The organism is Pseudomonas sp. Y3 TE3536 (assembly GCF_053629175.1).
This window is the reverse complement of sequence record NZ_JBRJHU010000001.1, coordinates 2,985,203-3,213,755: the sequence shown is the minus strand read 5'-3', so window position 1 is coordinate 3,213,755 and position 228,553 is coordinate 2,985,203. Positions and strand designations below refer to the sequence as shown.

Here is a 228,553-nt window from a genome sequence, read left to right as displayed (position 1 = left end):
GCTGGTGATCACCTGGTTCTACCTGGCGGTGCCGTTCGTGCTGCGTTGGATCACCGGCGAAGACACCCCCGTCGGTGCGTTTACCTCCTGCGTGGTCGCGTTCATGATGTTCGAGGCGGCCTACTTCTGCGAAATCGTCCGTGCCGGTGTGCAGTCGATCTCCAAGGGCCAGATGGGCGCCGCGCAAGCGCTGGGCATGAACTACGCCCAGACCATGCGCCTGATCATCCTGCCCCAGGCCTTCCGCAAGATGACCCCTTTGCTGCTGCAGCAAAGTATCATCCTGTTCCAGGACACCTCGCTGGTGTATACCGTGGGCCTGGTCGACTTCCTCAACTCGGCACGCTCCAACGGCGACATCATCGGGCGCTCGCATGAGTTTCTGATCTTCGCCGGGGTCGTCTATTTCATCATCAGCTTCTCCGCTTCGTGGCTGGTCAAGCGCCTGCAAAAAAGGATCACCGTATGATTTCCATCAAGAACGTCAACAAGTGGTACGGCGACTTCCAGGTACTGACCGACTGCAGCACCGACGTCAAGAAGGGTGAAGTGGTAGTGGTGTGCGGGCCGTCGGGCTCGGGCAAGTCCACCCTGATCAAGTGCGTCAACGCGCTGGAGCCGTTCCAGAAGGGCGACATCGTGGTCGATGGCACCTCGATTGCCGACCCGAAGACCAACCTGCCGAAACTGCGCTCGCGGGTGGGCATGGTGTTCCAGCACTTCGAGCTGTTCCCGCACCTGACCATCACCGAAAACCTGACCATTGCCCAGCGCAAGGTGCTCGGCCGCAGCGAGGCAGAAGCCTCCAAAAAAGGCCTGGCCCTGCTCGATCGCGTCGGCCTCAGCGCGCATGCCAAGAAACACCCCGGCCAGCTTTCCGGCGGCCAGCAGCAACGGGTGGCGATCGCCCGCGCCCTGGCCATGGACCCAATCGTCATGCTGTTCGACGAACCCACCTCGGCACTGGACCCTGAAATGGTCAGTGAAGTGCTCGATGTGATGGTTCAGCTGGCCAACGAGGGCATGACCATGATGTGCGTGACCCACGAGATGGGCTTTGCCCGCAAGGTCGCCAACCGGGTCATCTTCATGGACAAAGGCAGCATCATCGAAGACTGCACCAAAGAAGAGTTCTTCGGCGACCAGAACGCCCGCGACCAACGCACCCAGCACTTCCTCAGCAAGATCCTGCAACACTAAGCCGGCCTCAGCGTCCGCTGCCCGCCCCCATCGGGCAGCGGACGCTGGTCGTGACAAGGCCACTGTGATGAAATGCGATCCTTCGCTTCTTCTCCCTGCCAGACCTGCCGTGAATTCCCGCCTGATTCGTCAATTGCTGTTACCCCCCCTGGTCATCCTGCTGATGGTCGGCCTCGGCATGGCCGGTTACTTGGTCAGCGAGAGCAATGGCATCCGCAGCCTGAGCGAAAACGGCGAGCGTCAGCTGGAGCTGCACGCGCGCACGGTCGAGAGCGAGATCAGCAAATACACCTACCTGCCCAGCCTGCTGGAGCTTGAAGACAGCGTCTCGCACCTGCTCACCGAGCCCGATGGCGGCTCCCGCCAGGCGGTCAACGAATACCTCGAAGGCCTGAACCGGCGCAGCCGCAGCCGGGCAATCTTCGTGCTCGACACCAACGGCCGGGTGCAGGCCACCAGCAACTGGCGCGATGCCGATTCGTTTCTGGGTGAAGACCTGTCGTTCAGGGCCTACTTCCAGACTGCCGTACGCGGCGAGCCCGGGCGCTTCTATGGCATCGGCAGCACCACCGGCGAGGCCGGCTACTACCTGGCCCATGGCCTGGAAGAACACGGCAAGATCATAGGCGTTGCGGTGATCAAGGTACGCCTGGACACCCTCGAGGAACGTTGGCAGCGCGCCCGCCTGGAAGCGTTCGTCAGCGATGAGAACGGCATCATCATTCTGTCCAGTGACCCGGCCCGGCGCTTGAAGTCGGTGCGCCCGCTGACCCCGCAAATCAAGGAACGCCTGGCGCGCAGCCTGCAGTATTACTGGTGGCCGCTGAACGAGCTGCAACCTCTGGCGCGGGAAACCCTCGCCGATGGTGTTGAAAAGCTGACCTTCCCGGCCAACAGCGAAACAGCACAAGGCAAGGCCCATGAAGTGGCCTACCTGGCCCAGACCCGTCGCCTGGTCGACACCCCGTGGCATTTCACCCTGCTGACCCCGCTGCAAGACCTGCGCCGAGAATCGATGGTGCAAGGCATCCTGGTCGGGGTGGCATTCGCCCTGCTGGCCATCCTGGGCATCGCCTGGAACGAACGCCGCAAGGTCATCGCCACCCGCCTGGCCGCCCGTGAGGCGCTGCAGGAAGCCAACAGCCAACTCGAACGCCGCATCACCGAACGCACCGCCGACTTGCGTGCCAGCAATGAGCGGCTGAAGGGGCAGATCCGCGAGCGCCGGCATGCTGAGCAAACCCTGCGCCATGCCCAGGATGAGCTGGTGCAGGCGGGCAAGCTGGCTGCCATCGGGCAGATGTCGACCAGCATCGCCCACGAACTCAACCAGCCCTTGGCCGCGCTGCGCACGTTGTCCGGCAACACCGTACGCTTCCTCGAACGCGGCGCGCTGGAAACGGCCAGCACCAACCTGCGTACCATGAACGACCTGATCGACCGCATGGGCCGAATCACCGCCAGCCTGCGTTCGTTCGCCCGCCGTGGCGACGACGGTGGCCAGGCCTCGCTGGCCAAGGCGGTGGACGCCACCCTGCAGGTACTGGCCAACCGCATCAGTGGCTGCCACTTGCAATTGCACAACCAGTTCGAAGACCATCAATTGGCCATCGACCAGACCCGCCTGGAGCAGATCCTGGTCAACCTGATCGGCAACGCCATCGACGCCATGGCCACCCAGCCCCTGCCAGAGCTGTGGCTCGAAGGCGAACTGCAGGGTGACAAGTATCGCCTGCGGGTGCGCGACAACGGCCATGGCATCGACGCCGAGGCACGCAAGCATCTGTTCGAACCCTTCTTCACCACCAAACCGGGCGAACATGGCCTGGGCCTGGGCCTGACCTTGTCGGCGAGCCTTGCCGCCGCCGCCAAAGGCAGCCTGAACGTCGAGCATCCTGTCAGTGGCGGGACGGCCTTCGTGCTTGTCCTGCCCCTGGTATCCCCCCCTAGCGAATCGGCAGAGCACCCATGAACCAAGCGCCTCTCACCGTCCTGATTGTCGAAGACGACCCGCATGTGCTGCTCGGCTGCCAGCAGGCATTGGCCCTGGAAGACATCGCCTGCGAAGGGGTCGGCAGCGCCGAACAGGCCCTGGAACGCATCGGCGACGACTTTGCCGGCATCGTCGTCAGCGACATTCGCCTGCCCGGCATCGATGGCCTTGAGCTGCTCAACCGCCTCAAGGCCCGCGACCGCAGCCTGCCGGTGGTGCTGATCACCGGCCACGGCGATATCGACATGGCGGTCGGCGCCATGCGCAACGGCGCCTACGATTTCATGGAAAAGCCCTTCTCGCCCGAGCGCCTGGTCGACGTGGTGCGCCGCGCCCTCGAACAGCGCGGCCTGTCCCGCGAGGTGGTTGCCTTGCGCCGCCAACTGGCCGAACAGAGCAGCCTGGAGGGCCGCATCATTGGCCGCTCGCCGGCCATGGAACACCTGCGTGAACTGATCGCCAACGTCGCCGACACCTCGGCCAACGTGCTGATCGAAGGCGAGACCGGCACCGGCAAAGAACTGGTCGCCCGCTGCCTGCACGATTTCAGCCGCCGCCAGGGCCAACCTTTCGTGGCGCTGAACTGCGGCGGCCTGCCCGAAAACCTCTTCGAGAGCGAAATTTTCGGCCACGAAGCCAACGCCTTTACCGGCGCAGGTAAACGCCGAATCGGCAAAATCGAACACGCCAATGGCGGCACGCTGTTCCTCGACGAGGTCGAGAGCATGCCGATCAACCTGCAGATCAAACTGCTGCGGGTGTTGCAGGAGCGCACACTGGAGCGGCTGGGCTCGAACCAGAGCATCGCGGTGGATTGCCGGGTAATCGCCGCGACCAAGTCCGACCTCGATGCCATGGGGCAGAACGGGCAGTTTCGCAGTGACCTGTACTACCGGCTGAACGTGGTGACGCTGGAGCTCCCCCCCCTGCGTGAGCGCCGCGAAGACATCCTGCAATTGTTCGAACACTTCCTGCAGCAATCGGCCCTGCGCTTCGACCGTGAAGCACCGACACTGGACAGCCAGACCTTGTCGCGGTTGATGGCCCATGACTGGCCGGGCAACGTGCGAGAACTGCGCAACGTTGCCGAGCGTCATGCCTTGGGCTTACCGGCCTTCAAGAAGGGCCCGAGTGGCGGCGCCAGCCAGGGCCTGGGTTTTTCCGAGGCTGTCGAGGCCTTTGAACGCAACCTGCTCAGCGATGCCTTGCAACGCACCGGCGGCAACCTCAGCCAGGCCAGCCAGGAGCTGGGCATGGCCAAGACCACGCTGTTCGACAAAGTGAAAAAGTACGGGCTGGGCTGAAAATCGGCGGCGCTTGCCCGCGAAGCAGCCAATGCCAATCTCACAGCCCCGCAATATGCGTCACATCCTGCCGATGCGATTGCAGGTAAGGCAGCACCGCCCCCAGCAACGGCGCCTTGAACGGCTCCTGAAAACGGTGCGCCAGCCCCGGTATCAAGCGCAGCTGGCTGCCCTGGATATGCGCCGCCAAGTGCACCCCATGCATCACCGGCAACAACGGGTCGGCCGTGCCATGCACCACCAGCGTCGGCACGCGCAGCTGGTTGAGCAACGCCACGCGGCTCGGTTCGGCCAGGATCGCCATGATCTGGCGCTTGGCGCCATCCGGGTTGAATGCCCGGTCATAGGCCACCGCTGCCTGCTGCAACAAGGCGGCCCGATCATCACGCACCTGCGGGCTGCCCAGTGCCGCCAGCAAGTCAGCCTGCTGCTCGATCGCTACCTCACGGTTGGGCGCACTGCGCCGGGCCAACAGCTGCACCAGGGCAGGGGCAGGCGCCGGCAGCCCTGCGGCGCCTGAGCTGGACATCACCAGCGTCAGGCTACGGACCCGCTCCGGCGCCATTGCCGCCAGGTGCTGGGCAATCATCCCGCCCATGCTGACACCCAGCACATGAAACTGGCGTATGCCCAATGAATCCATCAAGCGCAGCCCATCCCCCGCCATGTCGGTGAGCGTATAGGGGGCGGAAACCGGCAGGCCGAGCTTGTAGCGCAGCAGCTCGACCGTCAGGTTGGCCGAGGGTGGCAGTTGGTTCCAGCGCGACAGGCCGACATCGCGGTTGTCGTAGCGTATGACCCGAAAACCCTGGCGGCACAGAGCCTCGACCACGTCGTCCGGCCAATGGATCAGTTGCCCGCCCAGGCCCATGACCAGCAGCAATGCAGGGTCTCGCGGCGCACCGACGCTTTGGTAAACCAGGCTCAAATCACCGAGTTCGGCCCGTTGTACCGCTACCTGCGTGTCACAGCGTTGGTCGGCGAAGCTCGCCGGCACGCTGAAAAGAAAGAAGAGAAACAGCAACAAAGCCCGCATGAAAGAAACACCAGAATGCAGATCCCCAGTAGAGCGCGAGTTTGATGAATTTCTGTCGGGCGCGCTGCCACAGTTCAGTGACAGTTTGATGACCCCCGCTGAGTGGTGTGGCCAACGGTCCAGTCGACAGCCTGGGCAACATGAGCGAAACTCAACTCAATTCCTTCCCCTTAGCCTTCACCCCTCGGAGTCAGCAGTGCTGGAGATCCGCCACCTGAAAACCCTTCATGCCCTGCGCGAGGCCGACAGCCTGGTAGAGGCCGCCGAACGCCTGCACCTGACGCAGTCGGCGCTGTCGCACCAGTTCAAAGAGCTGGAAGAGCGCCTGGGCTTGCCGCTGTTCGTGCGCAAGAGCAAACCGATCCGCTTCACCAGTGCCGGCCTGCGCTTGCTGCAACTGGCAGATGCCACGCTGCCGCTGCTGCGCGGCGCCGAGCGTGACATCGCGCGCTTGGCCGGTGGCACCGCCGGGCGCTTGCACATGGCCATCGAATGCCACAGCTGCTTCCAATGGCTGATGCCGACCATCGACCAGTTCCGCGATGCCTGGCCGGAAGTCGAGCTGGACCTGGCCTCGGGTTTTGCCTTCGCTCCCCTGCCCGCGCTGGCCCGTGGCGACCTGGACCTGGTGGTCACCTCCGACCCGCTGGACCTGGCCGGTATCACCTACGTGCCGCTGTTCACCTATGAAGCCATGCTCGCCGTGGCCAACCAGCACCCGCTGGCCAGCAAGCCTTACATGGTGCCGCAAGACCTGCTCGACCAGACCCTGATCACCTACCCGGTGGAACGCGATCGCCTGGATATCTTCACCCGCTTCCTGGAGCCAGCCGACATCGAGCCAGCCGCCGTGCGTACCTCGGAGCTGACGGTGATGATGATGCAATTGGTCGCCAGCGGCCGTGGCGTGTGCGGCATGCCGCACTGGGCACTGCACGAGTACAGCTCGCGGGGCTACGTGAAAGGCAAGCGCCTGGGCGAAAAGGGCCTGTTCGCCACGCTTTATGCGGCGGTACGCACCGACATGCTCGATGCGCCGTACATGCGCGATTTTCTGCTGACCGCCAAGGACACTTCGTTCGCCACCCTCGATGGGGTCAGCGCGGTACGCTGACGGCCTGGCGGTACAACGGCAGGATCAGGTCGCGGGTTAGCGGCGCCAGCTCAAACGCAGGCGCCTGGTCCGCCGCCAGCCACACCACTTCTTCGATTTCCGCCGCCGGGGTCACGGCTTCGGCGCTGTCGACGCGAAACAGTTCGGCTTGCACCTGGTAGCCTGGCTCGTTGGCAGCCGGCGCGCTGAACTGGCCGAGGTGGACGGCCTGGGCGGGGTCGATGCGCAGGCCCAGCTCCTCATGCAGCTCACGCACCAGCGCCTCTACCGGCGACTCACCCGCATCGATCTTGCCGCCGGGCTGCATGAAGGCCACGGTGCCGCGCTTGCGCACCAGCAAGGTGCGGCCCTGGGGGTCGATCAGCAGGGCGGCGGCAATGCGAAGGGTGTTGGGCATGGGATGGGCTCGCTGGAAAAGCCTGAGAGGATCCCATGGGGTTCATCGCCTGACAAGGTCGGTGCAGCCTGCACTCACAGACGAACGGCCCCTTGCCAACCGGCCGCCCACCCGCCATAACCAACACATGAACCTACCCGCCCAACAGCACCCGGTGCTGGCGCTGTTCCACCCCGCCGTCGGCACCTGGTTCCGTCGCCATTTCGCCACGGTCACCGACGCCCAGGCGCGTGCCTGGCCATTGATTCACGGCGGCCAGTCGATGCTGCTGGCCGCACCGACCGGCTCCGGCAAGACCTTGAGCGCCTTTCTGGCCGTGCTCGACGAACTGTTCTGCCAAGGCCTCGAACACGGCGGCGAACTGCCCGCGTGCACCCAAGTGGTGTATGTCTCGCCGCTCAAGGCGCTGTCCAACGATATTCGCCTGAACCTGCAAGCGCCGCTCGAAGGCATCAGCCAGGCGCTGGAAGACCAGAGCCTCAAGCCGCCCCGCATCAGCACCGCAGTGCGCACCGGCGATACACCGCAAAAAGAACGTGCAGCCATGCGCAAGCTGGCCCCGCATATCCTGGTGACCACGCCGGAATCACTCTATGTGCTGATGGGTTCGGCCTCGGGCCGCGCGGGCCTGGCCAGCGTGCACACGGTGATCGTCGATGAGATCCATGCCCTGGCCGGCAACAAACGGGGGGCCCACCTGGCACTGACCCTGGAGCGCCTGCAGGCGCTGAGCGGGCGGCCGTTGCGTCGCATTGGCCTGTCGGCCACCCAGCGGCCGGTCGAGCGCGTGGCGCAATTTCTGGTCGGCCATCAGCGCCCTTGCGCGATTGTCGACATTGGCCACGCCCGCCAGCGCGACCTGGCCCTCGAGGTGCCGCCCGTGCCCTTGGGCGCGGTAATGGCCACGGACGTGTGGAACCTGGTTTATGACCGCCTGGCAGCCCTAGCCCGCGAGCACCGCACCACGCTGGTGTTCGTCAACACCCGGCGCCTGGCCGAACGCCTGACCCGCCACCTCAGCGACCGCCTGGGCAAGGACGCGGTGGCCGCCCACCACGGCAGCCTGGCCAAGGAACTGCGCCTGGATGCGGAACAGCGCCTGAAAACCGGCCAGTTGCAGGTGCTGGTGGCCACGGCGTCACTGGAGTTGGGCATCGACATCGGCGATGTCGACCTGGTCTGCCAGATCGCTTCACCCGGCTCGATCGCGGCCTTCTTGCAACGCGTCGGGCGCTCTGGGCACCAGGTCGAGGGCATCCCCAAAGGGCGCCTGTTCCCCACTTCACGCGACGACTTGATCGAATGCATCGCCCTGCTGGACTGCGTGCGCCACGGGGAGCTCGACCAACTGCACATTCCCACTGCGCCCCTCGACGTGCTGGCCCAGCAGATTGTCGCCGAAACCAGTAATCAGCCCTGGCAGGAACAAGCGCTGTTCGACTGCCTGCGCCAGGCAACGCCTTACGCCGAACTCGACGTCAACCATTACCAGGCGCTACTGCGCATGCTCGCCGAAGGCTATAACGGCCGCCAGGGCGTCCGTAGCGCCTACCTGCACCGCGACGCGGTCAGCGGCACCTTGCGCGGCCGCCGCGGCAGCCAACTGACTGCGCTGACCAGTGGCGGGACTATCCCCGAAACCGCCGACTACGCCGTGCTACTCGAGCCGCAGGCGCTGAACATTGGCAGCGTCAATGAAGACTTCGCTGTGGAAAGCATTGCCGGCGATATTTTCCAGTTGGGCAACGCCTCCTACCGGATTTTGCGCGTCGAATCGGGCCGGGTGCGGGTAGAAGACGCCCATGGCCTGCCGCCGACCATCCCCTTCTGGCTGGGCGAAGCACCGGGGCGCAGTGACGAATTGTCCGCCGCGGTCGCTCGGCTGCAGGCACGCATTGATGAGCGACTGGGGTTGCCCGGCGCCGACAGTACCGCCGTGCTGGCCTGGCTGCAGCGCACCTTCGAACTGGGCGAAGACAGCGCCAGCCAGGTGCTCGATTACCTGGGGCGCACCCGCGACGTGCTGGGCGCCCTGCCCTCGCAACAGACGCTGATCATGGAGCGCTTCTTCGATGAGTCCGGCGGTACCCAGCTGATCATCCACTCGCCCTATGGCAGCCGCATCAACCGTGCCTGGGGCCTGGCCCTGCGCAAGCGCTTTTGCCGCACCTTCAATTTCGAGCTGCAGGCAGCGGCCAGCGAAGATGCCATCGTCCTGTCGCTGTCCACCAGCCACAGTTTTGCGCTGGATGAGGTGTGGCGCTACCTGTCCAGCCGCAGCGCCGAACAGCTCCTCATCCAGGCCCTGCTCGATGCGCCCTTGTTCGGCGTGCGCTGGCGCTGGAACGCTGCCGTGGCCATGGCCTTGCCGCGCTTCATCGGTGGGCGCAAGGTGGCCCCGCAGCTCCAGCGGATGAAAAGCGAGGACCTGATCGCTTCGGTGTTCCCCGACCAGATCGCCTGCCTGGAAAACATCGCCGGCGAACGGCAGATTCCGGATCATCCGCTGGTCGAGCAGACCCTCGACGACTGCCTGCACGAAGCCATGGACAGCGAAGGCTGGCTGGCCTTGCTGCGCCGCATCGAAGGCGGTGAGGTGCGCTTGCTCAGCCGTGACCTGCCGGCCCCGTCGCCACTGGCCTCGGCCATCCTCAACGCCAGGCCCTACGCCTTTCTTGACGATGCGCCCCTGGAAGAGCGACGCACCCAGGCCGTGCTCAACCGGCGCTGGAACGAACTGCACAGCGCGGATGACCTGGGCGCCCTGGACACCGATGCCATCGCCGCCGTAGAGAGCGAGGCCTGGCCGCAAGCGGCTAACGCCGACGAGATGCACGAAGCGTTGATGAGCCTGGGGGCCATCACTGCCCATGAAGTGCAGGCCAACGCCCATTGGGATTTACTGCTTCGGCAACTGGCCAAAGCAGGGCGCGCCTTGCGCCTGCCGGGTCAACAGCTGTGGCTGGCGCGTGAACGCCTGAGCCTACTGCAACGTGTGTATCCAGGTTCAGCCACCGAACCTGCGCTAAACGTGCTGCCAGGCTTCGAGCAAACCATCGAGGCGGACAATGCGCTAAGCGAACTGCTGCGTGCCCGCTTAAGTGGCCACGGCCCGCAAACCGTCGCGCAGATCGCTACCCCGCTAGGCAAGCCGCAGCCAGACATCGAACAGGCCCTGGCCCGCCTGGAAGCCGAAGGCTACGTGTTGCGCGGCTATTTCAGGCCTGCGGAACAACAGCTGCAGTGGTGCGAACGGCACTTGCTGGCGCGCATCCACCGCTACACGGTCAAACGCCTGCGCCGGGAGATCGAACCGGTCAGCCTGCAAGACTTCATGCGTTTTCTGTTCGACTGGCAGCACCTGGCCGCAGACGAGCGCCTGCGCGGGCCACAGTCCGTGGCTGAAGTGCTGACACAGTTGCAGGGCTTCCCCGCTGCGGCCGGCGCCTGGGAGGCGGAGCTGCTGCCGGCACGCATCCAGGACTACAGCCCGCACTGGCTCGACGACACCTGCCGCAGCGGGCAGTTTGCCTGGAGCCGGCTAGCAACCACGGTGGCCAGCACGACCTTGGCCAGTACACCGCTGGTGCTGTTGCCGCGCGAACACCTGGGCCTCTGGCGCAGCCTGGCGCCCGTACCGGCAGTAGACGAGCTCGGCCCGCGGGCGCAACGCGTGCATGACGTGTTGCAGGCGCATGGGGCGTTGTTCTTCGATGAACTGACGCAGGAAGCCCACCTGCTGCCCAGCGAACTGGAAACCGCATTGCAGGCGCTGGTGGGCTTCGGCCTGGTGGGTGCCGACAGCTTTACCGGGCTGCGCAGCCTGATCACGCCAGCGGCAAAACGCACCTCGCGCACCAGCAGGCGCGGCCATGCCCCCCTCTCCACCAGCATGGCCCACGCCGGCCGCTGGGCGCTGTTGCGCAGGGGCACTGCTGCAATAGGCGAAAGCCAGCGTCTGGAGCACATCGCCCGCGCCCTCTTGCGCCGCTATGGGGTGATCTGCTGGCGGCTGCTGGAGCGGGAAAGTGATGTATTGCCGCCCTGGCGCGAATTGCTGCGTTGCTATCACCGCCTGGAGGCCCGCGGCGAAATCCGGGGTGGGCGCTTCATTGCTGGGCTGGCCGGTGAGCAGTTCGCCTTGCCAGAGGCTGTGGGCCTGTTGCGGCAAGTGCGCCGGCGTGAGCCGGAGGGCGCACTGGTGATGGTCAGCGCCAGCGACCCGCTCAATGTGGTCGGGTCATTGCTGCCAGGGGCGAAACTACCCGCGGTGAGCGGTAACCGCTTGCTGTACCGCGATGGCGTGCCGGTGGCGGTGCGAGTCGCCGGGCGTTACCAGTTCCTCATCGAGGCCTCGGTGGAGGAACAGGACACCTGGCGCCGCAGGTTGTTGAGCGATGCACGCTGAAGCGAATGATTTTCGATACCCCGATTTTCATTTTCAGCATCGCCCAACCGGGCTATGGTCGGGGTTTGCCCCAGGCCCTGAGCCTGACCGCGCCATCGCAAGGACCCCGTATGAGCCTGTCACTTCTCAGCCGCTACGCCTTCTTCGCCGCCTGTGTATTGTTCACCCTGGCGAGCCTGCCGTTCACCCACCATGAGTGGTTGTGGCCGTTCACCCTGACCACTGCCGTGCTCAGCCTGATCGGTGTGTTCGACTTGCTGCAGCAACGCCACGCCGTACGCCGCAACTACCCGATCCTCGGCAACATCCGTTACCTGGTCGAGGGCATTCGCCCAGAGATTCGCCAGTACCTGCTCGAAGCCGACAGCGACGCCCTGCCCTTCTCCCGCGCGCAACGCTCGCTGGTCTATGCCCGGGCCAAGAACGAAGCCTCGGACAAACCCTTCGGTACCCTGATCGACGTGTATGAGTCCGGCTTCGAATTCATCGGCCACTCCATGCGCCCGGCACCGCTGACCGACCCGGCGAGCTTCCGCGTCATCGTCGGCGGGCCGCAGTGCCGGCAGCCGTATTCGGCGTCGATCTTCAACATTTCCGCCATGAGCTTCGGCTCACTCAGCGCCAACGCCATCCGCGCCCTTAACCAGGGCGCCAAGCTGGGCAACTTCCACCACGATACCGGCGAAGGCAGCATCAGCCCTTACCACCGGGAACACGGTGGCGACCTGGTCTGGGAGCTGGGCAGCGGCTATTTTGGCTGCCGCACGCCTGACGGGCGCTTCGACCCCGAGCGCTTCGCCGCCCAGGCACGCAGCCCGCAGGTACGCATGATCGAGATCAAGATGAGCCAGGGCGCCAAGCCAGGCCACGGCGGCATCCTGCCCAAGCACAAAGTGACCCAGGAGATTGCCGAAACCCGCGGCGTGCTCATGGGCGAGGACTGCATTTCGCCGTCACGCCACAGCGCCTTCTCCACCCCGATAGAAATGATGCAGTTCATCGCCCAACTGCGTGAGCTGTCGGACGGCAAGCCGGTCGGCTTCAAGTTCTGCCTGGGCCACCCGTGGGAGTTCATGGGCATCGCCAAGGCCATGCTGGAAACCGGCATCCTGCCCGACTTCATCGTCGTCGACGGCAAGGAAGGCGGCACCGGTGCTGCGCCGGTAGAGTTCACCGACCACATCGGCGTCCCCCTGCGCGAAGGCCTGCTGTTCGTGCATAACACCCTGGTGGGCCTGAACCTGCGCGACAAGATCAAGCTTGGCGCCAGTGGCAAGATCGTCAGCGCGTTCGATATCGCCAGCGTGCTGGCCATCGGCGCCGACTGGGCCAACTCGGCGCGCGGCTTCATGTTCGCCATTGGCTGCATCCAGTCGCAAAGCTGCCACACCAACAAGTGCCCGACTGGCGTGGCCACGCAAGACCCGTTGCGCCAGCGTGCGCTGGTGGTGCCGGACAAAGCCCAACGGGTGCTGAACTTCCACCACAACACCCTGCGCGCCCTGGCCGAAATGCTGGCAGCGGCCGGCCTGGACCACCCCGCGCAACTGGAGGCCAAGCACCTGGTACGGCGCGTATCGGCCACGGAGATCAAGCTGTTCTCGCAGATGCACGTATTCCTCAAGCCGGGCGAGTTGCTGACCGGCGAGGTGAATGGGCAGTTTTATTCGCGGATGTGGCAGCTGGCCAGGGCGGACAGCTTCGAGCCGAACAGTGAGGTGGCAGCCTGACATGGCTGGGGCCGCTCTGCGGCCCCAGCCAGTTCACATCACGATGCGGTGCTCGCTACCCCTTGCGCTTCCTTCGGCGCCAGGCGGAAGGTGTAGTACAAGGCGGTCAGCAAGACCAGGAACGCCGGCCCGATGTACAGCGCCACGCGGGTATCCTCGAAATACGCCATCAGCCCCACCACCAGCACCAGAAAAGCCAGTGCCAGGTAGGAGCTGAGCGGCCACAGCCACATGCGGTATTTCAACGCCTTGCGCTCGGCAGTCGACAGCCCGGCGCGGAATTTGAGCTGCGCCAGCAGGATCATCACCCAGGTCCAGATCGCGCCGAAGGTGGCGATCGAGGTCACCCAGACGAAGACTTTCTCCGGCACCAGGTAGTTGGCCAGCACGCCCAGCAGCAGTGCGCCAATCGACAGCAGCAACGCATTGCGCGGCACACCGTTTTTCGAGGTGCGGGCAAAGGTCGCCGGGGCCTGGCCATTTTGCGCCAGGCTGTAGAGCATGCGCCCAGTGCTGAAGATGCCGCCGTTGCACGACGACAGCGCCGCCGTGATGACCACGAAGTTGATGATGCCGGCCGCAGTCTTGATACCGAGGCGCTCGAAGGTCATCACGAACGGGCTGCCCTGGCTGCCGATCTCGTTCCATGGGTAGATCGACAGGATCACGAACAGCGCGCCCACATAGAACAGCAGGATGCGCCAGAACACCGAGCCGATGGCCTGGGGGATGGTTTTTTGCGGGTTGCGCGCTTCGCCGGCGGTCAGGCCGATCATTTCCACGCCCAGGTAGGCAAACATCACCATCTGCAGCGACATCAGCACACCGGTCACGCCGTTGGGCATGAAGCCGCCATTGCTCCACAGGTTGGAAATGCCCACCGCCACGCCGTCGTTGCCCAGGCCGAAGGCAATGATGCCGATGCCCCCGAGGACCATGGCAATGATGGTGACGATCTTGATCAGGGCGAACCAGAACTCGAACTCACCGAACGCCTTGACCGCAATCAGGTTGACCGCACCCATGCTGCCCAGCGCCGCCAAGGCCCAGATCCAGCGGGGTACGTCGGGGAACCAGATGCCCATGTAGATGGCCACCGCGGTGATTTCCGCCACGCAGGTCACCAGCCACAAGAACCAGTAGTTCCAGCCGGTGAGAAAACCGGCCAATGGCCCAAGGTAGTCCTGGGCGTAGCGGCTGAACGAGCCGGCAACGGGGTTGTGCACGGCCATCTCACCGAGGGCGCGCATGATGACCAGGATGGCCAGGCCACCGATGATGTAGGAAAGCATGATGGCAGGGCCGGCCATTTCGATGGCTTTGGCCGAACCGAGGAAGAGACCGACACCGATACAGGCGCCCAGCGCCATAAGACGGATGTGCCGTTCGCCCAGTTCACGCTTGAGAGGGCCGCCTTGTGCGGTCTCGGCATGGGCAGGGTGGTTGCCGACTGGCATAGCAATACAACCTCATTTTGTTATTGGATTTGACCTTCGTGCCGCAACTGCCGCGCCGATAGGCGGGGCGTTGATTGGCCGGGTTGGCCTTGTGGGCCGGCCCGTGTGCCGGAGTAGAGCGTCCGGCAGGTCGAAGGGGCGAGCAGTATAGGAAGCTACCTGTAGGGATTTTCACTGTATAAACGGGGAAATTTGGCGAGAAATCTCGGGTCTATTCCACTGCTGATAGGGTTCTGAGGCTGTTACACGCCGCAGATTCAGGGCGACACCTTATCAACATCACCTGGCCCCGAAACCCACACCAAAGCCGCATATCCCTACGCCACTTTTCTCGCCTTCCTACAAATTTTTCACCCAACCCGGTCAACGTCTAAGCTTCAGACAAGCAAGACGAAAATACCTGGCCGGATTGAAGACTATGGGCGCACTGTGGCAATCGGAACCAACCAGAACGGAAGCACCCGCAACCCCTCCGGCCGAGACGCCACCTGCAAAGTCCCCACGTCAGCGTCGGCTCTGGTGGCGGCTGATCATTCTGATCCTGCTGGTGGCCCTCATCGCCCTGGGCTTTGCCGCCTATGACGAATTCCGCACCTCCAACCTGCAATCGCGGGAGTTCAGCAAGCTCGCCACCACCCTGACCTACTCGCTGCAGCCAGGCCCCAGCGATGCCATCGTCTACCCCGGTGAAGGCCCGTTCGACAAACGCCTGGGCTACAGCGCGCTGGGCGAATTCCTGCCGCGGCTCCTCAAACGTGACTACCTGATCAGTGAACAGGTGCAGTTCTCGCCCGCGTTGATGGACTACGTCGATCACGGCCTGTTCGCCCCTTATATCGAGAAGATCCAGGCTGGCCTGTCGATTACCGACTGCCGTGGCGACACGCTGTACCAGTACAACTACCCGCAACACCTGTACCCGGACTTCGCAGCGATCCCGCCGGTGATGGTCAACAGCTTGTTGTTCATCGAAAACCGCGACCTGCTCGACACCACCGACCCGCGCAACAACCCGGCCGTCGACTGGCCGCGCTTCGCCAAGGCCGCCTACAGCCAGGTGGCCAAGTACTTTGCCTTGCCCGGCCAGTCGGCCGGTGGCAGTACCCTGGCGACGCAGCTGGAGAAGTACCGCCACTCGCCGGATGGCCTGACCGTGTCCGGCGCTGAGAAGATCCGCCAGATGGTGTCCGCCAGCGTGCGTGCCTACCAGGGCGGCCCGGACACCACCGAGGCCCGGCAGCGCATCGTGCGCGACTACCTCAACAGCGTGCCGCTCTCGGCGGTGCCCGGCCATGGTGAAGTGCATGGCATGGCTGAGGGCTTGCGGGTCTGGTACGGCGCCGATTTCGACCAGGTCAACCAGGCCCTGCTGTCGACCGCCAGCGACCCCGAAAGCCTCGCGGCGCGTGGCCTTGCGCTGCGCCAGGTGCTGTCGCTGATGATCGCCCAGCGTCGCCCCTCGCATTACCTGTCCAAAGGCCGGGTCGAACTGGCCGAGCTCACCGATTCCCATGTCCGCGTGCTCGCCGCCAACAAAGTCATCGACCAGCCGCTGGCCGATGCGGCGCTGGCCAGCAAGGCGGTATATCGCGATTGGGTGGCACAACCGACCATCGTGCCGATCATCACCAACAAGGGCATCAGCCTCGCCCGCAATCGCCTAGCGGCCATGCTCAACCGCCCGCTGTACGACCTCGACCGCCTCGACCTGTCGGCCACCAGCACACTGCAGGCTGACCTGCAGATGCAGGTAAGCCAGTACCTGAAGAACCTCTCGGACCCTGAGTTCGCAGCGCAGATCGGGCTGATCGGCGAGCGCCTGCTGACCACCAAGACCACCGACCAGGTGCGCTACAGCTTCACGCTGTTCGAGCGCACCGCCGATGGATCCAGGGTGCGGGTGCAGACCGACAGCACCGACCAGCCGTTCGACATCAACGAAGGCAGCAAGCTGGAATTGGGCTCGACAGCCAAGCTGCGGGTGCTCACCACCTACCTGGAAATCATCGCCGAGCTGCACGACAAGTATGCCGGCAAGCCCGCCGCCGAACTGAAGAAGGTCGAGGTGGCCGAACTGGACCGCATCACCCAGTGGTCACTGGAATGGCTGATGCAAAACAGCAAGGACCAGAACCTCGATGCCATGCTCGACGCCGCCCTGGAACGCAAGTACTCGGCCAACACCGGCGAAGCCTTCTTCACCGGGGGTGGCATGCACGTGTTCAACAACTTCCGCAAGGAAGACAACAGCCGCAACCCAACGCTGAAGATCGCCCTGCGCGAATCGATCAACCTGCCGTTCATCCGCCTGATGCGCGACCTGGTGCGCTACGTCACCTATCAACAGCCGTTCAATCGGGTACCGCTGCTCAAGGATGACGCCGACCCCCGCCGCCAGGAATACCTGGCCCGTTTCGCCGACAAGGAGGGTACCAACTACCTGATGCGCTTCTGGAAGAAGTACCAGCGCAAAACCTCGCAACAACGCCTGGACACCTTCCTCGACAGCATGCGCGTGACCCCGCAGCGCCTGGCGGCGGTGCACCGCTACCTGTTCCCCGAAGCCGGCCAGGAAACCTTCAACGCCTTCGTGCGCGCGCACAGCAAGGACGACAAGATTGCCCTGGGCAAACTCACCGACGGTCGCCTGTCGGAAATGTACGACGCCTACGGCCCGGGCAAGTACGACTTGCCCGACCAGGGCTACATCGCCAAGGTCCACCCGCTGGACCTGTGGCTGCTCGGTTACCTGCTCAAGCACCCAAGCTCGACGCTGACCGAAATGGTCAATGCCAGCCGCTTCGAACGCCAGGAGGTGTATGGCTGGCTGTTCAAGAGCCGCCATCAGGGTGCACGCGACAGCCGTATCCGCACCATGGTCGAGATCGAAGCGTTCCTCGACATCCACCAGCGCTGGAAGCGCGTGGGCTATCCGTTCGACCACCTGGTACCGTCGCTGGCCACCGCCATCGGCAGCTCGGGTGACCGCCCGGCCGCCCTTTCCGAACTGGTCGGCATCATTCAGAACGACGGCGTGCGCCTGCCGACCTTGCGCATCGACACCCTGCACTTCGCCGCCAACACCCCCTACGAGACCAAGTTGGTGAGTGACCCCGACCGCGGCCAGCGGATCCTCCCGGTGGAGGTTGCGCGGGCCCTCAAAGGCGCCATGTCGCAAGTGGTCGACGCGGGGACGGCACGGCGTATTTCCGGCAGCTTCAAGCTGCAGGACGGTACACCGCTGGTGATGGGCGGCAAGACCGGTACCGGCGACAACCGCATCGAAAGCTTCGGTGCCGGGGGCCGCTTGATCGGCTCGCGTTCGCTGAACCGCACCGCCACCTTCGTGTTCTTCCTGGGCGATAACCACTTCGGCACATTGACCGCATTCGTGCCAGGGCGCTCGGCTGAAGCGTTCAAGTTCACCTCGGCATTGCCCGTGCAAGTGCTAAAGGGCATGGCGCCGATCCTCATGCCGTACCTGCAGCCGGGCAACCCGAATGAATGCAAAGCGCCGCAGGTTGCGATGCACGGGAGCGACTCATCTAACATTTAGATGATAATCATTGGCATTCAGGGCTTGTCTTTAGATATATCTTGAGTAATATCTTAAGATATATCGCACAAGACGGAGCCCATGTTGATGCGCGACCCTGCACCCCACGATCCTTTCGAGCGCCGCCCCGGCCGCGGCGAACGCGGCCCTCGCGTCTTCGCCCCCGGCGACCTCAAGCTGCTGATGCTGGCCCTGCTGGCTGAGCAACCTGGCCACGGTTATGACTTGATCCGCCAGATCGAGAACCTGTTCGACGGCAGCTACAGCCCAAGCCCCGGCGTCATCTACCCGACCCTCAACTTCCTTGAAGAGGCCGAGCTGATCAGCGGCCAGGTCCAGGGCAGCAAACGCCTGTACGCCATCACCGATGCCGGCCGCACCGCCCTGGCCGAGCAGGCGGTTGCCCTCGACGGCGTGCGTATGCGCATCGAAGTCAGCAAACGCGCCCTGCGCGGGCACGACCGCCCACCTGAGATCCACGAAGCGGTCGGCAACCTGCGCCATGCGCTGCACATGCACAGCGGGCGCTGGACACCGGAAGAAATCGAACGGGTCCGCGACCTGCTTAACAACACGGCCAAGGCCATTGCCTCCGGGCCGGACGATGCCGTTACGGAGAACACCCATGAGTGACACCATTCACCGCGTCAACCACGAAATCCGCCAGCGCCGCCTTGACGTGCTGCGCGTCACCGACCTGACCCCACGCATGCGCCGTATCACCCTGGGCGGCGCGGAACTGGCGGGCTTTACCAGCGTCGGTACCGACGATCATGTAAAGCTGCTGTTTGCCGAAACGCCGGCGCAACAGCAAGCCATCGACGCCCGTAACCTGGGCCGCGACGGCGGCGCACGGCCCACCATGCGCGAATACACGCCACGGCGCATCGACCTGGAGGCCAACGAACTGGACATCGACTTCGTCCTTCACGGTGATGGCCCTGCCTCCACCTGGGCCGCCCAGGCTGCGCCAGGCCAACACCTGAACATCGCCGGCCCACGGGCCTCGTTGGTGGTACCGGATATCTTCGACAGCTACCTGCTGATCGGTGACGAGACGGCAATCCCCGCTATCGGCCGCCGCCTTGAAGAACTGCCCGCGGGCCGGCACGTGCTGGCGGTAATCCAGATCGAAGACGAACAGGAACGCCAGCCGCTGCCAAGCAAGGCACAGGTGGATGTGATCTGGGTCCGGCGCCAGGAAGAGGACCTGCTCGCCCTGCTGAAGAACCTGACCTTGCCACAAGGCAGGCTGTACGGTTGGGTGGCGCTGGAGAAAGCCCTGACCCGCCAGGCCAAGGCGTTGCTGCTGGAAAAAGGCGTGCCGGAGGATGCCTTGAAGGCAGCGGCCTACTGGCGGGCGGACGGTACTGCGGACGACGAGTAAGCGCCGCTCTCGCCTAACGCGCTTGAGCTTCGCACCAGATAATGGACGGGTGCCCAACATCTGGGGCGCAGCTCAGCTTTGTGTAGGAGCAGCCTTGTGCTGCGAAGAGGCCAGTAGCATCACCCAGTTCTTCAGTGATGCCACTGGCCTCTTCGCAGCACAAGGCTGCTCTTACACGCTGACGGCCAACTGCCGGCCGCGCCAGCGGTCCAACCCCAGCAACACCAGCCCGATCCCCCAGAACCCCGCCAACACCCCGAGGGCATTGAGCATCACCCGCCCATACCCGAGGCTCGCCACATCGATGAAGGGGTAGGCATACACGCCAATCTCACTGCCCCGCCACAGCGCATAGGCAAAGTACCCCGCCGGGTACAGCGCCCAGCCCGCCAGGTGCCACAGCCGCAAATGGCCCTTGGGCACCGCGAACCACCAGTACAGAACGAACAACGCCGGCATCACATCATGCAGCAACTCGTCTGCCAGCCATTGCCAGCCCTCGGGTTGCCACAAGTGGCGCAGCAGCACGCTGTAAGCCAATGCCACCAGCACGATGCTGGCCGCCACGGCGGAGCTGACCGACGGCAACAGAAAGAAGCGCCTGGCGCTGCCCTCCCGGCCAAACGCGGCATAACTCAGCACCGTCGCCACCAGGGTGTTGGTCAGCACGGTGAAATAACCAAACACGTTGACCAGGCCGCCAATCAGGCTGGCCTGTTCCTGCCAGCGCGCCAACAGCACCAGATAAACCTGCACCGCAAGGCCGAACCAACCGAGTACGGCGGCCAGGCTCAGCCACGGATGGCGCCGCACCTCAGGCCTTGCGCTGCAGCTTTACGTACAGCTGTTCGACCTTCTCCCGCGCCCAGGGCGTCTTGCGCAAGAAGGTCAGGCTCGACTTGATGGTCGGGTTGCTCTTGAAGCAACGCACATCGACGCGCTCGGCAAGGCCCTGCCATTCGTAGTGAGCCACCAGTTCGGTGAGGATCTGCTCCAGGGTCTTGCCGTGCAGCGCGTTGTGTTGGGCCGTGCTCATGCCAGTGCTCCAGCGTGGGAAAGGTGCGCACCTTACACGAGTGTAGTGGCCAGGGGACTCAGGTCGCTTGAAAAACCGCTGGCCAGAGGCGAAAGCCTTATGCTGAAATAGCAACGTTATACAGTAACAATACAAAAGCCTCTGCCAAGGAACGCCCCATCCCCATGCTGTACATCCCGCTCCGCCTCTCCCCCCTTGCCGTCGCGCTGTGGCTGGCCTCATCACCCAGCCAGGCCGTTGAACTCGAACCCCAGGTCATCACCGCCAACCCGCTGGGCAATCGCCAACTGGCCGCCCCGAGCACGGTCCTCGAAGGCGACAACCTGCTGCAACAGCAACACGGCAGCCTCGGTGAAACCCTGAACAAACAGCCAGGCGTCGCCTCTACCTGGTTCGGCCCTGGCGCCAGCCGCCCGGTAATCCGCGGCCTGGACGGCGACCGCATCCGCATCCTGCGCAACGGCGTCGGTGCACTGGATGCCTCGTCGCTGTCCTACGATCACGCCGTACCGCTCGACCCGGTGACCGTGGAGCGGGTCGAAATCGTCCGCGGGCCCGCTGCCCTGCTCTATGGCGGCAATGCCATTGGCGGTGTGGTCAATACCTTCGATAACCGCATCCCCGATGCGCCGATCGAAGGCATCCACGGGGCGGGCGAACTGCGTTATGGCGGCGCCGACACCACCCGCAGCAGCGCCGGTAAACTGGAAGCCGGCAACGGCGCCTTCGCCCTGCACCTGGACGCCAACAGCCGCCAGTTCAACGATTTGCGCATCCCTGGTTACGCGCGCAGCTCAAAGGTGCGTGACGCCGACGAGCCGGGCAGCAAACACCGCCTGGAGAACAGCGACGGGCGTCAGGACGGGGGCGCCGTCGGCGGCTCTTACCAGTGGGACCATGGCTATGCCGGCCTGTCCTACAGCCGCTACGACAGCAACTACGGCTCGGTGGCCGAACCCGGGGTACGCCTGGACATGCAGCAAGACCACTACGCATTCGCCTCTGAACTGCGTGACCTCGAAGGCCCGTTCAGCTCGGTCAAGGTCGATGCCGGCTATACCGACTACGAGCACAGCGAAATCGAAGAAGGCGAGGTGCACACCACCTTCAAGAACAAGGGCTACGAGGCACGCATCGAGGCGCGTCATCAGCCACTCGGGCCGGTTGAAGGGGTGATCGGTGCCCAGGTCAGCCGTAACGAGTTCTCGGCACTGGGGGAGGAAGCGTTCGTCCCGCATACCGATACCGACAGCCTGGCGCTGTTCATGCTTGAGCAATGGCAGGCCACCGAGCGCCTGAACTTGAGCCTGGGCGCGCGTTTGGAGCACACCCGCGTCGACCCGGATGCCAAGGGCAACGAGACGTTTGCCGCGGCCGACAGCGCCAGCACCTTCAATGCCTTCAGCCTGTCCTCCGGGGCGGTGTACCAGCTCGACCCGGTCTGGACACTGGCCGCCAACCTTGGCTACACCGAGCGCGCCCCAACCTTCTATGAGCTGTATGCCAACGGTGCGCATGTGGCCACCGGGGCTTACGAGGTGGGCGATGCCAGCCTGAACAAGGAAAAGGCCATTTCCGGCGACTTGGCCCTGCGCTTCGACAACGGCACTCACAAAGGCAGCGTCGGGGTCTTCTACAGCCACTTTCGCAACTACATTGGCCTGATCGGCACAGGCAACCTGCGTGAGGGCCATGACCACGACCATGGCGAGGATGAGCATGACCACGATCATGATCACGACCATGACGGCTTCCCGGAATACCAGTATCAGGGCGTGCGGGCGCGCTTCTATGGCATCGAGGCGCAAGACCGCTGGCAACTGGTCGAGAACCGCTATGGCAGCTTCGCGCTGGAGCTGTCCGGCGACTACACCCGTGCCAAGAACCTCGACAGTGGCGAGCCATTGCCACGAATCGCACCGCTGCGGTTGAACAGCGGCCTGGTCTGGGCACTGGACCGCTGGCAGGCGCGGGTCGATGTGCAGCATGCCGCGTCGCAACATCGCACACCGGCCAACGAAACCAGCACCGATGGCTACACCACGCTGGGCGCGAGTGTGGGCTATCGCTTCGACATCGGGCAAAGCGAGTGGCTGGCCTTCGTGCGGGGTGAAAACCTGACGGATCAGACGGTGCGCTATGCCAGCTCGATTCTGCGGGATATTGCGCCAGCGCCGGGGCGCAGTGTGGAAGTGGGGCTGCGTACGACGTTTTGAGCTGCCATCGGGGCGCCCTGCGCCCCAATTCGCGTGTAGGAGCAGCCTTGTGCTGCGAAGAGGCCTGAGCTAACACAGCAAATCTTCACTGATTTCACCGGCCTCTTCGCAGCACAAGGCTGCTCCTACAAACGGCACTGTTACCGGATCGACAACAATCAACTGCGACAATTTGTCTTTTTTTCTTACAACTTCCCCTATATCCTCCCCGCCGCAAGCTGAATCGCTTCATCGACTCCACCTTGTTGTCATTTCCATTGAAGGGCCCGCCCTTCGATGCCCTTGTCGTTTGTTCAATAATCAAAAGATAGCGCTATCTCATGTTCCAGCTGCCCAAAACCTGTTTCATCGGCCTTGCCCTCACCGCCTGTGCAACCCCTGCCAGCGCCAGCGAAATGTTCGCCAGCGATTCCCCGTGGATGCTGGGCGATTGGGGCGGCACCCGCAGTGAATTACTGGCAAAAGGTTACGACTTCACCCTCGGCTATACCGGCGAGATGGGCAGCAACCTGCACGGCGGCTTCGACCACGACCGTACCGCGCGCTACAGCGACCAGTTCACCTTCGGTAGCCACCTGGACCTGGAAAAAATCTTTGGCTGGAACGACACCGAATTCCAGCTGACCCTCACCGAGCGCCACGGCGACAACATCAGCAACGACCGCATCAACGACCCGCGTGTCGGCGGCTTCACCTCTGCCCAGGAAGTCTGGGGCCGCGGTGAAACCTGGCGGCTCACGCAACTGTGGGTCAAACAGAAGTACTTTGACGGCGCACTGGACGTCAAATTCGGCCGTTTCGGTGAAGGCGAAGACTTCAACAGCTTCCCCTGCGACTTCCAGAACCTGGCCTTCTGCGGCTCGCAGGTAGGCAACTGGGTTGGCAGCATCTGGTACAACTGGCCCGTCAGCCAATGGGCCCTGCGCGTGCGCTACAACCTCACCGACGCACTCTATGCCCAAGTCGGCGTGTACGAGCAAAACCCTTCCAACCTGGAATCGGGCAACGGTTTCAAGCTCAGTGGCAGCGGCACCCAGGGCGCCATCCTGCCGGTCGAACTGGTGTGGAGCCCACAGGTCAATGGCCTGAAAGGGGAATATCGCGCCGGCTACTACTACAGTAATGCCAAGGCACACGATGTGCTCGACGACAGCAACGGCCAGCCGGCTGCGCTCAGTGGCGCCGCCTACCGCAGCCGTTCGAGCAAGCACGGCATGTGGCTCGGCGCCCAGCAGCAGGTCACCTCGCTGGCGTCCGACCAGTCGCGTGGCCTGAGCCTGTTCGCCAACGCCACTTTGCACGACAAGAAGACCAATGCCATCGACAACTATGTTCAGGCAGGACTGGTATACAAAGGGCCCTTCGATGCCCGCGCCAAGGACGACATCGGCTTCGCCCTCGCCCGCGTGCACGTCAACCCGGCCTACCGCAAGAACGCCCGCCTGGCCAACCAGGCCGCCGGCCTCGACGACTACGACAACCCTGGCTTCCTGCCCGTGCAGGACACGGAGTACAGCGCCGAGCTGTACTACGGCATTCACTTGGCCGACTGGCTCACAGTGCGCCCCAACCTGCAGTACATCCGCCACCCGGGCGGGGTGTCGCAGGTTGACGATGCGCTGATCGGCGGCCTGAAGATCCAAAGCACTTTCTGAATCAACCTTTTGACATAACGGAGAACCTACGATGAGCACTGACGGTGCCAAGAATGGAACCCGCTGGCTACCGCGCCTTCTGGGCGTGCTGCTGTTGCTGATGGGCCTGGCCCTGCTGGCTGGCGGCATCAAGCTGAGCCAGCTGGGGGGGTCGCTGTATTACCTGATCGCCGGCATCGGCTTTGCCCTGTCCGGTATCCTGCTGCTGGCCCAGCGCCGCATCGCCCTCGGGCTGTACGGCCTGGTGCTGCTCGGCAGCACCGCCTGGGCATTGCTGGAAGTGGGCCTGGACTGGTGGCAACTGGTGCCGCGCCTGGCCATCTGGTTCGCCATTGGCGTGGTCCTGCTGCTGCCTTGGGCACGTCGCCCACTGATCGGCCCGGCCGCCAAGGCCAACACCGCGCTGCTCAGCGTCGCCGTGGTCGCCTCCGGTGCCTGCGCCCTGGGCAGCCAGTTCACCCACCCGGGTGAAGTGTTCGGCGAACTGGGCCGCGAGAGCAGCGAGATGGCCAGCGCCGCGCCGGCCATGCCCGACGGCGAATGGCAGGCCTACGGCCGCACCGAGCATGGTGACCGCTATTCGCCGCTGCGCCAGATCACCCCGCAGAACGCCTACCGCCTGGAAGAAGCCTGGCGCATCCGTACCGGCGACCTGCCGACCGACAACGACCCGGTGGAGCTGACCAACCAGAACACCCCGCTGAAGGTCAACGGCATGCTCTACGCCTGCACCGCGCACAGCAAGCTGCTGGCCCTGGACCCGGACACCGGCGCCGAAATCTGGCGCTACGACCCGCAGGTCAAGAGCCCGGTCGGTACCTTCAAGGGCTTCGCCCACATGACCTGCCGCGGCGTCTCGTACTATGACGAGAACAACTACGTCAGCCGTGATGGCAGCCCAGCACCGAAAATCACCGATGCCGGCAAGACTGTCGCCCAGGCCTGCCCACGCCGCCTGTACCTGCCCACCGCCGACGCCCGCCTGATCGCCATCAACGCCGACAACGGCAAGGTCTGCGAAGGCTTCGCCAACCAGGGCGTGATCGACCTGACCACCGGCATCGGCCCATTCACCGCCGGCGGCTACTACTCCACTTCGCCGGCGGCGATCACCCGTGATCTGGTGATCATCGGCGGCCATGTCACCGACAACGAGTCGACCAACGAGCCCTCCGGCGTCATCCGCGCCTACGACGTGCACGACGGCCACCTGGTGTGGAACTGGGACAGCAACAACCCGGACGACACCAAGCCTCTGGCACCCGGCAAGACCTACAGCCGCAACTCGGCAAACATGTGGTCGATCGCCAGCGTCGATGAAGACCTCGGCATGATCTACCTGCCGCTGGGCAACCAGACCCCCGACCAATGGGGCGCCGACCGCACCCCCGGCGCGGAAAAGTACAGCGCAGGTGTTGTCGCCCTCGACCTGACCACCGGCAAGGCCCGCTGGAACTACCAGTTCACCCACCACGACCTGTGGGACATGGACGTCGGCAGCCAGCCAACCTTGGTCCACCTGAAGACCGCCGATGGCGTGAAGCCGGCGATCATCGTGCCGACCAAGCAGGGCAGCCTGTATGTGCTGGACCGCCGCGACGGCACGCCAATCGTGCCGATCCGTGAGATCCCGACCCCGCAAGGCGCCGTGAAAGGCGACCACACCTCGCCGACCCAGGCCCGCTCCGACCTCAACCTGCTCGGCCCTGAGCTGACCGAACAGGCCATGTGGGGCGCCACACCGTTCGACCAGATGCTGTGCCGCATCCAGTTCCGCGAACTGCGTTACGAAGGCCAGTACACCCCGCCGTCCGAGCAGGGTTCGCTGATCTACCCAGGTAACGTCGGCGTGTTCAACTGGGGCAGCGTGTCGGTCGACCCGGTACGCCAGTTGCTGTTCACCTCGCCCAACTACATGGCCTTCGTGTCGAAGATGGTGCCGCGCGAGCAAGTGGCCGCCGGCAGCAAGCGCGAAAGCGAGACCAGCGGCGTGCAGCCCAACACCGGCGCACCGTACGCGGTGACCATGCACCCGTTCATGTCGCCGCTGGGCGTACCATGCCAGGCGCCTGCCTGGGGCTATGTGGCGGCCATCGACCTGTTCACCAACAAGGTCGTGTGGAAGCACAAGAACGGCACCACCCGCGACAGCACACCTGTGCCAATCGGCCTGCCGGTAGGCGTGCCGAGCATGGGCGGTTCGATCGTTACCGCAGGCGGCGTCGGCTTCCTCAGCGGCACCCTGGACCAGTACCTGCGTGCCTACGACACCAACAACGGTAAAGAGCTGTGGAAAGCCCGCCTGCCGGCCGGTGGCCAGGCCACGCCGATGACCTACAGCGGCAAGGACGGCAAGCAGTACGTGCTGGTGACCGCTGGCGGCCACGGCTCGCTGGGCACCAAGATGGGTGATTACATCATCGCTTACAAACTCGCCGACTAAGCTTCTAGCGGCAAGCTACAAGCCACAAGAGAAAGCGGGGCCTGCAGGGCCCCGTTTTTTTTTGCAGCTTGCACCTTCTAACGCAAAGCTTGAAACCCATCCCCCCGCGCCCCATCTAAGCACCATAGTCATTCACGCAGGTGCCCCATGAGCAACCAGCAGGATTTCCCCGAACACCCCGACGAACACAGCGAAGTCGAGCACGCCGATACCCAGGCCACACCCGGCCACGCCCTCGCCCTGCCCGGCCAGCAATTGCCGGACAAGGTCTATGTGATCCCGATTCACAACCGCCCGTTCTTCCCGGCACAAGTGCTGCCCGTAATCGTCAATGAAGAGCCCTGGGCAGAAACCCTCGACCTGGTCGCCAAGTCACCCGACCACTGCCTGGCGCTGTTCTTCATGGACACCCCGCCCGAAGACCACCGCCATTTCGACACCTCTGCCCTGCCGGAGTACGGCACCCTGGTCAAGGTGCACCACGCCAGCCGTGAGAACGGCAAGCTGCAGTTCGTGGCCCAGGGCCTGACCCGGGTGCGCATCCGGACCTGGCTCAAGCACCATCGCCCGCCCTACCTGGTCGAGGTGGAATACCCGCGCCAACCCACCGAGCCTACCGACGAGGTCAAGGCCTACGGCATGGCGCTGATCAATGCGATCAAAGAGCTGCTGCCGCTCAACCCGCTGTACAGCGAAGAGCTGAAAAACTACCTCAACCGCTTCAGCCCCAACGACCCGTCACCGCTGACCGATTTTGCCGCAGCCCTTACCTCGGCCACCGGCAGCCAGTTGCAGGAAGTGCTCGACTGCGTGCCCATGCTCAAACGCATGGAAAAGGTCCTGCCGATGCTGCGCAAAGAGGTCGAGGTGGCGCGCCTGCAGAACGAGATCTCGGCCGAGGTCAACCGCCAGATCGGCGAGCACCAGCGCGAGTTCTTCCTCAAGGAGCAGCTCAAGGTCATCCAGCAGGAGCTGGGCCTGACCAAGGACGACCGCAGCGCCGACCTCGAACAGTTCGAGCAGCGCCTTGAGGGCAAGACCTTGCCCGCCCAGGCGCAGAAGCGCATCGACGAAGAAATGGGCAAGCTGGCGATCCTCGAGACCGGCTCGCCGGAATACGCCGTGACCCGCAACTACCTCGACTGGGCCACCGCCCTGCCGTGGGGCGTTTACGGCAAAGACAAGCTCGACCTCAAGCACGCGCGCAAGGTGCTCGACCAGCACCACGCCGGCCTTGATGACATCAAGGAACGCATCCTCGAATTCCTCGCCGTGGGCGCCTGGAAAGGCGAGATCAGCGGCTCGATCGTGCTGCTGGTGGGCCCACCGGGTGTGGGCAAGACCAGCATTGGCAAGTCCATTGCCGAATCGCTCGGCAGGCCGTTCTACCGCTTCAGCGTCGGCGGCATGCGCGACGAAGCCGAAATCAAGGGCCACCGCCGCACCTACATCGGCGCCCAACCGGGCAAGCTGGTGCAGGCGCTGAAAGACGTCGAAGTGATGAACCCGGTGATCATGCTCGACGAGATCGACAAGATGGGCCAGAGCTACCAGGGTGACCCGGCTTCCGCGCTGCTGGAAACCCTCGACCCCGAGCAGAACGTCGACTTCCTCGACCACTACCTGGACCTGCGCCTGGACCTGTCCAAGGTGCTGTTCGTCTGCACCGCCAACACGCTCGACTCGATCCCCGGGCCGTTGCTTGACCGCATGGAAGTGATCCGCCTCTCCGGCTACATCACCGAAGAAAAGCTGGCCATCGCCAAGCGCCACCTGTGGCCCAAGCAGCTGGACAAGGCCGGCGTGGCCAAGACCAGCCTGAGCATCACTGACAGCGCGCTGCGCACCGTGATCGAGGGCTATGCCCGTGAGGCAGGGGTGCGGCAGCTGGAGAAGCAACTGGGCAAACTGGTGCGCAAAGCCGTGGTCAAGTTGCTTGAGGACCCGGATGCCAAGCTCAAGATTGGCAGCAAAGACCTGGAGGCCGCGCTCGGCATGCCGGTATTCCGCAGCGAGCAGGTGCTGGCCGGCAAAGGCGTGATAACGGGTTTGGCCTGGACCAGCATGGGCGGCGCTACGCTGCCGATCGAGGCCACCCGCATTCATACCCTCAGCCGCGGCTTCAAGCTGACCGGCAAACTGGGGGATGTGATGAAAGAGTCCGCCGAAATCGCCTACAGCTACGTCAGCTCCAACCTCAAACAATTTGGCGGTGACCCAGGCTACTTCAACGAGGCGTTCATCCACCTGCACGTGCCCGAGGGTGCAACGCCTAAGGATGGCCCAAGCGCGGGGGTGACCATGGCCAGCGCGCTGCTGTCACTGGCGCGGGACCAGGCGCCGAAAAAGGGCGTGGCCATGACCGGTGAACTGACCCTGACCGGCCAGGTGCTGCCCATTGGCGGGGTGCGTGAGAAGGTGATTGCCGCCAAGCGGCAGAAGATCTTCGAGCTGATCCTGCCCGAGGCCAACCGCGGCGACTTCGAAGAATTGCCAGACTACCTGCGTGAAGGGCTGACGGTGCATTTTGCCAAGCGCTTTGCCGACGTGGCCAAAGTGCTGTTCTGATCAGTCCTGGCCTGTTTGCGGCATTCGCCGTGAACAGGCCTGTACCGGTGGCACAAATTTGCACGTGCTTCGGTTATCCTCAGGTCATCGCCAGCCTACGGAGCCAACATGACCGCCCCTCGTCTGCTCGTTCCTCTGAGCCTTACCCTGCTTGCAGCCTGCGCCCAGCACCCCCTGCAAACCGTCGAACTGGACGCCGAAAGCGAATGCCCCCAGCGTCTGAAGGTGGGCCAGGCACTGACCCTGACCCTTCCAGGAAACCCCTCAACCGGCTACCGCTGGCGCATTGAGAACCCTGCCGCGAGCATCCTGCAAAGCCTCGGCCCCGAGGTCTACAGTGCCCCCGATGACACCGACGTGGTCGGCAGTGCCGGCTCGTCCACCTGGCGCTACCTTGCCAGCAGTGCCGGAGAAGCCCAACTGGTGCTGGTGTATCAACGCCCCTGGGAGGCTGAAGTAGCACCGGTGCAGAGCTTCGAGTGCAAGGTCATCGTCCGCTGACCGCGCTTAACGCCTGTCGCTGGCAACCTTGACTGCCTGCTGGTACGTGCAATGGCCCCGAAGCCCTGCCATGGCAAGATGCTCCGCCTTTGGCTAAAATGCGTCTCCGTTTCACCCCGTATCGAGCCCGCAGTGAGCAAACAACCCGACCGCCTCTTCGCCCAACCTCTGGAGCAGGTACCCGACTTCGCCTTCAACGAAGACGTGGTGCGCGTGTTCCCGGACATGATCAAGCGTTCGGTGCCAGGCTACCCGACCATCGTCGAAAACCTCGGCGTGCTGGCCGCACGCTTCGCCCAGCCGAACAGTACGCTGTACGACCTGGGTGCCTCACTGGGCGCTGTCACCCAGTCGTTGCGCCGTCATGTACGCAGCGACGGTTGCCGCGTCATCGCCGTGGACAACTCCGCTGCGATGGTCGAGCGCTGCCGCCAGTACCTCACCGCGCAGGACTCGATGTTCCAGGAGCTGCTGCCGGTCAACGTGCTGGAAGCCGACATCCTCGCCCTGCCCTTCGAGCCGGCCTCGGTAGTGGCGATGAACTTCACCCTGCAATTCATCGCACCCGACCAACGCCTTGAGTTGCTCGGCCGTATCCGCCAGGCCCTGCTGCCGGGCGGCGCGCTGATCCTCTCGGAAAAACTGCGTTTCGCCGACGATGACGAGCAAAACCTGCTGAATGAACTGCACCTGGACTTCAAACGGGCCAACGGCTACAGCGAACTGGAAATTGCCCAGAAGCGCAGTGCCATCGAGAACGTGATGAAGCCCGACACCCTGGATGCGCACAAGGCGCGCCTGCGCGCTGCGGGTTTCTCCAAGGTCGTGCCGTGGTTCCAATGCCTTAACTTCGCCTCGCTGATAGCCCTGCCATGATCGATCTGTCCCCTCTGGTCCGCCGCCTGGCGGGCACCCCCCTGGCTTCCTGGTCGCAAGGCCTGCAAGCGCAACTGGAGGCCAAGCTGGAAAAAGGCCACGGCGACCTCGATCGCTGGCGCGGCGCGCTGGATGCGCTTCCCGCCCTGCAACCTAGCGAAATCGACCTGGTCAACGGGCTGCGCCTGGATTGCGACTGCGACGACGCCACCCGCGCGCAAATGCGTGAGGCGCTGATGGGCTTGTCGCCCTGGCGCAAAGGGCCGTTCGACCTGTTCGGCGTGCACGTGGACACCGAATGGCGCTCGGACTGGAAGTGGTCGCGGGTCAGCCCGCACCTGGACCTCAAGGGCAAGCGCGTGCTCGATGTCGGCTGCGGCAACGGTTATTACCAATGGCGCATGCTCGGCGCCGGTGCCGATATGGTGGTCGGGGTGGACCCCAACTGGCTGTTCTTCTGCCAGTTCCAGGCCGTGCAGCAGTACTTGCCCGAGCTGCCAGCCTGGCACTTGCCGTTCGCCCTGGAAGATTTGCCGGCCAACCTTGAAGGCTTCGACACGGTGTTCTCCATGGGCGTGTTCTACCACCGCCGCTCCCCCATAGAGCACCTGCTGGCGCTCAAGGATTGCCTGGTCAAAGGCGGCGAACTGGTGCTGGAGACGTTGGTGGTCGAAGGCGACGAGCAACAGGTGCTGGTCCCTGAAGACCGCTACGCACAAATGCGCAACGTCTGGTACCTGCCCTCGGTACCCGCTCTGGAGCGCTGGTTGCGCCGCGCCGGCTTCAGCGATGTACGCTGCGTCGATGTCAGCGTCACCAGCATCGAAGAACAGCGCAGCACCGATTGGATGCGCTACCAGTCACTGAGCGACTTCCTCGACCCCAATGACCAAAGCCTGACCATCGAAGGCCTGCCCGCGCCGCGGCGCGCAACGATCGTGGCGCGCAAGTAGCGCCTAGTTGAAGACCTTCGCCATCTCCCGGGAATGTTCGCGTATCCCTGCCCACTGGGCGAGAAACTGCCTGAAGTAGTAAATGAACACCGCCAGTTGCTGGCGGGTGTTCATCTTCCCCAAGTGGCCTGCCGCGCTTTCCAGGTAGGCCTCGATGGTTTGCCAGGCCGTGTGCAGGTGACCCGCCGCAAGCACCACATCCCACAGGTCGAGCTCCAGCTGGCCCATGTTGGAGTACAGCTTCTGTACGCGCCCCTCCACCCGACGAAACTCGCTCAACTGCTGGCTGACGGCGCTGCGCCGATGCTCCAGGCGGCGGAGTTCGGCGCGCGCTGACTTGGCTTTGGAGCCATAGATCGAATTGCCGATCAACGCGCCGAAGGGGCCGCCGACCCAGCCCAGCGAGGACTGCCTGGAGTATCGCTCATACTCACTGCGCACCGCCTTGATGTCCTCATCCAGGCTGGCCAGCTCCCAGGCCAGGTTTTCGCCATCCGGCGCCTGTGAAAAGCGCGCTGCCGCTCGGCACTTCTCCACCACTTCCGGGCGTAGCTTGAAACGCGCCTCGTCGCGAAAGCGCTCGAAGCCTATCCGCACTTGATCGAGCTGCAGGTCGAAATCGTCGATCAGCGCATGCAAGCTCATCAGCCGGTCAGCCATCGAACTGATCAACGCGCGGTCATGCTCATCGAGCGTTACATCGGACGCCTCGCGCAGACTGTCCCACGAAGGTCGATTGGGCCCCAGCGCACGTGTGCGCGCGACCAGTTGCACGACCTCGGCCCCGCAATCCTCGACCTGGCTGGCGTGCGCATCGAGCTGAAGGGTGACCGCCTGAGTGTTGCGCTCCAGATGGCTCCAGCTTTGCCCGTGCGCGCGCAACCGCTTGAACATGGCGAGCATACGCTCAGGCGTCAACTCTGGCTCGACAATGCTGGTGTAGCCAAGCCAGCGCAAGGTCTGCGTGCAATCGCCCGGCAGCGTCAGCATGCGCAGGCTGTAGTCGCTGAGGGTCTGGCGTGATTCACGGGTCAGGATCAGGCCCGCCCGGCCCTGTCCGTCACGGTCGTCCATGGCGCCAATCAAGGCGCCAGGCAGGACAATCGCCTTTTGTTGCTGCTCTTGGAAACTCAATGTCCGGGGATTCATTGTTCGACTCTCATCCACTTGGATATGGCGCAGCCGACCGCGCCCGAGGAGCACGGTCGGCCTGAGCCGTTACAGCCCGCGACGGTGCTGCTCGAGCAGTTGTCGCTGATAGGCCAGCAGTTGCTTGAAGGTGTCGTCCAGGGCCTGCACCTGCGCAACGTTGCTCGGAGCCGCAGTGCCTATTCGCGGCACGAAATTGGCCAGGGTCTGGCGCACGACATTGATGCCGGCGTCCCACTCGGAGCGTTGCTCGTGCAAACGCGGCATCGTTAGCAGTGCCGCCAGTTGCGCGCTCACCACCTGCTGACGCTGATCGAGTTCGCGCACTTGCCGCGCCAGGTTCGCCACCCGCTCGCGCGCAGCCCGCCGCTCCTGCTGCAACTGGGCGTAGCGCATGCCTTCGACGACATCGCCGAGCAGGGTTTGCAGCTGCTCCACCGCCGTGTTCACGGCGTCGGCCATCGCCGCGGCTTCGGCGCCAGGTACGGCCAGTTTGGCCAGGTCTTGCGCAGAAGGTACGACACCGCCGAAGCGGGTCTGCAAGCCCTGGGCCTCCAGGGTGGCAATGGCCTGCTCGATCGCCGACTGGTTGTGCTTCTCGCGATCATGCTCGGCGCTTACCTGGGTGTGCAGGTTGGCCTGATCCTGCTGTTGCTTGAGCAGCCGCTGTTCGTCGCGGGCCCACGCCAGCGCTGCCAGGGTGGCCAGCGCCTGCTGTTCCTTGCCCAGGTGGGCCACCTGGGTGTCCAGCAGAGACTTCACCGTGTTGGCGACTTCTCCAGCAATTGCCAGCACCTCCTCATCGTCGCCATCCTCCAGGGCGTCGAGGATATCGCGCAGTGGATCGTTGGAGATCTCCGCGACAACGCGCTGGGCGTTGCGCGCCATCACCTCGGCGCAGTTGATGAACAGCTTCATGTGGCGCTCCAGCGACTCGTGGATCACCGGCTGAAATTTCAACTCGCCGCGCTGCCAGGCTTCGGTGAAGCCTCGCGTTGCAGCAAATACATTGCCCAATTCAGGCGGATTGGCGCGGGTATGCAGCACACTGATCTTGTCGTTCATGGTCATTCACCTGTTAGTGGGCCGAAGCGGCGTCGTCGAAAATCCGGGTCAGTTGCAGGGAGGTCTTTTCGATCTGGATCCACTGCGCCAGGAACTGTCGGAAATAAATGACAAACCTGGCCAAGGCGCGGTTGTCGGAGATCTGTTCGAGCTTGCCGATCGACGCGTCGATGTACGCACCGACGATTTCCCAGGCGGTCTGCAGGTGGGACGCCGCTGTCACTACGTCCTGCAAGCGGGTATCGAGCTCGTCAACGAAGGTCGCCATCTCTTCCATGCGGCCTTCCAGATTCACCCGTACGCGCAGTTGCTCGCTGGTAGCACGCCGCTCTGCCTGGCGACGCTTGCGCTCCTTGCGAACCTTCTCGGCCTTGCTCCCGTAGATGCCGCCGGTGATCACCGCGCCGATCGGCCCTGCGGCCAGGCCGCTGAGCGCCTGCTTGACGTACTGGTCATACTCTTTGCTCAAGGCACCGATCTCGTCGTCCAGCTCCTTGAGCTTCACGCGCAGGCGCTCCACCTCACCATCACCCTTGGTGCGCTCGACCGCTTGCCCCTTCTGTTTCACCGCCGGGATCAGCTTGAAGCGCGCGGCATCGCGGAACGTCTCGGTTTCGCCGCGCACGGTGGCGACCCGCACCGCGTAGCGCTGCACATCCTCCTGAAGGATCTGCAGGTAATCGACCAGCGACGAAACCGCCCGCTGGTCGGCACGGTCCAGTTTCACCGGGGTACCCAGCACGACCTTGTCCCACGCCTTGATGTCGGAGCCCAACGCGCGAATCTGCCGGCACTCATCGACGATAGTTTCCCCGGCAGCGTTGATCGACGCGGCCGTGGAGGCCAGTTCGCTGGCGAGCTTCTTGTTGCTGTCGGAAAGCGGCCCCCAACTGCGCGCATGGCCACGCAACGCATCGAATAGCGTGGTCATGCCGGCGGGGGCCAGCTCGGGTTCGTCGATCTGCGTGTAGCCCAGCCAGCGCTGCAGGTTGTCGGGGGTCGACGGCAGGCCGAAGACAAAATTGACATACCGATTGAGGGTGATGATGTGCTCGCGGCTGAGGGTCAGCCCGCCTTCATCCTCACCATCGCGCTCGGCCATGGCCTGGATCAGCTTGGCAGGTGTCTTTGCCGCATCCGCCTGTAGCTGATCGTACTCAGCCGTTTGTGTACTCATGGTCGTGTCTCCTCGAGTCAAGCCCTGGGAAGGCTTGGTCCGACCACGCTAAGGCAGCGACAGGAGGCACAGCAGCGGGCAGTTTTTCCGCCATTTGCAGCGGTGCACCGGGCGTTGCGCCTGGCACACGCAAAACAGGCGCCCACCTGGGGCGCCAAACGAACCGTCGTTGCGGGAGCACGCAAAGGCGGAGGTCGAAGTCAGTCCCTGGCCTAATGCCAGTCAGTTAGGGCTTAGGGGACCGCTGCGCGGTCCATCGCAGGCAAGCCAGCTCCTACAGGAATAGCGTATTTATTGTGAATCTCGCTCACCTGTAGGAGCTGGCTTGCCTGCGATGGGCTGCACAGCAGCCCCAATTACAGCCGATGACGCTTAACTGACTGGTATTAGTCTTTGACCAGTTTTTCGGTGGCTTGCTGGGTTTTGCGCTGGCGTTCCGCCAGCGCCTGGTCCGGCTGGCCATGCAGGCGTTGCTGGTCTTCGCGGAACGCCTCCCAGAACTGCCGCGAGCGTTCTGCGCCGCCCTCCGCCAGCGCGCTGGTGCTGCCCAGCGGCCAGTAGCACCCACAACACATACCGAGTCAGGTTCATCAGGGTTACCTCATCGAGTGGTTCAGATGAGGCCATCCTGGGGCACGCCAGCTAACACCAAGGTGAGGCGGACATTACAGTCCTGCAAGCTGGGCGGCAGCTGTCCGGCACATGGCGACATGATTACAAATCTGTTATCCAGCGATGTCCGGGGCCCGCATGGCGTAACATTCCGGCGCTTGACCCTGTTCCCACTACAGGGCCGAGAATCGCCGTCTTTCATTCAACCGAGCCCTACCATGCGTCTACTGATCATCGAGGACGAACTGCGCACCGCCGATTACCTGCAGCAGGGGCTGCGTGAGAACGGCTACGTGGTCGACTGCGCCCACACCGGCATCGACGGCCTGCACCTGGCCCGTCAACAGGCCTACGACCTGGTGATCCTCGACGTCAATTTGCCCGAGCTGGACGGCTGGAGCGTGCTCCAGCGGCTGCGCGCTGAATCCGCCACGCGGATCATGATGCTCACCGCCCACGGTCGCCTGGCAGACCGGGTCAAGGGCCTCGACTTGGGCGCCGATGACTACCTGCTCAAGCCGTTCGAATTCCCCGAGCTGCTGGCGCGCATCCGCAGCCTGCTGCGGCGCAATGAGCAGCCGCTGCAACCCACCACCCTGCGCGTCGCCGACCTCGAACTCGACCCAGGCCGGCATCGGGCCTGGCGCGGCGCCAAGCGCATAGACCTGACCGCCAAGGAGTTTTCCCTGCTGCACCTGCTGATGCGCCAGAGCGGTGAAGTGCTGTCGCGCACGCAAATCATCTCGCTGGTCTGGGACATGAATTTCGACTGTGACACCAATGTGGTCGAGGTTTCCATCCGGCGCCTGCGGGCGAAGATCGACGACCCCTTCGAAGACAAGCTGATCCATACCCTACGCGGCGTCGGCTATGTGCTCGAGGCGCGCCATTGAAGACTGCCAGCCTGTCGTTGCGCCTAGGCCTGAGCGTGACCCTGATGGGCGCCCTGCTGGTGCTACTGCTGGCCTGCCTGGCGGTGTTGGCGCTCGACCACGAGCTCGACAGCCGCGCGCGCAAGGACCTCGCGCGCAAGATGTTGCAGGTGGAACATAACCTGCGTGTCGACCTGCGCAGCGAGGACCTGGGCAGCCGCGCCCACCCCCTGCTCGACCTGGTCATGGGGCACGACAACCTCAGCCTCAGCGTGCTCGCGCTCGAGGGCCGCCACCCGCACCTGCTCAGCCTGGGCCCAGCCCTGGAGTCGAGCGTGGGCGCGCTGGCGACCGGCGCCCGGCTGACGTTTCACGAATGGCGCGACAGCCGCGGTAACCAAATGCTGACTGCGACACGCCAGATGCGCTTGCGCGACGAGACACCAGTGCGGGTGATGATGACGCTCGACCGCGCCGACGACAACGCCCTGCTCCAGGCCTACCTGCACTCGACCCTGATCGCCCTGCCCTTGCTGTTGATACTGATCGGCATCGGCGCCTGGAAGCTGGTGCAACGCAGCCTGAAACCCTTGCGCCATTTTCGCCGGGTGGCCGGCCAGGTTTCGGCCCAGGACCTCAGCCACCGCCTGCCCGACAGTGGCCTGCCACAAGAGCTGGGCGAGCTGGCCAGGGCCATCAACGTGATGCTCGACCGGCTCGACCAAGGCGTGCAACAGTTGTCGCAGTTTTCCGACGACCTTGCCCATGAGTTGCGCACGCCGCTAAGCAACCTGATGGGCAAGGCTCAAGTCACCCTCAGCCGTGAGCGCGACAACGCCAACTACCGGGAAGTGCTGGAGGACAGCATCGAAGAGCTGACCCGGCTCAACCGCATCATCAACGACATGCTGTTTCTTGCCCACGTTAGCCAGCCGCAGGCGCAGGTGGCGCTCAAGCCCCTGGCGCTGGCCGATGAGGCTGCACAGGTGGTGGAGCTGTTTGCCATCAGCGCGGAGCTCAAGGACATCGAGCTTCACCTTCAGGGCTGGGGCACGGCCTTGGGTGATCGGCTGATGTTCCAGCGTGCGTTGTCGAACCTGTTGAGCAATGCCATTCGGCATGCGCCGGCAGGCAAGCGCATAGACCTCGGTATCGAGCGCCACGCAAGCGATGTCAGGGTCTGGGTGGAAAATGAGGGCGTAGGGATTGCCGCAGAGCATCAGCCGCAGTTGTTCGAGCGTTTCTATCGCGTGGGCGCTGGGCGCTCACGGCTTGAGGGGGGCACCGGGCTGGGGCTGGCGATCGTGAAGTCGATCATGCAGTTGCATGGTGGGCGGGTCGAGGTGATGAGCAGCCCGGCAGGGCCGACCCGGTTTACCCTGGTGTTCAGAGCCGAGTGACCGGCTGCTGGTAACGGCCTTATCGCCGGCAAGCCGGCTCCCACATGAACTGCGTAGGCTTCAAGGCTAGCGCTGTACCTGTGGGAGCCGGCTTGCCGGCGATGAGGCCAGTTCCGTCAACCTGCGATCAGCGCGAAGCCGCCACGATCAACGCCTTCATCTCCGCCACCGCAGCCTTGAAGCCGACGAACAGCGCATGGGCCACCAACGCGTGGCCGATGTTCAGCTCATTGATACCCTTGATCGCCGCGACTGCCTCGACGTTGTGGTAATGCAGGCCGTGGCCGGCATTGACGATCAGCCCTTTGCCCACCCCGAACGCAACACCGTCCGCGATGCGCTTGAGCTCTTCAGCGACTTCAGTCGGCGTCTGTGCATCGGCGTAACGGCCGGTGTGCAGCTCGATGGCCGGCGCGCCTACGCGATGCGACGCTTCGATCTGCCGCTCGTCGGCGTCAATGAACAGCGACACTTCGGCACCGGTGCGGGCCAGGCGCTCGACTGCTGCCTTGATCCGTGCCTCTTGCCCAGCCACGTCCAGGCCGCCTTCGGTGGTCAGTTCCTGACGGGTCTCGGGTACCAGGCAGATGTGCGCCGGGCGGATCTTCTCAGCGAAGGCCATCATCTCTTCGGTGACGCCCATTTCGAAATTCATGCGGGTCTGCAGCACATCCTTGAGCACCACCACATCGCGCTCCTGAATGTGCCGGCGGTCTTCGCGCAGGTGCACGGTGATGCCGTCGGCACCCGCTTCTTCGGCGTCCAGGGCAGCCTTGACCGGATCAGGGTAACGCGTGCCCCGGGCCTGGCGCAGCGTCGCCACGTGGTCGATATTTACGCCGAGAAGCATGCGGTTGCTGTGAGTCACGAAAGGCTCTCCTGAAGATTGAGCCCCACAGCATACGACGTGATCAACGCTTGCGAAACAGTTCCCGGCTGACCAGGGGTTTGGCACCCAGATGAACGGCCAGTGCCTGACGCATCAACCGCTTGGCTGCGAGCAGCGCCCCCGGGGCTTCCCAGTCGGCTTGCGCCAGGGCCAACAGCTCGCCCCCCAGGAACAACCCGGGCTGCAGCAACTCGACCCGCTCAAGCCCGGCATCCACGCGCAAGCGGTAGCGGCCATCGGCGGCGATCGGCAAGTCGTTCACGTCATGCTGCAACGAAAAAGCATAACCGAGCTCGTCCAGCAGGCGCCATTCGAAAGAACGCAGCAACGGCTCCAGGGGGCGCCCGGCGGCCAGCGCCTGCAATGTCAGGGTGTAGTGTTCGAACAGCGCAGGGTGAGGGGCTTCGGCGGGCAGCAAACGCATGAGCAGCTCGTTGAGGTACAACCCGCTGAACAGCGCATCGCCGTGCAACCAGGCGGCGATGCCAAGTGTCTCCAGACGGCCGACATTCTTCAGCTCGCCGCGCCCGCGCAGCTCCACTTCCAGCGGCACGAACGGCCGCACCAGGCTGCCACCTTTGCCCCGCGCACGGCGCAACACGGCCCGCACACGGCCTTGCGGCGTGAGGAAGTCCACCAGTGCGCTGGTTTCCTTGTAGGCACGACTGTGCAGCACATAGGCCGGCTGGCCGACAGGTTGTTCCATGGCAATCACTTGTCCCAAGGCCAATCGGGCCGCTATGCGGCCCATCGCCGGCAAGCCGGCTCCTACAGGGCTCGGTAGCGCTGCGGTTGTGTGGGAGCCGGCTTGCCGGCGATGGGCTGCAAGGCAGCCCCAAGCCCATACAGCAGGGGTTACAGGTCGCCGTAGCCCAGCGAGCGCAGGGCGCGCTCATCGTCGGACCAACCGCCTTTGACCTTGACCCAGAGGTTGAGCATGACCTTGGCGTCGAACAGCACTTCCATGTCCTTGCGCGCGTCGGAGCCAATGCGTTTGATACGCTCGCCCTTGTCACCGATGATGATCTTCTTCTGGCCATCGCGTTCGACCAGGATCAGCGCATGGATGTGCAACACGTGCCCTTGCTGCTTGAACTCTTCGATCTCTACGGTGATCTGGTACGGCAGCTCCGCACCCAACTGGCGCATGATCTTCTCGCGCACCAGTTCAGCGGCCAGGAAACGGCTGCTGCGGTCGGTGATCTGATCTTCCGGGAAGAAGTGCTCGTTTTCCGGCAGGTGCTTGGCGATCAGGCCTTCCAGCGCTTCGAGGTTATGCCCCTGTTGCGCGGAGATCGGTACCACTTCCGCGTTCGGCAGTTGCTCCTGCAGCCATTGCAGGTGCGGAATCAGGTCGGCTTTTTCTTCCAGGCGGTCGGTCTTGTTGACCGCCAGGATGACCGGGCCGCTGACGTACTGGACGCGCTCGAGCACCAACTGGTCCTCGTCGGTCCAGCGGGTACGGTCAACCACGAAGATCACCACGTCGACGTCTTTCAGGGCTGCCGAAGCGTTACGGTTCATGTAACGGTTCAGGGCCTTGTCGTTGGCCTTGTGCATACCCGGCGTGTCGACGTAGATCGCCTGCACATCACCCTCGGTCTTGATGCCGAGCATGTTGTGGCGGGTGGTCTGCGGCTTGCGCGAGGTGATCGCCAGCTTCTGCCCGAGGATGTGGTTGAGCAAGGTCGACTTGCCCACGTTGGGGCGGCCGACAATGGCCACGTAGCCGCAGCGAGTCGGGTTGTTATCAGTCATTGCCATTCTCCACGCCCAGGGCGATCAATGCAGCCGCAGCGGCGACTTGCTCAGCGATACGCCGGCTCACACCCTGACCACGGCTCTTGTTGTTCAGCAGCACCACTTCGCATTCGACGAAGAAGGTACGGCAGTGCGGTTCGCCCTGGATATCCACCACCTCGTAGCGCGGCAGCTCACAGCTGCGCGACTGCAAGAACTCTTGCAGGCGGGTCTTGGGGTCCTTGTTGGTGTCGACCAGGGTCAGGCTTTCGAATTCATCGGCCAGCCAGGCCAGGATACGCTCCCGGGCGGTCTGCATGTCCGCGTCCAGGTAGATGGCGCCAATCAGCGCCTCCAGGGCATCGGCCAGGATCGATTCGCGGCGGAAACCGCCGCTTTTCAGCTCACCCGAACCCAGGCGCAGGTATTCGCCCAGATCAAAGCCTCGCGCCAGGCGGGCCAGGGTCTCACCCTTGACCAGACGCGCACGCAAGCGCGACAACTGGCCTTCACGGGCCTGCGGGAAGCGCTCGAACAGCGCCTCACCGGCCACGAAGTTGAGAATGGCGTCGCCCAGAAACTCCAGGCGTTCGTTATTGCGCCCGGCGTAGCTGCGATGGGTCAGGGCCAGAAGCATCTGGTCCTGGTTCTTGAAGGTGTAACCGAGCTTTCGCTCCAGTGCGGCGAGGGAAGCACTCATGCGGCCACCCGTTCGTTGTTCAACGCGTTGTTCAAATCAACATCCTGAAAGACTGTTTGGCTGTGGTCCGCCGCTGTACGCGGCGAAACTCTCGATCCCTGAGAACACAGCCTATGTCAGAAATGCATTCGGCGCTGTCTGCTGGACAGCGCCGAAGGGTATCAATGGATCAGGCCGACCCGCGACAGGTTGGGCATATGGCTGAGCTTGGGCTCTGGCCAGCTCATCCAGACCGCGAAGGCCTTGCCGACAATGTTCCGGTCCGGAACCATGCCGTGCAGCTCCTTGGGAATGTTCGGGTCATCCCAGTAACGGCTATCGTTGGAGTTGTCGCGGTTGTCGCCCATCATGAAGTAATGGCCAGCCGGTACGGTCCATTGCTGGTCCGGCGGCATGCGGTAACGGCTCATCTCCTTGCGGATCAGGTGTTCGGCCTCGCCCAGCTTCTCTTTGTACAGCTCGGCGCTGCCCAAGGTGCCCGGTTCGGTGCCCACCAGTTGTTCGGCAATGGGTTGGCCATTGACGTACAGCCGCTTGTCGTTGGTGTAGCGGATCTGGTCGCCCGGCAGGCCAACGACACGCTTGATGTAGTTGACGTTCGGGTCGCTCGGATAGCGGAACACCATCACATCGCCGCGTTGCGGGTCACCCACCTCGATGACCTTCTTGTCGATCACCGGCAGGCGAATGCCATAGGAGAACTTGTTCACCAGGATGAAGTCGCCCACTTCCAGGGTCGGTTTCATCGACCCCGAAGGGATCTGGAACGGCTCGACCAAAAACGAGCGCAGTACCAGCACGATGAACAGCACCGGGAAGAACGACTTGCCGTATTCGACCAGCAGCGGCTCCTTGTTCAGGCGCTCGACCACCGCCATCTCGGGCGGATTGACGCGCCCCTGATAGTTGGCGATTGCCGCTCGCCGGCGCGGGGCCAGGAACAGCAGGTCGATCAAGCCCAACAGGCCGCAGACAGCTACGGCGATGACTAGCAACAGCGGGAAATTTAGCGACATAGGACCTAGCTATCCAACCTGAGCACAGCAAGGAAGGCCTCTTGTGGAATCTCCACGTTGCCCACTTGCTTCATGCGTTTCTTACCGGCCTTCTGCTTCTCCAGCAGTTTCTTCTTACGGCTGACGTCACCACCGTAGCACTTGGCCAGTACGTTCTTTCTGAGCGCCTTGACGGTTGTCCGCGCGATGATCTGGCCGCCGATGGCTGCCTGGATCGCCACATCGAACATCTGCCGAGGGATCAGTTCCTTCATCTTCTCGGTCAACGCACGGCCTTTGTAGGCCGCGTTGTCGCGGTGCACGATCAACGCCAGGGCATCGACCTTGTCGCCGTTGATCAGTACATCCAGTTTGACCAGGTTGGCCGACTGGTAGCGATCGAAATGATAGTCCAGCGAGGCGTAACCGCGACTGGTCGACTTAAGGCGGTCGAAGAAGTCCAGTACCACCTCGTTCATCGGCATGTCGTAACGCACCTGAACCTGGCTGCCGAGGAACTGCATGTCGCGCTGAACGCCACGTTTCTCGATGCACAGGGTGATGACGTTACCCAGGTGCTCCTGCGGCACCAGGATGGTCGCGGTGACGATCGGCTCGCGGAAGTCGGTGACGGCCGAAACATCCGGCAGCTTCGACGGGTTGTCGACGATGATGGTTTCGCCGGTTTTCAGTTCGAGCTCGTAGATCACGCTAGGCGCAGTGGTGATCAGGTCCAGGTCGTACTCACGCTCCAGGCGCTCCTGGATGATCTCCATGTGCAGCATGCCCAGGAAGCCGCAGCGGAAACCGAAGCCCAGGGCGTCGGAGCTTTCCGGCATGTACTGGAGCGAGGAGTCGTTGAGGGTCAGCTTCTGCAGCGCGTCGCGGAAGTCCTCGAAATCGTCCGAGCTGACCGGGAACAGGCCGGCGTAGACCTGTGGCTGGATCTTCTTGAAGCCCGCCAGTACTTCGACTTCCGGGGTCGAGGACAGGGTCAGGGTGTCACCAACCGGTGCACCGTGAATGTCTTTGATGCTGGCGATGATGAAGCCCACTTCACCGGCCTTGAGGTCGGCGGTCTGGGTGTGTTTCGGGGTGAAGACGCCGACGCTGTCGACCAGGTGCACCTTGCCGGTGGACTTGACCAGGATCTTGTCGCCTTTCTTGACGCGGCCCTGGCGCACGCGCACCAGCGAGACAACGCCCAGGTAGTTGTCGAACCAGGAGTCGATGATCAGCGCCTGCAGCGGCGCGTCGATTTCGCCTACCGGCGCGGGGATGGTGTGCACCAGGCGCTCGAGCACCTCGTCGACGCCCATGCCGCTCTTGGCACTGCACGCCACGGCGTCGGTAGCGTCAATGCCGATGATCTTCTCGATCTCGTCCTTGACGCGGTCCGGGTCAGCCTGGGGCAGGTCCATCTTGTTCAACACCGGCATGACCTCAAGGCCCTGCTCGATGGCGGTGTAGCAGTTGGCCACGGACTGGGCTTCGACGCCTTGACCGGCGTCCACCACCAACAGTGCGCCTTCACAGGCGGCCAGCGAGCGCGAGACTTCATAGGTGAAGTCGACGTGGCCGGGGGTGTCGATGAAGTTCAGCTGGTAGGTCTTGCCGTCTTGCGCCTTGTAATGAAGCGTGACGCTGTGGGCCTTGATGGTGATCCCGCGTTCGCGCTCCAGGTCCATGGAGTCGAGGACCTGGGCTTCCATTTCGCGCGCAGACAGGCCACCGCACATCTGGATGAAACGGTCGGCCAGCGTCGACTTGCCATGGTCGATGTGGGCGATGATGGAGAAATTGCGGATATGACTCAAATCACTCACGGGTCAACACTCGAAAAGGCTGCGAGCCGGGACGCCCGCCGAAAAATAGCCGGGAATTGTACCTCAAGCAGCAGGGATATGGGAGATTCCTGATCGGCTGTCTGTGCCGACAGTGTCGCTGGCAAGCCGCTTCGTAACGCCGCAGCGCCTTACCTGAAACCTCCACCCCACCTGTGGGAGCCGGCTTGCCGGCGATCGGACCAACCCATTTCTCCGTAGATTCCACGAAAAAGGGCAGCCAACGCTGCCCCTTTTCCTACCTGAAGACCCGCTTATTCAGCCAGCTTGAAGGTGATAAAGCTCGCACGCCCCTGGCGCAGCACGCGCATGGACACCGAGCGGTTCTTCGGCAGGCCCTTGGCGATCTCGGTGAATTCCTTCGCCGAGCCAATGGCCTGGTTGTTCAGGTGGCTGATGACGTCACCTGGACGCAGACCGATCAATGCGGCCGGGCCATCCTGGACTTCCTTGATGACCACGCCACCCTTGAGTTCGAGGGCTTTCTTCTGCTCGGCGCTGAGATCAGCGACCGAAACACCCAGACGGTTGCTGCTGCGCTCGGCACTGCCATCTGCACCGGTACCCGTACCGATGTCAGCGTCATCGTCCGGCAGCGCACCGACGCTGACGTCCAGGTTCTGGCGCTTGCCGTTGCGGATGATCTCGAGCTTGGCCTTGTCGCCGTCCTTGAGGCTGCCGACCAGGTGCGGCAAGTCGGCCGACATGACGATCGGCTGGCCGTTCATGCTCAGGATCACGTCACCCACCTGCAGGCCACCTTTGGCGGCTGGGCCATCTTCCAGCACCTGGGCCACCAGGGCACCGGCCGGTTTGTCCAGGCCAAAGGACTCAGCCAGGTCCTTGTTGACCTCCTGAATCACCACGCCCAGCCAGCCACGGCTGACCTTGCCGTCTTTTTTCAGCTGATTGGATACGTCGATCGCCACATCGATCGGGATCGCGAAGGACAGGCCCATGAAGCCGCCCGAGCGGGTGAAGATCTGCGAGTTGATACCCACGACCTCGCCCTGCATGTTGAACAGCGGGCCGCCGGAGTTACCCGGGTTGATGGCAACGTCAGTCTGGATGAACGGCACGTAGGTGTCGTTAGGCAGGGTACGGCCCTTGGCACTGACGATACCTTTGGTCACCGAGTGGTCGAAACCGAACGGCGAACCGATGGCCAGCACCCACTCACCCACTTTGAGCTTCTCGGAGTCGCCCAGCTTGACGGTCGGCAGGTTCTTGCCTTCGACCTTGAGCAGCGCGACGTCGGTGCGTGGGTCGGTGCCGACCAGCTTGGCTTGCAGCTCGCTGCGGTCCGACAGGCGGACGATGATCTCGTCGGCGTCGGCCACCACATGGTTGTTGGTCAGTACGTAGCCATCGCTGGAAATGATGAAACCCGAACCCAGCGACTGGGCTTCACGCTGACGATCGCCGCGCGGTGAGCGGGGCTGTTGCGGCATGTTGCGCTCGAAGAATTCGCGGAACATCGGCGGCAGGCCTTCGAGGTCCGGCATCTGCCCTGCGGCGATGCGGCGGTCCGGCAGCTTCTGCTTGGTACTGATGTTGACCACGGCCGGCGAGGCTTGCTCGACCAACGTGGTGAAGTCTGGCAGGGCTTCCTCGGCCTGGGCGGTGAGCACCTGGCCGAGCATGAGCACGGCGGCGAACATCGATAGGTAGGATTTCAAGCGTGGTATAGACATACGGCTCCCGTCACAACGAGCGTGGTTAGCGTAAGGCCCCTGCACAAGCAGGAAAGGCCAGGCTCCAAGAAGCCTGACCTATAGAAAATTTACGGAAAGATTGCAAATGACAATGCTTTAATTTCATTTCAGGAGCATGTCTCTCACGCCGGAAACCACCTGAAAAGCGCACGCCATCATTGCCGCGCCTGGGCATCCTGAGGCCGCATCGACAGCGCAATGCGCTCTGCAGTACCCAGGGGTATTTCACCTACCACAGTAACCAGGACCTTGCCCTTCGGCGTGTTCAGACGGCGCGATACCGCCACGGTTGGGCCGAGTTGCACGCGTGTGTCGGTGCCTGAGTTGTCGTTGACTGGCTCGAGGAATACCGAAACGCGCGCCAGGCCATCGTCATACATCAGGCTGCTGACCGTGCTGTTGCGGGACGGGTCGCGGCGCACCGAGCTGTTGACCAGCTCAAAACCCGGCGGCAGCCAGTCCGAGCGCCAGCCGGCGACGGTTTCCTGGCCGGTACTGGTGCCCCGCTCCACCGGTTTGCAAGCGGCACTGGGGCGCAAGTCATCCGCGGTAGGCAGGTCATCGGTATCGAGGCGGGTCATCTGGAAGCGCTCAAGCAATTGCCCCTTGTCGTTGAGCATCAACGAGCGCAGCGGCAAGCCGGTGCTGCGGTCAAGGTGCAACTCGAACGCATAACGGTGCTGGTCGCGCGGTGTGAGGGTGACGATCACCGCATCGCGCCCGGCGACACGTGACTTGCCCGCCACAGCCAGATCGTACCAGCCCATCAACTTGAGGGGGTCCAGCGCACGCGGCGCCGCATCGGGCGGCGTCGTAACGCCGTTAACCAAGGCACCACTGACGCACGCAACCTTGCCATCCACGCGCACGATTTCCTGGGCAGTGCCATCGAGCTGCAGCAGCCGCTCGCTGACCTTGCCGTCCTCAACCCTGTGCCAGATATCGTGGGAAGAAAAGCTGCCGTTACGCTCGTAGACGAAAGAGCCTTGGTAGCTTTGCTTTTGCTCGGCCTGTGCCAGCTTGTTCAGCCACTCATTCGCCTCGGGCGAAGAGTTGGCCGCCAACGCTGGCACCGTCATGCAGCTGCCTATCAGCAGCGACAGGAGAGGTAGCGCGCGCATGATCCTCCTTACTTAGCGGGGTTATCCAGGCTGGCGGCGCGGGCATACGGCAACGCGGTTTCGCTGCCCTTGAGCGCAGATTCCTGGGCGTGCTGGCGCAGGTAGCCTGGCAGACGCTGATCCCAGCCGGCCTGGTTCTGCAGCACACCGTTGGCCATCGGCCCGGTCGGTTGCTCACTGCTTTCACTATAGCCTGCCAATACCGCCGGGCCTTGAGTTTGTGGCACGCTCAGCCCCTGCTGCGCAGGTTGCTGGGAGGCAAGCTCTGCACCGGTGATTTCGTCCTGGTTGTACATGCGCACACCCGCCAGCACGGCAACCGTCACCGAGGCAGCGACTGCCAGGCGAGCGACGCTGCGCCATGGGCCTTTATTGACCTTGGCCGGTACCGCTTCGTCAGCCAACGCTGCCGACACCGCCGAGGCGATATCGAGGTTGGGCAGCAGCAGTTCCTTGTGCATCGCTGCGCGAGCGACCTGGTAACGCGACCAGGTGGCACGGGTTTCGGCATCGTCGACGGCACTCAGTACCCGACGTAATTCCAGTTCGTCCGCTTCGTTATCCATTACCGCGGACAGCGATTCCTGCAACGCTTCACGACTCATGGCGGTTCCTCTCTTGGCTGTAGCCGCTGTCTCAGGTTTCCTGCAACAACGGCTGCAGGGCTTTATCTATGGCCTCCCGAGCGCGGAAGATTCGAGAGCGCACGGTACCCACCGGACATTGCATGACACTGGCAATGTCTTCATAACTCAATCCGTCGAACTCGCGCAGGGTCAATGCCGTGCGCAGGTCCTCGGGCAGTTGCTGGATGGTGCGATGGACCGTGCCTTCGATTTCATCCCGCAACAACGAGCGCTCTGGGGACTCGAGATCCTTGAGACCATGATCGCCGTCGTAAAACTCCGCATCCTCGGAGCTCACATCACTGTCTGGTGGCCGTCTTCCACGGGACACCAGGTAGTTCTTCGCCGTGTTGATGGCGATGCGGTACAGCCAGGTATAAAACGCACTGTCTCCGCGAAAATTGCCAAGCGCACGGTAGGCCTTGATAAAGGCTTCCTGTGCTACATCCTGGGCCTCGTGGGTGTCGTGAACGAACCGCACGATCAACCCGAGAATCTTGTGCTGATACTTCAGCACCAACAGATCGAAAGCTCGCCTGTCACCGCGCTGCACGCGCTCGACAAGCTGCTGATCCTCTTCCTGGGTTAGCATGAACACTCCTCGGTAGACTCGAAGGAGCGTTGCAACAGCCATCGTTCAGGCTTGCAAACATAGACTCGGGCTTTGCGCAAAAGTTCTCCCCTCCAAGCAAGTTTCCTGCAGCCCTTGGTCGGCTCGCACGGAAGACGCGGCGCGGTCACGGCCGGCAACGTCAATAATCAGGTTTCGAATACGCAGGTGTCAGCCCGAATAGAGCTGCCGCCGTGCGTCGCCGCGACATTTGTGGCGTGCGGGCAGCCTTCATAGGATTTCCGTAGCTGTCGGAAAGTTCCCACAAGGTCGCTGCTTCCTGGCAAGTGGCATGGAAATTGGCCACCCGGGGCTGCTATAAAGGCAACCCGGCCTGGTTTAACGATAGTTTCACAATGCCATCGGCGCGTGACTATTGTGCCGTGCCCCTTCCGTAGATTACTAGTGTCCCGACATGAGCCAACAATTCCAACATGATGTCCTGGTGATCGGCAGCGGCGCCGCCGGTCTCAGCCTGGCACTGAACCTCCCCAGCCACCTGCGTATCGCCGTGCTCAGCAAAGGCGACCTGGCCAATGGCTCGACCTATTGGGCCCAGGGCGGTGTTGCCGCCGTGCTGGACGACACCGACACTGTACAGTCGCATGTCGAGGACACCCTCAATGCCGGCGGCGGCCTGTGCCATGAAGATGCCGTGCGCTTCACCGTCGAGCACAGCCGCGAAGCCATCCAGTGGTTGATCGAGCAAGGCGTGCCCTTTACCCGGGATGAACAGCACGGGGTCGACGATGGGGGCTTCGAGTTCCACCTGACCCGCGAAGGTGGCCACAGCCACCGGCGCATCATCCACGCCGCCGATGCCACAGGCGCCGCGATCTTCACCACCTTGCTGGCCCAGGCCCGCCTACGCCCGAACATCCAGCTGCTGGAGCAGCGCGTGGCGGTCGACCTGATCACCGAGCGCCGCCTGGGCCTGCCCGGCGAGCGCTGCCTGGGTGCCTACGTGCTAAACCGCAATAGCGGCGAAGTGGACACCTACGGGGCGCGCTTCACCGTGCTCGCCACCGGTGGCGCGGCCAAGGTCTACCTGTATACCAGTAACCCGGACGGTGCCTGCGGCGACGGTATCGCCATGGCCTGGCGCGCGGGCTGCCGGGTGGCCAACCTTGAGTTCAACCAGTTCCACCCGACCTGCCTGTACCACCCCCAAGCCAAGAGCTTCCTGATTACCGAGGCCCTGCGCGGTGAAGGCGCCCTGTTGCGCCTGCCCAACGGCGAGCGCTTCATGCCGCGCTTCGACCCCCGCGAAGAACTGGCCCCGCGTGACATCGTGGCCCGCGCCATCGACCACGAGATGAAGCGCCTGGGTGTGGACTGCGTGTACCTGGACATCACCCACAAGCCGGCCGATTTCATCAAAGGCCACTTCCCCACCGTTTACGAACGCTGCCTGGCCTTCGGCATCGACATCACCCGCCAGCCGATCCCGGTAGTTCCCGCAGCCCACTACACCTGCGGCGGTGTAGTGGTGGACGACCGCGGGCATACCGACGTGCCCGGGCTGTATGCCATCGGTGAGACCAGCTTTACCGGCCTGCATGGCGCCAACCGCATGGCCAGCAACTCGCTGCTCGAATGCTTCGTCTATGGCCGCGCCGCTGCCGCCGACATCCAGGCGCACCTGGAACAGGTCGACATGCCCAAAGCCCTGCCCGGCTGGGATGCCAGCCAGGTAACGGACTCGGACGAGGATGTGATCATCGCGCACAACTGGGACGAGCTGCGGCGCTTCATGTGGGACTATGTCGGCATCGTGCGCACCAGCAAGCGCTTGCAGCGCGCCGAACACCGCATCCGCCTGCTGCTCGACGAAATCGACGAGTTCTACAGCAACTACAAGGTCAGCCGCGACCTGATCGAGCTGCGCAACCTCGCTCAGGTGGCGGAACTGATGATTCGTTCGGCGATGCAGCGCAAGGAAAGCCGCGGGTTGCATTACACGCTGGATTATCCGGGGATGCTGGACGAGGCTAAAGACACCATCCTCAGGCCGGCCTGAATCGGCGCTGTCTTCTTCGCGGGTAAACCCGCTCCCACAGGGACGGTGTAGGCCTCGAGCCGGGCGCGGTACCTGCGGGAGACACCATCCTCAGCCCGGCCTGAATCGGCGCTGTCTTCTTCGCGGGTAAACCCGCTCCCACAGGGACGGCGTAGGCCTCGAGCCGGGCGCGGTACCTGTGGGAGCGGGTTTACCCGCGAAGAAGCCCACCCGGTTCTGACCTATACCCGAGATACCTCAGCCCACCTGCGCCGGCTGAACTTCAACCTTACCCGCAACCGCCGATGCTCATCAGCCCCGAGGGCATCCCTGGGAACGCACTGCCCCTCCCCCAGCCAACGCCCCTCCCGCACAAACCGCACGACCACCATCCCCGGCAACGCAACGCTGTCCCGGCACAAACGCACCGGCTGCCAACCCTGGGCGCGGCTGAATACCCGCCAACCAAGCAGGTCTCGGCGCAGCCCGGTAACCGCATGCGGATGCGTGAGCAAAATGCGTCGGGGGATGGCCCAGCAGGCGTGGGCGACAGACGCGGCAGTGGCCGCCAGGGACAGCCACCAGGGCAACGCGCTCACCCACACGGTGAACAGCGCCAGCACCTGGCAACTCAGGTAGGCCGTCAGCAGCAGGCGCGAGCCTTGCCAACGGCTTTCGAAAAACTCACTTGGGCTGGACACGGTCCAGGATGATGCGGACCATGCGCTGCAGCTCCGGGTCTTCAGACTCGGTGCGCTCCATGAACCAGCCGAACATGTCCTGATCTTCGCAGCTCAACAGGCGTACATAGAGTTCGCGGTCGGCTTCGTTGAGGGTGGCGTAGACTTCCTGGGTAAAAGGCACCAACAGTACGTCCAGTTCCAGCATGCCGCGGCGGCTGTGCCAGAAAAGCCGGTTGAGTTCAGTTTGTTCGACCATGGGGCCCTCCTCGAATGGCCCGCCAGTATACAGCCAGGCGAGCGAAGCGGCACAGGGCGTTGGTCTAGTCACCTACCTATTTTGTTACTGGCGTTCTATGATGGCCGCCAGTCTTTAGCCACCGCGATGACCCATGGCCGATTCCGCTTTCTTCAGCCCCCTGTCCCACGAGGGCATCCTCGCCGTCCGCGGCTCCGACGCAGGCAAGTTCCTGCAGGGCCAGCTGACCTGCAACATCAACTACCTCAGCCAGGAACATGCCAGCCTCGGTGCCCGCTGCATGGTCAAAGGGCGCATGCAGTCGAGTTTCCGTATCGTGCCCGAAGGCAACGGCTACCTGCTGGCCATGGCCAGTGAGCTGCTCGATGCCCAATTGGCCGACCTCAAGAAGTACGCCGTGTTCTCCAAGGCCACCCTCAGCGACGAGAGCGCCGCCTGGGCGCGCTTTGGCCTGCAGGGCGGCGAGGCGGCACTGCAAGCCTTGGGCTTGACGCCGCCGGTCGAAGCGGGCGCCACCGTGCGCCACGAGGGCCTGATCGCCATCGCCGTGTCCGCAGGCCGTGTCGAGCTGTGGGTACCTGCCGAGCAGGCCGCCCACGTAGGCGCGGCACTCGCCGCCAGCCTGCCTGAAGGCAGCCTCAACGACTGGCTGTTGGGCCAGATCCGCGCAGGTATTGGCCAGGTCATGGGCCCTACCCGCGAGCTGTTCATCCCGCAGATGATCAACCTGCAGGCCGTGGATGGCGTCAGCTTCAAGAAGGGCTGCTACACCGGCCAGGAAATCGTTGCCCGCATGCAGTACCTGGGCAAGCTCAAGCGCCGTCAGTATCGCCTGGCGCTCGATCAACAGGACATCCCCGCGCCAGGTGCCGAGATTTTCTCGCCCACCCATGGCTCGTCGGTCGGTGAAGTGGTGATAGCGGCCAATACCGGTACCGGTTGCGAGTTGCTCGCGGTGCTCAGCGCCGATGCGGTGGCCGATGACAACCTGCACCTGGGCAGCCTGGAAGGGCCACGTCTGCACGTGCTGAGCCTGCCCTACGAACTGGACCGCGACCGGGAAATCCAGCGCTGACCAGCCTGCCCCGTCCGCGTGACGGGGCCGCACCACCACTGCGGTAGAGAAGTCCATGAACAAGCTGGCCGAGATGGTTCAAGCACAGTTGCTCGATGCCATCGAAAAGGATGACCTGGTCCTGCCGACCCTGCCCGAGGTTGCCTTGAGCATCCGCGAGGCCGCCGAGGATAGCGAGATCAGCGTGTCGGCCCTGAGCAAGGTGATCGGTCGCGACGCGGCCCTCTCGGCGCGCCTGATCAAAGTCGTCAACAGCCCACTGTTGCGCGCTGCGGTCGAGGTCACCGACCTGCATACCGCAATCACTCGCCTAGGCATCAACTACAGCTGCAACCTGGCCATCGGCCTGGTGATCGAACAGATCTTTCATGCCCGCTCGCCGGCTGTTGAGCAAAAACTGCGCGATATCTGGGTCAACAGCCTGGAAGTGGCAGGCATCAGCTACGAAATCTGCCGCCGCTTCACCCACCTCAAACCCGACCAGGCGACCCTCGGTGGGCTGGTCAACCAGATCGGTGCCCTGCCGGTGCTGATTTACGCCGAAGAACATAACGAGCTGCTGTCCGACCCGGTCTGCCTGCACTACGTGATCGAGCAGATCCAGCCCGTGCTGGGTGACAAGATCCTCAAGGCGTGGGAGTTTCCCGAGCAATTGGTCAACTTGCCGAGCCAGGTTCAGGACCTCGACCGGCAGACTGACAAGGTCGACTATATCGACGTCGTGCAGATCGCCCGCTGCATCAGCCAACGTGGGCGTAGCCGGCCACTGGCCGCGTTGCCGGCGTACCGACACCTGGGGCTGCCGTTCGGCACCGAACTGGAAGTCGTAGAGCTGCTCGAGGCGCGGAGCTTGTTGCGCTAGGCCGCCAAAAGCCCGCTACACCTACCCTCCTGCGCGATTCAGGTAGGAGCAGCCTTGTGCTGCGAAGAGGCCGGTAACAGCACAGCAAATCTTCGCTGCAGTCACTGGCCCTTTCGCAGCACAAGGCTGCTCCTACAGTGCCGACGGGCCAATGGAAATGAAACCCTAGTCAGCGATGAAACTCACCCGCACCCGCAAGCCGCCCTTCTCGCCATCGTGCAGGCTGATCTGCGCCAGGTGCGCGCGGCAGATCTCGCCGACAATCGCCAACCCCAGCCCACTGCCTTGGGCACTGCGGCGGTAGAAGCGCTCGAACACCCGTTCGCGCTCCTCCTCGGGAATACCCGGGCCGTCATCCTCGACCTCCAGCACCGCCGGCGCCAGCACCCGCAAAATCACGTTGCCACCGGCCGGGGTATGCGCCAAGGCGTTATCCACCAGGTTGCTCAGCAGTTCGTTGAGCAAGGTCGGCTCACCCTTGAGCCACACGGGCGCCTCGGCCTCCAGGGCCAATGCCACGCCACGGTTATGCGCCAAGGGCGCCATGGCCATGCCCAGTTCGCGGGCCAACTGGCTGAGGTCCAGGCGCTGCGCGCCACCTTCGGCGATTGCCCGGGCGCCATTCTCGACCCGTGCCAATGACAACAGCTGATTGGCCAGGTGGGTCAAGCGGTCGGTGCCTTGAGCGGCTGATTCCAACGTCTGCCGCCACTCCTGCGGCTCGGATGAACGCAAGCCCAACTCGACCCGCGCCTTGAGCGCCGCCAAGGGCGTGCGCAACTCGTGGGCGGCGTCGGCGATGAACTGGGCTTGGCGCTCGAACTGCCCGCGCAAGCGCTCGGTAAAGTGGTTCAAGGCCCGCACCAGTGGGCCCAGTTCGCGCTGCACCTGCACCACCGGCAAAGCCCGCAGGTCATCGGGTTGGCGCTCTTCCACGGCGGTGCGCAGGCGCTCCAGCGGGCGTAGCGCGGCACTGACCGCAAACCACACCATCACCAAAGCGCCCAGTGCCAGCATTCCAAGGCGCAGCAGGGTATCGGCCATCAGCCCGCGCGCCATGCGCACCCGCGCTTCTTCGGTCTCGGCCACGCGAATTTCCGCCATGCCGTTCATGTTCGGCTCGCTGACCGGCTTGAGCAGGCTGACCACGCGCACGTCCTGGCCGAGGTACGTCGCGTTGTAGAACCGCGCCAGCGCCGGGTAGTCGTCGGTGCGCGGCGTGCCAGGCGGCGGCGCTGGCAGGTTCTCGTAGCCCGAAATCAAGCGCTGCTTGATGTCCAGCACCTGGTAGTAGATACGCCCGGCACTGTCGTAGGCGAAGGTATCCAGGGCCACATAGGGCACGTCCGCGCTCAACGAGCCGTCGCGTTGCGACAAGCCCGCGGCGATGGTCCGTGCCGAGGCCAGCAAAGTCCGGTCGTACGCCGTGTCGGCGGCTTCACGGCCGTTCCAGTAGGCGCTCAGGCCGCTGGCCAGCATCAACACCACCAGCAACAGTGCCAGGTTGCCCAGCAGCCGCCCGCGCAAGCTGCCGTTGTCACGCATCGCGATGCTCGAGCAGATACCCCAGGCCACGGAAGGTGACAATCGCCACCGGGTGGCCGTCGAGCTTCTTGCGCAGGCGGTGGATGTAGATTTCGATGGCGTCGGGGCTGGCTTCTTCGTCCAGGCCAAACACCTGGGCGGCCAGTTGCTCCTTGCTCATCACCCGGCCCGGGCGGGCGATCAGCGCTTCAAGCACGCTCTGTTCACGCGAGGTCAGGGTCAGGTTGTCCTCGCCCAGGCTGAAGCGCCGGGTATCCAGGTCGTACACCAACGGCCCGCAACGCTGCTGGCGTTCGCCACCTAGCACGCTGCGGCGCAGCAAGGCCTTGACCCGGGCTTCCAGCTCAGTCAGTTCGAACGGCTTGGCCAGGTAATCGTCAGCCCCCAGGTTCAGCCCGTGGACCCGGTCCTTGACGTCACTGCGCGCGGTCAGCATCAGCACCGGCAGGGTTTTGCCGCGGCCACGCAAACGCGCCAGCACTTCGAAGCCATCCATGCGCGGCAAGCCGACATCGAGCACGGCAACGGCATATTCCTCACTGGCCAGGGCCAGGTCGGCAGCCACGCCGTCATGCAGTACATCCACGGTCAGGCCGTGACTTTTCAAGGCCTGGGCCACGCTTTCGGCCAGTTGCAGGTGGTCTTCGACCAGCAGCACACGCATCGGATTCTCCCTGCTCGGGTGGGGCGGTGGCGCGGAGTGTACCGCTGTCGACCGGCCTGTGAAGCCCCTTCTGACAAACCTTTCACGCTGAAAGGTTAGCGAAAGGTTCGTTACCTAGCATCGCACCACGGTCGCCCCACGCGCCGAAAAAAGCACCAGCAAGGTGCAACGAATAAGAACAATAAACGGAGTCATCGACGATGCTGTCATCGCAGCCGCAGGCATTCGTGCCTACCCGTTCCTTTGCCGCACGCCCTTCTGCCATCGCCAGCGCCCTTGCGCTCGCCGGTGTCGCGCCCATGAGCCAGGCCGCCTTCTTCGAAGACAGCACGGCGACCTTCGAAACCCGCAACATGTACTTCAACCGCGACTTTCGCGACGGCACCAGCGCGCAGCAATCCAAGCGCGACGAATGGGCCCAGGGTTTCATGCTCAACTTCGAGTCTGGCTACACCGACGGCACCGTGGGCTTTGGCCTGGATGCGCTGGGCATGCTGGGCATCAAGCTCGACTCCAGCCCCGACCGCACCGACACCGGCCTGCTGCCGACCCATGACGACGGCAAGGCCGCCGACGAATACTCCAAGCTCGGCCTGACCGGCAAGGTCAAAGTCTCCAAGACCGAATTGAAGATCGGCACGCTGATCCCCGAGCTGCCGACCCTGCAGCCCAACGACGGGCGCATCCTGCCGCAAACCTTCGAAGGCGGCCTGCTCACCTCGAAAGAAATCAGCCACCTGACCTTCACCGGCGGGCGCCTGGAAAAGGCCAAGGACCGCAACGACACCAACTGGGAAGACCTGGCCCTCAACAACAAGAACGGCCGCTTCGGTGGCACCTTCACCGCCGACAACCTCGACCTCGCGGGCCTGGACTACCAGTTCACCGATCGCATCACCGGCAGCTACCACTTCGCCCAACTCGACGACATCTACCGCCAGCACTTCCTCGGCATGGTCGCCACCCAGCCGTGGGGGCCGGGCACCTTGGGCGCTGACCTGCGCCTTGCCGTGAGTGACGATGCCGGCGCCGCCAAGGCCGGCAACATCGACAACACCACCGTCAACGGCATGCTCAGCTACGCCCTGGGCGGGCACAAGGTCAGTGCCGCCTACCAGCACCTGTCCGGCGACAGCGCCTTCCCCTACATCGATGGCGCCGACCCGTACCTGGTCAACTTCGTGCAGATCAACGACTTCGCCGGTGCCGACGAACACTCCTGGCAGATGCGCTACGACTACAACTTCGCGGCCCTGGGCATCCCCGGCCTGACCTTCATGACCCGTTACATCAGCGGCGACAACGTCAGCCGCGCCGATGGCAGCGAGGGCAAGGAGTGGGAACGCAACACCGAGTTCAAGTACGTGGTACAAAGCGGCCCGTTGAAAAACGTCGCCGTGCGCTTGCGCAACGCCACCTTCCGCTCGAATTTTGCCCGCGACGCCGACGAAGTGCGGCTGCTGGTGAGCTACAGCGTGGCCCTGTGGTAACCCAATAACAACAACGCTCACGGAGATTGACGATGACCTTTTCACTGCGCCGCCTCGTCCTCGCTACCGGTTGCCTGCTGCTGGCCGGCAACGCCCTCGCTGCCGAACCGAAACGCCCTGAATGCATCGCCCCTGCCTCGCCCGGCGGTGGCTTCGACCTGACCTGCAAACTGGTGCAGAGCGCCCTGGTGCAGGAGAAAATCCTCAGCAAGCCCATGCGTGTCACCTACATGCCCGGCGGCGTCGGCGCGGTGGCCTACAACGCCGTGGTGGCCCAGCGCCCAGGGGATGCCGGCACTCTGGTGGCGTGGTCCAGTGGCTCGCTGCTGAACCTGGCCCAAGGCAAGTTCGGCCGCTTCGACGAGAACGCGGTCAAGTGGTTGGCCGCGGTCGGCACCAGCTACGGTGCCATCGCCGTGAAGAGCGATTCGCCCTACAAAACCCTCGACGACCTGGTCGCCGCCCTGAAAAAAGACCCGAGCAAGGTCGTGATCGGCTCCGGTGGCACGGTCGGCAGCCAGGACTGGATGCAAACCGCGCTGATCGCCAAGGCCGCCGGCATCAACCCGCGTGACCTGCGTTACGTGGCCCTGGAAGGCGGCGGTGAAATTGCCACTGCATTGCTGGGCGGACACATCCAGGTCGGCTCCACCGACATCTCCGACTCCATGCCGCACATTCAGAGCGGCAACATGCGCATCCTCGCGGTGTTCTCCGAAAACCGCCTGGACGAGCCAGAGATGAAAGACATCCCTACCGCCAAGGAGCAGGGCTACGACATCGTCTGGCCGGTGGTACGCGGCTTCTACCTGGGGCCGAAGGTGAGCGACGAGGACTACGCCTGGTGGAAGGCCTCGTTCGACAAGATGCTGGCCTCGGAAGACTTCGCCAAGCTGCGTGACCAGCGCGAGCTGTTCCCGTTCGCCATGACCGGCGAAGAGCTGGACGGCTATGTGAAGAAGCAGGTGGCTGACTACAAGGCACTGGCCAGGGAATTCGGCCTGATTCAGTAACTCGCCGACTACCTGAACAGATCCCTGTGGGAGCGGGCTTGCCCCGCGAAGCTGGCACCTCGGTGCATGGCACCGGCTTTGCCGGTGTTCGCGGGGCAAGCCCGCTCCCACAGAGTCCGCGTCCAACGAGGATTCCCCGATGATCCTGCAACGCCTCTTCGCCCTGGTCCTGCTGGCGGTATGCGCCGCCCTGGCCGTGATGGCCTGGCCGTACCAGGCTGCGTTTTCCTACGAACCGGTTGGCCCGCGGGCCTATCCGCTGCTGATGCTCGGCCTGATGGGCCTGGGCCTGCTTTACCTGGCCATCCGCCCAACGCCCATCGTGCGCAAAGACGACGAGCCAGAACTGGACCGCGAAACCCTGATCAAGATCGCCGCCTGTGTCGGCCTGCTGATCGTCTTCGCTGCCACCTTCGAACCTCTGGGTTTCATCCTCAGCGCCATCCTGGTCGGCCTGCCCATGGCCCGGCTGTACGGCGGCCGCTGGCTGCACAGCGCCATCGTCGTGGTCGGCATGAGCCTGTTCCTCTACTGGCTGTTCGACCGCGTGATGGACGTGCCCCTGCCCCTTGGCCTGCTGAGCGTACTGGAGAACTGACACATGGATACCTTGAGCTACCTGGGCCAGGGCTTCGGCGTCGCCCTGAGCCCGTACAACCTGGTCACCGCCCTCAGTGGCACCCTGATCGGCACCGTGGTCGGCCTGCTGCCGGGCCTGGGCCCGATCAACGGCGTGGCCCTGCTGATCCCCATCGCCTTTGCCTTGGGCCTGCCGCCTGAGTCGGCGCTGATTCTGCTGGCTGCGGTGTACCTGGGCTGCGAATACGGCGGGCGCATCAGTTCGATCCTGCTGAACATCCCGGGCGAAGCTTCGACCGTGATGACCACCCTCGACGGCTACCCGATGGCCCGCCAGGGCCTGGCAGGCGTTGCCCTGTCGCTGTCTGCCTGGAGTTCGTTCATCGGCGCCTTCATCGCCACCTGCGGCATGGTGCTGTTCGCCCCGCTGCTGGCGAAATGGGCGATCGCCTTCGGCCCGGCGGAATACTTCGTGCTGATGGTGTTCGCCATTGTCGCCTTGGGCGGCATGGCCGGCGACAAACCGTTGAAGACCTTCATCGCTGCGCTGATCGGCCTGTTCCTGTCGGCGGTCGGCATCGACGCCAACAGCGGCGTCTACCGCTTCACCGGTGACAGCGTGCACCTGGCCGACGGCATCCAGTTCGTGGTGCTGGTGCTGGGGCTGTTCTCGATCAGCGAAATCCTCCTGCTGCTGGAAAAGACCCACCATGGCCACCAGGCGGTCAAGGCCACTGGGCGCATGCTGTTCAACGTCAAGGAAGCAGCTTCGGTGTTCGCAGTGAACATCCGCTGCGGCCTGCTCGGCTTCATCATGGGCGTGCTGCCAGGTGCCGGCGCGACCCTGGCCAGTGCCGTGGCCTACATGACCGAGAAGCGTATCGCTGGCGAAAGCGGCAAGTTCGGCAAGGGTGATGCCCGTGGCCTGGCCGCGCCAGAAACCGCTATCGGCGCCTCCTGCTGCGGCGCCTTGGTCCCCATGCTGACCCTCGGCGTGCCAGGTTCGGGCACCACCGCGGTGATGATCGGCGCACTGACCCTGTACAACATCACCCCCGGCCCGCTGTTGTTCGAACAGCAGCCAGACATCGTCTGGGGCCTGATCGCCTCGTTGTTCATCGCCAACATCATGCTGGTGATCCTCAACATCCCGATGATCCGCATCTTCACCCGCATCCTCGCCGTGCCGAACTGGGCGCTGGTGCCGGTGATCGCAATCATCACCGGGATCGGCGTGTATGCCGTGCACGCCACCACCTTCGACCTGTTCCTGATGGTCGGCATTGGCATCATGGGCTACATCCTGCGCAAGCTGGACTTCCCGCTGTCGCCGATCCTGCTCGGCTTCATCCTCGGCGGGCTGATGGAGCAGAACCTGCGCCGTGCGCTGTCGATCTCCAACGGTGAGCTGGGCATCCTCTGGTCCAGCCCAATCAGCATGGGCGTGTGGGTCCTGGTGGTGTGCATGCTGTGCCTGCCGCTGCTGCGTATCTGGCGCAAGCGCAGCCTGCAGCGCCGGGCCATGGCTGATGCCTGATCGGTCGTTGCCCCTGTATTGGGCTACCGGGCTGGTCGGCCTTGCTGGTGGGTATCTCGCCAGCACGGTCGGCTGGCCTTTGCCCTGGATGGTCGGCGCGTTGTTGGCGATCATCCTGGTGCGCTGCCTGACCCCCTGGCAGCTGTCGGAAATCCCCAATGGGCGCAAATGCGGGCAATGCATCATCGGCCTGGGCATCGGCCTGCACTTCACCCCCGCCGTGATCGAACAGGTGGGCAGCCACTTTCTGCTGATCTTCTTTGGCGCGCTGTTCACCACTCTGTCGAGCGTGATCAGTGTGTGGTTGCTGCGACGTACCGGCGAAGACCGCGCAACCGCCTTCTTCGCCAGCATGCCGGGCGGTTCGGGAGAGATGGTCAACCTGGGCGCGCGCAATGGCGCGGTGCTCAGCCAGGTGGCGGCGGCGCAAAGCCTGCGTGTGTTGGCAGTGGTGCTGTGCGTGCCGGCGCTGTTCAAGTTCTTGATGGGTGACGGTGTACCGCTCAATCATGCCGGCACTGTGAGCTGGGGCTGGCTAGCGTTGATCGCCCCGCTGGGTATTGCCGCGGGCTTCATCTGGCAACGGTTGCGCCAGCCCAACCCCTGGCTGTTCGGGCCGCTGCTGGTGGCGGCGACGGTTAGCCTGGCGGGCAACCTGCAGATCGGCCTGCCTGATGGCGCGAGTCAAATCGGCCAGTGGCTGATTGGCAGCGGCCTGGCCTGCCACTTCAACCGCGCGTTTTTCCGCCGCGCACCTTCGTTTCTGGGCCGTACGCTGCTGGCCACGGCGCTGTGCATGTTGATTGCCGGCAGCGCAGCGTGGGGGTTGAGCGTGATGACGGCGCTAGACCTGCGTTCGCTGACCCTGGGGATGATGCCCGGCGGGATTGCGGAGATGAGCCTGACGGCGGAAACCCTGCAGCTGTCGGTGCCGTTGGTGACAGCGCTGCAAGTGATGCGGTTGTTGTTCGTGTTGTTTTTGGCAGAGCCGCTGTTCCGGCTCTGGAACGCAGAAAAAGCCTGAAACACCGCGTCGCCTGCTTCGCGGTGTTTCATGCCATCAAAGCGGCGGCAAGGCCCAGTTGATCGGTGCCAACCCACGCTGTTCGAGGAAGCCATTGGCGCGGCTGAAGTGCCCGCAACCGAGGAAGCCCCGATACGCCGACAAGGGCGACGGATGCACCGACTTCAGCACCAGGTGCTTGGTGCCATCGATCAGCTTCTGCTTGCCCTGGGCATGCGCGCCCCACAGCAGAAACACCACGTTCGGGCACTGCTCGCTGACTACCTGGATGACCCGGTCGGTAAAGAACTCCCAGCCCTTCTTGGCATGTGAAGCCGCGTTGGCGCGTTCCACGGTCATGGTCGTATTGAGCAGCAGCACGCCTTGCTCGGCCCAGCTCTGCAGGTAGCCGTGGCTGGCGATCGGAATGTTCAGGTCGCGCTGCAGCTCTTTGTAGATATTGACCAGCGACGGCGGCGTGGCAATGCCCGGCTGCACCGAGAAGCACAGGCCATGGGCCTGGCCTGGGCCGTGATACGGGTCCTGGCCGAGGATCACCACCTTGACCTGCTGCAACGGCGTCGAGTTAAGGGCATTGAAGATCAGCGGGCCCGGGGGGTAGATCTCTTTGCCGGCCGCGTGCTCCTGGCGCAGGAATTCGCGCAGCTGATGCATGTAGGGCTGGTCGAATTCGTCGCGCAATGCGGCTTTCCAGCTGGGTTCGAGTTTGATGCGATCGTCGTCAGTCATGGGGCCATCCGTAAACAATGGCGCGACACTAGGTAAGCCTCCTCCGCTTGTCAAACGATCCGACCGACGACCGGCATGATCCCGCAGGCAGGCCATACTTGTGCGATGACCTGCGAGAGGTAGTCCATGTCTATTCATTGCGAGGTACTCACCGGTGCCGATGGCGCCTGCATCGGCATCGCCACCCTGGATGCACCCAAGGCGCTCAATGCGCTGAACCTGAGGATGATCGAAGTGCTCGGCGAGCAGTTGCACGCCTGGGCCCGCGACCCTGGCGTGGTCTGCGTGCTGCTGCGGGGCAATGGCGCCAAGGCGTTCTGTGCCGGGGGCGACGTCAGGGCGCTGGCCCAGGCTTGCCGCGATCACCCCGGCAGCGTGCCGCCGCTGGCCGCCACCTTCTTCGCTGCCGAGTATCGCCTCGATTACCTGCTGCACACCTACCCCAAGCCGCTGCTGTGCTGGGGGCACGGGCATGTGCTGGGTGGCGGCATGGGGCTGCTGCAAGGCGCCAATGTGCGCATCGTCACGCCCAGCAGCCGGCTGGCGATGCCAGAGATCAGCATCGGCCTCTACCCCGACGTCGGCGCCAGCTGGTTCCTCGCCCGTCTGCCGGGCAAGCTGGGGCTGTTCCTCGGGCTGACCGGCGCCCCGATCAATGCCCGCGATGCCCTCGACCTGGGTCTCGCCGATCGTTTCTTCGGCGAGCACCAGCAGGAGGAGTTGATCGAAGAGTTGTTGCAACTGAACTGGCAGGAGCAGACCGAGTTGCAGCTCAACAGCCTGCTCAAGGCCGAGCAGCATCGTGCCTGCGAGGAGCTACCCGAGGCGCAATGGCTGCCCCGCCGCCAAGTGATCGATGAGCTGCTGGATGTCGCCGACCCCGCCGGCGCATGGCATGCGCTGCAACGCCTGAAACATCACAACGACCCTCTGCTGGCCGAAGCGGGTGAACGCCTGCATGAGGGGTGCCCGTTGACCGCGCACTTGGTGTGGGAACAGATCCGCCGGGCCCGGCACCTGTCATTGGCGCAGGTATTCCAGATGGAGTTCGGCATGAGCCTGAATTGCTGCCGTCATCCGGAATTCAGCGAAGGGGTGCGCGCGCGCCTGCTGGACAAAGACAATCAGCCGCGCTGGCACTGGCCGGATGTGGCGCAGGTGCCAGCGGCGGTGGTCGAGGCGCATTTTACCAAGGTCTGGGAGGGGCGCCATCCACTGGCGGATTTGGATTGATTATCTGCAACCGGGCCGCTGCGCACCCCAATCGCCGGCAAGCCGGCTCCCACAGGTGCGGCGCTAGCCTTGGAGGCTATACAGTACGGGTGGGAGTCGGCTTGCCGGCGATTGGGCCGCACAGCGGCCCCAATTCATCACCGCTGCCAGTTGCGGCCCTGCCCCCGGCCGCCATCTGGCCTGCGGTCACGGTCCCCTCGCCCATTGGAATGCCAACGATCATTCTGATACCGCTGGCTGCCATCGCGATAGTCATGGCGGTCACGGTCACGCCCATAGTCATAGCGCTGGCGATTGCCGTAGTCATACCGCGGGTTGCCATGCCACTGGTTCATGCCTGGCTGCGGGTGGGGCCTGTACTGCGGCACCGGCGCCGGGCGGTAATAACGAGGTGCGGGCTGGTAGTAGTAACGCGGCTGCGGCGTTACATAGTAGCGGTCGTATCGGTAATACCCCGGTGACACATAACGGTCGGTGGCGTAGTAATCCGATCGGTAGTAGCCCCCGCCGCCGTAGTAAGGGGCGCAGGCAGACGTCATCAGACCCAACAGGGCGATCAACAGCATTCGATAGGACATGGCGGCCTCCTGGACCGCTGGAGTGCCCGAACAGCGGCGCTGGCGAGCGTCGATGCAAAACGCGTTCATCGACACTGAATAAGACCGCCATACCGAGGTGCAGTGCCATTTTTGCAATAATTTGAAACAGGTGCGATAACCCTGAAAAACTTGCAGTCATTTACCGGTCATCTCACTAGAATGACCGCCTTGGCACACATCACGGGAAGATCATGCCTGCACGTTCCGCTCTGTTTTCGCAGCGTTCGCTGATCGTCACCCTGCTGATGCTGCTGGCCAGCGGCTTTCTCGCCACTTCCCTGCTCAGCTACTTCGCCTCACGCAGTGCCATTCGCGATGGCATCGTCAACACTGAACTGCCACTGACCTCCGACACGGTCTATTCGGAAATCCAGAAAGACCTGATCCGCCCTGTGCTGATCGCCTCGATGATGGCCCAGGACACCTTCTTGCGGGACTGGGTATTGTCCGGTGAGCAGGACACCCAGCGCATCACCCGCTACCTGGGCGAGATCATGGGCAAGCAGGACATCTTCACCTCGTTCTTCGTCTCCGACCGCAGCCTCACCTACTACCAGGCCAAGGGCGTACTCAAGCAGATCAAGCCCGGCAGCTGGCGCGATGCCTGGTACTTTCGCCTGCGCGACCTCAAGGCACCCTATGAGATCAACGTCGACCTGGACATGGCCAACCAGGACAGCCTGACAGTGTTCATCAACTACCAGGTGCTGGACTACCAACACCGCTTCATCGGCGCGGCCGGGGTGGGCTTGAGTGTGTCGTCGGTGGTCAAGCTGATCGACGAGTACCAGCGCCGCTACCAACGCTCGGTGCTGTTCACCGATGCCAAGGGCAAGGTCCTGCTGACCGGCTCCGAAGGTGGCCCCCACGGCTTGCGCGTCGGCCAGCCGCTTAGCGACAACCCCGAGCTGAGCGACCTGCTGGCACAGCAACCGGTACCTGGCGAAGGCAGCCACGAATACCGCGACAGCGACAACCACAGCCACTTTCTCAATGTGCGGCACCTGCCCGAGCTGGACTGGTACCTGCTGGTCGACAAGCGCGAAACCGGTACCCTGGACCGCATCCGCCACTCGCTGTACCTGAACCTGGCAATCTGCGCGATGATCACCCTGGTGGTGCTGTTACTGGTGCATGCGATGGTCAAGCGCCACCAGGCCAGCACCGAGGCGCTGGCCACCCTCGACAGCCTCACCGGCCTGCCCAACCGGCGCAGCTTCGACCTGCTGGCCGCCCAGGCCCTGCATGAGGCCCAGCGCGACAGCGGCCCGCTGGTGGCCCTATTGATCGACCTTGACCACTTCAAGGTGCTCAATGACACCCATGGCCACCTGGCCGGCGACGAAGTGCTGCGCCAGTTCGCCAATGTGCTGCAGGGCAGCCTGCGCCAGTCGGATATACTCTGCCGCTGGGGCGGTGAGGAATTCATCGTGCTGCTGCGAGAGGCAGAAGGCCGGCAAGCGGTGGAAGTGGCGGAAAAAATCCGCCGCCGCACCGAACAGCTGACCTTCAGCTACGACGACCGACCGTTGCGCCTGACCACCAGCATCGGCCTGAGCAGCCTGCAACCGGGCGACACCTTGCATGCCCTGCTGACCCGCGCCGACCGTGCGCTCTATCGTGCCAAGCAGGCCGGCCGCAACCGCGTCTGCAGTGAAGTTTCCGGACCTGACCATGAATGACAGCCAGCACTGCCCCGCCTGCGGCGCCCTCAACCAGTGCAGCCTGGCCGACCCCCGCAGCGCCACGCAGGCCTGTTGGTGCTACAGCGTGACCATCGACCCCGCCGTGCTCCAGGCCCTGCCCGCCGAGTTGCGTGACAAGGCCTGCCTGTGCCCGCGCTGCGCAGCGGTCGAAGCGCAACTGCAGGCAGCGCCGCCCGGCACAAAGCGCTAGACTGCGCGGCCTTCGACTTCAGCCCTGTTCCCCATGCGCCTCGATCGTTTTCTTGCCAACCTGCCCTGCTACAACCGCCAGCACGTTCGCCTGCTGCTGGTGCAGCGCCGCGTGCGGGTCGATGGCCAAGTGGCGGTCGACCCGTTGACGGACGTGCGTGAGTTCAGCCGCGTCGAGGTGGATGAGCAACTGCTGCAGGCCGGGCGGCCGGCGCGCTACCTGATGCTCAACAAGCCGACCGGGTGCGTCAGCGCCACCCAGGACCCACAACACCGCACGGTGCTCGAGTTGCTGCCCGCTGAACTGCGCGACGACCTGCACATTGCCGGGCGCCTGGACTTCAACACCACCGGCCTGCTGATCCTGACCAACGACGGCCAATGGTCGCGTCGCCTGACCCAGCCAACGACCAAACTGCCGAAGCATTACCTGGTAGAGACCGAGGACGAGATTGGCGAGCATTATGCTGCCAAGTTCCACGAAGGCCTGTATTTCGCCTTCGAAAACCTTACCACCCTGCCCGCCCAACTCGACATCCTTGGCCCCCGCCAGGCCCGGTTGGCAATCGTCGAGGGGCGGTATCACCAGGTCAAACGCATGTTTGGCCATTTCGACAACAAGGTGGTGGGGCTGCACCGCGAGAGCATGGGCGCGATTCGCCTGGATCCGGCGTTGGCACCGGGGGCATTCAGGGCGTTGACGACTGAGGAAATCGCCTCGGTCTAGGTTGTTTGCACCGGCCTCTTCGCGGGCAAGCCCGCTCCCACAGGATCTCCACAGTGCTGGAAGCCTGTGCAGTACCTGTGGCCCCCACAGGACTCCACAGCGTTGGAGGCTTGTGCAGTACCTGTGGGAGCGGGCTTGCCCGCGAAGAGGCCAGAAAAGGCAACACTGGCAGTGTCACACGACCGCCCGGCGGCCCAAGTCACATTTTTCCCCGAACGGCACTTGCAGGATCCCCAGCCCACTGCTTGAATCCAAATCGTCAGTCTGCATGTGACTCATGAGTCACGCCCGCAGTCGAAGACACCTTTTTGCCGGCCACCCAAGGCCTAGATGCCTTGGGGCACGGCAAATTGCCCGCCAAAAACAATACCGTCGACATGTGTGCCAAGGATCGACACAGGGCCCCCGGTTACTCTTCAAGGCAAATGCCTACCTGTCATAAAGAACGTGCACCCTAGGTGACGCGAATACCCTTTTTGCGCCAGGAGTCGATGACATGAGGCCAGAAATCGCTGTACTTGATATCCAAGGTCAGTATCGGGTTTACACGGAGTTCCATCGCGCGGATGCAGCCGAGAAGACGATCATTTTGATCAACGGTTCGCTGGCCACCACGGCCTCGTTCGCCCAGACAGTGCGGAACCTGCACCCACAATTCAACGTCGTGCTGTTCGACCAGCCGTACGCCGGCAAGTCCAAACCGCACAACCGCCAGGAACGGCTGATCACCAAGGAGACCGAAGCGCATATCCTCCTTGAGCTGATCGAGCACTTCCAGGCCGATCACGTGATGTCGTTTTCGTGGGGCGGTGCGAGCACGCTGCTGGCGCTGGCGCACCAGCCGCGGCGAGTGAAGAAGGCCGTGGTCAGCTCGTTCTCGCCGGTGATCAACGAACCGATGCGCGACTACCTGGACCGTGGCTGCCAGTACCTGGCCGCCTGTGATCGCTACCAGGTCGGCAACCTGGTCAACGACACCATCGGCAAGCACCTGCCGTCGCTGTTCAAGCGCTTCAACTATCGCCACGTGAGCAGCTTGGACAGCCACGAGTACGCGCAGATGCACTTCCACATCAACGAAGTGCTGCAACATGACTTGGAACGGGCATTGAGTGGTGCGCGCAACATCGATATCCCGGTGCTGTTCATCAACGGCGACCGCGATGAGTACACCACGGCTGAAGATGCGCGCGAGTTTGGTCGCCATGTGGGCAAGAGCCACTTCAGCGTGATTCGCGATGCTGGGCACTTCCTCGACATGGAGACCAAGACGGCCTGCGAAGACACCCGCAGTGCGCTGCTCGGCTTCCTCAAGCCGACCGTGCGTGAGCCACGTCAACGCTACCAGCACGTACAGGGGCAGCATGCACTGGCCATCTGAGCGCCTCGGCGTCCTGTAGCCCTTTACCCGCAGGCTATGGGTCGCCGACAAGCTTTTTTATAACCCTTTTTATAACTTGGGCTTCTAATTCGATGAGGGTTCTGGTAAAAAGTCGAACGCAGACGCGGGTATAGTTTAGTGGCAAAACGAAAGCTTCCCAAGCTTTAGTTGAGGGTTCGATTCCCTCTACCCGCTCCACCTCGCATTCCCGCATGGCGTTCCAGCAACGTCATCGCTGTCAAAAGGAGCCTCGGCTCCTTTTTTCGTTTCTGCCTATTCGTTTTCATGCCCCTTTTGTTGATCTGGCCCATGGCCACTTCCCAGCCGTTGCGCTTGAATGCGCGGCCGGCGAATCCGCTTGCAAGCGAAACGGCTTGAAGCGCATATGCTTGATGGATTCGTGAAACATTTCGAAAGGACCGCGCATGTTTCTGTCCCGCTGGCTACCTGGCCTCGCCAACCTGTTGCACTACCGCCGTGAGTGGTTTCATGCCGACCTGCAGGCTGGGCTTTCGGTGGCGGCTATCCAGATCCCCATCGCCATCGCTTACGCACAAATCGTCGGCCTGCCGCCGCAATATGGCCTGTATGCCTGCGTGCTACCGATGATGGTGTATGCGCTGATCGGCAGCTCGCGTCAGCTGATGGTCGGCCCGGACGCCGCCACCTGCGCGATGATCGCCGGGGCCGTGGCACCGTTGGCGCTGGGCGACCCGCAGCGTATTGCCGAGCTGTCGGTAATTGTCACCGTGCTGGTGGGCGTGATGCTGATCGGGGCGGGCCTGGCCAGGGCCGGGTTCATCGCCAGCTTCTTCTCACGGCCGATCCTGATCGGCTACCTCAATGGCATTGGCCTGAGCCTGATCGCCGGGCAGTTGTCCAAGGTGGTCGGGTTCAAGATCGAGGGCGATGGGTTCATCCTGAGCCTGGTCAACTTCCTCCAGCGCCTGGGCGAGATTCATGGGGTGACCCTGGCCATCGGCCTGTCCGCGCTGGCGCTGCTGATCTGGCTACCGCAGCGCTACCCACGGCTACCGGCGGCGCTGGTGGCGGTGGCGCTGTTCACGGTTGTGGTAGGCCTGTTCGGCCTGGACCGCTTCGGTGTCGCCATCCTCGGCCCGGTACCGGCCGGCATGCCGCAACTGGCTTGGCCACAAAGCAACCTGGCAGAAATGAAAAGCCTGCTGCGCGACGCCCTGGGTATTGCCACCGTCAGTTTCTGCAGCGCCATGCTCACAGCGCGCAGTTTTGCCGCACGCCATGGCTACGCCATCAACGCCAACCATGAGTTCGTGGCGCTCGGGGTGAGCAACCTGGCGGCCGGGATGTCCCAAGGCTTTGCCATCAGTGGCGCCGACTCGCGTACCGCAGTCAACGACATGGTCGGCGGCAAGAGCCAGCTGGTCGGCATCATCGCTGCGCTGGTGATCGCCCTGATCCTGCTGTTCTTCACCGCCCCCATGGCATGGATCCCCCAGGCGGCGCTGGGGGCCGTGTTGCTGATGGCGGGCTGGGGGCTGATCGACATCAAGTCGCTGAAGAGCATCCGGCGCCTGAGCCGCTTCGAGTTCTGGCTCTGCCTGCTGACCACGGTCGGCGTGCTGGGCCTGGGCGTGCTGCCGGGTATCGTGTTTGCCGTGACCCTGGCGATCCTGCGCCTGCTGTACAGCATCTACCAGCCCACCGACGCAGTGCTGGGCTGGCTGCCGGGCACCGAGGGCCAAGTCGACATTCGCAAGTTCAAGGACGCCCGCACCGTGCCGGGGTTGGTGGTGTACCGCTTCGACGATGCGATCCTGTTCTTCAATGCCGACTACTTCAAGATGCGCCTGCTGGAAGCCGTGCAGAGCCAGGCCCAGCCCAAGGTTGTGCTGTTCGATGCCGAAGCGGTGACCAGCATCGACGTCAGCGGCATTGCCGCGCTGCGCGAAGTCCGCGACACCCTGGCTGCCCAAGGCATCTTCTTCGCCATCGCCCGCGCCCGCGGCACCTTCCTGCGCATGCTGGTGCGCTCAGGGATGGCACGGGAGATGGAGGACAAACTGCTGTTCGGCTCGGTACGCGCCGGGATCCGCGCCTATCGGGTGTGGCGGAACAGGAGTCGTGCCGAAGGCACTTAATAAGGAACAAGACTACATGCATGAGGGAAAGAGACGATCCGTCAGTTGGAGCATCATGCGTTAGCCTCGCTAACCCACGCTTGATTGATGCGACGGGATCCCTTTCCCCTGTAGAGCTGGGCGACCAGCGACTACGCCAATGGCGTATATCCTGCTATGCTTTTTACTGAAACCCCTCTGTTCACAAAGCGTGTGAAAGATCTGCTTGAGGATGACGAATATCGTCTTCTCCAGATCAGGCTGATGGCCCAACCTGAGGCTGGAGACCTGATTGAAGGAACAGGTGGGCTACGCAAGGTGCGCATCGCTGCCAAGGGGCATGGAAAACGCGGCGGAGCCAGAGTCATCTATTACCATTTCATCAGCAAATCACACATTGCCATGCTCTACATCTACCCAAAGAACGAGCAGCCTGACTTGTCCGCTGAACAGCGAAAAGCCCTGAAAAACATCATCGAAAACTGGAGGCATGCATGAGCCGATTCTTTGAAGAGCTGATGGAAAGCGTCCAGCAAATGGATGAAATTGTCCAAGGACGGCAGGTGCCCTCCCGAGTATTTGACATTGATGCGCTGCAGGTCAGAAGCATCCGTCAGTCAACGGGGCTCTCTCAGGTTCGGTTTGCCGAGATGATCGATGTTCAGGTTGCGACCCTGCGAAACTGGGAGCAAGGTCGCAGAGAGCCTACGGGCCCCGCCAAAGCACTGCTGCGGGCGATTCGCAACGACCCTGAGCATGTGCTCAAGGCCTTGGCGTATTGAGCAGGCCCTTGGGCTACTGGGGCCCGCACGCCTGGAAACTGACCTCACCCGGCCTGCCGATCAGGCTCACCAGGCCACACGGCAGTGACCCGCGCCATTGCAGGTAATCATGCCCCGCGGGGTACTCCACCGCTTCCACCGCATAGCCCTTGGCACGCAACACATCGCGCAGGTGGCGGTTGGTATCCAGAATCGTCGGGCCTTCGAACAGCCCCGATTGCAGGTAGAAACGCAGCGGCTTGGGGGTTGCCTGGACGTACTCACGGGTCAGCCAACCTGGCTCTTCCCCGTCCTTGGCCCACCAGTACGACCCCGACAGGCTCAGCACATTGCCGAACAACTCAGGGTGCATCAGGCCCAGGTAGGACGCGGCCAGCCCCCCGTAGCTGGAGCCGGCGATTACCGTACTGGCCGCGGGTGCACTCAAGCCTTGTTGTCGCGCCCAGGGCATTAGTTGTTCGGCCATGAAGCGGGCGAACCGTGGGTTGGGTGGCAGCTCCTGCTGGCGGCTGAGGTCGCTGGGGTTGGCGATGATGATGGCTGCCGTGGGCGGGATCAGGCCATCGGCGATCAGGTTGTCGAGAAGGGTCGGCGTAGGCACTTGGCGGGTATAGGCGTGGGCGTCGAACAGCACCAGCAAGGCCTGTCCTGCAGCACCCGGGCGCCAGCCAGCCGGTCGGTACAGGTAGACATCGCGCGTGTTGCCCAGCACGTCGCTGGCCAGGCGCTTGCGTTCGAGCGTGCCACGGGCGATACCCGGCCGCTCGGCTACCCAGGGTTGCGGTGGCGCATCCGGCAATTCCAGGCGTGAACGCGACAGCCAGGCATCACCGCTGCTGTCGGCGAAGGTGGCAGGGTTGAGCGGGTCGCGGCGCGTGGTGGCAAGAATCACCCGGCGGTCATCCGACGCTGGCACATCAGGCGCCATTTGGTAGCTGAGCCGGGTGCTGGCCGGGACCTCGAAACTGGCGTACCAGACATCGCTGGTGCCAAGCCGTTGCAGCGCTTCGTGACGGCCCGAAGGCGCGCCGAACATCCGCACATTGTGCTGGGCGCCGCGCCACAGAAACGTCACCAGGCGCTGCTGCGGCTGGCCCGGTAGCCGCTCGACCAGCGGCGTGCCCTGGGCCTTTCGCGCGTTCCAGAACGCCTCGGTATCACCGCCCTGGGCAAGCTGCCCGGCCAACTCGGCCAGGGCCGGGCTGGCCAGCCGTGGTGGGCTTTGCTGCTGCTCGGCACGCGCCAGTACCTGCTCCAGGCGCAGGCTGAAAGGGGCGCCCGGGCGCCCGTCCAGTGGCTCTGCACGCAAGCCATATGCACCCGGGCTGTCGGCGACAAAGATGAACGCGCGCGGCTGGTCCTGGCCGTCGATCAACAGGCGCAAGGGCCTGCCCTGCGGGTCCAGCAGGCGCAGGCTGACGTCGCCGTCGACCCGGCCGCGCACCAGGTCGCCTGCCTTGAGCCCAACGTGCCAGACCGTGCTGCCTGCGGACATGGCCTGGCCGTTGACAGCCTGACCGGGCTGCAGCGTGGCTTCGCTTGCAGCCTGCGCCTTGCTGCTGGCCAAGGCCAGCAGCAAGGCGCAACGGATGAGAGAGTTGCGGTTCATGCGCACCTCAGAAGTCGACGCTGGCGGACAGCTTCAAGGTGCGCGGTTCGCTGACGGTGGCATACCCCGGGTTGAACACCCCCGCCCAGTAGGCACGATTCTCGACGTTCTCCAGGCTGGCGCGCAGGGTCACGTCCTTGCTCAGCACGCGGGTGGCGTAGCGCGCGCCCAGGTCGTAGCGCGTCCATTGTGGGATTTTCAGCGTGTTCTCGTCGTCTAGGTACTGCGAGCTGCTGTGAATGCCCAGTGCCGTCAGGGTCAGGCCATCGACCCAGGGCAGGTCCCACTCGGCGCCGAGGTTGGCCGACCAGGCCGGTACACCGCGGGCGGTGTTGCCATCCAGGGTACCGTTGGCCGTCTTGCTCAGTTCGGCGCGGGTGTAGGTCACCCCGCCCAGCAGGCGTACGCCAGGGGCGGCTTCACCGAACATGTTCCATTCCACGCCACGGTTACGCTGCTCGCCATCATCGGTGTACCAGAAGGTGTCGCCGCGGGTGTTCTTGACCATGCTGGGTTTCTCGATCTGGAACACCGCCAGGGTATGGCTGAACGTGCCCAGGTCCCACTTCACGCCCGCTTCCATCTGCTTGGCCACGTACGGCGCAAATTGCTCGTCCTTGTTCAGGGCCCCCACCTCGGTCACCGTGCCACCTTGGGTCAGGCCTTCGATGTAGTTGGCGTACAGCGACACCGGCGCATCCCAAGGCTTGACCACGATGCCAAAGGCCGGGGTCAGTTTGCGTTCGTCATAGGCCGTTGGTTTGCTCATCTTCTGCCGAACCCGCTGGGCACGCGCACCCAGGGTCAGCAACACACGCTCGTCGAAGAAACCGAGGGTGTCGGCCAGGGCGAAGCTGGACAAGGTATTGTCGCCGGTCTTGTCGTTCGAGCCGTGATCACCGGCAATCACCCCTTTGACCGGGCGATAGAGGTTGGTGTCGTAGGTGGCGCCGGTGACCGTGGGCGCTCGGCCGATGTCCTGGTGCAGCAGCGACGTCGTCAACACCAGCTGGTGGGTGACCGGCCCCGTCATGAAGTTGCCGCGCAGGCCGGCCTCGCTGGACAGGCTGTGGGTGTAGCCGGCCTGGTTGTAAGTCTGCCCCTTGGCGCTGCCATCGGCCGCCTGCACCCGGATGCGGGTGCCGTTCAGGAAGCCGTCGTAGTACGTGCGCGCCCCACCCACACTGGCAAATGCCGTCCAGTCGTCGTTGAGCTGGTACTCGCCGCGCAGCACCACTGCCTTGCTGACTTGTTTGGCATAGATGCCTTCGAGCACGTTGGTATCGGGCTTGGGCGCCTTGGTCACGTAGCCCAGCTCGCTGAAGCCCGCCATCATCGGGCTGCCGTTGTCGAGTTTTTCATGGGTCTCGTAGGCATCCAGTTCGAGCTTGAAGTCGTCACCTCGGTAATCCAGCGCCAGGGCGGCCAGCGTGCGGTCCTTCGACTGTTCGTCGACGCCCATGTCGCCACTGCCATACACCCCATTGAAGCGGACACCAAAGCGCCCATCCGCAAAGCGTCGGGCCACGTCGATGTGCTGGGCAAAGTAGCCGTCGGAAACGTAGCTTGTGGTCAGCCGGGTCAGTGGGGCATCGCCGGCACGCTTGGGTACCAGGTTGACATTGCCGCCCACCCCGCCATTGGGCGCCATGCCGCTGAGCAATGCGCTTGGGCCTTTGAGCACTTCGACCCGTTCGAGGAATTCGGTCGGCACATGGCCATCTGGCGCCAGGCCGTACAGGCCATTTACCGCCAGCTCCGAGGATTCCAGGCCATAGCCACGGATCATGAAGTTCTCGTAGGCATGGCCTTCGCCGGTGCTGAAGCGGATCGACGGGTCATTGCGCAGCACGGCGCCAACCGTGCCGCTCTGCTGGTCGGCGATGGTCTTGGCGGTGTAGGCGGTGATGTTGAATGGCGTGTCCATGATGTCGCGATTGCCCAGCATGCCAAGCCGTGCACCGCGCGCCACCTGGCCGCCGCTGTAGGCCTCGGGCAGTTCACTGTTGAAACCGGCGGCGTTGACGTTGGTGGCGCCGAGGGTCAAGGCGCCGTCCTCGGCGGTGCTGCGCAGGGTCACCACGCCGTTGTGCTCCTCGGCCACCAGGTCGGTGCCGATCAGCAACTGCTGCAAGGCTTGCAGCACGCTGAAGCGCCCGTGCAGGGCTGGCGCAGTGCGGCCCGCGAGTACCCGGCTGTCAGCGGCAATGGCCACACCGGACTGGCGGGCAAGGGCGTGCACCGTGGTTTCCAGCGATTGGCTCGGAAAATCCAGGGCCAGTGGCTGGCTGTCAGCCAGGGCCATGCCCGGCGACAACAGGCTGCCCAAGGCACAGGCCAGGGCCAGGTGGCGCAGGGGCACGGATAAACGGGTGGAGGCGAACGACATGAAGGGTCCTTGCTCTTGGAGGGGTTCACCGTTGATGACGCCGCTCCAGCGGCTTACCCCTCAAAACTTTTTTCAGCGCGCCAACAGTTCCACCCTGCCCTGCCGTTCGCTCAGGCGTACCGGCAGAATGCGTGGCAACGCTTCCAGCAGTTTCTGCGGCTGATCGATAGGGAAGCTGCCGGTCAGCTTCAGTTCGGCGACTTCCGGCGCCAGCAGCACGGGCCGCGGCAGATAGGCATTGAGCTCGCCGATCACTTCGCGCAGCGACTGGTCGGTGTAAGACCACCAACCGCGTTGCCAATGGTCGACGTCCGGGCCGAGTCGCCCCTGCGCATGCAGGTTGCTCAGGTGCCCCTGAGCATCGATGCAGACACGTTCGCCAGCGCCAAGGGTACGTTCGCCACCGTGCAGGTCACGCACCTGTACACGGCCGCGGGCCACCGCCACGAACACCCGGTCACCCCGGTCGCTGACCGTGAAGGCCGTGCCCAGCACCTGGACACTGCCCACACGGGTGCTGATATGGAAAGGCCGCCAGCGCTCATGGGCGACGTCGAAGAAGACATTGCCGTGCAACAGCATCACCTGGCGCTGGCCATGGTCGAAGCGGATACGCAGGTTGCTCTCGGCCGCCACCAGCAGTTGGCTGCCATCGGGCAAGGCCAGGCTGCGGGGCTGTTCGCCGTGCGCGGTCTGCAGGTCTTGCTGGAATGCAGCGGTGCGCTGCCACATCCAGCCCAGCCAGCCACCTGCCGCCAGCAGTACCGCCAACGCGCCGCCCTGGCGCAACAGGCGCCGACGGCCCGGATCATGCGGCTGCGGCTGCAGGGCGCCGCGCAATTGCGGCGCCAGGCGATGCACCAGTTGCCAGCGCTGCTCGGCCTCATGCCAGGCGCGCTCATGTTCGTCGCTCTTACCCCGCCAGCGCAGCGCCTGGCCGCTGGCTTCGCGCACACGCGTGGGGTCGTCGCCATGCATCGCCGCGAGGTAGACCAAGGCCTGTTGCACCTTGCGTGCGGCAACCGGGTCAGCCATGGCGGCTGGCCAGGCGCAGTTCGGAGAGGTCGAACACCGCGCGGGCGATGTGCAGTTCCACCGACTTGGCCGACAGCGCCAGCGCCTCACACACCTCGCGATGGCTCTGGCCATACAGCCGCACCCGCACGAACACTTCGCGGCGCAGGCGCGGCATGCGCTCGATCAGTGCAATCAGTTGCTGCAACTGCTCGCGCGCGATCAGGATGTCCTCGACGCTGGGGCTCAAGCCGTCGACGCGCACCAGCCAATCCTCCAGCGCCGCCAACTCGGTGCTGCGCCGCCGGTACTGATCGATGCACAAGTTACGCGCCGCCTGGAACAACAACGCGCGCGCATTGAGCACCGGCGCATTCAGCGCGTGGGCATAGGCCTGGGCAAAGCTGGACTGAGCGATGTCAGCGGCGTCGTCGGGGTTGCGCAGGCGCCCGCTGAGGTAGCGACGCAGGTCACTGTAGTTGGCCAGCAGATCATCGACGACCGCCTGCAAGGCCGGCGCAGGGCCGCTCCAGGGTGTGGAAAAGGATGTCATTGAAGGTGAGCGTCGCTAATAGGAATCCGTATCATTCTCACACATGACTTCTTGTCCTCGCCAGCCTCAATCACCTAGCGCTTGAATGACATGCTACAGTCGCCCCGTTTTCCGCTCCGCCCAACGGACCCCGCATGCCCGCACTTGACGCTTACCTCACCCCCTGGCCAGAACTCGACCAACGCCACCCTTGCGACGCCCTGCTGCTGGGCAACGGCGCCAGCCGTGCACTGTGGAAGCCGTTTGGCTATTTCTCGCTGTTCGAGGAAGCGCAGCGCGCGGGCCGCAAAAAAGGCCTGGCGATCAGCGACCAAGCCTTGTTCAAGTCACTCGCCACCGAATTGTTCGAGCCCGTGCTCAGCGCCCTCAACAGCACGGTGCGGGTCAACGCGGCCCTGGCCATCAACTCCACTGCACCGCTGAACCGCTACTACTCGATCAAGGAAGCGCTGATTCATGCCGTGCGCACGGTGCACCTGCCATGGCCTTTGATGCCAGCCGCCACGCTGGCCATGCTGAACCAGGCCTTGCGCGGATATCGCAACATCTACACCAGTAATTACGACCTGATCGTGCCTTGGGCCGTGCAGCACGCCCCCCAAGGTTTTGCCGAGCTGTTCGATGAGCAAGGCTTTTTCGACGTACGCCGCACCCGCAGTGAAGGCACCCGCGTGCTGCACCTGCATGGCGGCCTGCACCTGCTGAAACTGCCGGATGGCACCACCCGCCAACGCAGCGCAGAGAGCGCCGAGTTGCTCGATGGCTTTGCCGTGAACATTCCGGGGGAAGTGCCCTTGTTCATCAATGAAGACCGCAGCGACGAAAAGCTGCGCGCCATTCGTCACTCGGACTACCTCAGCTGGGGCTTGGCGCAATTGGCGCAGGAGAGCCAGGGGCTATGCCTGTTCGGGCAGCATCTGGACAGCAGTGACCAGCACCTGGTCGAGGCGGTTCGACAGGCACAACCTCGCCATTTGTCGATTGCCATTCGGCCGTTGGGGGAGGCGTCGGTGATCAATCAGAAGCAGCACTTCATCGACCGGTTCGGGGATTTACCGGCGACTGCGCTGCACTTTTTCGATGCGAGTACGCACCCGTTGGGGTTGGCTGACTTGGCGATCGAGGTGCCGGCTGCTCGGCGTTGAGGTGAGCTCGGGATTAGGTTCAACAGGCCAGGTTCGTTGAATGGCCAAAAACCCGCTCATAGGCACTCGATACATTGACCGTCATCGCTACGCGAGCCAGATCAAGTGTTTGCTGGCCGATAGCATAGCTTCCGCGTGCCTGTAACCAGACCAGAACCTCAGCCAGGTGCCAAAGCGAAGTACTGCCCTCGTGAATAGGTGCCGGAAAACTATGGCTGTGCGCGAGCATTAATTTACGCATGTTCTGGCGCGATACGCCTACCATTTCGGCTACATCGGTAAGCCCGACGAGGTCTGGGGTTGCCTCGATCAGGCGCGCGGCAGGCACTGCTTCACGAACACCGTCAAGGGCGCTATGTATGGCTTCTCTGGCCGTTGAAGCCTCGCGCACAAACGCCAGCGCCAAACGACCGGGCTGCCCTACCCCAACCAAGGCGTCGTCACAACCCGCCTTGGCCAGACGCTCCAACAGCGCATCGGTATCTTCGTTTTCGTTCAGTTGATACTTCAGGGTGAACTCATATTCCATCGCTACTGCTCCTCGGCAGCATGTGCTGCGCCCTTCGTCATCCTGCCGCCAGAACAGTTATCCACCACACGCCGTAGCTGGCGTGCAAAGTTGCCTGGGCTCTTTGGGGTACTCCAGACGCTGGTAATGCAAAATTCCCCACAACGGCAATCTGCGTCGTTGAGGGGGCAATACAGCTTCCCCCAGCAATGCCCACCGCCACCTCGACTCTCCATCCCTGTGACTCCGCGTGCCTCAAGGCCTGTTCGACCTCCTTCTTGGCATGACTGGGGCGTGACATCAGCTTGTCTCCAGTGTGGGCTCGCAATGACAAGGTTGTCAAACGACAACCAGGAATACCTTGCAGGTGCACGCCACACTACAGACTTCTTCACGTCAAACACCGTCTCGAGGTGCTCTGGAGAAATTTCCTACCCACATTCAGGATCAGCGCTCAGCGAGCATTCAGATCAACCCGTCCCCCCGCAACAACGTCTCCAGGCAATGCTCCTGCACCCCATAAAACCCCTTGAGTTGCGCAATCTTCTCCAGCAGCGCCGCGTTATCCACCGGCTGTTTGCGCTTCACCGCGAGAATCATCTTGTTCTTGTTGGTGTGTTCCAACGAAATGAACTCGAACACCTTGGTTTCATAACCACAGGCTTCCAGGTACAGCGCTCGCAGGCTGTCGGTGAGCATCTCGGCCTGCTGCCCCAGGTGCAACCCATACTGCAGCATCGGCTGTAGCAAGCCTGGGCTGTGCAGTTGCGGGCGGATCTGTTTGTGGCAGCACGGCGAGCACATGATGATCGCGGCGTTGCAGCGGATGCCGGTGTGGATGGCGTAGTCGGTGGCGATGTCGCACGCGTGCAGGGCGATCATCACCTCGATGGCTTCGGGCACCACGCTGCGTACATCGCCGCACTGGAATTCAAGGCCCGGGTGGTCCAGGCGCGAGGCCGCGGCGTTGCACAGGTCGACCATTTCCTGGCGCAGCTCCACGCCGGTCACTTGGGCGTCGCGGCCCAGCGTGTTGCGCAGGTAGTCGTGCATGGCGAAGGTCAGGTAACCCTTGCCCGAGCCAAAGTCGGCTACGCGCAGGGCCTGTTCGGAAGGCAGCGGCGCGCTGGCCAGGGCGTGCTCGAACACCTCGATGAACTTGTTGATCTGCTTCCACTTGCGCGACATCGACGGGATCAGCGCACCTTGCGCATCGGTCACGCCCAGGTCACGCAAAAAGGGCCGCGACAGCTCCAGGTAACGCTTTTTCTCCCGGTCATGGCCACTGCTCGCAGCCGCATCACGCGGCGCCTGGGCGCCGTGGCGCTGGAGCATGGGCTTGCCTTTCTTGCTGAAGGTCAGTTGCACTTCGCCGTCCGCATCGAACAGGTGCGCATTGCGAAAGCTGTCAGGCAGCAGCTCGGCAACCAGCGCTTCGGCCTGCTCCAGTGGCAAGTTGCGGGTGATGTCACGGGTCTGGTGGCGATACACCAGTGACAGGCAGGGCTGGCCCTTGACCTGCAGTGGCTTGGCGATGATCCGCTGCAGGGACTGATCGGCACCCACATGGCGCGCCAGCACCAGTTTGACCAAGGTATTGCCGTGCAGGGCAGCGCTCAGCAGCTCAAGGAACTGGGTGCGCGCCTCTGGCGCGGTGGAAGCGGAAGGACTGGCGGACATGAAAAACGGTGCCTCGAGTTGCGGGGAGCGCGTTGCGCAATGCCACGCATTCTACAGGTGTGAGGCTGGCCCCCCAATCCATACGCCCGCTTTTGTCAGTCCAGAATCACCAAACGGTTGGGCAGTTCGTTGCGGGCATGGGTGCGCGGCACGTGCTCACTGAGCAACTCACCGCAGGCGTCGATGCAATCGACAAAGCCTTGCAAGGTCCGGCCCTGACGCACCTGTTCGGCAAAGCGCCCTACGATGGCCGCGCGGGCGCTGGCATCGAGGTATTGCTCCACCCCTTGGTCGACCAGGATTTCCACATGCCGCTCCGCTTCGCTGACGAAAATCAGCACCCCCGTGGCACCGCGGGTGCGCTGCAGGTTCTGCTCGCGAAACTGCTGGCGGGCCAGGCTCGACGCCCGCCAGCGGCGCCAGGCACGCGGAATCAGCCAGCCGGCCAGGCGCGGGTGGCGCAGCAGCAGGCACAAGCCGATGAACAGCACGACGTTGGCCACCAGCAAGCCACGGATACCGGGCCAGCCCAGCAGCATCTGCAGCAAGCCCGGTACGGCCAGCGCCAGCACCGCGGCCCAGAACAGTGGCAGGTAGGCGTAATCGTCGGCACGGCGGGCCAGCACCGTTACCAGTTCGGCATCGGTACGCCGTTCGGCACGGGCAATGGCTTCGGCGATCTGACGTTGATCGTATTCGTTGAGGGGGGTCATGCCAGCGGTCTCTCGATCGTTCTTATTGTTGTTGTCCAGGCATTCAGGGTGCCATCGGCCGCCGACATATTCAGGCATAATCCGCCGCTGGAAGAATCGCCCCCGAACTGTACAACAATAGCCGCCTGAAAACTTCGGCCGCGCGCGTATCACGGTGGATACGGCAGAGGCCCCACAACGGAATTGATGATGAAACTGTCTTTGCTGGGCCTGGCCATGGGCCTTGTCAGTCAGGCGGCCCTCGCCGCCCCTACCGCTCCGCCCCTGCAGGACAAGCAGGCGTTCATCGATCACCTGATCAGCCAGATGACCGAGGCCGAAAAAATCGGCCAGCTGCGCCTGATCAGCATCGGCCCGGAGATGACCCACGAGCAAATCCGCGAAGAAATCGCCGCAGGCCGCATCGGTGGCACTTTCAACTCGCGCACCGCGCCCGAGAACCGGCCGATGCAGGACGCCGCCATGCGCAGCCGCCTGAAGATTCCGATGTTCTTCGCCTACGACACCATTCACGGCGAGCGCACCATTTTCCCGATCGGCCTGGGCATGGCCGCGACCTGGGACATGGACGCGATTGCCAAGGTCGGCCGCACTGCCGCCATCGAGGCCGCTGCCGACGCCCTGGACATGACCTTCGCGCCGATGGTCGACATCGCCCGCGACCCGCGCTGGGGCCGCACCAGTGAAGGCTTTGGTGAAGACACCTACCTGACCTCGCGAATCGGCCAGGTGATGGTCCGCTCGTTCCAGGGCAGCAGCCCGGCCAACCCCGACAGCATCATGGCCATCGTCAAGCACTTTGCCCTGTATGGCGCGGTGGAAGGCGGCCGCGACTACAACACGGTCGATATGAGCCTGACGAAAATGTACAACGACTACCTGCCGCCCTACCGCGCCGCGCTTGATGCCGGTGCTGGCGGGGTCATGGTGGCGTTGAACTCGATCAACGGCGTGCCGGCCACCTCCAACACCTGGTTGATGAACGACCTGCTGCGCAAGGAGTGGGGCTTCAAAGGTGTGACCATCAGTGACCACGGCGCCATCCAGGAACTGATCCGCCACGGGGTTGCCCGTGATGGCCGTGAAGCGGCCAAACTGGCGATCAAGGCCGGTATCGACATGAGCATGAACGACACCCTGTATGGCGAAGAGCTGCCAGGGCTGCTCAAGGACGGTGAAGTGACCCATGGCGAACTGGACCAGGCGGTGCGCGAAGTGCTTGGCGCCAAGTACGACATGGGCCTGTTCAAAGACCCGTACGTGCGGATCGGCAAAGCCGAAACCGACCTCAAGGACTACTACGGCAACGACCGCCTGCACCGCGACGCCGCGCGTGACGTGGCCCGCCGCAGCCTGGTCCTGCTGGAAAACCGCAACCAGACCCTGCCACTGAAGAAGGCCGGCACCATTGCCCTGGTCGGCCCATTGGCCGATGCGCCGATCGACATGATGGGCAGCTGGGCGGCCGACGGCAAACCGGTGCATTCGGTGACCGTTCGCGAAGGCCTGCGCCGCGCCGTGGAAGGCAAGGCCAAGCTGGTCTACGCCAAGGGTTCCAACGTCACCGGCGACAAGGCGATGTTCGACTACCTGAACTTCCTCAACTTCGACGCCCCGGAAATCGTCAACGACCTGCGCCCTGCCGCGGTATTGATCGATGAAGCGGTCAAGGCCGCGCAGCAGTCCGACGTGGTGGTCGCGGTGGTCGGCGAGTCGCGTGGCATGTCTCACGAGTCGTCGAGCCGTACCACCCTGGAAATTCCGGCCAGCCAGCGCGAACTGATCAAGGCCCTGAAAGCCACCGGCAAGCCGCTGGTCCTGGTGCTGATGAATGGCCGCCCGCTGTCGATCGCCTGGGAACGCGAGCAGGCCGACGCCCTGCTGGAAACCTGGTTCAGCGGCACCGAAGGCGGCAATGCCATCGCTGACGTGCTGTTCGGCGACTACAACCCGTCCGGCAAGCTGGCCATCACCTTCCCGCGTTCGGTCGGGCAGATTCCGATGTACTACAACCACACGCGCATTGGCCGGCCGTTCACACCCGGCAAGCCCGGCAACTACACCTCGCAGTACTTCGAAGAGCCCAACGGGCCGCTGTATCCGTTTGGTTATGGTTTGAGCTACAGCAGCTTCGAATTGTCGGGCCTGGCCCTGTCGAGCAAGGACCTCAAGCGTGGCGCTACGCTGGAGGCCAAGGTCACGGTGAAGAACACCGGCAAGCGTGACGGCGAGACCGTGGTGCAGCTGTATCTGCAGGATGTCTCGGCCTCCATGAGCCGCCCGGTCAAAGAGCTGAAGAACTTCCAGAAACTGATGCTCAAGGCTGGCGAGTCGCGAACCTTGACCTTCAGCATCAATGAGGAAGACCTGAAGTTCTACAATGGCCAACTGCAGCGGGTTGCAGAGCCTGGGGAGTTCAATGTCCAGGTAGGGCTGGATTCCGAGGCGGTGCAGCAGAAAAGTTTCGAGTTGTTGTAAGCAGTACCAGCCTTTTGCTGGATAAACCCGCTCCCCAGGCTACATGCCATCGCTGTGGGAGCGGGTTTACCCGCGAATGGGCCGGCCCTGATCCCCCTCATCTTTCGGATCCGCCCCATGCCGTTTTCCTTTCGCGCCCTGCGTCTGGGGCTGATCGTCCTGTTCATCCTGCTCGGCACCGCGCTCAGCGCCGGCTGGGCCATGCACCAGGCCAAGCGCCAGGCCATGGCAGACGACGCCCAACGCGCCAGCCAGCAACTGGGCCTGTACGCCAACGCCCTGCATACCCTGATCGAACGCTACCGCGCCCTGCCCGCCGTGCTGGCACTCGACCCGGAACTGATCGCAGCCCTGCGCGGCCCGGTCAGCGAGCCGGTACAAGACGCCCTGAACCGCAAGCTCGAACGCATCAACGGTGCCGCCAACTCGTCTACCCTCGAACTGCTCGACCGCACCGGGCTGGCCATCGCGGCCAGTAACTGGCGGCTGCCGAGCAGCTACGTGGGCTCCAACTACGGCTTTCGCCCCTATTTCAAACAGACCCGCAGCCAAGGCAGCGGCCGCTTCTACGCGGTGGGTGTGACCAGTGGCGTGCCAGGCTACTTCCTGGCCAGCGCGGTGAATGATGAGCATGGCCGCTTCCTCGGTGCCATGGTGGTCAAGCTCGAATTCCCCGAGCTGGAACGTGAATGGCGCCAGGGCAACGATATCCTGCTGGTCAGCGATGCCCGTGGCATTACCTTCATCGCCAACCAGGACGGCTGGCGCTACCGCGAGCTGCAGCCGCTGAGTGGCGCTGACCGTGCAGAACTGGCTGAAACCCGCCAGTACGACAAACAACCCCTGGTGCCCCTGCAGCATCAGGTTCTGACCCGTTTTGCCGACAATAGCCACCTGGCCCGCGTGCAAGGGCCGGAGGGCGTCGCCGAATACCTGTGGGAACGCCTGCCGCTGCAAGGTGAAGACTGGACCTTGCACCTGTTGCGCAAACCGCAGGTCGCCGCCGACGGCCGCAACGCCGCCCTTGGCGCTGCGGCCGTGTGGCTGAGCCTGGTCTTCGCGGCGCTGTTCGTCAGCCAGCGCCTGCGCCTGGCGCGCTTGCGCCAGCGCAGCCGCGAAGCACTCAAGCGCCAGGTCGAAGAGCGCACCCGTGAACTGCGCACCGCGCAAGAAGGCCTGGTGCAATCGGCCAAGCTGGCCGCCCTCGGGCAGATGTCGGCAGCCATGGCCCACGAGATCAACCAGCCGCTGACCACCCAGCGCATGCAGTTGGAAACCCTGCGCCTGCTGCTCGACCATGGCCGCTACGACGAAGCGCGCAAGGCCCTTGAACCCCTGGAACAGATGCTCACGCGCATGGCCGCGCTCACCAGCCACCTGAAGACCTTTGCCCGCAACAGCCCGGTCGGGCTGCGCGAGCGCCTGGACCTGGCCGGCGTGGTCGACCAGGCCCTGCACCTGCTGGATACCCGTATTCGCAGCGAGGGCGTCGAGGTCGCGCTGTACCTGGCACGCCCAGCCTGGGTGCGCGGGGACGCCATCCGCCTGGAGCAAGTGCTGATCAACCTGTTGCGCAATGCCCTCGACGCCATGGCCGACAAACGCTACAAACGCCTGGAGATCCGCATCGAGCTGGATCACGACCAGTGGCGCCTGAGCGTGCTCGATTCGGGGGGCGGTATTGCCGAAGAACACCTGGCCAAGGTCTTCGACCCCTTCTTCACCACCAAACCCGTGGGCGAAGGGCTGGGCCTTGGCCTGGCCATTTCCTATGGCATCGTCCACGAAGCCGGCGGCCAACTGCAGGCCGAGAACCTGCCGGGCGGCGCCCGCCTGAGCCTCACCCTGCCCCGCGACCTGGAGCCTGTATGTTGAATTCAGTGATCGTCGTCGATGATGAAGCCAGTATCCGCACGGCGGTCGAGCAATGGCTGAGCCTGTCCGGCTTCAGCGTGCAACTGTTCGCCCGCGCGGAGGATTGCCTGGCGCAATTGCCACAGCATTTTGCCGGCGTGATCATCAGCGATGTACGCATGCCGGGCATGGATGGCCTGCAACTGCTCGAGCGCTTGCAGGCAGAGGACCCCGACCTGCCGGTAATCCTGCTGACTGGCCATGGCGATGTGCCGATGGCGGTGGATGCCATGCGCAAGGGGGCCTACGACTTCCTCGAAAAACCCTTCACCCCGCAGCACCTGCTGGGCAGCCTGCGACGCGCCCTGGAAAAGCGCCAACTGGTGCTGGAGAACCGCCGGCTGCACGAGCAGGCCGACCTCAAGTCACGCCTCGAAAACACCCTGCTGGGCATGTCCCAGGGCCTGCAACAGCTGCGCCGGCAGGTGCTAGAGCTGGCCGGCCTGCCGGTCAATGTGCTGATCCGCGGCGAAACCGGCAGTGGCAAGGAGCGCGTGGCCCGCTGCCTGCACGACTTCGGCCCGCGTGCGGGCAAACCCTTCGTGGCCCTCAACTGCGCGGCAATCCCTGAATCACTGTTCGAAGCCGAGCTGTTCGGCCATGAGAGCGGCGCCTTCACCGGCGCCCAGGGCAAGCGGATCGGCAAGCTTGAGTATGCCAACGGGGGCACGGTGTTTCTTGACGAGATCGAGAGCATGCCCCTGGCCCAGCAGGCAAAACTGCTGCGGGTGATCCAGGAACAGAAGCTCGAACGCCTGGGCGCCAACCAGAGCATCAGCGTCGACTTGCGCATCATCGCCGCGACCAAACCGGACCTGCTGGAAGAAGCCCGCGCCGGGCGCTTTCGCGAAGACCTCGCCTATCGCTTGAACGTTGCCGAGCTGCGCTTGGCCCCCTTGCGAGAGCGACGTGAGGACATCCCCTTGCTGTTCGAACACTTTGCCCGTGCTGGCGCTGAAAAACTGGGCAGAACAGCGCCGCCGCTCAGCGGTAGCCAGTTGGCGCAGCTGCTTTCCCACGACTGGCCGGGCAACGTGCGCGAGTTGGCCAACGCGGCGGAGCGGCATGCGCTGGGGCTGGGTTCGCCGAACATAGAAGTGGCACCGGCCGGGCAGTCGCTGGGCGAGCAGATGGAGGCGTTTGAAGCGCAGTGCTTGCGGGCGGCGTTGCGTCAGAGCAAAGGGGAGATCAAGGGGGTGATGGAGGCTTTGCAGCTGCCGCGGCGTACGCTGAACGAGAAAATGCAGCGGCACGGGTTGGTGCGCGAAGACTTCCTGTAATAGGCGAATTTCTGCTTACCATCCGCGCTGGATGAGCGGAAATCCGCTCATCCATGACGCCAACGCTTTACCTGCAAGGGGCTGCCTTGCAGCCTTTCGCGGGCAAGCCCGCCTGCACCAAGCCCGCATGCGCAGTGGGCTTGGTGCAGGCGGGCTTGCGTGCGAACGGGGTGCAGCGCCCTCAAATGAATCACCTCGCACCCATTTGGCACACCTTCTGCAATCACCGTGGTAAGCAGCGCTCCGGCGCGCTCCACAAAAACAACGAGAAGGTATCCCTGATGGATAACGCCACCTCCCTGCCAACCGGGGCGGCCATCGCGCCGGCCGCAGAAAAAACCACCGCCAGCCGTTTGAAGTCGATCTTCAGCGGGTCCATCGGCAACATGGTCGAATGGTACGACTGGTACGTCTACGCCGCATTCTCGCTGTACTTCGCCAAAGCCTTCTTCCCCGCTGGCGACACCACCGCACAACTGCTCAACACCGCCGCGATCTTCGCCGTGGGCTTCCTCATGCGCCCGATCGGTGGCTGGCTGATGGGCCTGTATGCCGACCGCAAAGGCCGCAAGGCCGCGCTGATGGCCTCGGTCCTGCTGATGTGCGGGGGCTCGCTGCTCATCGCCCTGACGCCCGGCTATGAAACCATCGGCGTCGCCGCGCCGATCCTGCTGGTCTTCGCACGCTTGCTGCAGGGCCTGTCGGTGGGCGGTGAATACGGCACCTCGGCCACCTACCTCAGCGAGATGGCCAGCAAGGAGCGCCGTGGGTTCTTCTCTAGCTTCCAGTACGTGACCCTGATTTCTGGCCAGCTCATTGCCCTGGCGGTGCTGATCATCCTGCAACAGACCCTCACCACCGAGCAGCTGTATGCCTGGGGCTGGCGTGTTCCCTTCGTGATCGGCGCGCTGTGCGCGGTGGTTGCGCTGTACCTGCGTCGCGGCATGGAAGAGACCGCCTCCTTCACCAAGAAGGAAAAGTCCAAAGAAAGCCTGATGCGCACCCTGATGCGTCATCCCAAAGAGCTGATGACCGTGGTCGGCCTGACCATGGGCGGCACCCTGGCCTTCTACACCTACACCACCTACATGCAAAAGTACCTGGTCAACACCGTAGGCATGAGCATCAGCGACTCGACCACCATCTCGGCCGCCACGCTGTTCCTGTTCATGTGCCTGCAGCCGGTGATCGGCGGCCTGTCCGACAAGATCGGCCGGCGCCCGATTCTGATCGCCTTCGGTGTACTCGGCACGCTGTTCACTGTGCCGATCCTCAGCACCTTGCACACCGTGCAAACCTGGTGGGGCGCGTTCTTCCTGATCATGGCGGCGCTGATCATCGTCAGTGGCTACACCTCGATCAACGCGGTGGTCAAAGCCGAACTGTTCCCGACTGAGATCCGCGCCCTGGGCGTTGGCCTGCCATACGCCCTGACCGTGTCGATCTTCGGCGGCACCGCCGAATACGTCGCCCTGTGGTTCAAGAGCAATGGCATGGAAACCGGCTTCTACTGGTACGTCACCGGCTGCATCGCCTGCTCGCTGCTGGTGTACGCGACCATGAAAGACACCAAGCATCATTCGCGCATCACCACCGACTGATACTGATCCGGCAGATATGAAAAAGGGGCGCTCCGTTGCACGGGGCGCCCTTTTTTTTGGGGGTGCTTGTCGCTGGATCTTATGCGCCTTTGAGATCGAGCGCCGCCCGCGCGGCGCTTCGCAGCACAAGGCTGCTCCTACATCGGTTCGGGCCAATGAGCCCTGAGACAAAGGCGCGCGGCCCTTTGGCGGCCACCTCGATATCGTGCGGAACAAACAAGGCGGTCGCGCGCGCAGGTACAGGCGTAACTGGCCCGAAACAGATGTAGGAGCAGCCTTGTGCTGCGAAGCGCCGCGCGGGCGGCGCTCGATTTGCGCACCACCTCAAAACCCAAGACAAGCACTTGGCAGCTTTCACCCTATCTCTCAGCAAGCAAATCGCAGCCACACTTCCCCAACATTACGTGAAGAACCTTTTTATGGCGTGAGCCGAATAACGGCCCTATTCGGCTCACATAATGAGCCGAATAGCAGTATTATTCGGCTCCCCGATAAGTTGGAGCGATCATGAACAGCCCACTATGGATATGGCAGCAATCCGACTGGCCCCATTTCCAGTGGCAAAGCGACGCCCTTGCCCCATTGCTACGCAGTTGCGTCGAGATGCAAGGACGCCTGCTGGGCAAGATCGGCTCCATCGATGCGATCAGCGAGTGCGAGAACATCCTCGACACACTGCTGCAGAACATTGTCACGTCGTCGGCGATCGAGGGTGAACAGCTGAACGTGGGTTCGGTGCGCTCGTCCCTCGCTCGACGGCTGGGCATCCATGAGCAAGGCGCGACTACTGCGCGGAGCGAAGGGCTGGCTGAATTGATGCTGGATGCGACACGCGGGTACGACCAACCGCTGACCTTGCAGCGCCTGTTCACCTGGCATCACTGGTTGTTCCCAGCGGCGGAAGATGGCCTGAGCAAAGCAGTTCTGGTGGGCCAACTGCGTGACGAGACAACCCTGCAGGTGATCTCCGGTCGCCTCGACAAGCCCACGGTGCACTTTCAGGCACCGCCCCGTGATGGCCTTGAAGAGCAGGTTGCAGCTTTTCTCGATTGGTTTGCCAGCAGCCGCCATGCCACTCACCTGGACCCCCTGCTACGCGCAGGTGTCGCCCATTTCTGGTTCGTCACCTTGCACCCGTTCGACGATGGCAATGGCCGCCTGACCCGCGCCATCACCGACTTGGCGCTGGCCCAGGCCGAGCAGCAGGCAATCCGCTTCTACGCCATGTCTGCCAGCATCCTGGAAGACCGGGCTGGCTACTACCAGATACTGGAAAACAGCCAGAAGGACGGCCTCGACATTACCCGGTGGCTGACCTGGTTCCTTGAAACCCTGCTGCGCAGCCTCGAGCAGGCGTTGCTGAACATCGACCGGATACTCACCAAAGCCAGGTTCTGGCATGTGCATCGGGCGGACGGCCTTTTACCCGAACAGGTCAAGGTGCTCAACCGGCTGCTCGACGGGGGCCCACGCGGCTTCGAAGAAGGTATCAATGCCGCGCAGTACCAGGCCGTTGCGAAAGTCTCCAAGGCCACTGCAACCCGCCACCTCACCGACCTGCTCGACAAGGCGTGCCTAGCCCGCCTGCCGGGCGGGGGCCGCAGTACCCGTTATCGCCTCAATACTCAGGACATCTCCAGCACCTGACGCGGCTCCCGCCGCTGGTAATAGGTCGCCATCAGCACCAGTACCAGCAGCACACCGGCCAGCACTGCCGATGAGCCGACCGTGCCGAAGTCCAGCCCACCCTTCTCGTGTGGCTTGGTCAGGACGTCGCCCAGGGTGGCGCCGAACGGGCGGGTCAGGACGAACGCGACCCAGAACAGCACCACGCCAGGGATGCGTGTCCAGTAACGCGCCACAACCACCAGCGCGATGGCACTGCCCACCAGCAAGGCACCACCGGCAAAGCCAAGCCCCGAATCATCTGCCAGGTAATCGCCCAAGGCGGTGCCCAAGGTGTTCGAGAACAGAATCGCCACCCAATAGAACAACTCGCCCGCGCGGTTCTTGATACGGGTAACGTCCAAGGGGTTACCACTCAGGCGCCACACCAGGAAGGTCAGCAGCAAGATGCCGATCAGAATCGACGAGCCTGCGGCGTAGCCCAAGCCAAGCGTGCGGTCCATGAAGTCGGACATGGTGGTGCCGGCCGTACTGGTGGAAAGAATCACCAGCCAATAGAGCATCGGGTGGTAGCGCCGTGAGTAGAGCTGGCCGAGCAGGGTCAGCAGAAACACGCTGATCAACATCAGCGAGCTCAGCGCGTAGCCGATATTCAGGGTCATCGACAGCAAATCGCCCGCCGTCTCGCCCAGGGTCGTTGCGCAGATCTTCATGACCCAGAAGGCCAAGGTGATTTGCGGGAGTTTATTCATTGTTTGCCGCTCCGGTTTTGAGTGCGGCGATGGTGCTGAGCAAAGCCTGAAAAATCGGTTTATGGCGTATGAAAAAAGCGTTCATTACCGCCTGCAGGCTTATTTTCGTCCTTAACGCCGCATTAATTCGACGTCGTCATCCTGCAATGGCTGGCGAAACGCTGATCCATACCCTGCAACGTTCCCCTCAGCCCACTGGAGGGCTCATCGCTGACGCGGGCATAAACATCGATATAATCGATGACTAGACGCTATTTTTTGCGCTTTTTTATCAATTTTATCGGCGTAGGATTAAACCCATAGAAACAAACAACCTCTCGCACCCCTGGAGCAACGACCATGAAAAACAAACTGATCCTCACCCTGGCCCTCTCGGTAATCGCCACTGGCGCCTTCGCTGAAGATGGCTTCGACCGCACCAGCGCCCACACCTTCGCAGCGGTGCAGAGCCAATCCGCCGCGTACGCTGAAGACGGTTTCGACCGCACAGGCGGCCAACGCTTCGCTGAAGATGGTTACGACCGCACCGGTGCACAGCGCTTCGCCGAAGACGGCTACGACCGCACTGGCGCTCAACGTTTTGCAGAAGATGGCTTCGACCGCACCGGCGGCCAACGTTTTGCCGAAGACGGCTTTGACCGCACCAACGCCCACCGCATCAGCTAACCCCTGATGCGTGCAACCAGCCCGGCTTCGGCCGGGCTTGATCATTTCCAGCCGGGCAAAGGCTTGGCACACTAGCGCCTCGTCCCCCAAGAGGTAGGGCCAGCAAGCCCAGCACCGATGTATTACTACGAACCCGCCAAAGGCCACGGCCTGCCCCACGACCCCTTCAACGCCATCGTCGGCCCCCGCCCAATCGGCTGGATCTCGTCCCACGACCGCGAAGGCCGCCTGAACCTGGCGCCCTACAGCTTCTTCAACGCCTTCAACTACATCCCACCGATCATCGGTTTCTGCAGCGTCGGGCGCAAAGACAGCCTGAACAACATCGAGCAGACCGGCGAGTTCGTCTGGAACCTGGCGACCCGGCCATTGGCCGAGGCGATGAACCAGAGCTGCGCGGCGGTAGCGGCAGACGTCAATGAGTTCGAACTCAGCGGTTTGACAGCAGCGCCGTCGCGCGTCGTCAAAGTGCCACGGGTGGGCGAAACCCCGGTGGCGTTCGAGTGCAAGGTGAGCCAGATCGTCCAGCTGAAACGGGCAGACCAGGAGTCGGTGCCCAGCTGGCTGATCCTCGGCGAAGTGGTGGCGGTGCACATTGCCGAGCACCTGCTGAAAAACGGTATCTACGACACCGCCGCCGCCGAACCGATCCTGCGTGGCGGCGGCCCGGCGGACTATTTCGAACTGGGCAATCTGTTCAAGATGGCCAGGCCGCAAGTGGGCAACTGATCACCAGATCAGCTCGCCCTCTTCACTGACGCCCTGCAGGCGTTCCAGCTCGGCGCAGGCGGCTTCATCGGCCGCCATGGCGCCCTTGAACACCTGGCCGTCCAGTACCTTGTGAAAGCGCGGCGCCCCGCCCATGCCCAGCCCCTTCACCGCGATGGCGGCGTTGTAGCCACCACCTTCCACCGGGACCATCGCCGAAACGGCTTCGAACTGCGGGAATTCTCTACGTGCCATGCTGCGCTCTGGGTAGTTGATCGAAGGGCGACATTTTAACCTGTGCCCATCAGCAATCAATCGAAGGTATGCAGGTCCAGGCTGCTGACCACTTGCGCCTGCACCAGCTCACCGAATACCTCCAGGGTTGGTGAAGCGAAGTAGCCGCTCATCGCCTGCTGATCACGCCAGCTGCCGCTGAGCAGCCAAAGGTCGGCGTCGGCCTGCGAGCGCTGGACCGTGAAGCTCAGGCATCCCGGTGTACGCAATGAGGGTTCGAGCAGATCGCGCAGGCGCGCGCCCAGCTCCGCCGAACGACCGCTGCTGGCACGGATGAAAGCCAAGTGGGTGACCGGTTGTCGTAGGGTCATTGCACGATCTCCTTGAGCAGGCGGACGAAAAACCAGGCTGCCAAGGTTAGAGGCTGGCCCGCGCGACGCGTTAGGCTATTACTGCCGGGCGATTGCCTGATCCTGCACCGCGGCAGGATCAGGCAATCGCCGTGCAGCTTTCGACTAGCGCCCGCCATTGCCCAAACCTATGCTGCGTCAGTCAGTAGAGGAAGCCACCATGACCACCCCCACGTCCATCGAACCGACCCTGGAAGTGCAACGCCAGGAGCTGGCCGAGCTGATCCGCCGGCATGCCGGCGACCCACCCGGCAGCGCGTCGGCCATCGACGACCTGTACCTGGTCAGCTATCGGGAGAGTGTCCGCTCGGTGCCCACCTTGGCGCAGCCGGCCTTGTGCGTCCTTGCCCATGGCAGCAAGAGCCTGTTCCTGGGTGACGAACAGTACGTCTACGACCCGCTGCACTACATGGTGGTGTCGGTGACCTTGCCACTGAGCGGCGTGAAGCTTGATGCCAGCCCGGAAAACCCAAGCCTGGGCCTGCGGCTGGACCTGGACCCGGCCGAGATCAGCCAGCTGATTGCTGAAAGCGGGCCGATGTTGGTACCCAGCCTGCCTTCCGGCCGTGGTTTGTATGTGGAGAAGACCGATGCCGCGTTGCTGGATGCGCTGCTGCGCTTGATCCGCCTGCTGGATTCGCCGCGGGACATTGCCATGCTGGCGCCGCTGATCCGCCGCGAAATCCTTTACCGCCTGCTGCGTGGGCCGCAGGGTTATCGGCTGTATGAAATCGCCTTGGCCAACAGCCAGACCCATCGGGTATGCCAGGCCATCACCTGGCTCAACCAGAACTTCCAGCAGCCGTTGCGCATCGAGGACCTGGCCCGTGAGGTCAACCTCAGCACCTCGACCTTGCACCATCGGTTCAAGGCCGTGACGTCGATGAGCCCGCTGCAGTACCAGAAGCAATTACGCCTGCAGGAGGCCCGGCGGCTGATGCTCAATGACGGGCTTGAGGCAGCGGTGGCGGGCTATCGCGTGGGGTATGAAAGCCCTTCGCAATTCAGCCGCGAGTACAGCCGGCTGTATGGCGCACCACCGATCCGCGATGTGGCGCGGTTGCGCGCCACAGCGGGGTAAGGGTTACCGGCCGTTTCAGTTAACCTGCAACGGCCGCCTGCCACTGATTCTGATCAACCTGAATCAACGTCGGCCCTTTGCGCTCCACCGCACGCCCCAGTGCCGCCTGCAACTGCGCGACATCACTCACATGCTCCGCGTCAGCGCCCAACGCCCGGGCCACGCCGATGAAGTCAGGGGTATGGATATCCACCCCGACCGGCTCGATGGCGCGGTTGACCATGTACTTCTTGATTTCTTCGTAACCCTGGTTGTTCCACAGCAGCACGATCAGCGGCACCTGCGCCTCGACTGCACTGGCCAGCTCCGGCAGGGTGAACTGCATGCCACCATCGCCAATCAGGCAAACCGACGGCGCGCGCTCGGCGATCTGCGCGGCGCTGCCCAGCCAGGCGCCCATCGCCGCCGGCAGTGCATAGCCCAAGGTACCGTAGCCGGTCGAGGCATTGAACCAGCGGCGAGGCTCGTCCATGTCCAGCGTGAGGTTGCCGGAGTACACCGGCTGGGTCGAATCCCCGACCAGAATGGCGTTGGGCAGTGTCTGGAGGATACTGGTCAGCAGGCGGGTCTGGCTCAGGGTCGGCTGGTCCCAGCCGTCCGCCAGCGATTGGCGCAGCTGCGTGACGCGTGCTGGCCCCCAGGTACTTTCACGCGCCGGCAGCGGCTGCTGTTGCAAGGCAACGCACAGTGCTTCGGCGGCCAGGTCGGCGTCGGCGACCAGCGCCAGCTCAGGCAGATAGTTGCGCACCGTCTGGTCCGGGTCGATGTCGATCCGCAGCAAGCTGCCTGGGATCTCGAAGCCGCCCTTGAAGGTCACGTCATAGTCGGTTTCGGCCAGCTCGGTACCGATGGCCAACACCACATCCGCTTCGGCCACCAGCGCACGGGTAGCCGGCAGCGACTGAGTCGAGCCGATTTGCAAAGGATGATTGGAAGCCAGCAAGCCCTTGGCGTTGATGGTCAATGCCACCGGAGCCTGAAGCTGCTCTGCCAAGCGTGCCAGCGAAGCGCCAGCGTTCAATGCACCGCCGCCGGCCAGGATCAACGGGCGCTTCGCCTGGGCCAGGCGCTCGGCCATCTGCGCCACGGCCTGCGGCGCGGCACCTGCCCGGCTGCTGCGGACCGGGCGGGCCGGCAACAGGTGATCGGCCGGCTCGACCAGTACGTCCAGCGGAATCTCGATATGCACCGGGCGCGGTCGAGCACCGTCGAACACGGCGAAGGCCCGGGCCAGTACCTGGGGCAGGTCGTCTGCGCTCATCAGGGTTTGGGAGAAGGCTGCCACACCCGACACCAGTGCAGATTGGTTGGGCAGTTCGTGCAGCTTACCGCGGCCGCCGCCCAGCTGATCGCGCGATTGCACGCTGGAAATCACCAGCATCGGGATCGAATCGGCATAGGCCTGGCCCATGGCGGTGGTGATATTGGTCATCCCTGGGCCGGTGATGATGAAGCACACACCGGGTTTGCCGCGCGTGCGTGCGTAGCCGTCGGCCATGAAGCCGGCACCTTGCTCGTGGCGCGGGGTGATATGACGAATGGAGGACGTTGCCAAGCCGCGATAGAGCTCAACGGTATGCACGCCTGGAATGCCGAAGACATGGTCCACACCATAGCCTTCAAGGAGTTTGACCAGTACTTCGCCGCAGGTTGCCATGTGTGTTTACCTTGAGTCTTGTTGAAATCTGCGCTTATTGGACCCAAGGCAGCGCTATCGCCACAATGCAAAAAAACACATACTAGCCATGTCTTCAAATCATGGCTCAGTGCAATGAAACGCCTTCCTCCCCTGCCCGCCCTGCACACCTTTCTGGTGACTGCCCAGCACTGCAATTTCACCCGAGCGGGGCAGCAGTTGCACATCACCCAAGGTGCCGTGAGCCGGCAGATCGCCGCGCTTGAAGCGCACCTCGGTTACGCCCTGTTCCAGCGCCAGGCCCGTGGCCTGAGCCTGACCCGTGAAGGCCAGGACTGGCTGCCCAGGGTGCAACAGGTATTTGCCCTGATCGAACAAGGCGTGCGGGAAGTCGGCGGGCATAGCGCCACATTGCAACTCAAGGCGCCAACCTGCGTGATGCGCTGGCTGCTGCCGCGCCTGATGGAATGGCAGGCGCTGCGCCCGGATGTGCCAGTAGAGCTGACCACCACCGTGCAGCATGGGGTGGATTTTGCCCGCGAAGGCTTTGATGCGGCGGTGGTGTATGGCAGCGCGCCGAACCAGGGCTTGCAGGTGCGCAAGCTGTTCGACGAACAACTGACGCCAGTGTGCGCCCCTTCGCTGCTGCAAGGCCCGTTGCCGTTGGCCAACATCGACGACTTGATGCGCCACATGCTCCTGCACCCCTCGCGTGACGAGCATGACTGGCGTTTATGGCTGCAGGCGGCCGGTGCCACGTTCGATGTACAGGGGCCAAAGCAGCACTTCGAAACACTGGACATGGCGATGGCCATGGCATCCCAGGGCACCGGAGTGGCCATCGGCGATTGGTCGCTGATCGGCGATGACCTGCGCAGCAAGCGGCTGTGCATGCCGTTTGCCCTGAAGGTGACGACCGGAAAAGGCTATTACCTGGTCAGCCAGGCCAGGCAACAGCCAGCCGGGCTGGTCGAGTTGCTGGACTGGCTGCAGGCAGTGGCTCAATAACCGACGGTGAACCGCGCCCGCGAATGCGCGGGTTTCTCCAGCTCATCGAGCATGGCAATCGCGTAGTCGGCAAAGGTGATCCAGCTTTTGCCATCGGCACCGATCAGCAGATGATCCTTGCCTAGCGTGTAGTGCCCGCTGCGTTCGCCTTCGACGAACTCCGCCGACGGCGACAGGAAGGTCCAGTCCAGGTTCGGCTCTTGGCGCAGTACCTCTAGAAAACGCACACCCGCGCTCGCTTCGGCCTTGTAGGCCTCGGGGAAGTCCGGGCTGTCGATCACCCGGTGCCCCGAAGGCAACAGCAGGCTACCCGCCCCGCCCACCACCAGCAGGCGCTTGACCCCGGCACGCTTGACCGGCTCGATGATGGCGTGCGCTTCGATCGTCGAGAAATGCGCAGCACTCAACACCGCGTCCACACCGGCGACAGCCGCTTGCAGCGCTGCGCTGTCCTTGGCATCGAGTGCCTTCACGGTCACCCCCTCACGTCCCTGCAACTGCGACGGGTCGCGGGCAATGGCCACCACACTGTGGCCACGGCGCAGGGCTTCTTCCAGCAACTGGCTGCCGGCACGGCCGGTGGCGCCAATGATTGCGATCTTGCTCATGGGAAACACTCCATCAGTTGAACGGAATTACCACTTCATCTCACCCTTGGCGACCTTGGCGCCGAGCTCCAGCGAGCTCTCGTCGGCCAGGTCCGGGTAGCGTTTTTTCATCGCAGCCACCAACGCAGCGGCGTCTTTTGCCTTGGCGGTTTCGGCATCGAATGCCTGAATGTAGCCCGCCGTGAAGCGCACGGCGGCGAGCGAACGGCTGCTTTGGCCGAGGTAATGGCCGGGGATCACGGTGCGCGGTGCCAGCTGCTCGATCCGCTTGAGCGTGCCCAGCCAGTCGGTATGCGACTTGGCCGACTGGGTATCGGCCATCCACACATGGATGTGTTCCGATACCACCACCCCACCGACCACCGCCTTGATCGACGGAATCCAGACAAAGCTGCGATCAGGCTGTGGGCCGTCCAGGCCGACCACGTCGAGCGCCTGGCCCTCCAGGGTCAGGCGATGGCCTTCGAGCACCGCAGGCACGACCAGGCGGGCCGGTTTGTCCGCGCCCATTTGCGGGCCCCAGTAGGCCAGCTTCGCGTCCATGGTCTGGCGAATATGCGCGACGGTAGCCGCAGAGGCGACGACCTTGGCCTGTGGGAAAGCTTGGGTCAGTGTGTCGAGGCCGAAGTAGTAGTCCGGGTCGCCATGGCTGATGTAGATGGTTGTCAGCCGCTTGCCTCCGGCACGCAGGCGCTCAACCACCTGTTCGGCCTGGGCCTTGCCGAACTGGGCATCGACCAGCACGGCGTCCTTTTCGCCACTGACAATCACCGAACTGACCGGGAAAATCGCCTCGTGGCCAGGGTTGTAGACGTCCAGCTGCAAAGGTTCGGCAGCCAGCGCCTGGCCGGTCAGCGCAACACAGGCCAGCATCAGGCCACGCAAGGGAGTGAATAGCGACATCGCAACGTTCCGTCTTGAAGAAGAATGCTCAACAGCTTAGTTGCCCGATCCATGCCAAAAAATGCGATGCTCCAACATAGTTTGTTTCTAAAATCGGGCAAATCATGGACCGTCTCAACGCGATGCGCGTTTTTGTCACCGTCATCGACCTGGGCAGCCAATCGGCGGCAGCGGACCACCTGCAACTGTCCAGGCCGGTGGTTTCACGCTACCTGGCGGAACTGGAGGATTGGGTCGGTGCGCGGCTGATGCAGCGCACCACGCGCAAGTTGAGCCTGACCGCCGCCGGCCAGGAAACACTGCCACGCTGCCGCCAACTGCTGGAACTCGCCGGTGACCTGCAGGTGGCCGTGCGCCAACCGGACGACGCCCCCCGCGGCGCGCTGCGCATCAGCGTCAGTACGTCGTTCGGGCAGGCTCAACTGGTGGATGCCGTGGCCGCGTATGTACGGCGCTACCCCGGGGTGAAGGTCGAGTTGCAGATGCTCGATCGCACGGTCAACCTGGTGGACGAGCGCATCGACCTGGCCATCCGCACCAGCAACGACCTGGACCCGAACCTGATCGCCCGGCGTCTGACCGTGTGCCGTTCGGTGGTGTGCGCGGCACCGGCCTACCTGCGTGAGCACGGCACGCCGCAGCGGATCGAGGAATTGAGCGGGCACAACTGCCTGACCCATGCCTACTTCGGCCATCACCTCTGGCATTTCGAGGTGCAGGGCCAAGCTATTGCCGTCCCGGTCGAGGGCAACATCAGTGCGAATGAGGCGATGACCCTGCAAAAGGCGGCACTGGCCGGAGCCGGCATCGCCATGTTGCCGACCTACCAGGCTGCTGCCGCCCTGCGCACGGGCGAACTGGTGCGCCTGCTGCCCGAAGCACGGCCACGCGAACTCAACCTGAATGCGGTCTATACCTCGCGCAAGCACATGCCGGCGACCTTGCGCAGCATGCTGGATTTTCTCGCGCAGCGGTTCAAGGACGAGCCGGAATGGGATCAGGACGTGTAGGAGCAGCCTTGTGCTGCGAAAGGGCCTGCGCCGCAATGGGCCTCTTCGCAGCGCAAGGTTGCGCCTACTGGCCTACGCTTAGAGGTATCACCTGGCGTTGTAACAGGAGGTGAGTACCATGGGCATCAAAACAAGAAGGTTCGCGCTGGTCATGGCGCTGTTTGCCATCGCCGGGCTGTACGGGTCGGCTTGCTGGCGGGTCGAACTGCTGCGCAACCAACCCAGCTCGGCCGCCCATTGTCAGCACGAACACTGCGTGCCACAAAGCGCCACCTTGAGCGCCGTGCGTTGAGCGACGGCGCCCTGCCGGTCACTCCTCGACGCTCATGTACTCCTTGGCCCAGCGGATGTAATCCTCGGGTTGGGTGTAGGTGTGCGAGAGTTCGGTGGCGCTGAGGTTCTCGGACTTGTTCTGCTGGCCGCGCTGCAGGCGCAGGCAGTCATAAGTAGCCTTTATGGCGGCGAAGTACGCGGCGTGGCCATCGACCACGATGCGCACGCCCAGGCGCGCCAGGCGCTCGTCATCGCGCAGGTTGGGGTTGGCGTAGGTCACCAGCATCAAGGGCACGGTCAGGTGCTCGGCGATTTGCTCGAGCTGCTCGAAATCCTTCACCCCCACCATGCAGATACCGTCGGCCCCGGCCTTCTGGTAGCTCTGGGTACGCACGATGATTTCTTCGGTGGTCAGTACACCGGCGTTGGTGCGGGCGATGATAGACAGCGACGAATCGACCCGTGCTTCAAGCGCAGCGCGAATCTTGCCGACGCCTTCCTCAACCGGAATCAAGTCGGTGGACTTGCGCCCGAACTGGGCCGGCAGCAGGGTATCTTCGATGGTCAGCGCCGCCACACCGGCACGCTCCAGTTCAATGACCGTGCGCATGACATTCAACGCGTTACCGTAGCCGTGGTCGGCATCGGCGAGCACCGGCAGTTGCGCCACACGGCCAATGCGCGTGGCCTGCTCGACGAACTCGCTCAAGGTGATCAGGGCAAAATCCGGCGCAGCCAGTACCTGCAGCGAAGCCACCGAACCGCCAAGAATGCCGACTTCAAAGCCCAGGTCGGCGGCAATGCGCGCCGACATCGGGTCGAACACCGACGCTGTGTGGTAGCAGGAACCTGAAGCGAGCAGCTCGCGGAAGGCAAAACGCAAATCTTGGTGGGAAGCCCTGGGCATGATCACTCCGCAATAACGTGAAATTGAACGGTTGCTACCGACCCCTGAATCGGGTCTACCTGACCTGTTCCAACCGTCGCCATCTGGGCGGTCATGCTCGACATGCAGGCAGAGGAATAAAAGGTGTGGGATACAGCGGCACGAAAACCCTGCGGCAAATAGCTGCACCAAGCTGGTGCAGGCCACGGATTACAGCCCCTGCGGTCTAGCCACGATATCACGCAGCCATGCCTCACTGGATGAATGCGCCAATGCCGATCTTGCATAGGGGATGCAGATAGTACATAGGAAGCTACCTAAGTCAGGTTACAATTCATCGGCCTCAAGCCCATTGCCAAGGTAACCCCGTGACTGCCGCCCTGCCCCCGACCGTGCTGCGCAACGTGCTCACCGCCCTGATGCTGGCCATCTTCCTCGGTGCGCTGGACCAAACCATCGTCGCCGTCTCGTTGCCGGCCATCTCGGCCCAGTTCAACGATGTCGGCCTGCTCGCCTGGGTGATCTCTGGCTACATGGTGGCGATGACCGTGGCAGTGCCGATCTACGGCAAGCTGGGCGACCTGTACGGCCGGCGGCGGATGATCCTGACCGGCATCTCGCTGTTCACCCTGGCGTCGATTGCCTGCGCCCTGGCCCAGGACATGCAGCAACTGGTGCTGGCGCGCGTGCTGCAAGGGGTTGGCGCGGGCGGCATGGTGTCGGTCAGCCAGGCGATCATCGGTGACTTCGTGCCGCCCCGCGAACGCGGGCGTTACCAGGGCTACTTCAGCAGTATGTACGCCGTGGCCAGCGTCGCCGGGCCGGTGCTCGGTGGCTGGCTGACCGAGTACCTGTCGTGGCGCTGGGTGTTCTGGATCAACCTGCCGCTGGGGCTGGTCGCGTTGTGGGCGATCCACCGGGCGCTCGGCGACATGCCGGTGAAGCGTCGCGAGGCCCAGGTGGACTACCTGGGCGCGGTGCTACTGATTCTTGGCCTGGGCAGCCTGCTGCTGGGCATTACCCTGGTCGGCCAAGGGCACGCCTGGACAGCGCCGCCGGTGCTGGCGCTGTTCGCCTGCGCGGTGCTTGGCCTGATGCTGTTCATTGCCCACGAGCGGCGCTGCCAGGAGCCCCTGCTGCCCCTCGGCCTGTTCGGCAACCGCGTCGCGGTGCTGTGCTGGGGCGTGATCTTTTTCGCCAGTTTCCAGTCGATTTCCCTGACCATGCTGATGCCCTTGCGCTACCAAGGCATCACCGGGGCGGGCGCCGACAGCGCGGCATTGCACCTGCTGCCACTGGCAATGGGCCTGCCGATGGGCGCCTTTACCGGGGGCCGCATGACCAGCCTCACTGGGCGCTACAAGCCGCAAATTCTCGCCGGTGCACTGTTGATGCCGGTGGCCATCTTCGCCATGGCGATCACACCGCCGCAGTCGGCCCTGCTCAGTGCCGTGTTCATGCTGCTGACCGGCATAGCCTGCGGGCTGCAGTTTCCGACTTCGCTGGTGGGCACGCAGAGCGCCGTGGACATCAAGGACATCGGCGTGGCTACCAGTACCACCAACCTGTTCCGCTCACTCGGGGGAGCCATGGGCGTGGCGTGCATGTCCAGCCTGCTGCTGGCGTTGCTGCACCAAGGTGGGTTCGAGTTGCTGGGCAATCCATTGCTGGGGAGCCTGAAGGCTGGCGAGGCAGACCCGCAGACCCAAGCGCGGTTGCTGGAGACGTTCAGGCATTTGCTGATGGGCAGTGGCGTGATCGCCCTGCTGGGGCTGGTGGTGGCGTTGGCGTTGCCGGACCGGCAATTGCGTGGGCGTTGAGCCTGCAGGGGCCGCTTGTCGCTGGATCTTCTGCGCCCTTGAGATCGAGCGCCGCCCGCGCGGCGCTTCGCAGCACAAGGCTGCTCCTACATCTGTTTCGGGCCAATCAATCCTGAAACAGAGGCGCGCGGCCTTTTGGCGTCCACCTCGATATCGTGCGGAACAAACAAGGCGGTCGCGCGCGCTGGCAGAGGCGATACTGGCCCGAAACAGATGTAGGAGCAGCCTTGTGCTGCGAAGCGCCGCGCGGGCGGCGCTCGATTTGCGCCCCCCCTCAAAATCCGAGACAAGCGCCTGGCAGCCACGCACTCCCACCATTACGTGAAGCACCTTAATGCCCCGTTAATACAATGAGGAAACACTCCCTCACAATCCTTAACAAAGAGTCATTTGCGCAGAGCCGGGCTCAAGCGCAGCATATCCAGCCCAGTGTCGACCCATTTTTCGACGTCACGCAGCAGATCGAAACTGTCTGGCAGCAGTAACCAGCGCCCGATCAGGCCATCGACATAGGCAAACATGGCCACCGCCGCGCGCTCGGCATCCAGCTCGGCAGGCAACTGGCCCCGGCGCACTGCATTGGCAAGCGCCAGGGTAATGCCCTTGTGGCAATCCAGCACCGTGCTCTGGCGCTGCTGGCGAATTTCACACATGTCATCGGTGAACTCGCACTTGTGATGCAGAATCTCATTGATACGCCGGGTTCGGGCATCGAGCACCAGCTCGTTGAACACCTGCAACAGCAGCTTGCGCATGCAACCAAGCGGGTCCAGCTCATCCTCGCTTTCGCTCGCACGCGCAAGGTGGTCATGGGTTTCGTGCAGGCTGTCGAGCAACGCCTGCACCAGTTCAGCTTTGTTATTGAAGTGCCAGTAGATCGCACCTCGGGTCACGCCCGCCAATTCGGCGATGTCAGCCAAGGTGGTTCGCGCAACCCCGCGCTTGTAGAAGGCCTTTTCCGCCGCCTCGATAATCTGGGCGCGGGTTTCCTGGGCTTCCTCTTTGGTTCTACGGACCATGGCAGTACAACCTCATCTGGGCCCGAGCGCGCGGCGCACACGGGGAAACCGCCGGGGTCGCCTCTGCAGGGCGTCTCCCGGATGGGCTAATCAAGGGCTGCGGCAGTAGCCAAGTACTACCCAGCGGTATTTACAAACAACCATGAATGTAAGTATATTCCTTAGCAAGCTATTTATCCACCCGATAGCATTTTTCTGACAAGACTCTTCCATTACTCTTGAGCGTCTCCTGCTCCAGCGCCCCGAGGATCCTCATGCAATTCAAGCCAGCCGTTACCGCTCTGGTTTCCGCCGTCGCCCTGGCAACACTGCTCAGTGGCTGCAAGAAAGAAGAAGCAGCGCCTGCCGCGCAGGCTCCTCAGGTCGGCGTCGTGACCCTCCAACCACAAGCCTTCACCCTGACCTCGGAATTGCCGGGGCGTACCACGTCCTATCGCGTCGCCGAAGTGCGCCCACAGGTCAATGGCATCATCCTCAAGCGCCTCTTCAAAGAAGGCAGCGACGTCAAGGAAGGCCAGCAGCTCTACCAGATCGACCCTGCCGTCTATGAAGCCAACCTGGCCAATGCCCAGGCCAACCTGCAGGCGACCCGCTCGCTGGCCGAGCGGTACAAGCAGCTGATCGATGAACAAGCCGTCTCCAAACAGGAATACGACGACGCCAATGCCAAACGATTGCAGGCCGAGGCAGCACTGAAGAGCGCCCAGATCGACCTGCGCTACACCAAGGTCCTGGCACCGATCAGCGGCCGCATCGGCCGTTCCACGTTCACCGAAGGTGCACTGGTGAGCAATGGCCAGACCAACGCCATGGCGACCATCCAGCAACTCGACCCGGTCTACGTCGACGTCACCCAGTCCACCGCCGAGCTGCTCAAGCTGCGCCGTGACCTGGAAAGCGGCCAGCTGCAAAAGGCCGGCGACAACGCCGCCTCGGTGCAACTGGTGCTCGAAGACGGCAGCCTGTTCAAGCAGCAGGGCCGCCTGGAGTTCTCCGAAGTCGCGGTCGACGAGACCACCGGCTCGGTGACCCTGCGCGCGATCTTCCCGAACCCCGACCACACCCTGCTGCCTGGCATGTTCGTGCATGCCCGCCTGCGCGCCGGGGTCAACGCCAACGCCATCCTGGCCCCACAACAGGGCGTGACCCGCGACCTCAAGGGCGCGCCGACCGCACTGGTGGTCAACCAGGAGAACAAGGTCGAACTGCGCCAGCTCAAGGCCAGCCGTACCCTGGGCAGCGACTGGCTGATCGAGGAAGGCTTGAACCCAGGCGACCGCCTGATCACCGAAGGCCTGCAATACGTGCGCCCAGGCGTCGAGGTCAAGGTCAGCGAAGCCACCAACGTCAACAAGCCGGCCAGCCCTGATCAGGCCAACGCGGCGAAAGCAGACGCCAAAGCGGAGTAAACCATGTCGAAGTTCTTTATCGATCGCCCGATCTTCGCCTGGGTGATCGCCTTGGTGATCATGCTGGTCGGGGCACTGTCGATCCTGAAGTTGCCGATCAACCAGTACCCGAGCATCGCGCCACCGGCCATCGCCATCGCCGTGACCTACCCGGGCGCCTCGGCGCAGACGGTGCAGGACACCGTGGTGCAGGTCATCGAACAGCAGCTCAACGGTATCGACAACCTGCGTTATGTGTCTTCGGAAAGTAACTCCGACGGCAGCATGACCATCACCGCTACCTTCGAGCAAGGCACCAACGCCGACACCGCGCAGGTTCAGGTTCAGAACAAGCTGAACCTGGCTACGCCGCTGTTGCCGCAAGAAGTGCAGCAACAAGGTATCCGCGTCACCAAGGCGGTTAAAAACTTCCTGCTGGTGATCGGCCTGGTGTCCGAAGACGGCAGCATGACCAAGGACGACTTGGCCAACTACATCGTCTCGAACATGCAGGACCCGGTCTCGCGGACGGCCGGTGTGGGTGACTTCCAGGTGTTCGGTGCGCAGTACGCCATGCGTATCTGGCTCGATCCGGCCAAGCTGAACAAGTTCCAGCTGACCCCAGTCGACGTCAAGACCGCAGTCGCCGCGCAGAACGTGCAGGTGTCCTCCGGCCAACTCGGCGGCCTGCCGGCCTTGCCGGGTACCCAGCTTAACGCCACCATCATCGGCAAGACCCGCCTGCAAACCGCCGAGCAGTTCGAGAAGATTCTGCTCAAGGTCAACAGCGACGGTTCCCAAGTACGCCTGGGCGATGTCGCCGAAGTAGGCCTGGGTGGCGAGAACTACGCCGTCAGCGCCCAGTTCAACGGCAAGCCGGCGTCGGGCCTGGCGGTCAAGCTGGCCACCGGTGCCAACGCCCTGGACACCGCCAAGGCCCTGCGCCAGACCATCAGCGACCTCGAGCCGTTCTTTCCGCCTGGCGTAAAGGCCGTGTTCCCGTATGACACCACGCCGGTGGTCACCGAATCGATCAGCGGGGTAATCCACACCCTGATCGAAGCCGTGGTCCTGGTGTTCCTGGTGATGTACCTGTTCCTGCAGAACTTCCGCGCCACCATCATCACCACCATGACCGTACCGGTGGTGTTGCTGGGTACCTTCGGCATCCTTGCCGCCGCGGGCTTCAGCATCAACACGCTGACCATGTTCGCCATGGTCCTGGCCATCGGCTTGCTGGTGGACGACGCCATCGTCGTGGTGGAAAACGTCGAGCGGGTGATGTCCGAAGAGGGGCTGCCACCCAAGGAGGCGACCAAGCGCTCCATGGAGCAGATCCAGGGTGCCCTGGTGGGTATCGCCCTGGTGCTTTCGGCGGTACTGCTGCCAATGGCCTTCTTCGGTGGCTCCACCGGTGTGATCTATCGGCAGTTCTCCATCACCATCGTCTCGGCCATGGGCCTGTCGGTGCTGGTGGCGCTGATCTTCACCCCGGCACTGTGCGCCACCATGCTCAAGCCGCTGAAAAAGGGCGAGCACCATGTGGCCAAAGGTGGGTTCTTCGGCTGGTTCAACCGTAACTTCGACCGCAGCGTAAACGGCTACGAGCGCAGCGTCGGTACCATCCTGCGCAACAAGGTGCCGTTCCTGCTGGCCTACGCGCTGATCGTGGTCGGCATGATCTGGCTGTTCGCCCGCATCCCGACGGCGTTCCTGCCTGAAGAAGACCAGGGCGTGCTGTTTGCCCAGGTGCAGACCCCGGCAGGCTCCAGTGCCGAACGCACCCAGGCGGTGGTCGACCAGATGCGTGAGTACCTGCTCAAGGACGAAGCCGATACCGTGTCGTCGGTGTTCACCGTGAACGGCTTCAACTTCGCCGGTCGCGGCCAGAGCTCCGGTATGGCATTCATCATGCTCAAACCGTGGGGCGAGCGCTCAGCGGAAAACAGCGTGTTCGCCCTGGCCCAGCGTGCCCAGCAGCACTTCTTTACCTTCCGCGATGCGATGGTGTTCGCCTTCGCCCCGCCGGCAGTGCTCGAGCTGGGTAACGCCACCGGCTTCGACGTGTTCCTTCAGGACCGCGGCGGTGTCGGCCATGCCAAACTCATGGAAGCCCGCAACCAGTTCCTCGCAAAAGCCGCGCAGAGCAAGGTACTCAGTGCCGTACGCCCGAACGGCCTGAACGATGAGCCGCAGTACCAGTTGACCATCGATGACGAACGTGCCAGCGCCTTGGGCGTGACCATTGCCGACATCAACAACACCCTGTCGATTGCCCTGGGTGCCAGCTACGTCAACGACTTCATCGACCGTGGCCGGGTCAAGAAGGTGTACATCCAAGGCGAACCGAACGCCCGGATGAGCCCGGAAGACCTGCAGAAGTGGTACGTGCGCAACGGCAAGGGCGAGATGGTGCCGTTCTCCTCCTTCGCCAAAGGTGAATGGACCTACGGTTCGCCGAAGCTGTCCCGCTACAACGGCGTCGAGGCGATGGAAATTCTCGGTGCGCCAGCGCCTGGCTACAGTACCGGTGAGGCCATGGCCGAAGTCGAGCGTATCGCCGGCGAACTGCCAAGCGGTATCGGCTTCTCCTGGACCGGCATGTCCTACGAGGAAAAACTCTCCGGCTCGCAGATGCCGGCACTGTTTGCCCTCTCGGTCCTGTTCGTGTTCCTGTGCCTGGCAGCGCTGTACGAAAGCTGGTCGATCCCGATCGCCGTCGTGCTGGTCGTACCGCTGGGGATCATCGGTGCACTGATCGCCACAAGCCTGCGCGGGTTGTCCAACGACGTGTACTTCCTGGTTGGCCTGTTGACCACCATCGGCCTGGCGGCGAAGAACGCGATCCTGATCGTCGAGTTCGCCAAAGAACTGCACGAGCAGGGCCGCAGCCTGTACGACGCCGCGATCGAGGCGTGCCGTATGCGTCTGCGCCCGATCATCATGACCTCGCTGGCGTTCATCCTTGGCGTGGTACCGTTGACCATCGCCAGCGGCGCGGGCGCCGGCAGCCAGCACGCCATCGGCACCGGCGTGATCGGCGGCATGATCAGCGCCACCGTGTTGGCAATCTTCTGGGTACCGCTATTCTTCGTCGCAGTGTCGTCGCTGTTCGGCAGCAAACAGCCGGAAAAAGACGTCACCCCTGAAACTCCACGTTATGAGGCTGGGCAATGACCAAGTCTTTGTTGTCCCTGGCGGTAACCGCTTTGATTCTTGGCGGCTGCTCGCTGATCCCTGACTACCAGACCCCGGAAGCGCCGGTGGCAGCGCAGTGGCCGCAAGGCCCTGCGTACTCGCCGACCGAAGCGGCAGACGTTGCCGCCGCCGAACAAGGCTGGCGCCAGTTCTTCCACGACCCAGCCCTGCAGCAGCTGATCCAGACCTCGCTGGTCAACAACCGCGACCTGCGTGTCGCGGCGTTGAACATCGACGCCTACCGTGCGCAGTACCGCATTCAGCGGGCCGACCTGTTCCCGGCGGTTTCGGCCACCGGCAGCGGCAGCCGCCAGCGGGTACCGGCAGACATGTCGCAAACTGGCCAAGCTGATATCACCAGCCAGTACTCGGCCACCCTTGGCGTCAGCGCCTATGAGCTGGACCTGTTCGGCCGGGTGCGCAGCCTGAGCGAGCAGGCCCTGGAAACCTACCTGTCCAGCGAGCAGGCGCGGCGCTCCACGCAGATCGCCCTGGTGGCCAGCGTGGCCAACGCCTACTACACCTGGCAGGCGGATCAGGCGCTGTTCAAGCTGACCGAAGAAACGCTGAAGACCTACCAGGAAAGCTACAACCTGACCCGTCGCAGCAATGAAGTCGGCGTGGCCTCTGCCCTCGACCTCAGCCAGGCACGCACCGCCGTGGAAGGCGCGCGGGTCAAGTACTCACAGTACCAGCGCCTGGTGGCACAGGACCTCAACAGCCTGACCGTGCTGCTGGGTACCGGCGTACCGGCCGACCTGCCTGCGCCTCTGGAGCTCAATGCCGACCAGTTGGCCGAAGTACCGGCCGGCCTGCCGTCGGACATCCTCCAGCGTCGCCCGGACATCCAGGAAGCCGAGCACCTGCTCAAGGCCGCCAACGCCAACATCGGCGCGGCCCGCGCAGCGTTCTTCCCGAGCATCAGCCTGACCGCCAATGCCGGTACCCTGAGCCCGGACATGGGCGGCCTGTTCAAGGGGGGGTCGGGCACCTGGCTGTTCCAGCCGCAGATCAACCTGCCGATCTTCAACGCCGGCAGCCTGAAGGCCAGCCTGGACTACTCGAAGATCCAGAAGGACATCAACGTCGCCAAGTACGAAAAGACCATCCAGACCGCCTTCCAGGAAGTCTCCGATGGCCTGGCGGCGCGCAAGACCTTCGAAGAGCAGTTGCAGGCACAACGTGACCTGGTGCAAGCCAACCAGGATTACTACCGCCTGGCGGAGCGTCGCTACCGTATCGGTATCGACAGCAACCTGACCTTCCTCGACGCCCAACGCAACCTGTTCAGCGCCCAGCAGGCACTGATCGGTGATCGCCTGTCGCAGCTGACCAGCGAGGTCAACCTGTACAAGGCGCTCGGCGGTGGCTGGTACGAGAAAACCGGTCAGGCCAATCAGCAAGCTTCGGTGGAAACACCGAAAGGCTGAATGATCCGCTAGCAGCATCAAGCCCACCTTCGCGGTGGGCTTTTTGTTTTCGGTTGTCGTCGCCGGCCTCTTCGCGGGCAAGCCCGCTCCCACAGGTACTTAACTGCCCTCAGGCTTGACACAGCCCTGTGGGAGCGAGCTTGCCCGCGAAGAGGCCGGCACATGAAAACAATTAACCAACTGGAACATTCCGTTCGATAATCGCCCCATACCGTCTGCGACGAATTGCCTCGCCCCTTCCCTACCCCGCACCATCCGCTCACGCAACGTTGCCCACGTTCATCAAAAGACCCGTGCTTGCAGGCCGCATCCTGCAATGCAACGGCTCGCCAATAAAAACAAGAGATCCACGACAGATGAGCATTTCGTACCCCGCACGCCAGCTGCTGCCAGGCCTGTTGGCCATGTCCTGCACCCTCCCCGTGTTCGCCGCCGACGGTGGTTTCATCGAGGACGGCAAGGCCACCCTCAACCTGCGCAACTTCTACATCAACCGCAATTTCGTCGACCCGGCTCACCCGCAGGCCAAGGCCGAAGAGTGGACCCAAAGCTTCATCCTCGACGCCCGCTCCGGCTTTACCCAAGGCACCGTCGGTTTCGGCATGGACGTACTGGGCCTGTACTCGGTCAAGCTCGATGGCGGTAAAGGCACCACCAACACGCACCTGCTGCCGGTGCACGACGATGGCCGCCCCGCCGATGATTTCGGCCGCCTGGGCGTGGCCTTGAAAGCCAAACTCTCGCAGACCGAGTTGAAGGTCGGCGAATGGATGCCGGTGCTGCCGATCCTGCGCTCCGACGATGGTCGCTCGCTGCCACAAACCTTCCGCGGCGGCCAGCTGACCTCCAAGGAGATCGACGGCCTGACCTTGTACGCCGGCCAGTTCCGTGCCAACAGCCCGCGCAACGACGCCAGCATGGAAGACATGTCGCTCAATGGCCGCGGTGCTTTCACATCCGACCGCTTCAACTTCGGCGGCGGTGAATACACCTTCAACGACAAGCGCACGACGATTGCCCTGTGGGATGCCCAGCTCAAGGACATCTACCGCCAGCAGTACCTCAACCTGGTCCACAGCCAGCCACTGGGCGACTGGACCCTGGGCGCCAACCTCGGTTACTTCACCGGCAAGGAAGACGGTGCCGAGCACGCCGGCGACCTGGACAACCGCACCGCCTCGGCGCTGCTCTCGGCTCGCTACCAGGGCCATACCTTCTACGTCGGCCTGCAGAAGGTCAGCGGCGATGACGCCTGGATGCGCGTCAACGGCACCAGCGGCGGCACCTTGGCCAACGACAGCTACAACTCAAGCTTCGACAACGCTAAGGAACGCTCCTGGCAGGTGCGCCATGACTTCAACTTCGCCACTGTCGGGGTACCGGGGCTGACCCTGATGAACCGCTATATCAAGGGTGACAACGTGACTGCAGGTGGCGTTGACGACGGCAAGGAGTGGGCGCGGGAAACGGAACTGGCTTATGTGGTGCAGTCGGGCAGTTTCAAGGACCTTTCGTTGAAGTGGCGCAACTCGACCATGCGCCGGGACTTCAGCACCAACGCGTTCGATGAGAACCGCTTGATCGTGAGCTACCCGTTGAACCTGCTGTAATTTCACAGGCCTCTTCGCGGGTAAACCCGCTCCCACAGGTCCGCGCCGGTTTGAAGAACCACGCGGTCCCTGTGGGAGCGGGTTTACCCGCGAAGAGGCCGGATGAGTTGATGCATAAATAACTTTATCGCATAACAACCTAAAAAAACCTTCGTTGACGACATAAGCTGTAACAGCTTAAATCGAGCCCTGATCCCCGCCCCAGAGCCGCGACATGGACCTCCGTCAACTGCGCTACTTCATCGCCCTCAACGAATACCGCAGTTTTGTCCGCGCCGCTGAAGCCATGGGTATCACCCAGCCTGCATTCAGCCGGGCCATCCAGGGCCTGGAGCAGACATTCGGCTGCGCCCTGGTAGACCGCGCCAGCAAGGCACTGCCACCCACCCCCGAAGGCTTGGTGGTGCTGCAGCACGCACGCCGCCTCGTGCAAGGTGCCGCGCAGTTGAGCAACGAAGTGCTACAGATGACCAAGCTCGACGCTGGCGAGTTGCACTTCGGCAGCGGTCCGGCCTTGGCTGTTCGCCTGGTCCCCGATGCCTTGCGCCACTTCATCGACAGCCACCCGGGTATTCGTACCTCGCTGCTGGTGGACAATGCCGAGCGCCTCGGCCAGGCACTGCGCCGTGAGCAGATCGAATTCTTCGTCGACGACATCCGCCCGTTCGAGGCCGATCCCAACTTCCATACCGAGCCGCTTTCGCCACGCCCCGGCCTGTTCTTCTGCCGCCCCGGCCACCCGCTGCTGGCCAAGGACAGCTTGTCGACCAACGACCTGTTCACCTACCCGCTGGCCAGCGCCCTGCTAGCGCCTGGTGTGCGCAAGCGCCTGGCCAACCTGAGCGGGCGCAGCGACTTCACCCCGCACCTGCAGACCGAGCACCTGGCGGTGCTGCGCAGTGTCGTGCAGGCCAGTAATGCAATCGGTACTGCCAGCGAAGAAGCCGTTGCCGAAGACCTGGCGGCCGGCCGCCTGGTGCGCCTGCACTGGCGCAACCTGCCGCCCGCACTGGAGGTGCTCAGCGTGCGCTGCGGCGTGGTCAGCCGCAGCGGCTACCGATTGTCGCCGGCGGCGCGGGCGATGATCGAGACGCTGGTGGGGCTGGATGCGCCCCTGCGGAGTGCTGCCATTCGCTGAAGTGATGATGCTGGTGGGCTGCAGGCTATCCTGAGCAATATAGGTTGCCCGCGAAGAGGCCGGCACAGGCAGTAAACCCGATCAGGCAAACCAGGGAGGCACAACAATGAAAAACCTTGAAGAGCACCTGAGCCAGTACGCCCATTACCACCGCGACCCGCGCAACATCGCCACCCATTTCGTCGGCATTCCACTGATCGTGCTGGCCGTGACCATCCTGCTGTCGCGCCCAGGCTGGGACATTGCAGGCATCTGGCTGTCACCTGCCCTGCTGGCGGCCGCCGCCTCGGTGTGGTTCTACCTGCGCCTGGACCTGCGCTTCGGGCTGGTCATGGGCCTGCTGCTGGGGCTGTGCCTGTGGCTTGGCCAGGTACTGGCAGTGCAAAGCACCGGGCTGTGGCTGGGGGCTGGGCTGGGGGCATTTGTGCTGGGCTGGATCATCCAGTTCGTCGGCCACTACTACGAGGGCCGCAAGCCGGCGTTCGTCGACGACATCAGCGGGCTGATCATCGGGCCGCTGTTCGTGGTGGCCGAAGCTGCATTCATGCTGGGGTTGTGCCCGGCGCTGAAGCGGGCCGTGGAAGCCAACGCCGGGCCGGTCGCCATCAGGCAGAAAAACGCGGCGGTGTGACAACAGTTGCCGCCACTGGCCCCATCGACGGCAAGCCGGCGATAGGGCCAGTGAAAACAGCGAAGGTCACGGCTGGCGCGACTCAACCCCCAGCTCATCCCACACCGACTCCGCCAGGTGGAAGGTGGCATTGGCTGCCGGAATACCGCAATAGATCGCGCTCTGCATCAGCACTTCCTTGATCTCGTCACGGGTCACGCCATTGTTGGCAGCGGCGCGCAGGTGCAGCTTGAGCTCGTCGTTGCGGTTCATGCCAATCAGCATGGCGATGGTGATCAGGCTGCGGGTATGGCGCGGCAGGCCGGGGCGGGTCCAGATATCACCCCAGGCATGGCGAGTGATCATTTCCTGGAACTCGCCATTGAAGTCGTTGAGCTTCTCCAGGCTGCGGTCCACGTGGGCATCGCCCAGCACCGCGCGGCGCACTTGCATGCCCGCGTCGTAGCGTTGTTTCTCATCCATGGCGTTGTCCTCAGTGGGCCAGCAGGAAGTCGAGTACACGGCGGCTGAAGCGCTCGCCAATTTCGACGTTGGACAGGTGCGCCGCCGGGAAATCGACATACTCGGCCCCCTTGATAGCCGCCTGCATGAAGCGGCCATGTTCCGGCGTGGTCACCACGTCTTCAGTACCGGCAACGATCAGCGTCGGCACTTGGATACGCTGCACCTGCTCGCGGTAGTCGGCGTCGCGTACCGCAGCGCAGTTGGCCGCATAGCCCTCAGGCTGGGTCTGCGCGAGCATCTGGCAGATACGCTGGGCCTGTTCGGGCTGCGCCTGGGCGAAGGCTGGGGTGAACCAGCGGGCGATGGACGCGTCGCGCAGCGCGACCATGGCCTGTTGGCCGCCTTTGAGCACGGTGTCGATACGCGGGTTCCAGACCTCATCGCTGCCAATTTTGGCGGCGGTGTTGCACAGGGTCAGGCTGGCCAGGCGCTCGCCCGCGTTGATGCCCAGCCATTGGCCGATCAGGCCGCCCATCGACAGGCCGACGAAGTGCGCCTTGTTGATGTCCAGGGCGTCGAGCAAGGCCACGACGTCGCGGCCCAGTTGCTCGATGCTGTACGGGCCGGCGGTCACCAGCGAATCGCCGTGGCCGCGGGTGTCATAGCGCAGCACACGGAAGTGCTCGCTCCACACGGGGATCTGCGTGTCCCACATGCCAAGGTCGGTGCCGAGGGAGTTGGACAAGACCAGCACCGGAGCATCCGCCGGGCCATCGATTTGATAGTTCAGTACGCCATCGGCCAGTTGCAAATGCGCCACAGCAGTCTCCTTCAGGCAGTGAAACGTTGATGTTCAGCCACGGCGCGCGCCACCCAGACGCGGGCCTGGCCAAGGTAATGGGCAGGGTCGAGCAAGCGATCGAGTTCTTCTGCCGACAATTCGGCACTGACCTGCGGCTCGTCACCCAGCACGGTACGCAGGTGGCGCTGTTCGGCGACGGCGCGCTGGCAGCACTGTTCGAGCAAATGGTGGGCGCGATCACGGCCCAAGCGCTGGGCCAGGACGATGCTGACCGCCTCGGCCAGCACCAGCCCCTGGGTCAGGTCGAGGTTGCGGCGCATACGTTCGGCATCGACCTGCATGCCTTCGGCAATCACCTGGGCCTGGCGCAGGGCGCCGGAAACCAGGCAGCAGATATCCGGCAGGGTTTCCCACTCGGCATGCCACAGGCCAAGGCTGCGTTCATGTTCTTGAGGCATGGCGGCGAACAAGGTCGACAACAGGCCCGGCACGCGGGTAGCGGCACCGATCAGCACGGCGGCACCCACCGGGTTGCGTTTGTGCGGCATGGTCGACGAACCACCCTTGCCTGGCGCGGAAGGCTCGAACACCTCCCCCGCCTCGGTCTGCATCAGCAGGCTGACATCGCGGCCAAACTTGCCGAGGCTACCGGCGATCAGGCCCAGCACCGAGGCAAACTCCACCAGCCGGTCGCGCTGGGTGTGCCAGGGTTGCTCGGGCAAGTGCAGCTTGAGCTGCTCGGCCAGGCCCTCGGCCACCGGCATGGCTTTGCTGCCCAACGCAGCCAGGCTGCCGGACGCACCACCGAACTGCAGGCACAGCAGGCGCGGGCGCAGCTCCTGAAGCCGCTGGCGATGACGGGTCAGCGCGCCCAGCACACCGGCCAGCTTCATGCCCAAGGTGACCGGCGTGGCGTGTTGCAGCCAGGTACGCCCCACCATCGGGGTGTCGGCATGGTGCAAGGCCTGGCGCGCCAGGGTATCGGCCAGTTGAGCGAGGTCTGCCTCGATCAGGTCGAGGGCATCGCGCAGTTGCAGCACCAGCCCGGTGTCCATGGCGTCCTGGCTGGTGGCGCCCAGGTGCACGTAGCGCTCGGCCTCGGGCACGCCGCTGGCGATCACTTTGCCCAGCGCCTTCACCAACGGGATCGCCGAGTTGCCGGCACTGGCAATGGCATCGGCCAGGGCGCCAGCGTCGTAACGCTCTGCCTTGCAGGCCGCCTCGATGGCCGCCACCGCACTGTGCGGCACCAGCCCGGCGGCCGCTTCGGCGCGGGCCAGGGCGGCTTCGAAATCGAGCATGCCCTGCAGGCGGCCACGGTCGGAGAAAATCTCGCGCATGGCCGGCGCGGTGAAGTAGGCATCGAACAGCTGGTTGTCCGCACGGTACGTCATTGCAGGTCCTTAATCGTCATGGTGCAGGTACGCCGCCTGCTTCGGCAGGCGCAGGCTGAACAAGAAGGCCACCGCCATCATGGCCGTCACGTACCAGTAGAAGGTGTTTTCCATGCCCAGGGTCTTCAGGCCCAAGGCCACGTATTCAGCCGACCCGCCGAACATGGCGTTGGCCACCGCATACGCAAGGCCCACACCCAGTGCGCGCACCTGCGGCGGGAACATCTCCGCTTTTACCAGGCCGCTGATCGAGGTGTAGAAACTGACGATACACAAGGCCAGGCTGATCAGCACGAACGCCAGGAACGGGCTGGTCACGGTCTTCAGCGCCATCAACAGGGGCACGGTGAACAGCGTGCCCAAGGCGCCGAACAGCAGCATCGAGTTACGCCGGCCGATACGGTCGGACAGCATGCCGAAGAACGGCTGCAGGATCATGAACAGGAACAGCGCCCCCGTCATCACATAGCTGGCGCTCTTGGCGTTCATCCCGGCCGTGTTGACCAGGTACTTCTGCATGTAGGTGGTGAAGGTGTAGAAAATCAGCGAACCGCCGGCGGTGTACCCCAGCACGGTGATGAACGCCGCAGCGTGATTGCGGAACAAGCCGCTGATCGAGCCGGCGTCTTTGTCATTGCGGGTTTCGGCGTTGCTGGTTTCGTGCAGCGAGCGACGCAGCATCAGCGAGATCAGCGCGGCCACGGCACCGACCACGAACGGAATACGCCAGCCCCAGGCACGCAGTTCGTCCTCGGTCAGCAACTGCTGCAGGATGACCACCACCAGCACCGCCAGTAACTGGCCGCCGATCAGGGTCACGTATTGGAACGAGGCGAAGAAACCGCGCTGGCCGCGCAATGCCACTTCACTCATGTAGGTCGCCGTGGTGCCGTACTCGCCACCTACCGACAGGCCTTGGATCAAGCGGGCGAGCAATAGCAGCGCCGGCGCCCAGGTACCAATGCTGCCGTAGGTCGGCAGGCAGGCAATCATCAAGGACCCGGCGCACATCATCAGCACCGAGATCATCAGGGAATTCTTGCGGCCATGGCGGTCGGCCAGGCGGCCAAAGATCCAGCCACCAATGGGGCGCATCAGGAAGCCCGCTGCGAACACACCGGCGGTGTTGAGCAACTGCACAGTGGGGTCGTCGGAGGGGAAGAAGGCCGGGGCGAAGTAGATCGCGCAGAAGGCGTAGACGTAGAAGTCGAACCATTCCACCAGGTTGCCTGAAGAGGCACCGACGATCGCGAAGATACGCTTGCTGCGTTCTTCGCCGGTGTAATAGGTTGAGGTCATGAGGTTTTACTCCTGGAGGGTCCTAGGTAAGTCTAGACATACCTAGTAACACACTCGTTCCGCTGCGCGGCTGGCCATTAGCCTTGTGTCTCATAGATCCGGCCTCTTCGCGGGTAAACCCGCTCCCACAGAGGATTGCGTGGATCCCTGTGGGAGCGGGTTTACCCGCGAAGAGGCCGAGCCTGATCAAACCCGCTCGATAGCCAACGCCAAACCTTGGCCTACCCCCACACACATGGTCGCCAGGCCTTTACGCCCGCCACTCTTCTCCAACTGATGCAACGCTGTCAGCACCAGGCGCGCGCCACTCATGCCCAGCGGGTGGCCCAGGGCAATCGCGCCACCATTGGGGTTCACCTGCGGCGCATCATCGGCCACACCCAGCTCACGCAGCACGGCCAGGCCTTGGCTGGCGAACGCTTCGTTCAGCTCGATCACGTCGAAGTCGCTCATCGCCACACCCAGGCGCTCGGTCAGCTTGCGCACGGCAGGCACCGGGCCAATGCCCATGACCCGAGGAGCCACGCCGCCGCTGGCCATGCCCAGTACCCGGGCACGTGGGGTCAGGCCGTGTTTCTTCACCGCTTCCGCCGAGGCCAGGATCAGTGCCGCGGCACCGTCGTTGACACCCGAAGCGTTGCCTGCGGTGACCGTCTTGTCCGGGCCATTGACCGGCTTGAGCTTGGTCAATGCTTCCAGGGTGGTTTCCGGGCGCAGGTGTTCATCACGCTCGACGATAGTTTCGCCCTTCTTGTGGGCAATGCGCACTGGCACGATCTCTTCTGCGAAGAAGCCGGCTGCCTGGGCCGCGGCGGCCTTTTGCTGGCTGCGCAGGGCGAATGCATCCTGGTCGGCGCGGGACACCTGGTAATCGTCAGCGACGTTATCAGCGGTTTCCGGCATCGAATCGACGCCGTACTGGCTCTTCATCAGCGGGTTGATGAAACGCCAGCCGATGGTGGTGTCTTCAAGCTTCATGTTGCGCGAGTAGCCGCTTTCGGCCTTGCCCATCACGAAGGGTGCACGCGACATCGACTCGACGCCACCGGCGATGGCCAATTCCATTTCGCCACTGGCGATCGCGCGGAACGCCGTGCCGATGGCATCCATGCCCGATGCGCACAGGCGGTTCAGGGTCACGCCAGGAATGCTCTCAGGCAGGCCCGCCAGCAGCAGCGCCATGCGCGCCACGTTGCGGTTGTCTTCACCGGCCTGGTTGGCACAGCCGAAGAACACTTCGTCGACCTGATCCCACTGCACCGAAGGGTTACGCTCGATCAGCGCCTTCAGCGGCACTGCCGCCAGGTCATCGGCGCGCACGCCGGCCAGGGCGCCGCCGAAGCGGCCGATCGGGGTGCGGATGGCGTCACAGATGAATACGTCGCGCATTTGGCTTCTCCTGCCATCTGGCCATGGGCCGCGGCGGTATGGGCTTCGAGGTCGCGTAAGGCGGACATCTCGATTCGGGTGGATTCGGTGGTGGTCTGCACGTCGCCGGCAAAGCGGATCGCCCAGCGGATGGCCGCAACGATCTGCTCGCGGATTGGCCCCCGAATGAACCGCAGCGACAGCGAATTCATGGGGTGCCGGCTCGCTTTGGAGACTCCCGGTCAGGGTTCATCAGTGCGTTCAGATTAAGGAGACTGGTAGGTCCCTTACAATCCGATAATCGACCTTATGTGCGATTATCGAACCATTTATGTATTTCTACTGTAGGAGCAGCCTTGTGCTGCGAATGGGCCGCAAAGCGGCCCCCTTCGGCACTCAGGTCGCGTCCGCGTGGCTGACCAGCCCTTTCACGACCACACCCACCGTCGCCAATGCCGCCGGCACCAGCAGCGCTGTCAGCACCTGTTCGAAATTCCAGCCCAGGCCCAGCAGCGTCGCACCACTCCAGGCGCCGAGAATCGCGCCAAAGCGGCCAATGCCCAGCATCCACGAAACGCCCGTGGCACGCCCTTGGGTTGGGTAGAAGCGGGCAGCCAGCGACGGCATGGCCGACTGCGCCCCGTTGACGCACATACCAGCGACCAGTACCAGAGTGGCGAGCAGGGTGATGTTGCCCAGGCTCTGCCCCACCGCGTAGGCAAACACCCCGGCCAGCAGGTAGAAAATGCCGATGACCTTGTGCGGGTTGAAGCGATCCATGGCCCAGCCCACCCCGACTGCGCTCAGCACGCCGCCAAACTGGAACAGTGCGCCAATGAACGCCGCCTGCTCCATGCTGGCCCCGCTGTCACGCATCAGGGTCGGCAGCCAGCTGGTCAACAGATAGACAATCACCAAGCCCATGAAGTAAGTCAGCCACAGCAACATCGTGCCCAGGCCGTAGGTGCCCGAGAAGATGACCGCGAATACGTTGCGCGCCGCCACCGCCTTTTGCTCCGGCACGCTGAAGCTGGCCGCCTGGGCCACTACCTGCGGCGCAATCGGCGCCAGGGTTTTGCGGACTTTATCCGTACCGCGATTACGCACTACCAGGAAGCGTGCCGACTCCGGCAACCAGACCAGCAGCACCACCGCCAGCAACAGCGGCAGCACGCCACCGATCACCAGCAGGCTATGCCAGCCATACGCCGGGATCATCTTCGCGGAGATAAACCCACCGCCCGCCATGCCCAGGTTGAAGCCGCAGAACATGCTGGTCACCAGCAGCGATTTGAGCCGCTCAGGGGTGTACTCGGACAGCAGCGTCGTCGCATTCGGCATACCCGCACCCAGGCCAAGCCCGGTGAGGAAGCGCAGGACCAGCAACTGGTCGACATTGGTCGCGTAGGCCGAGGCCAGGCTGAAGCCGCCGAACACCAGCACGGCAGCCACCAGCACGCCTTTACGCCCGAAACGGTCGGCCAGCGGGCCCGAGCCCAGTGCGCCGAACACCATGCCGATCAACGCGGCACTCATGACCGGGCCGAGGCTGGCGCGGTCGATGCCCCACTCCTGCGACAAGGCCGGGGCGATGAAGCCCATGGCGGCAGTGTCCAGGCCATCGAGGAAAACGATCAGAAAACACAGCAGCACGACGCGCCATTGATAGCGGGACAGCGGCTGGTCGTTGATGAACGACTGGACGTCGAGGCATTTGCCGACGTTGGTTTGCGGTTGGTTCATTGTTGTTATCCAGAATTAGGGCACGGCCATGCCACTGCACTCAGCGCGCAAGTACAGGGGTTGATAATAGGAGGATGGCGGGCTGCGTCAGCCTGGATACAACAGTGCTGCGAGCGGGTGCGGCCGCGGCAGCGATGGGACAGTAGTCATGGTATGTGCCTCACATGTTTTTCTTGTTCGGTCGGCAAAGCCGACCGTTGCGAGAGACATTAATCAGCCTACCGGGACGACGCAATTCACTGAGCACGACATTGTGCGTTTATCGAACAGGAAAGGCGTCCGTGCTCGATAATGGGGCAGGAAGGGCGCTCAGCGGCCCTGCCTTGCGTGGCATCACCCGAACAATTGATGGCAAAGGTCCCGACTGGCCGCCAGCAGGATCGGCAAGAAGCGCTGCTCCAGTTCGCTGCGCGTCACACGCCCGACGTGGGTGCTGACGTTCAAGGCAGCCAGCACCTGCCCCGAAGCGTCATAAATCGGCACGGCGATAGAACGCAGCCCTTGCTCCAGTTCCTGGTCCACCACGCACCAGCCCTGGGCTCGCACCTGCTGAATGCAGGCAAACAACGATTCGGCATCGTGCAAGGTGCGGCTGGTACGCGGCTTGAGGTCAGCCCGGTCGAGGTACTCGCGCAGGCTGGTGTCGTCCATCGCCGCCAGCAGAATGCGCCCCATCGACGTGCAGTAGGCCGGCAAGCGCCCGCCTACCGACAGGTCGACCGAGATCAACCGCTCCACGGTCGCCGATCGGGCTATATAAAGGATGTCGTCACCTTCGAGGGTGGCCATGTTGGCCGCCTCGTGCAGTTGGTCACTGATGCGGTCCAGGTACGGCTGCGCAGAAATCGCCAACGGCGTCGACGACAGGTAGGCATGGCCCAGGGTCAGCACCTTGGGCAACAGCGAATACGTGCGCCCGTCAGTCGTCGCATAGCCCAGCTTGATCAAGGTATGCAGGCAACGGCGCACGGCTGCGCGAGGGATTTCGGTGCGGTGGCTGATCTGGGCGATGGTCAGGTGGCGCTTGCGCTCCTGAAACGCCTGGATAACCGCCAGCCCACGCGCGAGGGAGGTCATGAAATCCGGGTCGCCAGTAAACGCCTGAATACGCTTGGCCGGCGATGCCACGATCGGCGGCGCCAGGGCGGGTGCGGCAGGGCGTGCCGACTCTGGGTTGGCAGATTCGTTGGCCGCTGTTTCGTCGCTCATCGCTCACCTCAAAAAAAACGCTGGTTCGTGCGATTATCGAACGAACGGCCGATAATCGCAATTGACCGCTGACACTTTTGCTTATACCTTTCTCATGCCACTTTGTGGCTTCTTTGGAGAGACTGGTCAGGTACCCACCGTAGAAGTCCCAGGCAACGGCCTCGCCTTGTGCGAGGCCGTTTTACTTTCTGCGTTCGCCACGGCTGGCCGACGAACTTTTACCGCTCGCGCCTTTCAAAGTTATACGCACGGTGTGACGCGTTACCCATTGATCCCAACTACTTCGACGGGCATGTCAGGCTTTGGTAAATATCCCTGTTCGAAGAATTATCGGTTGCTATAATCGATTGGGTTGTACGCCTTGTTGCTGTGGTAATGGAACACACCGCTGTCTCCAGCACTTACGGGCAACCCACGCATGTGCAGGTCCTGTATGGCACCCCCTCTGCTTTCCCTGTGGCATCCTTTGTATGCGCAGGGGCATGCTGTACAGCTAAAACAACAGTCTTAATTCAACTTACTCAGGTACTACTGTGACGAAAGATGAACTGCGCGCAGAACTCGAGCGCCAGGCTGAACGTTACAAGGATGTTTACGGTGGTGAAGTGACCACTTACGCCGCTCAACCGGACCCCGAACGCAAACCGTGGCGCAAGCGCGCCAGCGTGCGTGACCAGGCGTTCAACCAGGAACTGGAAAAAATGGAAAAGGAACTGCGCAGCGACAAGCCGTAAGCGCAACGTTCCGCCTTCCGCGTCGTCGCCCGGCCTGCCCGGGCGCGGTCGATCTTTACCCAGAGGTCGATGATGAAATGGAATTACACAAATTTCATACGGCCGTTTGAATCAGTCAAGCGTCGACTATTTCCCAGACATTTGCCGATTTTTTGAATATTTCACGCTTTTTTGCGGACGCTACTGTTCATGCAAGCGTTGGCAAGCACGTGGAGGCTGCGTCACAGTGCGTGCTATTGGTCTGTAGCAGGTGCATCGATTGCCAATATTTTCTGGCATAATCCCGCCCCCCTAAGACCGCCAGACAACCTTCATGATCGATTTATTCAGCGGACTGGATGCCTGGGTGTTGGTGAGCCTCCTGCTCGCCTTGACCTTCGTACTCGCCTTCGAGTTCATCAATGGCTTTCATGACACCGCCAACGCGGTAGCTACCGTCATCTATACCAAAGCCATGCCGCCGCACCTCGCCGTGTTCTTCTCCGGCGTGTTCAACTTCCTCGGCGTTCTGCTCGGTGGTGTCGGGGTGGCCTATGCCATCGTTCACCTGCTGCCGGTAGAGCTGCTGATCAATGTGAACACCGGACACGGCCTGGCCATGGTCTTCTCGCTGTTGGCTGCGGCCATCACCTGGAACCTGGGCACCTGGTACTTCGGTATCCCGGCTTCCAGCTCGCACACGCTGATCGGCTCGATCCTCGGTGTTGGCCTGGCCAACGCCCTGATCAACGACATCCCGCTGGGCGATGGCGTCAACTGGCAGAAGGCGATCGACATCGCCATGTCGCTGGTGGTCTCGCCCATGGCCGGCTTCGCGGTCGCTGCGCTGGTGCTGATCGGCCTTAAATGGTGGCGCCCGCTGTCGAAGATGCACAAGACGCCTGAACAGCGCCGCAAGCTCGACGACAAGAAGCACCCGCCGTTCTGGAACCGCCTGGTACTGGTGATTTCGGCCATGGGCGTAAGCTTCGTGCACGGCTCCAACGATGGCCAGAAAGGCATTGGCCTGATCATGCTGGTGCTGATCGGTATCGTACCGGCCAAGTTCGTGCTCGACCTGAACAGCACCACCTATCAGATCGAACGCACCCGCGACGCCACCTTGCACATGAGCCAGTTCTACGAGCGCAATGCCGCCACCCTGGGTGAGTTCCTGGCATTGGGCAAGGCCAAGGCGAGCGACCTGCCGGAGCAGTTCAGCTGCAACCCGCAGCAGACCGAGCCGACCATCGCCGCACTGCAGGCCTCGCTCAAGGGCGTGACCGACTACCACACCCTGGATGCCGAGAAGCGCGTGGAAGTTCGCCGCTACCTGCTCTGCCTGGATGACACGGCGAAAAAGGTCGGCAAGCTGCCAGGCCTGGATGCCCGTGAAAAGGCAGACCTGGAGAAGCTGCGCAAAGACCTCACCGCCACCACCGAATACGCACCGTTCTGGGTGATCGTGGCCGTTGCCCTGGCCTTGGGCCTGGGTACCATGGTCGGCTGGAAGCGCGTGGTTCTGACCGTTGGCGAGAAGATCGGCAAGCAGGGCATGACCTACGCCCAGGGCATGTCGGCGCAGATCACCGCGGCCTGTGCCATCGGCATGGCCAACGTGTTCAGCCTGCCGGTATCGACCACCCACGTGTTGTCGTCCGGCGTGGCCGGTACCATGGTCGCCAACAAGAGCGGCCTGCAAGGCGGCACCGTGAAGACCATCCTGCTGGCGTGGATCCTGACCCTGCCTGCCTCGATGGGCTTGGCAGCTGGCCTGTTCTGGCTGGCGTCCAAGGCAATCGGCTGAGCGACACCGCTGTAGAAAAAGGCGCCTTCGGGCGCCTTTTTCATATTACCGCGCCCCTGTAGGAGCAGCCTTGCGCTGCGAATACATCGGCAAAGGCACTACAGCTTCATGGGCTGTACCGGCCTCTTCGCAGCACAAGGCTGCTCCTGCAGTGCGTGGCGCTGCTAGCGCTTCTTGCCCCCCAATAACGACCCCATCAGCCCGCGCACCAATTGCCGCCCCAACTGATTGGCCGCCTGCCGCACGGCGGACTTGATCGCCTGCCCCGCTGCACTCTGCAAAAAATCGCCAGCTTTGTCGGCAAAGCTCTCTTCATCGGCCTTCGGCACTGGCGCTGGCTCGACAGGCTCACCTTTGCGCTGAGTGAGCATTTCATAAGCCGATTCACGGTCCACCGGCTTGTCATAACGCCCGGCCAGCGGTGACAAGGTAATCAATGCAGTGCGCTCAGCCGCACTCAATGGCCCGATACGCGACTGCGGCGGCGCGATCAGCACCCGCTGCACCATGGCGGGGGTGCCCTTCTCTTCCAGCGTACCGACCAACGCTTCACCAATACCCAGCTCGGTCAGCACCGCCAGGCTGTCGAATGCGGGGTTGGGGCGGAAACCATCGGCCACGGCCCGCAGCGACTTCTGCTCTTTTGCGGTAAACGCACGCAAACCATGCTGGATGCGCAAACCCAATTGGGCCAGCACCGCATCGGGTAGATCACCTGGCGACTGGGTCACGAAGTAGACCCCCACGCCCTTGGAGCGAATCAGCCGAACCACCTGCTCCAGGCGGTCCTGCAACGCCTTGGGTGTGCCATTGAACAGCAAGTGCGCTTCATCGAAGAACAGCGCCAGTACTGGCTTGTCGGCATCGCCGCGCTCTGGCAACTGTTCGAACAACTCCGCCAACAGCCACAGCAGGAAGGTTGCATACACCTTCGGCGCTTCATGCACCAGCCGGCTGGCATCGAGCAGGTGGATGCGCCCACGGCCGTCACTGCCGGGCCGCAGCAAGTCTTCGAGTTGCAACGCGGGCTCACCGAACAGCGCCTCGGCACCTTGCTGCTCCAGTGTCGCCAGGCGACGCAGCAAGGCCTGGGTGGAGGCACTGGTCATCAGCGCGCTGTCTTCACCCAGCATCTGCGGGTTGTCCTTCAGGTGCGCCAGCAGCGCCTTGAGGTCCTTGAGGTCGAGCAACAGCAGGCCTTCACGGTCGGCCACCTTGAATGCCGCATACAAGGCTGCCTGCTGGCTGTCGGTCAGTTCCAGCAGGTTACCCAGCAGCAGCGGCCCCATTTCGCTGAGGGTCGTGCGCAAGGGGTGGCCGGACTGCCCGGCGATATCCCACAGACTTACCGGATAAGCCTGCGGCGTATGCCCCAACCACGGCATGCCGGCAATGCGTTCGGCCACCTTGCCCTGCGGTGCGCCCGCCGCACCCAGGCCGCACAGGTCGCCTTTTACATCGGCCGCGAACACTGCCACGCCCGCATCACTGAACACCTCGGCCAGGTGCTGCAAGGTGACCGTCTTGCCGGTGCCCGTGGCGCCGGCCACCAGGCCGTGACGGTTGGCGAGGCGCATGGCTTGATTGACAGGCTGACCATCAAGGCCCGCCCCTACAACTATTTGCGAAGAATCCGACATCTTCTTTCATCCTCTTCTCAAGCTTTGCCGCGTATCGGCCGATACCTCGGGGTGATATTCGCCTAGAACACAGTAACAACCCAACTAGGACTTCCCGGGATGTTGCACTGTCTTGCAGATGTATTCGTGCGAACGCCCGATAAAACCTTAGCGGAACCGATTACTCCATGAGCAAAAGCCTTCGTTTCAGCCACAAGATTCTCTTGGCAGCCTCACTGATCGTGATACTCGCCTTCAGCCTGTTCACCCTCTATAACGATTATCTCCAGCGTAATGCCATCAGAGAGGATCTGGAGAATTATCTGACTGAAATGGGCGAGTCGACTTCGACCAATATCCGCAACCTGTTCGAAGGCCGTATAAAGCTGGTGGAGAACCTGGCACAGAACATTGCCCAGGCCCCCAGCGACGCTGAAACCCCTGATGGGGCAGAATGCGCTGATCACAAGCTTCCTCACGGTGTACCTGGGCAAGGTCGATGGCGGTTTCAGCGTGCGCCCGGACGCCAAGATGCCTGAGGGTTATGACCCGCGTACCCGCCCCTGGTACAAGGACGGCATGAACGCCTCTGGCGCGACCCTGACCGAGCCGTACATCGACATGACCACCAACAAGATGGTCATCGGCATCCTCAGCAAGGTCTCCAACAGCGTGGGCGTGGTCGGCGGCGACCTGGCCCTCGACGGCTTGGTGCAGATCATCAACTCGCTGAACTTCGGCGGCATGGGCTACGCCTTCCTGGTCAACGACCAAGGTAAAATCCTGGTACACCCGGACCAGAGCCTGGTGATGAAATCGCTGTCAGACCTGTTCCCTCAGCACACGCCGAAACTGTCCGGTGAGCTGACGGAAGTCCAGGCCCAGGGCGAGACCCGCCTGCTCACCTTCACCCCGATCAAAGGCCTGCCTTCGGCCAACTGGTACATCGGCCTGTCGGTGGACAAGGACAAAGCCTTCTCCATGCTCAGCACCTTCCGCACCTCGGCGGTGATCGCCACGCTGGTCGCGGTGGTCATCATCATCGGCCTGCTCGGCCTGCTGATTCGCGTGCTGATGCAACCGTTGCTGACCATGACCCGCGCCATGGAAGACATCGCCGAAGGCGAAGGCGACCTGACCAAGCGTCTGCGCATCCATAACCACGACGAATTCGGCCTGCTCGGCAGCGCCTTCAACCGCTTCGTCGAGCGTATCCACGGTTCCATCCGCGAAGTGTCCTCGGCCACCGAGCAGGTCAATGAAGTGGCCCTGCGCGTGATCAGCGCCTCGAACTCGTCGATGACCAACTCGGACGAGCAATCCAACCGCACCAACAGCGTCGCCGCCGCCATCAACGAACTGGGCGCCGCCGCACAGGAAATCGCCGGCAATGCCGCCCAGGCCTCGCAACACGCCAGCTCCGCACGGCTGCTGGCCGAAGAAGGCCAGCAGGTGGTCGAGCGCAACATCGCCGCGATGAACCGCCTGTCCGACTTGATCGTCACCTCCAGTGCGCACATCGAGACGCTCAACAGCAAGACCGTCAACATTGGCCAGATTCTCGAAGTCATCACCAGCATCTCCCAGCAGACCAACCTGCTGGCCTTGAACGCGGCGATCGAAGCCGCCCGCGCCGGTGAAGCCGGGCGTGGCTTTGCCGTGGTCGCCGACGAGGTGCGCAACCTGGCACACCGCACCCAAGAGTCGGCACAACAGGTGCAGACCATGATCGAAGAGCTGCAGGTCGGTGCCCGCGAGTCGGTCGACACCATGGGCCAGAGCCAGCGCCACAGCCAGGACAGCGTGCAGATCGCCAACCAGGCCGGCGAGCGGCTGGACAGCGTGACGGTGCGTATCGGCGAGATCGACGGCATGAACCAGTCGGTGGCCACCGCCACCGAAGAGCAGACAGCCGTGGTCGAGGCGATCAACATGGACATCAACGAGATCAACATGCTCAACCAGGAAGGTGTCGAAAACCTGCAGGCCACCCTGCGCGCGTGTTCGGACCTGGAGCAACAGGCTTCGCGCCTGAAACACCTGGTGGGCAGCTTCCGCATCTAATGACGGTTCAATAGCCCCCTGTAGGCGCAGCCCTGCGCTGCGAAGAGGCCAGCTCAGCCCACAAAGCTGTAGCGTCCGTGCCGACCTCTTCGCAGCAAAAGGCTGCGCCTACAAGCCCGCAGCAACCAGCCCAACCTCGATCGAACAAACTATCCTTCTGGTAGGTCAACCTTTAGGCGCGTCATCGCCGGCCCATTACGGCCGGATGACAGACCCGAAGACGATCCCGGAGGGATGCTGATCGTGCACATTGCCGACATCACCATGTTCTACGCCCCCGCCAGTGGTGGCGTACGTACCTATCTTGATGCCAAACACCGCCGCCTCGATGCCATCCAAGGCGTGCGCCACAGCTTGTTGATCCCCGGCGCCAGCGCGCAACACACCGATGGCATCTACCAGGTGCCGGCCCCTCCCCTGCCCTTTGGCAATGGCTACCGCTTCCCGGTGCGCCTGGCGCCTTGGTGCAATGTACTGCGCAGCCTCAAACCCGACCTGATCGAAGTCGGCGACCCGTACCTGACCGCTTGGGCTGCCCTGGAGGCACGCCGCCAGCTCGATGTGCCGGTGATTGGCTTCTACCATTCCGACCTGCCGCTGCTGGTCAGCAACCGCATGGGCAATTGGTTCACGCCCAATGTCGAAGCCTACGTCAGCAAACTGTACGGCAACTTCGACCGGGTGCTGGCCCCCAGCCAGGTGATGGCCGACAAACTGCGCCGGCTGGGCATCCGCGATGTGCATGTGCAGCGCCTGGGTGTGGACCTGGCCACCTTCAACCCCGACCACCGCGACCCGCACCTGCGCGCGGAACTTGGGATTGCCGACACCAGCCGCCTGCTGATCTACGCCGGCCGTGGCTCGCGGGAAAAGAACCTGCCGGTTCTGCTCGACTGCATGCAGCGCCTGGGGCGGCCCTACCACCTGTTGCTGGTGGGCTCCAACATGCCTGTGAATGTGCCGCAGAACGTCAGCGTGATCGACCACTTCTGCCCGCCGCAGGAGGTCGCCAGGCTGATGGCCAGTGCCGACCTGCTGGTGCATGCCGGCGACCAGGAAACCTTTGGCCTGGTCATTCTCGAAGCCATGGCCAGCGCGACGCCAGTGGTGGCGGTGCGTGCCGGTGCCTTTGGCGAGATCGTCAACGAACAATGCGGGCGGCTGTGCCAGGCCAATGACGGGGCGGCGATGGCGCAGGCGGTGCGCCAGGTGTTCGAAGAGGGTGTGCGTACCCTCGGCACCCAAGCCCGCCGCCATGTCGAGCAACACTACTCATGGGACAACGTGGTCGCCGGCCTGCTGCAGCATTACCAGGCCGTGCTCGGCCACCAACCGCGGGCGCGGGCCCATGGCTGAAACCGGCAGCGCAGCACGCAGCCTGATGCTGGTGCTGCACGACATCGCGCCCGAGACCTGGCCCGACTACCAACCCTTCGTCGAAGCCGTCGACAAGATTGGCGGTGTACCCATGACCTGGCTGGTGGTGCCAGACTTTCACCACCGCAACCCCCTGCACCGCTCGCCCACGTTCTGCCGCCTACTCGACCGGCGCCTGGCACTGGGTGATGAGCTGGCGCTGCATGGCTACTACCACGCCGACGACGGCGCGCCACCGCGCAGCCCCGGCGCATTCTTCATGCGCCGCATCTATACCCATGAAGGCGAATTCTACGGGCTGGATCAACGTCAGGCGCTAGCACGCCTGGAACAAGGCCTGGCAGTGTTCGAGCGGCAAGCCTGGCCGGTTGCCGGCTTCGTCGCCCCCGCCTGGCTGATGAGCGAAGGCACGCGCCAGGCCTTGCGCCAATTGCCGCTGCGCTACACCAGCACACCGCAGCACCTGTACCGCCTGCCTGAGTTCACCGCCATCGAGGCCCCCGGCCTGGTGTGGAGCGCACGTAGCGCCTGGCGCCGAAGGGTGTCGAAGGTGCTTTGCGACTGGCAATGCCAACGCTGGCGTGGCGCGCAGACCCTGCGTCTCGGCCTGCACCCGGTGGACATGCGCCACCGCGTATCACGCGACTACTGGCTACACACCCTGCAGGCGCTGCTGGCAGAGGGCCGCGAGCCGTTGACCAAGTCTGCCTGGCTGGACCGCCAGGCCAGCGCATGAATCGCCTGGGCTGGCTAGGCCTGGCCCTGCTGGGCGCGGTGTTGGTACCGACGCTGCTGGGCGGCAGCGAACTGCTGCCCAGGCTGCAACGCTTCGACCCCGGCCTGCTACTGATGCTGCTGGGTATGATCGTGCTGTGCTGGGTGATCAACGCCATTCGCCTGCGCCTGCTGCTCGGCCAGCAAGGCGCACAGCTGCGTTACCTGCGCAGCCTCGGCGTGGTCATGGCCACCGAGTTCGCCATCTGTACCACCCCTGGCGGCAGCGGCGGCCCGCTGACCCTCATGGCCTTGCTGGCGCGCGACCGCATTGGTCCGGCGCGCAGCGGCGCGGTATTCGCCATGGACCAGTTGAACGACTTGCTGTTTTTCTTCTGCGCGATGCTGGCGATCGCCGGCTATGCGTTGTTCCACCGCCTGGGGCACAGCCAGCAAAGCATGTTGCTGGGCAGCGCACTGTTGCTGTGTGCGGCATTGGTCGTAGTACTGGGGCTGCTGCGCTACCGGCGCGGGCTGATGCGCTTGAACGGTCGCCTGTTACAGCGCCTGGGGATGTCTGCGGGGCGTAAACGCCGCTGGGCGCGCAAGCTGCTGCACTTCATCGACGCCCTGGCACAAACCTGGCGCCTGCCCAAGCGCACGCTGGCACTGGTCTTCACCCTGACCTGCGCGCATTGGGGCCTGCGTTACAGCGTGCTGTACCTGGTGCTGAAGGGGTTGGGCGTGGAGCTGTCGTGGATCCCCAGCTTCCTGGTGCAGATGCTCTCGCTCAGCGCCGGCCAGTTCAGCCTGTTGCCGGGGGGCGCAGGTGCCGCCGAATTGACCTCGGCAAGCCTGCTCACACCCTTGGTGGGCAGTTCGACAGCGGCCGCAGCGATCGTTATCTGGCGCGCGGTCACTTACTACTTTTATCTGCTCGCGGGTGGGCCGGTGTTCGCTTGTTTGCTGGCACGCCCGCTGCTGGAACGTTGGCGCCGTCAGGCGGGTTGAGTTGCTGCCAGAGTTCGGCTGCTCCGGGGAAGTCGGTGCCGTCGGCGTCACTCAAGGCCTCGGGGTCATAGCGGGCCAGGCAGCCCTCGCCGAGGGTTGGCGGTGGTGAGGCGCCAGCTTTGTCACGTGGATCTGGCATGAGCGTTTCCTCGCGATTGAGGGGGCGCTTTGCGCCCCATCGCCGGCAAGCCGGCTCCCACAGGTGCGGCGCTAGCCTTGGAGGCTACACAGTTCGGGTGAGAGCTGGCTTGCCAGCGATGGGCTGCGAAGCAGACCGGCTCGGTATCAGTCGAACACCACGGTCTTGTTGCCGTGCACCAGCACGCGGTCTTCCAAGTGATAACGCAGGCCGCGGGCCAGCACCATCTTCTCGACATCACGGCCGAAGCGGACCATGTCTTCGATACTGTCGGCATGGCTGACACGTACCACGTCCTGCTCGATGATCGGGCCGGCATCCAGCTCTTCGGTCACGTAGTGGCACGTCGCACCGATCAGCTTCACGCCGCGCAGGGCCGCTTGATGGTAAGGCTTGGCGCCGACGAACGACGGCAGGAAGCTGTGGTGGATGTTGATCACTTTTTCAGCGTAGTCCTGGCACAGCTGCGGCGGCAGGATTTGCATGTAGCGAGCCAGCACGACCACGTCGGCCGCGTGCTCCTGGACCAGGCGCGACACTTCGGCGAAGGCTGGCGCCTTGTCCTTGGGGTCGACCGGTACATGGAAGAACGGAATGCCGTGCCACTCGACCATGCTGCGCAGGTCGTTGTGGTTGGAGATAACGCAGGGGATATCGCAATCCAGCTCATCGGTGTGCCAGCGGTGCAGCAGGTCGGCCAGGCAGTGGGATTCGCGGCTGGCCATCAACACCACGCGCTTCTTTTGCGCCGAGTCGGTCACACGCCAGGTCATGGAGAACTCTTCGGCGATGGGCGCGAACGCCTCGCGGAATGCCTCGATACCGAATGGCAGGGATTCGGCACGGATTTCATGACGCATGAAGAACCAACCACTCTGTTCATCGGAGTGGTGGCTGGCTTCGTTGATCCAGCCATTGTACAAGGCCAGGAAATTACTGACTTTCGCCACGATGCCAACACGGTCGGGGCAGGCGATCACCAGACGATAGGTGCGCATGAATGAGACTCCAGAACTTCGCAAAGGCGCTCATTCTAGCGGCCCGCCAGGAAAAACGCAGTATGGATCGCACCGCGTGCGTTGTGCACACCGCCAGGCACACAAGACGTGGCCCTGTTCAGCGGCATGACAAAACGCAGGGCTAATGTAAATTTTTGTTCACGCAGAGAAATGTTGTCACAGCTTAATTAACAGTTAATGGCCCATTTGTATGTTTACTTGCGAGTATCGCCTGTCTATTATTGGCCCACACATTTCTGAACACGCATTAAAGGAACTCTCCATGTCCCTGATTAACGAGTACCGCGCCACCGAAGAAGCCATCAAGGAACTTCAAGCCCGCCTGGCCAACCTGTCGCAAGACGACAAGCTGAAGCAAGAGCTGGAGTTCGAAGGCAAACTGCGCACGCTGATGGGCGAGTACTCCAAGTCGCTGCGTGATGTGATTGCCCTGCTCGACCCAGAGTCGAAACTGAGCAAAGCGCCTCGCGGCGCGGTCAAGCCTACCGCCACTAAGCGTGCGCGCAAGGTCAAGCAATACAAGAACCCGCACAATGGTGAAGTGATCGAAACCAAAGGCGGCAACCACAAAACCCTGAAAGAATGGAAAGCCAAGTGGGGTGGTGACGTGGTTGAAAGCTGGGCGACCCTGCTGGACTGATTGTCCGCACGCTCAACGTTGCTTAGCGCAACAAAAAAAACGCCGGCTCAATGCCGGCGTTTTTGTTTTTCCATTCACTGCGCAATTGCAAATTGTGCCTGCAGTTTTCGGGCGTGTTCCTGCCACGCATCCAGTACCCGCCGGCCCGCCTCGTCGGCGCCTTCCCAGGCACGCTGCCGCGCCTGCTCGAAATCACCCAGGGTATTCGGCGCGCCCCACTGCGGGTCGCTCAGGCGTTGCTGACAGAAGCCATACCAACGCTGACGCTCTTCACTGTTCAAGGTCTCAGGGAAGTTGCGAGCCCGATAACGGAACAACAGTTCAGGCATGCGCGGGTCATCGAACATCCAGTGCCCCTGGCCCAATTGCGCGGGTTCCAGCGTGCGAACTTGCTCACACAAACGCCGATCACGGTCGCCCAGAAAACCGTCATACAACTGTTGTTCAGGATCTTCACTCGGCGTGAAATCATCCTTGCCGTAGATGTGTTCCAGCTTGTCTTGCCAGTGTGCTTGTTGATTGGCCAGCTGTTCGCCACGCGATTGTAACAACGTCAAGTCGATGCCCAACCGTTGTTGATCGGCCGGGCGCAATACCGAGAGTGGCGCCAGCACTGGGCAACGATTGATCTGCACCAATTTAAGCGGAACGGGTAATTCGCCCTCGGCCAATTCTTCGTGGCGGGTATACAAGCGCTGACGAAGAACTTCAGGACTTTCCCGCAATAACGGTAGGGTTTCCTGATGCAGGTCGCAGACAATCAGGGCATTGCGATTGCGCGGGTGCCACGCCAGCGGCAGGACCACACCCAGGTAATTACGGGCCGCCGAAAAACGCCCCGAAATATGTACCAGCGGCTGCAACAAACGGACCTGTTCCATCACTTTTTGTTTACTGCGTAGCTGAAACAGCCACTCATACAATTTCGGCTGTTTCTGCCGGATCAAGCGCGCCAGGGCAATCGTGGCCCGCACGTCGGAAAGTGCCTCGTGGGCGTGGCCATGGTCGATGCCATTGGCTTTGCTGAGCAGCTCCAGACGTAGGCTGGTACGGCCATCCTGCTGCGGCCACTCGATGCCTTCAGGGCGCAAGGCGTAGGCCGTGCGCACGATGTCGATCAGGTCCCAGCGGCTGTTGCCGCCCTGCCACTCACGGGCATAAGGGTCGAAAAAGTTGCGGTAAAGACTGTAGCGCGTCACTTCATCGTCAAAGCGCAGGGTGTTGTAGCCGGCGCCACAGGTGCCTGGGCGCGCCAGTTGCGCGTGCACCCGGGTCATGAATTCGGCTTCGCACAGCCCTTGGGTTTCCAACTGTTGCGGGGTGATGCCGGTGACCAGGCAAGCAGCCGGGTGCGGCAGGATGTCGTCCGAGGGGCGGCAATAGAGGCTGATCGGTTCTTCGATTTCGTTGAGGTCGAAGTCGGTGCGCACACCGGCCACCTGCAGCGGCCGGTCGCAGCGCGGGTTGATGCCAGTGGTTTCGTAGTCGTGCCAGAAAATGCTGGAGCTCACGGGGTCGTCCTGTATCGAGGTCGACCCGATTCTAGCCTACTCGGCTCTAGCGGAAGCGTTGGCGGGGCGGAAACTGAAATAGTCGTGCAGAGAGCGAACGAACTCGTCGTACTCGCGGGGCGCCTGCAGCAACATGAAGCCGGAGTCGTAATGGCCGGGCGTCTGGTCTTCGCGGCACCACAGGCAACTGGCGGTGAGGTTGATGAACTGATGCCCGCCACCGGCCAGCGGCAAACGCAGTTGCAGCTCGTAATCCGGCCCGACCAGCACCGGCAGTTGGCTGATGAGCATCAACCCGTCTTCTGAGGCATTACCCAGCTGGCCGATCGGCTGATCGGTAAAACGGTTGAAGACCTTGAGAACGCAGGGCAACTGATGGCGTTCGATATGCCGCTTGTTGAAGATGATCACAAGTGCAGTCCGTACCCGGTGCCAGGAATGCGCGGTACTGGCGGTTGTTGTAACAACTGAGTTACAGATTAGCGCAGCGCGCGCGGTTAATCCCGTGAAATAAATCACACCTTGGTGTTAACGCCAAGGGGTGGTCTGCACCGGGTTGGCCACGGCAGCCTCGGCGCCACGGTAATGGCCAAGCTTCTCGAGGGTCTGCAGCCGGGCCTGGGCGCGGTACGCGTATTCGTTGCCCGGGTAGGCATGGATCATGTACTCGTAGGTCTGTGCAGCGTCCACGAACAATTTCTGGCGTTCCAGGCACTGGCCACGCAGCAGCGACACCTCGGGGTGGACGAACGGTCGCGCGCGGCTGGTGCGGTCGACCTGCGAAAGCTCCAGCATCACCCGCTGGCAATCACCGCGGTCGTAGGCACGGTAGGCATTGTTCAAGTGGTGGTCCATCGACCAGCGGGTGCAGCCGACGGCGCTGGCCGCCAAGGCTAAAACGATCAGGGCTCGCATGAGGGGTCTCCTTTGATGCCAGTGTATCGGCCTTTGCCCATAAATCTTCACACCCTTTTGCAAGGATGCCCTGACCGTTCAAACGCTACCCTGCCTTGGTCGCAGGTAGTGCAACGGAACAATGACTACAGCGAGATTCAGGAGTAGCCTTTCGCTGCGCTTCACTATAGGAGTCTGTGCATGACCATCCGCCGTACCAAAATCGTCGCCACCCTTGGCCCCGCCAGCAACTCGCCGGAAGTGATCGAACAACTGATCCTTGCCGGCCTGGACGTGGCACGTCTGAACTTCTCCCACGGCACGCCGGACGAGCACAAGGCGCGCGCTCGCCTGATCCGTGAAATCGCGGCCAAGAACGGCCGCCACGTCGCATTGCTGGGCGACCTGCAAGGTCCGAAGATCCGCATCGCCAAGTTCAGCAACAAGCGCATCGAACTGAAGATCGGTGACAAGTTCACCTTCTCCACCGCCCACCCGCTGACCGAAGGCAACCAGGACATCGTCGGTATCGACTATCCCGACCTGGTCAAGGACTGCGGCGTCGGTGACGAACTGCTGCTCGACGACGGCCGTGTGGTCATGCGCGTCGAGACCGCCACTGCTGATGCACTGCACTGCGTAGTGATCATCGGTGGCCCGCTGTCGGACCACAAAGGCATCAACCGCAAAGGTGGCGGCCTGACCGCACCGGCCCTGACCGAAAAAGACAAGGCCGACATCAAGCTGGCCGCGGAAATGGACCTGGACTACCTGGCCGTATCGTTCCCACGTGACGCCAGCGACATGGAATACGCCCGCAAGCTGCGTGACGAGGCCGGCGGCAGCGCCTGGCTGGTGGCCAAGATCGAGCGTGCCGAAGCCGTTGCCGACGACGAAACCCTCGACAAGCTGATCGCCGCCTCCGACGCCGTCATGGTTGCCCGTGGCGACCTGGGCGTGGAAATCGGCGACGCCGAGCTGATCGGCATCCAGAAGAAGATCATCCAGCACGCCCGCCGCAACAACAAAGCGGTGATCGTGGCGACCCAGATGATGGAGTCGATGATCCAGAACCCGATGCCGACCCGCGCCGAAGTGTCCGACGTGGCCAACGCCGTGCTGGACAACACCGATGCGGTGATGCTGTCGGCCGAAAGTGCCGCCGGCGCTTACCCGATCGAAGCCGTCCAGGCCATGGCGCGCATCTGCCAGGGTGCCGAGAAGCACCCGACCAACCAGAAGTCCAGCCACCGCCTGCACACCACCTTCGAGCGTTGCGACGAAAGCATCGCCCTGGCGGCCATGTACACCGCCAACCACTTCCCGGGTGTCAAGGCGATCATCGCCCTCACCGAGAGTGGCTACACCCCGCTGATCATGTCGCGCCTGCGTTCGCACGTGCCGATCTTCGCCCTGTCGCCGCACCGCGCTACCCAGGCTCGCGTCTCGATGTTCCGCGGTGTCTACCCGATCGCCTTCGACCCGGCTTCGCTGCCGGCCGACAAGGTGAGCCAGGCGGCGGTCGACGAACTGCTCAAGCGTGGTTTGGTGCAACAAGGTGACTGGGTGATCCTGACCAAGGGCGACAGCTACCACACCATCGGTGGCACCAACGGCATGAAGATCCTGCATGTCGGTGATCCACTGGTCTGATTGCCTTACACGCCCGTAGTCAAGAAGCCCCGTGAGCCCTACTCACGGGGCTTTTTCATGTCCGCTACCTAGCATTTTTGCCAGTTTCGTCTTGGCGCCCAGCCTGCGATCGTTGAGTGACGCAACGGCTTCACACTGTTCAACACGAAAGGTGAAAAGCGATGAGCACAACCCGCAAACAGAACGTGCTGGACCCTGACTACGGCACCTACGGCGTCGCTCGCCCACACCGGTCGATTCAGCGAATCGCGTCTTCAATCCCAGACGGGGACGGCAGAATTTGCGTTGGCACGGGTATGGACGGCGATTACGTCCTTTTCCGTGTGGATAACAAAGGCAAACTCGATAAACAATTTGGTCAGACAGACGGGCTGACCAAAGGCAAGTTTGCCCCCCCGTTATCCGCCGCTGGCAGCAGCGTTCACCTGCTCTCAGACGGCAAAATCCTCATGATCGGAATGCATAATGGGCTACAACCCGCTCTGGCTCGATTCAGCAGCAGCGGTTTTCTAGACAAGTCATTCGGCAAGGATGGCCATGTTTTGATCAAAGCGCCCACAGACCTTGAGGTGCACGAGCAAAAACACGTCTCATCCACACCCCGCGTTATTGAAGTCGCTGAGGGACCACCGCAGGTGCAGACACTCGCGGCGAACGACAAGGTTTACCTCACATTTCAGTTCAACAATAGCCACTCCACGATCATGCGGTTCAACGCCGACGGCGCTTTGGATACGAGCTTCAACGGCACCGGTTACAAGCAGCTTACACCGCCCAGGGGATACCTTACTTACACGACCGCGATGCTTCTGGACGGTGAATTCATTCTGCTGGGCGGTTCGGTCATGACTGCTGATCGCGACTTAGCCTGTGTCATCCGGCTGCACAGTAGCGGTGACTATGACTCGACATTCGGTAACGAAGGCTTTGCCTTCGCCGAGCTGACTTCTGATGCCAACTTTTTCTCGATTGCCAAACTCGCTTCTAACGCCATTGTCTGTGCCGGCGGCGAAGTACCTCAAAAAAGTGTGATCGCCGCTTTCGATAATCAGGGCCAACCGTTGTCGGGCTTCATCACTACCTCACTGGGTACCCGTGGTTACTGGAAAACGGTCGCCGTCTTCCACGACCAGGCCATCATCACCGTAGGCGACACCAGCGGGAGTCAAGCTGATCTTTTGGTCGGCAGGTTCTCGCCCGACGGCCTACCGGACAGTGGTTTTCAGGAGAATGGCTGGCTGTCGTTTTCTCTAGGGAAGAGCATGGATATGGTCTCAAGCAGCGAACTGCAGCCAGACGGCAGCACATTGGTTACCGGCGAGGACGATGAGGAAGAGGAGCAAGGCTGGACCCGCAAAGGTTTCCTGCTACGTTGCCTCACAGCGCCCTGACAATCAGCACCGGCACATGGCAAACGGTCAATCGCGAACTGCCCGCGATTGACCAAGGTGCTTCGTTCAAGGTTCAAACGTGTTCAACAAAGGCATCCGCATACACCTGGCCTCTCGGCACCCCAGCAATGAACAGGCGCCGGGCGAAACGCTCGACACTCGCGGGCGCCCCGCATACGAGTGCCACCGTCTGTCGTGACACCATCCGCAACCCCGCCAGCGCTTCCTCCATCTGCTCCGCCAGCACCAGCTCGACGGTCACACCTACCCGGCCGTGCAACGCTTCAGCCAGGTAATGCCCGGCACTGTCCCGCGCTACATGCAGCACCCGAATCTCGCCGCGATGCCCCTGCCGCACAGCCTCACGCAAGATGCCCCACAATGGCGCAAGCCCGGTACCCGCCGCCAACATCCAGAGCGGCCGCTCCTGCCAGTCCGGGTCGTAGTGCAACGCCCCGCCCCTGAGCTCGCCCAGGCGCAGCTCATCACCAACCCGCAAGCCCCGAGCGCTGTCACAAAACGCCCCTGGCCGCCGGCAGTCGATATGAAACTCGAGAAAATCATCCTCACCCGGCAGGCTTGCCAACGAATATGGCCGCGCGACCGCACCGTTCCACAGCACCAGATGCTGGCCGGCCTGGTAGCGCAGCGCCCGCTCGGGCCGCAGGCGCAAGCGCAACACATCGCCAAACCAGTCCAGTGCACATACCGTCGCGGGCATGCCTTCGAGCAGCGGGTCGAACACCGCCACGCGCAGGTCATCCACCACCCGGCACTGGCACGCCAGGCGCCAGCCCTGTGCGTGCTTGTCCAGCGCCAAGGCCTCGGGCAAGGCATCCGCCGGTTGCCCGTCCAGGCAATGCACCAGGCAGGCGTGGCAACTGCCTGCGCGGCAGCTGTAGGGCACATTCAAGCCCGCCGCGTTCAAGGCATCGAGCAGGTTGCTGCCGGTGGGCACCGTCCAGCGGCGCTCGCCCACACAGAGTTCAGGCATGGTCATCATTCTCCGGGTACACATCGTCACTCTAAGGCAAGCCGCTATTGGCAGCAAAAAGGATGCCCGCCACCCTGCCGACCATGGTCCAGACCACACGCAGGTGTTTCGCACGGTGAGGCGCGCTATACTGCCGCGCCTTTTTACGTCGGCCTGACCTGCCGACGCCTTGCCAGGCGTTTCGACACACAGGTGTGCAGTGTCGAAGGGCCTTTACGAATGTTCCCGTCTTTAAGAGGAGCGCGCTGCATGACCGTGATCAAGCAAGACGACCTGATTCAGAGCGTTGCCGACGCCCTGCAATTCATCTCGTACTACCACCCCGTCGATTTCATCCAGGCGATGCACGAGGCCTACCTGCGTGAAGAGTCGCCTGCCGCGCGCGACTCCATCGCCCAGATCCTGATCAACTCGCGCATGTGCGCCACCGGCCACCGCCCGATCTGCCAGGACACCGGTATCGTTACTGTGTTCGTGCGCGTCGGTATGGACGTGCGCTGGGACGGCGCCACCCTGAGCGTCGACGACATGATCAACGAAGGTGTGCGTCGCGCCTACAACCTGCCTGAGAACGTCCTGCGCGCCTCGATCCTGGCCGACCCGGCCGGTGCCCGCAAGAACACCAAGGACAACACCCCGGCCGTCATCCACTACTCGATCGTCCCTGGCGACAAGGTCGAAGTCGATGTCGCAGCCAAAGGCGGCGGCTCGGAAAACAAGTCGAAGATGGCCATGCTCAACCCGTCCGACTCGATCGTCGACTGGGTGCTGAAGACCGTTCCGACCATGGGCGCTGGCTGGTGCCCACCTGGCATGCTCGGCATCGGCATCGGCGGTACCGCCGAAAAAGCTGCGGTCATGGCCAAGGAAGTGTTGATGGAGTCCATCGACATCCATGAGCTGAAAGCCCGCGGCCCGCAAAACCGCATCGAAGAGATCCGCCTGGAGCTGTTCGAGAAGGTCAACCAGCTGGGCATCGGTGCCCAGGGCCTGGGCGGCCTGACCACTGTGCTCGACGTCAAGATCATGGACTACCCGACCCACGCGGCCTCGCTGCCGGTGTGCATGATCCCGAACTGCGCCGCCACCCGTCACGCGCACTTCGTGCTCGATGGCTCCGGCCCAGCCGAGCTGGAAGCGCCGTCGCTGGACGCCTACCCGGAAATCGTCTGGGAAGCCGGCCCAAGCGCCCGCCGCGTCAACCTCGACGACATCACCCCGGAAGAAGTCGCCAGCTGGAAGCCAGGCGAGACCATCCTGCTCAACGGCAAGATGCTCACCGGCCGCGACGCTGCGCACAAGCGCATGGTCGAGATGCTCAACCGTGGCGAAGAACTGCCAGTGGACCTCAAAGGCCGCTTCATCTACTACGTCGGCCCAGTCGACCCGGTCGGTGACGAAGTGGTTGGCCCAGCCGGCCCGACCACCGCTACCCGCATGGACAAGTTCACCCGCCAGATCCTCGAGCAAACTGGCCTGCTGGGCATGATCGGCAAGTCCGAGCGTGGCCCGACCGCCATCGAAGCGATCAAGGACAACAAGGCCGTGTACCTGATGGCCGTTGGCGGCGCCGCTTACCTGGTAGCCCAGGCGATCCGCAAGTCGAAGGTCCTGGCCTTCGCCGAGCTGGGTATGGAAGCGATCTACGAGTTCGACGTGAAAGACATGCCAGTCACCGTCGCGGTGGACAGCAACGGTGAGTCGGTGCACATCACCGGCCCTGCGCTGTGGCAGAGCAAGATTGCCGAAAGCCTGGCTGTTGAAGTGAAGTAATTCACCTCTGGCCTGATCGAAAACGCCCGGCATCCGCCGGGCGTTTTCATTTACAGCATCCGCCCGAACTGCTCTGGCCAGTCGCGCCGGGTAAACACCTGCCCCTCCTGCCTCACCCGCCGTACGGCCTCAAGGTCCATCTCACACATCAGCCACTGGCTGCCGGCCGGGTTGAGCTGATCACTCAGCGCCACCACGCCATCCGCGGGCATCCCATGGTCCGGCGGTACGAACAACCCCGCACGCCCAATGTTCTCATCCAGCGCTGGCGACCACGGCGCCAGCCCTACCGTCGGGCTCTGCAGCACGGCAATCTGGTTTTCCAGCGCCCTTGCCTGGGCGCCGATACGCACCCGGTTGTAACCGGCCTCAGTGTCGGTGCAACTGGGGGCCAGAATCAGGTCGGCGCCTGCTTCGGCCAAGTGCCGGGCCAGCATCGGAAACTCATTGTCGTAGCAGATCAGAATGCCCAGCTTGCCAAGCTTGGTCTCGAATACCTTCAGCCCCTCGCCCGGCGCGATATCCCATTGCTCGCGCTCGAAACGGGTCATGATCAGTTTGTCCTGATAACCCAGCACACCGTCGGGGCCAAACAGCCAGGCGCGGTTGCGATAGCGGCCATCGCCGTCCTGCACCGGCAGGCTGCCAGGTTGCAGATAGATACCCCAGCGCCGGGCGATGCGCTCACACAAGGCCTTCCAGGGTTCGATCAACGGCTGGATACCGGCGATGGAACCCTTCAGATCACCCCGCTGCTCCTCGCGTAGCAGCCCGCTGAGCACCAGGCCCGCGTACTCCGGCAACAGCAGCAACTGGGCGCCGTCTTGCACGGCTTCGGCGCACAAGCGCTGCAGATGGTCGACGTAAGCATCCCAGGCCTTGTGCAGCTCGATGGCGTACTGGCAGGCCGCCAGACGGATCATATCGGCAGTTCCTTGAGCCAGAACGACATGATCTTTTCGGATGTTTCCTGCTCATCCAGGTCGCGCCAGCCATAGGTGGTGCGCAAAGAGGGGTCGTGCAGAAAGCCTCGATTGCGCCAAAACCCTTGCAAGGGCTTGTAATCGGCCGGCCGCCGGGGGTGCACGCCTGGGCGCTCGACGGCACAGAAGGCGCAATAGTCGAATTCGGCAAGCTTGTGGGCATAGGACTCGCGTTCGATAAAGAAGCGCACGCCCAGGCCTTGGCCCCGGTACTCCGGCAACACGACCGATTCACCGAAGTAGTACACGCTGGCAGGGTCACGCCCTTGGGCCAGGAACGGTTGCTGGAACTCGGCGGCAACGTCCACCAGCGGCAGGCCGGTGGCGGCACCCACCACCCGGCCGGCGTCCAGCGCCAGCACCACCAGGCTGCGCCCAGAGCGGGCGTAAGTAGACAGGTAGTCGGCCTCATACTCCGGCGTGCCGTCGTAAAGGTAGGGAAACTCGCGGAACACGGTCAGGCGCAGGCGAGCGAGGTCATCGATGTAAGGCGCGATAGCGGCGCCGTGCAACAGGCGTATTTCCATGCTTGGCGGTCGTTTTGTCGATGTGGATGACGCGCTCGGCTAAGCCGGGCTTGAGGGGAAACCCTATCATCCGAACCCACGCTCCGCCTTTTCCCTACACGACAGGTATTGTTCCATGACCGCTACCGAACTGGTAAATGCATACTACGCAGCCTTCAATGCCGGTGACATGCCAGGCTTTCTCGCCCTGCTCAGCGAAGACGTGATCCACGACATCAACCAGGGCGAGCGGCAGATGGGCAAGGCCAGGTTTGCCGCGTTCATGGACAAGATGAACCGCTGCTACCGTGAGCGCCTGGCCGATATCGTGGTGATGCAGAATGCCGACGGCAGCCGGGCAGCGGCGGAGTTCACGGTGCATGGCGAATACCTCGCCGATGACGAAGGGCTACCTGCGGCCAATGGGCAGACGTATGTGCTGTCAGCGGGGGCGTTCTTCTATATTCACTGCGGCAAGATTGCCCGGGTGACCAACTACTACAACCTCAATGACTGGGTTGAGCAGGTCGGCTAAAACTGTTCGAGCTGTGCTTCCTGTACGGGCCCTTTCGCGGGCAAGCCCGCTCCCACAGGTGCTCTACTGAACTGAAGGGCAGCAGCTACCCTGCGGGAGCGGGCTTGCCCGCGAATGGGCCGGTTCAGGAAATGCGAGTCCCCAGCACCTTCAAAAATGCCGCCAGCCAGGCCGGGTGCGCAGGCCATGCCGGCGCAGTCACCAGGTTGCCATCTACGTGCGCCTGGTCCACCGCGATATCGATGAACGTGCCGCCCGCCAAGCGCACCTCGGGTGCACACGCCGGGTAGGCACTGCACTCGCGCCCTTCCAACACGCCAGCCGCTGCCAACAACTGAGCCCCATGGCACACTGCGGCAATCGGCTTGCCCGCATCGTTGAACGCCCTGACCAGGTCCAGCACTTTGTCATCCAAGCGCAGGTATTCAGGGGCACGGCCACCGGGGATCAGCAGGGCGTCATAGCTTTCGGCACGCACGCGCACAAAGTCGTAGTTCAGGGCAAAATTATGCCCCGGTTTCTCGCTGTAAGTCTGTTCACCCTCGAAGTCATGGATGGCAGTGCGCACGGTCTGGCCCGCGAGCTTCTCGGGGCACACGGCATGTACCGTATGGCCCACCATGCTCAGGGCCTGGAACGGCACCATCGCCTCGTAATCTTCGACGTAATCACCCACCAGCATGAGAATCTTCTTCGCCGTCATCACATCCATTCCTTCCATTGCCTGTGAACAGTCACTGCACGATAGTCGCTCTTAGTCACGGCGGTCGAGTACGTTGACCACCAACCGGTCGAGCCACCCCCACACCCGCTGTTTCACCCGTCGCCACAGTGGCCGGGCATGCCAGTGAGCGAGGTCGACTTCTTCGCTCAAGGCGAAATCACGCTCGAAACTGGCCACCACGGCAGCGGTCAGCGGCGGGTCAAGGGCCTCGATGTTGGCCTCAAGGTTGAAGCGCAGGTTCCAGTGGTCAAAGTTGCACGAGCCGACGCTGACCCAGTCGTCCACCACGGCCATTTTCAGGTGCAGGAAACACGGCTGGTACTCGAATATCTTCACCCCGGCGCGCAACAGACGTGGGTAATAGCGATGCCCGGCATAGCGCACCGACGGGTGGTCGGTACGCGGCCCGGTCAGCAACAGGCGCACGTCCAGGCCCTTGCTGGCTGCGCGGCGCAACGAGCGGCGCACGCTCCAGGTCGGCAGAAAATACGGCGTGGCCAGCCATACCCGCTGCTTGCCGCTGTTCAGCGCACGCACCAGCGCATGCAGGATGTCCTGATGCTGACGGGCGTCGGCATAGGCTACCCGGCCCATGCCCTGCCCTTGTGCCGGCACCTTGGGCAGGCGTGGCAGGCCAAAGCCTTCAGCCGGCCGCCAGGCGGTGCGGCGGTTGTTGGCGTGCCATTGGCGGTCGAACAGCAGTTGCCAGTCGGTGACCACAGGGCCTTCTATTTGCACCATCACCTCATGCCATTCGCTGGTAGCGGTGCCCGGCGTCCAGAATTCATCGGTGACACCCGTGCCGCCCACCGCCGCCCAGCGCTCGTCCACCAGCAGCAGCTTGCGGTGATCGCGGTAGAGGTTACGCAGGCCACGCTTCCAGCGCAGGCGGTTGTACCAGCGCAGGTACACGCCGGCCTCAAGCAGCCGCTGGCGCAAGGCGCTGTTGAAGGCCAGCGAACCATAGTCATCGAACAGGCAGCGCACCCGCACACCGCGCCGGGCAGCGTGTGCCAGCGCGTCGACCACCGCATCGGCGCACGCGCCCGCTTCGACCAGATACAGTTCGAGGTCGACCTGGAACTCGGCACGCGTGATCGCCTGGAGCATGCGTGGAAAGAACTCGGGGCCGTCGATCAGCAGTTCGAACTGGTTGCCATCCCGCCAGGGGAAGACCGGCCCCGGCATGTCAGCGGGCGGTAAAGATCAGCACCGCATTAACCGGTACCGATGGGTTGATGGACTTGAGCCCAGCGAACTTGCGCAAGCTCTCCAGCCCCGGCACCAGGCCAAAATCCTCGGCGCGCAGTACCAAGGGCTCCAGGGTCACCACCTGAAAGCGCCGCTCGTCCAGCCGTGTGGCCAGCAGCAAGGCATTGTAGCTGTGGGACTGGCCATGCAGCGTTACCGTCAGTGGCAGGCGCAGCTCGATCTGCGCACCGTTGGCCAGGTCGTTGATCGGCCGCAGGTCCAGCTGTGCCTTCACCGTGGCCTCGGCGAACTGCTCGACCTCGAACAGGCCGTCACGCATGCGCTCGTCGCGCAGCGGGATACCACTGCTGACCGAATCCATTTCGATACGCAGGCCAGCCGCACCCTTGCGGTCTACCGTGCCATGCAGCACCAGAAAGCGATGAACTTCGGCCGTATCACCGTTTTTGCCGGTAATGAACGACAGGCGTGATGACTCGCCATCGAGGTGCCAGTTGGCGTGGGCAGGAAGGCATAGGGCCAGCAATAATGCGGGCAGGAGACGGGGCAACTTGAACATGACAGATCTCGTGAAACAAGACCGCAACCTTACCCGCCCGCCATCATGGCAGCAAGCGGCAGCCCTCGCGCACGCCCTGCCAGGCAGCCTGGTTACGCCGGCCCAGGCCTTCGGCGGTAACGCGCCGTTGCTCGCTGCTTTCTTCAAGCAGGCTCAGCGGCAGCCACTGTTTCACGTAGGCGTTGCAGTAGGCCGGGTCGAACCCCATGACGAAGCGGCACGAGCAATACTCCTTGGCCGAATAGGCCGAGAGAATGCTCGGGAAATCCGCCAGCGCCTGGCGCGCCTGCCACGCGCTCCAGCCCAGCGACACGGCAAGCAGCGCCACAAGCACCCGCAGCGCCCGCCTCATGCGCCCTCCCCGGCCAGCGCCGCCAGCACACGCTTGAGCAGTTGGTCATGCTGGTAGGTGCCGTCGCGGTCATCGGCATAGCGGACAATCACCAGTTTTTGCCTAGGCAACACGTACAGCGCCTGGCCCCAATGGCCCAGCGCGGCGTAGGTGTCCGCGGGGGCATCCGGCCAGGCCTGCGCATCGTTGAGCCACCAGTGGCCACCCGGGTTGGCTTCGCCCGGCACTGGCTCGGCCTGTGCAAAGGGTGTGCGATTGAAGGCCACCCAGGTTGCAGGCAGCAGTTGCCGATCACCCCAGCGCCCCTCGCGCTGCATCAACAGGCCAATGCGCGCCAGGTCCCGGGCAGTGAGGTAGAGGTACGAAGAGCCGACATAGGTACCAGCAGCATCGCGCTCCCACACCGCGCTGTGGATGCCCAGCGGCGTGAACAGCGCCTGCCAGGGGTAGTCGGGGTACTGCCCGGCATCGAGCATGCCGCGTAACGCTGCAGCCAGCAGGTTGCTGTCACCGCTGGAATACAAAAAATGCTGCCCTGGTGTGCGGGCCGCTGGCCGCGCCGCTGTGTAGGCCGCCATGTCCCCACGGCCGCGGGTGTAGAGCATGGCCACCACGGAGGAGTTTAACGGGGCGTACTCGTAGTCTTCCTGCCAGCCCAGGCCGCTGGCCCAGTGCAGCAGGTCGGCCAGGCGCACGTCCGGGTGGGTTTGCATGGGTGGATAGAAGCGGGCGACCGGGTCCTGCAGTTGGAAGCGGCCCTCGCCTTGGGCAACACCCAGCACCGTGGCCAGCACGCTCTTGCTCACGGACCAGGTGAGGTGCGCGGTATGGGCGGTTGTGGGGTGGGTGTAGCGTTCATAGAGAATGCGGCCGTCGCGGATGATCAGCAGGGCGTTGGTGTGGATGCTGCGGTCAGCGGGGAAGGCGTAGGCGTCAACGGCTTGCCAGTCGAGTGGGGCAGTGTCGGTTTGCCAGTCGGGGGCTGGCCAGTGTTCGGCGCGGGCCGAGGACATGACAAGCCACAGCAGGGCCAGCAGAACCTTTTCCATCTTGAGCTCACATAATATGGGGCTGCGTTGCAGCCCCAACATTCAAATGTTCACCCAAGTCTGCCGGCCTTTCATGACAATCCTGCAGCCGCCCAGGCCTTGGCCAGGCGCTTCTCCCGCGCTGCTGCAGCCAGCGCCATCACCCCTTGATCACGCTGCCACAATTGCGCCCACTGCTTGGGCCCAGCTAGCAACGCCTCATCAATATCAGCGCGCAGCGCCTGAAACTGCGCAAACAACCCCGCCAGCAACAAATGGCAACCCACACTGTCCGCACACTGACGGCTGCCTTCCGCACACCCGGCCAACACGCTCAGCAGGCGCAAGCGCAACGCCTGCGGCCACGCACACTCCTGGCCGACGCCATACAGCCAGGCCGTCAAACCAGTAAGTACGTACAAGTCTTCGAGCGAACGAAACGGTTTGACGTAGGCATCCCAACCATCTCCGGCCAGCAATTCGCACGCCGCCTGCTCCAGGTGCAACCGGCCATGGCCGACTTCGGGCATCAGCGGCAAGGTCGGCAACGCCTCCAACGTCACCCCCGGTTCGCCCGGGTACACCACCGCCAGGTTCAAGCGTGGTGCCTCGCCTGCCGCTTCACTGCGCGCCGCCACCAGCAACCATTCCGCCTCAAGCCCGGCGGTGACGAAATCCTTGCTGCCGGTCAGGCGCAACCCGTCGACACGCGTACGCATGTCCGCCGGTCGCACGCTGCGCCGCTCGGTGGCGCACAGGGCGCCGAGGCTGGCCGGCGCGCTGGGCCAGAGCACGCGCAAGGCGGCTTGGTAACCGACGAGAAAGGCCAGGCCCGGCGTGGCCATCGAGCGCCCGCCGAGCACCGCCAGTTCGAACGGGGCGACCTGGCCCAGGCGCTCAAGCAGCGCGGCGTAGGTTTCGCCCAGGGTGCCGGCCACAGGTTGGCGCAGCGGGTCGTTGAGTCGTTGTAGCCAGGCCATCGGACGCAGCTCCTTGCGGGGGTTGAGGGCGGGTGTCACGCAAGCATCACCAAAGATTCACAGGGGTGACACCCCGTCTACCTAGGCTGACTTTGCACAACAAAGCCGACCGGCCGCAACCCTTCATGGCTGGCTTATGGAGACTCGTAATGACTCGGATCGCTCACACCGGCGACAACAGCACTGAACGCCGTCTGCAAGCTGAACGCCTGGTCGGCGCCACGGCCCTGCAGGAAGCCCAGGCCTTGCGCTACAAAGTGTTCAGCGCAGAATTCAAGGCCAAGCTCAAGGGTGCCGAACACGGTCTGGACATGGATGACTATGACCCGCACTGCCGCCACATCGGCGTGCGCGACCTGAGCACCGGCGAACTGGTCGCCACCACCCGGCTGCTCGACCACCAGGCTGCCAGCAGCCTTGGCCGTTTCTACAGCGAAGAAGAGTTCAGCCTGCACGGCCTGTTGCAGTTGCAAGGGCCGATTCTTGAACTGGGCCGCACCTGCGTGGCCGCCGAATACCGCAACGGCGGCACCATCGCCGTGCTCTGGGGCGAGTTGGCCGAAGTGCTCAACGAAGGGCGCTACAGCTACCTGATGGGGTGCGCCAGCATCCCCATGCAGGACGGTGGCGTGCAGGCCCATGCGGTCATGCAGCGCCTGCGCGAACGCTACCTGTGCAACGAGCACCTGCGCGCCGAGCCTAAAAACCCGCTGCCGAAGCTGGCCCTGCCAAACAATGTCATCGCCGAAATGCCACCGCTGCTCAAGGCCTACATGCGCCTGGGTGCGAAGATTTGCGGCGAACCCTGCTGGGATGAGGACTTCCAGGTCGCCGACGTGTTCATCCTGCTCAAGCGCGACGACCTCTGCCCACGCTACGCCCGCCACTTCAAGGCGGCGGTCTGATGCCGAAGCTGCGGGTACTCGCCCGCCTGACACGGCTGATGCTGGTGCTGCTGCTCGGTCTGCTGATGGCCAGCGTGATCGCCCTTGGCGAACGCGTTGGCTTGACGGCTTCGATCGAGCGCCGGCAACGCTGGAGCTGCTGGTTCATGAAACGCCTGGTCGCAGCCTTGCCCTTCGAGGTCAGGGTGTTAGGCAAGCTGCCCAAACAGCCGATGCTGTGGGTCAGCAACCACGTCTCCTGGGCCGACATCCCGCTGCTCGGCATGCTGCTTCCGCTGTCGTTCCTGTCCAAAGCCGAGGTGCGCCACTGGCCTGTGGCCGGGTGGCTGGCAGAAAAGGCCGGCACGCTGTTCATCCGGCGCGGCGGTGGCGACAGCCAACGGCTGCGGGAGCAGATCAGCGCGCAACTGAGCGACGCCCGGCCGCTGTTGATCTTCCCCGAAGGCACCACCACCGATGGGCGCCACGTGCGCACGTTCCACGGTCGTTTGCTGGCAGGTGCCATCGACCAGGCGGTGCCGGTGCAGCCGGTGGCCATCCAGTATCTGCGCAATGGCGAGGCTGACCCGATTGCGCCGTTCATTGGCGATGATGATTTGGTGTCGCACCTGATGCGGCTGTTTGCCCAGCCGCGTGGCGAGGTGTGCATTCATCTGCTGCAGCCGATTGCCAGTGTTGGCAAGGAGCGTGCGGTGCTGGCATTGCAGGCGCAACAGGCCATTCATGGGGCGCTGTTTGGGGTTGAAGAGGCAACAGTGGTGCCACGGCGGCAGGCTCGCGCTGCCTGAGCTTTGGTTCTGCCTGCTCTGGCCTCTTCGCGGGCAAGTCGGACCGCCGCACCGCCGCTCCCACAGGTACTGCACAGTGCTCAAAATCTGTGCGGTACCTGTGGGAGCGGCGGTGCGGCGGTCCGACTTGCCCGCGAAGAGGCCAGAGCAGGCAGCACAAGATTAACCAGACACCCGCTCGGCCGCCGCAAACGCCTGCAACTGCGGATAAAACTCGCGAAAGTCCGCCATCAGCGGCTCATACAACCGCTCCAACTCAGGCATCACGCCAGCCATCCCCTCCGGCCGCGACAACCGCCGCGCAATGCCGTTGAACACTTGCTCCAGCGTCGCAAAATCGCCATACGCCCCCAGCCAGTCATCGGCCGCCATGAACGGTGCAATGCGCGCCAGGCGCCCGGGCAACTCAGGCTCCGCCAGCAACACCCGATAGAAATCACAGGTGAACTGCGCCAACGGCTGCTGGGCATAGTCAGCCCAATGCCGCGCCAGGCAATGATCGAAAAACACATCCAGGACAATGCCGGCAAACCGCCGCCGCTGCACAGGGAACCGCTCCAGCGCGGCCAGCACCAGCGGATGACGGTCGGTGTAGCTGTCGATATGCCGGTGCAGCCGGATAGCGGCTTCCAGCGCCGGAGGAAAGCGCCCTTCCAGCGAGCCCTTGACGAAATCGCCATACAGGCTGCCGAGCAGTTGCTGCGGCGCGGGGCCGCCGAGGTGCAAGTGTGCGAGATAGTTCATGGCGTCAGTCTAGCACCGCCACCGCCTATATCGTCATAACGCGATATAGCGATTGGTGCTCAGCTCAGAACCTCTTCATATTTGTATATCGCGAAATACCGATTTACAGTCCCCCTATCGCAATCGACCGCTTCACCATGAGCCACACCCCATGCCCCTCGATCTAGACGACATAATAAAAGCCCTGGCCCACCCGGTCCGGCGAGAAATCCTCGACTGGCTGAAGGACCCGGCAACGCAGTTTCCTGACCAGCACCACAGCACCGAACACGGTGTCTGTGCCGGGCAGATCGACCAACGCTGCGGCCTGTCGCAGTCGACCGTTTCTGCTCACCTGGCCATCTTGCAGCGCGCCGGCCTGATCAGCAGCCAGAAGATCGGCCAATGGCACTTCTTCAAACGCAATGAGGAGACCATTCAGGCCTTCCTCGAACAGTTGAGCCAAGCGCTCTGAAAAGGAAACCGCATGACTACGCTCTTCGACCCGATCACGCTGGGCGACCTGCAACTGCCCAACCGCATCATCATGGCCCCGCTGACCCGCTGCCGCGCCGATGAAGGCCGGGTGCCCAACGCGCTGATGGCCGAGTACTACGTGCAACGCGCCAGCGCCGGGCTGATCCTCAGCGAGGCGACGTCGGTCACGGCGATGGGGGTCGGCTACCCAGACACCCCAGGCATCTGGAACGACGAACAGGTGCGTGGCTGGAACAATGTCACCAAGGCCGTGCATGGCGCCGGCGGGCGCATCTTCCTGCAACTGTGGCATGTGGGCCGCATTTCTCACCCCAGCTACCTGAACGGCGAACTGCCGGTGGCCCCCAGCGCGATCCAGCCCAAGGGCCATGTCAGCCTGGTGCGCCCGCTCAGCGACTACCCGACCCCGCGGGCGCTGGAAACCGAAGAGATCGTCGACATCGTCGAGGCCTACCGCAGCGGCGCCGAAAACGCCAAGGCCGCAGGTTTCGATGGTGTGGAAATCCACGGTGCCAATGGCTACCTGCTCGACCAGTTCCTGCAAAGCAGCACCAACCAGCGCACCGACCGTTACGGTGGCTCGCTGGAAAACCGCGCACGCTTGCTGCTGGAAGTCACTGACGCCGCCATTGAAGTGTGGGGGGCCAACCGCGTAGGCGTGCACCTGGCGCCGCGTGCCGATTCACACGACATGGGCGACGCTGACCGTGCCGAAACCTTCACCTACGTGGCACGCGAACTGGGCAAGCGCGGCATCGCCTTCATCTGCTCACGCGAGAAGGAAGCCGACGACAGCATCGGCACGCTGATCAAAGAGGCCTTTGGTGGCCCGTACATCGTCAACGAGCGCTTCAACAAGGCCACTGCCAATGCCGCGCTGGCCACTGGCAAGGCGGATGCCGTGGCGTTCGGTGTGCCGTTCATTGCCAACCCGGACCTGCCAGCGCGCCTGGCAGCGGATGCGCCCTTGAACCAGGCACACCCGGAAACCTTCTATAGCAAGGGGCCGGTGGGGTATATCGACTACCCACGGATGTGATCGGGTAGGCGCGGCCTTGTGCTTTAAGAGGCCGGTGCAGGCTTGCACGTAACGGTCATGCCTACACTGGCCTCTTTGCAGCACAAGGCTGCGCCTACAGGGCACGCGGGGTCTTCAGGGGCGCGCTTTGATCTGCTGCTGCAGGTTCTGGATCTGGCCCTGCAGCGTGTTGATGCTGCGGGTGGTCTGCCCGCGGAACGCATCGAACTCCTGCACCGAGGCACCGCCCGGCGCCGCCGCGGGGCGATTGTCGACCTGGCTCTTCAACACCAGCATGTCTTGCTCCAGGCTCTGGATCGCCGCACTCGGGTTACCCTGCTTTTTCAGCGCTGCCACTTCGTCGCTCAGGTTCTTGAGCTGCCCGTCGAGCTTGCCGCCATCGACCTGGCCTGACTTCAGCGCCGCCAGCTCGCCATTCACGGCCTTCAATTGCGCCTGCAACTGGGTCTGCAGTTCGTTCACGGCTTTCTGCTGTTCGCGGGTATCGGCCAGCACCTGCTCCAGGCGCTTGCCCAGGTCACCGGTCTGCCCCGCTACACCCTGCTGCTGCTTGCCCTGCTCGGCCAGGCTGGCCTGCAGTTGGCGGATCTGCAGCTTCAGCGCCTCACTGCCGGTGCTGGTCGTCGACTCGCTGGCATCGACCTTGCCGCTGATGGCCTGCAGGCGCCCCGCCGCTTCTTCGCTGATGCGCGCAAAGCTTTCCTGGGTGGCCACCAGTTGCTGCTCCATCAGCGAGATCTGCTGAAAGCTCCACCAGCCAAGCCCGGCCAAGGCAATGAACGAGGCCACCAGCAGCGCCCACAGCGGGCCTGTGCTGGCCGGCCTTGCGGCCTTCTGGCGGCTGCGCGAAACGTGCGCTGGCAACAGCTCGTCATCATCAGGGGTACCGGCACGCAGGGCTGGCACATCATCGAAATCGTCGTGGGCATCGTTGCGCATGGATTAATTCAACCGCGGTAGTAGCAAAGAGACATGAGTATAAGCCGCTCGTGCGGCGCACTGATGACCATCATCCCTGCGCCAGGTTCACTGGCCAAGTGGCTGATGCTTCCACCAACCGCAGAATTCATCCAGGGCCGTCCACAGGCTGACCTTGGGCTGGTAGTCCAGGTACTGCCGTGCGCGGCTGATGTCCAGGGTGAAATCGCGGCTCATCACCTGCATGCCCATGCGCGACAAGGTGGGCTGCGGCCGCCCCGGCCAGAGCATGCACGCCGCTTCGTTGAGCGCCGCCAGGCTGTAGGCCAGGCCGTAGGAGCGGTACCGGGTCACTTGCGGCAATTGCATCTGGCGCATCACGTAGTTGACCACATCCCACAGTGGCAACGGGTGGCCATTGCTGATGTTGTAGGCTTGGCCCAGGGCGCGGTCGTCGGCGAACAGGGCACTGAGCAACGCCTCGTTGAGGTTGTGCACGCTGGTGAAGTCGACCTTGTTCAGGCCGTTGCCGATGATCGCCACGCGGCCCTTGCGTTGCATCTGCATCAGCCGCGGGAAAATACTGGCATCCCCAGCCCCAGTGACGAAGCGCGGGCGCAGCGCCAGCACTTCCAGGCCGAACTCCTGGGCACCGAACACCTTCTGCTCGGCCAGGTGCTTGGTCAGCGCATAGTGATCGTGGAAGCGGCGCGGCACCTGGTCCTCACGGATGTCCAGGCGCGAACGGCCATTGAAGTAGATCGACGGCGACGACAGATGCACCAGGCGTCGCACATGCTCCTTCAGGCAACCCTCGACCACGTTTTCGGTGACCACCACGTTGCCCTGGTGAAAATCCTGGTAGCGCCCCCAGTTGCCCACCGCGCCTGCGCAGTGCACCACCGCTTCGACGCCCTGGCACAGGCGCCGGGCCAGCTCGGCATCGCCCAGGTCGCCGGGGATGAACTGCGCGCCGCGCTTGACCAGGTGCTCGACACCTTCGGCACGTCGGCCGCTGACCCGCACGTCCAGGCCCTGCTCCAGGGCAACGCGCGCAAAGCGCCCGCCGATGAAGCCGCTCGCGCCGGTGACCAGAATTCGCATGTAAGACTCCGCCTTGCCAGATTTCAGATGCAACTGACGCCGGCCGTGGCTACAAGGGCACCAGCCATTGCCGTGCCGTGTGCCGCAGGTGATCGGTCAGTTGCGCGAGCAGTTGCCCGCCATTGCGCCAATGATGCCAGTACAGCGGCACATCGATGGGAGTATCGGCGCATATTTCCACCAATTGCCCGCTGGACAGCTGCTCGCGCGCCTGCAATTCAGGCACCAGCCCCCAGCCCAACCCCGCCTCGGTCATGCGCAGGAACCCTTCGGACGAAGGGCACAAGTGGTGCAGGAAACCGTCCTCGATGCCCAGCGATGCCAGGTAGCGGTGTTGCAGGAAGTCGTCCGGGCCGTACACGATCGCGGGCGTGCGTGCCAAGCGCTTGACCTCGAACCCACGGGGGAAATGCCGCGCCATGAACACCGGGCTGGCCAGTGCACGGTAGCGCATCGCGCCCAGCGGCAGGCTGCGCGCGCCAGCCACTGGCCGCTCGCTGCCACACAGGCAGGCCGCCACTTCACCGGCACGCATGCGTTTAAGGCCAACTTCCTGGTCCTCCACCACCAGGTCGGTAAGCACGTTCTGTTCGGCACAGAACCGGCCGACCGCGCCCGCCCACCAAGTGGCCAGGCTGTCGGCGTTAAGGGCAATCCGCAAACGCTCCGGCATGCCCTCCTCGTCCAGCGCAGGCACCTGGCGTTGCAGGTCGCGCTCTAGCAGACGCACCTGCTGCACATGGTTGAGCAGCTGGCGCCCGACCTCGGTGGGGCTCGGTGGCGTGGCCCGCACCAACACCGGCTGGCCAACCCGTGCTTCGAGCAGCTTGATGCGCTGGGAAATGGCCGATTGCGACAGCCCCAGCACCTGCGCCGCACGCTCGAAGCCGCCTTGTTCGATCACCGCCGCAAGGGCGGCCAGCAGCTTGTAGTCGAACATCGATATTCCTAATGCCTGATCAGCTTTATTTGTTTTTCTTATACAGCGCCAATCACCACAATAGCCAGCATCGTTTATGGCTCATTTTCTGGAGTACACCGCCATGTGGCAAAGCTATTTGAACGGCATGCTGGTGGCCTTCGGCCTGATCATGGCCATCGGCGCGCAGAACGCCTTCGTCCTCGCGCAAAGCCTGCGCCGCGAGCACCACCTGCCGGTGGCGGCCCTGTGCATCGTCTGCGACGCCCTGCTGGTCGCTGCCGGGGTGTTCGGCCTGGCCACGGTACTGGCGCACAACCCGACGCTGCTGGCCATCGCCCGTTGGGGCGGCGCGGTGTTCCTGCTCTGGTACGGCGCCAAGGCGCTGCGCAGCGCCTGCTCCAAGCAGAGCCTGCAGCACCAGCAAGGCCAGGGCATGCGTTCGCGCCGCGCGGTGTTGCTCAGTGCGCTGGCGGTGACCCTGCTCAACCCCCATGTGTACCTCGACACCGTGCTGCTGATCGGCTCGCTCGGTGCCCAGCAGACAGTGCCCGGGGCCTATGTGGCGGGGGCGGCCAGTGCTTCGCTGCTGTGGTTCTCGACCTTGGCGATCGGTGCGGCCTGGCTGGCACCGTGGCTGGCGCGGCCAGCGACCTGGCGGATGCTCGACCTGATGGTGGCGGTGATGATGTTCGCGGTGGCGGCGCAGCTGATTTTTAGCTGAATGCGCAAGTGCTTGGCACGGCAGTTTCAGCGCCTGGGAGATCGAGCGCCGCTCGCGCGGCGCTTCGCAGCACAAGGCTGCTCCTACATTTTTTCGGGCCAATTATTCCTGGGGCAAACGCGCACAAATGCCACAGGCCTCACTGGACCGAAACAAATGTGGGAGCAGCCTTGTGCTGCGAAGCGCCGCGCGGGCGGCGCTCGATCTCACAGGCGATACAAACGCCGCGGCAAACACCACTGGTCGGCACCGGCCAACCGCTCTGGAACCTCTATTCCCTATCTTTGTTGCGTGGTTATGCGCCGGGCCCGGTGCTATGATCCAGCCCTCGCGTCGCAAAGAGTACAAACTCGCCGACGTTGATCGGGCCGCCCGTGATCGGCCTTGCGCAAACCGCAAATAGACCTGAATCAGGAGATCCACCATGGCTTTTGAATTGCCGCCGCTGCCGTACGCCCACGATGCCCTGCAGCCGCACATCTCCAAGGAAACCCTGGAGTATCACCACGACAAGCACCACAACACCTATGTCGTGAACCTGAACAACCTGGTCCCAGGCACCGAATTCGAAGGCAAGACCCTGGAAGAGATCGTCAAGACCTCTTCGGGCGGTATCTTCAACAACGCCGCTCAAGTCTGGAACCACACCTTCTACTGGAACTGCCTGGCACCTAACGCCGGTGGTCAACCGACCGGTGCCCTGGCCGAAGCCATCAACGCCGCTTTCGGTTCCTTCGACAAGTTCAAGGAAGAGTTCACCAAGACTTCCGTCGGCACCTTCGGCTCCGGCTGGGGCTGGCTGGTGAAGAAAGCTGACGGTTCCCTGGCCCTGGCCAGCACCATCGGCGCCGGCAACCCGCTGACCAATGGCGACACCCCGCTGCTGACCTGCGACGTCTGGGAACACGCCTACTACATCGACTACCGCAACGTGCGTCCGAAGTATGTCGAGGCGTTCTGGAACCTGGTCAACTGGGCTTTCGTTGCCGAACAGTTCGAAGGCAAGACCTTCAAGGCCTGATGCATATCCAGCCTTGAACGAAGAACCCGGCCTTGGTGCCGGGTTTTTTTATGGGCCTGTAACAGCCTCTTGCTCAGCACGGATTGCACGCTAACATCAAACCTCTGGAAACTTGATACAGCGCACTCAAGTTGCAGGGCCAGGCGACCGATATACTGCCCAGGACAACCCCGCTTCTCGCGCTGTGTCCGTGGCACACCGGCCGATAGTGTATTGGTTTCATTGATGGCAAAATGATGCCATGCGCATGGATTAAGGAAACCCCATTGAAGCTGGAATTGCGGAACAGCTTGTCGGTCAAGTTGCTCAGGGTCGTGCTGCTGTCGGCGCTCGCAGTGGGCGTCGTGCTCAGTTGTGCGCAAATCGTCTACGACACCTACAAGACCCGCCAGGCTGTCGACAACGATGCCCAGCGCATCCTCGACATGTTCCGTGACCCCTCTACCCAGGCGGTGTACAGCCTTGACCGGGAGATGGGCATGCAGGTGATGGAAGGCCTGTTCCAGGACGAATCGGTGCGCATGGCATCCATCGGCCACCCCAATGAAACCATGCTGGCCGAAAAGTCCCGCCCGCTGCAGGATATGTCCATGCGCTGGCTGACCGACCTGATCCTCGGCCAGGAACGCACCTACACCACCCAACTGGTCGGTCGCGGCCCCTACAGCGAATACTACGGCGACCTGAGCATCACCCTCGACACCTCGTCTTACGGCGAAGATTTTTTGATCAACGCCGTGATCATCTTCATCTCCGGCGTGCTGCGCGCCCTGGCCATGGGCCTGGTGTTGTACCTGGTCTACCACTGGCTGCTGACCAAGCCACTGTCGAAAATCATCGAGCACCTTACCCAGATCAACCCCGATCGCCCCAGCCAGCACCAGATCCCGCTGCTCAAGGGCCACGAGAAAAACGAACTGGGCCTGTGGGTGAACACAGCCAACCAGCTGCTCGCCTCCATCGAGCGCAATACCCACCTGCGCCACGAGGCCGAGAACAGCCTGCAACGCATGGCCCAGTACGACTTCCTCACCGGCCTGCCCAACCGCCAGCAGCTGCAGCAACAGCTGGACAAGATCCTTGTCGATGGCGGCCGCCTGCAGCATCGCGTCGCAGTGCTGTGCGTAGGCCTGGACGATTTCAAAGGCATCAACGAGCAGTTCAGCTACCAGGTCGGTGACCAGTTGCTGCTGGCCCTGGCCGACCGCCTGCGCGCCCACAGTGGCCGCCTGGGGGCGCTGGCGCGGTTGGGTGGCGACCAGTTCGCCCTGGTTCAGGCCAACATCGAGCAGCCGTATGAGGCTGCCGAGCTGGCCCAGAGCATCCTCGATGACCTGGAGGTGCCCTTCGACCTCGACCATCAGCAGATCCGCCTGCGTGCCACCATCGGCATCACCCTGTTCCCAGAAGACGGCGACAGCACCGAGAAGCTGCTGCAAAAAGCCGAACAGACCATGACCCTGGCCAAGGCCCGCTCACGCAACCGTTACCAGTTCTACATCGCCAGCGTCGACAGTGAGATGCGCCGCCGCCGCGAGCTGGAAAAAGACCTGCGCGAAGCCCTGCCGCGCAATCAGCTGTACCTGGTGTATCAGCCGCAGATCAGCTACCGCGACCACCGCGTGGTTGGCGTCGAGGCCCTGCTGCGCTGGCAACACCCGGAGCTGGGCATGGTCCCGCCCGACCAGTTCATCCCGTTGGCCGAGCAGAACGGCAACATCATCACCATCGGCGAATGGGTACTCGACCAGGCCTGCCGGCAGCTGCGCGAATGGCACGACCTGGGCTTCAGCGACCTGCGCATGGCGGTCAACCTGTCGACCGTGCAGTTGCACCACAGCGAACTGCCACGCGTGGTCAACAACCTGCTGCAGGCCTACCGCCTGCCGCCGCGCAGCCTGGAGCTGGAAGTGACCGAGACCGGCCTGATGGAAGACATCAGCACCGCCGCCCAGCACCTGCTCAGCCTGCGCCGCTCCGGGGCACTGATCGCCATTGACGACTTCGGTACCGGCTACTCGTCGCTCAGCTACCTGAAGTCGTTGCCGCTGGACAAGATCAAGATCGACAAGAGCTTCGTCCAGGACCTGCTCGACGACGATGACGACGCCACCATCGTGCGCGCCATCATCCAGCTGGGCAAAAGCCTGGGCATGCAGGTTATCGCTGAAGGCGTGGAAACCGCCGAGCAGGAGACCTACATCATCGCCCAGGGTTGCCACGAGGGTCAGGGCTACCACTACAGCAAGCCACTGTCGGCCCGCGAGCTGACCAGTTACCTCAAGCAGGCACAGCGCAATCAGGTGTCCATGCTGTAGCCCTGGCGCCCCCGGTTACAGGCCGTGACGGGCATTTACATGAATTGCGCGCTCGCCTCTTTACAGCAAATGCAAATCTTTCGCATGATGTTGCGGTTTCGCGTGCCACGGCGCACGGTCCAACCACACGACGCAGGGAAACCAACAATGATTCGAATGCCTCTGGCCTCCGCCAGTCTGCTGGCCATCGCCATCGCGCTCGCCGGATGTGGCGAAAAGGATGACAAGGCCGCTGCTCCGCAAGCGCAAGCGCCTGCTGCCGCCAGCACCACCGCCGCCGCGCCTGGGGCTGTCGATGAAGCGGCCGGCAAGGCCGTGGTCAAGCATTACGCCGACATGGTCTACGCCGTGTACAGCGACTCGCTGAGCACCGCCAAGGCCCTGCAGACGGCAGTCGACGCGTTCCTGGCCAAGCCCAACGACGAAACCCTGAAAGCCGCCAAGGACGCCTGGGCCGCCTCGCGCGTTCCTTACCTGCAGAGCGAAGCCTTCCGCTTTGGCAACACCATCATCGACGACTGGGAAGGCCAAGTTAACGCCTGGCCCCTGGACGAAGGCCTGATCGACTACGTCGACAAGAGCTACGAGCACGCCCTGGGCAACCCGGCGGCCAGCGCCAACATCATCGCCAACACCGAGATCCAGGTCGGCGAAGAGAAGGTCGACGTCAAGGACATCACCCCAGAGAAGCTGGCCAGCCTGAACGAGCTGGGCGGTTCCGAAGCCAACGTCGCCACCGGCTACCACGCCATCGAATTCCTGCTCTGGGGCCAGGACCTGAACGGCACCGGCCCAGGCGCTGGCAACCGCCCTGCCTCCGACTACCTGGAAGGCAACGGTGCCACTGGCGGCCACAACGACCGCCGTCGTGCCTACCTGAAGGCGGCCACCGACCTGCTGGTCAAGGACCTCGAAGAGATGGTCGGCAACTGGGCACCGAACGTTGCCGACAACTACCGCGCCACCCTGGAAGCCGAGCCGGTCAACGACGGCCTGCGCAAGATGCTGTTCGGCATGGGCAGCCTGTCGCTGGGCGAACTGGCGGGCGAGCGCATGAAGGTCTCGCTGGAAGCCAATTCGCCTGAAGACGAGCAAGACTGCTTCAGCGACAACACCCACTACTCGCACTACTACGACGCCAAGGGTATCCGTAACGTCTACCTGGGCGAGTACACCCGCCCGGATGGCACCAAGCTGACCGGCCCGAGCCTGTCGTCGCTGGTGGCCAAGGTCGACCCGGCTACCGACGCCACCCTGAAGGCCGACCTGGAAGCCACCGAAGCGAAGATCCAGGTGATCGTCGACCACGCCCTGAAAGGCGAGCACTACGACCAACTGATCGCTGCCGACAACGCCGCTGGCAACCAAGTCGTGCGTGACGCCATCGCCTCGCTGGTCAAGCAGACCGGCGCGATCGAACAGGCTGCTGGCAAGCTGGGCATTGCCAACCTGAACCCGGATACTGCGGATCACGAGTTCTGATTCGGCTGTAGCGGTTCTGATAAAGGCGACCTTTGGGTCGCCTTTTTTGCTTCTGGCCTCTTCGCGGGTAAACCCACTCCCACCAGGACGGCATGATTCCTGAGATCTGTGTGGGAGCGGGTTTACCCGCGAAGAGGCCAGCACAGGCAACAGATGTACCTGACACTGATTTCATCCAGCAATTGCAAATTGCTCTTATTCAAACATCCCCACTTTGCTAAGCTTGCACGCCGGTTTTTCGCTCACGCCCAGGATCCTTGATGTCCTCGTCGCTGTTCAGACTCTCTCCCCTGCTGCTGGCCTTTGCCCTCGCCGCCTGTGACGACGCCCCGCGTTTCACCCAGGCAGAGCCCGGCGAAGCGCTGTCGGGTGGCAAGGCGACGGTGCAGCGCAGCGATCGCAATGCCTATTCCCTGCCCTCGGCCAACCTTTCGCCCGAGCGGCGCCTGGACTTCGCCGTCGGCAACAGTTTTTTCCGCAACCCCTGGGTGATCGCCCCGTCCACCACCACCGCGCGTGATGGCCTCGGCCCGCTGTTCAACACCAATGCCTGCCAGAACTGCCACGTGCGCGATGGCCGCGGTCACCCACCCGAGCTCAATGACAGCAACGCGGTGTCGATGCTGGTGCGCCTGTCGATCCCCGACCAGCCTTACCTGGCCAAGGTGGTCGAGCGCCTGGGCGTGGTCCCCGAGCCCGTGTACGGCACCCAGTTGCAGGACATGGCTATCCCCGGCGTGGCGCCGGAGGGCAAGGTCCGCGTGACCTACGCCAACCAGGCCGTCACGTTCAAGGACGGCCACCAGGTCGAGTTGCGTCGTCCCAGCTTGCAGATCACCCAGCTGGGCTACGGGGCAATGCACCCTGACACCCGCTTCTCGGCCCGCGTTGCGCCGCCGATGATCGGCCTCGGCCTGCTCGAAGCCATCCCCGAAGCCGACATCCTGGCCAACGAAGACCCGGACGACCGCAACCGCGACGGCATCCGCGGCCGAGCCAACCGGGTTTGGGATGACGCCCAGGGCAAGACCGTGGTGGGCCGCTTCGGCTGGAAAGCCGGGCAACCCAACGTCAACCAGCAGAACGTCCATGCGTTTGCCGGCGACATGGGCCTGACCTCCACCCTGCAACCCAAGGACGACTGCACCGCAGCGCAAGTCGACTGCCTGGCCGCGCCCAATGGCGATGGCATGGGGGGCGAAAAGGAAGTCAGCGACAACATCCTGCGCCTGGTCACCTTCTATACCCGCAACCTGGGCGTGCCTGCCCGTCGTGACGTGGGTGCGCCGCAGGTGCTGGCAGGCAAGAACCTGTTCTTCCAGGCCGGTTGCCAGGGCTGTCACACCCCGCAGTTCACCACCGCCGCAAATGCGGCCGAACCTGAGCTGGCCGGCCAGGTGATCCGCCCCTACAGCGACCTGCTGTTGCATGACATGGGGCCGGGCCTGGCCGATGAACGCACCGAATTCGCGGCCAATGGCCAGGACTGGCGCACCCCGCCGCTGTGGGGCATCGGCCTGAGTGAAACGGTCAGTGGCCACAGCCAGTTCCTGCACGACGGCCGCGCCCGCAACCTGCTCGAAGCCGTGCTCTGGCACGGTGGCGAAGCCGAAGCGGCACGTAATTTCGTCCTCACCTTCAATGCCGAGCAGCGTGCCGCGCTGCTGGCTTTCCTGAACTCACTTTAAAACGCGCAAGGAGCCGGGCATGTTCCGACCCAAACTGTTGTTCACCAGCCTCGCCGCACTCGCCCTCGGTGCCTGCTCGCCGCAGGACCCGCAAGCCGTGACCTCCGCCGCCATCGCCAAGCAGGTGATCCTGCCGACCTACAGCCGCTGGGTCGAAGCCGATCGCCAGCTGGCCGTCAGCGCCCTGGCCTATTGCGAAGGCAAGGCGAACCTGGACACCGCCCGCGCCGACTTCCTCACTGCGCAAAAAGCCTGGGCCGAGCTGCAACCGTTGCTGGTCGGCCCGTTGGCCGAAGGCAACCGCGCCTGGCAGGTGCAGTTCTGGCCCGACAAGAAGAACCTGGTCGGCCGCCAGGTCGAGCAGTTGGTCAACGGTGACAAACCCGTCGACGCCGCTGCCCTGGGCAAGGCCAGCGTCGTGGTGCGCGGCCTGTCGGCTTACGAGTACATCCTCTTCGACAGCAAGCCAGACGTTGCCACGGCAGAGCAGAAAGCCCGCTACTGCCCACTGCTGGTGGCCATCGCCGAGCACCAGAAGGCCTTGGCCGAAGAGATCCTCAAGGGCTGGAACAGCACCGACGGCATGCTCTCGCAGATGACCAAGTTCCCCAACCAGCGCTACGCCGATTCCCACGAGGCCATCGCCGACCTGCTGCGCGCCCAGGTCACCGCCCTGGACACCCTGAAGAAGAAGCTTGGCGCCCCCATGGGCCGCCAGAGCAAGGGCATTGCCCAGCCGCTGCAGGCCGAGGCCTGGCGCAGCCACGCTTCGCTCAAAAGCCTGGAGGCCAGCCTCAAGGCCGCCCAGGCGGTCTGGGTCGGGGTCGACAACAAGGGCCTGCGTGGCCTGTTGGGCAGCGACCAGAAAGCCTTGGCAGACAAGATCGACGACGCCTACGCTACTGCGCTCAAACAGCTGGCCGACAATCAGAAAACCCTCGGCGAGTTGCTGGCCGACGACGCCGGCAAGCAGACCCTCAACCAGATCTACGACAGCCTCAACGTTGTCCACCGCCTGCACGAAGGCGAGCTGGCCAAGGCGTTGAACATCCAGCTGGGCTTCAATGCCAACGACGGTGACTGATCATGCTGCGACGCCAGGCCCTCAAACTCGGTAGCGTACTGCTCAGCGCCCTCACCCTGGGCGGCTGGAGCCTGTTCCGCAACAAAGGCAGCGAACCCCTGCTGCTCTCGGCGCGCGACGACGGCGATGGCAAGCATTACGCCGTCGGGTTCCGCCTGGACGGCACCCAGGTGTTCAGCACCCCGGTTGCCCAGCGTTGCCATGCCATCATCAACCACCCAACGCTGCCGATCGCCCTGTTCGTCGCCCGCCGCCCAGGTACCGAAAGCTACCTGGTCGACCTGCGCGATGGGCGGCTGCTGCAAACCGTGGTCTCGCAGCCCAACCGCCACTTCTACGGCCATGCGGTCATCCACAAGGGCGGGGAATGGCTGTACACCACCGAGAACGACACTACCGACCCGGGTCGCGGCGTGCTCGGTGTGTACCGTTTCGAAGGCGAACGCCTGGTGCACAGCGGCGAGCTGTCGACCCACGGCATCGGCCCGCATGAAGTGGCCTGGCTGCCGGACGGGGAAACCCTGGTGGTGGCCAACGGTGGCATCCGCACCGAGGCCGAAAGCCGCGTGGAGATGAACCTCGACGCCATGCAACCAAGCCTGGTCCTGATGCACCGCGACGGCACCCTGCTGAGCAAGGAAACCCTCGCCCAGCAGATGAACAGCGTGCGTCACCTGGCAATTGGCGACGACGGCACCATTGCCGCCTGCCAGCAATTCATGGGCGACGCCGACGAAACCGCCGAGCTGCTGGCGATCAAGCGCCCGGGCGAGCCGTTCAAGGCCTTTCCGGTGCCGGAGCGGCAGTTGCAGGCCATGGCCCAGTACACCGCCAGCGTGGCGATTCACAGCGACCTGCGGCTGGTGGCGCTGACGGCGCCGCGGGCCAACCGGTTGTTTGTCTGGGACCTGGACAGCGGCGCGGTGAAGCTGGATGCGCCGATGCCAGATTGCGCCGGGGTTGGCGCGGTGAAGGATGGCTTTGTCGTCACCTCCGGGCAGGGGCGTTGCCGGTTCTACGATTGCCGCAAGGCTGAGCTGATCGGGCAACCGATGGACCTGCCTTCCGGGTTCTGGGACAACCACCTGCACCTGGCCTGATTATCACCGGCCTTGTAGGAGCGGCCTTGCGTCGCGAAAGGGCTGCGTAGCGGCCCCAGCAATTTCTGCATTAACGCTGAGATCCTGGGGCCGCTACGCAGCCCTTTCGCGACGCAAGGCCGCTCCTACAGGGACCGCGTAAAATTAGCGGTTCAATTCCTTTCCCCCACTTACAAAAAACAGTCAATACTTCCCCCATCCACACGTGGGCAGGATCGCCCGTTGTCGTGTCAAAACGAATAACAACCACGCTTCCAAGGAACCGGACCTATGCTTCGCCGCCGCATGCTCATCATGTTGGCCGTCGTTCTGCTGATCGTGTTGGCCCTCGGGGGCTACAAGGCCTTCTCGATCTACCAGCAGATCCAGGTGTTCACAGCCCCCAAGCCGCCGATCACCGTGGCGGCAGCGCTGGCCGAAGAACGCCAGTGGCAAGAACGCCTGCCCGCCGTCGGCAGCCTCAAGGCCCTGCAAGGCGTCGAGCTGAGCCTTGAGGTGGAAGGCATCGTCAAAAGCCTGCACTTCGACTCCGGGCAGAAGGTCAAGGCCGGGCAACTGTTGCTGCAACTCAATGACGAACAGGAAACCGCCCTGCTCGGCACCGCCCAGGCCGACCTGGGGCTGGCCAAGGTCGATTTCGGCCGCGGCAGCCAGCTGGTCGGCGACTCGGCCATCTCCCGGGGCGAGTACGACCGCCTCACCGCCCAGTACCGGCGCAACCAGGCCGTGGTCGATCAGCTCAAGGCCTCGAAGACCAAAAAAAGCATCAGTGCGCCCTTCAGCGGCACCATCGGCATTCGCCAGGTGGATGTCGGCGACTACCTCGCCGCTGGCACGGTGATCGCCACCCTGCAAGACCTGTCCAGTCTCTACGTCGACTTCAACGTGCCCGAGCAGGCCCTGCCGCACCTGAGCCTGGGCCAAGCGGTGCTGGTGCAGGTCGCCGCCTACCCGGGCCAGACCTTCACCGCCAGCCTCAGCGCCATCAACCCCAAGGTCGAGGAAAGCACCCGCAACCTGCTGGTCCGCGCAACCTTGGCCAACCCTGACGGCAAGCTGCTGCCTGGCATGTTCGCCAACCTGCTGATCTTGCTGCCCGCGCCACAGCCGCGGGTGGTGGTGCCGGAAAGCGCCATCACCTACACCCTGTATGGCAACTCGGTGTATGTCGCCACCCCGAAAAAGGACAAGGACGGCAACCCGGAAAAAACCGACGACGGCCAACCCCCGCTCATCGCCGAGCAGCGCACCGTGCAGACCGGCGAGCGCCGCGACGGCGTGGTGGTGGTCAGCAAGGGCCTGCAGGCCGGCGAGCAGGTGGTTACCGCAGGGCAACTCAAGCTCACACCCGGCGCGGCGATCCGCATCGGCCAGGACAAGGCGCTCACACCTGAGCAAAACGCTCCTGATCCAGGCAAGGCTGATCAAGGCACCCCGCACAACGACTGACAGGAGGCAGGCATGGCGTTCACCGACCCGTTCATCCGTCGCCCGGTCCTGGCCAGCGTCGTCAGCCTGCTGATTCTGCTGCTGGGCTTTCAGGCCTGGAGCAAACTGCAGATTCGCCAGTACCCGCAGATGGAAAACGCCCTGATCACGGTGACCACCGCGTACCCCGGCGCCAACGCCGAGACCATCCAGGGCTACATCACCCAGCCGCTGCAACAGAGCCTGGCCAGCGCCGAAGGCATCGACTACATGACCTCGGTGAGTCGGCAGAACTTCTCGATCATCTCCATCTATGCGCGCGTCGGCGCCGACAGTGACCGTTTGTTCACCGAACTGCTGGCCAAGGCCAACGAGGTGCGCAACAAGCTGCCGCAAGACGCCGAAGACCCGGTGCTGAGCAAAGAGGCCGCCGACGCCTCGGCGCTGATGTACATCAGCTTCTACAGCAAGGAAATGAGCAACCCGCAGATCACCGACTACCTGTCCCGAGTGATCCAACCCAAACTGGCCACCCTGCCGGGCATGGCCGAAGCGGAGATCCTCGGCAACCAGGTGTTCGCCATGCGCATCTGGATCGACCCGGTGAAACTGGCCGGCTACGGCCTCTCGGCCACCGACGTGACCAACGCCGTGCGCCGTTACAACTTCCTCTCGGCCGCCGGTGAGGTAAAAGGCGAGTACGTGGTCACCAGCATCAATGCCAGCACCGAGCTCAAGTCTGCCGAAGCGTTCGCTGCCCTGCCGGTCAAGACCAGCGGCGACAGCCGGGTGCTGCTGGGGGATGTGGCACGGGTCGAAATGGGTGCAGAAAACTACGACACGGTCAGTTCGTTCGACGGCATCCCTTCGGTCTACATCGGCATCAAGGCCACACCGGCCGCCAACCCGCTGGAGGTGATCAAGGAAGTCCGGCGCATCATGCCGGAACTCGAAAGCCAGTTGCCCTCGGCGCTGAAAGTGTCGATTGCCTACGACGCCACGTTGTTCATCCAGGCCTCCATCGACGAGGTGATCAAGACCCTCGGCGAAGCGGTGCTGATCGTCATCGTCGTGGTGTTCCTGTTCCTCGGCGCGTTGCGCTCGGTGCTGATCCCGGTGGTGACCATCCCGCTGTCGATGATCGGCGTGCTGTTCTTCATGCAGATGATGGGCTACTCGCTCAACCTGCTGACCCTGTTGGCGATGGTGCTGGCCATCGGCCTGGTGGTGGACGATGCCATTGTCGTGGTGGAGAACATCCACCGGCACATGGAAGAAGGCAAGACGCCGTTCGACGCGGCGCTGGAAGGTGCACGGGAAATCGCCATGCCGGTGGTGTCGATGACCATCACCCTGGCCGCGGTGTATGCCCCCATCGGCTTCCTGACCGGGCTAACAGGCGCGTTATTCAAAGAATTCGCCCTGACCTTGGCCGGTGCAGTGATCATCTCCGGCGTCGTCGCCCTGACCCTGTCACCGATGATGTGCGCGCTGTTGCTGCGCCAGGAACAGAACCCCTCGGGCCTTGCCCATCGCCTCGACCTGCTGTTCGAGCGCCTCAAGGTGCGCTACCAGCGCCTGCTGCACGCCACCCTGGACAGCCGGCCGGTGGTGCTGGTGTTCGCCGTGATTGTCCTGTGCCTGATCCCGGTACTGCTCAAATTCACCCAGAACGAGCTGGCGCCCAACGAGGACCAAGGGGTGATCTTCATGATCAGCAGTTCGCCGCAGCCGGCCAACCTCGACTACCTCAACGCCTACACCGACCAGTTCACGCCGTTGTTCAAAGCCTTCCCCGAGTATTACTCGTCGTTTCAGATCAACGGTTTCAACGGTGTGCAGAGCGGCATTGGCGGCTTCCTGTTAAAGCCTTGGAACGAGCGCGAGCGCACACAGATGGAGCTGCTGCCGCTGGTGCAGGCCAAACTTGAAGAAATCGGCGGCCTGCAGATCTTCGGCTTCAACCTGCCGTCGCTGCCCGGTACCGGTGAGGGCCTGCCGTTCCAGTTCGTGATCAACACCGCGGGGGACTACCCGGCCCTGCTGGACGTGGCCCAACGTATCAAGGCACGCGCCCAGGCATCGGGCAAGTTCGCCTTCCTCGACATCGACCTGGCCTTCGACAAACCGGAAGTGGTGGTCGACATCGACCGGGCCAAAGCGGCGCAGATGGGCGTCTCGATGGACGCCCTGGGCGGCACCTTGGCCACCCTGCTGGGCGAGGGGGAAATCAACCGTTTCACCCTGGAGGGCCGCAGCTACAAGGTGATTGCCCAGGTCGAGCGGCCGTACCGCAACAACCCTGGCTGGCTCAACAACTACTACGTGAAGAACGACCAGGGCCAGTTGCTGCCACTGTCGACCCTCATCACCCTCAGCGACCGCGCCCGCCCGCGCCAGCTCAACCAGTTCCAGCAGTTGAACTCGGCCATCATCCAAGGCGTGCCCATGGTCAGCCTGGGCGAAGCATTGCAGACCGTGCAGGCCATCGCCCGCGAAGAAGCCCCGGAAGGCTTCGCCTTCGACTATGCCGGGGTGGCGCGCCAGTATGTTCAGGAAGGCAGCGCGTTGTGGGTAACCTTCGGCCTGGCGCTGGCGATCATCTTCCTGGTGCTGGCGGCGCAGTTCGAAAGCTTCCGCGATCCGCTGGTGATTCTGGTGACTGTGCCGTTGTCGATCTGCGGGGCGCTGTTGCCGCTGTTCCTGGGTATTTCCAGCATGAACATCTATACCCAGGTCGGGCTGGTGACACTGATCGGGCTGATTACCAAGCACGGTATTCTGATCGTCGAATTTGCCAACCAGTTGCGCGAAGAAAAAGGCCTGAGCGTGCGTGAGGCAATCGAGGAAGCGGCCGCCATCCGCCTGCGGCCGGTACTGATGACCACGGCGGCGATGGTGTTTGGCATGGTGCCGTTGATTCTGGCGACCGGCGCAGGGGCAGTGAGCCGGTTCGATATCGGCACGGTGATTGCGACCGGGATGTCGATCGGGACGTTGTTTACCTTGTTTGTGCTGCCTTGCATCTACACCTTGCTGGCGCACAAGACGGTGGCCAAGGCACCTGTGCCAGCTGACATTTCCCGGTAGGAGCAGCCTTGTGCTGCGAAGAGGCCGGTGGCAGCAGCGAAGATTCAGGGTGCTTTCACCGGCCTCTTCGCAGCACAAGGCTGCTCCTACCGCGGTTGTGGTTGGCCGACGGTACTCACGAACAAAAAAACCAGAGGCCCCGCTATGCAGGGCCTCTGGTTTTCAAGCACCACCCAGGTTCAGCCGAACGGCCGCAATCCCTGACGCATACCGAACAGGAACAGCAACAGGTCTTGGTCCGGCTTGGCCTGTTCCTGCGGCTTTGCCACACGTGGCAAAGCGCACTGGTCAGCCATCTCGGCCTTGCTGAACACCGTCGGCTTCGGCTCTTCCCAGGCAGCCACCGCCACAGTGGTCACGGCCAATCCAGCCACCAGGAACAAAGCTCGAGCGATTTCTAGTTTCATTGCCCTAACCCTTTGACAACGCTGCCAAACGCCATTTGGTAAAAATAGAGCAATGTCTGCCATTCCGCATCAGTGAACGACGAGTGGCGGCGCAACTGACGCAGGTCATTCGCCGCCGCACGTTGGCAGCTGATGCGCCGCCGGCACTTCTCAAGGTCCAGCAAAGCGACTTCGACCCGGGCCTGTTCGCCCTCACCGATCACCTTGACGAACACATGCTTGCCGTACAGGCAGCCGTGCTGCCAGTGCCCCAGGTGCATACGCGCCAGGTTATCCGCCAGGTCCTTGAGCATGCGCTCATGCACCGCCTGAGGATAACGCTCGCGGGCACCTTCGGCATGCCAGGTGTCGAGCTCGACAAAGCCATCCAGCGCTTCGCTGACCAGCAGCGCGCGCCATTGATGATCGGCATCGCGCTCGGCACCACAAAAGACGATGTGCGGAACACGTACACCCAATTGCTCGAAGCTGTTGATGGCATCGAGTTCACGCAAAACGGTCGGCCGGCCAAAGGGGTGCAGCAGGCTGCGGTAGATGTGCCCGACCTGGCGCTTGGCATACAGCAGTTTGCCGTTGGCATCGTTGAGGCGTTGCACGCCACTTTCGCCACCACGCCGCTGGTTGGGTTCCTCGACCCATTCGCCCTGCTGGCGCCAGTAAAAATCGAACCGCGACTCCCCACTCTGGGCTACAGCCATCAAACACTACCCCTTACGCAATACATAGACTCGCCACATGGCATAGAACGGCAGGAAGTCCAAGCGTTCCTGGATTCTGAAACCGGCGGCCTCAAATTCTTCTTCGACCGTGTCCGCTGGTAACACGAAACGATTCTGGTAATTGTCCTGCTCGGCCTTGGCGCTGCGACGCTGCTCGAGCTTTTTCCGGCGCCAGGCTTTGAAGTTGCCGTCCACCCACAGCGACAGAATCACACTATCACGGCTAACTCGTTGAAATTCCGAAAGAATTGTCTTTCTGTGGGCCGCTTCGCCGATGTGATGGAACAGCCGCATGCAGAAAATGCTGTCGACCGAATTGTCAGGAAGGTCAATGGCGAACGCAGAAGTCTGCAAGGGGCGTACCCGGGCGACCACCTCTGGCGGTTGCGCGGCACAGGCTGTCTCGATCATCGCCTCGGAGTTGTCGGCGCCGATGATGACTCGGTTGGGTTTTTCCGCCAGCAACGGCCAGAAGCGCCCAGCACCGCAGGGCAGGTCAAGTACCAGGCCCGGCTCACCGGCCAACGCCAAGGCGCGACGTGCCAACTGCTCGTCACGCTTGTGGGAAAGGCGACGGGCCAGACCATCCTGATGCTTGAGGAAATACTCGCGCGCGTGGTCTTTGTCGTATTTCTCGGAAAATTCAAGCTTGATGGGGCTACGCATTGGGCATCTCCTGACTCCAGTGCGCTCACCTTAGGTAAGCAAGCGTTGGAATCAGGTTATGCCAATGTGAAAAAAGTGTTAGTTCTTTGGAGAGGTATTACCAAAAATTACCCGACCAACCCCGAAGGGCTGCCCTTCTCCACGCTTTGGCTCAGGTCCACCTGAAAACGGCAGCCGTGCGGCAAGGTCGAGGTCAAGGTGACGCGCCACCCCTGGTCGTCACAGATGCGCTGCACCAGCGACAGGCCCAAGCCCAGCCCTTCGCCACGCCGCTCAGCGCCGCGCACGAAGGGTTTGAACATCGCCTCGCGCTGCTCCTCGGGGATGCCCACGCCACTGTCCTCGACGCTGAACCCATTCGCTTCCAGGCTCAGGCGAATGTAACCGCTGTCGGTGTAGTGCGCGGCGTTGCGCAGCAGGTTGCCCATCACCGATTGCAGGAAGGTGGCGTTGTACAGCACCGGGCTTGCGCTGACGCGGCCGTCGAAGTACAGCGTGAGCCCCTTCTGCTCGATCGTTTCGCGCCAAACCCCAGTGAGTTCATCCGCAACCTCGCGCAAGGTCGCTTGGGAGGCCACGGCACCCTCATCGCGTTGGGCGCGGGCAAGCATCAGGAAGGTCTTGACCAGTTCGCGCATTTCTTCGGTCGCCCGCGCCACCCGCTCGACCTGGCTACGTGCACGCGGGTCCAGTGCCTGGTTTTCCAGCAGCAGCTCACACGACGTGGCCAGCACCATCAGCGGGGTTCGCAGCTCGTGGCTGACGTCGCTGGTGAACAGCCGCTCGCGGGTCAAGGCGTCGCGCAAGCGGCCCAGCGTGTCGTCGAAGGCCACAGCCAGCTGGCCCACTTCGTCGGCCGCGTAATCGGGTGCCAGCGGCGGTGCCAGGCCGAGTAGCTGGTCGCGGTGGCGCACTTGACGCGCCAGGCGGATCACCGGTGCCATCACCCGGCGCGCCACCAGCCAGCCCAGGATCACGGCCAGCACCAAGCTGAGCACGAAGCCGACGACCACAACAGCGAACAGCACACGCTCGCGCTCTTCGAAGTCGCTCTGGTCTTGCAGCAATACGTAGCGACGGCCATCGACGATCTCGACCATCGCGTGGTACGACAGCTGGTCACGAAACACTTCGTGGAAGCCGCTGTCGAGGTGGCGCAAGTCTTTGGGCAACTCGAAATCGTCACGCCCGCCACTGAAGTAGAACAGTTGGTCCGGACGCGGCCGATGGCTCCAGTCACTGACGCTGTCCATGCGCAACAGGCGTTGCAGGTCGCCGCCCAGCACGGTGGAAATCAGCCGCTCTTCAACCAGGTGCACCGTCGCGACGATGCCGAAGGCGAAGGCCCCGGCCACCAGCGCGCTCATCAACGCAAAGGCGATGATGATGCGCTGGGCAAGGCTTTGCTTAAACTCCATCGCGGCCCTCGGCGAGGCGATAGCCGACGCCATGGACGGTATGCAGCAGCGGTTTTTCGAACGGTTTGTCGATCACCTGGCGCAACTGGTGCACATGGCTGCGCAGGCTGTCGCTGTCAGGGCAGTCGTCGCCCCACAGGGCTTCTTCCAGCACTTCGCGTCGCAGCACGTGGGGGCTTTTCTGCATCAACACGGCAAGCAGCTTGAGGCCGACCGGGTTGAGTTTGAGCAGGCGGCCTTGGCGCGTGACTTCCAAGGTGTCGAGGTCGTAGCTCAGGTCGGCGACCTGCAAGGTGCGACGCCCACCTCCCTGGGCACGGCGCAGCACCGCTTCGATGCGCGCGGCCAGCTCCGACAGCGCAAACGGCTTGAGCAGGTAATCGTCGGCACCCGAGCGGAAGCCTTGCAGGCGGTCGTCCAACTGATCGCGGGCGGTGAGCATGATCACCGGGGTGTCACGCCGGGCGTCTTCGCGCAGGCGTTTGCACAGGGTGTAGCCATCGATGCCGGGCAGCATGATGTCGAGGACGATCAGGTCGTAGTGCTCGGTGGCCGCCAGGTGCAAGCCCGACAAGCCGTCCTGGGCGCAATCGACGGTGTAGCCTTTCATGCCGAGGTAATCGGCCAGGTTGGCAAGAATATCGCGGTTGTCTTCAACCAATAGAATGCGCATCGGGTTCTCCTGTGCGGCGCTTCGCTGTGGTGCGCGGCAGGCGCAGCTTAAGGCCAATGCCTGCACTGTGCCACCCCTGGGGAGAATTCACCGGAGTTGACAGTTTTTTCACCGATCCTTCACGGACACAGGATAGCGCCCACTCGATAATGCCCGATCTTTTTTGCGCCCTGGAGTCGTCATGCACGAACGTACCCGCCCTCGCCCGATCAATCTCTGGCTGTACCTGGGCATTCCTCTGGTGACGGCAGTGGCCTTGATCCTGCTTGAGCTGACCTCGGTCGACATGGACGTGGCCAACCTGTTCTTCGACCCGGCTGCCGGGCAATTCATCGGCCGGCACAGCTATTTGCTGGAGAACGTACTGCATGATGGGGTCAAGCAGGTGGTGATCCTGCTGGGGCTGCTGGCCTTGCTGACCTTTGCCGTGAGTTTCTTCTGGAAGCGTTTGTTCGGTTGGCGCCGGGAGCTGGGTTGCCTGGTGTTGGCGCTGGGCTTGTCCACGGCGTTTGTGACACCACTGAAGAAGGTCACCCAGGTGCAGTGCCCCTGGAGCCTGAGCCAGTTCGGCGGCAAGGAAACCTACAGCAAGCTGCTGGAGACACGCCCCGCCACGGACAAGCCGGGGCTGTGCTGGCCGGGCGGGCATGCTGCGACCGGCTTCTGCTTGTTCGCGTTGTTCTTTGCACTGCGTGACCGACGCCCGCGCCTGGCACGGGTGGCGTTGGGGGTGGCGCTGGTCGCCGGTTCGGTGCTGTCGGTCGGGCGGATGATGCAAGGGGCGCACTTCTTGTCGCATAACGTGTGGACGGCGGTGTTCTGCTGGTTGATCGGGTTGGGGTCGTATTACCTGGTTTTGTACCGGCGCGGGCGGGTTGAGGCGCCTGCTGTGGAGGCCAGTGTTGCCTGAGTGAGGGGCCGCTGCGCGGCCCATTCGCAGCACAAGGCTGCTCCCACAAAAAGCAACCTGCAGGAGCAGCCTTGCGCTGCGAATGGGCTGCAAAGCAGCCCAAATGCTCACACAAGGCTGTGTGGCACCTGTAGGAGCAGCCTTGCGCTGCGAATGGGCTGCAAAGCAGCCCCAATGCTCACACAAGGCTGCGTGGCACCTGTAGGAGCAGCCTTGTGCTGCGAATGGGCTGCAAAGCAGCCCCAATGCTCACACAAGGCTGTGTGGCACCTGTAGGAGCAGCCTTGCGCTGCGAATGGGCTGCAAAGCAGCCCCAATGCTCACACAAGGCTGTGTGGCACCTGTAGGAGCAGCCTTGCGCTGCGAATGGGCTGCAAAGCAGCCCCAATGCTCACACAAGGCTGCGTGGCACCTGTAGGAGCAGCCTTGCGCTGCGAATGGGCTGCAAAGCAGCCCCAATGCTCACACAAGGCTGCGTGGCACCTGTAGGAGCAGCCTTGCGCTGCGAATGGGCTGCAAAGCAGCCCCAATGCTCACACAAGGCTGTGTGGCACCTGTAGGAGCAGCCTTGCGCTGCGAATGGGCTGCAAAGCAGCCCCAATGCTCACACAAGGCTGTGTGGCACCTGTAGGAGCAGCCTTGCGCTGCGAATGGGCTGCAAAGCAGCCCCAATGTTCACCACCGAAGCACAAAAAAAGCCCCGGCTCTCGCGAGCCGGGGCTTTTTTATGAGGCTAGGGGTAAGGCTGGCTTACATCATGCCGCCCATGCCACCCATGCCGCCCATGTCTGGCATGCCGCCGCCAGCTGGAGCGTCGCTCGGAGCATCAGCAATCATGGCTTCGGTGGTGATCATCAGACCGCCAATCGAAGCAGCAGCTTGCAGTGCCGAACGGGTCACTTTAGCTGGGTCCAGGATGCCCATCTCGATCATGTCGCCGTATTCGCCGGTAGCAGCGTTGTAACCGAAGTTACCCGAACCCTGCTTGACCTTGTCGGCCACAACGCTTGGCTCGTCGCCGGCGTTGGCAGTGATCTGACGCAGCGGGGCTTCAACAGCGCGACGCAGCAGTGCGATACCGACGTTCTGGTCTTCGTTGTCGCCTTTCAGGTCAACGATCGCGTTCAGGGCGCGAACCAGGGCAACACCACCGCCAGGCACCACGCCTTCTTCAACGGCTGCACGGGTAGCGTGCAGGGCGTCTTCAACGCGGGCTTTCTTCTCTTTCATTTCGACTTCGGTGCCAGCACCGACCTTGATCACGGCAACACCGCCAGCCAGTTTGGCCAGACGCTCTTGCAGCTTCTCACGGTCGTAGTCCGAGGAAGTCTCTTCGATCTGGGCACGGATCTGCTTGACGCGTGCTTCGATGTCACCGTCGACGCCAGCGCCGTCGATGATGGTGGTGTTTTCCTTGGACAGGATGACGCGCTTGGCGTTACCCAGGTGCTCAATGGTAGCGGTTTCCAGGGACAGGCCGATCTCTTCGGAGATAACGGTACCGCCGGTCAGGACCGCGATGTCCTGCAGCATGGCCTTGCGGCGGTCGCCGAAGCCAGGTGCCTTGACCGCAGCAACCTTGACGATGCCGCGCATGTTGTTGACGACCAAGGTAGCCAGCGCTTCGCCTTCAACGTCTTCAGCAACGATCAGCAGTGGGCGGCCGGCCTTGGCAACGGCTTCCAGCACTGGCAGCAGCTCACGGATGTTGGAGATCTTCTTGTCGACCAGCAGCAGCAGCGCGCCTTCCAGCTCGGCAACCATGGTGTCCGGCTTGTTGACGAAGTACGGCGACAGGTAGCCACGGTCGAACTGCATGCCTTCTACGACAGACAGTTCGTTTTCCAGGCCCGAGCCTTCTTCAACGGTGATCACGCCTTCTTTACCGACTTTTTCCATGGCTTCGGCGATGATTTCACCGATGGAGTTGTCGGAGTTGGCGGAGATGGTGCCTACCTGAGCGATGGCCTTGGAGTCGGCGCATGGCTTGGACAGGTTTTTCAGCTCGGCGACGACAGCGGCGGTGGCCTTGTCGATACCGCGCTTCAGGTCCATCGGGTTCATGCCGGCAGCGACGGCTTTCAGGCCTTCGTTGACGATGGCTTGAGCCAGAACGGTAGCGGTGGTGGTGCCGTCACCGGCTGCATCGTTGGCCTTGGAAGCGACTTCCTTGACCAGCTGGGCGCCCATGTTTTCGAAGGCGTCTTTCAGCTCGATTTCTTTGGCAACGGAAACGCCGTCCTTGGTGATGGTCGGTGCGCCGAAGCTCTTGGCCAGGACCACGTTGCGGCCTTTCGGGCCCAGGGTCGCTTTTACTGCGTCAGCCAGAACGTTGACACCAACCAGCATTTTTTTACGGGCGGAATCGCCGAATTTTACGTCTTTAGCAGCCATGATCGTTTAATCCTTGGAATTCTTTGGAATAACGGGAAATCGGGGAAATCAGCCTTCGATAACGGCGAGGATTTCGTTCTCGGCCATTACCAGCAGGTCTTCGCCGTCGACTTTCACGGTGTTGCTGCCCGAGTAAGGGCCGAAAACCACTTTGTCACCCACTTTCACGGCCAGCGCGCGTACTTCGCCATTATCCAGGATGCGACCGGTGCCAACGGCGACAACTTCGCCGCGGTTTGGTTTTTCAGCGGCCGAACCCGGCAGGACGATACCGCCAGCGGTTTTCGATTCTTCTTCGCTGCGACGGATGACTACGCGGTCATGCAGAGGACGAAGCTTCATTGTCGATCTCTCCCAAATTGTGGTTTTCATCGGCCGGTATCGACACCGGCGGGTTGATGCGGTCCGGCGTTGCCGGGGGTGGCCCGCGCGGGGCGAACCACCTGAGTTATGTCTGGTGTCGCCACCAGAAACCTTGCGGTGACCCATACATGAGGCCGCCATAGGCAATTACAAGGCTTGATACGGAAAATTTTTAATCAGCGCTGAACGGAAAAAGAACAGGGGCCGCGATGCGGCCCCTGAATGTCACTTGTCGCGGCGCTCGTACTCGCCCTCGATCACGTTGGGGCGGTGGCCGGCATCACGCGGCGGCTGCGCCTGGAACGGATCATCCTGAAACGCACGCTGGCGCATGGCCTGCTCTTCGGCCCGCTGGCGCATCTTGCGCGCAGCCAGGTGACGGGTGAACGGCAGCAGGCAGATCAGGCCCAGCACGTCGCTGATAAAACCTGGCAGCAGCAGCAAGCCGCCCCCCACCGCCAGCATCATCCCCTGGAACATGTCCTCAGCGGGCAGTTCGCCGCGCTGCAGGCTTTCACGGGCACGCAGTGCGGTGGCCAGCCCGGCCACGCGCATCACCAGCACACCCAGTGCCGAACCGGTGATGATCAGCAGCAGCGCTGGGAAAAACCCGATGGCCGCACTGACCTTGACGAAGACGAACAGCTCCAGCACAGGAAACAGCAGAAGCAACAGTAGAAAAGCACGCATCAAAGATTCCTCGACGGAAGAGACCTTCCAATAAGACCTCAGATGGATGCGACCGCTCCCAATTTCAACCCTCGACTTCAGCAGCAACCGGCCACTGGTCGGCGCGTGCCAGTAAAACCAACGCTTCGCGAACTTGTGTCGGCGTATTGCAAAGGCTTGGGAACGGCAGCCAGTAGATGCCCTGACCAATACGCAGGTGCATGCCTTCGCTGTCGACACCGACCATCAGCGCAGGGGCTGTGCGTGGCAGGTCGGTCAGTTCGACGTAATGGGCGATGGCATTGGCGTGATCGCTGTTCATGTGTTCGATCATGCTCGCCTCGGCCTTGCCCGCGAACGGGTTGGCCAGGGTTACATGGTCAAGCCAGTGAATGGCGCCAAAGCCGCCGATGTAGCGGTGGCGCACGGGCTGCAGCACCCAGAAGTCGAAATCGTGGGCCTTGTGGTAATTGGCCGCGTCTGGGAAGTATCGATAGTAGCGCTCGGCAGCGGCCTCGATGGCGGCTTCATCCACCAGCTTGTGCGCTTCGGCCATCACCGTCAGGCGGCCGACCGCCTGCACATCCTCGGCTTCACGCTCACCGACCAGCAGCGAGCATTTAGGGTCTTTTTGCAGGTTGTGGGTGTGCTGGGCGATGCGGCTGATGAGGATCAGCGGGTTGCCCTGTGCATCCAGGCAATACGGCACGACGGAACCAAACGGGAAGCCGGGCATGGACTTGGAATGGGTCGAGAGCACGCCGCGGTATTCCTTGAGCAGCAGTTCCCGGGCGGGGCGGATGGCTTTGTTACTCACGAAGGGCGCTCCTGGCGACGGACTGGATGGGTGACAAGATAAGCATTATCACCCGCCGCTGCCACTGTAGGCGCGTTACCAGGTCACGCCAAAGCCTGCCGTGTAGCGGGTCTTGTCCAGGTCGCTGTCACGCGTGCCACTGATGATGTCCTTCTCGGCCTTGAGGTTGAGCGAGGCCCATTCGGTGACTTTGTAGCGCAGGCCAACCTCGGCATCCAGCGAGTAGTCGGCCACGTTGCCCAGCGGCTTGGCGACTTCGCCATTGGTGAACAGCTGCACGTTCTTGCCGATCAGGTAGCGGGTGTAGTCCCACTTGACTGCCGCTGCATAGAAGTTGTCCTTGGCGCCGTCCTGGTACTCGAAATCGGTACGGTTGATCAGCGAGCCCAGCGAGAACGCACCCAGCTCGTCGTCCCAGAACTGGTAGCCCGGGCCTGTACCCACGGTGCGCTGGCGAGCCAGGTCCTCGATGTGGTCGCGCTTGTATTCCATGCGCCCCTGCCAGAACCACTTCTCGGTAATGAAGCGGTCGAGGGCGTACTCGGCACTCCAGTTATCGGTGGTGGTGACGTCGTCCTTGCTCTCGCGGTTGTATTCGCCCTCGGCGTTGTGCCGCCAGCGGCCATGCCGTGCTGTGGTCTTGAAGCCCACGTCATAGTCGTCGGTGTCGTTCTCGGCACGCTTGTAGTCCAGGGCAACATCGACGTTGCCTTTCCAGACCAGGTCTTCGACCACCGGCTTGGGCTTCATGATCTGTTCGATGCTGGCCAGGTCGACGGTCTTGGGCGCCTCGCCATTGGCCAGGGTGACCTTGCCGTCTTCGGCGGCCTTCAGCGATTTGGCCCGCTCACCACTGTAGGCGTCCTGCTTGACCAGCAGTTCCTGGTCGCTTTCCAGGGTCTTGACGGCTTTCCAGTCCAGCGCGATAGACCCGCCATAGGGGGTCTCCAGCAGCAGCTTGCCACCGTCGAAGACTTTGATCTTGCCACTGAGACGGTCACCGTTTTTCATCCACACGGTGTCGGCAACCGCAGGCGCGGCGCACAGGGAAGCAGCTAGCAGGCACAACAAGGATCTAGAATACATAAGCGGACTACGGGTTCGATTCGACGAAAAAAGCCGGGGATTATCCAGATACCGACAACCAGAGCAAGGACAGACCGGGAGCCTGCGATTGAGTTCAACACTCATTTACCGTCACCATTGGTCCGGTTTCATCCACAGGCCACGGGGGCACTGATGTCCGAGGCATACGCGCACACATTGGAAACGCCAGAGGCCCGACGAACGGCCCTGTATTCGGTACTCGGGCAAGTGCCCGAAGGCAAGGTGGTCAGCTACGGCCAGCTTGCCGAGCTGGCGGGCCTTGGCCGCGCGGCACGTTGGGTTGGGCGTACCCTCGGGCAGCTACCACCCGACACTCGCCTGCCCTGGCATCGGGTACTGGGCGCTGGCGGGCGGCTGAGCCTGGCTTTAGGCACGCCCTCTGGCGACGAACAACGGGCGCGGCTGCGCGCAGAAGGCGTAAATGTGACCAATAATCGTGTGGATATGACGCGCCATGGCTGGCGCCCGATGGAGCACAGCGGTTAGAGTGCGCGCTTTGTATTCGCAAACTTGAGGCAGATGTTGGCCCATGCCCCGTAAAACCTGGCGCGCTGCGCTCGCTGCCTATGCCAGCCCGTCAACCCTGGTACTTCTGCTGCTCGGCTTTGCCGCCGGCCTGCCCTACATGCTGGTGTTCTCGACCCTTTCGGTATGGCTGCGCGAAGCTGGCGTGGCCCGCGAGACCATTGGTTACGCGAGCCTGATCGGCCTGGCCTATGCCTTCAAATGGGTCTGGTCGCCGCTGCTCGACCAATGGCGCCTGCCCCTGCTCGGCGGCCTGGGGCGCCGCCGTTCGTGGCTGTTGCTGTCGCAGGCACTGGTGGTGATCGGGCTGGTCGGCATGAGCCTGTGCGACCCACAGCAGCACCTGTCGTGGCTGATCGCCCTGGCGGTTCTGGTTGCCTTCGCCTCGGCCACCCAAGACATCGCCGTCGATGCCTATCGCCTGGAGATTGCCGATGACCAGCGCCAGGCCGCCCTGGCTGCCAGCTACATGGCGGGTTACCGGGTGGCGGCCCTGCTGGCCACGGCCGGTGCGCTGTTCTTCGCCGAATGGTTTGGCTCCACCGGTTTCAGCTACCTGCACAAGGCCTGGGCCGGCACCTACATCATGTTCGCCCTGTTGATGCTGCCGGCGCTGTTCACCACTTTGGTCATGCGTGAACCGTCAGTGCCGCTGCGTACTCAGCTGTCGGCGGCGCGTTACGGCCTGGTGCACCAACTGGCGTCGGTGTTCGTGTTGATCGTGCTGCTGGTGTCGGTGCCTGCCAGCTTCACCCAGCTGTTCAATACCGACTGGGCCAGCGTGTTCTTCGGTGATGCGACGCCCCTCGACCTGCTGCTCGAAGACCGCGCCTTCCTGCGCCTGATCCTGTACGCGATGCTGACTTGGGCGTGCCTGTCGACCATGGGCCGGCGTGGCCTTGCCCCGGTGCTTACCCCGGTCAACGACTTCATTGCCCGCTACCGCTGGCAAGCGCTGCTGCTGCTTGGGCTGATTGCCACCTACCGCATGTCGGACACGGTGATGGGCGTGATGGCCAACGTGTTCTACATCGACATGGGCTTCACCAAGGACCAGATCGCCAGCGTCAGCAAGATCTTCGGCCTGATCATGACCTTGGTCGGTGCCGGCGTCGGCGGCCTGTTGATCGTGCGCTTCGGCATCATGCCGATCCTGTTCATCGGTGGCGCGGCATCGGCGGCGACCAACATTCTGTTCCTGATGCTGGCCGACATGGGCCCGAACCTGGACATGCTGGTGGTCACTATCTCGCTGGACAACTTCAGCTCTGGCATGGCCACCTCGGCGTTCGTCGCCTACCTGTCGAGCCTGACCAACCTGAAGTTCTCGGCCACCCAGTACGCGCTGCTGAGCTCGATCATGCTGTTGCTGCCACGGCTGATTGGCGGCTATTCGGGGGTTATGGTGGAGAAGTTCGGTTACCACGACTTCTTCCTGATCACCGCCCTGCTGGGCGTGCCGACGTTGATTCTGATCGCCCTGCAGTGGCGTCAGGAGGCCGGGCGCGGCAAGCCCGTGCCCGAGGAGAACCCAGCGGCCGAACGGCCCTGAGCGTACTGCGGTGGTTTGTGCGGGCCTCTTCGCGGGTAAACCCGCTCCCACAGGTTCAGCACGGGCCCTGAGCCTTGCGCTATCCCTGTGGGAGCGGGTTTACCCGCGAAGAGGCCAGTACAGGTAGCTAAAACTACTGAGCCACCGCCCCTTCCCCAGGGCGGCCACCCACCACGAACCACAACGGCCAGAGCGCCAGCGCACCCGCCACACTCCCACAGGTTCAGCACGGGCCCTGAGCCTTGCGCTATCCCTGTGGGAGCGGGTTTACCCGCGAAGAGGCCAGTACAGGTAACTAAAACTACTGAGCCACCGCCCCTTCCCCAGGCCGGCCACCCACCACGAACCACAACGGCCAGCGCACCCGCCACACTCCCACAGGTTCAGCACGGGCCCTGAGCCTTGCGCTATCCCTGTGGGAGCGGGTTTACCCGCGAAGAGGCCAGTACAGGTAGCTAAAACTACTGAGCCACCGCCCCTTCCCCAGGCCGGCCACCCACCACGAACCACAACGGCCAGAGCGCCAGCGCACCCGCCACGCTGGCTGCCAAGGCAAAGTGCAGCAGGCTAGCACCTGCCCCGATCATCGCCAACAGTGCCCCACCTAGGCCCAGCAAGGCGATGGTGATCATCCCCAGCATGGCCGAGACCAGCCCCTTGCTTTGCTCGCTGGAGAACAGTGTCATGCGGTACAGCACGGCGTTGGCCACACCCAACCCCAGCGCGTACAGCGACATGCCAGCGACCACGCTGGTCACCGTCGGCCAGTACCAAGTCGCCAGCACCATCAACGACAGGCCAGCCAGGTAGGGCCACAGTGCGCCACGCACCAGGGCTGGCAGCGGGTAACGGTCGGCAATGCGGTTGATGATCAGGTTGCCCATGATCAGCCCGCCGAACACCGGCAATTGCCACAAGGCATATTCCATCGTACTCAGCCCCTCATCATGGATGAGCAGCACCGGCGACAGGCCAATCCAGCCAATCAAAGGCAAGCCGACCAGGCCAAGGGCTGCGCTGCCGGCGACAAAGCGGCGGTTGGCCAGCAACTGACCGTAGCCAGACAACAGTGGCAGCAGGTGAATTGGGGTGAACGGCAGCCGCGAACCATCGCGCCGCTCCACACCGAGCGTTTCCGGCATCAAGCGGTACAGCAGCACCCAGGCCAGCACCGCGCCGATGGCAAAGGCCACGAACAGCCAACGCCAGTCCAGCCATTGCAGCAATAAGGTCCCCACCAGCGGGCCGAGCAGCGGCGACAGCAGGGCAATGTTGGCCAGCAGGGCCATCATGCGCACCGCGTCCGCTTCGCTGAACGCCTCGTTCAGGGCCGGGTAGCTGACCGTGACCACAAAGCCCAGGCCGATGCCCTGCAACAGGCGCAGCAGGTTGAACAAGCCGATGTCATGGACCCAGAAGGTCGCCAGGCACGCCACGCCGAAGAACACACACCCCCCCAACAGCAGCGGGCGACGGCCATAGCGGTCGGCCAGGGGACCGATCAGCCACTGCAGGACCACGCCACCGAGCAGGTACAGGTTCAGGGCATGGGGGATGTATTCGGGGCTGGCGTTCAGGTCGTCGACCACCACGGGCATGGCCGGCATGACCGCGTCGCTGGCCAGGTAAGTGAGCAACTCGAACAGGGCCAGGGTGAGGCCAAACAGCAAGGCTCGGAGGGGGGTGATGTACAGCAGTGGTTTCATGGTGAGCTTCGGGTAGAGGCAGGTGGGGTCAGGCTATATGCCAGAAGTGGCGGGGTTTAGCTGTGAACAAGTGTAATGAGGTGGAAAAAACCGGGGCCGCTGCACGCCCCATCGCCGGCAAGCCGGCTACCACACAGTTAGATGACAACCTGAACCTGTGGGAGCCGGCTTGCCGGCGATGGGGCGCACAGCGGCCCCGGCTTATTTGAACAGCGGTGTTACTGGGTAGCCGTCTCCTGCACCACACGAATCACTCGCTGCGGAAACGGAATATCGATGCCCTCGGCCTTCAACCGGTCACGGGCATGCTCGTTGAGCATGAACATCACATCCCAATAGTCGGACGTCTTGGTCCAGATACGCAGCGACACGGTGATCGAACTGTCGCCCAGCGTCGAAATCACCGCCTGCGGTGCCGGGTCGGCCAGCACACGCGGGTCCTGCGCCAGTTCCAGCAGCACGTTGCGCGCCTTTTGCAGGTCGGCCTCGTAATCCACGCCCACGTCGAACACCACTTTGCGGGTCGGCTGGCGGTTGGTGTTGGTGATGATGCCGTTGGACAGGCTGCCGTTAGGCATGATCACCGTCTTGTTGTCACCGGTGCGCAGCACGGTGTGGAAGATCTGGATGCTGTCCACGGTGCCGCTGACACCCTGCGCTTCGATCCAGTCACCGATGCGGAACGGGCGGAACATCAAGATCAGCACACCGCCGGCAAAGTTCGCCAGGCTACCCTGCAACGCCAGGCCAATGGCCAGGCCGGCAGCACCGATAGCCGCAACGAAGGAGGTGGTCTCGATGCCGATCATCGACGCCACGCTGACGAACAGCAGGATCTTCAGGATGATATTGGCCAGGGTGCTGATGAACCCCTGCAATGCCAGGTCGGCATTGCGCAGGCCGACCAGCTTGCCCAGGCGCGCGCTGACCTTGTTGATGACCCACCAGCCGATGGCCAGGGTCAGCAACGCCAGGCACACGCGGCTGCCGTACTCCATGATCAACGGGACCCAGGCTTGGGATTGGCGGACCAGCTGATCGACTTCAGCGTTCAAATCCATGTTCATCTCCTGATGCCGAACGGCATGTGCACGGTAAAACTGGCCGCGGGCATTTCCGCGGCCACGGCCCCCATGGACATCATTACGCCATCGAGGTTCCTGGTGACGCTTCGATCAATCGCGGAAGTTGTTGAACTGCAGCGGCATGTCGAATTCCTTGGCGCGCAGGGCAGCGATCGCTTCTTGCAGGTCGTCACGCTTCTTGCCGGTGACACGCACCTGCTCACCCTGGATGGAAGCCTGGACCTTGAGCTTGGCATCCTTGATGTGGGCGACGATCTTCTTCGCCAGCTCTTTGTCGATGCCTTCGCGGAACTTGGCCTCCTGTTTCATTTCTTTGCCGGACGCATAGGCATCCTTGGTTTCCAAGCATTTGACATCGATCTTGCGCTTGACCAGCGCACCGCGCAGGATCTCGATCATCGCCTCGAGCTGGAATTCGGCCTCGGCGGTCAGCAGCACGGTCTGTTCCTTGTCCTTGAACTCGAAGCTGCCCTTGCCCTTGAGGTCAAAACGGCGATCGAGTTCCTTGACGGCGTTGTCTACAGCGTTCTGCACTTCGTGCTTGTCCAGTTCCGATACCACGTCGAACGAAGGCATGGGTATTCTCCAAAAATAAAAGCGCGCTCGGCCTGAAGATGGAGCACGCTGAGTTAGATGGTTAAAATGCGGGCTCATTATAACGGGTTGCGAAACGCATATGAGCAGCACCTGGCATATTCTCGGCGCGGGTAGCCTGGGCAGCCTGTGGGCTTGCCGCCTGGCGCGCGTCGGCAAGGCGGTACGTTTGATCCTGCGCGACGAGCAGCGGCTGCAGGCCTATCAACGTGTGGGCGGCCTGACCTTATTCGAGCAGGACACCTCCAGGCATTACGCGATCCCCGCCGAAACGGCCGACGCCCATGGCCCTATTCACCGCCTGCTGGTGGCCTGCAAGGCGTACGACGCGGCGCCGGCCATCAAGCGCCTGGCACCGCGGCTGGCCGAAGGCGCAGAGCTGGTGCTGCTGCAGAACGGCCTGGGCAGCCAGGACGAGGTCGCCGACCAGGTGCCCCATGCCCGTTGCATCTTCGCCTCCAGCACCGAAGGGGCGTTCCGCGAAGGCGATTGGCAGGTGCGCTTCGCCGGCCACGGCTTCAATTGGCTGGGTGACCCACTCAAACCCGGGATCCCGGCGTGGTTCGATGACCTGCACGATGCCGGCATCCCGGCCGAATGGACCGTGGATATCCTCACCCGGCTGTGGCGCAAGCTGGCGCTCAATTGCGCGATCAACCCGCTGACCGTGCTGCATGAGTGTCGCAATGGCGGCCTGCTGGAGCACCTGGCCGAAGTGACCGCCCTGTGCGACGAGCTGGCTGAGCTGCTGCGCCGTTGTGGCCAACCCCAGGCTGCCGAGGACCTGGACGAAGAAGTGCAACGGGTGATCCTCGCCACCGCCGCCAACTACTCTTCCATGTACCAGGACGTGCGCGCGGGCCGACGTACCGAGGTCCATTACCTGCTCGGCCATGTGTGCCGCGCCGCCGAGCGGCATGGCGTAGCGTTGCCGGAACTGGAACGCCTGCACCAGCGACTGGTCGATAACCTGCAGGCACGCGGCTTGCCCAGCGCCTGACGCTGGCCCTTTCAACCGGATACGGACACTGCCTTGCCCATGACCCTGCGCCAACGCCTGGAAAACCTCCCGGTCGGGCAAAAGCTGCTGGCGGCCCTGCTGGTGCTGCTGGTGACCATTCTGCTGGTGGCCAACCTGACCTTCATCAGCGCCGCCTACTGGATCACCCAGGAGAGCATGGCGCCCCAGGCGCTGCAGACCATCGGCCGGCTGATCGCCAACCCGCAGCTGTCGGCACGTGCCGGCGACAGCGCAGACAGTGCCAATGCCCTGCTCAAGGAGCTGGACAGCTACATGCCACTGCGCGCCGCCGCCGTCTACGGCGGTGACGGCCGCATGCTGGCGCAGCTGCAGCACGGCGAACCGCTGGCGTTGCCCAAGCGCTTTCGCAACATCGACGGCTGGCGCCTGATGGAATTTCGCAGCACGCAGTTGATTCGCATCCCCCGCGAAGCCGACCCACCTGCCCACCTGCTGCTGGTGGCCAGCAGCGAACTGCCGACCGCCTTCTACACCGGCACGCTCAGTGCCAGCCTCGGTATCCTGGTGTTCAGCATCCTGCTGTGGATTGTCGTTGCGCGGCAGATCAAGCGCCTGATCACCCAGCCGATCAACCAGCTCGAAGAGCTCAGCCGCCAGGTCACCCGCGAAGAAAGCTACGCCCTGCGTGCCCGCCGCGGCAACGATGACGAAATCGGCAGCCTGGCCGAGGCCTTCAACACCATGCTCTCGCGCATCGAGGCCCGCGAGCAGCAGCTCAAGCGCACCCGCGACGAATTCCAGACCGCCTATGACCAGGCCCAGGGCCTGGCCGAGGAAACCCGCCACACCAACCGCAAGCTGGAGCTGGAAGTCCAGGTGCGTAGCAAGATCGAGAAAAAACTCACAGGCTTCCAGAACTACCTCAACAGCATCATCGACTCCATGCCCTCGGCGCTGATCGCCCTCGACGAGCAGCTCTACGTCACCCAGTGGAACCACGAGGCCACGGTGCTCTCCGGAACACCCTTGGACGAGGCGCTGAACCAGCCGATCTTCATCGCTTTCGAGCCGCTCAAACCGTTTTTGCCGCAGCTCAAGGAAACCGTAGAGAAACACCGGGTGGCGAAAATCGAGCGGGTGACCTGGCCCAAGGGCGAGGACCTGCGCCACTACGCCCTGACGTTCTATCCGCTAATGGGCGGCGGCGGCCGCGGCGTGGTGATCCGCATCGACGACATTACCCAGCGCCTGTCACTGGAAGAAATGATGGTGCAATCGGAAAAGATGCTCTCAGTGGGCGGCCTGGCCGCGGGCATGGCGCACGAGATCAACAACCCGCTGGGGGCGATCCTGCATAACGTGCAGAATATCCGTCGGCGCCTGTCCCCGGAGTTGCCGCGCAACCAGGAGCAGGCCGAAGAGCTGGGCATCGACCTGCCCACCGTCAACCGTTACCTCGAAAGCCGCGAAGTGCCGCAACTGCTCGACGGCATTCAACAGGCCGGCGCCCGGGCGGCCAAAATCGTCACCCACATGCTCAGTTTCAGCCGCCGCAGCAACCGCCAGTTGGCACCTTGCGACCTGCCAGCGCTGATCGACCAGGCTGTGGAAATCGCCAGCAACGACTTCGACCTCACCATTGGCTTTGACTTCAAGGGCCAGGCCATTGTCCGCCAGTTCGACCCAAACCTTGGGCCAGTGCCTTGCACCGCCAACGAGCTGGAACAAGTGCTGCTCAACCTGCTGAAAAATGCCGCCCAGGCCATCCACCTGCGCCCGCAACCCAGCGAGCCCGGGCGCATCACCCTGCGCACCCGGCTCAACCCACCCTGGGCCGAGATCCAGGTCGAAGACAACGGCGTGGGCATGCCTGAAGCGGTGCGCAAGCGCACCTTCGAGCCGTTCTTCACCACCAAAGAGATCGGCCAGGGCACAGGCCTTGGCCTTTCGGTTTCGTACTTCATCATCACCAACAACCACAAGGGGCAGATGGAGGTGCAGTCCACGCCCGGCCAGGGCACCTGCTTCACCTTGCGCCTGCCCCTCGGCCAGCCGGCAGCGACGGCACCAAACACCACGGAGGCATGACATGGGCTACCGCCTGTCGAAGATCTACACCCGCACTGGCGACAAAGGCGAAACCGGCCTGGGCGACGGCCGCCGGGTGCCCAAGGACCACCCGCGTATCGAGGCCATCGGCGAGGTGGATAGCCTCAACAGCCAGTTAGGGGTGCTGCTCGCCGGCCTGGCTGAGCAGGGGCTGGACGAAGTGAGCGAAGTGCTTGCGCCCTGTCAGCACCGCTTGTTCGACCTCGGTGGCGAGCTGGCAATGCCCAGTTACCAGGCGTTGAACCTGGCCGAGGTAGAGCGGCTGGAAGCGGCAATCGACGTGTGGAACGAAGAGCTGGGCCCGTTGAAGAATTTCATCCTGCCCAGTGGTTCGGCGTTGGTGGCGCAGGCGCATGTGTGCCGGTGCCTGGCGCGCAGTGCGGAGCGGCGGTGTCAGCAACTGAATGCGCTGGAGCCACTGGAGGGTGCTGGGTTGGCGTATATCAACCGGCTGTCGGATCTGTTGTTTGTGGCAGCGCGGATCATTGGGCGGCGGCAGGGGGTTGCCGAGGTGTTGTGGCAGCCTGCGCCGAAGCCTGAAAGCTGAGAGTGCTGGGGCTGCTACGCAGCCCATTCGCGGGCAAGCTCCTACCGGGCCCTCACAAGGTCTGAGCCTGCGCAGTTACCTGTGGGAGCGGGCTTGCCCGCGAATGGGCCGCACTGCGGCCCCAATCACAAGCGACTCAGAGCTCAGGCCAGAACGCCCGGATCCCGGCCACACCCTGCGCGCCCGCCTCCCAGGCCCGCTCACGATCACCCGGCCCTACCCCACCCAGCAAGAACACTGGCCGGCTGAAACCTGCAATCGCCCGCTGCGCCGCTTCCCACCCCAAAGGCACCGCTTCAGGATGCGTCTGGGTCGCCTGCACCGGCGACAAGGTGACAAAATCGACCCCCATCTGCTCGGCCAATGCCAGCTCTTCGGCACTGTGGCAGGACGCCGCCAACCAGCGGTGCTCAGGGAACGGCCGCCCCTTGGCGGCATACTTGCGCAACTGCGCAGCCGTCAGGTGCCAACCGGCCGACGGGAAGTCGCCCAGCCACTCCAGCGGCCCTTTGAGCATCAATTGGGCCTTGCCACCGCACAGGCCGACCGCATCCACCGCCACATCGCGATACTTGGGGTCGTACATGTCCGGCGCTCGCAGCTGGATCAGCCGGGTACCGTTGGCCACGGCCTTCTGGATGCCCTTGAGCATCTGCGGCACTTCCAGGCCCTCCGGCGTGATCAGGTACTGATCCGGCAGCCGTGCAGCGGCAACAATCGGCCTGTTGGCGGCAGGGAAGTCGTACTGCGCGAGGTCGCGCGGTGCTACCCACTCCAAAGGCTGGCCCTCGGCGCCATGGGGTTCACCGGTGAACGCTTCGACAACGCGAACGTCCAGCAGCACCTGTTTGTCCGGGTAGTCATGGCTGACCTTGATCAGCGCCCGCGACCGGGTCACGTCGATACCCAGTTCCTCGCGCAGCTCACGGGCCAGCGCCGCTTCGACGCTTTCGCCCTCTTCCACCTTGCCACCTGGGAACTCCCAAAGGCCGCCCTGGTGCTGGGTATCTGCCCGCCGCGCAATCAGAATGCGGCCATCGGCACCGCGGATCACCGCTGCTGCTACATGAATGCGTTTCACCCTTCGCGCTCCGCCAGGCCAGCCTGCTGCCAGGCTTTGAACGCCGGCCACTGGTAAATAGTCTCGATGTAAGCCGCCGCCTCTGCCGGGACTTCGACGCGGTAGCTGCGCAAGCGCACGGCCACCGGGGCGAAGTAGGCATCGACCAGGGTCGGCTTGCCGAACAGGAACGGGCCCGTGTCCTTGGCGACCAGGCGGCATTCGGACCACAGCGCGACGATACGGTCGATGTCGATCTGCACCTCCAGCGGCACAGACTCAAGGGCCTGGTCACGGGACAGGTCGAACGGCATCGCCCCGCGCAGGGCGAAGAAGCCGCTGTGCATCTGCGCGCAGGCCGAACGGGCTTGGGCACGGGCGGCCACGTCGGCAGGCCAGAGCTGCGCTTCGGGGTGGCGTTCGTTGAGGTATTCGGCGATGGCCAGGGAGTCGGCGATCACGCCATGCTCGGTCTTGAGCAGCGGCACTTTGCCGGTGGCGGAGTAGGCGAGCAGGCGCTGACGGGTGTCGGGCTGGTTGAGTTTGATCAGGGTTTCTTTGTAGGGGACGCCGGCCAGTTCGAGGGCCAGGGCGCCGCGTAGCGACCAGGAAGAATACAGCTTGTCGCCGATGATCAGGTGATAGCTCATGGTTCGGCTCCATTTGTCGGGGTTTTGGGGCTGCTTCGCAGCCCTTCGCGACGCAAGGCCGCTCCTACAGGTACAGCGCAGACCGGTGTAGGAGCGGCCTTGTGCCGCGAAGGGCCGCAAAGCGGCCCCAATTGAATCACGTGCGGTATTCGGCGTTGATCTTCACGTACTCGTGGGACAGGTCGGTGGTCCAGATGGTTTCGCTGCAGGCACCACGGCCCAGTTCGATGCGGATGGTGATCTCTTCCTGGGCCATGACCGCAGAGCCTTGCGCTTCGGTGTAGCTCGGGCTGCGCCCGCCTTGGCTGGCAATGCAGACGTTGTCCAGGTACACATCGATCAGGCTGACATCCAGCTCCGGCACGCCCGCACGGCCGACGGCGGCCAGGATGCGGCCCCAGTTGGGGTCAGAGGCGAACAGTGCGGTCTTGATCAGCGGCGAGTGAGCGACGGCGTAACCGACGTCCAGGCATTCCTGGTGGTTACCACCTCCGTTGACCTGCACCGTGACGAACTTGGTGGCGCCTTCGCCATCACGGACGATGGCCTGGGCCACCTCCATGCACACGTCGAACACCGCCTTTTTCAGGGCTTCGAACAGCGCACCGCTGGCTTCGGTGACTTCAGGCAGGTTGGCCTTGCCGGTGGCGATCAGCATGCAGCAGTCGTTGGTCGAGGTGTCGCCATCGATGGTGATGCGGTTGAACGACTTGTTGGCGCCGTCGAGCATCAGGTCCTTGAGCACCTTGGGTGCGACCTTGGCGTCAGTGGCGATGTAGCCGAGCATGGTGGCCATGTTCGGGCGGATCATGCCGGCGCCTTTGCTGATGCCGGTCACGGTCACGGTCACGCCATCGTGCTGGAACTGGCGGCTGGCACCCTTGGGCAGGGTGTCGGTGGTCATGATGCCCGTGGCGGCTTCAGCCCAGTTGTTTTCCGACAGGTTGTCCAGGGCGGCCTGCAGGGCGCCTTCGATCTTCTCGACCGGCAGCGGCTCGCCGATTACGCCAGTGGAGAACGGCAATACCGACTCGGCCGGCACGCCGGTCAGCTCGGCGAGTTTGGCGCAGGTGCGCTCGGCAGCGGCCAGGCCCGGTGCACCGGTACCGGCGTTGGCGTTGCCGGTGTTGGTCAGCAGGTAACGCACAGTGCCCTGAACACGCTGCTTGGAGAGGATCACCGGTGCGGCGCAGAAGGCGTTGAGGGTGAACACGCCAGCAACGCTGGAGCCTTCGGCACAGCGCATGACCACCACATCCTTGCGCCCAGGGCGCTTGATGCCGGCAGAAGCGATGCCGAGTTCAAAACCCGGAACCGGGTGCAGGGTGGGCAAAGGACCAAGACCAACAGCCATTAGAGCGCTCCTAGAAAATTCGGTTGATTGCAAAAAGCGGGGCCGCTTCGCGCCCCATCGCGACACAAGGCCGCTCCTACAGGGGCGTCGTGATGCCTGTAGGAGCGGCCTTGTGTCGCGAAAGGGCCGCAAAGCGGCCCCCGGTTGTGTCACGTTACTGCGAGTGGATCAGATCATTCAATCTGACCATGGCAATGCTTGAACTTCTTGCCCGAACCGCACCAGCATGGCTCGTTACGGCCCAGCTTCTGGTCGTTGCGCACCGGCGCTGCGGCCACGGCCACTTCGGCGCCCTCCTCGTTCAGCGCTTCGCTTTCAAGGCCTGGCGCGGCAGCATGCTGGAACTGCATGCGGCTGGCCAGCTCTTCGGCCTCGCGGCGCAGGCGGGCTTCTTCTTCGATCGGGTCTTCGCGGCGCACCTGAACGTGCGACAACACGCGGATGGTGTCGCGCTTGATCGACTCGAGCAGCTCCTGGAACAAGGTGAACGACTCGCGCTTGTACTCCTGCTTCGGGTTCTTCTGCGCATAACCGCGCAGGTGAATGCCGTGGCGCAGGTGGTCCATGGTCGACAGGTGGTCTTTCCACAGGTCGTCCAGCACGCGCAGCAGAATCTGCTTCTCGAAGGTACGCAGGGCGTCGATGCCGGCCTGGTCTTCCTTCTCGGTGTAGGCGCTGGTGATCTCGCTCAGCAGCTTCTCGCGCAGGGTCTCTTCGTAGAGGTGGTCGTCCTCGTCGAGCCATTGCTGGATCGGCAGCTTCATGGCGAAATCGCTCGACAGCGAGGCTTCCAGGCCGGCCACGTCCCACTGCTCGGGCAGCGATTGCGGCGGGATGTGCTGGCTGATGGTAGCGTCCAGCACTTCCTTGCGGAATTCGGCGATGGTATCGCCAATGTTCTCGGCCGCCAGCAGGCTGTTGCGCATGTGGTAGATCACCTTGCGCTGCTCGTTGGCCACGTCATCGTATTCGAGCAACTGCTTGCGGATGTCGAAGTTGCGGCCCTCGACCTTGCGCTGGGCTTTTTCGATGGCGTTGGTGACCATGCGATGCTCGATCGCCTCGCCAGACTGCATGCCCAGCGCCTTCATGAAGTTCTTCACCCGGTCAGAGGCGAAGATGCGCATCAGGCTGTCTTCGAGCGACAGGTAGAAGCGGCTGGAGCCCGGGTCACCCTGACGGCCGGAACGACCACGCAGCTGGTTGTCGATACGGCGCGATTCGTGACGCTCGGAAGCGATCACGTGCAGGCCACCCGACTCGATCACCTGCTGGTGACGCTTCTGCCAGTCGGCCTTGATCTGGGCGATCTGCTCAGGGGTCGGGTTGTCCAGGACGGCCACTTCGGCCTCCCAGTTACCGCCCAGCAGAATGTCGGTACCACGGCCGGCCATGTTGGTGGCGATGGTCAACGCGCCTGGCGCACCGGCCTGGGCGATGATCTCGGCTTCCTTCTCGTGGTACTTGGCGTTGAGGACCTTGTGCTCGATGCCTTCCTTCAGCAGAAGGTTGGACATGTGCTCGGAGGTCTCGATGGTGGCGGTACCCACCAGCACCGGACGGCCCTGGGTCATGCTCTCTTTGATGTCGGCAATGATCGCGGCGTATTTCTCGTCGGCGGTCAGGTACACCAGGTCGTTGAAGTCCTTACGCGCCAGCGGCTTGTTCGGCGGGATCACCATCACGTTCAGGCCGTAGATCGACTGGAACTCGAACGCTTCGGTGTCGGCGGTACCGGTCATGCCGGACAGCTTGGTGTAAAGACGGAAGTAGTTCTGGAAGGTGGTCGACGCCAGGGTCTGGCTCTCGGCCTGAATGTTCAGGTTTTCTTTGGCCTCGATGGCCTGGTGCAGGCCTTCGGACAGGCGACGGCCAGGCATGGTACGGCCGGTGTGCTCGTCGATCAGCAGGACTTGGCCGTCCTGGACGATGTACTCGACGTTGCGGTGGAACAGTTTGTGCGCGCGCAGGCCGGCGTAGACGTGGGTCAGCAGGCCCAGGTTGTGCGCCGAGTAGAGGCTCTCGCCTTCGGCCAGCAGGCCAGCCTGGGTGAGCATCTCTTCGATGAACTGGTGACCGGCTTCGTTGAGTTCGACCTGGCGGCTCTTCTCATCGATGGTGAAGTGGCCTTCCTGAGTGACCTGGCCTTCGACTTCTTCGATGTGCTGGGTCAGGCGCGGGATCAGGCGGTTGATCTCGATGTACAGCTTGGAGCTGTCCTCGGCCTGGCCAGAGATGATCAGCGGGGTACGGGCTTCGTCGATGAGGATCGAGTCGACTTCGTCGATCACCGAGAAGTTGAGTTCACGCTGGAACTTCTCTTCCTGGCTGAACGCCATGTTGTCGCGCAGGTAGTCGAAACCGAATTCGTTGTTGGTGCCGTAGGTGATGTCGGAGGCGTAGGCAGCGCGCTTTTCTTCCGGCGGCTGGAAGGCCGAGACGATGCCCACGGACAGGCCGAGGAACTCGTACAGCGGGCGCATCCAGTTGGCGTCACGGCGGGCCAGGTAGTCGTTGACGGTGACCACGTGCACGCCTTTGCCGGACAATGCGTTGAGGTAGACGGCCAGGGTACCGACCAAGGTCTTGCCTTCACCGGTGCGCATTTCTGCGATCATGCCCTCGTGCAGGGTCATGCCGCCGATCAGCTGCACGTCGAAGTGGCGCATGCCCATGACGCGCTTTCCGGCCTCACGGGCGACGGCGAAGGCTTCGGGCAGCAATTGGTCCAGTGTCTCGCCTTTGGCCAAGCGCTCCTTGAACTCTGCGGTCTTGCCCCGCAGTTGCTCATCGGAGAGGGCCACCATCTTCTCTTCGAAGGCATTGACGATAGTCACCGTCTTGAGCATGCGTTTGACTTCACGCTCATTCTTGCTTCCAAAAAGTTTCTTTAACAAAGGCGCAAACATATCGGCAGGATCTTCCACACGTAGGGATGGAGGGCGGCCCCATGAGTCGCCCGTGCAGCCCTGAGGCCGCATGCGAACGAGCATTCTACCCGGAAACGATGGTGAGGAAAGTGGTGGATTTCCACGATGCTGATACAGCGTTTTGGCAGGGGCGTTTCTTAGATAGGGTCATTTTCCCTGAGTTCAAGGCTCAGCAAGATGAAACGTATCGAGAATGAGTCTTACCTTGTGTGGTCTGTACCGGCGAAGAGGCCGGTGCAGGCAACAGAGGTGTTAAACTGCCGCTCTTGTAACCTCCTGCGACCACCATGGCCTACAAACCCTCCCCTGCCCAGCTACCGTCCGCCCTGCTGCGCCAGGTGCGCCCGCTGCGCCTGCTGCTGAACCAGGCCGAACGCCTGGAACACCTGCAGCGCCTGCTGGAAAGCCAGCTGCAACCGGCTGCCCGCGAGCACTGCCACGTGGCATCGTGGCGTGATGGCGTATTGTTGCTGGTGGTTACCGACGGCCATTGGGCTACCCGCTTGCGGTATCAGCAAAAGCGCCTCATGCGCGAATTGCAGGCCATGGAAGCGTTCGGCAACCTGCGGCGCATCTTGTACAAGGTGCAACCGCCATTGGTGCCTGCCAAGCGTGGCGGGCATGCTGCGGCGCTGTCGAGCAATGCCGCCGAAAGCCTTCGCGATACCGCCGAGGGGATTGCCGACCCGAAATTGCGCGCTGCCCTGGAACGCCTTGCCAGCCACGCCCGGGATAAAGGCTGAAATAAAAAAGGCCACCCGAAGGTGGCCTTAATGAACTAGAGAGTGTTCGAACTTACACGGCCGCAACAGGGCGCATGTACGAGATCGGTGCCGTGCTGGCATCTTCGAAAGTGACCACTTCCCAGGCATCGGTTTCAGCAATGAGCTTGCGCAACAGTTGGTTGTTCAGCGCGTGCCCGGACTTGTAGCCCTTGAACTCGCCGATCAGGCTGTTGCCCAGCAGGTAGAGGTCACCGATGGCGTCGAGAATCTTGTGCTTCACGAATTCGTCTTCATAGCGAAGGCCGTCTTCGTTCAACACGCCTGTCTCGTCTACCACGATGGCGTTTTCCACACTGCCGCCCAACGCAAGGTTATGCTTGCGCAGGTACTCGATGTCCCGCATGAAACCGAAGGTGCGGGCACGGCTGACTTCTTTCACGAACGACGTGCTGGAAAAATCGACACTGGCGCTCTGGGTCCGGCCGCTGACGACCGGGTGATCGAAGTCGATCTCGAAGCTCACCTTGAACCCGTCGAAAGGCAGGAAGGTAGCGCGCTTGTCGCCCTCCTCCACTGTCACTTCGCGCAGGATGCGGATGAACTTCTTGGCTGCGTCCTGTTCTTCCAGGCCGGCAGACTGAATCAGGAATACAAAGGGTCCGGCGCTGCCATCCATGATCGGCACTTCCGAGGCGGAGAGCTCGACGTAGGCGTTATCGATGCCCAGGCCCGCCATGGCGGAGAGCAGGTGCTCGACCGTATCGACCTTGACGTCACCGTTGACCAACGTCGTCGACATGGTTGTCTCGCCAACGTTGGCCGCACGCGCTGCGATTTCGACCACAGGGTCGAGATCAGCGCGGCGGAAGACGATGCCGGTGTCAACAGGTGCAGGCTTGAGGGTCAGGTATACCTTCTCCCCGGAGTGCAGACCGACACCTGTGGCACGGATGGTATTCTTCAGGGTGCGTTGTTTAATCATGGCATTGGCCGCTTCAGCGCAAATTGCGAACAGGTATCAACAAAGGCTGGGGATGATAACAGACCCGACCTTTGCTGAATACCAATCACCTTTATACCCCTGATAAATTCCACTAATCAGCCTGACGACGCAGGAAAGCCGGGATATCAAGGTAGTCCAGGTCATCCTGAGGGTTGAGTTTAGCTGCCGCGGCGGCACCTGCATGGGCCTGGTTGCGCATTACAGTCGGGCGCTCCAGGTCACGGTAGTTGACCGCAGGCTGCTCCTGGCGAACCGGTGCCGGGTTGGAAGCCTCGTATGCCTGTTGAGCGGTCTGCAGGGTGTTGTCCACCACTTTGACCGGCTTCTCGATGCGTGCGCCCAGGCCAGTGGCGACCACGGTGACGTGCAGCTCATCGCGCATGTCTGGGTCGATCACGGTGCCGACCTTGACCATCGCGTGGTCAGAGGCGAAGGCTTCGATGATGCTACCTACGTCGGAGTACTCACCCAGCGACAGGTCAGGGCCGGCGGTGATGTTCACCAGGATGCCGCGGGCGCCCTGCAGGTTGACGTCTTCGAGCAACGGGTTGCGGATCGCCGCCTCGGTGGCTTCACGCGCACGGTTCGGGCCGCTGGCGCAGCCAGTACCCATCATCGCCATGCCCATCTCACCCATCACGGTACGCACGTCGGCGAAGTCGACGTTGATCATGCCAGGGCGCTTGATGATGTCGGAGATACCGCGCACGGCACCGGCCAGCACGTCGTCAGCCTTGGCAAAGGCGGACAGCAGGCTGGCATCCTTGCCCAGGATGGTCAGCAGCTTCTCGTTGGGGATGGTGATCAGCGAGTCGACGCTCTCGGCCAGCATGCGGATGCCTTCATCGGCGATCTGCATACGTTTGCGACCTTCGAACGGGAACGGACGGGTCACCACGGCGACGGTGAGGATGCCCATTTCCTTCGCCACTTCGGCGATGATCGGGGCTGCACCGGTACCGGTACCGCCACCCATGCCGGTGGTGATGAACACCATGTTGGTGCCCTGCAGCACCTCGGCGATGCGCTCACGGTCTTCCAGCGCGGCCTGACGGCCGACTTCTGGATTGGCACCTGCACCCAGGCCTTTGGTCACGCCAGTGCCCAATTGCAGGATGGTACGCGCGCCGATGTTTTTCAGCGCCTGGGCATCGGTGTTGGCGCAGATGAATTCCACGCCTTCGATGCTGCTTTTGACCATGTGGTTGACGGCGTTGCCGCCACCACCGCCAACGCCGATCACTTTAATGACCGGACTTTGCGGGACGTTGTCTACGAGCTCGAACATTTTCCCTCTCCTTACAGTTCTCTAGTTGTTGCGCCTACCACTACTGCTTTGAAACTTAGAAATTGCCCTGGACCCACCGCTTGAAGCGCTCAAGCACTGGGGCCTTCGGTTCATCGCCATAGCTGTTGCTGCTGCTGTTGCTGTTACCGGTCAGGACCATGTCCTCGGACTGCTTCAGCAGGCCGTAGGTGAGCAGGCCCACGCCGGTGGAATAGATCGGGTTGCGCACCACGTCGCTCAGCCCCCGAACGCTGTGCGGTACGCCCAGGCGTACCGGCATGTGGAAGATTTCCTCGGCCAGTTCAACGGCGCCTTCCATCTTCGCGGTGCCGCCGGTCAGGACGATGCCGGCCGGCACCAGGTCTTCGTAGCCGCTACGGCGCAGTTCGGCCTGGATCAGGGTGAACAGCTCGTCGTAACGCGGCTCCACCACCTCGGCCAGGGCCTGGCGCGACAGCTCGCGCGGTGGGCGATCACCCACGCTCGGCACCTTGATGGTTTCGCCGGCGCCGGCCAGCTTGGCCAGTGCGCAGGCGTAGCGGATCTTGATTTCTTCGGCGTACTGGGTCGGAGTGCGCAGGGCCATGGCGATGTCGTTGGTCACCTGGTCGCCGGCAATCGGGATGACCGCGGTGTGGCGGATCGCGCCTTCGGTGAAGATGGCGATGTCGGTGGTACCGCCACCGATGTCCACCAGGCACACGCCGAGCTCTTTTTCGTCGTCGGTCAGCACCGAGTAAGCCGAAGCCAGCTGCTCAAGGATGATGTCGTCGATTTCCAGGCCGCAGCGGCGTACGCACTTCTCGATGTTCTGCGCCGCGTTGACCGCACAGGTGACCACGTGGACCTTGGCTTCCAGGCGCACGCCGGACATGCCCAGCGGCTCGCGCACGCCTTCCTGGTTGTCGATCACGTAGTCCTGCGGCAGGGTGTGCAGCACGCGCTGATCGGCCGGGATGGCCACGGCCTGGGCGGCGTCGAGCACGCGCTCAAGGTCGGCAACGCTGACCTCACGGTCGCGAATGGCGACAATGCCGTGGGAGTTCAGGCTGCGGATATGGTTGCCGGCCACGCCGACGAACGCCGAGTGGATGCGGCAGCCCGCCATCAGCTGCGCTTCTTCCACCGCGCGCTGGATCGACTGCACGGTCGACTCGATGTTCACCACCACGCCCTTCTTCAGGCCGCGGGACGGATGGGTACCGATCCCGACGATCTCCAGGGTGCCGTCTTCGCCCACTTCGCCGACCAGCGCCACCACCTTGGAGGTGCCAATGTCCAGCCCGACGATCATTTTGCCGCTATGCGCGTTTGCCATGGTCCTGCCTCTCTCTAATTCTTCGCAACGGCGGGTTGGGCCGTCGTCGGTGCAATCGGTTCCCGCCAACCAACGGCAAGTCCGTTGGCGTATCGCAGATCGATGCGGGCGATGTTGGTGATCTGCTCTTTAAGCGTCTTGTCGTAAATGGCAATGAAACGGCGCATCTTCTCCACCAGATGGTCGCGCCCCAACAGCAGTTCGATGCCTGGCCCGGTGCTGCCCGCACCGGTGGTCAGGAACCAGCTGCCTCGCTCGCGCAGTTCCAGGCGAGCGATGGAAAAGCCCATGGGGCGCAGCATCTGGCTCAATACCTGATACTGCTGCATGACTTGTTGCTGAGCACGCTGCGGCCCGAACAGCTGCGGCAGGTGCTCATAGTTGGCCAGCTCACGCGGGGTAAAGGCCTGGCCCTGGTTATTGAGCAAGGCTTCGTCACCCCAGCGTGCCACTGGCAGCTGTTCTTCCAGGCGGATCACCACCTCGTCCGGCCACACGCGCCGCACCTCGGCGTGGGCGATCCACGGCATCTGCTCGAGCTCTGCGCGCATCGCTGGCAGGTCGACACTGAAGAAGCTCGCCGCCATGAACGGGGCGATCCGCTGCTGCACCGCCTGCTGGCTGATGTAGCTGAGGTCGCCCTGCACCGCGATCTTGGTGATCGGCCGGTCGGCGTAGGGCATCAGGCGAATGGCGCCCTCATAGGCGCCGAAGCCTGCTGCCACCAGCAGCACCGGCCAGAGCAGGCGCTTGAGTCCACTGAAGTTGGCCTTGGGCAGGCGCGCCGACATGGGCTCTTTGGCCACCATTCGACTGGCACCGCGCGGCACCGGCTTGTTACGGCCGGTGGCGGGTTGCTGATGACGTAACATCGCGCCTTGCATGGCTGTTAACCTCGCGTCTCGACGCTGGCGGCCAGGATTGCCAGCACCAGTTGCTGGAAGTCCAAGCCGGCCGCGCGGGCCGCCATGGGCACCAGGCTATGATCAGTCATGCCAGGTGCGGTGTTGACTTCGAGCAGCCAGAACCGGCCCTGCTCGTCCTGCATCACATCCAACCGCCCCCAGCCTTCGATGCCGATGGCATCGCAGGCGCGCGCGGTCAGGTCGATGAGTTCCTGTTCCTTGACGCTGTCCAGGCCGCACGGAATGCGGTACTGGGTATCGTTGGCGATGTACTTGGCGTCGTAGTCGTAGAACACGTGCGGCGTACCCAGGGCGATCGGCGGCAGCACCTGGCCGCGCAGTACCGCGATGGTGAACTCCGGCCCGTGGATCCACTGCTCCACCAGTACCTGGGAATCGTATTTGGCGGCGTCCTGCCAGGCGGCGACCAGTTCCTGCTCGCTGTTCACCTTGGCCATGCCGATGCTAGAGCCTTCATGGGCGGGTTTGACGATAAGCGGGAAGCCCAGTTCCATACTGGCCTTCAAACAATCGCTTTCGCTGGCCAATACCGCGTGGCGCGGGGTCGGAATGCCCAGGCTCTGCCACACCTGCTTGGTGCGCAGTTTGTCCATGGCCAGGGCCGACGCGAGGATGCCGCTGCCGGTGTAAGGGATGCCCAGGCACTCGAGCAGGCCTTGCATGCTGCCGTCTTCACCGCCACGGCCGTGGAGAATGATGAAGGCGCGGTCGATCTTCTCGCTTTGCAAGCGGTCGAGCAGGTCGTCGCCCACATCGATGGCAACCACGTCGACACCGGCGCGGGTCAAGGCGTCGATCACGGCGGCGCCGGACTTGAGCGAGACTTCACGCTCGGCACTCTTGCCGCCGTACAGCACGGCGACGCGGCCGAACGCCTTGACGTCCAGGGTCGAGTGCAGCTTGTCGTAGGCGCTGGTCATTTCGACTTCTCCTGCTTGGCGCCAGCGAACAGCGGGCTTTTCATCAATTGCGGGGCCAGGCCACCGACATCACCGGCACCCTGGCACAGCAGGATGTCGCCGGCACGCAGCAGCGGCTGGACCAGGGGCGCAAGCTCGGCGCCACGTTCGATGTAGATCGGGTCGAGCTTGCCGCGCTGGCGGATGCTGTGGCACAGCTGACGGCTGTCCGCACCCGGGATCGGCTCTTCACCGGCCGGGTAGACTTCCATCAGCAGCAGCACGTTGGCGTCGCCCAGCACTTGTACGAAGTCGTCGTACAGGTCGCGGGTGCGGCTGTAACGGTGCGGCTGGTAGACAATCACCAGGCGACGGCTTGGCCAGCCCCCGCGCACGGCCTTGATCACAGCAGCGACTTCAGTCGGGTGGTGGCCGTAGTCGTCGACCAGCATCACGCTGCCGCCGTCGACCGGCAGCTCACCGTAGACCTGGAAGCGTCGGCCAACGCCCTGGAAGCCGGACAGCCCCTGGACGATGGCCTCGTCGCTGATGCCTTCGTCAGAGGCGATGGCAATGGTTGCCAGGGCATTGAGCACGTTGTGGTTGCCGGGCATGTTCACCGACACCTCCAGCGGCTCGCAGTCGCGGCGCAGCACGGTGAAGTGCGTCTGCATGCCCTGCTGGCGCACATTGATGGCGCGGATGTCGGCCTCTTCGCTGAAGCCGTAGGTGACCGTCGGGCGTTTGACCTGCGGCAGGATCTCGCGCACCACCGGGTCGTCCAGGCACATCACTGCCAACCCATAGAACGGCAGGTTGTGCAGGAACTCGACGAAGGTTTTCTTCAGTTTGTTGAAGTCACCCTCGTAGGTGGCCATGTGGTCGGCGTCGATGTTGGTGACCACGGCGACCATCGGTTGCAGGTGCAGGAAGCTGGCGTCGCTCTCGTCCGCTTCGGCGATCAGGTAGCGGCTGGTGCCCAGCTGGGCATTGGTGCCCGCTGCGGTCAGGCGCCCGCCGATGACGAACGTCGGGTCCAGGCCGCCAGCGGCGAACACCGAGGCCAGCAGGCTGGTGGTGGTGGTCTTGCCGTGCGTGCCGGCAACGGCCACGCCATGGCGGTAGCGCATCAGCTCGGCGAGCATCTCGGCACGCGGCACCACGGGAATACGACGTTCCAGGGCAGTGGCGACTTCCGGGTTGGCCGGGTTGATGGCGCTGGACACCACCAGTACATCGGCGTTGGCAGCGTTTTCGGCACGGTGGCCAACGAAGATCTCTGCGCCGAACGACTCCAGCCGCTCGGTAACCGGCGAGGCCTTGAGGTCGGAACCGGACACTTCATAGCCCAGGTTCAGCAGTACTTCGGCGATGCCGCACATGCCCACGCCGCCGATACCGACGAAGTGGATGCGACGGATGCGGCCCATTTTTGGCTGCGGCATGGCTTTCTGGCTTTCAACCATGGGCCACCTCCAGGCAGATATCGACCACGGTGCTGGTTGCGGCAGGTTTGGCCAGGCGCCGTGCGGTGCCAGCCATGGTGTTGAGTTTCTCGGGTTGCATCAGCACCTCGTTCAGGCGTTCAGCGAGCTGCGCTGCGCCAGTTGTCGCTTGTGGCATCAGGAAGGCAGCGCCTTCCCGAGCCAGATAGTGGGCGTTGTGGGTCTGGTGATCGTCGATCGCATGGGGCAACGGCACCAGCATCGAAGGCAGGCCCGCCGCCGCGAGTTCGCTGACGGTCAGGGCACCGGCCCGGCACACCACGATGTCGGCCCAGCCATAGGCTTGGGCCATGTCCTTGATGAAAGGCTCTACCTGAGCCTCGACGCCCGCCTCGTGATAACGCTCGGCGGTGATCGGCGCGTGTTGCTTGCCAGCCTGGTGGAACACCTCTGGCCGCAGTGTTGCAGGCACTTCAGACAGGGCCTTAGGCAACAATTTGTTCAATGGTTCCGCACCCAGGCTGCCCCCGAGCACAAGCAGGCGTGCACGGCGTTCGGCCAAGGGTGCGCGTTGCGCGTCCATGAACAGCTCCGGGCGCACCGGGTTGCCGGTGGTGCGGCGTTTGCCGCTGGCCGCGAAGGTGTTCGGGAAAGCTTCGCAGACGCGTGCCGAGAGTGGCACCAGCAACCGATTGGCGGTACCCGCGCGCGCATTCTGTTCGTGAATGACCAGCGGCACACCGCACAGCCGCGCGGCCACACCGCCCGGCCCGGTCACGTAGCCGCCGAAGCCCAGCACGCACACAGGCTTGAGCTGACGAATGATGCGCCGTGCCTGCAGTACCGCCTTGACCAGGGTGAACGGCGCCTTGAGCAGCGACAGCTTGCCCTTGCCGCGCAGGCCGCTGACCTGGATGAGGTGCAACGGCAGACCGGCCTGGGGCACCAGTTCGTTCTCGATGCCTTTCGGCGTGCCCAGCCAGTGCACGCTGTAACCCCGTGCCTGGAATTCACGGGCGCAGGCCAGGGCCGGGAACACGTGGCCCCCGGTACCGCCTGCCATGATCAGTACGTTTTTGCCGTCAGCGGCCATGACTGGTCTCCTCGGCAAAATCGCTTTCGTTGAATTCGTGTTCCTCGCTGCCCAGGTGCGTGCGGCTCTCCCACTCGATACGCAGCAGCAAGCCCACACAAGCGCAACAGATCACCAGCGAGCTGCCCCCGTAACTGAGGAACGGCAAGGTCAGGCCCTTGGTCGGCAGCAGGCCGACGTTCACGCCGATATTGATCAGGAACTGGCCGATCCACAGGAAAGCCAGGCCGAACGCCATGTAGGCGGCGAAGAACTGCTTGGCCTTTTCGGCCCACAGGCCGATGTACAAGGCGCGCACGGTGACGAAAACGAACAGCGCGATGGTGACCAGCGAGCCGACCACGCCAAGCTCTTCAGCCAGCACCGAGAACACGAAGTCGGTGTGCGCCTCAGGCAGGTAGAACTGCTTCTGTACGCTGTTGCCCAGGCCAACGCCCAGCCACTCACCGCGGCCGAAAGCGATCAAGGCCTGGGTCAACTGGTAGCCCGAGCCGAACTGGTCGGACCAGGGGTCGGTAAAGGTGATCAAACGTGCCATCCGGTACGGCTGGGCCTGTACCAGGACAAACACCGCGACCACCGCCAGCACCACCATCAAACTGAAGCGGAACAACCCCACCCCGCCGAGGAACAACATGGCCGCCGCAGCGCCCATCATCACCACGGTGGCACCGAAGTCCGGCTCCATCAGCAGCAGGCCAGCCATTGGCAGCAGCACGATGAACGGCTTGAAAAAGCCCATCCAGCTTTCGCGCACCTCGGTCTGCCGGCGCACCAGGTAGCCGGCCAGGTAGATGACCACGAAGACCTTGGCGATCTCCGACGGCTGCACGTTGAAGAAGCTGAAACCGATCCAGCGCATGGAACCGTTCACTTCCCGGCCGATACCCGGCACCAGCACCAGCACCAGCAGGCCGAAAGCGCCCAGCAGCATCATGAAGCCCATGCGCTGCCAGGTGGCGATCGGCACCAGCATGGTGGCGCCGCAGGCGACCAGGCCGATGACCACGTACACCAGGTGACGGAACATGTGGTAAAGCGGGTTTCCCGACTGCACCGCGGCCACTTCCGAGGACGCCGAGGTGATCATCACCAGGCCCAGGCCCAGCAATGCCAGGCAGCCGGCTAGCATGGCGAAGTCGAGGTCGATGCCACGGCCGCTGATCAGCGGCGACGGGTACGGCTTGAAGATGCCGAAGATCATGCCAGCCCTCCCGCCGCTTGGGCGAACAGGCGCCCGCGTTCTTCAAAGTTCTTGAACATGTCGAGGCTGGCGCAGGCCGGCGACAACAGCACGGCATCACCCGGCTGAGCCAGGGCGGCGCACTGCTCGACGGCGTCTTCCAGGGTCTTGACCCGCACGTGCGGTACACCTTCGCCTAACGCTTCGGCGAGGCGCTCGGCATCACGGCCCAACAGCACCACCGCACGGCAGAAGCGCGCCACTGGCTCACGCAGCGCGGCAAAGTCGGCACCTTTGCCGTCACCGCCGGCGATCAACACCAGCTTGCCGGCGATATCCGCGCCCAGGCCTTCGATGGCCGCCAGCGCAGCACCGACGTTGGTGGCCTTGGAGTCGTCGTACCAATTGACACCGTTGCGCTCGCGCACCCACTGGCAACGATGGGCCAGGCCGCCAAACTCGCGCAGGGCGTCGAGCATCGGTGCAAACGGCAAGCCTGCGGCATGGCCGAGGGCCAGGGCTGCGAGGGCGTTGCTGTGGTTGTGCGAACCGCGAATTTTCAGTTCGCGCACGGGCATCAGGTTCTGGAATTCGAACGCCAGGTACTTCTCGCCGTCGACCTCACGCAGGCCGAAGGCCTTGAAGTCCGGTTGGTTCAGGCCAAAGCTCCAGCACGGCCGGCCTTCCACCGGCAATGGCCGGCTCAGCGCGTCCTGGCGGTTTACCACCACCTGATGAGCGCCCCGGAAGATGCGGTGCTTGGCCAGGTGATAAGCCGGCAGGCCGCTGTAGCGGTCCATGTGGTCTTCGCTGATGTTCAGCACGGTGGCGACTTCGGCGTTGAGCTGGTCTGTGGTTTCCAGCTGGAAGCTGGACAGCTCCAGCACATACAGTTCCACCTCATCGCTCAGCAGGTCCAGGGCTGGCGTGCCGAGGTTACCGCCCACGGCCACGCGCTTGCCCGCCTTAGCGGCCATTTCACCGACCAGGGTGGTTACTGTGCTTTTTGCGTTGGAACCGCTGATGGCGATGATTGGCGCTTTGGCATGGCGGGCGAACAGCTCGATGTCGCCCGACAGGGCCACACCCCGTGCCGCAGCCTGTTGCAGCGCCGGGGTGGACAAGGCCAGGCCCGGGCTCACGTACAGTTCATTGGCGCGGCACAGGAAGTCCACGTCCAGCTCGCCACAGCGCACTTCCACCTGCGGGTAATCACGGCGCAGGGTGTCCAGTTCCGGCGGTTGCTCGCGGGTGTCGGCGACCGCAAAGGCAATGCCCCGGCTCGCCAGGAAGCGAACCAGGGACATGCCGCTCTTGCCGAGGCCGACAACGATGCGGAATTGGTCGGAAGCGATCAGTGACACGCTCATCTACCTCAGTTTCAGGGTTGCAAGGCCGACCAGCACCAGAATCACGGTGATGATCCAGAAACGGACGATCACCCGTGGCTCAGGCCAGCCCTTGAGTTCAAAGTGGTGGTGGATCGGCGCCATGCGGAACACACGCTTGCCGGTCAACTTGAAGGAGGCGACCTGGATCACCACCGACAGGGTCTCCACCACGAAGATGCCGCCCATGATGAACAGGACGATTTCCTGGCGAACGATCACCGCGATGGTGCCCAGCGCGGCGCCCAGCGCCAGCGCGCCAACGTCACCCATGAAGACTTGCGCCGGGTAAGTGTTGAACCACAGGAAGCCCAGGCCAGCGCCGATCAATGCGCCGCAGAACACGATCAGTTCCCCTGAACCCGGCACATACGGGATCAGCAGGTACTCAGCGAATTTCACGTTACCCGACAGGTAGCAGAAGATGCCCAATGCACCGCCCACCATGACCGTTGGCATGATGGCCAGGCCGTCAAGGCCATCGGTGAGGTTGACCGCGTTGCTGGAGCCGACGATGACGAAGTAGGTCAGAACGATGAAGCCAACGCCCAGCGGGATGGTGACATCCTTGATGAACGGCAGGATCAGTGTGGTTTCGACGCTGGTCGGGGCGGTCTTGTAAAGGAAGACCGCAGCAGCCAGGCCAAACACCGACTGCCAGAAGTACTTCCAGCGGCTTGGCAAGCCACGGGAGTTCTTTTCTATCACCTTGCGGTAGTCGTCGACCCAGCCAATGGCGCCAAACGCCAGGGTGACGATCAGCACGACCCACACGTAGCGGTTGGACAGGTCAGCCCACAGCAGGGTGCTGACGGCGATAGCGGACAGGATCAGCGCGCCGCCCATGGTGGGGGTGCCGGATTTGGACAAGTGCGATTGCGGGCCGTCGTTACGGACAGCCTGACCGATCTGGCGGATCTGCAGGGTACGGATCATCCAAGGGCCCAGCCACAGCGCCAGTGACAACGCGGTCAGTACACCGAGGATCCCGCGCAGGGACAGGTACTGGAAGACCGCGAAGCCTTTATGGAACTGTTGCAGATACTCAGCCAACAGCAGCAGCATTAATGTTTCTCCCCGCTTGAACCACACAAAGCCGCCACGACGTTTTCCATCGCAGCGCTACGCGAGCCCTTGATCAAGATTGTGGTGTCGCTGGCATTTTCGGCGCTAACCGCGTCGATCAGCTCAGCTTGAGTAGCGAAATGACGGCCATTGGCGCCGAACGCCTTGACCGCATGTGTCATGTTGGTACCCACTGCGTACAGGGCGTCGACCTTGCCACGCGCGTAGTCACCCACCTGACGGTGGCCTTCTTCCGCCCATTGGCCCAATTCGCCGATATCCCCGAGCACCAGGACGGTGCGGCCGGAAAAGCCGGCGAGTATATCAATGGCCGCGCACATGGAGGTGGGATTTGCGTTGTAACTGTCGTCGATCACGCGCACACCATTTGGCGCGATCTGCGCCACGGTGCGGCCCTTGACCGGTTGCACGGCGTTCAGCCCGGCGGCGATGCCGCTCAGGCTCAGACCGACGGCATGGGCAGCGGCGGCGGCGGCCAGCGCGTTGCTGACGTTGTGCTCGCCCAGCACGTTGAGTTGCACGTCTACGGTTTCACCGGCGCCATGCAGCTTGAACGACGGGCAACCACGCGCATCACGACCAATGTCGGTGGCATGGAAATCGGCGCTAACGTTAGTGCGGGCGAAGCTGATGACCGTGTGCGCCCCTGCACGTGCCTTCCAGATGCCAAAGGCCTTGTCGTCCAGGTTGAGGATGGCCGTGCCGCCCTCGCCCAGGCCTTCGAGGATCTCGCCCTTGGCTTCGACAATTTTCTCAGGGCCGCCGAACTCACCCACGTGGGCGGTGCCGGCGTTATTGATGATGACCACCTGGGGCTGGGTCAGGCCGACGGTGTAGCGGATCTCACCGATGCGCGAAGCGCCGAGTTCGATCACCGCCGCGCTGTGCTCCGGGGCAATTTCCAGCAGGGTCAGCGGGGCACCGAGGTCGTTGTTCAGGTTGCCGCGCGTGGCATGCACCAGGCCACGGGTGCGCAGGATGCTGGCCAGCATTTCCTTGACCGTGGTCTTGCCGCTGGAGCCGGTGATGGCTACGACAGGCTTGTCGAACGCAGCACGGTTCAGCGCCCCGAGCTGGCCCAGGGCCAGACGGCAGTCGGCGACCAGCAACTGCGGCAGGTCGACATCGGCAACTTCGCGCTCGACCAGTGCGGCAACGGCGCCCTTGGCTTTTACATCGGCCAGGTAATCATGGCCATCGAAGCGTGGCCCCGTCAGCGCGACGAACAACTGCCCGGCGGTAACGCTGCGGCTGTCGATGCTGACGCCGTTAAAGCTGGCGTCGGCGTTGACCAGGCGAGCACTCAGTGCTGTGGTCAGCTGGCTGAGTGTCATGGCTTTAAGCATGTGGAGCCTCCCAGGCTGCAAGTGCCTTCTCGGCTTCGACCAGATCGGAGAAATCGTGGCGCTCGCCGTGAATCTCCTGGTAATCCTCGTGCCCCTTGCCGGCCAGGACGATAACGTCATCGGCTGCGGCAGTGGCGATCAGGTGGGCGATGGCTTCGCCGCGGCCAGCGACGAACTCGACGCTGTCTGGCTTGGCAAAACCAGGGCGGATATCGTCGAAGATCCGCAGTGGGTCTTCACTGCGCGGGTTGTCATCGGTAACCAGCACGCGGTCGGCCAGGCGCTCGGCCACGCCGGCCATCAGCGGGCGCTTGCCACGGTCACGGTCGCCACCGCAGCCGAACAGGCACAGCAGCTTGCCGTGCGCATGTGGGCGCAGGGCCTCGAGTACTTTTTCCAGGGCATCCGGGGTGTGGGCGTAATCGACCACCACCAGCGGTTTGTCGCCGCCACCCAAGCGCTGCATGCGGCCAACCGGCCCTTGCAACTGCGGGGTGACCTTGAGAATTTCGTCCAGCGAATAATCCAGTGCCAGCAGCGTGGCTACGGCCGCGAGCATGTTGCTCAGGTTGAAGCGGCCAAGCAGCTGGCTGCGCAACGTACGCTCACCCTGGGCGGTCACGAGGATTGCGCGCACGCCATCGTCATCGAAGGTGGCTTCACGGCAATACAACGACGCTTCCGGGTTTTCCAGGCTGTAGCTGAGCAGCCGGGTCTCGATATGATCGGCACTCGGACGGCGGGCATACGCCAGCGCCAGGCGGCGGCCAAAATCGTCGTCCAGGTTGACCACCTGGCAGCGCAGGCTGCGCCAGGCGAACAGCTTGGCCTTGGCGGCCTCATAGGCCTCCATGCTGCCGTGGTAATCCAGATGATCACGGGACAGGTTGGTCATGACCGCGATATCGAATTCCAGCGCGGCGACGCGCCCCTGCTCCAGGGCATGCGAGGACACCTCCATCGCCACGGCCTTGGCACCGCCCTTTTTCAGGTCGTAGAGCGTCGACTGCACCGCGATCGGGTCTGGCGTGGTCAGGCGGCCGCTCTGCAGCTCACCGTAGAAGCCGGTACCCAGGGTGCCGATCAGGCCGCAACGCTGGCCCAGCACGTCAAGCGCTTGGGCCACCAGTTGCGTGACACTAGTCTTGCCGTTGGTGCCGGTAACCCCGACCAGGTTCAACTGGCGGCTCGGTTCGCCATAGAAGCGACCGGCGATATCCGACAGCTGGGCGATCAGGCCCTTGACCGGAATCAGCGGCACGTCGGTGATCGGCAGCACGGTAGCGCCCTGCTCTTCGTAGGCAACGGCGGCAGCACGACGGGCCAAGGCATCGGCGATATGGTCGCGGCCATCGACCTTGGCACCCGGGACGGCCAGGAACAGGTCACCCGGACGCACGGCGCGGCTGTCCAGGGTCAGCTCGCGGATCAGCGGATCGCGACTGGCGTGGGCGAAAAGCTTGCTCAATGGCATTGTCATCATCCACGCCCTCCCTTGGCGGCAGCTGCAGTGACTTGTGGTTGTGCGGTGGGTGGCGGCGGCAGGTTGTCTGGCGGCACGTTCATCAAACGCAGGGTGCCCGACATGACCTTGCTGAACACAGGCGCCGAAACCAGACCACCGAAGTAGCCGCCCTTGCTCGGTTCATCAATGACCACGACGATGGCGTAACGCGGATCGCTCATCGGGCCGAAGCCTGCGAACAGCGAGCGGTAGGCGTTTTCGGTGTAGCCCTTGGAACCAACGGTCGCCTTACGCGCCGTACCGGACTTGCCACCCACGTGATAGAACGGCACCTGCGCACGGAATACCCCGCGCGGCGCCTCGATCACCTGCTGCAGCATGCCTTGGACGGTTTCGGCGGTTTCTTTCGGAATCGCCTGAACAGCCTCGGGCGCCTTGTCCACCTTGAGGATCGACAGCGGCACCATCTTGCCGTCGTTGGCCAGCGCCGCGTAGGCATGCACCAGCTGCAGAGCAGTCACCGATACGCCATAGCCATAGGACAGGGTCGCGGTCTCGGCCTTGCGCCACTCACGGTGGTTAGGCAGGTTGCCCACCCGCTCGCCCGGGAAGCCCAGGCCGGTGTATTGCCCCAGGCCAACCTGGGACATGACCCGGTAGATGGCCTCGCCACCGATGTCGAAAGCGATCTTGCTCATGCCGACGTTGGAGGAGTTGATCAGGATGCCGGTCAGGTCGAGGATCGGGCCCTCGCTGCGGGAAACGTCCTTGATGGTGTAGCGGCCGATCTGCAGGCTGCCCGGGTAAACCTCGACCTTGTCGGTGGTTTTCCAGCGCCCGCTCTGCAGCGCCGCACTCATGGAGATCGGCTTCACGGTCGAACCTGGCTCGAACACGTCGATGATCGCCCGGTTACGCATTGCGGCAGGGAACATGCTGCGGCGGTTGTTCGGGTTGTAGGTCGGCTGGTTGACCATGGCCAGGACTTCACCGGTCTTGACGTCCATGATCACCAGGCTGCCGGCCTTGGCTTCCTGTTCGGCAATGGCGTTGCGCAGTTCGCGAGTGGCCAGGTATTGCAGGCGCAGGTCTATCGACAACGCCAAGGTCTTACCGGCCTTGGCGTTTTTGGTGACCTGAATGTCCTTGATCAGCCGGCCACGCCGGTCCTTGATCACCTGTCGCTTGCCCGGCACGCCGGCCAGCCATTCGTCGTAGGCCAGCTCTACCCCTTCACGCCCGTGGTCATCGAGGTCGGTAAAGCCGACCATGTGCGCGGTGACATCACCGGCCGGGTAGAACCGGCGGAACTCTTCCAGGCCATACACGCCCGGCACTTTCAGGTCGAGCACCTGCTGGCCCTGCTCCGGGGTCAGCCCGCGGACCAGGTAGATGAATTCCTTGTTGGCCTGTTGAGTCAGGCGCTCGGTCAACTGCTGGGCGTTTTGCCCCAATGCAGCCGCCAGCTGCGGCCAACGGTCCTTGGCGGCCTGCATTTCCTTGGGGTTGGCCCACAGGGTGGTGACCGGCGTACTGACCGCCAACGGCTCGCCGTTGCGGTCGGTGATCAGGCCACGGTGCGCAGGAATCGGAATATGCCGCAGGCTGCGGGCGTCACCCTGGCCCTTGAGGAAGTCACGGTCGACGACCTGCAGGTCGATGATGCGCCAGCAGATGGCACCCACCATCAGTGCCAGCAAACCGATCACTACCCGGAAGCGCCAGGGGTAGAGTGCGCCTTCGAGCTTCATCATGGCGCCACCATCCGCACTTCGTCAGCCGCAGGGACGCGCATTTTCAATTGCTCGGAAGCGAGGCTCTCGATACGGCTGTGGGCGGTCCAGGTGCTTTGCTCAAGGATCAAGCGCCCCCATTCGGCCTGGGCCTTGTCACGCTCGCTCAATTCGCCGTACAGGGTATTGAGCAACTGACGGTTCCAGTGGGCGCTGTAGGACACGGCGATGGCCGAAACCAGGACACCGACGAACAGCAGAAGCATCAGGAAGCTTCCGCCTGGCAATGGCTTGGCAAACAGCCTGCTCACCGCAGCTTCTCCGCCACCCGCATCACGGCGCTGCGCGACCGCGGGTTGGCCTTGAGCTCAGCCTCGGACGCGAACTGCGCCTTGCCGATGAGCTTGATTTTCGGTTCGAAGACCTTGTGCTGTACCGGCAGGTTGCGCGGCAGGTTGTCTGCCTCGCCCTTGACCAGCTTGCGCATGAACAATTTGACGATGCGGTCTTCGAGCGAGTGGAAGCTGATGACCGCCAGGCGACCACCGATTTCCAGCGCATCAAGCGCGGCCTCAAGCCCAGCCTCAAGGTCACCCAACTCGTTGTTGACGTGGATGCGCAGGCCTTGGAAGGCACGGGTGGCCGGGTTCTTGCCCTTTTCCCACGCCGGGTTGGCGACCTTGAGCACTTCGGCCAGGTCGGCAGTACGGGTGAAGGGCTGCTTTTCGCGGCGTTCCACGACGGCGCGCGCCATGCGCCCGGCAAAACGCTCCTCGCCGTACTCTTTGAATACGCGGGCAATTTCTTCCACGGATGCGGTAGCGATGAACTCGGCAGCGCTGATGCCCTGGTCAGGGTTCATGCGCATGTCCAGCGGGCCATCATTGAGGAAACTGAAGCCGCGCTCAGGATCATCCAGCTGCGGCGAGGAAACGCCCAGGTCAAGCAGGATACCGCTGACCTTGCCAGCCAGGCCGCGTTCGGCCACTTCCGCGCCCAACTCGGCAAAGCTGCGCTGCACAATGACAAAGCGGCCGTCTTCGGCCGCCAGCGCTTGCCCTGTGGCAATCGCCTGTGGATCTTTGTCGAAGCCCAGCAGCCGCCCTTGCGGCCCGAGCTTGCTGAGGATCAGACGGCTGTGTCCGCCACGGCCAAAGGTGCCGTCCAGATAGCAACCGTCGGCGCGCAGGGCCAATGCCTCGACAGCTTCGTCGAGCAGGACGGTAATGTGGTTGAAGCCGCTATCTATGGTCACAGGATCAGGTCACGCAATTCGTCGGGCATGGCGCCCGGTTGTTGAATAGCTGCAAGGTCGGCTGCCGAAACCGCGTTCCAGGCATCCTCATCCCACAGCTGGAATTTGTTCAGTTGCCCCACCAGCATCGCCTTCTTGTCGAGCTTGGCGTACTCACGCAGGCGGGGCGGTACCAGGAAACGCCCACTGCCATCGAGCTCCAGGTCAACCGCATTACCGATCAGCAAACGCTGCAGGCGGCGGTTTTCCTCACGCAACGACGGCAAGGCACGCAACTTGGCTTCTATCTGTTCCCACTCATCGAGGGGGTAGACACACAAGCAGGGGTCTACAGCATCGATGGTCACGATCAGCTGACCATTGCAACGCGAATCGAGCTCGTCGCGGTACCGGCTCGGCATGGCGAGACGGCCTTTGGCATCGAGGCTGACGGCGTTGGCTCCGCGGAACACGGCTGCGATTCCCCACAATGGTAGCTTTTTTGTGCCAGAAAACCCACTTCATCCCACTTTCTGCCACTTGCGCACACTATAGGAATCCGCCCGCTGCACCGTCAAGGCACGTTCATAAGGAAAAGCCTTACAGGACCGAGATTTAGCGCGATAAAGGAATGTGGAAAGAGTTCAGGCGGGAAAAAAACACGAGAAAAATCAAACCCACGCAAGCGTATGGAGTTCGAAGTTAAAGTGATTTATTAAGAGTAAGATTTTTTCGGTATTACCAGCGCGCGCCTGCTATCGATTCAAGCAGGGAGGGAGAGGTGGAGAGTCGATCTGTAAGCCGGGTTTTGTCGAGGACAGTCATTCCTCTACGACGGCCATCACTGGACGCCTCTAGCAACCTACCCGGTTCCGACGCGGGCCACGCCTAATGGAACCCTATTTGGTCTTGCTCCGAGTGGGGTTTACCTAGCCACGAACTGTTGCCAGTCGCGCGGTGCGCTCTTACCGCACCTTTTCACCCTTACCGGCACCGAAGTGCTTAGGCGGTTATTTTCTGTGGCACTTTCCGTAGGCTCACGCCTCCCAGGCATTACCTGGCACTCTGCCCTATGGAGCCCGGACTTTCCTCCCCCTGCCGTTTCGCAACAAAAGCTGCGGAACAAAAGCAGGCAGCGACTGTCCAATCGACTCTCCGCTGACAAGGTTAACGGCAGCCGCGCTCAAGAACAAGCGATACCGTAAACTATATCAAATTGCCACTACTGTGCTTTCTGCTTTTCCAAGGCAAGTTGATACAACAGGTTCTTACGTACGCCGGTAATTTCCGCCGCAAGTGCCGCCGCCCGTTTGAGCGGCAACTCCGCTAACAGCAAGTCCAGCACACGCTGCGCCTCGACACTGATGGCCTGCTCGCCCTCAGGCGCACTCCAGCCGCCCACCAATACAACGCACTCTCCGCGCTGCTGATTGCTATCGGCCGCGACAAAAGCACGCAACTCGGCCAAGGGCAGCCCTTTGAGGGTTTCGAAGGTTTTGGTCAGCTCGCGCGCCAACAGCGCCGGGCGCTCAGCACCGAACACCGCCTCCATGTCTTCGAGGCACTCGAGGATGCGGTGAGGGGCCTCATAGAAGATCAACGTACGTGGCTCTTCCTTCACCTGCTCCAGGCGTGCCCGGCGCCCCGCCGTCTTCGCCGGCAAAAAGCCTTCGAAGATGAAACGGTCGGAGGGCAGACCCGCCGCAGAAAGCGCGGCGATCAACGCGCACGCACCGGGCACCGGCACCACATTCACACCCGCCGCCCGCGCCTGGCGCACCAGGTGGTAGCCAGGGTCGGAAATCAACGGCGTACCGGCGTCGGACACCAGCGCCACGTTGTCGCCGGCCAACAGCTTGGTCAGGAAACGCCCACCTTCGTCACGTTCATTGTGCTCATGGCAGGCCGCCAGCGGTGTGTCGATACCGAAATGCTGCAGCAGGCGGATCGAGTGGCGCGTGTCCTCGGCCGCGATCAGGGCGACATCCGCCAGCACCTTCAGCGCCCTGGCGCTCATGTCGTCGAGGTTGCCGATGGGCGTTGCGACCACATACAGCGTACCCACGGTGGATTTCGAAGCCCCTGCCACATCAGTCACTGCGCACACCTGTCTTTCGGATCAAAGGCGCCATTGTAGCCCGAGCGCCCGCAACAGGGCGCAAAGAACTTCGCAGGCGTTCACCGGCCAGCCGCCTATAGTGAAGGATCAGCATCAGCAACATCGCGCCCCGGCCAGTGCTTGGGTACAATTGCCGGCCAACTTGATCGAGTAACAGGACCTTTACATGATCGCTTGCCTGCGGCTGCTCTCAGCCCTCTGCCTCGCTACCCTGCTGGCAGCCTGCGCCAGCTCGCCCTCATCCAGCCTGGGCGAGCTGCCGCGCACTCCGGACGCCAGTATCGAGCAACTGCTCGAAAAGGCCGCCTCCAGCAAGTCCGCGGAAGATGCCGCCCTGCTGCGCCTGAGCGCCGCAGACCTTGCGTACAAGCAGAAGGACTACCCGCGCGCCGCACGCATTCTCGAGCAGGTCCCGATGGACACGCTCAAGCCCGCCCAGCAAGTGTTCGCCAGCACCCTTGGCGCCGAGCTGGCGATGAGCCGCAACCAGCCCAAAGCGGCGCTGAGCGCGCTGTCGCACCCCAGCCTGCAGCGCGTTGGCGAACTGCCGGTAGAACAGCAAGCACGCACCTACAGCGTCCACGCGGCCGCCCTTGAAGCCGATGGCCAGTCGCTAGCAGCGGCACAACAGCGCATCCTGCTCGCCCCGCTGCTCAGCGGCCAGGCCGCCAGCGCCAACAATGACGCCATCTGGGCACTGGTTGCCGCATTGCCGGCAGAGCAGTTGCAGCAGCCCGCCACCGACCCGGTCCTGGCCGGCTGGACCAGCCTGGCCCTGGCGGTGAAAACCGCCGGCACCCTGGAGCAACAGCAAGCCGCCATCGATGCCTGGCGCAAACAGCACCCGGACCACCCAGCCGCCCAGCAACTGCCGGTGGCGCTGGTCAAGCTCAAGGAGCTGGCCAGCCAACCATTGACCAAGATCGCCCTGCTGCTGCCCCAGGAAGGGCCTTTGGCGGGTGTCGCCCGCGCGCTGCGCGATGGTTTCATGGCCGCTCACTTCCAGGCCCAGCAGTCGGGCCAACCGGCGCCAGCCGTGCAGGTATTCGACAGCTCGCGCATCACCTCGCTGGACGACTTCTACCGCCAGGCCCAGGCCGCTGGTGTGCAACTTGTAGTCGGCCCGCTGGAAAAACCCCTGGTGAAGAAGCTCGCTGCTAATCAGCAGTTGCCAATCACCACGCTGGCACTGAACTATGCAGACGCCGGCCAGACAGCCCCGCCGCAACTCTTCCAGTTCGGCCTCGCCGCTGAAGACGAAGCCCGCGAAGTCTCGCGCCGCGCCCGCGCCGACGGCAAGGTACGTGCCGTTGCCCTGGTGCCAAGCGGTGAATGGGGCGACCGCGTGCTCGCCGCTTTCCGCAAAGACTGGGAAAGCAACGGCGGCACCCTGCTCGCCGCCGAGCGCATCGCTCAGCCGGTCGCCCTGGCCCAGCAAATTGCCGACCTGTTCCAACTGCGCCAAAGCGAAGGCCGCGCCAAGAGCCTGCAAAGCACGGTAGGCGGCAACATCGCCGCGCAGCCATCGCGCCGCCAGGACATCGACTTCATCTTCCTCGCCTCGACGCCGCAGCAGGCCCAGCAGATCAAGCCGACGCTGAACTTCCAGTACGCGGGCGACGTGCCGGTCTACGCCACCTCGAACCTGTACAGCGCCAGCGGTGACGTCAACCAGTACAACGACATGAACGGCATTCGCTTCTGCGAAACACCGTGGCTGCTCGACACCAGCAACAGCCTGCGCCAGCAAGTGGTCCAGCAATGGCCACAAGCAGCCGGCAGCCTCGGCCGCCTGTACGCCATGGGTGTGGATGCCTACAGCCTGGCGCCGCGCTTGGGCCAGCTGAAAGCCCTGCCGGATAACCGCATCCAGGGCCTGTCCGGCAGCCTGAGCATGAACGCCAACCAGCGCATCGAACGTCAACTGCCGTGGGCCGAGTTCGCCGGTGGCCAGGTCAAGCGCCTGCCAGACACCGCCCGCTGATGCCCGACGCATCGCCTACCCAGGCCGGCCATGCAGCCGAAAACCTTGCCCTTGAGTACCTCCAAGGGCAAGGTTTGCAGCTGCTGACACGCAATTGGCGATGCAAAGGCGGTGAGCTTGATCTGGTCATGCTCGACGCCGATACAGTAGTATTCGTCGAAGTCCGCTACCGGCTGCACGCGAGCTTCGGTGGCGCCCTCGGCAGTATCGACGGGCGCAAGCAGAAACGGCTGGTGCTGGCTGCCAGCCTTTTCCTGCAGAAGGAGTGCCGCTGGGCCACACACCCCTGCCGCTTCGACGTTGTCGCCCTGCAGGGCAGCCACCACGCAGGCAGACCGCTTCAATGGCTGAAAAACGCCTTCGAATGCTGAACCCACTTCATATTTTTTGCTCTATGTTTCGCGGGCTGGTCGTTGATGCGCGCAGCAAAGGCCACCGCCCCACTTAAGGTCACCAGATGGACATGCAATCCCGAATTCGCCGGCTGTTCCAGGCCAGCATCGATACCAAGCAACAGGCAATGGACATCCTGGCACCGCACATCGAGCAGGCCAGCCTGGTCATGGTCAATGCGCTTCTCAACGAGGGCAAGATGCTCGCCTGCGGCAACGGCGGCTCGGCCGGCGATGCCCAGCACTTCTCGTCAGAGCTGCTCAACCGCTTCGAGCGCGAGCGCCCGAGCCTGCCGGCCATCGCATTGACAACCGACAGCTCGACACTGACCTCGATTGCCAATGACTACAGCTACAACGAAGTCTTTTCCAAACAGATTCGCGCCTTGGGCCAGCCCGGCGATGTGTTGCTGGCGATTTCCACCAGCGGCAACTCGGCCAACGTGATTCAAGCGATCCAGGCCGCACATGATCGCGAAATGATTGTCGTAGCATTGACTGGACGTGACGGTGGCGGCATGGCTTCGCTGCTGCTGCCCGAGGACGTGGAAATCCGCGTGCCCTCGACAGTCACCGCGCGTATCCAGGAAGTCCACCTGCTGGCGATCCACTGCCTGTGCGACCTGATCGACAGCCAACTGTTCGGGAGTGAAGAATGACCCCTATGCGCCTCGGCCTGATGGCCCTGACCCTGTGCCTGAGCGTTACCGGCTGCAGCTCGGTGCTGACCTCCACCCGCAATTCGCCAATCGAGGACGATCGCGGCACGCGCACCATTGGCAGCAAGATCGATGACTCGCTGATCGAAACCAAGGCTGCGGTGAATATTTCCAAGGCCAGCCCAGACCTGGACAAGGGCTCGCACATCGTTGTCAGCAGCTACAACGGTATTGTCCTGCTCGCCGGCCAAACCCCGCGCGCCGACCTCAAGAGCCTGGCCGAGCAGACTGCAGGCCAAGTGCAGCGCGTGAAGAAGGTGCACAACGAACTGCAGGTGATGCAGCCGTCCTCCATCCTCGCGCGCAACAACGACGCCTGGCTGACCACCAAGATCAAGACCCAGATGCTGACCGACAACGCCGTGCCAAGCTCGCGGATCAAGGTGATTACCGAAAACGGTATCGTCTACCTGCTCGGCCTGGTGACCCAGCAAGAGGCCAACGCCGCCACCGGCGTGGTTCAGAGCGTGTCGGGCGTGCAGAAGATCGTCAAGCTGTTCGAGTACATCGACTGATTCATTGGCCTGTTCCGATCTCATCGCCGGCAAGCCGGCTCTCGCAGGGTTCGTGGTTTACCTGTGGGAGCCGGCTTGCCGGCGATGAGGCGCATACAGGCCACCACAAAGCTTTACCCTTCAGAAATTCAGGAAACACCGCATGAAGAAGCTCCTGCTGCCTGCCCTGCTGATTGGCACCTTCGCCACCCTGGCCGGCTGCTCCACCCCTAGCCTGATCACCCTGAACGACGGCCGCGAGTTCCAGGCCGTCGACGCGCCGCGCTACGAGAAAGCCACCGGCTTCTACGAGTTCCAGCAACTCGACGGCAAACGCACCCGCATCAACAAAGACCAGGTGCGCACCATCAGCGACCTGTAATCGCAGGTGCAAATAAAAAGGCGATCCGGTTGGATCGCCTTTTTTGTTACTTGACCACTTTGAGGCTCGGCCGGCCTGTCGGACGCGGCGGCTGGCCACCCCCTTCAGGTGGGCCGTCATCATCCGGCTCGACGTCGTCGTCTTCCAGCTCATCGCCTTCCAGCAACGACGGCTCCAGCTCGAAGACCATGCCCTGCCCGTTCTCACGGGCGTAGATACCGAGGATCGCACCAATCGGCACGAACAACGTGTGGGCGACGCCGCCGAAGCGGCCCTCGAAGCTCACCGCATCGTTATCCATGTGCAGGCTGCGCACGGCGCTCGGCGAGATATTCAGGACAATCTGACCATCACTGGCAAAACCTTGCGGCACCTGGACTGCCGGGAACTCGGCATTGACCAGCATATGAGGCGTGCAATCGTTGTCGACGATCCACTCGTACAGTGCTCGAACCAGATAGGGGCGACTGGAGTTCATCAACAGCTCCTTAAAGCTTGCGCATTTCACGTTCTACGGAGGACAGGCTCGCCATGAAAGGCTCGCGGGCGAACTGTCGCTCCATGTAATCTAGCAGCGGCTTGGCTTGCCGCGGCAATTCGATACCCATGACCGGCAAACGCCAGAGTATGGGCAATAGACAACAATCGACCAGGCTTTGCTCATCACTCATGAAGCAGGCGAACTCACCGAACAGCGGCGAGACACCGGTCAAGCTCTCACGCAGCGCCTTGCGCGCCTCGGCCCGGGCAGCGTCAGTGCTGCGCGCGTCGAGCACGGTGTCCGCCAGGGCACACCAGTCACGCTGGATGCGGTGCATGAGCAGGCGGCTGTTGCCGCGCGCCACAGGGTACACCGGCATCAAGGGTGGATGCGGGTAACGCTCTTCGAGGTATTCCATCACCACGGTCGACTCATACAACGCCAGGTCGCGGTCGACCAAGGTCGGCACGCTCCCATAGGGGTTCACCTCAACCAGCTTGGGCGGCAGACGGCCAGGATCGACGTCGACGATCTGCACGCTGATGCCTTTTTCGGCAAGAACGAGGCGTACCCGATGAGAATAGTGATCAGCGGGATCGGAATAGCAGGCTAACCTGTTGGTTGCGCCCATGTAGCGCCTCCTCGCACGAGATGCTCGTAAAACTCTAAATGAAAACGCGCCCGGGGTACCCTGGCAAATCTGCTAGGGCCCCCCGGGCGCGTTCAACTACCAGAAATTACTGCGTGATCAGTGCACGTCCTTCCAGTATTCACGCTTGAGCAAATAGGCGAATACGAAGAAGAAAGCCAGGTACAGCAACACATAGGTACCAATGCGCTGGCTTTCCAGTTTGACCGGGTTGGCCGAATAGGCCAGGAAGGTCACCAGGTTCTTGACCTTCTCGTCGAACTGCTCGGTCGTCAGGGTACCGGAATTCGGCGTGATGGTCAGCTGGTCGCACGCTTCATGGGTCAATGGGCTGCCCGTCAGCGGGTCAAACTGCTTCTTGCCATCGACCACACTCTGCACCTGCTTGCAGCCAACCACCTGGTTGCCCTGCAGGCCGACCAGTACGTTGGGCATGCCGACGTTAGGGAACACCTTGTTGTTCACCCCATAAGGACGCGACTTGTCCTCATAGAAGCTGCGCAGGTAGGTGTACAGCCAATCGGTACCCCGCACCCGGGCGACCAGGGTCAGGTCGGGTGGCGCGGCGCCGAACCAGGTCTTGGCATCGCTTGGCTTCATGCCGATGTTCATGTGGTCACCAATCTTGGCACCGGTGAACACCAGCTTTTCAAGCATCAGCTCGTGGGGGATACCCAGGTCATCGGCGACCCGCTCGTAGCGCTGGAACTTGGCGCTGTGGCAACCCATGCAATAGTTGGCAAAGGTACGCGCACCATCCTGCATGGCAGCTTTGTCGGTCAGGTCGATGTCGACCTTGTCCAGCTCCAGGCCGTGTTCCGCAGCAAAGGAAAAGGCAGGCATCACTGCCAGCAAAAATACTGCAATCAACTTTTTCATCAGCCAGTCACCCTTTCCGGAACCGGTTTGGTCTTCTCGAGCCTTGTGTAGAACGGCATCAGCAGGAAGTAGGCGAAGTACAACACCGTGCACACCTGCGACAGCAAGGTGCGCCCTGGTGTCGGTGCCAGCACGCCCAATATGCCGAGGATGACGAAGGCCACGCAGAACACCAGCAGGAAGAGCTTGCTGATCCAGCCTTTGTAACGCATGGAGCGCACAGGGCTGCGGTCGAGCCAAGGCAACACGAACAGCACGGCGATGGCGGCCCCCATGGCGATCACACCCATGAGTTTGTCAGGCACCGCACGCAAGATCGCGTAGAACGGCGTGAAGTACCACACCGGCGCAATGTGCTCAGGCGTCTTGAAGGCGTTCGCCTGCTCGAAGTTCGGTTTCTCCAGGAAGTAACCGCCCATTTCCGGGAAGAAGAACACCACGGCGCAGAACACGAAGAGGAACACGACCACGCCGACAATGTCCTTGACGGTGTAGTACGGGTGGAACGGAATGCCGTCCAGCGGGATACCGTTTTCGTCCTTTTTCTTCTTGATGTCGACGCCATCGGGGTTGTTCGAACCCACTTCATGCAAGGCCAGGATGTGCAGCACCACCAGGCCCAGGATGACGATCGGCAGGGCTACCACATGCAGGGCGAAGAAGCGGTTCAGGGTAATACCGGAAATCAGGTAGTCACCACGAATCCACTGGGTGAGGTCGTCGCCGATCACCGGAATCGCACCGAACAGCGAGATGATCACCTGGGCACCCCAGTACGACATCTGCCCCCAAGGCAGCAGGTAGCCCATGAAGGCTTCTGCCATCAGCGCCAGGTAGATCAGCATGCCGAACAGCCAGACCAGCTCACGTGGCTTCTGGTAGGAGCCGTAGAGCAGCCCGCGGAACATGTGCAGGTAGACCACGATGAAGAACGCCGACGCGCCGGTGGAGTGCAGGTAGCGCAGGATCCAGCCGTATTCCACGTCACGCATGATGTACTCGACCGAGGCGAAGGCCTCTTCCGCCGAGGGCGTGAAGCTCATGGTCAGCCACACACCGGTGACGATCTGGTTGACCAGCACCAGCAACGCCAGGGAGCCGAAGAAATACAGGAAGTTGAAGTTCTTGGGCGCGTAATACTTGCTCAGGTGGTCTTCCCACATCTTGGTGGCGGGGAAGCGCGCATCAATCCAGTCCATGAACTTGCTCATCATGCGTTCTCCTGATCGACGCCGATGACAATGATGTCGTCCGACTCATACGAGTGCGGCGGCACTGGCAGGTTGAGAGGCGCCGGCTGCGACTTGTAGACACGGCCAGCCAGGTCGTAGTGGGAACCGTGGCACGGGCAGAAATAGCCCCCTACCCACTTTGGCCCCAGGTCGGCGGGCGCCACTTCAGGGCGGAACGTTGGTGAGCAGCCCAGGTGGGTGCACAGGCCTACAAGAATGAGTATTTCCGGCTTGATCGAGCGCACCTGCGGGTCGACGTAGGTGGGTTGCACAGAGGCCTTCGACTCGGGGTCGGACAGGTCTGCGGTAATCTTCTTGAGGTTCCCGAGGATCTCCTCCGTTCGCCGTACGATGAACACAGGCTGGCCACGCCACTCGGCCACCATCTGCTGCCCGGCCTCGACCTTGGCGATATTCACCTTCACCGGTGCACCCGCGGCTTTCGCCTTGGCACTGGGAAACCATGACCCCACGAACGGTACCGCAGCCCCCACTGCCCCCGCCGCCCCGACCACAGAGGTCGCGGCTACGAGGAAGCGGCGCCGGCCTGCGTTGACGCCGTCATTGCTCATTCAGTCCTCTCCCATCAGCTTGCTTGGCCTGTTGGATCAGGCCTGTACTTAGGTAATGTCTGTGGCACTAAAAATTGGCCGCCATGGTAAGAAACAAATCCACACACTGACAAGGTGATTACCCGGTTACGGGCTACAACCCTCGCTTTGCTTGATCTGCGTCTATGCGGTAAGCCGTCACGGACATGCTGACAGGTTAGTTCAAGACATAAAAAAAGCCCGGTTCCAAAGGAACCGGGCTTTTTCGACTGCCGAAGCGAAATTAACGCTTGGAGTACTGAGGACGCTTACGCGCTTTACGCAGACCCACTTTCTTACGCTCAACTTCACGAGCGTCGCGGGTGACGTAGCCAGCACGACGCAGAGCGCCACGCAGGGTTTCGTCGTATTCCATCAGAGCGCGGGTGATACCGTGACGGATCGCACCGGCTTGACCGCTGACACCACCACCAGCAACGGTGACGTAGATGTCGAACTTCTCAACGGTCTCGGTCAGTTCCAGCGGCTGGCGAACAACCATGCGAGCGGTTTCGCGGCCGAAGAACACGTCCAGAGAACGGTTGTTGATGGAAATGTTACCAGTACCCGGACGCAGGAAAACGCGAGCGGTTGCGGTCTTGCGACGGCCAGTGCCGTAATTTTGAGTCGCCGACATAATGAACTATCCCGTTAGATCTTCAGTTCTTGAGGCTGCTGAGCAGTGTGTGGGTGAGCAGCACCCGCGTACACTTTCAGCTTACGGTACATGTCGCGACCCAGCGGGTTCTTCGGCAGCATGCCTTTGACCGCGGTTTCGATAACACGCTCAGGGGCCTTGGCGATCAACTTCTCGAAGTTGATTTCCTTGATACCGCCTGGGAAGCCGGAGTGGGAGTAGTACATTTTGTCGGAAGACTTGGCGCCAGTTACACGGATTTGCTCGGCGTTGATGACGACGATGTAGTCGCCGGTGTCAACGTGAGGGGTGTATTCTGGTTTGTGTTTGCCACGCAGACGGCTAGCGATTTCGGTAGCCAGACGACCCAGGGTCTGGCCAGCGGCGTCGACTACGAACCACTCGCGCTTTACTGTTTCCGGTTTAGCAGTAAAAGTTTTCATTCTCTAAAGCCTCAGAGGCCGCCCAGCGAAAAATAGACGGCGAATCTTACTGGATAGTGCACAGCTTGCCAAGGGCAAGCGCGCAGCCGAACACAGACGCTTTTGGGGGCTCGGGTCGGGCACGCCAATGTTCGACGGGGTTCTTCCTGCGTGGTGGTGCATCACTTCCGCCACACGGAGAGGTGCCGAATTATCCAGATTGCGCGAAAAATTTCAACCTGCTTTTATGGGCTTCTTTACCAAGGAGAGTTTTCCCGATGGAATACCGCCAGCTCGGCCGTACCGATCTCAACGTCAGCGCCCTGTGCCTGGGCACCATGACCTGGGGCGAACAGAACGTTCAGGACGAGGCCTTCAAGCAGATTGCGATGGCCAAGGCCGCCGGGGTCAACTTCATCGACACCGCCGAAATGTACCCGGTGCCACCGCGCCCAGAGACCTATGCCGCCACCGAGCGCATCATCGGCAACTGGTTCCGCGAAAAGCGTGATCGCGACGACTGGATCCTGGCCAGCAAGGTCGCAGGCCCCGGCAACGGCATCAGCCACATCCGTGATGGCCAGCTCAAGCACAACCGCCAGCACATCGTCGCGGCGCTGGACGAAAGCCTGAAACGCCTGCAAACCGACCGCATCGACCTGTACCAACTGCACTGGCCGGAGCGCAGCACCAACTTCTTCGGCAAGCTGGGCTATCAGCACCTGCCACAGGACCACTTCACCCCACTGGAAGAAACCCTCGAAGTGCTCGACGAGCAGGTGCGCGCGGGCAAGATCCGCCACATTGGCCTGTCCAACGAAACGCCGTGGGGCACCATGAAGTTCCTGCAACTGGCAGAAGCCCGCGGCTGGCCGCGCGCGGTGTCGATCCAGAACCCGTACAACCTGCTCAACCGCAGTTTCGAGGTGGGCCTGGCGGAAATCGCCATCCGTGAGCAATGCGGGCTGCTGGCTTATTCGCCGCTGGCCTTTGGCATGCTGTCGGGCAAATACGAGAACGGCGCCCGGCCAGAAAAAGGCCGCCTGACGCTGTTCAGCCGCTTCGCCCGCTACTCCAACCCGCAGACCGTGGCGGCCTGCAGCCGCTATGTGCAACTGGCCCAGGCACATGGGCTGGACCCGGCGCAGATGGCCTTGGCGTTCGTCACACGCCAGCCGTTCGTGACCAGCAACATTATCGGTGCGACTAGCGTCGAACAGCTCGAGAGCAACCTGGCGAGCCTGGACCTGAAGCTGAGCGATGAGCTGCTGGCGGCGATCGAGGCGATCCATCAGGACCAGCCCAACCCGGCGCCCTGAACCCAGTGCAACGCTGTCCCTTTCGCGGGTGAACTCGCGAAAGGGACCGTGCAATTCTGCGGGGTAGACACAATCGCCAAAAAATAAGACGATCCAGCCGGTGATTGACCACTCTACCCTATAAGAACAATGACAATGATGTTTACCCAACCCTCCGCGTCGCTGCGGCGCGTCAGCATCCTGGCCATTGACAAGGTGTTCGCTTCGACCTTGATGCAAGCCAAGGATTTCTTCCACCTCGCCAGCCTGCGGTACAGCAAGCAATTGGGCCTGGGCCTGCAGCCCATGTTCGAAATTGGCCTGGTGAGCCCAGACGGCCAGCCCGTGGACAGCTTCAGTAATGTCCAGCTGCCGGTAGACGGCGGCCTGAACGATGCCGATATCATCATCCTCCCAGCGTTCTGGGACGACTTCGACAACCTCATGCAGCGTTATCCACAGGTGTTGCCGTGGCTGCGCGAGCAACATGCCCGTGGCGCCGTGCTGTGCGCTGAAGCCTCTGGCGTGTTCTGGCTGGCCGAGTCCGGCCTGCTCGACGGCAAGGAGGCGACGACCTACTGGCGTTTCTTCGCCAATTTTGCCGAGCGTTTTCCGAAAATCCGCTTGAATCAGGACAAGCACCTGACCGATGCCGACAATATCTATTGCGCGGGCGGCGCGACGTCGGCCTGTGACCTGTATATCTACCTGATCGAGCGCTTCTGCGGTGCCAACGTGGCCCGCGCCGTGGCCCGCGACATCCTTTACGAAGTGCAGCGCAACTACACCCCGGGGCGCATGGGTTTTGGTGGGCAGAAACTGCACCAGGACCTGATCATTCTGCAGATCCAGCATTGGCTGGAAGAGCACTTCGCCGACAAGTTCCGCTTTGAGGACGTGGCCCGCAACCACGGCATGAGCATTCGCAACTTCATGCGCCGCTTCCAGGGCGCAACGGGCGACAAGCCGCTGCATTACCTGCAACGGCTAAGGATCGAGACCGCCAAGGGCTTGTTGTCGAGCACGCGCAAGAGCATCAAGACCATCAGCTACGAAGTGGGCTACGACGACGCCAGCTTCTTTGCCCGGTTGTTCCGCCAGCACACGGAGTTGTCGCCGAACCAGTATCGGCAGCAGTTCATGCAAGAGGCTTGAGGCCTAGGGGCCGCTACGCGCCCCATCGCGACACAAGGCCGCTCCTACAAAAGAACGCGATCTCTTGTAGGAGCGGCCTTGTGTCGCGAAAGGGCTGCGCAGCAGCCCCCATGCCTTACGGCTTGTGCGCGCGCGACAGGAACTCGTGCGACTGCATCTCCAGCAACCGGCTCAAGGTCCGCTGGAATTCAAAGCTCAGCCGGCCACCGGTGTACAGGTCCTTCAACTCCACCTCAGCCGAAATGATCAGCTTGACGTTACGGTCATAGAATTCGTCGACCATGTTGATGAACCGGCGGGCGATATCATCGGTGGCAACGCCCATCTGCTCGACATTGCTCAGCAATACCGCATGGAAGATCTTGCCCAGCTCGATGTAGTCGTTCTGGCTACGCGGCCCGTCGCACAGGGCGCGGAAGTCGAACCAGGCGACGTCATCGCAGGTGCGCAGGGCGTTGATCGGGCGGTTCTCGATCATCAGCACGTCGTTCTCGACAGCCTGGGTGCACTCAGGGGTCAGCGCCTTGAAGCTGGCACGCATGCTCTGGTGTGCGGCGTCATTGAGCGGGAAGTGGAACAGTTCGGCCTGCTCCAGATGGCGCAAGCGATAGTCGACGCCACTGTCGACGTTCACCACGTCGGTGTACTGCTTGATCATGGCGATGGCGGGCAGGAAGCGCGCACGCTGCAGGCCGTCCTTGTACAGGCCGTCCGGCACGATGTTGGACGTCGCCACCAAGGACACGCCGTTCTTGAACAGCTCCTCCATCAAGGTGCCGAGGATCATCGCATCGGTAATGTCGGAGACGAAGAACTCGTCGAAGCAGATGACTTTGGCTTCATCGCTGAAACGCTTGGCGATGAGGGTCAGCGGGTTTTTCTCGCCCTTGAGGGTTTTCATTTCCTCGTGCACGCGCTTCATGAAGCGGTGGAAGTGCGTCCGCATCTTCTGCTTGAACGGCAGCGCCTCGTAGAAGGTGTCGACCAGGTAGGTCTTGCCACGCCCTACCCCACCCCAGAAGTACAGGCCCTTGACCGGCGTCTGCTCTTTCTTGCCGAACAGCTTGCCGAACACGCCCGGCTTGTTGTTCTGCGCGTGTACCAGGTCGTCGTACAGGCGCTGCAAGTGACGCACCGCAGTCTCCTGCGCCGCATCATGGAAGAAGTCGGGACGTTTCAGATCTGCTTGGTATCGTTCTAGGGGCGTCATGATTTCGTTAGCGAGGCAACAAAAAACGGGCCGTCACTGTAGCGACAGGCCCGCTTAATGGCAATCAGACTTGCGTCAAACTGTCTCAGTCCTGCTGTGGCACCAGGGCCTCGTGCAGGCTTTGAACAGCCGCATCACGGGCTTCGGCCGTGTCGAACTGCGGCCCTTCAGCCACCTGCTCGCCATTCAGCCACAGGCTGAAGCTCAGCCCTTCAGCACGCACATCGGCTTCGCCACCTTGCTGCAGCTGCTTGCTTACAGCGCCAGCACTCTTGCCGTCGGCGAAGCTGCGCGACAGCAACAGTTGCTCGCCGTCGGCGGCCAGCAGGCGGAAGCGGAAGCTGCCATCCTCGTCACGGAAGCTGACGAACCGCGCGCTCTTGGCGGCCTTTTTCTTCACTTCGGTGTTGGCCTGCACGCTGCTGCGGAACGAACGCAGGCCAACGGCTTCGCGCAGTTGCTCAAGAAACGGCGTGGCGATCTTGCGGGCCTTGGCGGCACCGGCCAACAGGATGTCTTCCAGGTCCGATGGACGCGAGATCAGTTGATGGTAGTGGTCGCGCTTCTCGGCCAGTTGCCCATCCAGCAGCTGGAACAGACGCTGCTTGGCGTCGCCCCAGCCCAGGCCCTGCAGCAGCTCTTCGCGGAACCCGGCGCATTGCTCCGGCGTCGAGAAGGCCTGGTACAGGGTGAACAAGTGCGAAGTGTCCGGGTCTTTCGCTTCGCCCGGCGCGCGCGAGTCGGTCACAATGCGCGAAATAGCGTCTTTCATGTCCTTCGCGCTGGTGAACAGCGGGATGGTGTTGTCGTAACTCTTGGACATCTTGCGCCCGTCCAGGCCCGGCAACGTCGCCACGCTCTCTTCGATCACCGCCTCCGGCAGGGCGAAGAAGTCCTTGCCCTGGCCGAACAGGTGGTTGAAGCGCTGGCCAATGTCACGGGCCATTTCCACGTGCTGGATCTGGTCACGGCCGACCGGCACCTTGTGGGCGTTGAACATCAGGATGTCGGCGGCCATCAGCACCGGGTAGCTGAACAGCCCCATGGTCACGCCGGCGTCCGGGTCTTCACCGTTCTCGACGTTCTTGTCCACCGAGGCCTTGTAGGCATGGGCACGGTTAAGCAGGCCCTTTGCAGCAACGCAGGTCAGCAACCAGGTCAGCTCGGGGATTTCCGGGATGTCGGACTGGCGGTAGAAGGTCACCTTGTCCGGATCGAGGCCACCGGCCAGCCAAGTGGCAGCGATTTCCAGGCGCGAGCGCTGGATGCGCAGCGGGTCGTCGCACTTGATCAGGGCGTGGTAGTCGGCCAGGAAGTAGAACGAATCGGCACCGGGTTGCTGGCTGGCGCGGATCGCCGGGCGAATGGCGCCGGCGTAGTTGCCCAGGTGCGGGGTGCCGGTGGTGGTGATACCGGTAAGGATGCGCGTGGTCATGGGTGTTCGCTTATTCAGGCTTGGCTCAATTCGAAAGGCGCGGCAGCAGCAGATCCTTCAGATCGGTCAGCTTGCCATGGAAGAAGTGTCCGCATTCTGCCACTTTCAGCAGCTCATGGGGGCGCGACAGGGTGTCAGACCATTCGTAGACCAACTGCGGATCGACGACCTCGTCGCTGTCGGGCTGCACCAGGGTGATCGGGCAGCGCTGCGGCAACGGGAATTCGTCTGTCAGGCGCATCACCGCCGGGGCGATCATGAACAGGTGTTGCAACTCAACGCCAGCGCTTTCCAGGCGCCCTGCCAGGCTGGTCGCGACGAAACCACCGAACGAGAAGCCCATCAGCACCACCGGCAGCTCAGGGTGCTTCGCGCGCAACCAGGCAGCCGCTGCCTCGGCATCGGCCACCTCGCCCGCGCCCATGTCATGGCTGCCGGCGCTTTGGCCGACACCCCGGTAGTTGAAGCGCAGGGTCACGTAACCGGCGTCACGCGCGGTGCGTTGCAACGTCGAAACTACCTTGTTGAGCATGGTGCCGCCCTGGACCGGGTTGGGGTGGCAGATCAGCACCACGCCGCGGGCATCGGCCACGTCCAGGTACAAGGCTTCCAACTGGCCACAAGGGCCATCGATGAACAAGGGGGTTTCGCGGACAAGCAAGGCACTACTCCGTGACCTCGGGAAGGGTCGATTCGTCTAGGTGAGGAATTCTGTTCTGATTTGCGATCGCTCGCGGTATACAGCGCAGGTCTGAGCCGTTAACGTAAAGCAAAGCCGTTTATAGAGGAAGGACTCGTGGAACTCTCGCTCCTTGTTTGGTTGTTGCCGACCCTGGCCCTGGTCATCGGCGTGGTGGTTGGTTTCGTCGTAGCCCGCCTGCTACCCAATGCCGCGCCGAGCAGCACGCAACGTCAACTGGATGACATCCAGCAGCGTTTCGACAGCTACCAGAACGAAGTGGTCACCCACTTCAACAGCACCGCCGTACTGGTCAAGAAACTCACCCAGAGCTACCAGGATGTCCAGGATCACCTCGCCGATGGCGCCAACACCCTGGCCCTCGACGACGTCACCCGCCAACGCCTGCTGGCCGCCCTGCACTCCGAAGCGGCCCAAGGCCCACGCGACCGTCTGACCCCGCCGAAGGACACCGCCGAAGTGCCACGCGACTACGCGCCAAAAACGCCGAACTCGCCGGGTATGCTCGATGAGAGCTACGGGCTCAAGCGTTGAGCTGATGCATTGAAAAAGGCCTCGAAAGAGGCCTTTTGTTTTTCTGAGGGGCAGCATTGCCTAGCAATCGGCACCGAGCCTGCAACAGGTTCACGCAACTTACTCAGCACACATTTCCGAGTGCCTCTCGGCCACGTATTACCTGAACCTGCATAAGTCTATCCAACCCAGGAGAACTCTTATGCTGACTCACCGACAACGCTCATTCATTGCCACTGTTGAGGCTGTGGACGGTAGCTTGAACTTTCTCGACGAACTGCTGGGCAAGCCAGCCGAATTCATGACCCCTTCAACCTACCTCCCTGCCAGAAGAGCCAACATCTCACTACCACGATTTGCACCGCATTATGTAGATCTGCCAGCCGAGGTAATACCCGGCAAGAAAAAAATCAAGTCGAATTACTGGGGACATTCACCTGACACAATCGACGTCGCCCCCTTGCAACTCTACTTTCGCTGCGTGGATGAGGGTTATCGGCTGTTTGTTCGCTCTTCCGTGCGCTACAAGCACGCACTTTACCTTCACGACGAGAACTGTGTGTGTGCTTTAACCTCACCGTTCAATGGCGTCTACCCAACACCGTTCGACTTGTTGGATACCAACAACGCACCTCTGGCATTCGGCGACCTTGATGACCAAGCCACCGTGCGCCTGACCCCAGCTGGCGAACGTGCGCCACTCATGCTGCAAACATTCAAAGATAATCCTTTCACCTATGTTTCCACGCAGGGCCAGCAACCTCTGGAACTGCGCCTGAATATTCTGGAAAGAAACGCCGCCTACTTGAACGACCCTGACGAAGTTTGATCGCCAGGCGTTGGCCTCTGGCGCTGGCAAGCCAGCGTCAGGACCAGCACAACCGAATCAATTGCAAACCGTCAACGCCTGTCGTACATCCTCGATAAGATCCTCCACATCCTCAAGCCCCACCGATAAACGAACCAAACCTTCTGATATCCCGTGATGTGCCCGCTCCTTCGGCGTATAGCTGGAATGGGTCATGCTCGCCGGATGCTGCGCCAGCGACTCGGCATCGCCCAGGCTCACCGCCCGCGCGAACAGCTGCAGGGCATTCATGAAGCGCCGCCCGGCTTCGATGCCGCCCTTGAGCTCGAATGCGATCATGCCGCCCGGCAGGCGCATCTGCCG

General features: G+C 63.0%; 205 protein-coding genes, 1 tRNA gene, 1 other RNA gene and 4 pseudogenes (2 of these 211 cut by a window edge). 97 read left to right on the top strand and 114 right to left on the bottom strand.

The window, feature by feature from the left end; genetic code table 11:
• The 4 genes from AB7M33_RS14555 to AB7M33_RS14540 all read left to right on the top strand — a co-directional run.
• Positions 1-469, top strand: the 3' portion of a protein-coding gene (locus AB7M33_RS14555) for an amino acid ABC transporter permease (protein WP_265968731.1). Its footprint begins 203 nt before the window's first position; 469 of the gene's 672 nt are visible here — the last part of the coding sequence; its start codon lies off the left edge, out of view; it ends in the stop codon at positions 467-469.
• On the top strand, positions 466-1,200 hold the full coding sequence (locus tag AB7M33_RS14550; protein WP_027594178.1) for an amino acid ABC transporter ATP-binding protein: 735 nt from the start codon (positions 466-468) through the stop codon (positions 1,198-1,200). Before AB7M33_RS14555 ends, AB7M33_RS14550 begins: the two co-directional genes overlap by 4 nt.
• A gap of 67 nt (positions 1,201-1,267) precedes the next feature.
• On the top strand, positions 1,268-3,172 hold the full coding sequence (locus tag AB7M33_RS14545; protein ID WP_085273563.1) for a two-component sensor histidine kinase AauS: 1,905 nt from the start codon (positions 1,268-1,270) through the stop codon (positions 3,170-3,172).
• Positions 3,169-4,497 carry a two-component response regulator AauR gene (locus AB7M33_RS14540; RefSeq protein WP_085273564.1) on the top strand — a complete coding sequence of 443 codons (1,329 nt, stop codon included), beginning with the start codon at positions 3,169-3,171 and terminating at the stop codon, positions 4,495-4,497. The genes AB7M33_RS14545 and AB7M33_RS14540 overlap by 4 nt, the downstream gene beginning before the upstream one ends.
• 40 nt (positions 4,498-4,537) lie before the next feature.
• Here the strand turns inward: AB7M33_RS14540 and AB7M33_RS14535 are convergent, their stop codons facing one another.
• Positions 4,538-5,533: an alpha/beta fold hydrolase gene (locus AB7M33_RS14535; RefSeq protein WP_454243024.1), complete on the bottom strand. Its 996-nt coding sequence runs from the start codon at positions 5,531-5,533 to the stop codon at positions 4,538-4,540.
• A 196-nt stretch (positions 5,534-5,729) separates the two neighbouring features.
• Here AB7M33_RS14535 and metR point away from each other — a divergent pair, with 196 nt between their 5' ends.
• Complete coding sequence (gene metR / locus AB7M33_RS14530) at positions 5,730-6,647, top strand: transcriptional regulator MetR (RefSeq protein ID WP_027594174.1); 918 nt, start codon at positions 5,730-5,732, stop codon at positions 6,645-6,647.
• Here the strand turns inward: metR and AB7M33_RS14525 are convergent.
• Entirely contained in the window at positions 6,631-7,044 is a 414-nt protein-coding gene (locus AB7M33_RS14525; RefSeq protein ID WP_085273566.1) for an NUDIX hydrolase, read from the bottom strand. The two genes, metR and AB7M33_RS14525, sit on opposite strands and share 17 nt — an antisense overlap.
• A 127-nt stretch (positions 7,045-7,171) precedes the next feature.
• Here AB7M33_RS14525 and AB7M33_RS14520 point away from each other — a divergent pair, with 127 nt between their 5' ends.
• The gene (locus tag AB7M33_RS14520) at positions 7,172-11,452 is read left to right on the top strand and encodes a DEAD/DEAH box helicase (RefSeq protein ID WP_454243023.1); all 4,281 of its coding nucleotides are present in this window, start codon (positions 7,172-7,174) and stop codon (positions 11,450-11,452) included.
• Positions 11,453-11,562: 110 nt separating this feature from the next.
• A complete protein-coding gene (locus AB7M33_RS14515; RefSeq protein WP_027594171.1) occupies positions 11,563-13,182 on the top strand; it encodes an FMN-binding glutamate synthase family protein in 1,620 nt (539 codons plus the stop codon).
• 38 nt (positions 13,183-13,220) lie between these two features.
• On the opposite strand, the gene AB7M33_RS14510 is transcribed toward AB7M33_RS14515, so the two are convergent.
• Positions 13,221-14,639: an amino acid permease gene (locus AB7M33_RS14510; RefSeq protein WP_099455156.1), complete on the bottom strand. Its 1,419-nt coding sequence runs from the start codon at positions 14,637-14,639 to the stop codon at positions 13,221-13,223.
• Between the two features lie 418 nt (positions 14,640-15,057).
• Between AB7M33_RS14510 and AB7M33_RS14505 the strand changes: the two genes are divergently transcribed.
• From AB7M33_RS14505 to AB7M33_RS14495, 3 genes are all read left to right on the top strand, one after another.
• A complete protein-coding gene (locus AB7M33_RS14505) occupies positions 15,058-18,195 on the top strand; it encodes a transglycosylase domain-containing protein (RefSeq protein ID WP_099430279.1) in 3,138 nt (1,045 codons plus the stop codon).
• Between the two features lie 87 nt (positions 18,196-18,282).
• Positions 18,283-18,828 (top strand): PadR family transcriptional regulator, encoded by a 546-nt coding sequence (locus AB7M33_RS14500; RefSeq protein WP_027594168.1) that lies wholly within the window; start codon positions 18,283-18,285, stop codon positions 18,826-18,828.
• Entirely contained in the window at positions 18,821-19,582 is a 762-nt protein-coding gene (locus AB7M33_RS14495) for a siderophore-interacting protein (protein ID WP_454243022.1), read from the top strand. The genes AB7M33_RS14500 and AB7M33_RS14495 overlap by 8 nt, the downstream gene beginning before the upstream one ends.
• A 171-nt stretch (positions 19,583-19,753) precedes the next feature.
• On the opposite strand, the gene AB7M33_RS14490 is transcribed toward AB7M33_RS14495, so the two are convergent.
• Both AB7M33_RS14490 and AB7M33_RS14485 read right to left on the bottom strand, forming a co-directional pair.
• Positions 19,754-20,395, bottom strand: a complete 642-nt coding sequence (locus AB7M33_RS14490; protein WP_085273570.1) for a Pr6Pr family membrane protein — start codon at positions 20,393-20,395, stop codon at positions 19,754-19,756.
• Between the two features lies 1 nt (position 20,396).
• A complete protein-coding gene (locus AB7M33_RS14485; protein WP_027594165.1) occupies positions 20,397-20,618 on the bottom strand; it encodes a VF530 family protein in 222 nt (73 codons plus the stop codon).
• A gap of 164 nt (positions 20,619-20,782) precedes the next feature.
• Here AB7M33_RS14485 and AB7M33_RS14480 point away from each other — a divergent pair, with 164 nt between their 5' ends.
• From AB7M33_RS14480 to cmoB, 7 genes are all read left to right on the top strand, one after another.
• Positions 20,783-22,834, top strand: a complete 2,052-nt coding sequence (locus tag AB7M33_RS14480) for a TonB-dependent receptor (protein ID WP_454243021.1) — start codon at positions 20,783-20,785, stop codon at positions 22,832-22,834.
• A 320-nt stretch (positions 22,835-23,154) separates the two neighbouring features.
• Positions 23,155-24,489, top strand: coding sequence for a carbohydrate porin (locus AB7M33_RS14475; protein WP_454243020.1), 1,335 nt, complete (start codon positions 23,155-23,157; stop codon positions 24,487-24,489).
• 31 nt (positions 24,490-24,520) lie between these two features.
• Positions 24,521-26,932: a glucose/quinate/shikimate family membrane-bound PQQ-dependent dehydrogenase gene (locus AB7M33_RS14470; RefSeq protein ID WP_099430282.1), complete on the top strand. Its 2,412-nt coding sequence runs from the start codon at positions 24,521-24,523 to the stop codon at positions 26,930-26,932.
• A 147-nt stretch (positions 26,933-27,079) separates the two neighbouring features.
• Positions 27,080-29,500 (top strand): endopeptidase La, encoded by a 2,421-nt coding sequence (lon, locus tag AB7M33_RS14465; protein ID WP_027594161.1) that lies wholly within the window; start codon positions 27,080-27,082, stop codon positions 29,498-29,500.
• Between the two features lie 108 nt (positions 29,501-29,608).
• A complete protein-coding gene (locus tag AB7M33_RS14460) occupies positions 29,609-30,001 on the top strand; it encodes a protease inhibitor I42 family protein (protein WP_265968390.1) in 393 nt (130 codons plus the stop codon).
• 132 nt (positions 30,002-30,133) lie between these two features.
• A complete protein-coding gene (gene cmoA, locus AB7M33_RS14455; RefSeq protein ID WP_027594159.1) occupies positions 30,134-30,877 on the top strand; it encodes a carboxy-S-adenosyl-L-methionine synthase CmoA in 744 nt (247 codons plus the stop codon).
• Complete coding sequence (gene cmoB / locus AB7M33_RS14450) at positions 30,874-31,830, top strand: tRNA 5-methoxyuridine(34)/uridine 5-oxyacetic acid(34) synthase CmoB (protein WP_454243019.1); 957 nt, start codon at positions 30,874-30,876, stop codon at positions 31,828-31,830. The genes cmoA and cmoB overlap by 4 nt, the downstream gene beginning before the upstream one ends.
• Positions 31,831-31,833: 3 nt before the next feature.
• Here the strand turns inward: cmoB and AB7M33_RS14445 are convergent, their stop codons facing one another.
• The 4 genes and pseudogenes from AB7M33_RS14445 to AB7M33_RS14430 form a co-directional block, all read right to left on the bottom strand.
• Entirely contained in the window at positions 31,834-32,979 is a 1,146-nt protein-coding gene (locus AB7M33_RS14445; RefSeq protein ID WP_454243018.1) for an alpha-xenorhabdolysin family binary toxin subunit A, read from the bottom strand.
• Positions 32,980-33,048: 69 nt separating this feature from the next.
• Complete coding sequence (locus AB7M33_RS14440) at positions 33,049-34,044, bottom strand: alpha-xenorhabdolysin family binary toxin subunit B (RefSeq protein WP_454243017.1); 996 nt, start codon at positions 34,042-34,044, stop codon at positions 33,049-33,051.
• A gap of 13 nt (positions 34,045-34,057) precedes the next feature.
• On the bottom strand, positions 34,058-35,221 hold the full coding sequence (locus AB7M33_RS14435) for an alpha-xenorhabdolysin family binary toxin subunit A (protein WP_265968394.1): 1,164 nt from the start codon (positions 35,219-35,221) through the stop codon (positions 34,058-34,060).
• A 386-nt stretch (positions 35,222-35,607) separates the two neighbouring features.
• Positions 35,608-35,812 (bottom strand): annotated as a pseudogene (locus AB7M33_RS14430) (hypothetical protein).
• A gap of 239 nt (positions 35,813-36,051) precedes the next feature.
• Here AB7M33_RS14430 and AB7M33_RS14425 point away from each other — a divergent pair.
• Together AB7M33_RS14425 and AB7M33_RS14420 are read left to right on the top strand one after the other, a co-directional pair.
• A complete protein-coding gene (locus tag AB7M33_RS14425) occupies positions 36,052-36,726 on the top strand; it encodes a heavy metal response regulator transcription factor (protein WP_027594153.1) in 675 nt (224 codons plus the stop codon).
• Complete coding sequence (locus AB7M33_RS14420; protein ID WP_454243016.1) at positions 36,723-38,105, top strand: heavy metal sensor histidine kinase; 1,383 nt, start codon at positions 36,723-36,725, stop codon at positions 38,103-38,105. The genes AB7M33_RS14425 and AB7M33_RS14420 overlap by 4 nt, the downstream gene beginning before the upstream one ends.
• Before the next feature lie 127 nt (positions 38,106-38,232).
• Here the strand turns inward: AB7M33_RS14420 and pdxJ are convergent, their stop codons facing one another.
• The 10 genes from pdxJ to rpoE all read right to left on the bottom strand — a co-directional run bounded on the left by pdxJ (position 38,233) and on the right by rpoE (position 48,327).
• On the bottom strand, positions 38,233-38,955 hold the full coding sequence (gene pdxJ / locus AB7M33_RS14415; RefSeq protein WP_454244222.1) for a pyridoxine 5'-phosphate synthase: 723 nt from the start codon (positions 38,953-38,955) through the stop codon (positions 38,233-38,235).
• A 61-nt stretch (positions 38,956-39,016) separates the two neighbouring features.
• On the bottom strand, positions 39,017-39,700 hold the full coding sequence (recO, locus tag AB7M33_RS14410; protein ID WP_027594150.1) for a DNA repair protein RecO: 684 nt from the start codon (positions 39,698-39,700) through the stop codon (positions 39,017-39,019).
• 149 nt (positions 39,701-39,849) lie between these two features.
• Complete coding sequence (gene era / locus AB7M33_RS14405) at positions 39,850-40,752, bottom strand: GTPase Era (protein ID WP_027594149.1); 903 nt, start codon at positions 40,750-40,752, stop codon at positions 39,850-39,852.
• The gene (rnc, locus tag AB7M33_RS14400; RefSeq protein ID WP_027594148.1) at positions 40,745-41,434 is read right to left on the bottom strand and encodes a ribonuclease III; all 690 of its coding nucleotides are present in this window, start codon (positions 41,432-41,434) and stop codon (positions 40,745-40,747) included. The genes era and rnc overlap by 8 nt, the downstream gene beginning before the upstream one ends.
• A 161-nt stretch (positions 41,435-41,595) precedes the next feature.
• A complete protein-coding gene (gene lepB / locus AB7M33_RS14395; protein ID WP_027594147.1) occupies positions 41,596-42,450 on the bottom strand; it encodes a signal peptidase I in 855 nt (284 codons plus the stop codon).
• Between the two features lie 5 nt (positions 42,451-42,455).
• On the bottom strand, positions 42,456-44,255 hold the full coding sequence (gene lepA, locus AB7M33_RS14390) for a translation elongation factor 4 (RefSeq protein WP_016498174.1): 1,800 nt from the start codon (positions 44,253-44,255) through the stop codon (positions 42,456-42,458).
• 272 nt (positions 44,256-44,527) lie between these two features.
• Entirely contained in the window at positions 44,528-45,934 is a 1,407-nt protein-coding gene (locus AB7M33_RS14385) for a DegQ family serine endoprotease (RefSeq protein WP_408981382.1), read from the bottom strand.
• Between the two features lie 209 nt (positions 45,935-46,143).
• Positions 46,144-47,109: a MucB/RseB C-terminal domain-containing protein gene (locus AB7M33_RS14380; protein WP_265968397.1), complete on the bottom strand. Its 966-nt coding sequence runs from the start codon at positions 47,107-47,109 to the stop codon at positions 46,144-46,146.
• A gap of 8 nt (positions 47,110-47,117) precedes the next feature.
• Positions 47,118-47,714 carry a sigma-E factor negative regulatory protein gene (locus AB7M33_RS14375; protein WP_099430294.1) on the bottom strand — a complete coding sequence of 199 codons (597 nt, stop codon included), beginning with the start codon at positions 47,712-47,714 and terminating at the stop codon, positions 47,118-47,120.
• 31 nt (positions 47,715-47,745) lie between these two features.
• A complete protein-coding gene (rpoE, locus tag AB7M33_RS14370; RefSeq protein ID WP_003252049.1) occupies positions 47,746-48,327 on the bottom strand; it encodes an RNA polymerase sigma factor RpoE in 582 nt (193 codons plus the stop codon).
• Positions 48,328-48,760: 433 nt separating this feature from the next.
• Between rpoE and nadB the strand changes: the two genes are divergently transcribed.
• On the top strand, positions 48,761-50,365 hold the full coding sequence (nadB, locus tag AB7M33_RS14365; protein ID WP_454243015.1) for an L-aspartate oxidase: 1,605 nt from the start codon (positions 48,761-48,763) through the stop codon (positions 50,363-50,365).
• A 221-nt stretch (positions 50,366-50,586) separates the two neighbouring features.
• Here nadB and AB7M33_RS14360 read toward each other — a convergent pair whose 3' ends face one another.
• Positions 50,587-51,045 (bottom strand): protein YgfX, encoded by a 459-nt coding sequence (locus AB7M33_RS14360; protein WP_081717487.1) that lies wholly within the window; start codon positions 51,043-51,045, stop codon positions 50,587-50,589.
• Positions 51,029-51,283 carry an FAD assembly factor SdhE gene (locus AB7M33_RS14355; protein WP_027594141.1) on the bottom strand — a complete coding sequence of 85 codons (255 nt, stop codon included), beginning with the start codon at positions 51,281-51,283 and terminating at the stop codon, positions 51,029-51,031. Before AB7M33_RS14355 ends, AB7M33_RS14360 begins: the two co-directional genes overlap by 17 nt.
• A 133-nt stretch (positions 51,284-51,416) precedes the next feature.
• On the opposite strand from AB7M33_RS14355, the gene ygfZ reads away from it, so the two are divergent.
• Entirely contained in the window at positions 51,417-52,358 is a 942-nt protein-coding gene (gene ygfZ / locus AB7M33_RS14350) for a CAF17-like 4Fe-4S cluster assembly/insertion protein YgfZ (RefSeq protein WP_454243014.1), read from the top strand.
• A 55-nt stretch (positions 52,359-52,413) separates the two neighbouring features.
• The gene (locus tag AB7M33_RS14345; RefSeq protein ID WP_454243013.1) at positions 52,414-53,220 is read left to right on the top strand and encodes an HDOD domain-containing protein; all 807 of its coding nucleotides are present in this window, start codon (positions 52,414-52,416) and stop codon (positions 53,218-53,220) included.
• A gap of 165 nt (positions 53,221-53,385) precedes the next feature.
• Here AB7M33_RS14345 and AB7M33_RS14340 read toward each other — a convergent pair whose 3' ends face one another.
• Together AB7M33_RS14340 and AB7M33_RS14335 are read right to left on the bottom strand one after the other, a co-directional pair.
• Positions 53,386-54,765, bottom strand: coding sequence for a sensor histidine kinase (locus AB7M33_RS14340; protein ID WP_099430298.1), 1,380 nt, complete (start codon positions 54,763-54,765; stop codon positions 53,386-53,388).
• Positions 54,758-55,429: a response regulator gene (locus AB7M33_RS14335; RefSeq protein WP_027594137.1), complete on the bottom strand. Its 672-nt coding sequence runs from the start codon at positions 55,427-55,429 to the stop codon at positions 54,758-54,760. Before AB7M33_RS14335 ends, AB7M33_RS14340 begins: the two co-directional genes overlap by 8 nt.
• Positions 55,430-55,629: 200 nt before the next feature.
• On the opposite strand from AB7M33_RS14335, the gene AB7M33_RS14330 reads away from it, so the two are divergent.
• From AB7M33_RS14330 to AB7M33_RS14310, 5 genes are all read left to right on the top strand, one after another.
• A complete protein-coding gene (locus AB7M33_RS14330) occupies positions 55,630-56,919 on the top strand; it encodes an OprD family porin (RefSeq protein WP_027594136.1) in 1,290 nt (429 codons plus the stop codon).
• A gap of 32 nt (positions 56,920-56,951) precedes the next feature.
• A complete protein-coding gene (locus AB7M33_RS14325) occupies positions 56,952-57,932 on the top strand; it encodes a Bug family tripartite tricarboxylate transporter substrate binding protein (protein ID WP_027594135.1) in 981 nt (326 codons plus the stop codon).
• 139 nt (positions 57,933-58,071) lie between these two features.
• Complete coding sequence (locus tag AB7M33_RS14320; RefSeq protein WP_027594134.1) at positions 58,072-58,530, top strand: tripartite tricarboxylate transporter TctB family protein; 459 nt, start codon at positions 58,072-58,074, stop codon at positions 58,528-58,530.
• 3 nt (positions 58,531-58,533) lie between these two features.
• Positions 58,534-60,048: a tripartite tricarboxylate transporter permease gene (locus AB7M33_RS14315; RefSeq protein ID WP_027594133.1), complete on the top strand. Its 1,515-nt coding sequence runs from the start codon at positions 58,534-58,536 to the stop codon at positions 60,046-60,048.
• Complete coding sequence (locus tag AB7M33_RS14310; protein WP_099430300.1) at positions 60,041-61,072, top strand: AbrB family transcriptional regulator; 1,032 nt, start codon at positions 60,041-60,043, stop codon at positions 61,070-61,072. The genes AB7M33_RS14315 and AB7M33_RS14310 overlap by 8 nt, the downstream gene beginning before the upstream one ends.
• Positions 61,073-61,108: 36 nt before the next feature.
• Here AB7M33_RS14310 and ung read toward each other — a convergent pair whose 3' ends face one another.
• Entirely contained in the window at positions 61,109-61,801 is a 693-nt protein-coding gene (gene ung, locus AB7M33_RS14305; protein WP_265968402.1) for a uracil-DNA glycosylase, read from the bottom strand.
• Positions 61,802-61,927: 126 nt separating this feature from the next.
• Between ung and AB7M33_RS14300 the strand changes: the two genes are divergently transcribed.
• Positions 61,928-63,034, top strand: coding sequence for an enoyl-CoA hydratase/isomerase family protein (locus tag AB7M33_RS14300; RefSeq protein ID WP_265968403.1), 1,107 nt, complete (start codon positions 61,928-61,930; stop codon positions 63,032-63,034).
• A 137-nt stretch (positions 63,035-63,171) separates the two neighbouring features.
• Here AB7M33_RS14300 and AB7M33_RS14295 read toward each other — a convergent pair whose 3' ends face one another.
• Entirely contained in the window at positions 63,172-63,612 is a 441-nt protein-coding gene (locus AB7M33_RS14295; protein ID WP_275746999.1) for a hypothetical protein, read from the bottom strand.
• Between the two features lie 212 nt (positions 63,613-63,824).
• Here AB7M33_RS14295 and AB7M33_RS14290 point away from each other — a divergent pair, with 212 nt between their 5' ends.
• From AB7M33_RS14290 to nadS, 8 genes are all read left to right on the top strand, one after another.
• Complete coding sequence (locus AB7M33_RS14290) at positions 63,825-65,315, top strand: sensor domain-containing diguanylate cyclase (RefSeq protein WP_027594128.1); 1,491 nt, start codon at positions 63,825-63,827, stop codon at positions 65,313-65,315.
• On the top strand, positions 65,308-65,529 hold the full coding sequence (locus AB7M33_RS14285; protein WP_027594127.1) for a cysteine-rich CWC family protein: 222 nt from the start codon (positions 65,308-65,310) through the stop codon (positions 65,527-65,529). The genes AB7M33_RS14290 and AB7M33_RS14285 overlap by 8 nt, the downstream gene beginning before the upstream one ends.
• Positions 65,530-65,562: 33 nt before the next feature.
• Positions 65,563-66,255: a pseudouridine synthase gene (locus tag AB7M33_RS14280; RefSeq protein ID WP_454243012.1), complete on the top strand. Its 693-nt coding sequence runs from the start codon at positions 65,563-65,565 to the stop codon at positions 66,253-66,255.
• A 496-nt stretch (positions 66,256-66,751) separates the two neighbouring features.
• Complete coding sequence (locus AB7M33_RS14275) at positions 66,752-67,636, top strand: alpha/beta fold hydrolase (RefSeq protein WP_454243011.1); 885 nt, start codon at positions 66,752-66,754, stop codon at positions 67,634-67,636.
• A gap of 124 nt (positions 67,637-67,760) precedes the next feature.
• A tRNA-Gly gene (locus AB7M33_RS14270) sits at positions 67,761-67,834 on the top strand.
• Positions 67,835-68,061: 227 nt separating this feature from the next.
• The gene (locus tag AB7M33_RS14265) at positions 68,062-69,756 is read left to right on the top strand and encodes a SulP family inorganic anion transporter (RefSeq protein ID WP_454243010.1); all 1,695 of its coding nucleotides are present in this window, start codon (positions 68,062-68,064) and stop codon (positions 69,754-69,756) included.
• Positions 69,757-69,912: 156 nt separating this feature from the next.
• Entirely contained in the window at positions 69,913-70,233 is a 321-nt protein-coding gene (locus AB7M33_RS14260; protein ID WP_454243009.1) for a type II toxin-antitoxin system RelE/ParE family toxin, read from the top strand.
• Positions 70,230-70,517 (top strand): NadS family protein, encoded by a 288-nt coding sequence (gene nadS / locus AB7M33_RS14255; protein ID WP_454243008.1) that lies wholly within the window; start codon positions 70,230-70,232, stop codon positions 70,515-70,517. The genes AB7M33_RS14260 and nadS overlap by 4 nt, the downstream gene beginning before the upstream one ends.
• Positions 70,518-70,530: 13 nt before the next feature.
• Here the strand turns inward: nadS and AB7M33_RS14250 are convergent, their stop codons facing one another.
• From AB7M33_RS14250 to AB7M33_RS14235, 4 genes are all read right to left on the bottom strand, one after another.
• Positions 70,531-72,126, bottom strand: a complete 1,596-nt coding sequence (locus AB7M33_RS14250; protein ID WP_454243007.1) for an alpha/beta hydrolase-fold protein — start codon at positions 72,124-72,126, stop codon at positions 70,531-70,533.
• A 7-nt stretch (positions 72,127-72,133) separates the two neighbouring features.
• Complete coding sequence (locus AB7M33_RS14245; RefSeq protein ID WP_265968408.1) at positions 72,134-74,515, bottom strand: TonB-dependent receptor; 2,382 nt, start codon at positions 74,513-74,515, stop codon at positions 72,134-72,136.
• A gap of 72 nt (positions 74,516-74,587) precedes the next feature.
• Positions 74,588-75,550, bottom strand: coding sequence for a FecR family protein (locus tag AB7M33_RS14240; RefSeq protein ID WP_454243006.1), 963 nt, complete (start codon positions 75,548-75,550; stop codon positions 74,588-74,590).
• Complete coding sequence (locus tag AB7M33_RS14235; protein ID WP_099455186.1) at positions 75,543-76,082, bottom strand: RNA polymerase sigma factor; 540 nt, start codon at positions 76,080-76,082, stop codon at positions 75,543-75,545. The genes AB7M33_RS14240 and AB7M33_RS14235 overlap by 8 nt, the downstream gene beginning before the upstream one ends.
• Before the next feature lie 134 nt (positions 76,083-76,216).
• Here AB7M33_RS14235 and AB7M33_RS14230 point away from each other — a divergent pair, with 134 nt between their 5' ends.
• The gene (locus AB7M33_RS14230; RefSeq protein ID WP_454243005.1) at positions 76,217-77,227 is read left to right on the top strand and encodes a DUF4917 family protein; all 1,011 of its coding nucleotides are present in this window, start codon (positions 76,217-76,219) and stop codon (positions 77,225-77,227) included.
• Positions 77,228-77,246: 19 nt separating this feature from the next.
• Here AB7M33_RS14230 and AB7M33_RS14225 read toward each other — a convergent pair whose 3' ends face one another.
• From AB7M33_RS14225 to AB7M33_RS14210, 4 genes and pseudogenes are all read right to left on the bottom strand, one after another.
• Positions 77,247-77,756, bottom strand: a complete 510-nt coding sequence (locus AB7M33_RS14225; protein WP_412764027.1) for a helix-turn-helix transcriptional regulator — start codon at positions 77,754-77,756, stop codon at positions 77,247-77,249.
• Between the two features lie 2 nt (positions 77,757-77,758).
• Positions 77,759-78,036: pseudogene (locus AB7M33_RS14220) on the bottom strand (hypothetical protein).
• A gap of 164 nt (positions 78,037-78,200) precedes the next feature.
• Positions 78,201-79,415: a class I SAM-dependent methyltransferase gene (locus AB7M33_RS14215; protein WP_454243004.1), complete on the bottom strand. Its 1,215-nt coding sequence runs from the start codon at positions 79,413-79,415 to the stop codon at positions 78,201-78,203.
• A gap of 95 nt (positions 79,416-79,510) precedes the next feature.
• Positions 79,511-80,128, bottom strand: a complete 618-nt coding sequence (locus tag AB7M33_RS14210) for a TPM domain-containing protein (protein ID WP_085273589.1) — start codon at positions 80,126-80,128, stop codon at positions 79,511-79,513.
• A gap of 186 nt (positions 80,129-80,314) precedes the next feature.
• Between AB7M33_RS14210 and bglX the strand changes: the two genes are divergently transcribed.
• From bglX to AB7M33_RS14185, 5 genes are all read left to right on the top strand, one after another.
• Positions 80,315-82,606 (top strand): beta-glucosidase BglX, encoded by a 2,292-nt coding sequence (gene bglX, locus AB7M33_RS14205; protein WP_454243003.1) that lies wholly within the window; start codon positions 80,315-80,317, stop codon positions 82,604-82,606.
• A gap of 117 nt (positions 82,607-82,723) precedes the next feature.
• Positions 82,724-84,481 carry a sensor histidine kinase gene (locus tag AB7M33_RS14200; RefSeq protein ID WP_085273591.1) on the top strand — a complete coding sequence of 586 codons (1,758 nt, stop codon included), beginning with the start codon at positions 82,724-82,726 and terminating at the stop codon, positions 84,479-84,481.
• Positions 84,475-85,800: a sigma-54-dependent transcriptional regulator gene (locus AB7M33_RS14195; RefSeq protein ID WP_085273592.1), complete on the top strand. Its 1,326-nt coding sequence runs from the start codon at positions 84,475-84,477 to the stop codon at positions 85,798-85,800. Before AB7M33_RS14200 ends, AB7M33_RS14195 begins: the two co-directional genes overlap by 7 nt.
• Before the next feature lie 281 nt (positions 85,801-86,081).
• Entirely contained in the window at positions 86,082-87,401 is a 1,320-nt protein-coding gene (locus AB7M33_RS14190) for an MFS transporter (protein ID WP_027594113.1), read from the top strand.
• 507 nt (positions 87,402-87,908) lie between these two features.
• Positions 87,909-89,048, top strand: coding sequence for a Fic family protein (locus AB7M33_RS14185; RefSeq protein ID WP_454243002.1), 1,140 nt, complete (start codon positions 87,909-87,911; stop codon positions 89,046-89,048).
• Here the strand turns inward: AB7M33_RS14185 and AB7M33_RS14180 are convergent.
• On the bottom strand, positions 89,027-89,779 hold the full coding sequence (locus AB7M33_RS14180) for a COG4705 family protein (RefSeq protein ID WP_027594112.1): 753 nt from the start codon (positions 89,777-89,779) through the stop codon (positions 89,027-89,029). The genes AB7M33_RS14185 and AB7M33_RS14180 overlap by 22 nt on opposite strands.
• Positions 89,780-90,118: 339 nt before the next feature.
• Between AB7M33_RS14180 and AB7M33_RS14175 the strand changes: the two genes are divergently transcribed.
• Positions 90,119-90,445: a hypothetical protein gene (locus AB7M33_RS14175; protein WP_099455190.1), complete on the top strand. Its 327-nt coding sequence runs from the start codon at positions 90,119-90,121 to the stop codon at positions 90,443-90,445.
• Positions 90,446-90,562: 117 nt separating this feature from the next.
• Positions 90,563-91,174, top strand: a complete 612-nt coding sequence (locus AB7M33_RS14170) for a flavin reductase family protein (protein WP_027594110.1) — start codon at positions 90,563-90,565, stop codon at positions 91,172-91,174.
• On the opposite strand, the gene AB7M33_RS14165 is transcribed toward AB7M33_RS14170, so the two are convergent.
• On the bottom strand, positions 91,175-91,408 hold the full coding sequence (locus AB7M33_RS14165) for a hypothetical protein (protein ID WP_454243001.1): 234 nt from the start codon (positions 91,406-91,408) through the stop codon (positions 91,175-91,177).
• 56 nt (positions 91,409-91,464) lie between these two features.
• On the bottom strand, positions 91,465-91,758 hold the full coding sequence (locus AB7M33_RS14160) for a putative quinol monooxygenase (protein ID WP_027594108.1): 294 nt from the start codon (positions 91,756-91,758) through the stop codon (positions 91,465-91,467).
• A gap of 199 nt (positions 91,759-91,957) precedes the next feature.
• Here AB7M33_RS14160 and AB7M33_RS14155 point away from each other — a divergent pair, with 199 nt between their 5' ends.
• Complete coding sequence (locus AB7M33_RS14155; RefSeq protein ID WP_027594107.1) at positions 91,958-92,878, top strand: AraC family transcriptional regulator; 921 nt, start codon at positions 91,958-91,960, stop codon at positions 92,876-92,878.
• 19 nt (positions 92,879-92,897) lie between these two features.
• Here AB7M33_RS14155 and AB7M33_RS14150 read toward each other — a convergent pair whose 3' ends face one another.
• The gene (locus tag AB7M33_RS14150; protein WP_099430316.1) at positions 92,898-94,535 is read right to left on the bottom strand and encodes a 5-guanidino-2-oxopentanoate decarboxylase; all 1,638 of its coding nucleotides are present in this window, start codon (positions 94,533-94,535) and stop codon (positions 92,898-92,900) included.
• A 114-nt stretch (positions 94,536-94,649) separates the two neighbouring features.
• Here AB7M33_RS14150 and AB7M33_RS14145 point away from each other — a divergent pair, with 114 nt between their 5' ends.
• A complete protein-coding gene (locus tag AB7M33_RS14145) occupies positions 94,650-95,522 on the top strand; it encodes a LysR substrate-binding domain-containing protein (protein WP_099430317.1) in 873 nt (290 codons plus the stop codon).
• On the opposite strand, the gene AB7M33_RS14140 is transcribed toward AB7M33_RS14145, so the two are convergent.
• A complete protein-coding gene (locus AB7M33_RS14140) occupies positions 95,516-96,130 on the bottom strand; it encodes an NAD(P)-dependent oxidoreductase (RefSeq protein WP_027594104.1) in 615 nt (204 codons plus the stop codon). The two genes, AB7M33_RS14145 and AB7M33_RS14140, sit on opposite strands and share 7 nt — an antisense overlap.
• Positions 96,131-96,157: 27 nt before the next feature.
• Positions 96,158-97,033, bottom strand: coding sequence for an MBL fold metallo-hydrolase (locus tag AB7M33_RS14135; protein ID WP_454243000.1), 876 nt, complete (start codon positions 97,031-97,033; stop codon positions 96,158-96,160).
• A 104-nt stretch (positions 97,034-97,137) separates the two neighbouring features.
• Here AB7M33_RS14135 and AB7M33_RS14130 point away from each other — a divergent pair, with 104 nt between their 5' ends.
• Positions 97,138-98,043, top strand: coding sequence for a LysR family transcriptional regulator (locus AB7M33_RS14130; protein WP_454242999.1), 906 nt, complete (start codon positions 97,138-97,140; stop codon positions 98,041-98,043).
• A 118-nt stretch (positions 98,044-98,161) separates the two neighbouring features.
• A complete protein-coding gene (locus AB7M33_RS14125) occupies positions 98,162-98,335 on the top strand; it encodes a hypothetical protein (RefSeq protein WP_172960383.1) in 174 nt (57 codons plus the stop codon).
• A gap of 18 nt (positions 98,336-98,353) precedes the next feature.
• Here the strand turns inward: AB7M33_RS14125 and AB7M33_RS14120 are convergent, their stop codons facing one another.
• The gene (locus AB7M33_RS14120) at positions 98,354-99,223 is read right to left on the bottom strand and encodes an isocitrate lyase/PEP mutase family protein (protein WP_027594101.1); all 870 of its coding nucleotides are present in this window, start codon (positions 99,221-99,223) and stop codon (positions 98,354-98,356) included.
• A 347-nt stretch (positions 99,224-99,570) separates the two neighbouring features.
• On the opposite strand from AB7M33_RS14120, the gene AB7M33_RS14115 reads away from it, so the two are divergent.
• Complete coding sequence (locus AB7M33_RS14115) at positions 99,571-101,022, top strand: MDR family MFS transporter (RefSeq protein WP_238209422.1); 1,452 nt, start codon at positions 99,571-99,573, stop codon at positions 101,020-101,022.
• A 386-nt stretch (positions 101,023-101,408) separates the two neighbouring features.
• Here AB7M33_RS14115 and ttgR read toward each other — a convergent pair whose 3' ends face one another.
• Positions 101,409-102,041: an efflux transport transcriptional regulator TtgR gene (ttgR, locus tag AB7M33_RS14110; protein WP_027594099.1), complete on the bottom strand. Its 633-nt coding sequence runs from the start codon at positions 102,039-102,041 to the stop codon at positions 101,409-101,411.
• Positions 102,042-102,295: 254 nt separating this feature from the next.
• On the opposite strand from ttgR, the gene ttgA reads away from it, so the two are divergent.
• The 6 genes from ttgA (at position 102,296) to AB7M33_RS14080 (ending at position 111,436) form a co-directional block, all read left to right on the top strand.
• On the top strand, positions 102,296-103,450 hold the full coding sequence (ttgA, locus tag AB7M33_RS14105; RefSeq protein WP_027594098.1) for a toluene efflux RND transporter periplasmic adaptor subunit TtgA: 1,155 nt from the start codon (positions 102,296-102,298) through the stop codon (positions 103,448-103,450).
• A gap of 3 nt (positions 103,451-103,453) precedes the next feature.
• Positions 103,454-106,606 (top strand): multidrug efflux RND transporter permease subunit TtgB, encoded by a 3,153-nt coding sequence (ttgB, locus tag AB7M33_RS14100; RefSeq protein WP_265968430.1) that lies wholly within the window; start codon positions 103,454-103,456, stop codon positions 106,604-106,606.
• Positions 106,603-108,057, top strand: coding sequence for an AdeC/AdeK/OprM family multidrug efflux complex outer membrane factor (locus AB7M33_RS14095; RefSeq protein ID WP_454242998.1), 1,455 nt, complete (start codon positions 106,603-106,605; stop codon positions 108,055-108,057). Before ttgB ends, AB7M33_RS14095 begins: the two co-directional genes overlap by 4 nt.
• A 356-nt stretch (positions 108,058-108,413) precedes the next feature.
• Complete coding sequence (locus tag AB7M33_RS14090) at positions 108,414-109,667, top strand: OprD family porin (protein WP_454242997.1); 1,254 nt, start codon at positions 108,414-108,416, stop codon at positions 109,665-109,667.
• Between the two features lie 214 nt (positions 109,668-109,881).
• Complete coding sequence (locus AB7M33_RS14085; protein ID WP_099455199.1) at positions 109,882-110,805, top strand: LysR family transcriptional regulator; 924 nt, start codon at positions 109,882-109,884, stop codon at positions 110,803-110,805.
• 106 nt (positions 110,806-110,911) lie between these two features.
• Positions 110,912-111,436 (top strand): Mpo1 family 2-hydroxy fatty acid dioxygenase, encoded by a 525-nt coding sequence (locus tag AB7M33_RS14080; RefSeq protein WP_454242996.1) that lies wholly within the window; start codon positions 110,912-110,914, stop codon positions 111,434-111,436.
• A 66-nt stretch (positions 111,437-111,502) separates the two neighbouring features.
• Here the strand turns inward: AB7M33_RS14080 and pcaC are convergent, their stop codons facing one another.
• From pcaC to pcaR, 8 genes and pseudogenes are all read right to left on the bottom strand, one after another.
• Positions 111,503-111,898, bottom strand: a complete 396-nt coding sequence (gene pcaC / locus AB7M33_RS14075; RefSeq protein WP_008097270.1) for a 4-carboxymuconolactone decarboxylase — start codon at positions 111,896-111,898, stop codon at positions 111,503-111,505.
• A 10-nt stretch (positions 111,899-111,908) separates the two neighbouring features.
• Entirely contained in the window at positions 111,909-112,700 is a 792-nt protein-coding gene (gene pcaD, locus AB7M33_RS14070; RefSeq protein ID WP_085273603.1) for a 3-oxoadipate enol-lactonase, read from the bottom strand.
• Positions 112,701-112,711: 11 nt separating this feature from the next.
• Complete coding sequence (locus AB7M33_RS14065) at positions 112,712-114,076, bottom strand: 3-carboxy-cis,cis-muconate cycloisomerase (RefSeq protein ID WP_454242995.1); 1,365 nt, start codon at positions 114,074-114,076, stop codon at positions 112,712-112,714.
• A 9-nt stretch (positions 114,077-114,085) separates the two neighbouring features.
• Positions 114,086-115,375, bottom strand: coding sequence for an MFS family transporter (locus tag AB7M33_RS14060; RefSeq protein ID WP_027594089.1), 1,290 nt, complete (start codon positions 115,373-115,375; stop codon positions 114,086-114,088).
• A 186-nt stretch (positions 115,376-115,561) separates the two neighbouring features.
• Positions 115,562-116,764: a 3-oxoadipyl-CoA thiolase gene (gene pcaF, locus AB7M33_RS14055; RefSeq protein WP_099430329.1), complete on the bottom strand. Its 1,203-nt coding sequence runs from the start codon at positions 116,762-116,764 to the stop codon at positions 115,562-115,564.
• 2 nt (positions 116,765-116,766) lie between these two features.
• Positions 116,767-116,962, bottom strand: a pseudogene (locus tag AB7M33_RS14050) (CoA-transferase subunit beta); the annotation flags it as partial.
• A 177-nt stretch (positions 116,963-117,139) separates the two neighbouring features.
• Positions 117,140-118,486, bottom strand: coding sequence for an MFS transporter (locus AB7M33_RS14045; RefSeq protein WP_099430330.1), 1,347 nt, complete (start codon positions 118,484-118,486; stop codon positions 117,140-117,142).
• Positions 118,487-118,819: 333 nt separating this feature from the next.
• Positions 118,820-119,695 carry a pca regulon transcriptional regulator PcaR gene (gene pcaR, locus AB7M33_RS14040; protein WP_050580745.1) on the bottom strand — a complete coding sequence of 292 codons (876 nt, stop codon included), beginning with the start codon at positions 119,693-119,695 and terminating at the stop codon, positions 118,820-118,822.
• Positions 119,696-120,228: 533 nt separating this feature from the next.
• Between pcaR and AB7M33_RS14035 the strand changes: the two genes are divergently transcribed.
• Together AB7M33_RS14035 and AB7M33_RS14030 are read left to right on the top strand one after the other, a co-directional pair.
• Positions 120,229-120,429, top strand: a complete 201-nt coding sequence (locus AB7M33_RS14035; RefSeq protein WP_027594085.1) for a hypothetical protein — start codon at positions 120,229-120,231, stop codon at positions 120,427-120,429.
• 313 nt (positions 120,430-120,742) lie between these two features.
• Complete coding sequence (locus AB7M33_RS14030; protein ID WP_027594084.1) at positions 120,743-122,215, top strand: inorganic phosphate transporter; 1,473 nt, start codon at positions 120,743-120,745, stop codon at positions 122,213-122,215.
• A 164-nt stretch (positions 122,216-122,379) separates the two neighbouring features.
• On the opposite strand, the gene AB7M33_RS14025 is transcribed toward AB7M33_RS14030, so the two are convergent.
• On the bottom strand, positions 122,380-123,855 hold the full coding sequence (locus AB7M33_RS14025) for a helicase HerA-like domain-containing protein (RefSeq protein ID WP_454242994.1): 1,476 nt from the start codon (positions 123,853-123,855) through the stop codon (positions 122,380-122,382).
• 167 nt (positions 123,856-124,022) lie between these two features.
• On the opposite strand from AB7M33_RS14025, the gene AB7M33_RS14020 reads away from it, so the two are divergent.
• The 6 genes and pseudogenes from AB7M33_RS14020 to AB7M33_RS13995 all read left to right on the top strand — a co-directional run bounded on the left by AB7M33_RS14020 (position 124,023) and on the right by AB7M33_RS13995 (position 129,000).
• On the top strand, positions 124,023-124,373 hold the full coding sequence (locus AB7M33_RS14020; protein ID WP_454242993.1) for a hypothetical protein: 351 nt from the start codon (positions 124,023-124,025) through the stop codon (positions 124,371-124,373).
• A pseudogene (locus AB7M33_RS14015) lies at positions 124,279-124,992 on the top strand (PDC sensor domain-containing protein); the annotation flags it as partial. The gene AB7M33_RS14020 and the pseudogene AB7M33_RS14015, both read left to right, overlap by 95 nt.
• Before the next feature lie 141 nt (positions 124,993-125,133).
• Positions 125,134-125,898, top strand: a complete 765-nt coding sequence (locus AB7M33_RS14010) for a methyl-accepting chemotaxis protein (protein ID WP_371097681.1) — start codon at positions 125,134-125,136, stop codon at positions 125,896-125,898.
• Positions 125,899-126,132: 234 nt separating this feature from the next.
• Entirely contained in the window at positions 126,133-127,254 is a 1,122-nt protein-coding gene (locus tag AB7M33_RS14005; RefSeq protein ID WP_099455203.1) for a glycosyltransferase family 4 protein, read from the top strand.
• Entirely contained in the window at positions 127,247-128,011 is a 765-nt protein-coding gene (locus AB7M33_RS14000) for a DUF2334 domain-containing protein (RefSeq protein WP_099430333.1), read from the top strand. The genes AB7M33_RS14005 and AB7M33_RS14000 overlap by 8 nt, the downstream gene beginning before the upstream one ends.
• Complete coding sequence (locus tag AB7M33_RS13995; RefSeq protein ID WP_027594079.1) at positions 128,008-129,000, top strand: lysylphosphatidylglycerol synthase transmembrane domain-containing protein; 993 nt, start codon at positions 128,008-128,010, stop codon at positions 128,998-129,000. Before AB7M33_RS14000 ends, AB7M33_RS13995 begins: the two co-directional genes overlap by 4 nt.
• Here the strand turns inward: AB7M33_RS13995 and AB7M33_RS13990 are convergent.
• Both AB7M33_RS13990 and purU read right to left on the bottom strand, forming a co-directional pair.
• Entirely contained in the window at positions 128,906-129,139 is a 234-nt protein-coding gene (locus AB7M33_RS13990) for a hypothetical protein (protein WP_454242992.1), read from the bottom strand. The genes AB7M33_RS13995 and AB7M33_RS13990 overlap by 95 nt on opposite strands.
• A 146-nt stretch (positions 129,140-129,285) precedes the next feature.
• Positions 129,286-130,137: a formyltetrahydrofolate deformylase gene (purU, locus tag AB7M33_RS13985; RefSeq protein ID WP_027594078.1), complete on the bottom strand. Its 852-nt coding sequence runs from the start codon at positions 130,135-130,137 to the stop codon at positions 129,286-129,288.
• 283 nt (positions 130,138-130,420) lie between these two features.
• Here purU and mvaT point away from each other — a divergent pair, with 283 nt between their 5' ends.
• Entirely contained in the window at positions 130,421-130,798 is a 378-nt protein-coding gene (gene mvaT, locus AB7M33_RS13980; protein WP_027594077.1) for a histone-like nucleoid-structuring protein MvaT, read from the top strand.
• A 74-nt stretch (positions 130,799-130,872) separates the two neighbouring features.
• On the opposite strand, the gene sbcB is transcribed toward mvaT, so the two are convergent.
• From sbcB to AB7M33_RS13965, 3 genes are all read right to left on the bottom strand, one after another.
• Complete coding sequence (gene sbcB, locus AB7M33_RS13975; protein WP_027594076.1) at positions 130,873-132,309, bottom strand: exodeoxyribonuclease I; 1,437 nt, start codon at positions 132,307-132,309, stop codon at positions 130,873-130,875.
• A gap of 36 nt (positions 132,310-132,345) precedes the next feature.
• Positions 132,346-132,714: a PilZ domain-containing protein gene (locus tag AB7M33_RS13970; RefSeq protein WP_454244221.1), complete on the bottom strand. Its 369-nt coding sequence runs from the start codon at positions 132,712-132,714 to the stop codon at positions 132,346-132,348.
• Between the two features lie 123 nt (positions 132,715-132,837).
• A complete protein-coding gene (locus tag AB7M33_RS13965) occupies positions 132,838-133,224 on the bottom strand; it encodes a tetratricopeptide repeat protein (RefSeq protein ID WP_099430337.1) in 387 nt (128 codons plus the stop codon).
• A gap of 180 nt (positions 133,225-133,404) precedes the next feature.
• On the opposite strand from AB7M33_RS13965, the gene pyk reads away from it, so the two are divergent.
• Together pyk and AB7M33_RS13955 are read left to right on the top strand one after the other, a co-directional pair.
• Positions 133,405-134,856 carry a pyruvate kinase gene (pyk, locus tag AB7M33_RS13960; protein WP_027594073.1) on the top strand — a complete coding sequence of 484 codons (1,452 nt, stop codon included), beginning with the start codon at positions 133,405-133,407 and terminating at the stop codon, positions 134,854-134,856.
• 161 nt (positions 134,857-135,017) lie between these two features.
• Entirely contained in the window at positions 135,018-136,247 is a 1,230-nt protein-coding gene (locus tag AB7M33_RS13955; protein ID WP_454242991.1) for a hypothetical protein, read from the top strand.
• A gap of 73 nt (positions 136,248-136,320) precedes the next feature.
• Here AB7M33_RS13955 and AB7M33_RS13950 read toward each other — a convergent pair whose 3' ends face one another.
• A complete protein-coding gene (locus tag AB7M33_RS13950) occupies positions 136,321-137,241 on the bottom strand; it encodes an iron-sulfur-binding ferredoxin reductase (RefSeq protein WP_454242990.1) in 921 nt (306 codons plus the stop codon).
• Between the two features lie 249 nt (positions 137,242-137,490).
• Here AB7M33_RS13950 and AB7M33_RS13945 point away from each other — a divergent pair, with 249 nt between their 5' ends.
• Positions 137,491-139,014 carry a fumarate hydratase gene (locus tag AB7M33_RS13945; protein WP_027594070.1) on the top strand — a complete coding sequence of 508 codons (1,524 nt, stop codon included), beginning with the start codon at positions 137,491-137,493 and terminating at the stop codon, positions 139,012-139,014.
• A gap of 50 nt (positions 139,015-139,064) precedes the next feature.
• Here AB7M33_RS13945 and AB7M33_RS13940 read toward each other — a convergent pair whose 3' ends face one another.
• Positions 139,065-139,937, bottom strand: a complete 873-nt coding sequence (locus tag AB7M33_RS13940; protein ID WP_454242989.1) for a carbon-nitrogen hydrolase family protein — start codon at positions 139,935-139,937, stop codon at positions 139,065-139,067.
• Positions 139,934-140,524: a GNAT family N-acetyltransferase gene (locus tag AB7M33_RS13935; protein WP_027594068.1), complete on the bottom strand. Its 591-nt coding sequence runs from the start codon at positions 140,522-140,524 to the stop codon at positions 139,934-139,936. The genes AB7M33_RS13940 and AB7M33_RS13935 overlap by 4 nt, the downstream gene beginning before the upstream one ends.
• A 115-nt stretch (positions 140,525-140,639) precedes the next feature.
• Between AB7M33_RS13935 and AB7M33_RS13930 the strand changes: the two genes are divergently transcribed.
• A complete protein-coding gene (locus AB7M33_RS13930) occupies positions 140,640-141,038 on the top strand; it encodes a nuclear transport factor 2 family protein (protein ID WP_027594067.1) in 399 nt (132 codons plus the stop codon).
• 124 nt (positions 141,039-141,162) lie between these two features.
• On the opposite strand, the gene AB7M33_RS13925 is transcribed toward AB7M33_RS13930, so the two are convergent.
• From AB7M33_RS13925 to AB7M33_RS13900, 6 genes are all read right to left on the bottom strand, one after another.
• Entirely contained in the window at positions 141,163-141,744 is a 582-nt protein-coding gene (locus AB7M33_RS13925) for a DJ-1/PfpI family protein (protein WP_177408603.1), read from the bottom strand.
• Between the two features lie 48 nt (positions 141,745-141,792).
• Positions 141,793-142,950, bottom strand: coding sequence for a phospholipase D-like domain-containing protein (locus AB7M33_RS13920; RefSeq protein WP_027594065.1), 1,158 nt, complete (start codon positions 142,948-142,950; stop codon positions 141,793-141,795).
• A gap of 1 nt (position 142,951) precedes the next feature.
• On the bottom strand, positions 142,952-143,533 hold the full coding sequence (locus AB7M33_RS13915) for a YceI family protein (protein ID WP_099430342.1): 582 nt from the start codon (positions 143,531-143,533) through the stop codon (positions 142,952-142,954).
• A gap of 43 nt (positions 143,534-143,576) precedes the next feature.
• Positions 143,577-143,885, bottom strand: a complete 309-nt coding sequence (locus tag AB7M33_RS13910; protein WP_265968453.1) for an amidase — start codon at positions 143,883-143,885, stop codon at positions 143,577-143,579.
• Positions 143,882-144,934, bottom strand: coding sequence for a serine hydrolase domain-containing protein (locus tag AB7M33_RS13905; protein ID WP_274888803.1), 1,053 nt, complete (start codon positions 144,932-144,934; stop codon positions 143,882-143,884). The genes AB7M33_RS13910 and AB7M33_RS13905 overlap by 4 nt, the downstream gene beginning before the upstream one ends.
• A gap of 71 nt (positions 144,935-145,005) precedes the next feature.
• A complete protein-coding gene (locus AB7M33_RS13900) occupies positions 145,006-145,893 on the bottom strand; it encodes an acyl-CoA dehydrogenase (RefSeq protein ID WP_454242988.1) in 888 nt (295 codons plus the stop codon).
• 149 nt (positions 145,894-146,042) lie between these two features.
• Here AB7M33_RS13900 and olsB point away from each other — a divergent pair, with 149 nt between their 5' ends.
• Positions 146,043-146,798 (top strand): L-ornithine N(alpha)-acyltransferase, encoded by a 756-nt coding sequence (gene olsB, locus AB7M33_RS13895; RefSeq protein ID WP_027594060.1) that lies wholly within the window; start codon positions 146,043-146,045, stop codon positions 146,796-146,798.
• Positions 146,798-147,586 carry a lysophospholipid acyltransferase family protein gene (locus AB7M33_RS13890; RefSeq protein ID WP_454242987.1) on the top strand — a complete coding sequence of 263 codons (789 nt, stop codon included), beginning with the start codon at positions 146,798-146,800 and terminating at the stop codon, positions 147,584-147,586. Before olsB ends, AB7M33_RS13890 begins: the two co-directional genes overlap by 1 nt.
• A gap of 162 nt (positions 147,587-147,748) precedes the next feature.
• Here AB7M33_RS13890 and AB7M33_RS13885 read toward each other — a convergent pair whose 3' ends face one another.
• Positions 147,749-148,330: an acyl carrier protein phosphodiesterase gene (locus tag AB7M33_RS13885; RefSeq protein ID WP_454242986.1), complete on the bottom strand. Its 582-nt coding sequence runs from the start codon at positions 148,328-148,330 to the stop codon at positions 147,749-147,751.
• Positions 148,331-148,481: 151 nt separating this feature from the next.
• Between AB7M33_RS13885 and AB7M33_RS13880 the strand changes: the two genes are divergently transcribed.
• Both AB7M33_RS13880 and AB7M33_RS13875 read left to right on the top strand, forming a co-directional pair.
• The gene (locus AB7M33_RS13880; RefSeq protein WP_099430348.1) at positions 148,482-148,784 is read left to right on the top strand and encodes an ArsR/SmtB family transcription factor; all 303 of its coding nucleotides are present in this window, start codon (positions 148,482-148,484) and stop codon (positions 148,782-148,784) included.
• Between the two features lie 12 nt (positions 148,785-148,796).
• The gene (locus AB7M33_RS13875; protein WP_454242985.1) at positions 148,797-149,846 is read left to right on the top strand and encodes an alkene reductase; all 1,050 of its coding nucleotides are present in this window, start codon (positions 148,797-148,799) and stop codon (positions 149,844-149,846) included.
• Between the two features lie 114 nt (positions 149,847-149,960).
• On the opposite strand, the gene AB7M33_RS13870 is transcribed toward AB7M33_RS13875, so the two are convergent.
• The 3 genes from AB7M33_RS13870 to AB7M33_RS13860 all read right to left on the bottom strand — a co-directional run bounded on the left by AB7M33_RS13870 (position 149,961) and on the right by AB7M33_RS13860 (position 152,814).
• Complete coding sequence (locus tag AB7M33_RS13870) at positions 149,961-150,785, bottom strand: ATPase (RefSeq protein ID WP_454242984.1); 825 nt, start codon at positions 150,783-150,785, stop codon at positions 149,961-149,963.
• Between the two features lie 87 nt (positions 150,786-150,872).
• Positions 150,873-151,868 carry an NAD-dependent epimerase/dehydratase family protein gene (locus AB7M33_RS13865; RefSeq protein WP_085273625.1) on the bottom strand — a complete coding sequence of 332 codons (996 nt, stop codon included), beginning with the start codon at positions 151,866-151,868 and terminating at the stop codon, positions 150,873-150,875.
• Positions 151,869-151,917: 49 nt separating this feature from the next.
• Complete coding sequence (locus tag AB7M33_RS13860; protein ID WP_172960427.1) at positions 151,918-152,814, bottom strand: LysR family transcriptional regulator ArgP; 897 nt, start codon at positions 152,812-152,814, stop codon at positions 151,918-151,920.
• A gap of 97 nt (positions 152,815-152,911) precedes the next feature.
• On the opposite strand from AB7M33_RS13860, the gene AB7M33_RS13855 reads away from it, so the two are divergent.
• The 9 genes from AB7M33_RS13855 (at position 152,912) to AB7M33_RS13815 (ending at position 166,722) form a co-directional block, all read left to right on the top strand.
• Positions 152,912-153,511: a LysE/ArgO family amino acid transporter gene (locus AB7M33_RS13855; RefSeq protein WP_027594052.1), complete on the top strand. Its 600-nt coding sequence runs from the start codon at positions 152,912-152,914 to the stop codon at positions 153,509-153,511.
• Positions 153,512-153,935: 424 nt separating this feature from the next.
• Positions 153,936-154,532: a superoxide dismutase gene (locus AB7M33_RS13850; RefSeq protein ID WP_027594051.1), complete on the top strand. Its 597-nt coding sequence runs from the start codon at positions 153,936-153,938 to the stop codon at positions 154,530-154,532.
• 266 nt (positions 154,533-154,798) lie between these two features.
• On the top strand, positions 154,799-156,850 hold the full coding sequence (locus tag AB7M33_RS13845; RefSeq protein ID WP_027594050.1) for a putative bifunctional diguanylate cyclase/phosphodiesterase: 2,052 nt from the start codon (positions 154,799-154,801) through the stop codon (positions 156,848-156,850).
• A 147-nt stretch (positions 156,851-156,997) separates the two neighbouring features.
• On the top strand, positions 156,998-158,332 hold the full coding sequence (locus AB7M33_RS13840) for an imelysin family protein (RefSeq protein WP_454242983.1): 1,335 nt from the start codon (positions 156,998-157,000) through the stop codon (positions 158,330-158,332).
• 260 nt (positions 158,333-158,592) lie between these two features.
• Positions 158,593-160,020 carry a di-heme oxidoreductase family protein gene (locus AB7M33_RS13835; protein ID WP_099430351.1) on the top strand — a complete coding sequence of 476 codons (1,428 nt, stop codon included), beginning with the start codon at positions 158,593-158,595 and terminating at the stop codon, positions 160,018-160,020.
• Between the two features lie 19 nt (positions 160,021-160,039).
• Positions 160,040-161,104: an imelysin family protein gene (locus tag AB7M33_RS13830; protein WP_099430352.1), complete on the top strand. Its 1,065-nt coding sequence runs from the start codon at positions 160,040-160,042 to the stop codon at positions 161,102-161,104.
• 2 nt (positions 161,105-161,106) lie between these two features.
• The gene (locus tag AB7M33_RS13825; RefSeq protein WP_454242982.1) at positions 161,107-162,204 is read left to right on the top strand and encodes a DUF1513 domain-containing protein; all 1,098 of its coding nucleotides are present in this window, start codon (positions 161,107-161,109) and stop codon (positions 162,202-162,204) included.
• A 270-nt stretch (positions 162,205-162,474) separates the two neighbouring features.
• Positions 162,475-163,653, top strand: coding sequence for an efflux RND transporter periplasmic adaptor subunit (locus AB7M33_RS13820; protein ID WP_099430354.1), 1,179 nt, complete (start codon positions 162,475-162,477; stop codon positions 163,651-163,653).
• A 12-nt stretch (positions 163,654-163,665) separates the two neighbouring features.
• The gene (locus AB7M33_RS13815) at positions 163,666-166,722 is read left to right on the top strand and encodes a multidrug efflux RND transporter permease subunit (RefSeq protein WP_454242981.1); all 3,057 of its coding nucleotides are present in this window, start codon (positions 163,666-163,668) and stop codon (positions 166,720-166,722) included.
• Positions 166,723-166,901: 179 nt separating this feature from the next.
• Here the strand turns inward: AB7M33_RS13815 and AB7M33_RS13810 are convergent, their stop codons facing one another.
• The 5 genes from AB7M33_RS13810 to colR all read right to left on the bottom strand — a co-directional run bounded on the left by AB7M33_RS13810 (position 166,902) and on the right by colR (position 170,605).
• Positions 166,902-167,129 (bottom strand): hypothetical protein, encoded by a 228-nt coding sequence (locus AB7M33_RS13810; RefSeq protein ID WP_027594043.1) that lies wholly within the window; start codon positions 167,127-167,129, stop codon positions 166,902-166,904.
• Entirely contained in the window at positions 167,126-167,827 is a 702-nt protein-coding gene (locus AB7M33_RS13805; protein ID WP_099430356.1) for a lipopolysaccharide kinase InaA family protein, read from the bottom strand. The genes AB7M33_RS13810 and AB7M33_RS13805 overlap by 4 nt, the downstream gene beginning before the upstream one ends.
• Before the next feature lie 6 nt (positions 167,828-167,833).
• On the bottom strand, positions 167,834-168,514 hold the full coding sequence (locus AB7M33_RS13800) for a class I SAM-dependent methyltransferase (RefSeq protein WP_027594041.1): 681 nt from the start codon (positions 168,512-168,514) through the stop codon (positions 167,834-167,836).
• 107 nt (positions 168,515-168,621) lie between these two features.
• The gene (locus tag AB7M33_RS13795; RefSeq protein WP_099430357.1) at positions 168,622-169,932 is read right to left on the bottom strand and encodes a sensor histidine kinase; all 1,311 of its coding nucleotides are present in this window, start codon (positions 169,930-169,932) and stop codon (positions 168,622-168,624) included.
• Positions 169,922-170,605 (bottom strand): two-component system response regulator ColR, encoded by a 684-nt coding sequence (gene colR / locus AB7M33_RS13790; protein ID WP_003255215.1) that lies wholly within the window; start codon positions 170,603-170,605, stop codon positions 169,922-169,924. Before colR ends, AB7M33_RS13795 begins: the two co-directional genes overlap by 11 nt.
• A 181-nt stretch (positions 170,606-170,786) precedes the next feature.
• Between colR and AB7M33_RS13785 the strand changes: the two genes are divergently transcribed.
• Positions 170,787-171,515, top strand: coding sequence for a phosphatase PAP2 family protein (locus tag AB7M33_RS13785; protein WP_454242980.1), 729 nt, complete (start codon positions 170,787-170,789; stop codon positions 171,513-171,515).
• Positions 171,516-172,265: 750 nt separating this feature from the next.
• Here the strand turns inward: AB7M33_RS13785 and groL are convergent.
• The 5 genes from groL to AB7M33_RS13760 all read right to left on the bottom strand — a co-directional run bounded on the left by groL (position 172,266) and on the right by AB7M33_RS13760 (position 176,844).
• Positions 172,266-173,909 carry a chaperonin GroEL gene (gene groL / locus AB7M33_RS13780; RefSeq protein WP_265970262.1) on the bottom strand — a complete coding sequence of 548 codons (1,644 nt, stop codon included), beginning with the start codon at positions 173,907-173,909 and terminating at the stop codon, positions 172,266-172,268.
• Between the two features lie 48 nt (positions 173,910-173,957).
• Complete coding sequence (locus AB7M33_RS13775; protein WP_003260750.1) at positions 173,958-174,251, bottom strand: co-chaperone GroES; 294 nt, start codon at positions 174,249-174,251, stop codon at positions 173,958-173,960.
• A 246-nt stretch (positions 174,252-174,497) separates the two neighbouring features.
• On the bottom strand, positions 174,498-174,962 hold the full coding sequence (locus AB7M33_RS13770) for an FxsA family protein (protein ID WP_454242979.1): 465 nt from the start codon (positions 174,960-174,962) through the stop codon (positions 174,498-174,500).
• A gap of 64 nt (positions 174,963-175,026) precedes the next feature.
• Positions 175,027-175,758, bottom strand: a complete 732-nt coding sequence (locus AB7M33_RS13765; protein ID WP_027594036.1) for a HugZ family pyridoxamine 5'-phosphate oxidase — start codon at positions 175,756-175,758, stop codon at positions 175,027-175,029.
• 75 nt (positions 175,759-175,833) lie between these two features.
• A complete protein-coding gene (locus tag AB7M33_RS13760) occupies positions 175,834-176,844 on the bottom strand; it encodes a DUF481 domain-containing protein (RefSeq protein WP_027594035.1) in 1,011 nt (336 codons plus the stop codon).
• 153 nt (positions 176,845-176,997) lie between these two features.
• Between AB7M33_RS13760 and AB7M33_RS13755 the strand changes: the two genes are divergently transcribed.
• Together AB7M33_RS13755 and AB7M33_RS13750 are read left to right on the top strand one after the other, a co-directional pair.
• A complete protein-coding gene (locus tag AB7M33_RS13755; protein WP_027594034.1) occupies positions 176,998-177,351 on the top strand; it encodes an MGMT family protein in 354 nt (117 codons plus the stop codon).
• A gap of 43 nt (positions 177,352-177,394) precedes the next feature.
• Complete coding sequence (locus AB7M33_RS13750; protein ID WP_027594033.1) at positions 177,395-178,942, top strand: AmpG family muropeptide MFS transporter; 1,548 nt, start codon at positions 177,395-177,397, stop codon at positions 178,940-178,942.
• Between the two features lie 461 nt (positions 178,943-179,403).
• Here the strand turns inward: AB7M33_RS13750 and AB7M33_RS13745 are convergent, their stop codons facing one another.
• From AB7M33_RS13745 to AB7M33_RS13735, 3 genes are all read right to left on the bottom strand, one after another.
• A complete protein-coding gene (locus AB7M33_RS13745) occupies positions 179,404-180,648 on the bottom strand; it encodes an MFS transporter (RefSeq protein WP_085273635.1) in 1,245 nt (414 codons plus the stop codon).
• 218 nt (positions 180,649-180,866) lie between these two features.
• Complete coding sequence (locus AB7M33_RS13740) at positions 180,867-181,709, bottom strand: mechanosensitive ion channel family protein (protein ID WP_027594031.1); 843 nt, start codon at positions 181,707-181,709, stop codon at positions 180,867-180,869.
• A gap of 114 nt (positions 181,710-181,823) precedes the next feature.
• Positions 181,824-182,309 carry a YajQ family cyclic di-GMP-binding protein gene (locus AB7M33_RS13735; RefSeq protein ID WP_027594030.1) on the bottom strand — a complete coding sequence of 162 codons (486 nt, stop codon included), beginning with the start codon at positions 182,307-182,309 and terminating at the stop codon, positions 181,824-181,826.
• Positions 182,310-182,409: 100 nt separating this feature from the next.
• On the opposite strand from AB7M33_RS13735, the gene AB7M33_RS13730 reads away from it, so the two are divergent.
• Genes AB7M33_RS13730 through AB7M33_RS13720 form a run of 3 tightly spaced genes read left to right on the top strand, consistent with a single transcriptional unit; the run spans position 182,410 to position 185,965 of the window.
• A complete protein-coding gene (locus AB7M33_RS13730; RefSeq protein WP_454242978.1) occupies positions 182,410-183,327 on the top strand; it encodes a putative 2-dehydropantoate 2-reductase in 918 nt (305 codons plus the stop codon).
• Between the two features lie 39 nt (positions 183,328-183,366).
• Positions 183,367-185,397, top strand: a complete 2,031-nt coding sequence (locus tag AB7M33_RS13725) for an ATP-binding protein (RefSeq protein WP_085273638.1) — start codon at positions 183,367-183,369, stop codon at positions 185,395-185,397.
• Between the two features lies 1 nt (position 185,398).
• Positions 185,399-185,965, top strand: coding sequence for a cob(I)yrinic acid a,c-diamide adenosyltransferase (locus AB7M33_RS13720; RefSeq protein ID WP_454242977.1), 567 nt, complete (start codon positions 185,399-185,401; stop codon positions 185,963-185,965).
• A gap of 136 nt (positions 185,966-186,101) precedes the next feature.
• On the opposite strand, the gene AB7M33_RS13715 is transcribed toward AB7M33_RS13720, so the two are convergent.
• The 4 genes from AB7M33_RS13715 to secA all read right to left on the bottom strand — a co-directional run bounded on the left by AB7M33_RS13715 (position 186,102) and on the right by secA (position 191,938).
• Positions 186,102-187,046: a Nudix family hydrolase gene (locus AB7M33_RS13715; protein ID WP_238209515.1), complete on the bottom strand. Its 945-nt coding sequence runs from the start codon at positions 187,044-187,046 to the stop codon at positions 186,102-186,104.
• Complete coding sequence (locus AB7M33_RS13710) at positions 187,043-187,675, bottom strand: glutathione S-transferase family protein (RefSeq protein ID WP_454242976.1); 633 nt, start codon at positions 187,673-187,675, stop codon at positions 187,043-187,045. Before AB7M33_RS13710 ends, AB7M33_RS13715 begins: the two co-directional genes overlap by 4 nt.
• A 136-nt stretch (positions 187,676-187,811) precedes the next feature.
• Entirely contained in the window at positions 187,812-189,029 is a 1,218-nt protein-coding gene (gene argJ, locus AB7M33_RS13705) for a bifunctional glutamate N-acetyltransferase/amino-acid acetyltransferase ArgJ (RefSeq protein ID WP_027594024.1), read from the bottom strand.
• Positions 189,030-189,202: 173 nt separating this feature from the next.
• Positions 189,203-191,938: a preprotein translocase subunit SecA gene (gene secA, locus AB7M33_RS13700; protein ID WP_099430363.1), complete on the bottom strand. Its 2,736-nt coding sequence runs from the start codon at positions 191,936-191,938 to the stop codon at positions 189,203-189,205.
• Positions 191,939-192,246: 308 nt separating this feature from the next.
• On the opposite strand from secA, the gene AB7M33_RS13695 reads away from it, so the two are divergent.
• Positions 192,247-192,702, top strand: a complete 456-nt coding sequence (locus AB7M33_RS13695) for a DUF721 domain-containing protein (protein WP_027594022.1) — start codon at positions 192,247-192,249, stop codon at positions 192,700-192,702.
• Positions 192,703-192,754: 52 nt separating this feature from the next.
• On the opposite strand, the gene lpxC is transcribed toward AB7M33_RS13695, so the two are convergent.
• The 18 genes from lpxC to rsmI form a co-directional block, all read right to left on the bottom strand.
• Positions 192,755-193,666, bottom strand: a complete 912-nt coding sequence (gene lpxC / locus AB7M33_RS13690) for a UDP-3-O-acyl-N-acetylglucosamine deacetylase (protein ID WP_027594021.1) — start codon at positions 193,664-193,666, stop codon at positions 192,755-192,757.
• A gap of 112 nt (positions 193,667-193,778) precedes the next feature.
• Positions 193,779-194,975 (bottom strand): cell division protein FtsZ, encoded by a 1,197-nt coding sequence (ftsZ, locus tag AB7M33_RS13685; protein ID WP_003251871.1) that lies wholly within the window; start codon positions 194,973-194,975, stop codon positions 193,779-193,781.
• 55 nt (positions 194,976-195,030) lie between these two features.
• Positions 195,031-196,293, bottom strand: a complete 1,263-nt coding sequence (gene ftsA, locus AB7M33_RS13680; RefSeq protein WP_027594020.1) for a cell division protein FtsA — start codon at positions 196,291-196,293, stop codon at positions 195,031-195,033.
• A gap of 14 nt (positions 196,294-196,307) precedes the next feature.
• Entirely contained in the window at positions 196,308-197,177 is an 870-nt protein-coding gene (locus AB7M33_RS13675) for a cell division protein FtsQ/DivIB (protein WP_027594019.1), read from the bottom strand.
• Positions 197,178-197,182: 5 nt separating this feature from the next.
• Positions 197,183-198,139 (bottom strand): D-alanine--D-alanine ligase, encoded by a 957-nt coding sequence (locus AB7M33_RS13670; RefSeq protein WP_099430364.1) that lies wholly within the window; start codon positions 198,137-198,139, stop codon positions 197,183-197,185.
• Positions 198,136-199,584 (bottom strand): UDP-N-acetylmuramate--L-alanine ligase, encoded by a 1,449-nt coding sequence (murC, locus tag AB7M33_RS13665; protein WP_027594017.1) that lies wholly within the window; start codon positions 199,582-199,584, stop codon positions 198,136-198,138. Before murC ends, AB7M33_RS13670 begins: the two co-directional genes overlap by 4 nt.
• On the bottom strand, positions 199,577-200,656 hold the full coding sequence (murG, locus tag AB7M33_RS13660; protein WP_099430365.1) for an undecaprenyldiphospho-muramoylpentapeptide beta-N-acetylglucosaminyltransferase: 1,080 nt from the start codon (positions 200,654-200,656) through the stop codon (positions 199,577-199,579). The genes murC and murG overlap by 8 nt, the downstream gene beginning before the upstream one ends.
• On the bottom strand, positions 200,646-201,860 hold the full coding sequence (gene ftsW / locus AB7M33_RS13655; RefSeq protein ID WP_027594015.1) for a putative lipid II flippase FtsW: 1,215 nt from the start codon (positions 201,858-201,860) through the stop codon (positions 200,646-200,648). The genes murG and ftsW overlap by 11 nt, the downstream gene beginning before the upstream one ends.
• Positions 201,857-203,203, bottom strand: a complete 1,347-nt coding sequence (gene murD, locus AB7M33_RS13650) for a UDP-N-acetylmuramoyl-L-alanine--D-glutamate ligase (protein ID WP_099455899.1) — start codon at positions 203,201-203,203, stop codon at positions 201,857-201,859. The genes ftsW and murD overlap by 4 nt, the downstream gene beginning before the upstream one ends.
• Before the next feature lie 6 nt (positions 203,204-203,209).
• Complete coding sequence (mraY, locus tag AB7M33_RS13645; RefSeq protein WP_027594013.1) at positions 203,210-204,292, bottom strand: phospho-N-acetylmuramoyl-pentapeptide-transferase; 1,083 nt, start codon at positions 204,290-204,292, stop codon at positions 203,210-203,212.
• Positions 204,292-205,659: a UDP-N-acetylmuramoyl-tripeptide--D-alanyl-D-alanine ligase gene (locus tag AB7M33_RS13640; RefSeq protein WP_274887979.1), complete on the bottom strand. Its 1,368-nt coding sequence runs from the start codon at positions 205,657-205,659 to the stop codon at positions 204,292-204,294. Before AB7M33_RS13640 ends, mraY begins: the two co-directional genes overlap by 1 nt.
• Positions 205,652-207,142, bottom strand: a complete 1,491-nt coding sequence (locus AB7M33_RS13635; protein WP_265968567.1) for a UDP-N-acetylmuramoyl-L-alanyl-D-glutamate--2,6-diaminopimelate ligase — start codon at positions 207,140-207,142, stop codon at positions 205,652-205,654. The genes AB7M33_RS13640 and AB7M33_RS13635 overlap by 8 nt, the downstream gene beginning before the upstream one ends.
• Positions 207,139-208,875, bottom strand: a complete 1,737-nt coding sequence (locus tag AB7M33_RS13630; protein ID WP_172960429.1) for a peptidoglycan D,D-transpeptidase FtsI family protein — start codon at positions 208,873-208,875, stop codon at positions 207,139-207,141. The genes AB7M33_RS13635 and AB7M33_RS13630 overlap by 4 nt, the downstream gene beginning before the upstream one ends.
• The gene (gene ftsL, locus AB7M33_RS13625; RefSeq protein ID WP_027594009.1) at positions 208,875-209,168 is read right to left on the bottom strand and encodes a cell division protein FtsL; all 294 of its coding nucleotides are present in this window, start codon (positions 209,166-209,168) and stop codon (positions 208,875-208,877) included. The genes AB7M33_RS13630 and ftsL overlap by 1 nt, the downstream gene beginning before the upstream one ends.
• Positions 209,165-210,112 carry a 16S rRNA (cytosine(1402)-N(4))-methyltransferase RsmH gene (gene rsmH, locus AB7M33_RS13620; RefSeq protein WP_446731405.1) on the bottom strand — a complete coding sequence of 316 codons (948 nt, stop codon included), beginning with the start codon at positions 210,110-210,112 and terminating at the stop codon, positions 209,165-209,167. Before rsmH ends, ftsL begins: the two co-directional genes overlap by 4 nt.
• Positions 210,109-210,564 (bottom strand): division/cell wall cluster transcriptional repressor MraZ, encoded by a 456-nt coding sequence (gene mraZ, locus AB7M33_RS13615; RefSeq protein WP_004575120.1) that lies wholly within the window; start codon positions 210,562-210,564, stop codon positions 210,109-210,111. Before mraZ ends, rsmH begins: the two co-directional genes overlap by 4 nt.
• Before the next feature lie 308 nt (positions 210,565-210,872).
• Positions 210,873-211,246: RNase P RNA component class A (gene rnpB, locus AB7M33_RS13610), an RNA gene on the bottom strand.
• 67 nt (positions 211,247-211,313) lie between these two features.
• Complete coding sequence (rsmI, locus tag AB7M33_RS13605) at positions 211,314-212,189, bottom strand: 16S rRNA (cytidine(1402)-2'-O)-methyltransferase (RefSeq protein ID WP_027594007.1); 876 nt, start codon at positions 212,187-212,189, stop codon at positions 211,314-211,316.
• A gap of 187 nt (positions 212,190-212,376) precedes the next feature.
• Here rsmI and AB7M33_RS13600 point away from each other — a divergent pair, with 187 nt between their 5' ends.
• From AB7M33_RS13600 to AB7M33_RS13580, 5 genes are all read left to right on the top strand, one after another.
• Entirely contained in the window at positions 212,377-214,194 is a 1,818-nt protein-coding gene (locus AB7M33_RS13600; protein WP_099455242.1) for a penicillin-binding protein activator, read from the top strand.
• Positions 214,194-214,565, top strand: coding sequence for a YraN family protein (locus AB7M33_RS13595; protein ID WP_454242975.1), 372 nt, complete (start codon positions 214,194-214,196; stop codon positions 214,563-214,565). The genes AB7M33_RS13600 and AB7M33_RS13595 overlap by 1 nt, the downstream gene beginning before the upstream one ends.
• A gap of 86 nt (positions 214,566-214,651) precedes the next feature.
• A complete protein-coding gene (locus tag AB7M33_RS13590) occupies positions 214,652-215,245 on the top strand; it encodes a phosphoheptose isomerase (RefSeq protein ID WP_012274070.1) in 594 nt (197 codons plus the stop codon).
• Complete coding sequence (locus tag AB7M33_RS13585) at positions 215,242-215,820, top strand: BON domain-containing protein (RefSeq protein WP_027594004.1); 579 nt, start codon at positions 215,242-215,244, stop codon at positions 215,818-215,820. The genes AB7M33_RS13590 and AB7M33_RS13585 overlap by 4 nt, the downstream gene beginning before the upstream one ends.
• 142 nt (positions 215,821-215,962) lie before the next feature.
• A complete protein-coding gene (locus tag AB7M33_RS13580) occupies positions 215,963-216,181 on the top strand; it encodes a YgdI/YgdR family lipoprotein (RefSeq protein ID WP_099430372.1) in 219 nt (72 codons plus the stop codon).
• 46 nt (positions 216,182-216,227) lie between these two features.
• On the opposite strand, the gene AB7M33_RS13575 is transcribed toward AB7M33_RS13580, so the two are convergent.
• From AB7M33_RS13575 to rplM, 7 genes are all read right to left on the bottom strand, one after another.
• Entirely contained in the window at positions 216,228-216,659 is a 432-nt protein-coding gene (locus tag AB7M33_RS13575; protein ID WP_027594002.1) for a ClpXP protease specificity-enhancing factor, read from the bottom strand.
• A gap of 10 nt (positions 216,660-216,669) precedes the next feature.
• Positions 216,670-217,293, bottom strand: a complete 624-nt coding sequence (locus tag AB7M33_RS13570; RefSeq protein ID WP_099430373.1) for a glutathione S-transferase N-terminal domain-containing protein — start codon at positions 217,291-217,293, stop codon at positions 216,670-216,672.
• 117 nt (positions 217,294-217,410) lie between these two features.
• Positions 217,411-218,190: a cytochrome c1 gene (locus AB7M33_RS13565; RefSeq protein ID WP_027594000.1), complete on the bottom strand. Its 780-nt coding sequence runs from the start codon at positions 218,188-218,190 to the stop codon at positions 217,411-217,413.
• Positions 218,190-219,401, bottom strand: coding sequence for a cytochrome b (locus AB7M33_RS13560; protein ID WP_027593999.1), 1,212 nt, complete (start codon positions 219,399-219,401; stop codon positions 218,190-218,192). The genes AB7M33_RS13565 and AB7M33_RS13560 overlap by 1 nt, the downstream gene beginning before the upstream one ends.
• Positions 219,401-219,994 carry a ubiquinol-cytochrome c reductase iron-sulfur subunit gene (gene petA / locus AB7M33_RS13555; RefSeq protein ID WP_027593998.1) on the bottom strand — a complete coding sequence of 198 codons (594 nt, stop codon included), beginning with the start codon at positions 219,992-219,994 and terminating at the stop codon, positions 219,401-219,403. Before petA ends, AB7M33_RS13560 begins: the two co-directional genes overlap by 1 nt.
• Before the next feature lie 262 nt (positions 219,995-220,256).
• The gene (gene rpsI, locus AB7M33_RS13550; RefSeq protein ID WP_009404633.1) at positions 220,257-220,649 is read right to left on the bottom strand and encodes a 30S ribosomal protein S9; all 393 of its coding nucleotides are present in this window, start codon (positions 220,647-220,649) and stop codon (positions 220,257-220,259) included.
• A 14-nt stretch (positions 220,650-220,663) separates the two neighbouring features.
• Positions 220,664-221,092, bottom strand: coding sequence for a 50S ribosomal protein L13 (gene rplM, locus AB7M33_RS13545; protein WP_008097538.1), 429 nt, complete (start codon positions 221,090-221,092; stop codon positions 220,664-220,666).
• A 257-nt stretch (positions 221,093-221,349) separates the two neighbouring features.
• On the opposite strand from rplM, the gene AB7M33_RS13540 reads away from it, so the two are divergent.
• Entirely contained in the window at positions 221,350-222,390 is a 1,041-nt protein-coding gene (locus tag AB7M33_RS13540) for an NADP(H)-dependent aldo-keto reductase (RefSeq protein ID WP_099430374.1), read from the top strand.
• A 213-nt stretch (positions 222,391-222,603) separates the two neighbouring features.
• Positions 222,604-223,524, top strand: a complete 921-nt coding sequence (locus tag AB7M33_RS13535; protein WP_172960431.1) for a GlxA family transcriptional regulator — start codon at positions 222,604-222,606, stop codon at positions 223,522-223,524.
• A 115-nt stretch (positions 223,525-223,639) separates the two neighbouring features.
• On the opposite strand, the gene zapE is transcribed toward AB7M33_RS13535, so the two are convergent.
• The 3 genes from zapE to AB7M33_RS13520 form a co-directional block, all read right to left on the bottom strand.
• Positions 223,640-224,734, bottom strand: coding sequence for a cell division protein ZapE (zapE, locus tag AB7M33_RS13530; protein WP_027593995.1), 1,095 nt, complete (start codon positions 224,732-224,734; stop codon positions 223,640-223,642).
• 85 nt (positions 224,735-224,819) lie between these two features.
• Positions 224,820-226,169 carry a tryptophan--tRNA ligase gene (locus AB7M33_RS13525; protein ID WP_099430375.1) on the bottom strand — a complete coding sequence of 450 codons (1,350 nt, stop codon included), beginning with the start codon at positions 226,167-226,169 and terminating at the stop codon, positions 224,820-224,822.
• Between the two features lie 25 nt (positions 226,170-226,194).
• A complete protein-coding gene (locus AB7M33_RS13520) occupies positions 226,195-226,830 on the bottom strand; it encodes an alpha/beta hydrolase (RefSeq protein WP_027593993.1) in 636 nt (211 codons plus the stop codon).
• A 135-nt stretch (positions 226,831-226,965) separates the two neighbouring features.
• Here AB7M33_RS13520 and AB7M33_RS13515 point away from each other — a divergent pair, with 135 nt between their 5' ends.
• Both AB7M33_RS13515 and AB7M33_RS13510 read left to right on the top strand, forming a co-directional pair.
• Positions 226,966-227,403: a YhcB family protein gene (locus AB7M33_RS13515; RefSeq protein WP_027593992.1), complete on the top strand. Its 438-nt coding sequence runs from the start codon at positions 226,966-226,968 to the stop codon at positions 227,401-227,403.
• Positions 227,404-227,584: 181 nt separating this feature from the next.
• Entirely contained in the window at positions 227,585-228,211 is a 627-nt protein-coding gene (locus tag AB7M33_RS13510; protein WP_454242974.1) for a hypothetical protein, read from the top strand.
• A gap of 57 nt (positions 228,212-228,268) precedes the next feature.
• On the opposite strand, the gene AB7M33_RS13505 is transcribed toward AB7M33_RS13510, so the two are convergent.
• A protein-coding gene (locus AB7M33_RS13505) for a methionine gamma-lyase (RefSeq protein WP_454242973.1) crosses the window boundary here: on the bottom strand, positions 228,269-228,553 show its 3' portion. Its footprint extends 912 nt past the window's final position; the window shows 285 of its 1,197 coding nt (coding positions 913-1,197); its start codon lies off the right edge, out of view; its stop codon occupies positions 228,269-228,271.

What these genes read in the sequence shown, in the direction of transcription:
- AB7M33_RS14550 (WP_027594178.1), top strand. Translation starts at nt 466, where the DNA reads ATGATTTCCATCAAGAACGTCAACAAGTGGTACGGCGACTTCCAGGTA.
- AB7M33_RS14545 (WP_085273563.1), top strand. Translation starts at nt 1,268, where the DNA reads ATGAAATGCGATCCTTCGCTTCTTCTCCCTGCCAGACCTGCCGTGAAT.
- AB7M33_RS14540 (WP_085273564.1), top strand. Translation starts at nt 3,169, where the DNA reads ATGAACCAAGCGCCTCTCACCGTCCTGATTGTCGAAGACGACCCGCAT.
- AB7M33_RS14535 (WP_454243024.1), bottom strand. Translation starts at nt 5,533, where the DNA reads ATGCGGGCTTTGTTGCTGTTTCTCTTCTTTCTTTTCAGCGTGCCGGCG.
- AB7M33_RS14525 (WP_085273566.1), bottom strand. Translation starts at nt 7,044, where the DNA reads ATGCCCAACACCCTTCGCATTGCCGCCGCCCTGCTGATCGACCCCCAG.
- AB7M33_RS14520 (WP_454243023.1), top strand. Translation starts at nt 7,172, where the DNA reads ATGAACCTACCCGCCCAACAGCACCCGGTGCTGGCGCTGTTCCACCCC.
- AB7M33_RS14515 (WP_027594171.1), top strand. Translation starts at nt 11,563, where the DNA reads ATGAGCCTGTCACTTCTCAGCCGCTACGCCTTCTTCGCCGCCTGTGTA.
- AB7M33_RS14510 (WP_099455156.1), bottom strand. Translation starts at nt 14,639, where the DNA reads ATGCCAGTCGGCAACCACCCTGCCCATGCCGAGACCGCACAAGGCGGC.
- AB7M33_RS14505 (WP_099430279.1), top strand. Translation starts at nt 15,058, where the DNA reads ATGGGCGCACTGTGGCAATCGGAACCAACCAGAACGGAAGCACCCGCA.
- AB7M33_RS14500 (WP_027594168.1), top strand. Translation starts at nt 18,283, where the DNA reads ATGCGCGACCCTGCACCCCACGATCCTTTCGAGCGCCGCCCCGGCCGC.
- AB7M33_RS14495 (WP_454243022.1), top strand. Translation starts at nt 18,821, where the DNA reads ATGAGTGACACCATTCACCGCGTCAACCACGAAATCCGCCAGCGCCGC.
- AB7M33_RS14485 (WP_027594165.1), bottom strand. Translation starts at nt 20,618, where the DNA reads ATGAGCACGGCCCAACACAACGCGCTGCACGGCAAGACCCTGGAGCAG.
- AB7M33_RS14480 (WP_454243021.1), top strand. Translation starts at nt 20,783, where the DNA reads ATGCTGTACATCCCGCTCCGCCTCTCCCCCCTTGCCGTCGCGCTGTGG.
- AB7M33_RS14475 (WP_454243020.1), top strand. Translation starts at nt 23,155, where the DNA reads ATGTTCCAGCTGCCCAAAACCTGTTTCATCGGCCTTGCCCTCACCGCC.
- AB7M33_RS14470 (WP_099430282.1), top strand. Translation starts at nt 24,521, where the DNA reads ATGAGCACTGACGGTGCCAAGAATGGAACCCGCTGGCTACCGCGCCTT.
- lon (WP_027594161.1), top strand. Translation starts at nt 27,080, where the DNA reads ATGAGCAACCAGCAGGATTTCCCCGAACACCCCGACGAACACAGCGAA.
- AB7M33_RS14460 (WP_265968390.1), top strand. Translation starts at nt 29,609, where the DNA reads ATGACCGCCCCTCGTCTGCTCGTTCCTCTGAGCCTTACCCTGCTTGCA.
- cmoB (WP_454243019.1), top strand. Translation starts at nt 30,874, where the DNA reads ATGATCGATCTGTCCCCTCTGGTCCGCCGCCTGGCGGGCACCCCCCTG.
- AB7M33_RS14445 (WP_454243018.1), bottom strand. Translation starts at nt 32,979, where the DNA reads ATGAATCCCCGGACATTGAGTTTCCAAGAGCAGCAACAAAAGGCGATT.
- AB7M33_RS14440 (WP_454243017.1), bottom strand. Translation starts at nt 34,044, where the DNA reads ATGAACGACAAGATCAGTGTGCTGCATACCCGCGCCAATCCGCCTGAA.
- AB7M33_RS14435 (WP_265968394.1), bottom strand. Translation starts at nt 35,221, where the DNA reads ATGAGTACACAAACGGCTGAGTACGATCAGCTACAGGCGGATGCGGCA.
- AB7M33_RS14425 (WP_027594153.1), top strand. Translation starts at nt 36,052, where the DNA reads ATGCGTCTACTGATCATCGAGGACGAACTGCGCACCGCCGATTACCTG.
- pdxJ (WP_454244222.1), bottom strand. Translation starts at nt 38,955, where the DNA reads ATGCTTCTCGGCGTAAATATCGACCACGTGGCGACGCTGCGCCAGGCC.
- recO (WP_027594150.1), bottom strand. Translation starts at nt 39,700, where the DNA reads ATGGAACAACCTGTCGGCCAGCCGGCCTATGTGCTGCACAGTCGTGCC.
- era (WP_027594149.1), bottom strand. Translation starts at nt 40,752, where the DNA reads ATGACTGATAACAACCCGACTCGCTGCGGCTACGTGGCCATTGTCGGC.
- rnc (WP_027594148.1), bottom strand. Translation starts at nt 41,434, where the DNA reads ATGAGTGCTTCCCTCGCCGCACTGGAGCGAAAGCTCGGTTACACCTTC.
- lepB (WP_027594147.1), bottom strand. Translation starts at nt 42,450, where the DNA reads ATGTCGCTAAATTTCCCGCTGTTGCTAGTCATCGCCGTAGCTGTCTGC.
- AB7M33_RS14385 (WP_408981382.1), bottom strand. Translation starts at nt 45,934, where the DNA reads ATGTTCGCCGCCGTGCTCATGCTCGGCCAGGTGCTCACCGCCCAGGCC.
- AB7M33_RS14380 (WP_265968397.1), bottom strand. Translation starts at nt 47,109, where the DNA reads ATGCGCGCGCTACCTCTCCTGTCGCTGCTGATAGGCAGCTGCATGACG.
- AB7M33_RS14375 (WP_099430294.1), bottom strand. Translation starts at nt 47,714, where the DNA reads ATGAGTCGTGAAGCGTTGCAGGAATCGCTGTCCGCGGTAATGGATAAC.
- rpoE (WP_003252049.1), bottom strand. Translation starts at nt 48,327, where the DNA reads ATGCTAACCCAGGAAGAGGATCAGCAGCTTGTCGAGCGCGTGCAGCGC.
- nadB (WP_454243015.1), top strand. Translation starts at nt 48,761, where the DNA reads ATGAGCCAACAATTCCAACATGATGTCCTGGTGATCGGCAGCGGCGCC.
- AB7M33_RS14355 (WP_027594141.1), bottom strand. Translation starts at nt 51,283, where the DNA reads ATGGTCGAACAAACTGAACTCAACCGGCTTTTCTGGCACAGCCGCCGC.
- ygfZ (WP_454243014.1), top strand. Translation starts at nt 51,417, where the DNA reads ATGGCCGATTCCGCTTTCTTCAGCCCCCTGTCCCACGAGGGCATCCTC.
- AB7M33_RS14345 (WP_454243013.1), top strand. Translation starts at nt 52,414, where the DNA reads ATGAACAAGCTGGCCGAGATGGTTCAAGCACAGTTGCTCGATGCCATC.
- AB7M33_RS14340 (WP_099430298.1), bottom strand. Translation starts at nt 54,765, where the DNA reads ATGCGTGACAACGGCAGCTTGCGCGGGCGGCTGCTGGGCAACCTGGCA.
- AB7M33_RS14335 (WP_027594137.1), bottom strand. Translation starts at nt 55,429, where the DNA reads ATGCGTGTGCTGCTGGTCGAAGACCACCTGCAACTGGCCGAAAGCGTG.
- AB7M33_RS14330 (WP_027594136.1), top strand. Translation starts at nt 55,630, where the DNA reads ATGCTGTCATCGCAGCCGCAGGCATTCGTGCCTACCCGTTCCTTTGCC.
- AB7M33_RS14325 (WP_027594135.1), top strand. Translation starts at nt 56,952, where the DNA reads ATGACCTTTTCACTGCGCCGCCTCGTCCTCGCTACCGGTTGCCTGCTG.
- AB7M33_RS14320 (WP_027594134.1), top strand. Translation starts at nt 58,072, where the DNA reads ATGATCCTGCAACGCCTCTTCGCCCTGGTCCTGCTGGCGGTATGCGCC.
- AB7M33_RS14315 (WP_027594133.1), top strand. Translation starts at nt 58,534, where the DNA reads ATGGATACCTTGAGCTACCTGGGCCAGGGCTTCGGCGTCGCCCTGAGC.
- AB7M33_RS14310 (WP_099430300.1), top strand. Translation starts at nt 60,041, where the DNA reads ATGCCTGATCGGTCGTTGCCCCTGTATTGGGCTACCGGGCTGGTCGGC.
- ung (WP_265968402.1), bottom strand. Translation starts at nt 61,801, where the DNA reads ATGACTGACGACGATCGCATCAAACTCGAACCCAGCTGGAAAGCCGCA.
- AB7M33_RS14300 (WP_265968403.1), top strand. Translation starts at nt 61,928, where the DNA reads ATGTCTATTCATTGCGAGGTACTCACCGGTGCCGATGGCGCCTGCATC.
- AB7M33_RS14295 (WP_275746999.1), bottom strand. Translation starts at nt 63,612, where the DNA reads ATGTCCTATCGAATGCTGTTGATCGCCCTGTTGGGTCTGATGACGTCT.
- AB7M33_RS14290 (WP_027594128.1), top strand. Translation starts at nt 63,825, where the DNA reads ATGCCTGCACGTTCCGCTCTGTTTTCGCAGCGTTCGCTGATCGTCACC.
- AB7M33_RS14285 (WP_027594127.1), top strand. Translation starts at nt 65,308, where the DNA reads ATGAATGACAGCCAGCACTGCCCCGCCTGCGGCGCCCTCAACCAGTGC.
- AB7M33_RS14280 (WP_454243012.1), top strand. Translation starts at nt 65,563, where the DNA reads ATGCGCCTCGATCGTTTTCTTGCCAACCTGCCCTGCTACAACCGCCAG.
- AB7M33_RS14275 (WP_454243011.1), top strand. Translation starts at nt 66,752, where the DNA reads ATGAGGCCAGAAATCGCTGTACTTGATATCCAAGGTCAGTATCGGGTT.
- AB7M33_RS14265 (WP_454243010.1), top strand. Translation starts at nt 68,062, where the DNA reads ATGTTTCTGTCCCGCTGGCTACCTGGCCTCGCCAACCTGTTGCACTAC.
- AB7M33_RS14260 (WP_454243009.1), top strand. Translation starts at nt 69,913, where the DNA reads ATGCTTTTTACTGAAACCCCTCTGTTCACAAAGCGTGTGAAAGATCTG.
- nadS (WP_454243008.1), top strand. Translation starts at nt 70,230, where the DNA reads ATGAGCCGATTCTTTGAAGAGCTGATGGAAAGCGTCCAGCAAATGGAT.
- AB7M33_RS14250 (WP_454243007.1), bottom strand. Translation starts at nt 72,126, where the DNA reads ATGAACCGCAACTCTCTCATCCGTTGCGCCTTGCTGCTGGCCTTGGCC.
- AB7M33_RS14245 (WP_265968408.1), bottom strand. Translation starts at nt 74,515, where the DNA reads ATGTCGTTCGCCTCCACCCGTTTATCCGTGCCCCTGCGCCACCTGGCC.
- AB7M33_RS14240 (WP_454243006.1), bottom strand. Translation starts at nt 75,550, where the DNA reads ATGGCTGACCCGGTTGCCGCACGCAAGGTGCAACAGGCCTTGGTCTAC.
- AB7M33_RS14235 (WP_099455186.1), bottom strand. Translation starts at nt 76,082, where the DNA reads ATGACATCCTTTTCCACACCCTGGAGCGGCCCTGCGCCGGCCTTGCAG.
- AB7M33_RS14230 (WP_454243005.1), top strand. Translation starts at nt 76,217, where the DNA reads ATGCCCGCACTTGACGCTTACCTCACCCCCTGGCCAGAACTCGACCAA.
- AB7M33_RS14225 (WP_412764027.1), bottom strand. Translation starts at nt 77,756, where the DNA reads ATGGAATATGAGTTCACCCTGAAGTATCAACTGAACGAAAACGAAGAT.
- AB7M33_RS14215 (WP_454243004.1), bottom strand. Translation starts at nt 79,415, where the DNA reads ATGTCCGCCAGTCCTTCCGCTTCCACCGCGCCAGAGGCGCGCACCCAG.
- AB7M33_RS14210 (WP_085273589.1), bottom strand. Translation starts at nt 80,128, where the DNA reads ATGACCCCCCTCAACGAATACGATCAACGTCAGATCGCCGAAGCCATT.
- bglX (WP_454243003.1), top strand. Translation starts at nt 80,315, where the DNA reads ATGATGAAACTGTCTTTGCTGGGCCTGGCCATGGGCCTTGTCAGTCAG.
- AB7M33_RS14200 (WP_085273591.1), top strand. Translation starts at nt 82,724, where the DNA reads ATGCCGTTTTCCTTTCGCGCCCTGCGTCTGGGGCTGATCGTCCTGTTC.
- AB7M33_RS14195 (WP_085273592.1), top strand. Translation starts at nt 84,475, where the DNA reads ATGTTGAATTCAGTGATCGTCGTCGATGATGAAGCCAGTATCCGCACG.
- AB7M33_RS14190 (WP_027594113.1), top strand. Translation starts at nt 86,082, where the DNA reads ATGGATAACGCCACCTCCCTGCCAACCGGGGCGGCCATCGCGCCGGCC.
- AB7M33_RS14185 (WP_454243002.1), top strand. Translation starts at nt 87,909, where the DNA reads ATGAACAGCCCACTATGGATATGGCAGCAATCCGACTGGCCCCATTTC.
- AB7M33_RS14180 (WP_027594112.1), bottom strand. Translation starts at nt 89,779, where the DNA reads ATGAATAAACTCCCGCAAATCACCTTGGCCTTCTGGGTCATGAAGATC.
- AB7M33_RS14175 (WP_099455190.1), top strand. Translation starts at nt 90,119, where the DNA reads ATGAAAAACAAACTGATCCTCACCCTGGCCCTCTCGGTAATCGCCACT.
- AB7M33_RS14170 (WP_027594110.1), top strand. Translation starts at nt 90,563, where the DNA reads ATGTATTACTACGAACCCGCCAAAGGCCACGGCCTGCCCCACGACCCC.
- AB7M33_RS14165 (WP_454243001.1), bottom strand. Translation starts at nt 91,408, where the DNA reads ATGGCACGTAGAGAATTCCCGCAGTTCGAAGCCGTTTCGGCGATGGTC.
- AB7M33_RS14160 (WP_027594108.1), bottom strand. Translation starts at nt 91,758, where the DNA reads ATGACCCTACGACAACCGGTCACCCACTTGGCTTTCATCCGTGCCAGC.
- AB7M33_RS14155 (WP_027594107.1), top strand. Translation starts at nt 91,958, where the DNA reads ATGACCACCCCCACGTCCATCGAACCGACCCTGGAAGTGCAACGCCAG.
- AB7M33_RS14150 (WP_099430316.1), bottom strand. Translation starts at nt 94,535, where the DNA reads ATGGCAACCTGCGGCGAAGTACTGGTCAAACTCCTTGAAGGCTATGGT.
- AB7M33_RS14145 (WP_099430317.1), top strand. Translation starts at nt 94,650, where the DNA reads ATGAAACGCCTTCCTCCCCTGCCCGCCCTGCACACCTTTCTGGTGACT.
- AB7M33_RS14140 (WP_027594104.1), bottom strand. Translation starts at nt 96,130, where the DNA reads ATGAGCAAGATCGCAATCATTGGCGCCACCGGCCGTGCCGGCAGCCAG.
- AB7M33_RS14135 (WP_454243000.1), bottom strand. Translation starts at nt 97,033, where the DNA reads ATGTCGCTATTCACTCCCTTGCGTGGCCTGATGCTGGCCTGTGTTGCG.
- AB7M33_RS14130 (WP_454242999.1), top strand. Translation starts at nt 97,138, where the DNA reads ATGGACCGTCTCAACGCGATGCGCGTTTTTGTCACCGTCATCGACCTG.
- AB7M33_RS14125 (WP_172960383.1), top strand. Translation starts at nt 98,162, where the DNA reads ATGGGCATCAAAACAAGAAGGTTCGCGCTGGTCATGGCGCTGTTTGCC.
- AB7M33_RS14120 (WP_027594101.1), bottom strand. Translation starts at nt 99,223, where the DNA reads ATGCCCAGGGCTTCCCACCAAGATTTGCGTTTTGCCTTCCGCGAGCTG.
- ttgR (WP_027594099.1), bottom strand. Translation starts at nt 102,041, where the DNA reads ATGGTCCGTAGAACCAAAGAGGAAGCCCAGGAAACCCGCGCCCAGATT.
- ttgA (WP_027594098.1), top strand. Translation starts at nt 102,296, where the DNA reads ATGCAATTCAAGCCAGCCGTTACCGCTCTGGTTTCCGCCGTCGCCCTG.
- ttgB (WP_265968430.1), top strand. Translation starts at nt 103,454, where the DNA reads ATGTCGAAGTTCTTTATCGATCGCCCGATCTTCGCCTGGGTGATCGCC.
- AB7M33_RS14095 (WP_454242998.1), top strand. Translation starts at nt 106,603, where the DNA reads ATGACCAAGTCTTTGTTGTCCCTGGCGGTAACCGCTTTGATTCTTGGC.
- AB7M33_RS14090 (WP_454242997.1), top strand. Translation starts at nt 108,414, where the DNA reads ATGAGCATTTCGTACCCCGCACGCCAGCTGCTGCCAGGCCTGTTGGCC.
- AB7M33_RS14085 (WP_099455199.1), top strand. Translation starts at nt 109,882, where the DNA reads ATGGACCTCCGTCAACTGCGCTACTTCATCGCCCTCAACGAATACCGC.
- AB7M33_RS14080 (WP_454242996.1), top strand. Translation starts at nt 110,912, where the DNA reads ATGAAAAACCTTGAAGAGCACCTGAGCCAGTACGCCCATTACCACCGC.
- pcaC (WP_008097270.1), bottom strand. Translation starts at nt 111,898, where the DNA reads ATGGATGAGAAACAACGCTACGACGCGGGCATGCAAGTGCGCCGCGCG.
- AB7M33_RS14065 (WP_454242995.1), bottom strand. Translation starts at nt 114,076, where the DNA reads ATGACGTACCGTGCGGACAACCAGCTGTTCGATGCCTACTTCACCGCG.
- AB7M33_RS14060 (WP_027594089.1), bottom strand. Translation starts at nt 115,375, where the DNA reads ATGACCTCAACCTATTACACCGGCGAAGAACGCAGCAAGCGTATCTTC.
- pcaF (WP_099430329.1), bottom strand. Translation starts at nt 116,764, where the DNA reads ATGCGCGACGTATTCATCTGTGACGCCATCCGCACCCCGATCGGCCGC.
- AB7M33_RS14045 (WP_099430330.1), bottom strand. Translation starts at nt 118,486, where the DNA reads ATGAACCAACCGCAAACCAACGTCGGCAAATGCCTCGACGTCCAGTCG.
- pcaR (WP_050580745.1), bottom strand. Translation starts at nt 119,695, where the DNA reads ATGAGCGACGAAACAGCGGCCAACGAATCTGCCAACCCAGAGTCGGCA.
- AB7M33_RS14030 (WP_027594084.1), top strand. Translation starts at nt 120,743, where the DNA reads ATGATCGATTTATTCAGCGGACTGGATGCCTGGGTGTTGGTGAGCCTC.
- AB7M33_RS14025 (WP_454242994.1), bottom strand. Translation starts at nt 123,855, where the DNA reads ATGTCGGATTCTTCGCAAATAGTTGTAGGGGCGGGCCTTGATGGTCAG.
- AB7M33_RS14020 (WP_454242993.1), top strand. Translation starts at nt 124,023, where the DNA reads ATGAGCAAAAGCCTTCGTTTCAGCCACAAGATTCTCTTGGCAGCCTCA.
- AB7M33_RS14010 (WP_371097681.1), top strand. Translation starts at nt 125,134, where the DNA reads ATGACCAACTCGGACGAGCAATCCAACCGCACCAACAGCGTCGCCGCC.
- AB7M33_RS14005 (WP_099455203.1), top strand. Translation starts at nt 126,133, where the DNA reads ATGCTGATCGTGCACATTGCCGACATCACCATGTTCTACGCCCCCGCC.
- AB7M33_RS14000 (WP_099430333.1), top strand. Translation starts at nt 127,247, where the DNA reads ATGGCTGAAACCGGCAGCGCAGCACGCAGCCTGATGCTGGTGCTGCAC.
- AB7M33_RS13995 (WP_027594079.1), top strand. Translation starts at nt 128,008, where the DNA reads ATGAATCGCCTGGGCTGGCTAGGCCTGGCCCTGCTGGGCGCGGTGTTG.
- AB7M33_RS13990 (WP_454242992.1), bottom strand. Translation starts at nt 129,139, where the DNA reads ATGCCAGATCCACGTGACAAAGCTGGCGCCTCACCACCGCCAACCCTC.
- purU (WP_027594078.1), bottom strand. Translation starts at nt 130,137, where the DNA reads ATGCGCACCTATCGTCTGGTGATCGCCTGCCCCGACCGTGTTGGCATC.
- mvaT (WP_027594077.1), top strand. Translation starts at nt 130,421, where the DNA reads ATGTCCCTGATTAACGAGTACCGCGCCACCGAAGAAGCCATCAAGGAA.
- AB7M33_RS13965 (WP_099430337.1), bottom strand. Translation starts at nt 133,224, where the DNA reads ATGCGAGCCCTGATCGTTTTAGCCTTGGCGGCCAGCGCCGTCGGCTGC.
- pyk (WP_027594073.1), top strand. Translation starts at nt 133,405, where the DNA reads ATGACCATCCGCCGTACCAAAATCGTCGCCACCCTTGGCCCCGCCAGC.
- AB7M33_RS13955 (WP_454242991.1), top strand. Translation starts at nt 135,018, where the DNA reads ATGAGCACAACCCGCAAACAGAACGTGCTGGACCCTGACTACGGCACC.
- AB7M33_RS13950 (WP_454242990.1), bottom strand. Translation starts at nt 137,241, where the DNA reads ATGCCTGAACTCTGTGTGGGCGAGCGCCGCTGGACGGTGCCCACCGGC.
- AB7M33_RS13945 (WP_027594070.1), top strand. Translation starts at nt 137,491, where the DNA reads ATGACCGTGATCAAGCAAGACGACCTGATTCAGAGCGTTGCCGACGCC.
- AB7M33_RS13940 (WP_454242989.1), bottom strand. Translation starts at nt 139,937, where the DNA reads ATGATCCGTCTGGCGGCCTGCCAGTACGCCATCGAGCTGCACAAGGCC.
- AB7M33_RS13935 (WP_027594068.1), bottom strand. Translation starts at nt 140,524, where the DNA reads ATGGAAATACGCCTGTTGCACGGCGCCGCTATCGCGCCTTACATCGAT.
- AB7M33_RS13930 (WP_027594067.1), top strand. Translation starts at nt 140,640, where the DNA reads ATGACCGCTACCGAACTGGTAAATGCATACTACGCAGCCTTCAATGCC.
- AB7M33_RS13920 (WP_027594065.1), bottom strand. Translation starts at nt 142,950, where the DNA reads ATGCCGGGGCCGGTCTTCCCCTGGCGGGATGGCAACCAGTTCGAACTG.
- AB7M33_RS13915 (WP_099430342.1), bottom strand. Translation starts at nt 143,533, where the DNA reads ATGTTCAAGTTGCCCCGTCTCCTGCCCGCATTATTGCTGGCCCTATGC.
- AB7M33_RS13910 (WP_265968453.1), bottom strand. Translation starts at nt 143,885, where the DNA reads ATGAGGCGGGCGCTGCGGGTGCTTGTGGCGCTGCTTGCCGTGTCGCTG.
- AB7M33_RS13905 (WP_274888803.1), bottom strand. Translation starts at nt 144,934, where the DNA reads ATGGAAAAGGTTCTGCTGGCCCTGCTGTGGCTTGTCATGTCCTCGGCC.
- AB7M33_RS13900 (WP_454242988.1), bottom strand. Translation starts at nt 145,893, where the DNA reads ATGGCCTGGCTACAACGACTCAACGACCCGCTGCGCCAACCTGTGGCC.
- olsB (WP_027594060.1), top strand. Translation starts at nt 146,043, where the DNA reads ATGACTCGGATCGCTCACACCGGCGACAACAGCACTGAACGCCGTCTG.
- AB7M33_RS13890 (WP_454242987.1), top strand. Translation starts at nt 146,798, where the DNA reads ATGCCGAAGCTGCGGGTACTCGCCCGCCTGACACGGCTGATGCTGGTG.
- AB7M33_RS13885 (WP_454242986.1), bottom strand. Translation starts at nt 148,330, where the DNA reads ATGAACTATCTCGCACACTTGCACCTCGGCGGCCCCGCGCCGCAGCAA.
- AB7M33_RS13880 (WP_099430348.1), top strand. Translation starts at nt 148,482, where the DNA reads ATGCCCCTCGATCTAGACGACATAATAAAAGCCCTGGCCCACCCGGTC.
- AB7M33_RS13875 (WP_454242985.1), top strand. Translation starts at nt 148,797, where the DNA reads ATGACTACGCTCTTCGACCCGATCACGCTGGGCGACCTGCAACTGCCC.
- AB7M33_RS13870 (WP_454242984.1), bottom strand. Translation starts at nt 150,785, where the DNA reads ATGCGCAACGATGCCCACGACGATTTCGATGATGTGCCAGCCCTGCGT.
- AB7M33_RS13865 (WP_085273625.1), bottom strand. Translation starts at nt 151,868, where the DNA reads ATGCGAATTCTGGTCACCGGCGCGAGCGGCTTCATCGGCGGGCGCTTT.
- AB7M33_RS13855 (WP_027594052.1), top strand. Translation starts at nt 152,912, where the DNA reads ATGTGGCAAAGCTATTTGAACGGCATGCTGGTGGCCTTCGGCCTGATC.
- AB7M33_RS13850 (WP_027594051.1), top strand. Translation starts at nt 153,936, where the DNA reads ATGGCTTTTGAATTGCCGCCGCTGCCGTACGCCCACGATGCCCTGCAG.
- AB7M33_RS13840 (WP_454242983.1), top strand. Translation starts at nt 156,998, where the DNA reads ATGATTCGAATGCCTCTGGCCTCCGCCAGTCTGCTGGCCATCGCCATC.
- AB7M33_RS13835 (WP_099430351.1), top strand. Translation starts at nt 158,593, where the DNA reads ATGTCCTCGTCGCTGTTCAGACTCTCTCCCCTGCTGCTGGCCTTTGCC.
- AB7M33_RS13830 (WP_099430352.1), top strand. Translation starts at nt 160,040, where the DNA reads ATGTTCCGACCCAAACTGTTGTTCACCAGCCTCGCCGCACTCGCCCTC.
- AB7M33_RS13825 (WP_454242982.1), top strand. Translation starts at nt 161,107, where the DNA reads ATGCTGCGACGCCAGGCCCTCAAACTCGGTAGCGTACTGCTCAGCGCC.
- AB7M33_RS13820 (WP_099430354.1), top strand. Translation starts at nt 162,475, where the DNA reads ATGCTTCGCCGCCGCATGCTCATCATGTTGGCCGTCGTTCTGCTGATC.
- AB7M33_RS13815 (WP_454242981.1), top strand. Translation starts at nt 163,666, where the DNA reads ATGGCGTTCACCGACCCGTTCATCCGTCGCCCGGTCCTGGCCAGCGTC.
- AB7M33_RS13810 (WP_027594043.1), bottom strand. Translation starts at nt 167,129, where the DNA reads ATGAAACTAGAAATCGCTCGAGCTTTGTTCCTGGTGGCTGGATTGGCC.
- AB7M33_RS13805 (WP_099430356.1), bottom strand. Translation starts at nt 167,827, where the DNA reads ATGGCTGTAGCCCAGAGTGGGGAGTCGCGGTTCGATTTTTACTGGCGC.
- AB7M33_RS13800 (WP_027594041.1), bottom strand. Translation starts at nt 168,514, where the DNA reads ATGCGTAGCCCCATCAAGCTTGAATTTTCCGAGAAATACGACAAAGAC.
- AB7M33_RS13795 (WP_099430357.1), bottom strand. Translation starts at nt 169,932, where the DNA reads ATGGAGTTTAAGCAAAGCCTTGCCCAGCGCATCATCATCGCCTTTGCG.
- colR (WP_003255215.1), bottom strand. Translation starts at nt 170,605, where the DNA reads ATGCGCATTCTATTGGTTGAAGACAACCGCGATATTCTTGCCAACCTG.
- AB7M33_RS13785 (WP_454242980.1), top strand. Translation starts at nt 170,787, where the DNA reads ATGCACGAACGTACCCGCCCTCGCCCGATCAATCTCTGGCTGTACCTG.
- groL (WP_265970262.1), bottom strand. Translation starts at nt 173,909, where the DNA reads ATGGCTGCTAAAGACGTAAAATTCGGCGATTCCGCCCGTAAAAAAATG.
- AB7M33_RS13775 (WP_003260750.1), bottom strand. Translation starts at nt 174,251, where the DNA reads ATGAAGCTTCGTCCTCTGCATGACCGCGTAGTCATCCGTCGCAGCGAA.
- AB7M33_RS13770 (WP_454242979.1), bottom strand. Translation starts at nt 174,962, where the DNA reads ATGCGTGCTTTTCTACTGTTGCTTCTGCTGTTTCCTGTGCTGGAGCTG.
- AB7M33_RS13760 (WP_027594035.1), bottom strand. Translation starts at nt 176,844, where the DNA reads ATGTATTCTAGATCCTTGTTGTGCCTGCTAGCTGCTTCCCTGTGCGCC.
- AB7M33_RS13755 (WP_027594034.1), top strand. Translation starts at nt 176,998, where the DNA reads ATGTCCGAGGCATACGCGCACACATTGGAAACGCCAGAGGCCCGACGA.
- AB7M33_RS13750 (WP_027594033.1), top strand. Translation starts at nt 177,395, where the DNA reads ATGCCCCGTAAAACCTGGCGCGCTGCGCTCGCTGCCTATGCCAGCCCG.
- AB7M33_RS13745 (WP_085273635.1), bottom strand. Translation starts at nt 180,648, where the DNA reads ATGAAACCACTGCTGTACATCACCCCCCTCCGAGCCTTGCTGTTTGGC.
- AB7M33_RS13740 (WP_027594031.1), bottom strand. Translation starts at nt 181,709, where the DNA reads ATGGATTTGAACGCTGAAGTCGATCAGCTGGTCCGCCAATCCCAAGCC.
- AB7M33_RS13735 (WP_027594030.1), bottom strand. Translation starts at nt 182,309, where the DNA reads ATGCCTTCGTTCGACGTGGTATCGGAACTGGACAAGCACGAAGTGCAG.
- AB7M33_RS13730 (WP_454242978.1), top strand. Translation starts at nt 182,410, where the DNA reads ATGAGCAGCACCTGGCATATTCTCGGCGCGGGTAGCCTGGGCAGCCTG.
- AB7M33_RS13725 (WP_085273638.1), top strand. Translation starts at nt 183,367, where the DNA reads ATGACCCTGCGCCAACGCCTGGAAAACCTCCCGGTCGGGCAAAAGCTG.
- AB7M33_RS13720 (WP_454242977.1), top strand. Translation starts at nt 185,399, where the DNA reads ATGGGCTACCGCCTGTCGAAGATCTACACCCGCACTGGCGACAAAGGC.
- AB7M33_RS13710 (WP_454242976.1), bottom strand. Translation starts at nt 187,675, where the DNA reads ATGAGCTATCACCTGATCATCGGCGACAAGCTGTATTCTTCCTGGTCG.
- argJ (WP_027594024.1), bottom strand. Translation starts at nt 189,029, where the DNA reads ATGGCTGTTGGTCTTGGTCCTTTGCCCACCCTGCACCCGGTTCCGGGT.
- secA (WP_099430363.1), bottom strand. Translation starts at nt 191,938, where the DNA reads ATGTTTGCGCCTTTGTTAAAGAAACTTTTTGGAAGCAAGAATGAGCGT.
- AB7M33_RS13695 (WP_027594022.1), top strand. Translation starts at nt 192,247, where the DNA reads ATGGCCTACAAACCCTCCCCTGCCCAGCTACCGTCCGCCCTGCTGCGC.
- lpxC (WP_027594021.1), bottom strand. Translation starts at nt 193,666, where the DNA reads ATGATTAAACAACGCACCCTGAAGAATACCATCCGTGCCACAGGTGTC.
- ftsZ (WP_003251871.1), bottom strand. Translation starts at nt 194,975, where the DNA reads ATGTTCGAGCTCGTAGACAACGTCCCGCAAAGTCCGGTCATTAAAGTG.
- ftsA (WP_027594020.1), bottom strand. Translation starts at nt 196,293, where the DNA reads ATGGCAAACGCGCATAGCGGCAAAATGATCGTCGGGCTGGACATTGGC.
- AB7M33_RS13675 (WP_027594019.1), bottom strand. Translation starts at nt 197,177, where the DNA reads ATGCAAGGCGCGATGTTACGTCATCAGCAACCCGCCACCGGCCGTAAC.
- AB7M33_RS13670 (WP_099430364.1), bottom strand. Translation starts at nt 198,139, where the DNA reads ATGACCAGCGCCTACGACAAGCTGCACTCGACCCTGGACGTCAAGGCG.
- murC (WP_027594017.1), bottom strand. Translation starts at nt 199,584, where the DNA reads ATGGTTGAAAGCCAGAAAGCCATGCCGCAGCCAAAAATGGGCCGCATC.
- murG (WP_099430365.1), bottom strand. Translation starts at nt 200,656, where the DNA reads ATGGCCGCTGACGGCAAAAACGTACTGATCATGGCAGGCGGTACCGGG.
- ftsW (WP_027594015.1), bottom strand. Translation starts at nt 201,860, where the DNA reads ATGATCTTCGGCATCTTCAAGCCGTACCCGTCGCCGCTGATCAGCGGC.
- mraY (WP_027594013.1), bottom strand. Translation starts at nt 204,292, where the DNA reads ATGCTGCTGCTGTTGGCTGAGTATCTGCAACAGTTCCATAAAGGCTTC.
- AB7M33_RS13640 (WP_274887979.1), bottom strand. Translation starts at nt 205,659, where the DNA reads ATGCTTAAAGCCATGACACTCAGCCAGCTGACCACAGCACTGAGTGCT.
- AB7M33_RS13635 (WP_265968567.1), bottom strand. Translation starts at nt 207,142, where the DNA reads ATGATGACAATGCCATTGAGCAAGCTTTTCGCCCACGCCAGTCGCGAT.
- AB7M33_RS13630 (WP_172960429.1), bottom strand. Translation starts at nt 208,875, where the DNA reads ATGAAGCTCGAAGGCGCACTCTACCCCTGGCGCTTCCGGGTAGTGATC.
- AB7M33_RS13600 (WP_099455242.1), top strand. Translation starts at nt 212,377, where the DNA reads ATGATCGCTTGCCTGCGGCTGCTCTCAGCCCTCTGCCTCGCTACCCTG.
- AB7M33_RS13595 (WP_454242975.1), top strand. Translation starts at nt 214,194, where the DNA reads ATGCCCGACGCATCGCCTACCCAGGCCGGCCATGCAGCCGAAAACCTT.
- AB7M33_RS13590 (WP_012274070.1), top strand. Translation starts at nt 214,652, where the DNA reads ATGGACATGCAATCCCGAATTCGCCGGCTGTTCCAGGCCAGCATCGAT.
- AB7M33_RS13585 (WP_027594004.1), top strand. Translation starts at nt 215,242, where the DNA reads ATGACCCCTATGCGCCTCGGCCTGATGGCCCTGACCCTGTGCCTGAGC.
- AB7M33_RS13580 (WP_099430372.1), top strand. Translation starts at nt 215,963, where the DNA reads ATGAAGAAGCTCCTGCTGCCTGCCCTGCTGATTGGCACCTTCGCCACC.
- AB7M33_RS13575 (WP_027594002.1), bottom strand. Translation starts at nt 216,659, where the DNA reads ATGAACTCCAGTCGCCCCTATCTGGTTCGAGCACTGTACGAGTGGATC.
- AB7M33_RS13570 (WP_099430373.1), bottom strand. Translation starts at nt 217,293, where the DNA reads ATGGGCGCAACCAACAGGTTAGCCTGCTATTCCGATCCCGCTGATCAC.
- AB7M33_RS13565 (WP_027594000.1), bottom strand. Translation starts at nt 218,190, where the DNA reads ATGAAAAAGTTGATTGCAGTATTTTTGCTGGCAGTGATGCCTGCCTTT.
- AB7M33_RS13560 (WP_027593999.1), bottom strand. Translation starts at nt 219,401, where the DNA reads ATGAGCAAGTTCATGGACTGGATTGATGCGCGCTTCCCCGCCACCAAG.
- petA (WP_027593998.1), bottom strand. Translation starts at nt 219,994, where the DNA reads ATGAGCAATGACGGCGTCAACGCAGGCCGGCGCCGCTTCCTCGTAGCC.
- rpsI (WP_009404633.1), bottom strand. Translation starts at nt 220,649, where the DNA reads ATGTCGGCGACTCAAAATTACGGCACTGGCCGTCGCAAGACCGCAACC.
- rplM (WP_008097538.1), bottom strand. Translation starts at nt 221,092, where the DNA reads ATGAAAACTTTTACTGCTAAACCGGAAACAGTAAAGCGCGAGTGGTTC.
- AB7M33_RS13540 (WP_099430374.1), top strand. Translation starts at nt 221,350, where the DNA reads ATGGAATACCGCCAGCTCGGCCGTACCGATCTCAACGTCAGCGCCCTG.
- AB7M33_RS13535 (WP_172960431.1), top strand. Translation starts at nt 222,604, where the DNA reads ATGCAAGCCAAGGATTTCTTCCACCTCGCCAGCCTGCGGTACAGCAAG.
- zapE (WP_027593995.1), bottom strand. Translation starts at nt 224,734, where the DNA reads ATGACGCCCCTAGAACGATACCAAGCAGATCTGAAACGTCCCGACTTC.
- AB7M33_RS13525 (WP_099430375.1), bottom strand. Translation starts at nt 226,169, where the DNA reads ATGACCACGCGCATCCTTACCGGTATCACCACCACCGGCACCCCGCAC.
- AB7M33_RS13510 (WP_454242974.1), top strand. Translation starts at nt 227,585, where the DNA reads ATGCTGACTCACCGACAACGCTCATTCATTGCCACTGTTGAGGCTGTG.